This window comes from Acinetobacter bereziniae, from assembly GCF_016576965.1.
GTDB lineage: Bacteria > Pseudomonadota > Gammaproteobacteria > Pseudomonadales > Moraxellaceae > Acinetobacter > Acinetobacter bereziniae.
The window spans coordinates 2,710,560-2,941,245 of record NZ_CP066119.1; the positions used below are offsets into that span (position 1 = coordinate 2,710,560).

A 230,686-nucleotide genomic window follows, 5' to 3' on the forward strand; every position below is an offset into this window, starting at 1 on the left:
GGGCATGAATATGCTCAGGAAGAATCATATTGCTTCCACCTGAAAGAACCAGCACATTTAAATTATTTTGTTTGGAAAATTGCAGTGCGCTTTGAAGGTCAGCAACAGATTGTACTTTGACAAAATGTGATGCAACTGAGTCTAAACGGAGTGTATTAAATGGTTTAAGTTGAACCTGAGATTCAATATTCATAACTTAAATTTCATTCCTAATGTATATCAATTACTTATATTGAAACTGTTGCTGAAAAACTTGCACCCACGCTAAACTACTTGACTCACATTGATCAAGAACACGCTCAAATCCATCTGCTTCACCATAATAAGGGTCAGGAATGGCTTGCTTCGGAAAATCAGCATCATGTTCACTCATCAGCGCAACTTGCGCTTTAACAGACTGTACACCAAATTGTTGAATCGCTTGTTGAAGTAAAGATTTGATATTCGCTAAATTTTCATGATCCATTGCAAGAATTAAATCAAAATCCAAGAAGTCTTGTATTTTTAACTGTCTAGCACGCAAATCTGAAAGATCATAGCCTCTTTTTATTGCATGTTTTTGACTGCGGTGATCAGGTGATTTATTCGGATGATAATTACTCGTTCCAGCTGAATCCACAATCACGTTCAATTGCTGTTCATTACAATAATGTCGCAAGACGACTTCTGCTGTAGGTGAACGACAGATATTTCCTAAGCACACACATAAAACCTTGTATGGCATTTTGGATAACATAAACCGCCTCAAATGATCATTTCTTTTATAAGCGCTTATGTTAAGTTATTTAGCAAGTGAATCCTATAGAACCTTAAAACAATAATGTTAATTTTGTGATGACAGATTAAGGATAGTACACAATGCAGCATTTCCAATTTCAAACTGTAGCCAATATTATTTCTGGGCTAGGATCAGTCCAAGAATTAAAGACAATTTTAGCTAACAAATATAAAAAAGCCTTGCTTGTAACAGATGCAGGGATGATTCAACATGCACTGCATTTACCTGTACTGAAAATTTTAGAAGATGCTCATTTGGCTTATGAAATTTACGCTGACGTTCAGGCTGATCCTGCAGAACATATTGTTCTATCCGCAGTGGAGTTTGCCAAAAAAAATCAAGTCGATGTTGTGATTGGTTTTGGTGGAGGCAGCTCAATGGATGTTGCCAAACTTATTGCAGTACTGGCTCATGCTCAACAAACCCAAAGTATTCAAGAGATCTACGGTATCAATAATGTTCATGGACCAAGACTTCCGTTAATTCTGATTCCAACCACTGCCGGTACTGGTTCTGAAGTTACGCCGATCTCCATTGTTACGACAGGTGAAACGACAAAAACAGGAATTGTCTCACCGATCTTATATGCGGATATCGCAATCCTTGATGCCACATTTACCACTGGTCTGCCACCACATATCACAGCCGCAACTGGCATTGATGCAATGGTGCACGCCATCGAAGCCTATACTTCAAAAATAAAGAAAAACTTTTATGCTGACATGTTGGCAAAACAAGCGCTGAAACTTCTCAATAAAAACTTGAAACTTGTCTTGGCGGATGGGATGAATGTGCAAGCACGTCAAAATATGCTTCTAGGGTCAATGCTTGCAGGACAAGCATTCGCCAACGCGCCTGTTGGCGCTGTTCATGCCCTTGCCTATCCATTAGGTGGACATTTCCACTTATCTCATGGACACACCAATGCTTTGGTTCTATTAGAGGTTTTAAAATTTAATGCCTCTGAAGCCAAAGCTCACTACGCTGAACTGATGCAATGGTTAGATCCATATAGTAAAGGCAGTGTTGAAGGTCTCTGTGATTTATTTATCGACCATATGCAAAACCATCTCAACAATAGTGGCTTAACCCTAAAACTGAGAGAGTTAAATGTACAATCTCAACAACTTGAAGTCCTTGCAGAAGATGCAATGCTTCAAACACGCTTATTACAAAACAATCCTAAGGTTTTAAACTACACCGATACACTCAACATTTATCAGGCAATTTATTAGGGTCTATTGAGATTTCAACAGCACATTGCGTTATCGATTAATACGACATAAACAAGAAGTGAAATACCAACAATCGCCATACTATTGTCGAGTTTCGAAATGCAGTTGAGGAAGACTTTAATCACAACCAGCTGAATAGAGATATTTTACGAGGTCTACCTTAGGTTTTGCTGACTTAGCATCACTGAGTTTCACAAAACCTGCCAAGTGATATCTAAAAAAATCTTTATTACAAGCATCTGTAAAGTATCAACCAACTTAAAACACATCATCAGAATGCTTGCGATTGATGTTGTAAAATCATCTTTAAATACAGTTAAGCTATAAAGCGATTTACTTAGGTAATGCACTACATTTCAAACAAAAAGTAAAAACTGTCTTTTGATCATGAAAGACTAGCCTGATTCCTCTAGCATAAGAAATTGCTAAAATCCGCGAACAAATCTTCACAAGAAAAACCTTAAATTATCAACATGTGCAAAAAACAGTCAATAAAATTCTATTTTTTAATCAAATAGATTATTGCGTATTTTAGAAAATATCTATTTATAACTTTAATTATCATAATATTATTTTAATTACTTATTATTTGTATGACTGACTGGTTGATAATTTACCGTGTTTTCCGTTTAACTTCTAAAATAATTACTCTAAAATCGCCGACGATCTTAATCGGGAAATTAAGATAACAGACAGTATTGGAAATGATTCTATGAAAAAACTTACATTGGCGATTTTACCATTAGCAGCGTTTGGCTTAAACACTGTTACTCATGCAGCGACTTCAGACGGTAAAACTTTTGCTGTTTCTACAGGTTGGTTGCATGTAATGCCACAAAGTAAGGGACAAGGTGTCAATGGGAAAACAGGTAATTCACCTTACTTAGGTCCCTTGGCTAATTTACAAGCAGCTAATCCTGATGCTGGTTTTGAAGTACAAAATGCTGATACTGCAGGTTTGATGCTTGATTATTTCGTCAATGATAACGTTTCATTAGAATTAACTTTGGGCGCACCTCCTGAAATGGAACTTGCAGGCAAAGGCAGCATTAAAGTTCATGGGATCAATGTCATTGACCTCAGCAAATATGACAAAGCTGCAACTACAGATGCCTATACACCAACCATTTCTGGTCGTTATCACTTTGGCTCGATCAACAATAAAATCCGCCCTTATGTTGGTGCTGGATTGATGTATGCTCACTTCTCAAATGTTGAAACTGACCGCGCGATTAATCAGGCACTGAAGGCAAATCCTTATCTTGCTCCGTTCAATCCAGAATTGGGTAAAGTAAAAGTTGATGATGCTTTTGCACCAGTGGCTATTCTTGGTGCTGATTTCAACATCAACAAAAACTGGTATGCAACAGCTTCTGTGTCTTATGCGCACCTTACAACTAAAGCTAAATTAAATGTAAATGGTACTACACCAGCTGGTACTACAACATTGATCTCAGGTCAAAGCAGTATCGAAATTAAACCAATTGTGACTTATTTAGGTCTAGGCTACCGTTTCTAATTAATGAAGTCTGATTGAGATCAGTCTTCATTTTCTATAGCTCATTGAGTCATACTTAATGAGCTTTTTATTTTTTAAATCATCCTTAATACATATCATCCTGCGATGTATCCAACAAAATAGAATCGCTTTAAAACCATCATCATTTTGAATAAAAACAAACAACGCTCTCATCCCATAAAAGATCTTTGTCATCTCTGGAAAGTAAGACATCACTGAAGTAAATCAATTAAAATTTTTGTTAAAATATAAGGCTGTGAAAATGTCTGATCTCTATTATCCAAGTTTTCTTAGATGGTATGGTAATCCCCCCTCAAAATAATTGAACTCAAAAGTAGAAAATCGAATAATCCTGTTCAAGGAGATTTTTTATGAAAACATCTAAATATTCAGATAGCTTAATCATGAGTATTTTAAAACAAGCTGAATCAGGAACACCTGTGCCTAACTTATGCCGTGAACATGGTATGAGTTCCGCTACATTTTATAAATGGAAAGCGAAATATGGAGGTATGGATATTTCAATGATGACACGACTTAAAGAATTAGAGGCTGAAAATGCTCGTCTGAAACGTATGTATGCTGACGAACGCCTTAAAGCAGATATTCTTCAGGATGCACTGTCAAAGAAGTTATAAAGCCTGTACAACGTAAATCTCTTGCTCAGCGAGCCGTTGAACAATTCAAGATTTCAGTGAGTAAAGCTTGCTTCATCTTTCAACTTAGTCAAACCTGTTATCGTTATAAAGCTCAATTAGATGAGCAAAATAAGATGATTGCAGACTGGCTACTGAAGCTTACCAATGAGAATAAGACTTGGGGCTTTCAGCTTTGCTTCTTATACCTACGTAATGTCAAAGGCTACTCATGGAACCACAAACGTGTTTATCGAATTTATAAGGAGCTTGAGCTTAACCTACGAATTAAACCCAACAAACGCATTCAGCGAATAAAGCCTGAACCGCTTACAGTACCATCAACACCAAATGAATCGTGGTCAATGGACTTTATGCATGACCAACTGAGTGATGGTCGCAGTTACCGAATTCACAATGTTATTGATGATTATAACCGTGAGTCACTGGATATATTGATTGATTTTTCTTTGCCAGCTCAACGAGTGCTGAGGGGATTAGACCAATTAATTGCATGGCGAGGTAAGCCAAAGCGTATCCGTAGTGATAATGGACCCGAGTATGTTAGTGATTTAATGCAAGCGTGGTGTACTCAACATGGAATTGAGCATGTGTTTACTCAACCAGGTCATCCACAACAGAATGCTTATGTTGAACGCTTCAACAGGACGGTTAGATATGAATGTTTGAATCAATATTTATTTCGAGAGCTTGAAGAAGTTGAAGACTATACAACGATATGGCAACACTTTTATAATCATGAACGACCACATATGTCAGTTGATGGTAAACCACCTAAATTTAAACAATCATAAGGACTTTGCCTTTCTACTTATAAAATCAATTAAAAATGGGAGTATTACCGTATCAGTAAGATAAATAAATCTAAAATTGTATAAAAGATACGCTTTATACGAAAAACATCGTCATATCTATTCAGTCTTGTAGAATGATATGATGAGAAATTGATTAAATTTGATGTACATCGCTTCTTATTCACACTGTCATCGTTTTAATGTAAATGTCCGTTTAGCGCAGAGTAAAGTAAAATGAAACCACAAATAAAATTACGTGATCAATATGCCTTTATTTTCCCAATTCAAACACGTTGGGCTGACAATGATATTTATGGTCATGTGAATAATGTAACCTACTATAGTTATTTCGATACCGCAGCCAATGCATTATTAATTCAAAAAGCGGACTTTGATATCCATCAATCGCCGATCATTGGCCTAGTTGTAAATTCTTCTTGTGATTTTTTTCAAGAACTCACTTATCCCGAAATTATTGAAGTAGGCGTTGCCATTTCAAAAATAGGAAACGCTTCACTGACTTATGATTTAGCAATTTTTAAACAAGGACAAAGCCAAGCTTCAGCTCAGGGGCAATTTGTTCATGTATTTGTCTCTCGTGAGACAAAAAAAAGCACCCCAATCCCTCAAGATATGCGAGATGCTTTGCAGATTTATCTTAGTGAATAATTCATTTTAAGCTCTATAGCTAAGCCAGATCGAATAAACTATATTTCAAAGATAATATTTTAAGCTAAAGTATTTTGATCCCAAAAAGCCTGACTGACTTCAGGCATTTGATTTAACATTTCAATAATGGGCTGAATTTCTTTTTCCTCAACCGAGTTTGCAATCAAAATTGCCTTAATCTCAACATCTTGTTCTCCAAAAGGCTCTACGTCAAAATCTTTGGCTGGAAAGTGATAATGCTTTAAAGCTTTACTCAACTCATCCATAACATACTTACTATGTTCTTTTTGACACACCACATAAATTTCATGTTGCATTTCTGACTCAACATTGAGTGGCTTGCGGTCGATAATATGACCAATCGGACGTAGCAAAGTATTTGCAGCCAAAATAAAGAGTGTTGCCAATAATGCTTCAACAATACGATCACAGCCTGCTGCTGCACCCACGGCGGCAGAACACCATAGCGTTGCAGCCGTATTCAGACCTTGAATATTACCCTCTTGGCGCATAATCACGCCTGCACCTAAAAAGCCAATACCAGAAACAACATAGGCAATTACTCGAACAGAACCATCAGCGCCAGTTAAATTATTGGCAATATCAACAAAAATAGCAGCACCCACAGCCACCAAAACATTGGTTCTCAAACCAGCTGTACGTTGTCGATACTGTCGCTCAAATCCAATCAAACCACCTAAAATAAAGGCAGAAAAAAGACTAATCAATGTATCAAGCATGTTTGTTAATTCTAAATGTTGCATAAATTGGAGTTGCATCTATACGCTCCACAGTTATTTTAATTTATGGTCTATATCTTTGATATCTCATGAATAACGGAATAAAAATCCTTCACTGTTTTATCACATGCAAATGACAAAAGTATTGCAAAGTATTAAAACTCAACACTTTAAAGATTTTCAATTTCAAAAAATCAGTTAGATATAAATAGTCTGATATTTGAACCAAAGTTGCCTTCTTTACATTAGGGGCTGTGGACATTTCATAAATGGCTTGCGTTGTAGGTTAAAATTGAGCAGGCATGAGGAGTATACTCCGCAAGGAAATGAAGAGAATAGCGAGACTATTCTTAAGTTTCATAACGTAACCTGAGATAATTTTAACCACAGCCCCTAATAACAGGACGATAAAACGAGAGATATAAAAACAGACCTTGAGTAGGCATTTTATTTAAGGAGGAAATGTAATTTAAAAATAGAAATGCAATCTTATTGCAAGACAACATTCTCAAAAGTACCTTGCTTAATAAGTTAGAATCACTATAGATAAACTACAGCACCTCGACGAACTATTTGGCATTTTTAGATACCCCTTTGTTGAAATTGGCGCGATTATAACCACAAAGTCATTAAATAAAAACCGCATTTTTTAATTGATATTTATTTTATAAGATCATTCAACAATATTAAAATTTTGTATGCAGTCACACTTTAAGTTTTAGCCTGCCTTGTTTGATGCACTGGCAACGTCCCTGTTGCACACTAAACACCACCCATCCTCTATATATGATTATATTGAATGCAGATCAAATGTTATCGAAGAATGTATTTAACTTTTGAGTTGAATATTTTCAATCTGACCATCAAATGCATCAATCAAACTTTTTACTACGGGCTCTTGTTGAAGCATTTCAGCTGCACGATCAAAAGCACGCACTTTACGTTCTTTTTGCATCATATACGGTGTAATCGACTCGACCTCACCATACTGAACTGTAAATATCGTTTGTGACCATTGTTGCTTTAAAGCTGCTTCTAGATCATGTTGCGCTTGATTCAGTAATTTTTCATATTTTGGTGAAGTTTGAAAAATAGACTGACCATTAATCATACCCATCATCAAACCATGTTGTGCCAGTTCTTGAACAGCAGGAGAAAGCGAGCTGTTTCTAAACCAATATTCCCATTTATCAACAGTCCAATCTCCTTCTAAATCTTGAGATTGTAACGTTAATATTTGTTGCGGTGTTTGCGCATTATCAGAGGAGCCTAATTGATTCTCAGACTTAACCACCTGAACTTGATTTTCACTTGGCTGCTGTTTTTGGATAGCTTCAGCATTTTCAATATTAAGCTGTTGATCTTGTGCTTCAGGAGCTAAAAAGAACACATCCTGATTTGCTGTTGATGCTAAAGAATTTTCATTTGTACTTTGTGAATGAAGCTCAGCACCAAAGAGCGTTAAATCTGGTGCGGTAGAATCAATAGACATTTCATTTTGAACATTATGATTTGCCTGCTGATCAATGATTAGAGATGGTTCAGTAACCACAGTCTGTATTTGTGCTGTGTTTACTGTGCTATCAATATCTTCAATGAATTGCTCATTAAAAGCATCATCACTATACGGCTCATGATCTTCAATAATCTGCTGTGATAACTCATCCTCAACTGCATCAAAAGCAGGATCACTCACTACAGGGAGTGTTTGTGGCATTACAGCAAAATCAGATTTTAATGGCTCCAACTGTTGTTGAGATAGATCAGGTTCAATAGCCTCACTTTTTATATTAACTTCAGCGTCTATCTTTGCCTCATCGTCTATCTTAGTATCAATCAGATTCTGATCTTTTGCTTGTGCAAATGATTTTACAGTCTGATGAGGTTCAATATCCAAAGGTTTATCTTGAGTTTCAACTGAAAGCGCTTGCTTTTCAATATGCTGTTGTGGTTGAGAAATTACAACTTCATTGACTTGCATTGGTCTAAAAGCAAGTAAACGCAATACCGTCATTTCAAAACCTTGCTCTTGTGTCACAGCAAGTTGCAACTCAGCCCGTCCTTTACATGCAATTTGATAATAGAGCTGTAAATCTTGAGCAGAGACGATTTTCGATAACTGCATAATTTTTTGATTTATTTCAGCACTATATTTTAGGCTGAGATCTGGCAAATATTGCAACATTGCCAACTCATGTAATGTTGAAATAAATTGATCCAAAACCAGTGAAACATCTAAGGCTTGCTGTCTAAATTGTAATAACAACTGACTGACACGTTCCCGCTGATTCTGATGTATTGCCAAAATCAAATCATAAATAATGGTTCGATCTATCAAGCCCAACATTTCTTTAACATCTTGGTGATGAATTGCACCTTGACCATAAGCGATTGCTTGATCAGTTAAAGACAAGGCATCACGCAATGAACCTTGTGCAGATTCCGCAATTTGCCAAATCGCATCTTGCTCTGCTGGTATTTCTTCTTTATTTAAAATACTACTGAGGTGGTGGGTAATTTCATCCACAGCCAATGGACGTAATGTAAATTGTAAGCACCGGGAGATCACGGTAATAGGAAGTTTTTGTGGATCGGTTGTCGCAAATAAAAATTTTACATGCTCTGGTGGTTCTTCCAATGTTTTTAACAAGGCATTGAATGAGTGCGTAGAGAGCATATGCACTTCATCGATCAAATATACTTTAAAGCGACCTTGTGTAGGCGCATAAGGTACATTATCAAGCAGCTCACGGGTATCTTCAACCTTGGTTCGTGATGCTGCATCAATTTCGATGAGGTCAATAAAACGCCCTTCATTCACAGCTTTACATGTTGCACAAACTTCACAAGGTGTCGAAGTTACGCCAGTTTCACAGTTTAAACATTTTGCTAAAATTCGCGCAATTGTGGTTTTTCCGACTCCACGTGTTCCTGTAAATAAGTAAGCATGATGTAAACGTCCACGATCTAAAGCACTGGTCAGCGCACGAGAAACGTGGTTCTGTCCGACCAATTCATTGAAGTTGCGTGGGCGATATTTACGTGCAAGTACCTGATACATGGAAGCTCCTAGTTACAGGTCTAAGGATACTGTTTTTTTGACAATTAGTGAATGAAGAACTGTAGAGTTATTTTTTATTAGAGATAATTCGATCAATTTCTTCAAATTTGACGATTTTAATGACATTTCTTGAACTTTGTTGTAAGAGAATTAGCTTGTCTTGGCTTCCATCTAAAACATACCAATTTATAAGTTCTTTGTCATTTTTCAACTTCGCAACCGGCAATTTTTCAATATCATTTAATTTAATTTGTGCAGAGAAACAAGTTGTTAATGCAAAAAAGACAATGAATACAAATAGTTTAAGCTCTTTATCTTTTTTTATTTCCTTATTTGTGAATATTCCTAAGGTCAATCCAATGAGAAAACTATTCCACAGCATTGAATTGAACTTAATCAAACCAAACAAGGTAAATAAAACAACGATAATGGTGCAAATGACAATGACAAATGTTGTTTGCCAAAATTGAAATGATTCATTTTGTTTAAAAATTTCTTTATATTTACAGTCAGTTAAAATATTTTGAGTGGATAATTTGAAACGTTTTTTCTGTCTAAACTTATATGATTTTTTAATCATCCATTTAAATATATCCATTAAAAAGCCAACAACAAGAATACTTCCTGCCATTAATACAAGAACTTTCAATATTTCAAAAATATAAAATGTAGGTGATAAAATCGACATGACCCAAATTGCATCTAAAGAATAATAAAAATATGCATTGGAAAATACAGATATGGTTAATGCAACAACAGACAAGACACCGAATAATTCTGTAATTGATAATTCTCTTTTTATCATTTAATTAAAATCGAAGTTAGTTTTGCACTTTTTAGCACAATGCTTTCACAGCGTAAAGTTTATGAATCCAACCAAAGTCATTTAAAAATTAAAATTAGCCAAAACTATTATCAACTTCAAATGGTAAAATGTTAGAACTCAATCAAACACTGCTATTAAGCTCTAACTACAAGACTATCAATGCAACTAATTTACTATTTGTTTCTTATCAGGTAATGCACGCCAAACAAATACTGACAAAATTAAAAACATCACACCAGAAATACTCAATACCTTACTATGCGAATGGATAAATGCTTCTGAGGCGGCTTGTTTTACTTGTTGCACCAATGCAGGATCTGCATGCTGAATCACAGACAAAGCCTCACCTATGGATGAACTTACTCCAGCTACCAAACTCTCTGGAAGTGTAGACGGTATAACAATGGATTGCGCATAGAATATAGATAACAGCAAACCAAAAATAGCAATACCTAAACCAGCACCCAATTCATACGCCATTCCCTCAATCGCACCCGCAGCAGTCGCTTTTTCTGGAGACACGGCTGACATAATTGCAGCTGTAGATGACAATAAAGCAATTTCGACGCTAATTCCCATAAACACCATCCACACCCATGCTTGAATATTTTGAGCATTAAAATCAGTCATTGCCAAACCAAAAAAGCAGACCGCACACATCAACATTCCAATTGTTGCTACAGGTCTTAAACCATAGTGATTCATTAAGATACTGGTAAAAGGACCACCGATACTGATTGCGATCATAAATGGTAAGATGAATAGTCCAGCCTCAAGTGGCGTATAACCATACACAAACTGTAATTCTTGAGAAAGCAATAATTCAAATCCAACCAATGCAATCATAGCAACCATTGCCATCACAATACTGGTTGAAATTACAGGATTCTTAAACAGAGTAAAATCAATCATCGGCTGGACCGTACGAAGTTGATGACGAACAAAACCCGTCAGCAAACCCAAGCCCACAACAAAAACCAATACTATAGACAGATCGAATGCATATATTGATGTCTTAATCGAATAGATCAACATCAATATGGCACTAACCAAGATCAAGGCTTGTAATAGGTTTAAAGGTTGATTTGTTTGTACTGTTTGTTTAGGGACTAACCATAAGGTCAAAATTAGCACAAGAATGATAATCGGTACATTGATCAGGAAAACAGCGCCGCAACTAAAGTGCTCTAAAATAAAACCACCCAGTAGTGGACCAAAGGCCGCCCCACCGCCACCGACAGTTCCCCAAATACCCAATGCGTAATTTCGTTGCTTCTCATCCAAAAAAGTATTCCGAACACCTGCCAAAGTTGCAGGTAAAATCATGGCTGCACCGACACCTAAAAATGCTCTGGCTGCTATCAACATATAGGCTGAATTCGCAAAAGCAGCCATTAAGGAAGCCACACCAAAGATACTGGCACCAATCAACATCAGACGTTTAAAACCAATCCGATCACCCAATGCACCCATTGGTAAAATCAAACCTGCCATGATTAGGGAGTAAATATCAATTACCCATAACATCTCATTGGCGGATAATGATAATGCCGTGCTCAATGTTGGAATGGCAACATGGAGTACTGTTGCATCAATTGAAACAGGTAAATAAATGAGTACGATGATTGCGAGAATCACCCATTTGCGGTACATAACACACCTAATTAAAAGTTGGACACTTGTTCAAGTGTAGCGCATTATACCCACACTTGAACAAGTGTCCAACTTTGTTTAATATCTGTTTTGTAAATTAAGTTGAAAACCAAAGTATGAATTATTTAAATCGCGAGCAACGTCGAAACATGATTTTGGATGCAGCCAAACGTTTGGCGCTTCAAGATGGACTAAATGGTTTAACGGTACGTCGAATTGCGAGTGAAGCCCAAGTTTCTACCGGGCAAGTGCATCATCATTTTGAATCCAGCTCACACTTAAAAGCAGAGGTATTCATCGCTTTAATGGATCAGCTTGATGAAGTTGAAAATCTCATTACCACAGAGAGTAGTGTCGAACGTTTATGCTTATTACTCGGTATTGAAAATATTGAACAAACCCAACCTTATTTACGTTTATGGAACGAAGCAGAAGTTTTGATTGATCAGGATCAAGAAATTAAAAAAGCCTATAATATCGCAATGGAAAAATGGCATCTTGCTTTAGTGACAACGATTGAATATGGGAGAGGTCAACAAGAATTCAAGATATCCACTTCGAGTTCAAGCCAAGATATCGCATGGCGGCTTATTGCATTTGTCTGTGGATTAGAAGGCATTTATGAATTGGGTTTAAAAGGATTGGATAATCATTCTTTTAAGCACCATGTAGAGTTGGTGCTTAAAATGGAATTATTTTAACAACAAGGATTCAATTAAAACCACCCTTTACTGCCTTTTAAAAGCTTATCCGCACAACGCAGCGTTTCCTGAGTCAATCCCCACAGACGATAGTCACCTGTGATTGAACCAATTGCAAAATTATGGGTATAAGCAAAACTGAGTTCGCGCTGCGGATCACACCAAGCTCCAGAACCATTATAACCAATATGACCAAAGCCTTGTTTTGCACGCTTCCCCATGCTAATGACACGATGATAGCCTAGACGCCATTTCATCGGAATTGGCATGACACGATCTCTCTTAATCGATTGAATTTGACTTAATTCAGCAAAAACTTCAGGGCGAATAAATACTTTTCCATCCCAAACACCTTTATTTGCCATCATGGCATAAACTTTTGCCAAACTATTTGCAGTAAATACACCATTGGCTGCTGGAATAATCGCCTGCAATCCTTGATCACTGAAAAAACTAAAATCGCGCATTCCTTTTGGCACCATCGCATCTAAAAAGTCTTGCGGATTCTGACCAGTTAATTCCACCAATTTATCTGAAAAAGAGGGTTTGCGTTGCTTGGCTTTGTTTTTAGTTGATTTACCTTCTGCTTTTTGTTCGGGTATTGCTTTCTGAATCAAACGCGCAACACGATTTAATTCGGTGTTAGGTACACCAAAATATGCACCATCAAGTTGCAGTGGTTCCACTAGGTATTTTTGCATTAACACAGTAAGTGGCTGTTGAGTTGCTTTTTCCAATACACCTCCAACCAACCAACCAAAAGTGAGTGCCTGATAAGCAATATCTGTACCTATTGCAAAACGCGGAGTCGCCTTTTCAAGCACTTTAAGCATATGCTGCCAATCCGCCATTTCCACGGCGCTGTTGATGATATTTCGGATATCATACAAGCCGCTTTGATGGCTGAGAATATGACGTAAAGTCATATTTTGTTTACCATTTTCACCAAACTCAGACCAATAATTTACAATAGGCGTATCGTAATCTAAATAGCCTTCACTCACGAGAATATGCGCTAAGGTCGCAAGAATACCCTTTCCTGTGGAATAACAAACAGATAATGTATGCTCATTCCATTGTTCTGTTAGAGATTTCTGCCCCGTATAAATATCTATAACTTTCTCTTGCTGGAAATATACAGTTAAAGCAGCTCCACCATTTTCACATCGACCATCCTGTAAACGGCTAAATTGAATTGCAAGATCTTCAAAACGCTCATCTACATAACCTTGATAATTTTTAGTATTTGCAAAAATAATATCCGTCAAGCTACTCATTTTCCTACCCTATTTTTATTCATGCCTTTTTATTAAAAAAGCCTAAATCATCTCGACTTAGGCTTTGTATTTTATCTTATAAAGTTTTCACTACACCAGATACATGCGGTTTTTGTGACTTTTGATTACGAATCAGAAAATCAGTATCTTTGCCTGATGTTGCTGTCAAGAATTCAACCGTTGAAGGTAAATACATGGGTAATTTAAAGACAACATCTGCCTCATAAGCATCTGGTAAATTCAGACTCGCTAAAACTCTTGCTTTACTCCACATCCCATGAGCAATCGCTTGTTTAAAACCAAAGGCTTTTGCAGTCAACGCATGAATATGAATCAGATTAAAATCGCCTGATGTGATTGCATAACGACGACCTGTATTTTCAGAAACTTCCCATACCGCAGCGACTTGGAAATTAGGCTCTTTGGACTCTTTGGCTTTTTCAGAAACCACACCTTGTGTTTTTTGACGTGCCAAATAAGTGGTTAAACCTTGCATAACGATCTCATTACCTACTTTTGCAGTAGTTACAAAATCAAATTGAACACCTTTATCATGCGGTTTTAATTCACCAAATTGACACGATAAAGTTAACTGTTCATTCACACCAATTTTACGTGTCTGTTTTACTTGGTTGCGGATATGCACCAAACCCAAAATTGCAAAAGGAAATGCTTCTGAAGTCATCATATGCATTTGCAAACTTTGTGATAAAACAGCCAAATAAATTGCTGGAATATATCCATTGTTCTTAAAACCACATACTTCATTATAAGCTTTTAAATGGTTTGGATCGATTTTAAATGAGTCCACCACATATTCAACTTGCGGTAGTACCTTTTCACCTTTTGGCTTTTTAAAAACCAAACCCTGAATGACTTTTGGATAAGCTAAATATGGTTTTGGAAGTTGACTAAAATGGCGAGTATTCATACTAGACCTTTGCAAATTAATTCTTATTAAATATTAAAAAATCCAACACTAACGTTGGAAATCACGAATTATCAGTTAGAAAATGCAGTGTTTTCATACAGAAGTTAATCAGAGGCTGATTCACATCAATGAACCACACCTCTCATTTCCTGCACATTAAAACAGGACATTGCTTTAGGGATTATGCACCCAATAAGCTTTGACCACAAACACGTACGATATTTCCATTTAAACCAGTAGAAGCTGAAGAAGCAAATAGCGCAATAGTTTCAGCAACATCAACAGGTAAACCACCTTGACTCATTGAGTTCATACGGCGACCTGCTTCGCGGATTGCAAATGGAATGGCAGCTGTCATTTGAGTTTCAATAAAACCAGGAGCAACAGCATTAATGGTAATTCCATTTTTAAGTACAGGCGCTGTAAATTTAACTAAACCGATCACACCTGCTTTAGATGCGGCATAGTTGGTTTGACCTAGGTTACCTGCAATACCAGAAATTGAAGATACACAGACGATACGACCATTGGCATTTAACCCATCATTAGACAGTAAATAATCGTTGATACGTTCAGCAGCAGAAAGATTGATGTTGATGACAAGGTCCCACATCTCTTGTTTCATATTTGCCAAAGTTTTATCTCGTGTAATACCGGCATTATGAACAATAATATCCAAACCACCGTGCTGAGCTGCAGCAGCTTTGATTTTTTCACCAGCATCTGCAGCTGTAATATCAATCGCTAAAGTTGAACCACCGATTTCACCAGCAACGCGGTCTAGATCTGTTTGTTGTGGCGGTACATCTAAACAAATCACATGCGCACCATCACGCGCCAATACATGTGCAATTGCTTCACCGATACCACGACTTGCGCCAGTCACTAACGCGGTCTTACCTGCAAGTGGTTTCGCCCAATCCACATCAACAAGGTCACCTTTAGAAACACGAATCACTTGTCCAGAAACATAAGCTGAACGTGGAGAAATAGCAAAACGTAACGCTGACTCCAAGTTTTGTGCAGCATCTGCATCAACCAGAATAAGATCAGCAGCGATACCCTTTTTAAATTCTTTACCAACAGATTTAACAAAACCTTCTAATGCACGTTGCGCAATCGCCTGTTTAATCGTTGGTGCAGTTTCAGGTGTTAAACCAATGACGATAACACGACCAGAAGTCGCAATTTGACGTGCAATAGGATTGAAAAATTTGTGTAATTCTTGTAATTGTTCTGAATTTTGAATACCAGATGCATCAAATACAACGGCTTTAAACTTAGACTCTTTATCACCTTCGTTAAAAGCACCTACATTCAACCCTGATTTTGCAGCGGCTTGCTGTAGCTCTGCATTATTACCTGCATATGTATTCGCATGGATGTTACTTAAAACCTGAGCGATTTCACTGGTAAAATGTCCTTTTGGTGCTGCACCAAACAACACAGCACCCTTTACCACAGGCGTCGCAGATTCAAAGCGCTCTAATTGAATTGGTGAAGGTAAGCCTAGATTTTTAATGACAAATTTACCAATTGGAGATTTTGCAAATGCTTGGTATTGGTCAGACATGTTTGTTATCTCTCATCTCAAATTAATTTTATATAGATCATAAGTTATCTTTAAACTTCAGTGTAATATCTATGATCCATAAGTTTCTGTTAAATCATACTTGAGTTGCCAAAATGATGACTTGACCTGAAAGAATATGCAAATGTCATTTTAGTCAATTCGAGCAACCCTTGAATATGTTAATGTAAGCCCTAAGAATATTGCGAACATGCTTGGAAAAGCCTTATGAGCAAAACAACTCAAGACAATTCAAATGTTGAAAATTCTGCAACAGAATCTGTGTCAAATACATCAAAAGCTCGTACTCGTACGACCAAGACTGCAAACACAACTTCTGTAGCAGCAACTGCAGCAAGCACGACAAAAAAACCGGCTCGTGCTACAACTACAGCTTCACGTAGTAAAAGTGCTGCATCAACCACAAAAAAAGCAACCCCATCATCTACTAAAACTCAAACTTCTGGTCAACAGGACAAAACTATGAGTCAAAGCACTGTACGTCGTGTCGCAATTATCGGTGGTAACCGTATTCCTTTTGCGCGTTCAAATGGTCCATATTTCCGTGCTTCAAACATGGATATGCTAACAGCCGCTTTAAACGGCTTGGTTGAACGTTTCAACTTACAGGGTCAACGCTTGGGTGAAGTTGTCGCAGGTGCTGTTTTAAAACATAGCCGTGATTTTAACATGACACGCGAATGTGTTCTCAATACACAGCTTGCTCCTGAAACACCAGCTTACGACATTCAACAAGCGTGTGGTACTGGCTTACAAGCTGCTTTTTTGGTTGCCAATAAGATTGCATTAGGTCAAATTGAAGTCGGCGTTGCTGGTGGTGTTGATACAACATCTGACGCTCCAATCGCATTTGGTGATGGTCTGCGTAAAGCATTGCTTGAACTCAACATTGCAAAAACAGGTAAAGATCGTCTTAAAGCATTGGCAAAAATCAATGTTAAAGATTTGATGGACGCGCCAAAAAATGGTGAACCTCGTACAGGTTTATCTATGGGTGACCACCAAGCAATTACTGCTTTAGAGTGGGGTATTCCTCGTGAAGCTCAGGATGAACTCGCAGCATCATCACATCAAAAAATGGCGAAAGCCTATGAAGAAGGTTTCTTTGACGATCTAATCACACCATTCATGGGATTAGACAAAGACAATAACTTACGCCCAGACTCTTCAGTGGAAAAATTAGCTAAACTCAAGCCTGTATTTGGTAAAGGTGACGTTGCAACAATGACTGCTGGTAACTCTACCCCACTAACAGATGGTGCTTCTGTAGTACTTTTAGCTTCTGAAGAATGGGCAAAAGCCAATGGTCATGAAGTTCTTGCATATTTAACCTTCAGCGAAACTGCTGCCGTTGATTTTGTTGGTAAAAAAGAAGGTTTATTGATGGCACCTGCTTATGCCGTTCCACGTATGTTGGATCGCGCTGGCATTAAACTTCAAGACTTCGATTACTATGAAATTCATGAAGCTTTTGCATCTCAAGTACTTTCAACATTAAAAGCATGGGAAGATCCAAAATTCTGTAAAGAACGTTTAGGTTTAGATGTACCATTGGGTTCAATCGACCGTAGCAAACTTAATGTTAAAGGTTCTTCTTTAGCTGCTGGGCATCCATTTGCAGCCACAGGCGGTCGTATTCTAGCGACTGCTGCAAAACTGATTAATCAAAAAGGCTCAGGTCGTGTATTGATTTCAATCTGTGCTGCAGGTGGTCAAGGCGTAACGGCTATTGTAGAAAAATAAGTTCAATTCATCTTAAAACATAATCAAATTTAAAAAAGCATCCGTAATGGATGCTTTTTTTATGTTCATTTTTATAAGTTATAAAAAATGGTTAGCCGAAGCCAACCATTTAAAACCATCACTATTCTTAGGGAAAATAGTGTTGATTTTAAAAACGATACCCTATCCCTAAATAAGTGATTAAGGGGTCAATATCTACTTTGGTTTTTGAATGAATTAAACGATTGCCTGTATTGGCATCAATCACATCTATTTTGGCTTGATTATTTAATTTAGCATAAGACACAGAAGCGATCCCAAACCAATTACTGTCAATGTCATAGGTCGCCCCCAAACTCACGATCGGAGCAATTGCATCAGTTGTTTTGACCCGAACATAAGGATTGGCGCTGGACGGTTTCCCATCTAAGGCAGCCCCTGCCTTTCCATCCATAACATTCTGAATCATATGCCCAGCTGCAATCAAATCATTGTTAATCTGATGATTTAATTTAATATCTGTAAAACGTGAATACATCAATCCCACACCAATATATGGACGAAGTTTGTTTACCCCTGTTTGTCCAAATTGATATTGTGCTTCAACTGCTGGTGTCCAAGCACGAACTGACGCAGCTTTAGATTTATTGCCTAAATTGGTTATTGGTATTGCCTGATTTAAATCAATACCATCGGGGAATAAGATGCCAACCAGCTCACTGGGTGAAGTTGCTAAACCCGTCATTGGTGCAAAGATTTCCCCTTTTCCTTTGATATCAACTTTTGGCGGAATCCCTCCAATCAATTGTAATGAAACATTATCATTAATATAATAATTCAATGTTAACCCCAAGGTATCGACATCATCAGCCTCCAATCCTGTACCTGCTGACTGCCAATGCTCTAGACCATGAATATTTGCACTTCCAGCAACCTCTGGCAAAATATTCCCCTTACCATCGGTTAACAACGTCTTCATAAAGTCATCATTAAGAAACTCAGTTAAAACCTCTTTCTGATTGAATGGAACTCCGCCTAAGTCTTTTCCCATCGCATTCGGATCAACTGAGTTTAAAAAACTGGTTGTTGAAATACTGCCGACCGTTGCATTCGTACCATTTTTGACACGGGTATCAATATTAAATGGATTGGCTTTGCCTTGAGGCATGACATGTAACCAACCTGCTGATACTGAAAAACGTTTGTATTCATGTGCAGAGCTCAAACTGGCAATAGCGAATAATGAACTTGCAATAACTATTCTTTTTAAAGCAGATGTTTTTTTCATTTTTTATCCTTAAATTTGAGATTACCCAACCTTGGTAGTCCGCCTAAAAAACATACATAAAAAACAATATTTATGGTTTAAATTCTGATCAACAACATTCACAATAATTGATAAAAGATATTTTTATATTATTTATTTTTTTAAAATAATTTTTAATATTTCTTCTATAACAACATATTAATTTTACCATTTAGCATAAATTAACAATTATATGATATTTATAAAGTCTATTTTCCATAAAAAAGATTAAAATAAAAATATTAAATATCTCACATAAAATTTCACTTTATATTAATTCAACACATTATCAAAAAGTGAGAATTTAATGATTTTTTATAGATTCCTTTCTATCTTGTAAAAATATAAGATAAATATTCATTTATTTGACATTTCACCCTCTGTCAAAACAAAAAATGCCAAATAAAATTGTTTTTTGATCATTTTGACTTGTTTTAATTCAAACTCGCTAATTTTGGTCTGTAAGATTATAAAGAAAAACTTTATATCTTTTTTTAAACCATATAAATCATCATTTTATTTAGAAAAAAGATAGCTGGGTGTTTGGTAGGTTTTTAGTAGGTATGCAATCTGGTCTGCAATATTGATACTCAATCTCAAGGTGAACAACACCTATTGGAAACATGAAATAACAATGGTAGAAGGAATCGCACCATGGCTTTTAAAAATATTGCAGACCAAACAAACGGTTTTTATATCCCTTGTGTATCACTTTTTGGACCTGGCTGTGCCAAAGAAGTCGGTACAAAAGCTCAAAATTTAGGGGCGAAGAAAGCGCTCATCGTTACTGATGCAGGTTTATTCAAATTTGGCGTTGCTGACATTATTGTTGGATATCTCAAGGAAGCAGGTGTAGAAAGTCACGTATTCCCAGGCGCAGAACCAAATCCTACAGATATTAACGTTCACAATGGTGTGAATGAGTATAATGAAAACGGTTGTGACTTTATCGTTTCACTGGGTGGTGGTTCATCTCACGATTGTGCAAAAGGGATTGGTCTAGTTACAGCTGGTGGTGGTCATATCCGTGATTATGAAGGGATTGATCAAAGTAAAGTACCAATGACTCCGCTTGTTGCAATTAATACAACAGCAGGGACAGCTTCTGAAATGACTCGTTTCTGTATTATTACCAACACAGATACCCATGTTAAAATGGCAATTGTCGACTGGCGTTGTACCCCACTTGTTGCAATTGATGACCCTAAACTGATGATTGCAAAACCTGCCGCTTTAACAGCTGCAACTGGTATGGATGCACTGACCCACGCTGTAGAGGCTTATGTATCTACTGCTGCAAACCCAATTACAGATGCCTGTGCAGAAAAAGCAATTTCAATGATCAGTGAATGGTTGCGTCCAGCGGTGGCGAATGGTGAAAATATCGAAGCGCGTGATGCAATGGCATATGCACAATATTTAGCGGGTATGGCTTTCAACAATGCCTCTCTCGGTTATGTACATGCAATGGCGCATCAACTTGGCGGTTTTTATAATCTTCCGCACGGCGTATGTAATGCGATTTTATTGCCACACGTATGTGAATTTAACTTAATCGCCTGCCCTGATCGTTATGCAAAAATTGCACAGTTAATGGGTGTGAATACAGACGGATTAACCACCACTGAAGCTGCTTTTGCTGCAATTGATGCAATCCGTGAATTATCAGCATCCATTGGTATTCCATCTGGTTTAGCAGAACTGGGAGTTAAAGCTGAAGATCATGCTGTGATGACATCAAATGCTCAAAAAGATGCCTGTATGTTAACAAATCCACGTAAAGCAACTGATGCTCAAGTGATTGCGATCTTCGAATCTGCAATGTAATTCATTTGTATTTCACTTTACTACTTTAGCTAACAGCTTTTTTTGTTAGCCCATGTTGTGTTCTGGAATATTGTTTCGACAATATTCCTTTTTTTATGTCCTTTTTTAATTTTAACCTAAATGTGACAATACTGATTGTCATAAACATTGAAAAGATCAACAACCCTGTCTATGATGCTTAAAACATAAGCGGATTATTTCAGCAATGACAACAACAATCAAAACCATCATCATCACTGGTGCAAATACAGGGATTGGGCTCGCAACTGCAGAAACATTTGTCAAAGAAGGTCATCACGTTATTCTTGCCTGCCGTAATCCTGAAAAAGCTCAAGCAGCTCAACAATACTTACAATCTTTTGGCACAGGTCAAGTCGATCATATTACCCTTGATCTGAATAGTCTGGAGCAAATCAATGCGACAGCAAATGAAATTATTTCTAAATATCCTAAAATAGATGTATTGGTGAATAATGCAGGTATGATGACACCGAAACTCGAAGCAACAGAAGACGGTTTTGAAAAGCAGATTGGTGTGAATTTTCTCGGTCCATTCTTATGGACACTTAAACTGCTTCCGCTTGTCCAAAAGTCAGAACAAGGGCGCATTATCAATTTAGCATCTATGATGCACGTATTAGGCAATATCAAACCAGAAATTTTTAAAGCGGATCAAATTAAAAAATATAATGGTGTATTGAGTTATGCAAACAGTAAACTTGCTAATTTATTATTCAGCAATATTCTTGCCCAACAACTACAAGGAACCAATGTCACCAGCAATGCACTACATCCAGGTGGAGTAGATTCAGAAATTTATCGCGAACTGCCAAAATGGCAATATGCCATCATCAAGCTTGGACTCATTCCACCCTCAAAGCCTGCTGAATTAATCAAAAAAATTGCATTTGATCCATCATGGTCAAAACGTAATGGTGAATATGCGAGTTTGCAAACGCCTGCTTTTCGTTCAGCAAAAGCGAAAAATATGCAACTTGCTCAAAAACTATATGATGTCTCTTATCATCTTGTAAAAGACTATTTGTAATTTTGGGATTTTATAAAAGTCTGTTGACATTTCATCTAAGCATCTATGAAGTGTTAACAGGCTCTAATTAAATAAATATACAGGAATTCACCATGACCACTCAAATTCCACAATACCAAGCAGATATTCTTGGTGCAGGTTATGAACAACTGACTTTAAATTTTCCTGATGATTATGATGGTAAAGTCACCGCAACTCTAGTTCGCAAGCAAGCAGCTCAATCTACACAGAAAGCCGTACTGTATATTCATGGGTTTATTGACTATTTCTTTCAAACTGAGATGGCAGAGCAATTCAACCAGCATGGTTATGACTTTTATGCGCTTGATTTAAGAAAATATGGACGTTCTCATCTCCCTCATCAAAAATATTACTATGTGTTAAATCTGAACGAATATGATGCAGAAATAGCTCAAGCATTAGAAATAATTGGGCAAGAAGGTCATACAGAGATTGTTTTGGCAGGACATTCGACAGGTGGCTTGATTGCAACCTTATATGCTGCCCACAACCCACAACACCCACTCCTTCATGCTTTATGGTGTAACAGCCCATTTTATGACTTCAATATGCCCTCTTGGAAAAAGAAACTGGCACTTCCAAGACTCAGTGCATTGGGTAAACGTTTACCCAATTTAAAATTCCCAAGTGAATTAAATAAATGGTATGTCACCAGTTTGCATCAAGATTTGCAAGGCGAATGGAACTTTAGTTTAGAGTGGAAAAAGAAAACTTATCCGAAAGTGTATTTAAGCTTTGTCCATGCAATTTTTGAAGCGCAAAAAGAAATTCATCATGGTGTACGCCTCAATATACCGAGTTTAATTATGCATTCACATAAAACCACGTATCCTAAAAAATTTAATCAGGATGCACAGTCTACAGATGTCATTTTAGAAGTGAAAGACATCATCAAATATGCCAACAAAATCCAAGGTGATGTTAATGTGATGACCATACAGAATGGTTTACATGATTTAGTTTTATCTGCACCGCCAGTCAGAGCTGAAGTCTACCAGCAACTGTTTGCATGGCTTACGCAAAAACAGAGTTAAGCTGAATGAGTTCATCACCTTTTGTTTGATGATGCACTCAGAACTTGCCAATCAATGCTCATCTTTATATTTCATGAGCATCTGATGGGCTGGGTGCCCTACTGGTGTTAACTCAATCAAGCGCTCCACCGCATCGATTGCCTCGGGGAAATGCGCCAAATGTTTCAGTAATACATCTGTTTCATTGGCTTTAAAAATTGCTTCACTCAATCGTGATTCCAAACAATCTCGCCAAGCAGATAAAAACGGACTTTCTGTTTTAGCTAAAAAAACGCCTTTGCATAATTTTAATGCAGATTCGATATATCCTGCATCCAATGCATTTTCAGCTTGTAAAAAGTCAGCTTCAACATGAGCCAACAAACGATAAGGTCGTGACCCTAACATGCCCCCTAAAATATCTCTCAATTGAGACATTTCAGCTTTTAAAGTACCCACACTGACTTTACGCTCGCCATATAAAGCTTGATGTAAATTTTCCAAATTCATACCTTGGGGGCATAATGCAAGTATAGTCAAAATCTCGATTTGACGTGGCGTCAAGACCACAATTTTGCCATTGAATAAAACTTGCGGAACAGCGAAGGCACGAATAAATAAATGTTGTTGTTGAAATTCAAGTAATGCAGATTGGATAATTGAAGCACAACGTTCAGCAGCCAATAAACCCAAACTGTTGTGATAGTTCCATGTAGTCGAAAGATCAATGACACCCAAAACTTGTTTGGAATATGGATCTATAATCGGTGATGCATAACATACCCAATCATGTACAGAAGACATAAAGTGTTCGTTAGAAAACACGCAACTCGATTGCTGGGTTTTCAATGAAAGTGCCAAGGCATTGGTTCCAACCAAATCCTCTCGCCATTGTCCCCCTGCAATAAAATGCACGCGTTCTGCTGCATTACGCATTTGACCACTAGCAGCCGACCAAATGATGGTACTACCTATATCACCCACAGCAGCGACCATTGCAGATTGTTCCGCAATATGCGTCAACTCATCACTGCAATGTTCAATCGCTCTTTCTAATACAGTTTTACGTTCTTGCTTGACACTCATTAAAGGTGCAGCTTCACGATCTTTAGGAATTGCAGCTGAATTAGAGCGCTGCCATGAACTTAAAATACTCTGTCCAAGTTGATCAGCATGTTTTAAAGACAAACTACTGCTTTGACGTAACTGTTCGATTAAACTTCGTTTATGTGCTAACTCTTGTTGGCTTAACATACGCTACATTCCTCTGTAATTTGTCCAAAAATATCCGATTCCCTTCTGTTATTTTTATCCAACGGAACTGCTTATAAATCACTCTAGCACACTATCATCTTTACATTCACCTTGGTCAACACAACTAATACCAAAGCGTTAGAATAAAATCTTTTTTATCAATATTTAGCTGCTTTTCAACAAACAAGAAAACACTTTCAAAAATTAAATCATAGCGCAAATTTCTTTAGATTTTCATCCAACCTTTCTCCTACCTTTGACTCTCTATGCTCAAGCTATCATGTAAACAATCACTGTTCATACATGCAATATCCAGCAAATCATGAATGATCATGAAAATAAGTAAAGGGATACTCTTATGCGTTATGTCGATCCAAACCAACCTGGTTCAAAGGTTCAGTTTAAAGCTCAATATGAAAACTTCATTGATGGCAAATGGGTAGCACCCGTCAAAGGTCAATACTTTGACAATATCTCACCCGTAGATGGTAAAGCTTTTACTAAAATTCCACGTTCTTCCGCTGAGGACATCGAACTTGCCTTAGATGCAGCACATAAAGCGAAAGCCTCTTGGAACAAAGCATCTTCAACAACACGTTCTAATTTACTGTTAAAAATCGCAGATCGTTTAGAAGAAAATTTAGAGTTATTGGCAGTTGCTGAAACCTGGGAAAACGGTAAACCAATTCGTGAAACACTTGCCGCGGATATTCCTTTGGCGATTGACCACTTCCGTTATTTTGCAGGTTGTTTACGTGCTCAAGAAGGTGGCATATCTGAGATTGATGAAGATACGATTGCCTATCATTTCCACGAGCCTTTGGGTGTAGTGGGTCAGATTATCCCATGGAATTTCCCAATTCTCATGGCTGCATGGAAGCTTGCACCTGCACTTGCAGCAGGTAACTGTATTGTTTTAAAACCTGCTGAACAAACACCATCGAGTATTTTGGTGCTTGCTGAACTGATTCAAGATATTTTACCGCCAGGTGTACTCAATATTGTCAATGGTTACGGTGTTGAAGTAGGTCGTCCACTGGCTACCAATCCACGCATTGCTAAAATTGCATTTACAGGTTCAACTGCTGTTGGACAAATGATTATGCAATATGCAACCGAAAATATTATTCCTGTTACGCTTGAACTCGGCGGTAAGTCTCCAAACATCTTCTTTGAAGATGTGATGGATAAAGATGATGACTATTTAGACAAGGCACTTGAAGGTTTTGCAATGTTTGCATTGAACCAAGGTGAAGTGTGTACTTGTCCATCTCGCGCATTGGTTCAAGAAAGTATCGCTGATAAATTCTTGGAATTGGCAGTCGAACGTGTAAAACGTATCAAGACAGGTCATCCTTTAGATACAGACACCATGATTGGTGCACAAGCTTCTGAAGAACAACAAAATAAAATTCTGGGTTGTATTGCAACAGGTCGTGCTGAAGGTGCACAACTGCTTACAGGTGGTGGAGATCGCCAAGAAGTTGGACAAGGTTTCTATATTGAGCCAACGATTTTTAAAGGCGACAACAGCATGAAAATTTTCCAAGAAGAAATTTTTGGACCTGTATTGTCGGTTACAACCTTTAAAGATTATGATGATGCAATCAAAATTGCCAACGATACCATGTATGGCTTAGGTGCAGGTGTATGGTCACGTTCAGCGCATACATCTTACCGTGCAGGTCGTGCAATTGAAGCGGGTCGTGTATGGACCAACTGCTACCATATCTATCCTGCCCATGCTGCATTTGGTGGTTATAAAAAATCAGGTATTGGTCGTGAAAATCACAAGATGATGTTAGATCATTATCAACAAACCAAAAATTTATTGGTGAGCTACTCAACCAAAGCAATGGGTTTCTTCTAAGTTCTTAGCTTGGTTTTGATTCATAGAAAAGCGAACTACGGTTCGCTTTTTTAATTACATGATTTAAATATTTATACAGGTTTAATCATCATTTTAGCTTAAACAGTTATTATTTTATTTAACCTGAGTTCGATGTAATTAAATCTCTAACTCATTGAAAAAATAATAAATCTCCATGGAGTCTTGCTGCGTTTTCATCCAATTTTAGGATAAGGAGCGGAGCTCCGCAAGCGCAACCATCAATAGCGTTTCATTTCTCTTGATCAATAAAATGAAAGCGATCAATAGATTGTTTGATGATCTAAAGCTTACACTGCCATGCTTTACTTCTAAAGTTTAAATTGTTTTGCGTAGACGATGCCTCACTTTTCAGAGATGAAAAGTGACAAAAATCTTTCGTTGAGCGAGGGGTACATCCTCATACCCCCGCTCAACATGGCGACATCCATGTCGCCTCACGATAGCAAAACCATCTATGATTCAAAAGTACAAAATAAATGAATCATCCAAATCACTTGTATGAATAATCAGGCGGTTTGGCTGTATCATCTTTCATCAAAAATTTTTATCGAACTCAGCTTATTGAGCTATAGGATTTAACCAAACATCTTCATAACCATGTTTATCAATAATCACCTGAAAACCTGGTTCAAGCGCCAAATAAGGTAAAATTTCAGGTAAGTATTGATGCAAATGAGATACATGCATCGCTTGATAAAAATCAGACGCTGAAGAATATTCACCACAATGAATAAACCAAGATACATTTTCCTCTTTTTCAAGAACCATACGTACTGCATAAATTGGTTGTTGACCTAAACTTTGCATTGCAAAAGCCACCATCTCCATATCATCAAGCGGGATATATTCTGAATTATATTTCTCACAAATTTGTTTTTGTAAATCTTCTAAATGCATAGATCAAAATCCATAAACTCTTATTAACACACACTTTTTTGCTTATAAAACAGTAACGCTACGATAATGCTATTCATTGCTTTATCTATATTTACGCCACAATAATTTTATGCTTTCAAAGCTATAGCCTAACGTTGCTCTTAAATTCAACATCAATAACATGGTTAAAAATACAACCAGAAACATGAAAATACGTTGCGTATAGAAGTTCTGCTCACCAAGTGTTTTATATTTGTTCAATGCCAAATATAAAATAAAAAATAATCCATAAAAAAATAATTGAAAGTATATTTTATAGCTAAACTTTTTTTCTACGGTATCAGCCAATACCAAAGACATAAAAAATGCAGAAAAAGCAGTAAAAAAAAGAAAGCCAAGTACCCATAAAACCTCAAAACCTTTGATAAAACCAATTGCCCATAAACAAAGATTGGCAATAATCAGGCAAAATATAAATGCTTTTTTTGGTTGTTCTAATAATTTATAGAACAATTGAGCCATCATCTTTCTACCTATTTTTTGCAAAAACATCCAAAGAGATTTTTAGTTTCAAAAACCTGTTAAACCGTCTGAGCAATATCAATAAACGCTTGCGCAATTGGACTGATTTGCTTTTTATTTTTTACAGCCAAACCTATAGATCGCTTAACATTTGGAGACAACGGCATCTTTTGTACATTTGGAAAAAGAGTCATCAAATCCTTATTTAGCGCCATATCTGCAACAATTGATACACCAGCATTATTATTCACCATATTAATAATGGTTAAAATTTGAGAAAAATAGCTTTTAATCTTTGGACTTAAATTTGCTTTTCTAAACATCTCAGTCACGTGATTCTGACTCCCCGCAGAGGTCATTAAAAAAGGATATTCAACCAGTTCATTTAATCTCACTGCACTGTGTTGAGCCAATGGATTTGACTTGGGAATGAGGGCAATAAAAATATCTTCAATTACTGGAAAAGTATCAAAACGTTCTTCAGGCAATACCACAAAACCCACATCAATTGTACGATCATGAATCCATTGTGAAATATCTTTGTCAGTTCCCTCTTTGATAAACACTTCAATATTTGGAAACTGCAAACTAAATTTCTCTAATATTAAGGGAATGAGTACATTAGAAGAAGATGCACCGAATGATCCAATTCTCAATGTTCCTGAATGAAAACCATGTATGTCAGAGATTTCTTGTTTTAAAAGATTAGATGTATTTAGAATTTCTTTGGCATGAACTAAAAGCCTAATCCCTACTTCAGTCAGCTCAACTTCATTATGATTGCGATAAAAAAGTGTTACAGCCCACTCTTGCTCCAAACCTTTAATTGCATGTGATATTGCAGACTGAGTGATTTGCAAGCGTTGTGCTGCCCCTGTAAAGCTTTTTTGTTCAGCCAGCATGGCAAAGATGCTGAGTTGGGTAAATGTCATGGCTACTCTATCCATGAGTAAAAACTCATTTTACCATGAATCGACATAAGTCATATTCTTTATCTAAAGTTACATACGTCGCGCCTAAACTGATATCTAAATCACTTGTTCGGCTAATTTTGTATAGAGCATTCAGCATGTTGCAAATGATTCAAATTCTGTTTCCATCCATTGCATTAATTGGTTTAGGTTTTTATCTATTCCAATCTGGCACAATTGATGAAAAATTCTGGAATGGTGCAGAAAAGCTCAACTACTATATTTTATTTCCAGCCTTGTTATTTAGCTCTCTTGCCAATGCAGATATGAATATGGGACATCTGCATAGTATTTTAGCTATGATTTTTTTAATAATGGCGCTGATCGTCGTCACTGTCTATTTATTTGCAAAATTGAATCATACACCTGTGGCACAAATTGGAGTGTATATACAGAGCTTGATTCGTTTTAATACCTATTTGGGTTTATCCATTGCGACAAGTTTAGATAATCCTGAAATCAAAAGCATATTGGTCAATATTCTGGCAATTGCAATTCCTGCGGTTAATGTCATTTCCATTCTTTCATTGAGCCCTAAAAATGAGTTAAACATTAAAGCTATCTTTTTATCTTTAATCAAAAATCCATTAATTAGCTCATGTATTTTTGGCATCGCATTTAACGTCCTACATATTCCAATTTGGTCAGGGTTTGCGAATTTACTCAGCGCTTTTTCCAGCAGTAGTCTCATGCTAGGACTGTTATGTGTTGGAACAGCAATACAATTTACAACGCTCAAATATTATCTGAAAAAATCGTTCATCATTAGCCTAATCAGATTATTGGTTATTCCACTACTGGCATTTATCATGATGCAATTATTTGCATTTAATGCTTCAGCAGTCATTGCCATTATGATCTTCTTTTCGATTCCAACGGCATCATCTGCTTATATTTTAACAAAATTATTAAATGGTGATTATCAACTAATGGCTGCAACCATCAGTATGCAAACGGTATTGTCTGTATTTAGTTTGGCGTTAATTTTGAGTTTATTGCAGTATTTTTATCATTAGCAGTTGAACAACAGGTTCTGAGTTTGATCTACTCAATATGAAAAAAGAACTTCTAACTTGTATAAAATATTTTAAAGCCTACTCAATTACCAATAAAAAGTGCTGTGGTTAATTACAGCACTTTTAGCAAAAAACGAAACAATGTAATTTCTTCATTGAAGTGGTTAATTCATCAAATATTAATTTAGCCCAAATGATAAGCTTATTGTTGATTCAATTCCATTTCAACAAAATGGAGATGATCGACACCCCAAAACATTTCTTTCCCTACAAACCATGTAGGTGCACCAAACACACCGCATTCGATTGCTTCTTCTGTGATTTGCTTCAGTTGCATTTTAACTTGATCATCAGATAGCCATATTTGCACCTGTTCAGCACTAAAGCCAAGAGATTCAATCAAATTCATTAATACATCAATATCATTTAAATTTTGTGGATGCCCAAACATCGCATCAAATAAAGCATTCAGTACTGTCAAAAAACATTCAGGGCGATAAAGCTGGACCGCAGTAATTATGCGCATCAAATTCAGCGTATTTATTGGAAAATATGGGTTCATTTGTATTGAAATATCCCAGAGATTTGACCACCGTTGCATATCAACCATCGAATAACGTGCTTTGGCAGGCACAGTCATGGGGCTACTATTCCCTGTCGCTTTAAATACGCCACCGAGTAATATCGGTTTCCATACAATCTGTGCTTGATGTAGCTTTGCAATTTTTTGAATCTGATAAAAACCAAGATAGCTGTATGGGCTTCCTAGATCAAAGTAAAATTCAATCTGTTTCATGTTCTATCATCCTTTAGCCTACTCGGCTTATTATTTTAAAAATCCCTTGATCAAACTTTCTTCTAGAAAGTGACTTACCACTTCTCAATCCAAGGTCTTAAATCCAATTCATGTGTCCATGAATCTCGTGGTTGCTGAGCAATATGCCAATAATTCTCAGCGATGTGTTCAGGATTTAAAATACCATCTTGATCTTTCTTTTCATAAATGTGTGGAAAAGAATTTTTGATAAAATCGGTATCAATTGCACCGTCAACAACAACATGCGCCACATGAATATTTTGTGGACCAAGTTCACGAGCCATACTTTGTGCAAGCGCTCGAAGTGCATGCTTTGCCCCAGCAAATGCAGAAAAATATGCAGCGCCACGCAAACCTGCTGTTGCGCCAGTAAATATAATGGTTCCCTGTTGTCGTGTAACCATACGCTTTGCAACTTCACGTCCAGTTAAAAAAGCAGCAAAACATGCCATTTCCCAAATTTTAAAATATTTACGTGCTGTTTCTTCAAGAATACTACAAGGCACATTTGCACCAATATTAAAAACCAACACCTCGATTTGTCCTATATTATTTTCAATATCTTCAATCAATTTAATAACTTGTTCTTCCTTTCGTGCATCTGAAGCAAAACCATAGGCTCGCCCACCTGCTTCCTCGATCTCATCGATCAGCGGTTGTAACTTTTCCGCATTACGACGGGTCATACAACTGATATAACCGCCCCGGGCAAAGCGCTTGGCAATCGCACCTCCTGTTGCATCTCCAGCACCAATGACTAGCGCGACTTTATTACTTTGTCCTTGACTATGAGCTTGCATAATATCACCCTTTTACATAACGATCGTTATTATAACGATTACTATGTTATAGTTTTAAAACAAGGTCAAGAAAAGATTGATGTAAAACTATGCGATACCAATCCGGCTATAAAGCAGAAAAAAGAAAGCAACTTCTTGAAATTAGTGGACAACTCGCTAAAAAGAATGGCTTTGCCGTAACTGGTATAGATGGATTCATGAAAGCTGCAGGTGTGACAAGCGGAGCGTTCTATTCACACTTCTCATCCAAACAGGATTTATTTAAAGCACTTGTTGAAAATGAACTGAAAGACAGTATCGAAAAATGGGAAAATAACCCTTATGACCAAGCAGAACAATGGCTAGAGTTCGAATTGAATCGATATCTCACAGTTTCACATGTTGAACACGCTGAGTATGGATGTATTTTACCTGCCTTAGCCACTGAAATTTCCCGTTCAGATCTAGAAATTAAACAACTTTATCAAAAAGAATTACAGCGCGGACATGCGCTATTTTCGAAACATTTAGGCAGTGAAGAAAAAGCTTGGAGCGTTTTATGTCAATTGGTGGGTGCGATTCTAATGGCACGCAGTATCGCTGATGAAAACATTAAATTGATCATTTTAGAGTCGAGTAAAAAAGCGATACAGGCAATGTTATAAATTACAGTATAAACCACGTGTTCAACGAAGTATAAACTGGTATAAATAGCAATAACCTTATTCAATCCACTGTCAAATTATGGCTATCTCTAATACAACGCTTCCCAAAACGATCTATGCCATCCAACATTTAGCGTTTGAAGATCTGGGAACACTCGAAGATACTTTTTATGAACTCGGCTATCGTGTTCGCTACTTTGAAGCGGGTGTGGATAATTTAAAACCTGCACTTGAGTTTGAAGGACTGACCATTATTTTAGGTGGACCGATTGGGGTTTATGAGACCGAAGACTACCCATTCCTAAATGATGAAATTAAATATCTTGAGCAGCGGATCGCTAAAAATCTCCCAACTATAGGGATTTGTTTAGGCGCTCAGTTAATTGCGCATGCCTTGGGCGCAAAAGTTTATCCAGGACATCAAAAAGAAATTGGTTGGAGTAAATTAAGACTCAGTTTGGTAAAAAATAATCCTTTATTGCCTCTAGCCAATCACGAAGTTTTACACTGGCATGGGGATAGTTTTGACTTACCTGTGACTGCTGAATTACTCGCAAGCTCATCGATTTATACCAATCAAGCTTTCAGAGTAGGACAAAATATTCTCGCCTTACAATTTCATCTAGAAGTTGCAGCGGAGTATATGGAAAAGTGGTTGATTGGTCATACAAGTGAACTTCGTCAAGCGGGTTTAAATATTCCGCAATTGCGAGCAGATAATGAAAAATATGCCCCACAATTAGAATTACAAGCACCACTTGTTATTGAACATTATCTCAAAAACTTTGATCAATAGTTTTGCTTTGAAGGTTTGGCAAATATTAAGATCAACAATATTTGCCTCAAATGAATGATTATGATCGATCAATATCAAAATCGTTGATCTTCTATTAGCGAATAGAATGTCTAATTTATGCGTAATAGATAACATATTAAATACATTGGGTTGAGGTGATCGTTTTATAATTTATACTTCATAACTTATATCCATCTTGCAATGAAAAAAATACTGATTGGAGCATCTTTGCTCACAACCTTGCTAGTTTCAGCTTGTTCAACACCTGAAGTGAAGACACCAGAACCACAATCGCTTGGTATGGCAAATCCTGCCAGTGTTTATTGTAATAAAGTTGGCGGCACATCAATCGTGAAGAAAGATTCTCGTGGCAATGAAGTTGGATACTGTCGTTTAGCAGATGGCAAAGTCGTCGAGGAATGGGAGTTATTTAGAAGTGCTCAGCAAGAAGATTCAAAAGCGCAGCCAGGATAAACTTTAAATGAATACCTAATGTTTTATTGCCATTACAATATCTTATTGTAATGGCTTTATTTTTTTATATTCCTATAAAATTTCAGTTTTGATAAGCTCAACGAGCAAATGAAATTTTCAACGGAATTTTGCTTTTATACTTCTTCAATATAACAAAAGTGCTAGAAAATATATAATTTTTAACGAGTGTAGAATTTAAAAAACTCTTACGCAAAAACATAAGCTTAAATAAAAGAACTATTCACTGCTCAAATAAACTTACAAATTTTGCGTTGTTTTTAGTTGAGATACCACGTAAATCCATTGAATTAGTAGATTTAATGAGTTTATTCATATGCACTTAACATCTTTCGTTTAGATTTCATTAGACCTAAGATTAATGTAAAATATTGTTATTGATTATCATTATCAGTTAAACCTTATTCTACTTATCCAACGAGGAATGCCTCATGAGCAGTATTGTACTCAAAGTTATCTTAATCATATCTTTTATTATTGCCTTGCTTGGTATCATAGCTGGACTTTACTTGTCTGATCTCATCATATTATCTGTTGGGATTCTAGCGATTGTAGCAACGCTATTAGCATTTCTTGAATTGAGGAAAAATCGCTACAACCCTTTTCATTAAAGGTTCAATAGATACATTCAATAAAAATAATTTTATTTCTCGCCTTCCCTCCTTTCGTCAAGGTTTAAAAAAACCACTTGAAAGTGGTTTTAATTGTGGATCATTTGTTTGCCTGCGCATAACGATCACTGACTTTTTTCCAATTCACAACTGTCCAAAATGCTTTAGTATAATCTGCTCTACGATTTTGATATTTTAAATAATAAGCATGTTCCCATACATCCAATCCCAATAACGGTGTCCCTTTTACTTCTGCAACATCCATCAAAGGATTATCTTGGTTGGGTGTAGAACTCACTGCCAATTTGCCATTCGGTTGCACGATCAACCAAGCCCACCCTGAACCAAATCGACCTGTTGCAGCCTCATTAAATTTTGTCTGAAAATTTTCAAATGAACCGAAATCTTTTTTAATTTGTTTTAATAATTTCGTTGAAGGTTTTCCTGAAGATGCTGTTGGAGATAAGCTTTCCCAAAAAAATGCATGATTAAAATGTCCACCACCATTGTTACGCACTGCTGTATTGTATTTTGAAATTTGTGCTTGAACCGCTTCTATACTGAGCTGATCTAGATCAGGATAATTCTTAATTTGCGCATTTAAATTATCAACATAGGCTTTGTGATGTTTACCATAATGAATTTCCATTGTCGTCGCATCTATTGCAGGTTCCAATGCGTTAACACTATATGGTAAAGGTGCTTGCTTAAAGTCGGCATTTGCTGAGAAACTGAATCCCATAGTCATTGCCAGCACTGCAATTTTTAACTTCATGTTCATTGGATTAAAGCCTTAAATGATAATTAAAATCATTTACAAAATATAATCCTTTCCGATACATGTCAAATCGAAAAGCCATTTCTCGATCAAAACAAATTTTAATGATTCATGGTATGACCAAAGTTAAATTAAAACTCTCTTTCACCTATGCTTTATAATTGATTCCATAGTGACATTACGCCATACAAATGAGCGATTCACATTACAAAACAAATGCCTGATGAAATAAGCCAAAACTTCATCGAATTTTCAGGAAAATAGGGTTTCAATAAGGAAACCCCCAAAGCACGGATGATTAATACAATTGAAACTGCCATTAATATCCATTTCGTGAATGGGAGTAGAGCCACTACCCCAGCACCAGAAAGTGCAAAAATAGACCATGAAAAAAGAATGAGCGCAATCAAAATGGTCACCAAAATTGGTTGAATTTTACCCGCTTCAAATTCACCTGCTAGACGTTCACCTGCCCCTAAAAATCGAAAGGCTGAACCACCGATAGCAAGACAAGCCAAATGTGCGATTGCAGCTGCAGCATCAAATAATGCAGCAATGATTAGAATGCCATTTGCTGTACTCAACATGGAGAATCTTCCTTATCACTTTTAATTGATTTAAAAAATAATGAATAAAAACAAAGCTAAAAATCAAACATTACACTTTTTATTTAAACATAGATATTGCCGTAACAATCTAATCCATAAATTCATCTAAATCTAAAAAAAAAGAAAAACAGTACATTTAAAATTTGTTTTCATTTGATGCCAAGCACCAACAACAATGCGCATAATCGATAAGAATTTTTAGCTTATCCCAAGCTTTAACTAAGCAAGCTTTAGCCTTATTTTTTCCTGTATGAATAAGCCTTCTAAAGATTAAAATAAACCATAAGCTTTATAAAGCTACAGCATAATCCTTAAACAGGTGAAGTATCAAAATGCAAGCGAATTATCATAAGTATTCTCTTGATTCGGTAGCAATTCAGCTAAAAGTTCTTTGCACAAAAAACAATCCCCAAAGAGATTGATTAAGGACAGCTGATGATATAAAAGTTGCATCGAAAAAAAACCAACTTGCTAAAGTTGGTATGCGCAATATCTTATTTTAGTAATGAGATATTATAAATATGCAAGTCCATTGCGCCATGCCATATTAGCCTAATTCTTGTATAAAGAATAATTATAAAAATTCAGCCAAAAATGAAAATAATTCATTCGGTTATTTGAACCGTTATTGATTATCCACTGACTTGATCGATAATAATCTTGCTTAGAGCATCCCTGAAATAAGATGCTTTAGAATAAAAAATTTTTTTATGCTCTATAACTACAGCTCATTCATATGAATAGAATGATCAAAACCACATTGGAATGGTTTCAAGTCTTGTACTTATAATTGACCTTAAAAAGTGCTGTATAAATCATTGAGCCCAAACCTTCAAAATCGTTAAGAACAATGCTGATTTTTAATAGGGTATTTTGGCTAATATTAAATATTGTTTTATTGAAAATAATCAGACCACTTAATCGACAAATCAAAAAAAGGCTTACATTGATTTTTGCCAATGTAAGCCAGTTTTGATAATTACTTGCTTGCTGGAACAGAAGCTTCAGTCGTAATGTTTACAGTGATTTTATCACCCACATTTGGCACATATGCACCTACACCAAATGCTGAACGATTAAACGAAGTTGTTGCATTAAAACCAATAGATTGTGCTTTGGTCATTGGATGCACACCTTGTTTATTTAAAACTGCATCTAAAACAACAGGTTTAGTCACATCTTTCACAGTAAGATTACCTGTGATTTTGTATTTATTTTTACCTAAAGCTTGTACTTTGGTACTTTTAAAAGTGATGTTTGGATATTTTTCAGCATCAAAAAAATCAGGAGTTTTTAAATGTTCATCCAAAGCTTTTACATTGGTATTTAAGCTTGCTAATGGAATGGTCACGTTGACAGATGAGTCAGCAGGTTTTGCATTATCAACAGAAATTGTTCCTTGAATGTCGCTAAAATTTGCTGAAGGAGTTGAAAAACCAAAGTGATTCCAAGTAAAAACTGTCGCTGTGTGCGTTGGATCAATTTTATAATCAACTGGTTTTGCAACACTAAAAGTTGCAACTGAAGCTACCGCCAAACCTAATGTTAATGCTTTAAAGTTCATATTGTTAATCTCGCTATCGAATGACTATTATTCTATACGCTTCCAACACAAATTCACTGTTATTGATAATACGATATGTTGCATATATGCAACGATTCAAATTGCTATCTTATGATACATAACTTTGAACCTTATCTACCTATACAATGCTTTGTTTTATAGACATAAAATGAGGAATTGGCATTTCAAATGATCAGAAATCCACACTTCGTTTGAGTACTTGGAATCAAGAATGAAATAAATTTCACTAGATCATCAAGTGAAAATTTTATATTTATAGAACATGTCTTTTATGTGATGAATAATTTTATGGTAAACATTGCTCAAGCTCAAAGTACGCAAATCCCTTATCAGGTCACATTAACCAACCCTCAAGGACATATCTGGTATGCCGATGAGCCAAACGATAAGGGAGGACAAGATACTGCACCAAATCCTATCCAAATTCTTTTATCTGCTTTAGGTGCATGTACAGTCATCACATTGGAAATGTATGCCAAGCATAAAGATTTGAAAATTGAACATGTACAACTTGATTTAGCATTAAATCCAGAAGATGAACCAGAAGCTGGGCAAAACATTATAACGCGAACAATTCAACTGAAAGGCGATTTCACTGAAGAACAACACAAACGCCTACTCAAAGTTGCAGAAAGTTGCCCTGTTCATAAACTATTAACCTCAAATATTCAGATTCAGACTGAGCTAGATCTGAGCTAGTACAATTTAGGTTTATTTATATTCATCTATATCAATCAAAAGCCCCTTTCGGGGCTTTTTAGTCTTAAAGCTTTTCAACCAAGACACGATCAACCTGTTTTAAGCCAGAGTGCTTTTCATGGTTTTTGCGTCGAATCTTGATGATTTTGTCTTCTTGAAAGTCCTGTAATAGCAACTCTACTGCAACCATGGATTCAAGTGGTAAATCCTGCCCAATCCACTTTTGCTCACCCGCATCCATCAAAGTGATTTCATCACTAATCTGTTCATAAAGGCTCATATTTTCCTCACTTATGGTATATGTATCACCATATTTCATGAATACAGAATGAATGGCACAACTATATACCTTTTGCTAAAAACTGCTACTAAAATTTGCTGAATTTACCGACAACATTAAAAAACTATCTACAAAATAAAAACGCCCACTTTGGGGCGTTCTTATCGCTTTAAAAAGCTGAATATTAAGCAGTTAACTCATTTACAGCAGCAACCACAGCTTCTGTGGTGATTCCAAAGAATTGGAACAAGTCTTTTGCAGGAGCAGACTCGCCATAAGTTGTCATACCAATAACTTTGCCATCTAAACCGACAAACTTCCACCAGTAATCCACATGACCTGCTTCAACAGCAACACGCGCGCGGATGTTTGATGGCAATACTGCTTCACGGTACGCAGCATCTTGTTTAACAAACTCTTCTGCACATGGCATAGATACCACACGTACACCTTCAAGTTGTGCATGTGCTTCCATCGCCAATGAAACTTCTGAACCTGTTGCAATAATGATTGCTTTTAATTCACCTTTTTCTTCAGCCAATACATAACCACCTTTTGCAACATTCTCAATTTGTGTTTGAGTACGTGCTTGGAATGGTAAATTTTGACGAGAGAAGATTAATGCTGTTGGACCTTCTTTACGTGTTAATGCAGATTTCCAAGAAATCGAAGCTTCAACCGTATCACATGGGCGCCAAGTATTTAAATTTGGAGTACCACGTAGAGAAGCAATTTGCTCTACAGGTTGGTGTGTAGGACCATCTTCACCTAAACCAATTGAGTCATGTGTATAGACATGAATCACACGTTGCTTCATCAAAGCAGACATACGTACTGCATTTCGTGCATATTCCATAAACATCAAGAATGTTGCAACATAAGGAATGAAACCGCCATGTAAGGCAACACCATTGGCAATCGCAGTCATACCGAACTCACGTACACCATAATGTACATAGTTACCTGCTGGATCAGACTCAACACCTTTGGCACCTTTCCACAAGGTTAAGTTTGAACCTGCCAAATCCGCAGAACCACCTAAAATTTCAGGAAGTAAAGGCGCAAACGCTTGAATAGCATTTTGACTCGCTTTACGCGTTGCAATTGTTTCACCTTTCGCATTGACTTCAGCAATATATGCATCTGCTTGAGCCAAGAAATCTGCTGGTAAATCACCTTCTACGCGGCGTTTAAATTCAGCTGCTTCAGTTGGATATTTTGCAGCATAGGCAGCAAAAGTTTCGTTCCAAGTCGCTTCAGACGCTGAACCTTTCGCTTTTGCATCCCAAGCCGTATAAATATCAGAAGGAATAACAAATGCTTCTTCTTTCCAACCTAATGCTTCACGGGTTAATGTGATTTCATCATTACCTAATGGCGCACCGTGACAGTCTTCTTTACCCTGCTTGTTGGGTGAACCTAAACCAATAATGGTTTTACAGATAATCAACGTTGGTTTTGCAATTTCTTCACGTGCTTCAACTGTTGCAGCGCGAATAGCATCAGCATCATGACCATCTACACGAAGAACTTGCCAACCATAAGCTTTAAAACGCTCTTCAGTGTCATCTGAGAACCAGCCTTCTACTTCACCATCAATAGAAATACCGTTGTCATCATAGTAAGCAATCAGTTTTCCAAGCCCTAAAGTTCCAGCAAGTGAACATGCTTCATGGGAGATACCTTCCATTAAACAACCATCACCCAAGAAACAGTAAGTAAAATGGTCTACAACTTTAATGTCATCTTTATTGAATTGCGCAGCTAAAGTTTTTTCAGCCAGTGCAAAACCAACCGCATTAGCAATACCCTGACCCAATGGACCAGTCGTTGTCTCAATACCCGGTGCATAACCTAATTCTGGATGACCTGGTGTTTTAGAATGTAATTGACGGAACTGTTTAATATCTTCAATAGAAAGATCGTAACCAGTTAAATGTAACAGCGCATATTGCAACATTGAACCATGACCATTAGACAATACAAAGCGGTCGCGGTTTGCCCATTGCGGATTTGTTGGATTATGATTTAAAAATTCGCGCCATACGACATCAGCGATATCTGCCATCCCCATTGGTGCACCTGGATGTCCAGAATTGGCTTTTTGCACAGCATCCATAGCCAATACACGAATTGCGTTAGCTATACGACGTTCATTCAACGGGGTTGTCATAGATCAGAGTCCAATAAATAAAAAATATAGGAAGATGAATAGATATTCAAAAACTGTGATGTATTGTCTTAAAAAAAACGATCAGGGTAAAGACTTAAGTCTATATTTATCCCTTTTGGTTGCAAATTAATTAAAAAATAAACGAAATACAGCCGAAACGACATTAATACTGATCGATAACCGTCATGATTTTGCATCAACCGTTATATAAACTCAAAGCACTACAGTAGATTTTTAAACTGAGTTTTTATCACGATCACAATGAAAAATGAAGAGAACCAAACAAAGTTTAATTTAATCGCATAACCAATAAATTGCTCAATTAAAACAACTTGTTGTTTTTTAAAAATCGGCAATATGTGCACAATTCAAGCACCTTTATCAATTTTCCTAATGAACATATCAATTAAAAACACATAAAAATGAATTTTATTCATGATTTTTAATCAGGTAATGCTAGTCCTCAGGCTGAAGTCGATGTAACATATTGCGTCTTTATAAATTACTGTGATAGGACTTTCATGCGCGAGTATGCTGTTTTTACTTCGGAATCTGTGAGCGAAGGCCATCCAGATAAAATGGCTGACCAAATCAGTGACGCTATCTTGGATGCAATCTTAAAAGAAGACCCATATGCACGGGTTGCCTGCGAAACATTAGTAAAAACTGGTGCGGTGATTCTTGCGGGTGAAATCACCACGACAGCAAATGTCGATTTTGAATCGATTGTTCGTCACACGGTTAATGGTATTGGCTACCACCATACAGATCTTGGTTTTGATGGCTCAACATGTGCTGTGATCAACATGATTGGTAAACAATCACCTGAAATTGCGCAAGGTGTTGATCGTCAAAAACCTGAAGATCAGGGTGCAGGCGACCAAGGCTTAATGTTTGGCTATGCGAGCCGTGAAACAGATGTGCTGATGCCAGCACCTATTTCATATGCACACCGCTTAATGGAAAAACAAGCTGAATTACGTCGTAATGGTACATTGCCGTGGTTACGTCCAGATGCCAAAAGCCAAGTTACGTTTGCTTATGAAAATGGCAAGCCTGTTCGTTTAGATGCAGTGGTACTCTCTACTCAACATGATCCTGAAATTTCACAAGCGAATTTAAAAGAAGCAGTGATTGAAGAAATCGTGAAAAAGATCATCCCTGCTGAAATGTTCCATGCTGAAACCAAATTCCATATTAACCCAACAGGTTTATTTGTGATTGGTGGTCCAGTGGGTGACTGTGGTTTAACTGGTCGTAAAATTATTGTTGATACTTATGGCGGTATGGCTCGTCATGGTGGTGGTGCTTTCTCTGGTAAAGATCCATCAAAAGTTGATCGCTCAGCAGCGTATGCTGGTCGTTATGTGGCAAAAAATATTGTTGCAGCAGGACTTGCTGATAAGTGTGAAATCCAAGTGTCTTATGCAATTGGTGTGGCTGAACCAACTTCAATTTCAATCAATACCTTCAATACAGGTAAGGTATCTGATGAATTGATCATTCAATTGGTACGTGAACACTTCGATTTACGCCCTTATGGCATTACCCGTATGCTTGATTTGATTCAGCCAATGTATAAGCAAACTGCTGCTTATGGGCACTTTGGTCGCGAAGGTTCAGACACTGCATTTACATGGGAAAAAACAGATAAAGTTGAAGCGCTTAAAGCATCAGCAAATCTATAATTTCTCAAAAATTCATCGTAAAAAAGCTCGCAAATGCGAGCTTTTTTGTTTGTTAAAGATATGGAAATATATACCTCAAAAAATTCCCTCCTCTCTAGCAGTTTCAATTTAAATTAAATCAAAAAACACTTATCTTCTTTTATCTCTATTATTTGCATGTACTTCATCTTATTTTGGAAAATAAAAAATCAATTACTGTGAACCAGGCTTAGCATCCTGTTGTAAAACACTTAATATTGAAATTTGTTCAGGCGCTTCAGTATTATGATTTTGAATATATAAATGCCCAACTTTAAAGGTGACAGCCACAATCAAACAAGCCACTAAGCAAAAAGTCCATAAGCCATATGGGCTTTTGATATGCTGAGAGCCACATTTCGGACAAACTTTTTGTGTCGAAGTCACTGTTTCATTACAGCAAGCACAATGATATTGTAAAATCATCTTTGGATCTCCTTCTTGTCGCACTATTATTGTTTTTATTTATTACACTACTATTATATCCATATAAGTAATGTAAAAATTTAACTACATTTTTAGTTTACATGAATAGTAATGTTTGACAAGCAAATTTTGTTTCTATTTATTTACTTTAAAATTCATAAGCTTAGATAAACTTCAGCTTAAAACCAAAAAACACTCTCAATTCAAACCTATACACCACTCAATACCCAGTATTCAATATCCTGTATCATACGTATTCAAGGTATAATTCAACCCTAGACAAATATTAAATTTTTTGGAGATTATTTTGGTACAACTGATCAAAAAAGGTGGTTTACGTGAACGCGCCAACCGTAGCCGTAGATACGCTGAGTCCGAAAACAATATCAAAACTTTAGATCCACATCGTTATCAGACCCAAGAACAGCTTGGCGAGAACCCGACAAAACATGTCGATAATGAAAAAACAACTTCTCAAAATAATGAAAATCAATAAAACATTTTAAGTACATCCACCCAAAGAAAGGCTGCAAATAATAAGAAGAAGCTTCCAGAGAGAATATCGATATAGCTTCCAGAACGTTGATAGATTGCTTTTATTTTGGGAACCGACATAATCAACATCAATAGACTAAACACTAAAAATGTCTGAATCGGAATGATCACTGCCAATTGTGGTTTTAAGTTTAATCCTGCACTTGAACTTAACGCCAATGAAAAAACACTACTGAAATAAATCACAATTTTAGGATTAGCTAAATTTGTAAAAAGTCCCAAAAGGAAATAATTTTTAGGTGCATGTTCAATGACCCCATCGAGATTGGTATTTTGTTTAAGTGTGGCAATACCACCCTTTAGCATGGCGTAACCCATTCGAGCCAAAAAGAATCCACCAATCAACATCAATACTTGCTGAATCCAAGGCCAATGTTCTAATAAAACCGTAAAGCCCAATAGCGTTAAAATCACCCAAACCACGACACCTGCAGATATGCCCAATATAATTTTAAGTGTATTGGCACGTGTAGTAGATGCTGAGCTTTTAGCAACCAATAAAACATCTGGTCCTGGACTGAGTTGTGCTACAAAATGTAGTGCACAAATGGTCAATAACATCGACATAATTTAATCTTATCGCTTAGGGCGAGCCAATTATACCGTTTGATCAATCATTTAAGAAATAATCCTACATCTTGAATAGTGATATTGTTTGTTCGCTCAGAAAGTATACCTAAACAATCAAGTACCTAATATTCCGATGTCGATCTCAATCAAAGCTACATCATTCAACTCAACAAAAATCGTCACCCGACATGATCAATATTTTGTTGATCAAACATATTGAATTGAAAACTACAAATTTTAGCGATAAAAAAAGCTGAATCTTTCGACTCAGCTTTTAAGTTAAATCATATTAGCGATGGCTTTATTTTTTATTCACATCTTTGAGTTCAATTTGCTTATGTTCTGGTTCAACCTCATGTGCTTCACCATCAATAATTGTGGAATCACGATATTGACCACCAGATTGTTGGTTTTGCATATCCTGCATTTGACGCATTAAATCTGCAAATGGATTTTGCCCTTGCGCATCCCCCATATTACCCATTCCCCCCATCATATTATTCATCATGGCTTGCTGTTTTTTCGCCATATATTTCATTCCTGCATTTTTAATTGCATTCTGAACAGGCGGTAAAATCACCAACAAGGCTAAAACATCTGTGATCAAACCAGGAATCATCAATAAAATGCCCGCAAATGCTGTTGCCATTTTTTTAGCAATCGCAGGATCATTTCCCATCATTCCTGTCATTTGCATTTGCTGTAATTGTGGCATGATGGTTGAAGTGCTGGAACGTAATAGATTTAAACCAATCACAAAAGCAATGATAAACCAGAAGAATACGTACCAACCACTAATGAATTGTGCAACGCCAATCCACACAGCAATTTCAAGAATGATACCAATCAAAATAATAGGAAAAAGTTTCATCGAAACAAAGCATCTCAAAGATAAATTAAATTTCAGCTTTGAAAGTCATACATTAAATGCCATGAATTTCATCACTGATATATTTATAAGGGCTTTCCCAAATTTTTAAAGGGCAATTTTGTGTTTAATCTCTAATTTCTTTATTTTTGCCATTCATTAGAGGATGTTTTATAAAATAAATACAGTGCCAATATTGTCCCAATCGGAAATAGAAACACTAAAATCACTGCAATAAATCGCGAAATACGACGCCCTCTTTCTGAACCTTTTTCAGCTTCTAATGAGGCGATAAAATGCAAATACATCATCCAGCCGAAAACTAATACTAATATCAAAAAGGCAATCAATGCATCTAAGTCAAATTTCTGCAATATTCCAAAACCGAGTAAGATAAAACCCAGCAGATAGATCAATGTGATTAAACGATGAATCCAATACACATGCTGGTTTTTAATTTGTACAAAACTCTTCAAGCAAACACTCCTGTTTGTTGTTTGATTATACAGCCAATAAGTTAAAATTTTACTTACAATCGCTGGATAGCATCATATAATCAAAACAAGATTTACGATAAACAGTATTATGCCCTTAATTATTGGAATTGATCCCGGCTCACGTTTAACAGGTTACGGGATTATTGAAAAAGATGGTCAAAAACTTTCTTTTATTGATGCAGGTACGATTCGTACTGAAACAACCGAAATGCCTGAACGTTTAAAACGAATTTTTGCAGGAATCGATCGTATTGTTCAATTCCATGGTCCGACAGAAGCAGCGGTTGAACAAGTGTTTATGGCACAAAACCCAGACTCAGCATTAAAGCTAGGTCAAGCCCGTGGTGCGGCTATTGCAGCCTTGGTCAATTTAGATCTGCAAGTTGCTGAATATACTGCTCGGCAAATTAAACAATCTGTTGTCGGTTATGGTGCTGCAGACAAAGAACAAGTGCAAATGATGGTGATGAAGCTTTTGAATCTTTCAGTGAAGCCTCAACAAGATGCTGCTGATGCGCTTGCAGCCGCAATTTGCCACGCACATGCTTCAGGCAGTATGAGTAAGTTAGCCGTACTGAATGCCTTAGGTGGTATGGCACGAGGACGTAGCCGCAATAGTAGTCGTAGACGCTAATATATTCACACAATCTACAATTTATAAATCAAGGTACAGATGAAGCCTCATCTGTACCTAGCCTGTAAATATACAAAATCAAGTTTTATACGTTCTTAGATCAAGCCAAAATATTTTATCGAATTAGAAAATTTTTAAATAAGAATCCACTTCGCTATATTTCAATCGCCTCAGTTAATTTAAATAAGGCAGTGCATCTTTACGCACCTCTCGAATACTGGGTTGTTTAGAGTACGTTGCAATCAACATCTTTCCTGAGTTTCTCAAATTTTTCTTCTGTTCTGGATCGACTCGAATTAAGACCAATTCTTCTGGAATACGTGGGTTACTACCCTCACGAGAAATAATGAAACTTTGATTTCGTTCAAGAATTTTATAATTCGGAAACTCTTTCTGTAACTTCTCTTTGAAGCTCAGTGTTTTATCTTCTTTTTTACGACTATCCATCTGCGTGTATATAATCAACACAATACATGCTGCAAAAACAATTCCAACAATTAAATACTTCTCTAACATTTTATTTCACTCGAATATATTTTTGCTGTTTCTCATTGTAGTGATAAACATGGGTTTCATTTATAGGGATAATTTTAGCACGATCTGCGATATAAATTCGTTGGGTACCTGTATAGGCAATTTCAATATCATATAAACCATCATGTACGGTGCTTAGGAATTGATAATCACCTTGGGTATTATAAATTTGCTCACTCCCTGAGACTTCATTGTCATTGCCAATTTCTGCAACAATTAACTTTTTAATATACGGTTTTTCATCAAAAGGAACGATATATAAAGTGGTGCTTGAGTAACCTTGACGACTAAATTCTTGTTCTTCCACATAGGCTTTGATTTGTGGTCCCACTTTACGAATATTTTTTACAATATCTGAGGTCGGATATGGCAAATAATTAAAATCAGCATTCATCCAACTGTTTTCATCCTGACTTTGGCTGATCAGTTCAAATTGTGAAGAAGCATTTTTCTTAAAGATGTAAACTCGGGTAAAAGTCGCACATGCCCCACAAAAATTAAGCTCATGGTTATTTTTATCTACTGAAACTTCAGTAGTTGTGAACACATAACGTAATTCATTTTGTGCATTTCGATAGGTACGAGCGGGACTAAACACCACCACCGCATCATCACTATTTAAAGCATTGGTATATTCTGCATTTTTAATGCCGATATAGGAAATATTTTGCTGATCCAATTGATCAATCTTTGTAGTTTGAAGCTGTTTTTGATAAAAAGTATTGATCACTGTTTCAAAGTCTAAATCTTTTAGAATAGTTTTAGCATGATGATTTTCAGCCATTTTTTCATTTGTTTGCGCAACAACACTACTGTGAATACTACACATCAAAAAGCAACTGAATAAAAATATTTTAGTGATCATTTTAACATATCTACAAGTATTTTTATGCCAAATGGCTGATTTAACGAATCATTTCAAAATCAGTAAAATCTAAATCATGATTGATTTTGTACTGTTCAATACTGGTGACCTCAGCCCTTAACGGTCCGACATAACAATGACGAATTAAACGTAGAATTGCTTGCTCATCTCCAACGACAACCGCTTCAACCTCACCAGATACTAAGTTTTTGACATAACCTTTGAGTTCTAACTGTAGTGCTTCTTTCTCAAACCAGCGACGATAGCCAACACCTTGTACATTACCATATATCAACAGTTTAACCGCATACATTGTCTATTTTACTCCTGACACGAATTAATCACACGGTACACAGCATGTGCCATATGTTGTGCCTGTAAACCACGAATACCTTGTTGTGCAAGATAATCACCAGCCTGTGCATGTAAAGTGACAATATCATGTAATTGCACATTTTCGGCAAATTGAGCCTTTAAACTGGCAATCATTCCTGCCAAAACATCTCCCATTCCGCCAGTGCCCATACCAGGATTGCCTGCAGTACAAATCCACAGCTTATCTTCGAGAATTAAGCTGCCTGCTCCTTTCAATACCCACTTGCCTGAGTATTTCTTTTTTAGCCTGTGGATGGCAGCTATACGATCAGACTCAATCTCAGCAATGGAGCAATCGAGTAGTTTCGCTGCCTCTCCGGGATGTGGTGTCAGATAAGTGTTTGGACTGAGTTGGGTGTTTTGCGTTGCCAAAAACCATAAAGCATCCGCATCAAAAACCACCTGTAAATGTGTACTTGCACAGATGGGTTTAAACCATTTTAAAAATTGTTGTTCAGCCCAATCATCTCGACCTAAGCCCATACCAAAACTCACTGCATCCACATGATTGATTAAAGATTGAATCTCATCTTCAGTAAACACATTAATATCTTTGACCATAATATTAGGTGATCGCGCCAAAATAGCCGTATGATGTTTTTGGTGACAGACAATACTCACTTTTCCAGCACCCGCACAAAATGCAGACTCAGCAGCTAAGATCACTGCTCCCCCCATATCTGCATGACCACCAACGACCAAGACATGCCCATAACTGCCCTTATGTCCAAAGGCTTGACGTTGTGGCAATTGAATTTGTTGAGGCGCTAATAGTGCTACTGCTTTTAGTGCTGAGTCAGTTGGAATCAGAGAAATCGTTTCAATTTGTCCAGAATATTCTTTACCCAACCCTGTAAATAATCCTGCTTTAAGCCCCAAAATAGTAAATGTATAATCTACTTTGACCGCAATAGGTTGTGTTTGACCTGTATTGGCATTTAAACCACTTGGTAGATCGACGGCAATTTTAATCCCTGTTTGCGTATTAAAATTTTGAATGATGGTTTGCCATGCTTGATCTAAATCACGATTTAAACCAATACCAAACAAGGCATCGATATGACAATCAAACGATGCTTGAAGATCAAAATCCAAATGAATTTTTAATTGATTTTGTTCAGCCAGTTGAATGGCTTGCTTCAAGTCAGTCGATGCACCAATCTCGGCGGCAAATATTTCTACAGCATAGCCACTTTGCTTTAAATAACTAGCAATACAGTAACCATCGCCTGCATTATTTCCATGACCACACCAAACTGCGATCGTTTTAACTTCGGGGTAGTTATTTTGAAAGAGTTGAAGCAAATGCTGAGCAATCGACCATGCTGCCTGTTGCATTAAACCAAAAGCACTATTTTGTTGACTAAACCATCGACGTTCCCATGCTTGAATTTCATGGCTATGATAAACTTGAGCTTGCATGTATTTATCCTTTTATTTTCACTCTTTTCAGCACATTGATTACTATGTCAGCAACATCAACCACTTCATCAATTTCTTTGCAACAGCTTGATCCTCAAGAATTAAAAGCTTGGATCAAACAACAGGCTTTGCAACTGGGCTTTGCTGATTGTGTCATTGCACGTCCTGATGCTCAAGCTGAATTACCAAGATTTAAAGAATATTTAAAGCGCGGTTATCATGGTGACATGAAGTTTTTAGAGGAAAATCTAGAAAAACGAGCTGATCCTACCTTATTGGTTCCAGGCACAAAAAGTATCATCTGTGTGCGAATGAATTATTTGGTCGAAACACCTAAACCACGCTATGTTCCTGATGAGCCTAATTTGGCCATCATCGCACGTTATGCTCGTGGGCGTGATTATCATAAAATTATGCGTGGCCGTTTAAAAACTTTAGCCACAATCATTAAAGATAAAGTGGGTGAATTTGAATCACGCCCATTTGCAGATTCCGCGCCTGTTTTTGAAAAATCACTTGCCGAAAATGCAGGAATGGGCTGGACAGGCAAACATACCCTACTCATTCATAAAAAATCAGGTTCCTTTTTTGTGTTAGGTGAACTTTTCACTTCACTGGATTTACCATTTGATGAACCAGCAACGTCACATTGTGGTTCATGTACTGCCTGCATTGACATCTGTCCAACTCAAGCCATTGTCGAACCTTATATGCTTGATGCACGCAAATGCATCGCCTATTTAACCATTGAATATAAAGGAATCATCCCTGAAGACTTGAGGCGTGGTATAGGAAATCGTGTATTTGGCTGTGATGATTGCCAACTGATTTGTCCGTGGAATAGTTTTGCTAAAACCGCATCCATCACAGATTTTAACCCTCGACATGGTTTGGACCAAATGAGTTTATTAGACCTCTGGCACTGGGATGAACAGACATTTCTAAGTTGCACTGAAGGTAGCCCACTTCGCCGCACAGGTTATCAAAGTTTTATGCGAAATATCGCAATAGGTTTAGGCAATGCACCATATTCAAGCGAAATTATTCAAGCTTTGACCCAACATCGCACATCGCATGATGAAGTTGTGCAAGTCCATATTGACTGGGCTATTGCAGAGCAATTGAATAAAAAATCTTCATTATAAATATATTCTTGGTCTATCAAACGACTGACTTTTAATGTTCAGATCTTTGCAAAGTTGTTATTTTTTTTAATTTTTAATGACTAAAACCCAGAATTTTTAAAATCTTAAAAATAAAATTTAGTAAGTAAATTTCAAGAAATCTGGTTAACTTTGCGACTATATTTATAATTTTAGTTTTCTATATGATTGAACTTTTCAATCGTAAGTTACCATCATATTTGAACATTTTTGCCCTATGGAATTGGCATGAATTATGTATTATATACAGGGATAGATAATGATGATCATGGATTAAACTAATGACAGTACGTAATGACTGGGCTCGTGAAGAAATTCAAGCTTTATATGAACAGCCTTTTTTAGACTTAGTCTTTAAGGCTCAACAAATTCATCGCGAGCATTTTGAAGCAAATAGCATTCAAGTCAGTACTTTACTTTCAATTAAAACAGGAAAATGCCCTGAAGATTGCAAATATTGTTCGCAATCTGCACGCTATGACTCAAAACTAGAAGCTGAAAAGCGTATCGCAGTAGAGAAAGTCATCAGCGAAGCCAAAGAAGCACTTGAATCTGGCTCTTCTCGTTTCTGTATGGGTGCAGCTTGGCGTAATCCACATGAACGCGATATGCCATATGTCTTAGAAATGGTGCGTGAAGTGAAAGCACTCGGTCTAGAAACATGTATGACACTAGGTATGCTCAACCAATCACAAGCTGAGCGTCTCCATGAAGCAGGTTTAGATTATTATAATCACAACCTAGATACTTCCCGCGAATATTATTCGCACATTATCAGCACCCGTACTTTTGATGATCGTTTAAACACTTTAGATCATGTGCGTAACGCAGGTATGAAAGTTTGTAGTGGTGGAATTGTGGGGTTAGGTGAAAACCGCAATGACCGCATTGGTTTATTACATGAATTAGCAACCCTGCCTGTACATCCTGAATCTGTACCCATCAATATGTTAGTTCCAATAGAAGGAACACCGCTTGCTGATGTAGAAAAGCTTGATGTTACTGAGTGGATTCGTACCATTGCAGTTGCACGTATTATTATGCCGAATAGCTATATTCGTCTTTCTGCTGGTCGTGAATCACTGACCGACTCAGATCAAGCTTTGGCATTTATGGCTGGTGCAAACTCGTTATTTAGTGGTGAAAAGTTATTAACCACACCGAATGCTGGTGAAGGCAAAGACAAACAGTTATTCAATAAATTAGGTCTAAAAGCTGAAAAAGCCAAACCAACTGTTGCTGAACTTTCTGTAGATGCAATGGCAAGTTAATTAATGCTTAAATTCTAACATCATGTCTTTGTGCATGGTGTTAGAAACATTGCTTGGCTTTAAAATGCTTCACTTTTTCTTAGCTTTCTTTCTTAACTCTATTTCTAAAAGTTCTATTTCTAAAAATTGTATTTCTAAAAGCTCGCTTAAATAATCATTACACTATTTTTCTTCTGCATTTGATCTACAATATCATCTGACTTAAAACCAAGTCGCCAATACAATAATTGCAATACATCCAATTCATCTTGGGTAATAATCCGATCATTCCATAAGCAAATTTCTGCAACACCAAGAATACTTAAACGATCACGTAATAATAGACCTGCAATATCATTTAAGATTTCACCTAAATCAATCGGCTCATCTGAAATTTCTTCAAATAACTCAAGCTCATCCTTGGATAAAACACGTTCTAAAATCTCATAACGTACATCGAGTTGATTGGCACTGTTAATTTGCTGAACATGCAATAAAGCATCAATTAAACGCACAATCTGAGGTTTTACAGTTTCAAGTGATGAAGGTGTATGCATCGGTAGCAAATGTAATTCAGCTTTTACCCGCTCAATTAACAGCGCATCCAATAAGCCTATTTCGCCATCTTCCTGAATAATTTTCGCAAGTTTCGTTACAAATTGACGCGCACTCGTTGCAGGCATATTACCCAGATTTTCACAAGCATCATGAAAAATTTGGATGTGGATACGCCCATCCATACTTAACAATGAGTCAATAATGGCTCGACTCACCGCAGCATCAGATGGAATAAACTCGCGATATTGCCGAATCATTAAAATTGCAACCATAACCTCACGTGACCCAGTCGCAGTCTGCATTGCACGTTGGATTAAATCTGAGCGTTCTATTTGACGGCGCACTTCTGGATTTAAGGGTTTAATCGCATCATTCAGGGCAAAGCTAATGGGCGATAAACGTAACAAAGGCAATGGCTGTGGCGACACCCACGGATTATAGACTTCACCAGAAGACTCTTCTAAGGGACGCAACAAGCTAAACAACGGCTGACTGCGTAATTTCTTTAAATTTTCTAATTGTAAATCTTGCAATAAAGTCGGATTCAACTCATAGATCCGATCTTCAATGTTGGGGTGAATATTCAACCAGCTTTGTGGACTCAGTGAATTGGCAAAGCACATATGCGCAATTGCTTCTGAAAATTCACTATGAATTTGCGAACCTGCATGATGCACATAAATACGTAATAAAGTCTGCACATTAGCATTATTCAGCAATAACTTCTTCGTTTTATAGTCATTATAAAAAGTACGTCCACCCAATGTGAAATATTTAATCAAACGATTGATTAAAATTCCCATACTACCCAATAGCCAAATCACACCACCCACAGCAACAAAACTGGTTTCAAATTTATGTTGATTGCCTTTGGCGTTGTAGCGATTAAAACCTTGCTTGGCAATTTTGCTTCCTAACTGACTAAATGTAATCAGTCCGCTATAAAGAATCTTAAGTCGAGTATTTTCACGGGCTTCGCCAGACAAAATTTGATTAAACTCATGCCCCAACAACCCGTAAAGTTCTAATTCATCAAGATTCTGCAATGCACCCCAAGTTAAAATAATTACAGTATCTCTTGGGTGGAAACCTGCAGTTAAGGCATTAACACCAACTTCATCCGGTAAAACATATAAAGTCGGTGCATCAATCTCAAAGGTTTCTGCAAATTTATCTGCAAGATGAATTGCTACACTTTCTTCTGGGGTACTTTCGATCTGACTTAAACGACGTGCTTTTAACTGTTTGGCTAATGAGTGTCCACCAGTACGAAAAACATAAAATTCATAGGCAATTGACCAACCAATAATGATAATAATCAACCCAACACAGTAAGGGCTTAAAACATGCCACCAAATTTGCTGTTCACGATCGACATAATGTACCAATAACCCCAAAACGGTATTGAGAATAAAAATAGTCAATATGACTGCAAGCAAACAAATACTCGCAGACCACAACATATTCTTGTTTTTTATCAAATAATGGCTGACATCTTTCAATGTAAAATTCCTCATTACATTGCAAAACACTATAAATGAAAAAAGCGGGAACTTCCCGCTTTTTCTCAATGAAAATCAATTCTGATTTACATCTCTTCTTTAATACCACATAGATCAACCGAAGATGCATCAATATTGACATCAATATAACCATCTTTTTGCTTTTTCGCAGTATCATTACGACTTTGCTCAAGATCATTTAAATATTGTTCGTCAATATCGCCAGTCACGTAAACGCCATCAAAAACCGAACAATCAAACTCTTGAACTTCTGGTACTTTACTGGTTCTCACCGCAGCTTTTAAATCATCCAAATCTTGGAAAATCAAACGATCAGCGCCAATAATATTTTGAATTTCTTCAACACTACGATGAGATGCAATCAATTCTGCTTTAGCTGGCATATCGATCCCATACACATTTGGATATTTCACCATCGGTGCAGCAGAGGCAAAATAAACATTTTTTGCACCTGCGTCACGTGCCATTTGAATGATTTCATTACAGGTTGTACCACGTACGATCGAATCATCCACCAGCAACACGTTCTTGTCTTTAAACTCAAGTTCAACTGGGTTTAACTTTTGACGTACAGATTTTTTACGTTGTTGTTGACCTGGCATAATGAAGGTACGACCGATGTAACGGTTTTTCATAAAGCCTTCACGGAATTTCACCCCGAGAATATTCGCCAATTCTAAAGCAGATGTACGGCTTGTATCTGGAATCGGGATAACCACATCAACATCATGCGCTTCACCCCATTCACGAAGAATTTTCTTCGCCAGCGTCTCACCCATTTTCAAGCGTGCTTTGTAGACAGAAATTCCATCTATAGTGGCATCTGGACGTGCAAAATACACATATTCAAAAATACATGGACGATAACGTGGTTGACTGGCACATTGCTGGGAGTAGAACTCACCTTCAGCGTTAATAAATACCGCTTCACCCGGCTCAATATCACGCTCAACTTTAAAGCCCAATGCAGTAATCGCAACTGACTCTGAAGCAATGATATATTCTTTTTCACCATTTTCAGTCAGGCGCGAACCATAGATTAATGGACGAATACCATTTGGATCACGGAACCCCACCAAACCATGTCCAGTAATCATTGCAACAACACCATAGGCACCTTTGCAACGCTCATGTACACGTTTAACTGTATGGAAAATATCGTCTGGAGATGGTGTTAATGAGGCACATTTTTGCAATTCATGTGCAAACACATTCAGCAAGACTTCTGAGTCAGAATCTGTATTCATATGACGCAAGTCAGTTTTAAACAGATCATCATGAATATCAGCAGCATTGGTAAGATTACCATTGTGCGCCAAAGTTATCCCATAAGGTGAGTTTACGTAAAAAGGTTGCGCTTCAGCACTGCTTGAAGAACCAGCAGTTGGATAACGAACATGACCAATACCATAGTTACCGAGCAATGCGCGCATGTGGCGAGTATGGAATACATCACGAACCATACCATTGTCTTTTCTCAAGAAAAGACGACCATTATGACAAGTCACAATCCCAGCTGCATCCTGTCCACGATGTTGTAACATCGTCAACGCATCAAATAACATTTGGTTTACAGGTGCTTTACCTGCTATACCAACGACTCCACACATAACTACCTCGCAGACCAGCTAGGACTAATAAAACGGATTTTTTGTCGAATGTGCTGATTGATCATCCTCTTCAGATGTTGATGATCGTTCAGTATTTCTCACAGCAGCGTCATCGGGATGCGCTTGTGACTGTATATGATTTAATGCTTCATTTGCAGCATCTTTAGAAATTTCTGAAGCTAAGGGTGCAAACGGCAAAAGTGTTTGAATAAATTTTGACTGTTTCCATGTTGGCGAACTGTCAACCCAAGGACCTAATCCTTGCATTGTTATGAGGACAATGAATAAACCTTTCAAGGTCCCCAGTGCACCACCTGCCAAACGATTTAAAGGACCTAGTTTTAAGCTCTTTAAAATTTGATTGAGAATTGCTGTTGCAATCCATGTTAAAACGATAATAACCAAGACAATAAATGCAAATGCTGCAATTTTTTGCACCACAGGATCTTGACTGAGTGCAGACATGGAAGGTGCGATGATATTGGCATATTTAGCACCAACAATCAGTGCAAAAATCCATCCTATCAAGTTCGCAAAGGCTTTCACGAATCCTTGTCGCAAACCGTTTAGCCCTCCAATGAGCAATATAATCAGTATGATAATGTCTAGGGTATTCATATTTAGGTCATAGCATTAACACAGTCTTTGATCAGTGTAGGACCTGTATAGATCATACCACTATAAATTTGAACCAAACTCGCACCTGCCTGTTGTTTTGCAACAGCGTGTTCACCCGATAAAATTCCACCAACACCGATTAACGGAATTTTACCCTGTAATAGTTTTGAAAAGGCAGCCAAACAAGCTGTGCTCTTTTCAAATACAGGTGCTCCAGATAACCCACCAGCTTCATCACCAAATGGTAGACCTTCGACACCTTCACGAGATAAAGTTGTATTGGTTACAATAAGCCCATCAATTTTAAACTGCAACAATTGTGAAGCAATAAATTCAATATCTGTTGTATCTAAATCTGGTGCAACTTTGAGAACAAGTGGAACATAGTGCTGTAATTCTTCAGCCAACTCTAACTGACGTTTTTTGAGGGTTTCTAAAAGTTCAGTCAGTGCATGACCACTTTGCAAAGAGCGCAAATTTTTCGTATTCGGTGAAGAAATATTCACCGTAATGTAAGATGCGTAGTGATAAACTTTTTCTAGACAAATTAAATAATCTGAAACAGCGTCTTCAACAGGCGTTGTGGCATTTTTTCCGATATTGATTCCAAGAATGCCTTTAAATTTTGCTGCTTTGACATTCTCAACCAATTTGTCTACCCCATCATTGTTAAAACCCATACGGTTAATGATGGCTTTTGCTTGTGGAATACGGAAAAGACGTGGGTGTGGATTGCCTTCTTGTGGTTTAGGTGTAATGGTTCCGATTTCAATAAAACCAAAACCCAAACCCGCTAAGGCATCGATATATGCACCATTTTTATCCAAACCTGCAGCTAATCCAACTGGATTAGGAAACTCAATCCCCATACAGGTGACTGGTTTTGACGCAACAGCTTGACGCATCGCACCCAATTTATGGGCAGATTTAAGCATGGATAATGTGAGTTCATGTGCACGCTCTGGTGCTAAAGAAAACAACAAAGGGCGAGCAAGTGAATACAACATAGCTATAAAAGTCTACTGCTTTTTAAGTTGCCACATTATAGGCACAGTATGCTGAAAAGGCTATGCTTGAACTGTGTTTATTTTCAGTACTTACTGTACCGTCGCTGTTAATTTAATCTGTGCGCCCTCTTTAACCAGTTCCATCTTTTCCAAGCTAACACCCATCTGCGCGATTTGAGTCAGAAAGTTTGCCAGAACAGCATAATTCTGATGTTGTGCAACAATTTGAAATTGTTCACCAACCTGTTGTGAAGCCACTGAAAGCCCTTGTTGTTGTGCAACACGTTGAATTTTATCTGCGGTGGTTAATGCTAAATCATCCGCAGGTTTCATGGTAACTACATTACTTTGCATCCAAACCACGAGGTCTTTCATTTCATTTAAACGCAACTGTTGTTTTTCAGCAGCTTTATGGGTATACCACAAGGCTGCACCAACGGCGGCAACTATTACAAAAATCGTTGTGAAAATAACCATAATACGTTCACGTGCTGACATTTTTTCTAAATTGTCAGTCATCTTTTCGGACCACGTGTCTAAACGGTTTTGAAAGCTTTCCATTGTTTTCATCATTGTATCTTCACTAAACCAACCACAGTCGCACCCTGTGTCTGAATATTACCCAGCTCCGCCTTAAAACCTTGTTGGTTTAACTGCGTGACCAATGTCTGTAATGCTTCTGAACTCTTGGCAACTAAATCCATGTTCAAGACAGAAGTTTCATAATTAACTCGATTGGCAATAATCTGATGCTGCATCAAAATTGGACCAACACGACTGAGCAATTGCAATGCCTGTGTATTCGCACCCTGACTAAGTTCTAGTTTATTCTTAAACTGACGTTGAACAGATTCCTCAGTAATTCGCTGTTCATTGGGAAACCATTTTTTATACTGATCTACTGCAATCAATGCTGTTTGATCGGCAACTTTTTTCAGTTTAAACCAGCGCAGAGCATCATAACTCAGCTGTGCAACAATCAAAGCCACCACTAAAACTGCACATGCTTGCCAATAACGAGACACTCCGTCATTTGCCTGTTTGGCTTTAGGCAAGACATTAAATGGATGCTGCTTTGCCTTTTTAATTTCAGTAAACTGATAATTAAATGGCTCACGTTGTTCAGCTGTCGCTACAGCAAATAAACTGGTCGCTTGTGCATCAGTCAACGCACTATATAAAAAAGTTTTTTCTCGATCTGCAAAATCCAAATACAGACCAAGATCATCGATTGAATTACCTAGAAACTCATTCTCACGCACCAACAATTGCCCATTGACATTGGCTAAGATCAGCTGATTTTCTTCTGGAATAGACAACATTAGAAAGTCAGGCAATAAAGAAACAATCTTTAAAGGAATCAAAGACAAAGAGTGCTGAATTGTAGTGATCGTATGTTGATTCACACCCAATACTGAAACTTGATCGGGTTGCTGAAAGTGCGAAAACACTTTCATTTGGTCAATCGGTAAAATGACATATTCTTCAAGTAAATATTTAACACCATCTGGGCCCAATTGTTTATATTGAGCTTTGCTAAACTTTTGTTGAAGAATTTGCACTTCACGACTTGGAAAGAACACAACCGCTTCTTCACCTTGGTAAAGTTTAATATCTTGTATTAATTGTTCCAGACTCGAAGATGTAGTCCAATCACTTCCTCGAGACCATTGCCAAACCCCATTGGCTTCAGGCATCCATAAGTACAACATTTATCGTTTTCTGCCGTGTGTTCTTTTAACAATGCTTTTATACAGTTGGAATAAAGGCTTTATTTTGAGTAGATAGACCATTTGCAATGACCGTTTGCTCATAAATACGAGCTTCTGCCAAGGCAAAAGGATTAAAATGCTCATGTGTCAGTTGTTCAGCAATATGCCCAACCACATTCATATGACATACCACCACAATACGTTCAAATGGTAATTGTGACAACCATTCAATTGCTAATTTTGCATCATCTTCAGGCTTAATTTTGTCACAGATCAATACTGATACTTCAGGAAAATAAGCCTGTATATGGGACAATGTTTCCTGTGCTCTCAATAACGTGCTCACAACAAATACATCTGGTTGTACTGTTTCTTTTAAAAATTGTGCTGTTTGTTCCGCTTGTAAATGCCCACGTTCTGTTAAAGGACGTTTACTGTCCACACCATTGATTGCTGGGGCTGCTTCACCATGACGCACCAAAGTCAGTTGCATAAGATTTCCTTTTTAATACCGCACTGATTATAACGAGGCTTTGTTACAAATCTATCTCTCAACCTCAAATTGTAATCAATTAAACCTCATTGTGTGGCAACACAAACTCTACATCACTTCGATGTCCATTTTTCATCAAGGAAACTGCGATATTGAGTGGTGGTGCACCTTCAAAAATAACTTCATAAAGTGCTGTGGTAATCGGCATATAAACGTCCAATTCTTTAGCACGCGCATTTACTTGTACAATGGTATTGATGCCTTCTGCGGTTTGCCCCAGTTCTTTTGTCGCTTGTTCCAGTGTCTTTCCAGAACCTAATGCAAAACCAACTTGATAGTTTCGACTCAATGGACTATTACAGGTTGCAAATAAATCCCCAACCCCAGATAAGCCAAGGAATGTCAATGGATTAGCACCCAACTTAACAGCAAAACGACTCATTTCTGCTAATGCTCGGGTTAAAATCATACTTCGTGTGTTTTCACCTACTTTATACGCCACAGCCATACCCATTGCCACAGCGTAAATATTCTTCAATGCACCGCCAAGCTCGACACCATGTACATCATCACTGCCGAAGACCCGAAATAATGCACTGTGTAAAGCCTGTTGTACTGCATAACGCACCAACTCACTGTCACTTGCGATGACTGTACCTGCAGGTTGTCCAGCCACAATCTCTTTGGCTAAGTTTGGACCAGAAAGTACACCATAAGGTACTTCTGGCAGTTCTTCACGAATAATATCACTCATGAAACTAAAACTTTTGGCTTCAATACCTTTGGTTAAAGACACCACAGCTTGTGCACTAATGAACGGCTTGATCTGGCGCAACACATCACGAAATGAATGGCTAGGAATAGCAACCAGAATAATGTCACGATCACGTACAGCCTTTTCCAAATTTGACTCAGCACGTAGCCCTGCTTCTAATTGAAAGTCTGGAAGATAGCGTTTGTTGATATGCGTCGCATTGATCTCTGCCGCGATAGCTTCATCACGAATCCAAATCATGGTGTCACAACCATTGCGTACTGCTGTGTTCGCCATTGCTGTGCCGAAACTACCACCACCGAGTACAGTCACACGTAATGCTGTTTTTTGATCCAATACCACGGGTTCAATTAAATCTTTAAAGCGTAAATCCGACATTATTATTATCCTAAAAACCTATCCTAAATATTACATGTAAATGTTTAACGAGTTTTCACAGTTGATATCTCGTTATTTTTGTGATTAATTCTGCCAAAAATGAACATATGCTTGAGTGTCACTTTCGGGACGCGGTGCAATTTCTTTTGCAGCAGCACCCACATAGACAATACCTGAAATTAAATCACGTTCATCTAAACCAAGTGCTAACTTTAAGTGTTTAGATTCAACCACTGCCCCACTACGCCACATTGTTGCAAAACCTTGTGCTTGTAAAGACAATAAAAAATTTTGAATCGCTGCGCCACTACTTAATGTCTGTTCAAAAAATGGAACTTTGGGATGATCTTGAAATTTAGTCACAGCCAAAACCAAAATCGGTGCTCGAAATGGATGATGTTTTACGCGTTCAATTTGAACTGGGTCAGTTTCCCCTAAGTCCGCAATAGATTGAGCCAATAACTCACCAAAAGCTTCGCGCTGTTGACCTTCGATCACAATAAATTGTGTCGGTTTTAAACGATGATGGTCGGGTGCTGTAAGCGCTGCCTGAAATGCCACATTCAGTTGCTCATGTGAGGGCGCAGGTTCAATCAAATGACCAATGGACTGACGTTTGTGAATATTGTCATGTACTGCTTTGAAATTTAAATCTGACATTGACCTAGCTGTAATCTATTTAAATGAACTGTTTGTAAGATTAGCACACTCTAAAATCATTACGCTATCTCAGCAGAAATTTACTCAACAGCTATGTCTATTTTTTTAAATAACTCTCAGACAAAACTTTATTTTCTGAGAATTACCATGATCAACAAATAGGCGTTTTTAGCAATAAGTCCCATAAAAACTGCAAAATTTATACATGTTTTTCAATATTTAGCACATATTCTATGTTCAAATCATAGCTAATTAATAAAATTCTTTTTATTTTTCACTGATCATTTGGAGTCAATATGAATAAATTTACTGCTCTTTCACTCCTTGCCAGTTCTGCACTATTTCTTAGTGCATGTGCATCAAACCCAACACAAACATTAGCAATTCAAAAAGCCGACAATCAATATGAAGTCACAGGCTTAGGTAAAGATCAAATTATGGCAAAAAACAACGCCATTGTTGCTGCCAACAAAACTTGTGGCAAAAAAGCAGCACCTGTCTTAATCAATGAAAAAACTGAATATCATGGCAGTTTAAATGGTGTGGTCGATGAGCAGACGGGTAAAATGATCACTGCTGCGGCTGGCGTAATCGGCTCGGTCATGGGTAAAAATTATGGTATTGAAAAAGATACTGACTACCAAAGCACTTTAACCTTTAGCTGTAAAGCCAACTAATACGATGAGTTGAATTAAAAATCCCACGATTAAAGTGGGATTTTTAATTTGATCTATGCCAAGTTAATTTATGTGTTTAGCAATAACCTTCTAAACGGGTCAAAGGTAATTTCTGTCCAATGGCTTTTTCAATCGTTGGCAAATTAAAGGCATCATCTTCCGACAAGAAACTAATACTTACCCCTTGTGTTCCAGCTCGCCCAGTACGCCCAATACGATGTACATAATCATCAGACTGTTCAGGTAGAGTGAAATTGATCACATGCGATACACCATCTACATGAATACCACGACCTGCAACATCTGTTGCGATCATGATGTTATGTTTACCATTTTTAAATTGGTCTAGCATTTTCAAACGCTTGTCTTGTGCAATCTCGCCAGACAGCATGACCACTTTATAACCATCCGCCTTCAAATGATCATACAATTTACGGACCTGATCACGACGATTCGCAAAAATCATCACTTTTTCGATTGGTTCATCCGTTAAAATTTCACGTAATAACTTATATTTGTCTTTCTTTTCGACCACATAAACGCGTTGCTCAACATCAGCATTGGTTTTCTTTTCAGGTTCAATTTCTACAGTGACAGGTTCGAAAAGCCATTGTTGTGCAAGATTAAGTACGTCATAACTAAAAGTAGCTGAAAACATTAAAGTTTGACGTTGTTCTTTACGTGGAGAAAAACGCACAATGCGTTTTACTGAAGGGATAAAGCCCATATCCAATAAACGGTCAGCTTCATCAATGACTAAAAACTCAATTTGATCTAACCAGATTTCTTTTTGTTCAGTAAAATCAATTAAACGCCCTGGTGTTGCGACTAAAATATCAACAAAACCTTGATCCAACTGCTTTCTCTGCTTGTCAAAATCTACACCACCAACCAAAGTGACGACATTTAAACCGCTATATTTCACCAAATCTTTGGCGTCGTTTTCAATTTGAATCGCCAGCTCTCGTGTAGGTGCAAGAATCAAAGCACGTGGTTCACCACGAAAACGCTGTGTTTGAATCGGATTATTGAGCAAATCATTAATAATACTGACTAAGAATGCTGCTGTTTTTCCAGTACCTGTTTGAGCACGCCCAATTGCATCATGACCTGCCAAAGTATACTTCAATACTTTTTGTTGGATGGGGGTCATTTCTTTAAACCCTAAAGCATCAATCGCTTGTTTAAGTTGCGGATGTAAATTAAGGGTTTCGAAACCTGATGACATAAATACGAGCTCTAACTGTAGACACTTTGAATTGCGCCCATTATAAACAAAAAACGCCCCAATTTATAAAAAATTGGAGCGCCACTTAAATTTTTAAAAATTTAAGATTAGTCTAAAGGCTGAACTTCTTCAGCTTGAAAACCTTTTTGACCTTGTACAACGCTAAATTCAACACGTTGACCGTCACGAAGTGAACGATGACCTTCACCTTGAATAGCACGGAAATGAACGAAAACGTCATCACCGCCTGCGCGTTGGATAAAGCCGAAGCCTTTAGTGTCGTTGAACCATTTAACTACGCCTTGTTCACGAGCTGTCATAAGTTAATCCTCAGTTATTAAGAAAAGGGACCACCCGGTGTTGCAAACAGCAGAGCAAACAAAGTTTTAAAATATTTTGTAATTTCAAAGCTTGTAATCATTCTGTAAAACTATTAACAAAATCCCGGTTACATCCATTTGTAATAGGGTTCAAAACAACAATTGTTTCTGACAAATCCTAAATACGCAACGAGCTTAACATGGGTTTATGACAATTAATAGAATTTTTTTTGATAATTATTTTCGATATCAAGCTTATTTTTTAAACACCTTAAATATTATTTTTTATCAACGCAAGAATATTGCAAATTGTGTTGGGTAGTTCTAAGAAACTTGCTAAAATAATACTTCCATAACAGTGTTATATTTTTGCCATAAAATGAATGAAACTTTAGGTCAAATACCTATTGATACAAATCCAATTGAAATTGACAGTATGGGTAAACCCTGCCCTATGCCTTTGTTAATGTTGAAACGTGAATTAAAAAAAGCACTGCCTCAGCAAATGTTCTTGTTAAAGTCATCTGACCCACATAGTATGATCGACATTGCCCGTTACTGCGAAATACATCAGCTCGACTGTCAATTGACTCAAGTATCCGAGCATGAATTTCATTACTTAATTGAATCTTAATTATTTTCAATTAAAATTTATTTTTGCAAATTGGCATATATATTTACATTTCTATACCCAAATTTTCTTACTTATGTACAATATTCGAATTAAGATGAATGCATTAGTAATACGACGAAATTCCTATAAGGAGAACTCATGAGTGACAGCAGCAATCAGTTGATGCCCCTGTCCTTATCTGCACCAGGTGTTAACTTAGGTGCTTATATCAGCACCGTAAATCAGATTCCAATTTTGACAGCTGAGCAAGAAAAAGAGTTAGCTGATCGTTATTTCTATGATCAAGATTTAGATGCTGCAAAAATGTTAGTGATGTCTCACTTACGTTTCGTGGTTCATATTGCCCGCAGTTATGCAGGTTATGGCTTGCCACAAGGTGATTTAATTCAAGAAGGTAATCTCGGTTTAATGAAAGCTGTTAAACGTTTCGATCCTAATATGGGCGTGCGTTTAGTGTCTTTTGCAGTGCACTGGATTAAGGCTGAGATTCATGAATATGTGATCCGCAACTGGCGAATTGTCAAAATTGCGACCACAAAGGCGCAACGTAAATTATTTTTTAATTTACGTAGTCTTAAAAAGTCGAGCAAAAAACTGACCCTTGAAGAAGCACAATCAATTGCTAAAGACTTGAATGTTACACCAGAACAAGTCTTGGAAATGGAAGGTCGATTGACTGCTTATGATGCAGCTTTCGAAGCTCAAGGTGATGACGATGATGAAGGTTCAACCCATGTTGCCCCTGCATTATATCTAGAAGATAACCGTTATGATCCTGCGCGTTTGGTTGAAGAAGAAGATTATGAAGAACAAAGTACTTCGGCTTTACATGATGCGATGGAACAGTTAGATGATCGTTCAAGAAATATCTTGCAACGCCGTTGGTTAGATGATGATAAATCTACATTACACGAGTTAGCGGCAGAATATAATGTTTCAGCTGAACGTATTCGCCAATTAGAAAAAAATGCTATGGATAAAATTAAGATTGCCATGTCATCCAACTAACTTCTATCCGTGAAAACATCGGTTTTAATAAAAGGGCGATCTGCCCTTTTATTTTGCTTAAAGTTTTATTGAATCTCGTATCTTCATAGATTTTGCCTTTAATCCGAGTTAAATTTTATGTTATGGTTATGCGCAAATTGATGCAGATGAATGGCTTATGTGGATTGCAATTTCAGCACTGAATTTAGCACTTGCAGTAATCTTAGGTGCATTTGGGGCACATGGTTTAAAAGCCCGAGCAACAGAAGCACAGTTGACTTGGTGGCAAACAGCAACTGATTATTTCTTCTATCATGCCCTCGGTTTATTGGCATTGGCAATACTCAGTAAAGTCATTCCTCAACTTCCAATCAAAGCCAGTTTTATGCTGATCCAAATCGGAATTCTATTTTTTTGCGGTTCGCTATATATCATGGCACTTGGCTTACCACGTGGCTTAGGTGCAATTACACCGATTGGCGGTGCATTGATGATTGCTGGATGGTTGGTGCTTGCCTGGAATGCATTAAAATACGCAAAATAATTCTGTTTTGACTTTTGAAATCACAATTTGCGCAATCAAATGGAATGTCTATGCAAATTTTCTTAAATGGTGAGCCCCAAGAAACCTCTTGCCAAAATCTTTTACAACTGGTTCAAGAACTTTCACTGGAAGGTAAACGCTTTGCGGTTGAAATGAATGAAATGATCATTTCTAAAAGCAAACTTGAACTCACCCCTATTGCTGAAAAAGATCGTATTGAAATCATTCATGCGGTTGGTGGCGGCTAATTTGGAGCTCTCCCATGCTAGATTTAACGACTAAAAACTCGCCACTTATTATTGGTTCACGCACCTTCCAGTCTCGTCTTCTTGTCGGCACAGGCAAATATAAAGACATGCAGGAAACAGATTTAGCCATCCAAGCGAGTGGTGCTGAAATCGTGACGGTTGCTATTCGACGTGTAAATATTGGACAAAATCCAGATCAACCGAATTTATTGTCGGTGATTCCACCTGAGAAATATACCATCCTTCCAAATACCGCAGGTTGTTTTGATGCCAATAGTGCGGTACGTACCTGTATGTTGGCACGTGAGCTTTTGGACGGACACAACTTGGTCAAACTTGAGGTTTTGGGTGATGAAAAAACCCTGTACCCGAATGTGACCGCAACACTCGAAGCAGCACGTACGCTTATTGATGATGGGTTTGAAGTGATGGTTTATACATCGGATGATCCAATTGTTGCACAAGAACTTGAAAGTATGGGTTGTGTCGCGATTATGCCTTTAGGCAGCCTCATTGGTTCAGGGCTTGGAATTTTAAATCCACATACCATTTCCATCATCAAAGAAAATGCAAAGGTTCCAGTGTTGGTCGATGCTGGTGTTGGTACAGCGAGTGATGCAGCTATTGCAATGGAATTGGGTTGTGATGGTGTATTAATGAATACAGCAATTGCTGCTGCACAAAATCCTGTTTTGATGGCTTCAGCAATGAAAAAAGCTGTCGAAGCGGGTCGTGAAGCTTATTTGGCAGGTCGCATGCCACGTAAGCGAATGGCAAATGCAAGTTCACCTGAAACAGGTTATTTCTTTAAATAACTTCAACCAAATCGCTTGTTGATGATTCACTCAAAGACTTAGATTGTCTAAAAGGGTTTTTCGAAATTCTTTTAGACTGAAAATATCTTACTAACTGATGTTACGCACTTGATTTAAATTAAGTAGGTAAAAAAGAAAAAGCTAAATTTACACGACGGAGTCTTACATCCAAAGTTTAAATTTATGGAATAGCCTTCGGCTCGAGGTACTTTTGTTTTGGCAAAAGTACCCAAAACCATTGTCATCCGCAGAACTCGTTCACTATCGTCAAAATATTCAAAGTTTCGCAGAAACTTTACTTATTAGAAGGAGTCCTGCCTCAAGCAATTGCGGATGACGTTTTCGCGTATCCATATTCTTCTAGCTCCAAAATTTAATTTTAGAGTTACTGCGTAACATCAGTTAATAAACAGTTAATAAATCAATTGAGAAAAATGATGTTTAAAATAATAAATACATGTCTTTTCATAATGGCTTGTTTACCCGTCATAAGTTTTGCAAATCAATCAATAGGCGCTCTACAAAAATTTGTACCGCATGATTGGGAAATACTTTCTCAAGCCAAGGGTGATTTGAATCAGGATGGAAAAGAAGATATTGCACTGCTCATCCAACCGAAAAACAAACATCAACACAAACGTAAACTTTTGATATTATTAAAAACGGATCAGCAATTACAACTCAAACTAAGTCAACACATTCCAAAGTGGACCTACCGTGCAAATGAGCCTTGTGCGGAAGATGCGCTTGATGATTCATCTTTAAACATTAAAAATCAACGTTTGGAATTGTTATTCAATAGTATGTCATCGTGTAGCAATACCTATGGTTTAATTACCACATATAGTTTTAAACTAAACCAAAATCACTTCCATTTAATTGGCTATGACTCATCTTATCTGGATAAAATTACTGGTCAACAAGACGAAATTAGTATTAACTTTTTGACACGTAAAGCCAAACTCAGCACAACTCCAAATATTTTTGCTGAAGTTGAAACGCCACCTAAAGTGATTTGGAAAACAATCAATTCAGCCAAAAGCCACACTGTGGAAACTGTACCTTGGGAGAATGAAGCGTTAGTTTTCAATTTTAGTGCTCAATTTATTGGAGAAAAAAATAATGAAAAACAAAATTGATTTAGTTTTATTTTGTGCATTGACGACCTGTTCAACTTTAGCTTGTGCAAACAACACCACACCCTATCAATCATTTATTCCTAAAAAATGGAAAGTATTGAGTCAAGCACAAGGTGACTTAAATGGTGATCGGCAAACTGATGTTGCCTTGATTATTGAAAATACTGATCCCAAAAATATTGTGACCAATGATCGCTTAGGTAACCCTCAACTGAATTTAAACCAACGAAAGCTATTAATTTTACTTAAATCCCCTCAAGGCTATCGTCTTGCAGCAAGTAATTCCACTTTACCCAGCGAAGGAGACCAAGAATCTCCTTGTCTTGCCGACCCTTTAGGCGAAGGTAATCCACTCACCATCAAAAATGGATTAGTGCAAATTAATTTACATTATTGGCTCAGTTGTGGTTCATGGTATGTGAGCAATCATGTTTTTACTTTCCGCTACCAAAATCAATCTTTTCAGCTGATTGGATATGATGTTAAAGACTTCCATCGTGCGTCTGGTGAAACCAATGCAAAAAGTATCAATTTTTTAACAGGAAAAATCAAAAAAACTACGGGTGGCAATGGCTTTGAAGATCAAAAACAAACTGCCCAAGTATCATGGTCAAAGTTAAAACAAAAATATGCACTCACACTGGAACGAATTGACTTTAAAAACTATGGAGAATATGAATAAAAACGTTTTAAACTTGATCAAGCCGACATTAAATGAATGATAAAAACAAATTCATTATAGGTTTAATAAAAATTATATGGGATCAAAACAATGTATCGTAAAAATTTATTCTGTCTATTTTTTGCGCTCGCAAACTGCTCAAGCTTGGTTATGGCAGATATTGGTGAAACTACTGGACTTGAAACGTATATTCCAAAAGGTTGGAAAATACTAGGTAAAGCTGAAGGTGATTTAAATGGTGATCAACAACCCGATCTTGCTTTGATTATTGAAAATACTGACCCCAAAAATATTGTTCATCATGACTCATATGATAAAAATTCAGAAAATCAAAGACTGAACCTAAATGAACGAAAATTACTGGTTTTATTTAAAGATGATCAAACTTACCATCAAATCGCCAGTAACGATTCACTGCCAAGGGAAAACAGCAATGAAAAGAAATGCCTAATTGACCCTCTGATCGTAGACCACTCCCCCATTATCCAGAATGGATTACTCAAAATCTCTCTAAATTTTGGGTTTCGTTGTGAGTCATGGGAGGTTTTTAATAATTTATATAGCTTCCGTTATCAAAACCAAGCATTTTATCTAATTGGCTACGATTTACATTACTTTGATCGACCATCAGGCAATAGTCGTAGTGAAAGTACTGATTTTTTAACCAGAAAATTCAAACAGAGCTTAAGCACTCCTGAGCTTGACCTTAAACGTTCACCACAAATATCACAGTCAAAATTAAACAAAGCACCTTTACTCAAATTGGAGCAGATCAACTTTGCGCTTTATGTTCACCGTTAGCCTCTCCTAAAGGGAGAAGCAACAGTTTGAAGAAAAGCAGTATTAGAACCCGTGCTCTAAAATACGGATTTTAACTTCAGCCACATGGTCTTTGACTGCAAGCTGATATGCTTGCATATGCTCTGTTTGTAAGTGAGCATTAAGATGCTCAATACTTTCCCATTTTTCAAGCATGACAATCAAATCAGCATCCTGAGTTTGATAATTCACATCGACATTGGCATCAACTAAAAGCTGATAGCCATGACAGCCCTGTTCTTGCAGTACTGTTGGCGTGATTTTCCTAAAGGCTTGAATAATCTGTTGTTTATGTATGCCATTCGGATGAGCATAAATTTCAGCAATAATTGTTAACATTTTATCTTTCTCGGCATTGTCAATGGGCTATTAATTTGCATTACTTAAGCAAAAAGGCGATTCAAATGATCACGATATTGCTGCTCATATTGTTCAACGTGAGGTGCTTTAATGACATCATTCACAATAAACGTATCCAAACTTTGCATACCTAAAAATTGATTGGCTTTATGAAAAGGTAAATAAACACCATCTACCCCCACGCCATGAAAGAATTGTTCTGGGTCATCAAATGCATCTATAGGTGCATTCCATGTCAGTGACAACATATACTTTTTGTCATGAATTAAGCCGCCCGAACCATACTTTTTAGCAGCATCAGAACGAGTTCGACCATCATTGGCATATAAGCTTCCATGACCAGTGGTAAATACATCATCAATATACTTTTTCATTGTCCACGGTGCACCCATCCACCATCCTGGCATTTGATAAATCACGGTATCTGCCCAAAGGTATTTTTCTACTTCTTCCTGAGCATCATAAGATGAATCTGTACGAGTGATTTTAATGCTATGCCCTAAATCAGATAATACGTGTTCAGCTAAAGTGGTCAAGGTATCGTTTAATTCACCATTTGAATGTGCAAACTGTTTTGCGCCATTTACAATCAAAATATTACTCATTGCTCACCTGTGTCTCAGCTATGTATTAAGTTTATGGCGCCACTATAGTGAGAATTTTTATCGCAAAAAATGCAAAAATAAGCAAAATATTATTGACTAAAAATCAACAATTATGATTAACACATGATTTAAAGTACTGATCGAAATGCAATGGCAATTAATCATGCATAAAAAAACACCCGAAGGTGTTTTTAAAATGATCAGCACATCAAGGAATCAGCCCTTCATCACGCATTGCAATTTGCACAGATTGGCGTTCAGCCACTTTATTGCGTAAAGCTACAATATTGGTAAACGGCGTTAAATCATGTTGAATATAATTCGACCAGTTGGTTAGCACGAATAAATATGCATCTGCTGGACCAAAACGGTCGTTAACCAAATAATCGTATTCTGATTCTGCCAAATAATCATCAATATATTTCAACATTTTATCTAATGTAGCATAGCCACGCACTTTCTCATCTTCTGTTATTGCTGGATCAAAAAATACAGCATATTCATCATGTAGTTCTGAGTTTAAATAACCTAGCCATTCCAATACTTTGGCACGTCCCAAACCAGATGGTGGGATCAAATCTTGTTTTGGATCATGTTGAGCGATAAAAGGAAGAACCGCGACATTCTCAGTCAAAATCAAACCTGGATTAATTTCTAAAGCGGGGACATAGCCTTTTGGATTAATTTCGTAATAATCAGCACCCTTTTCTGTCTTATGCGTTTTTAAATCAACACGTTCCAGATCAAAATCAACATTAATTTCATTCAATAGAATATGAGCAGCTAAAGAACATGCACCTGGTGAATAATATAACTTCATATCTAATCCTTGTTATATGACTGTTTAAGTTGTAAATGGCTTCATCGGTAATTTCAAGTTAAGAAACATAGAAATTTGCAAATCAGCTTAAATTTATAAAACTGCTACAACTTGAATATTCAGCAAAACGAAGACTTTTTCAAGTCAAACTTAGCTGCATTTTCACTAAAAGATGTTTTAACATACGCATCTTTAAAGAATGATGAAAGGTTTGTAGTGATTAGTCTGAAAAAAGCAGAATGGTTTTCCAATATTCGTACAGATGTACTCGCTGGATTAGTCGTTGGCTTAGCACTTATTCCTGAATCTATTGCATTTTCTGCAATTGCGGGTGTTGACCCTCAAGTCGGGCTTTATGCTTCATTTTGTATTGCTGTGACCATAGCTTTTTTTGGTGGTCGCACAGCCATGATTTCCGCTGCTACAGGCGCTATGGCATTGCTTATGGTGACTTTGGTCAAAGATCATGGTCTACAATATTTATTTGCTACCACAATCTTAACAGGCATTATTCAAATCCTCGCGGGCTATTTCAAAGTCGCAAAATTACTGCGTTTTGTTTCTCAATCTGTGGTGTATGGATTTGTGAATGCATTAGCAATTTTAATTTTTGTCGCACAAATTCCCGAATTGCAACGAATGGATTTGACCGCCTATCTATTTGTTGGATTAGGACTTCTTGTTGTCTATTTATTTCCATATATTCCAAAAATTGGCAGACTGATTCCCTCACCTTTGGTATGTATCATTGTACTTAGTCTGGTCGCAATGCTGTTCAACACAGATATGCGTACTGTGAGTGATTTAGGCAAATTTCCCGATACATTGCCTATTTTTCTTATTCCTGAAATACCGCTTAACCTTGATACTTTAAAAATCATTTTTCCTTATGCAGTTACATTGGCAACTGTAGGTTTACTTGAAACCATGATGACGACCACAATTGTCAATGAAGTCACGCAAACTGAAGGCGATCGTCATAAAGAATGTCGTGGTCAAGGTATTGCCAATATCGCCAGTGGATTTATGGGTGGTATGGCAGGTTGTGCAATGATTGGACAATCGATTATCAATGTTTCTTCAGGTGCACGTACACGTTTGTCAACGCTGGTCGCTGGAGTATTTTTACTGTGTTTAGTGGTCTTTTTAAAAGATTGGTTGGCATATATTCCAATGGCTGCTTTGGTAGCAATTATGATTATGGTGGCATTCACAACTTTTAATTGGGATTCGCTCAAAAACTTTTCCAAACATCCTAAACAAAGTAATACAGTCATGCTCACAGTGGTTGTTATTGTATTGATGACCCACAACTTAGCTTTGGGTGTATTGGTTGGCGTTCTATTATCTGCACTGTTCTTGGTAAATAAACTTGAAAGCGGAGTCAGTGTTCGTTCTGAATTATCCGAAGACCAAAGCCGTCACTATTATGTTTATGGTCAGATTTTCTTTAGCAGTGCCGAAAAGTTTTTTCAATTTTTTGATTTTCATGAAACAACAGAAAAAGTCACTATTGATTTAACTCATGCGCATATTTGGGATATCACCTCGGTCAATATGTTAAAGCAGGTACAAAATAAATTTCTACAGAATAATGTTCAAGTTGAAGTGATCGGTATGAATGAAGCAAGCCGTACGCTTGTAGATCAATTTAGTTCATCAACAGCAAGCGCTACTTCATGATTTGAGAAATGTTATAAAGCATGTGGTGTACTTTTACTGCGAGTGAACTGCATGTTTAAAATTTAAACGGCATCAACTTAGGTTGTATGCTGTTTGCTTTCCGTAGACACCCTCCAAAAAACTATAATTTCCATGTTCTAAATCATGTTTAAATCGTAAAAATACCTATTATCAGGTATAGCGAAGTATCTAAATATCTGAAAAACTAGATACATTAAGCATCAATGAGCTTTTTCACATCATGAACAATGAGTTAAGTTTACCTGTACCTGTCATCATAGTAGAGGATGAACCGCTTATACAAAAAAGGCTATCAGATATATTGGTGAATATTGGCTATTCAACATCAGACTTAGCTTTTGCCCAAAGTTTAGCGCAAGCCAAAGAATTACTTGAAACACAATCTGCATCTTTTGCCTTGGTTGACTTAGGTCTCCCTGACGGAAATGGGATTGAGTTTATTGAAATTTTAAAGAACTATGATCCGACCATTACGGTTTTAGTAATCTCGGCGTGGAGTACTGAAGATGCGATTCTCAACGCATTAAGTGCTGGTGCAACAGGGTATGTACTTAAAGAACGTGATGATATTGAAGTCGCACTTTCAATTAAAAGTGTCTTACGTGGCGGTGCGCCTATAGATCCATTTATCGCGCAAAAAATTTTAAAACAATTACACTTCAATGAAAAAAATAATGGAAATAAACCGATAAATAGCCAAAAATCGATTGAAAATGAGAGTATTTTATCAAAAAGAGAACTTGGAATTTTAGAGCTGGTGTCACAGGGTTTAAGCAATAAGGAAATTGCAGATCAACTCAATTTATCTCGCTATACCGTTGAATCTCATATTAAACATATTTACCGGAAACTTGCGGTATGCAACAGAGCCAAAGCCATCGATACAGCACGCAACATGGGCTTACTCGATTAACTCTCAATATTATTGGTTTTCTGTATTTGCTTTTCGCTATGTTGCAAAATGCATCTTTTGCTCAAGCAAATCTCTTAAATCAACATCTTGAAGCAAATAGCAGCTGTCATTTTGAAATTCTTAATATAGAGGTTGCACAAGCGACGGCGAATCAACCAGAACATGCTCCTCAATCTGGCTGGGAGCGTGTTCAATTACCTGATGACTGGGAAAAACGTTGGGCTCACTATACGGGTAGCGCATGGTATAAAATTCAATGGCGTTACCAATGTAATCAAGACCATCAAGCCGTTGCACTTTTGATAGAACGTATTAATTTAGCTGGTGCAATTTATAGCAATAATGAATTGTTATGGAAAGATAAGTCTCTCGTTGAACCATTATCAAGAAGTTGGAACATGCCAAGATATTGGGTTCTTCCGTCTTCCTCTGTTCAAAATAAGCAAAATGAAATTTTAGTCCGTGTTGTTGGTGTTTCATCACAACATTCTGGCTTAGGCAAAATTCGATTTGGGCGTGCAGAAGATATTATCAATCAAAATGATCAACTGATTTTCGAACGACGTACTTTATTTCTTATCAATATTATCATCAGCTTTGTTCTAGGAACCATTGGCTTTACGATTTGGTTGTTTCGGCGTGAAGAAAAAGCGTTTGGATGGTTTGGCTTAACCTCATTTTTCTGGGTGTTATTTGCGTATAACATTATATCCACCGTACCCCTTCCATTTACAGATACTTTATTCACAGCTCGACTGAATTTAGTCTTTTTAGTGGGTTATGTATATTGTCTATGTTTATTTGCATGGCGCTTTGCACTTCAACAATACACTTATCTTGAACGTTCGCTTTTCGCAAGCTTCATGATTTGCATCATAGCATTACTCTTTACGCCTAACGCATATTTGACCAAAAGCTTACTGATTACATTTCTTTATGCAGGTCTGGTGTTTATTTTTAACTGCATGCTGTTTCAATGGATTGCTTTTAAAAAACCCAAAGTCGACATTTTACTTTTAGCCTTTATTTTTCTAATTTACTTGGTGATTATTGTTCATGACCTCTACATCATGCTCCATCATGATGATCAGGAGCTCTATTGGACGCCATTTACAGCACCAATCACGAGTTTGGCAATTTCTTTTATTCTCGCTTATCGAATTTCACAAAACGTTTCTCGAATTGAAAAGTTCAATCAAACGCTTGAAGAAACAGTTGAGACAGTTACTTTTGATTTAGAACAGTCTTTAGAGAAAAAGCACCAACTGCAAATCGATAATATGCGTTTACAAGAACGCTTGAACTTGTCTCATGAATTGCATGATGGGCTGGGTGGTTCAATTGTACGTTCAATGATTTTACTCGAGCATAGTGAACATATCGAAAAACAACAAGTGCTCTCCATGTTTAAACTTTTACGGAATGATCTCCGACAAGTGATTGACTCAGGTACAAGTTTAGGTGAAAAAGTTCCTGAAAATCCAATCATGTGGGCTGCACCTTTAAGACATCGATTTATTCAACTTTTCGAAGAAATGGAAATTGAATCGACATGGGTATTTGCTGAAAATTGGCTACTCAAACCACCACCTTTGATTTGTTTAACCTTGTCGCGTGTAGCGGAAGAAGCTTTGACCAATATTATAAAACATAGTCAAGCTTCAGATGTCGAGGTCGCCCTAGTTGAAAATGAACGCCAGCAATTGATTTTAACCATTCAAGACAATGGCATCGGATTTGAAGTAGATCAGGTCCAGTCAGGGCTACATGTTGGCTTACAAAGCATGCAGGTTCGGGTCAAACGAATTGGAGGGAGTTTTGAAATACATTCACAGCAAGGATTTACACTCATCCGTGCTATCTTGCCCTTAAAAGATAAAAATGACTGAATTTAAAAAGAGAAACTAGATCTCTAGTTTCTCTTGGTTTGGACTGTTCAAGTTTATTTCTTTTTAGCGCGTGCCAATACCGATGTTGCTGTCAATAACATCAAGCCAAGTAAAGACCATAATCCAGTACTTCCCCCACTACTTTTTCCACTTGTTGTAGTTGATTCATTTAAGTCTAAATCTACAACAACAGGATCATGATCAGAAGAACGGAATGCATCTTCACTATAGAAAGATGCAATTTGTTCTTCTGTTTTAAACTCTTCATTATAGTCTAAAGCTGTTGGCTCATCTGCATTGATGTGCCATGCAAAAGTACGTTTAACCATTGGATATAAGTTTGCATCTGCTATGGCATGATCTAGATTACCCGCGCCGCCATTACCCGTTGCATCACTCGCAACTCCAAAGACATAGCTATATGCTAATTTACCTTGACCGATTTTTTCATCATTTAACAATACCTTATAGTTGGCTTTTTCAAAGGCTAAGATTGGGTCTTCTTTGGCATAACTGTTCATATCTCCAACCAATAAATAATTAGGCTTTTCAGCTTTGGTTGGATTTGTTGCAATCCATTGAATTAACTTTTGTACAGCAGTTACACGGGTTGGATTCCAGCAGCCTTGACCATCATTTTGATTGGCTTCAGGTGACGTTTTATCATCAGGACAACTGCCTTTGGATTTTAAATGATTCGGTATGACCGTAAAGGTTTTACCCCCTGTTAGCGCTTGGAAGCTTTGTGCCATAGTGACACGGTTTTTCTGGGTCAAGTCATCATAAACTACTGGGTTACCCACAGTTTTGACACGCTTACTGTTGTAGATAATCGCAACTGCGATCACATCAGTACCTAATTTATCCATATTTGGTGGAATAACATATTTCCAATCTGCCCCCAAAGCCTTGGTCAAATAAGCGACTGCACTTTTATCACCATAACCATTGTTGGCAATTTCCATCAAACCATAGACATCAGCATCAATTGCTTTAATCGCACTCACCGTTTTTGCGTGTTGACGATTAAATTCTGAAGAGGTATTCGCACCACGATCTGGTTTAACACCAATTAATGGAGAGTTGTCATAGTTCAATACATTAAATGCCGCCACACGGACTTGTTTGCTATCTTTAAGAGGAACATTCGCATTACGTAGGTTGGTGTCTTTGACGATTTCTGGCAGTGTTTTATTTTGAATGGGTTGTATGCGCCACGCATTGAAACGATATTCTAAAATCCCTTCAACATTCTTTAACTGATAACCTGTACGTAGAGTATTGGCAGCATTAAAATTCGCTGGAAGCCAAGGTGTTCTATTTTGATTATTATATCCATCATCTAAAATGATTTTTGATAAAAGGTTGGTTTTAGCTAATGCGACTGCTTCGGCTGATTTTGCTGGATATAAGTTGGTCGGGATATATAAACGTCCTAAACTTAATGACAACTGACCATAACGACCATAATCATAGTTTTCACTGACCGTTAAGGTTTGTGGCATTTTCACCAACATTCCCTGATAACGTTTAGGTGAATGACCAGTTGCGTCCGTTAAACTTGAAAATGGAAGTTGAATCGGTGTTGCACTGATCAAATTAGCAGCTTGATTATTACAAGCGCCAATATTGTTACTCAGTTGATCAAGCTGCAACTGATTTTGATAGGTCGTTAAACGTCCTTTGAGAATAACTTCCTCACCCACTTTTCCACCAGTGACTGTACTTCCAGCAGGAATATACACAAAAATGGCATTACTTAAATTCGCTTTGGCTTTTGTGTCAGGTGTTTGGATATAAAAACCTGAAAATCCATCTTGATAACGATAGTCAGCTGTGATTACACCACGAACAACATATTGCTGATTCTGAGTTGCAGATTGCAAATCTGCGATGGGGGTATCTGCTGTACTACAGCTCACTGCTGTTGCTGGTGGCGTTGCTGTATCTCCTCCTAAATAGATACTAAAGGCATTACGATCTGACCATTTTGTCCATTCACTATCTAAGTCGAAAGCACTATTTGGATCTACTGAACTCACATCATTTTTATTTTTTATTCTGCTTAGGCTATTTCCAGCACTCTTAAATGTTGTTCCCCAACCACCTGTTGGAGCTTCACCAATACGCCCAAAACGATCGACTGGGGTTCCTTTATATAAAAGCACCAATGCATCATCACCATTAAATGCCAAACCAGCGACCTGATTTACTTTATTCCCAATTTCTGCCTGTAATTCACTACGACCTAGAATGAATTTTGCTTTACTGGCTAAATTTCCTTGTAAAGTATATGTTGCAGTTTTGCTCGTTACTCCATTGGTATATTGTTGAATCTCATAATCCGCAAGGTTAATAGTGGATGCATCTGGATTATATATTTCTAATCCCTTTTTATTTGCTGTGCCGTCAATATATTGACTAAACATCAACTGAGCATAACTTGGAAATGAACAGCCCAATAAAGCTAGGCTTAAACATAGAGTATGAGGTTTTAAAATTTGCATGATTTTTAACGTTTGTTGAAATTTACAGCAGATTAATTTTTATTAATGACAATATCGTGAATTTGAATGATAGATTTATACGCATTTATTTATTGATGAATAATCAAACATTATATGGGTGAGTATAAGCCCTCAAAATTGCGGAAATTTTCAAATGCTCTCTTACAAAAAAAGCACCCTTTCGGGTGCAAGAGCATGGGGCTTTAACAACTTTATAAAATATTACAGATTAAGCCTCGAATTGCAGTTGCTGTAACTTAGCCACTTCCTGTTGCTTGAGTAAATTACGTTGAATTTTACCACTGGATGTTTTTGGCAAACTTTCCACAAATTCAATTTCACGTGGGTAAGAATGCTTGGATAAACGTGATCGAACATATTTTTGCAATTTTGCATTTAATTCATCAGATGAAACAACTTGAGGTTTTAGTACAATAAAAGCTTTTACAATTTCTGTTCGTTCAGGGTCAGGTTTACCAATCACGGCTGATTCTAAAACCTCTGCACACTCCAACAGGGTGCTTTCTACATCAAACGGACCAACACGATAGCCTGACGTTGTAATGACATCGTCTGCACGACCAATAAAATCAATCCCACCTAGTTCATTAAGTCGAACTGTATCTCCAGTTAAATAATAATCTCCCATAAAAGATTTACGGTTATTCCCACCATATCCTTTAAACCAAGTGAGCGGTGATTGCTTGAAGTCAATCGCCAAAGTTCCGATCTCGCCCACTGTCACTTCTTTATAATCTTGATTTAAAACTGCAAAACGATGCCCAGGATTTGCAAAACCTGCCGAACCTACCTTGATTGGATGTGCTAAAGCGTGATGGTTTCCAATCACCATGCCTAACTCTGTTTGTCCATATTGATCATATATATTAACGCCTAGATCATGGTTAAACCAATGAATCACTTCAGGGGTCAAAGGCTCTCCCGCACTACTGACCACACGTAAATGGTCTTTGATTGAACCATCGAATTGTTCTTTAAAACCAAAGAACATTCGAAAAGCCGTAGGAGAACCTGTTAAATTACTGACTTTATACTTCTGTATAACCTCTAAGGCATGATCGACACTGAATGCATGCTCATCCATAATAATACTGTGTCCGAGTCCCAGCGGACCTGTAATACCATAATATAAACCGTATGCCCAACCTGGATCGGCAAGATTCCAAAATGAATCTTCTTCGCGTAAATCAACGGCATGACGCATATATTCTTTAAATGCTAAAACAGCTTTGAGTGGCACAGGAACTGATTTAGCTAAACCCGTAGTTCCTGATGTAAACATCATTAAAAAATCGTCTTCAAAATTTAACATAACCGGATTATGTATGGCTGATTGCTTGGTTAAGGTTTCCCAAAAATCAGCTTCTTTTATCTGACTTGAGTCCTTGAGATGGACTGTCAGAATATGAGGTAATTCAATTTGATCTAATTTGCTACGTTGTTCTTGATTGGTGACCATTAACTGCGTATTGGCTGTTGTTATACGATGTTCAATTGCCTTAGATTCAAATGCAGTAAATAAAGGTTGATAGATTGCACCAATTCGCCATGTTGCCAAAATAGTAATGAGTAATTCTGGTGTACGTGGCAATAATCCAGCAATACAATCTCCTGGTTTTAAACCAATCGATTGGAAATAATTTGCCAGCTGTCCAGAAGCTTCTGCAAGTTGCTCAAACGTCCATTGTGCTGATTCACCATTTTTTCCTTCCCAGATCAAAGCAACTTTATTTAAACCAACAAAGCGCCCACAACACTCTTCATAGGCATTGATTGATTGAGGGTTTCCAGCCAGTTGTTCGTCGATCAACTTTTCATAGTCGAATTCGAGATAAGCTTGTTGCAATGTTTTCATGGCAATATCCTTGTATTTGTTACACACATCATCTCGATGTGCAATTCCATATATCTGCGTTCTAGCTCTTATTAAAATGCCGAATCATTCAGCATTTGTTCCTATGCATATAGATAAACATGATTATAAATCATACACAATTTCCAAATACCTCAATCATTCTGCGGTGTTTGGACACTACTACTTGCGTTCCAAACAACAATAGAAAGACCAGCATTTAGCTGGTCTATATTTGCTTTTAAAAGGAGTTTTCTCAGTTGTGTGTTATTGAATCACAGCACGCGCAATGACCAAACGTTGGATATCTGATGCACCTTCATAAATCTGACTAACACGCACATCTCGATAAATCCGTTCAACAGGAAAATCTGAAACATAGCCATAGCCACCATGTATTTGAATGGCATCTGAACAAACTTTTTCAGCGATTTCCGATGCAAAAAGTTTTGCCATAGATGCTTCTTTTAAACAAGGCAAGTCAGCATCTTTCAAACTTGCGGCATGGTAAATCAATTGACGTGCTGCCTCGATTTGAGTTGCCATGTCAGCCAGTCGAAATGCCACCGCTTGGTGCTGAACCAGTTCCACACCGAAAGCTTTACGCTCATTGGCATATTCAACGGCGGCATCCAATGCTGCACGAGCCATACCTACACATTGCGATGCAATGCCAATTCGTCCTGACTCTAAATTGGATAAGGCAATTTTGTAGCCCTCACCCTCATTTCCCAATAAATTTTCAGCAGGAATTCGACAGTTTTCGAAAACAATCGTCGCAGTATCAGAACAGTGTTGCCCCATTTTGTCTTCGATACGGGAAACAATATATCCCTCCGTATCAGTTGGAACAATAAAGCAAGAAATTCCCTTTTTTCCAGCTGTCTTATCCGTCATGGCGAATACAATCGCAACTTGGGCATTTTGTCCCGAAGTGATGAACTGCTTGGTGCCATTAATGACCCATGTATCTCCATCCCGTTCAGCTTTACATAATAGAGCACCAGCATCTGAACCTGCTTGTGGCTCTGTTAAACAAAAACAACCAAGCCATCGCCCTGTTGCCAATGGGATTAAATAATCTTGTTTTTGTTGCTCTGAGCCATATTTTTGAATAATCCCACACGGTAATGAGTTTTGTACACTCACAATGGTAGAAATCGCGCCATCACCAGCCGCAATCTCTTCAATTGCAACGACCAAGGACATATAGTCCAAACCTGCGCCGCCCCATTGTTCTGATACGGTCATTCCTAATGCACCCAAATCTCCCAATGCTGCTAATTGCTGTTTCGGAAATTGTGAATGCTTATCTCGTTCAGCAGCAGTTGGCTTGAGTTCATTTTGAGCATAATTCCGCATCATTTCTTGAACCATCTTTTGATCATCATTGAGTATCATCGAGCTTCCCTTTTAGTTCGTTTTTAACAATTTTGAATATTTAAATTCCTATCTCAAAATCAAGCACAGGAACTGATCAACAAAATTTAAAGTCAAATTTGCCCAATACCACCTTTTAAGCAGTATGGGACATTATTTTTCAGGTGTTTTGCTTTATAAATGGCGTAATCAACAGTTGAAGCTAATCCCATCTAAAAGCATAAAGGGATGTAACTTACTTCGGTTGCATACGAATCGCGCCATCTAAACGAATTGTTTCTCCGTTTAAATAACTATTTTCACAAATATGCCCAACGAGTTGTGCAAATTCTTCAGGTTTGGCAAGACGCTTAGGAAAAGGCACCATTTCCCCTAAAGCATCTTGAACATTTTGTGGCAAAGCTTTCAACATCGGTGTCTCCATAATGCCGGGAGCAATCGTCATGACACGAATTGCATGTTGCGACAACTCTCTTGCCAAAGGTAAAGTCATTGCGACAACAGCTCCTTTGGACGCAGCGTATGCAGTTTGCCCAATTTGTCCATCAAAAGCCGCCACTGAAGCTGTGTTGATAATGACTCCACGATCTTCTTCACCAGCTGCAAGTTCATAACGTGAGATAACATCTGCGGCAAAACGAAGCATATTAAATGTACCTGATACATTAATATTTAAAACCTTCTGAAATGCATCCAAAGCATGGATACCGTTTTTCCCTAATACCTTTGCAGAAGGACCAATACCTGCACAGTTAATTAAACCGTTAAGTTGTCCATAATCTTGTTCGAGTTGTTTAAAGAATTGTTCTACCGCAATTTCATTGGTCACATCCAATGGTACAAATTTGGATTTTTCACCAAGACGTTTTTGCATTTCTTCACCCAGTTCATGGTTCATATCTACCATGATCACGCTTGCGCCTTGAGCCACCAAATGTGTTGCCGTTGCAGCACCGAGTCCAGATGCACCACCTGTTACCACAAAGACTTTTCCTTCAATTTTCATTTTTCTTCCTTAATTCATTGTTTAAATAAATAGCTATAGATTTTAAATTAAACCCATTTTCGACTTAAGATGAAGAGTAAACATAGTCCAGCTTGAGTACAATTTCCAAAAGTTGCATCCTGTATGATGGATTTGGACAATTTAGAATTTTTGGGTCACTTAACCACGTCTTAAATGCGCTCACAAGATAATGGAATATACTGTGAACAATCAACACTTCATTGAAAGTAAAGGAACCATCTCAATTGCACTCGTACATGAGGCGTTGATTGGTGCAAAAAACAAAGGCTTCGATATTGAAAAAATCTTAGCCAATGCCGAGATTCCGCTTGAACTTTTTAATGCGCCTAAAGCAAGAATTGCTGTTTCAAGCTATGCAAAACTTTGGACTGAAATTGCAGATCAAATGAATGATGAATTCTTTGGTATGGATTCTCATCAAATGCGCCGTGGCTGCTATAAATTACTCACGAAGATGGTGATGCAAGCCGATACACTTCACATTGCCATCGAACAAATCCTACAATTTTTTAATCTTGTTCTTGATGATTTTTCCAGTAAATTGGTAATTGATGAAAATTATGCCTACATTGTCATTACAGATAAATTACAAACCAAAGCCATGTTCTGTTATGCCACCTACATTATGCTGATTCATAGTTTGATTTGTTGGTTAGCTGATCAACGTATTCTACTCAAACAATTACAATTAAAATGCACAGCTCCAGAAGACGATCAAGATTATCGCGTTCGCTTTTGTGAACATATCACTTATCAAACAGACGAAAACTATCTGCAATTCGATGCAAATTACTTAAGTATCCCGATTAAACGTGACCAAAAATCTTGGTATACATTTATCAAAAACAGTCCTGAAAACTTGCTATTAAGGTTTAAGAATCCTTTGGCATTGAGTTCTATGGTACGAAAAAAATTACTTTCTCTTTCACCTTGTGCTTGGTTGGAGTTAGGTGATTTAGCTGAACAACTGAATATTTCTGAAGCAACAATTCAGCGTCGTTTAAAAAGCGAAGGTACAAGCTATCAACAGCTTAAAAATGATATTCGCTGTGACATGGCAATTGATCTTTTAACCAAAACAACGCATACCTTACAAGACATCAGCGAATTATTAAACTTTCAAGATGCAAGTGCATTTCACCGTGCTTTTAAAAAATGGACTGGTGTAAGCCCTGGTGCTTATCGCGAACATAAACATTTAGGTTAAAAGAATAAGCTTAAATGGCTTTGCAAAAATGATTTCATGTTCTTACTCAAGTATGTATTAAAGGTATTTTAATTTTATTCTTATAAATTTGAAAAGCTTGTATAAAGTTTTACAGCTTATCTGAACATGGTTGCAAATTCGCCATTATTAGTATATTTTTCACTCAATTCAAAGCAGTCTTTCTGCTTACTTCCTGTGGTACCCTCCTCCCCTTTAATCAGCTTTCAGGTCACTAACATGATTAAGATGATTGATGTACTAGAGCAAAATCTAGTTCAAAATTTTATCCATTCCCTTTCTGCTCAAACTGAACATTTAGATGAGTTGATAGAAGGAATTTTAAAAGCTTCAGATCGTGATGTTGCAGATGCGATCAATGACTTTCTGAACATCAACAATGCTTCAGATCTTGCTCAAGCACTCGATATCCAGCAAGAGCGTATTGAAGCGATCCAATCTGGTTTGGCAATGAAAAAAGAAAATATTGCAGATACAGCGAAAATTGTAGCACTGTGTCTTGCACTTGAAACCAATGCCTTAGACCAAGTTGAAATTGCAGATAGCCTCGAAGATTATCCAATATAAAAGTAGTTCAATAAAAAACGGTTTGAAATCAAGCCGTTTTTTTATGTTTAAATCGCAAAAAGTGCTAAGAATTTTTTTTACTATCGCTTTCTACTAATCTACTAAATACATCAAAAACAGATTAGGATAATTATTGTATATAAAAATCAATCAATTAATCGCAAAAAAATGATAATTCTGTTTTATTGAAGTGCTTATCTATTATTCTTTTTTGTACTGATGCCATAAAAACTATACATATCTACTCTGTTTTTCTCTTTGAATTTTATGGGGTATTTATGAAATCTTTTGGTCAAAAAATAACAGCTTTAGTGTCTAGCGTTGCTCTTAGCTTAACAGTTACAGCATCTTTCGCTGCCATCCCAACAATATTAAAACTCGACTATGCTTATTATGCTCCAACAAGTTTAGTCGTCAAAGAGCAAAAACTCTTAGAAAAAGCCTTGCCAAAAACAGAGATCAAATGGGTGTTCAGCCAAGGGAGTAACCGTTCGCTCGAATATCTAAACAATGGCAGTATCGACTTTGCATCAACAGCTGGGCTGGCTGCAGTATTAAGTCGTGCCAATGGAAGCCCAATTAAAACTGTTTATATTCAAAGCCAACCTGAATGGACAGCGTTGGTGGTGGCTAAAAACTCAGCCATCAAATCACTAAAGGACTTAAAGGGTAAGAAAATAGCGGCAACCAAAGGGACTGATCCATTCCTTTTCACTCTCCAAGCACTTGAAACAGTTGGCTTAAGTAAACGCGATGTACAACTGGTACATTTACAACATCCAGATGGTAAAACTGCTTTAGAACGAGGACAGGTCGATGCTTGGGCTGGGCTTGATCCACTTATGGCTTCTGCACAGTTACAATCAGGTGCTAAGCTGCTTTATCGTAATGTTTCATTTAATAGCTATAGTGTTTTAAGTGTTAAAGATCAGTTTGCAGCACAAAGTCCTGAAGCTATAGATGCCGTAATCAAAGCTTATGAACAAGCACGTAAATGGGCAAAAGCCAACCCTGACAAAGTAGCTGAACTGTTGGCCCGTGAAGCAAAATTACCACTTGAAGTTGCTAAACTTCAACTTAGCCGAACCAATCTCGACCAAAACATTCCAACCACAAAACATTTGAATGCCTTAAAGAAGGCAGGAGCGATTTTGAATGAAGAGGAGTTAGTACGTAAAGGTACCAATGTTAACCAAGTCATCGATCAGTTATTTGACAGTAAATACGCGCAAAAGGTTGTAGGGAAATAATGAACAAAATTTCTGCTTCAGCATCACATACAAATGTGCCTACAGTTGTTAAAAACCCTGTAATTAAAGCTCATTTATTGAAGTGGCTAAAAGCAATCACCCTCCCTGTTTTGATCATACTCCTATGCGAATACCTTGTTCGCACAGGGTGGATTGAACCCTATTTACTGCCAGCACCCAGCAGTTTACTCGCATCATTTCGAGATTTGGCACAGGGTGATTTATTCACGCATGTATATACCAGTACATGGCGAGTTTTCTTTGGCTTTTTTGTAGGAAGTGCACTTGGGCTTATCTTTGCAATCGCTGTTGGTTTAAACCAACATATTGAAGCATTTTTAGAACCGACATTTTCTGCAATTAAATCAATCCCGAGCCTTGCATGGATTCCACTACTGCTATTGTGGTTAGGAATTGATGAAGCTTCAAAAATTACTTTAATTGCCATCGGTGCATTCTTCCCCACCTATACCAATACAGTTTCAGCCATTCATAATGTAGATAAAAAATTATTTGAAGTCGCAAAAGTCTATCGACTAAGCCATATGCAAATAATTTTTCAAATCGTTCTTCCTGCAGCTTCACCAGGAATTTTAGTGGGGCTGAGAAATAGTTTAAGCTTGGCTTGGATGTTTATGATTGCAGCCGAACTGATTGCAGCAACACAAGGGATTGGTTATTTACTTAGTGATGGTCGCGAAACTTCACGACCAGATATTGTAATTATCGCGATTATTTTATTGGCTGTTCTTGGTAAATTAACAGACACCATGATGAAATGGATTGAAAACTGGTTGTTACGTTGGCGGACGTAAATCAATCAAATACGGCTTTTCTAAGCCGTATTTTTTAATTTCCTTATCTGAAACTTGCATTTAGGGTTTTTCCTATGGAACACTGTTGCCGTTACATTTAGGTAGACAGTATGATCATTCGCGATAAAAGTAATAGCTTTGCCCTACTTTTTGCTTGGCATGGCACCATTCTTCCCAAAGTCTTGCCTGCATTGGCATTCGTTGTGCTGATCTCCACAATTTTAGTCTATTTATCTTCCCATCATTATTTTACCTTTCCTGCCGTACCCGCAATTGGATTTACTGTATTTGGTATTATCCTGTCTATCTTCTTAAGCTTTAGAAATACTGCTTGTTATGACCGCTGGTGGGAAGGTCGTAAATTGTGGGGGGCATTGATCGCCACATCTCGCCATATTTCACGAGACAGTCATGTTTTACCTGAACAGCAACGTCAAGTGCTGATGTATCGTGTCATGCTTTTTACTTGCTTGCTCAGAAATCGCCTACGCAATCAGAATCAAGCCATTGAGTTTTATAAAAACAAAGTTACCTTAGATGACTCTATATTCGATCAACTGCCTCATCACATCAATGCCTCACAATATGTTTTAGAGCATATTCAAAAATCCTTAGTATCATCTCTTCATCAAAGTGAAATTTCAGATATTATTTACCAAGGTTTAAATCAACATATTGTTGCTTTGGGAAATATTCAGGCTGGTTGCGATCGTATTTTGAGTACGCCACTACCTTATTCTTACTCAGTATTACTACATCGTACCGTGTATTGCTTCTGCTTAATTCTACCTTTTAGTTTAGAAGCCAGTCTTGGTATCTGGACACCTGTGATTGTTAGCTTAATTGCGTATTTATTTTTAGGCTTGGATGCATTGAGTGCGCAACTCGAAGAACCTTTTGGCTTACAAGAAAATGATTTGCCATTAGATGCAATTACCCGTTTAATCGAAAGAGAAATGCTGAGTTCACTGGGCGAGGAATTGCTCGAACCGATCCAATTGGTTAAAAGTAATTTGACTTAATATGGATTTTTTAATTGATCCGATTTTTAACTTCATAGCATTTTAATATATGCACGTCATGCAGATCATCAGTAATATAATTGGCTTGAACTTATGAAAATGAGTGTGCAAAACTTTTTAAGAAAAATAAAACTGCTTTTGGCACTCACTTTAATATTTATAGTCAAACCGCCTGATTATTCACATAAGTGATTTGGCTGATTCATTTATTTTGTACTTTTGAATCATAAACAGTCTTGCTATCACGAGGCGACATGGATGTCGCCATGTTGAGCGGGGGTATTAGGATGTACCCCTCGCTCAACGGAAAATTTTTGTTACTTTTCATCTCTGAAAAGTAAAGTATCGCCTACGCAAAACAATTTAAACTTTAGAGCTAAAGCGTGGCAGTGCAAGCTTTATATCATCAAACAATATATTGATCGCTTTAATTTTATTGATCAAGAGAAATGATATTCTACTGTATGAATTTTTCAACAGATTGACTATAGAATAAAAAACAAGAATAAATAAAAAGGCTTTACCATCTGTCTACCCAAACACCTAGTAACGCCTTATTGATACAGCAAGAAATTAATTGGGCCACTGACCTAAAGTCACACGATCATTACCGCCATAATCTTTTACAGTTCGAACCTGTTTAAAACCTGCACCTTTAAATATCTGTTGTACCGCCTCAGCTTGATCATAACCATGTTCAAGCACGATCCAACCTTGTGTTGCAAGCCATTTTTTACCCTGCTGGATAATATGTTCAATGTCTGCTAAACCATGTTGATCGGCAACTAAAGCACGTTCAGGTTCAGAAGCAAGCTGTGGCATATGCTCATCCTCAGCATCAATATAAGGAGGATTGGAAACAATCACATCAAAATATTGCCGATTTAAGGCATTGAACCAACTGCCCAAATAAAACTTCACCTGTGTTAAATCATGCTTTTCAGCATTGTATAGTGCAACCTCTAAAGTTGGCTCATAAACATCTGTCGCTGTTACAGACCAATTCGGACGTTCACTTGCCAATGATAAAGCAATCGCTCCAGTCCCTGTCCCCAGATCTACAATACGGCAATCTTCTGGTAAATCTAAATGCAGTACAGTTTCCACCAAAACTTCGGTATCAGGACGAGGAACTAAAGTATCTTTGCTCACTGTTAAATCCAATGTCCAGAACGGCTGTGAACCCGTCACATAAGCCAAAGGTTCACCAGCTTGAATACGTGCTAAACCATCCGTATATTGCTGTTCTTGTTCAGTGGTTAATTCCTGGGCTGATTTAAGTGACAAATCAAAAGCATCAATTTTTAGAATATGCTCAAGTAACCAAGCATTCTCTTGACGCTCATAACTTTCTGGCTCTCCACGTAAGGCTAATGCCTGTGCAATATTCATTATCCACCGTTTTGTTGAGCAAGCATTGCCAGCTGATCAGCTTGATATTCACGATGCAAGCTATCTAAAAGTTCAGTCAAATCACCTTCCATAACAGCATCCAACTTATATAAGGTTAAATTGATACGGTGATCTGTCATACGACCTTGTGGATAGTTATATGTACGGATTCGTTCTGAACGGTCACCAGAACCGACCAAGTCACGGCGCATTTCAGAAGTTGCAGCATCTGCCGCAGCACGTTTTGCATTTTCTAAACGTGATGCCAATAACGCCATCGCTTTGGCTTTGTTTTTATGCTGTGAACGCTCATCCTGACATTCAACAACTGTTCCCGTTGGAATATGAGTAATACGCACTGCTGAATCAGTTTTGTTAATGTGCTGACCACCTGCACCAGATGCGCGGTATGTATCGATACGTAGATCAGCAGGATTAATATCAACTGTTGTATCTACATCAACTTCTGGAAGAATTGCAACTGTACACGCAGAAGTATGTACTCGCCCTTGCGACTCTGTTGCAGGTACACGTTGTACACGATGCGCACCACTTTCAAACTTTAAGCGCCCATAAACGCCCTCACCATTGACGAGGCAAATGATTTCTTTATAGCCACCATGCTCACCCTCGTTTTCAGATAAGATTTCAATACGCCAATTTTGTGACTCAGCATATTTGCTATACATACGGAATAAATCACCTGAAAAGATCGCCGCTTCATCACCACCTGTGCCGGCGCGAATCTCCAAATATGCCGAGTTCGCATCGTTCGGGTCTTTTGGAATCATGAGAATATTCAACTCAGATTCGAGTTGCTCAATTAAAGCTTTATTCTCTTTGATTTCCTCAACAGCCATATCCTTAAAATCTGGATCGGTTAACATCACTTCAGCTGTTTCAATATCTTCTTCAGCTTGCTTATATTTTTTCCAAACTTCAGTAATTTCTGATAAATCATTATGCTCACGTGATAAATTACGAAAGCGCTTATTGTCAGAGATGACTTCAACGTCTGCCAATAATGCCTCTAATTCCTCATGCCGATCACAAAGTTGATCTAATCGTAAACGTAACGATTCTTTCATTTTAAATACATTCTCAAGCTAAGCCTTAACCACATTTTAAGATTTAAAATACAACCTCAATCACATGGCTAAGAAAATTCTAAAATTGTGCATAGTTTACCGATTCTGCCATTTAAATGACACATTTATATAGGCGCTCTGCCGTGAACTTAACGAATTTATCTGCCAATTTACGAGCTTTATGCTTATTCATAACCGTATTATCTTCATCAATTCTCCTTTTTGTCCCAGCGTTTGCATGTTTTAAAATCACTTTTAATAGAAAACATACATTCAGATACCAAACGTTATCAATTTTCGGGTTCATCTCCACATTTTTGGGAAAAACTTTTGTTACATTTGCTTCATCGAATACAGATAGAGCTGTCCATCTAAGGACATGGAGCAACAGATGAAATTTAATACAATCTTATTTAGTACTGCTTTAGCAGTAACTTCAATGTTTACAGTAAGTGCCCATGCTGACAACTCAACACGTATTGCAGCAACTTCGGCTTTAGGAAGTGTTGTTGGTACAGCTGTAGGTAAACAAATTGGCGGTAACACTGGTGCAATGATTGGTTCAGCAGTGGGTGGTGCTGGCGGTGCAGCAGCTTCAACCAATAGAAGAGATCGTACTGCTGCTGCAATCGGTGGCGGTTTAGGTGGTGTGGGTGGTTACACTGTTGGTAAAAATATGGGTGGCACTACTGGCGGCTATATCGGTGCAGCAGCAGGTGCAGCGGGTGGTTCTGTTTTAGGTAAAAAAGTATCTCAAGACCGTCATGCCGATCAACGCAAGTATAATAAAAAGTACTACAAAAAACATCGTCGTCATCACTAATTGATCCGTGAATGACATCAAGCACCTTCGGGTGCTTTTTATTTGTTATATAAGCCTTTTACACTCAATATTTAAAAATGATTCCATCTCGCCTTTAATGGTCGACTGTATCCATGCCACCCAGCATGATAATGGCATCAGCTCGAATTGGCTGATGGAAAAAGCAAAGAACATTTCACCTATATTCAGTCAATAATATTGTCGCTACCTAAGCCCTATATGATTAATTTAACAAGTTATTTAGCTGATTGAGATAACAATAATCTTCACGAACTCATGTTAAATTTTCATCTAATTTTAAATCTAACTGACGGCTCACCCGACTTATTTTTTGCTATGAGGTGCTAGGCTGTGATAGTCGCATTTAAAGTTCAATCTTCTATTTTGTCTCGCTTGTTGCATAATTTTAATATGAATGCTCTCTGATCAATCGCGCTGAGAATAAAGTTTAACATTCACATAATATGAACCAATTAAAGAGCAAGAAATACAATCTAGAAACAAAACACAGAAATTGCTTACATCCACATCCATAATTATTGCTAATTGTTTCGTTATTCTAAGCTCAAGTTAAATAATTTGAAGAAGCTTCGACAAGGAGTTTGAAATGAAACTACAAGCAATACTTGGTGCAACTGTTCTTGCAGCAACTCTAGTCACAACTGCACATGCAGGTAACTCAACCAATACAGCCTTAACATCTGCACTTGGTGGTGTTGTAGGTGCAGCAATTGGTCAACAAATGGGTGGCTCCACTGGTGCAATGATTGGTTCAGCGATCGGTGGTGGTGTTGGTGCTGGTGCGGCATCGAATAAACGCGATAGAAATGGTGCAATCATTGGTGGCGCTTTAGGTAGCGCAGGTGGTTATACTGTTGGTCGTAATGTGACAGGTACATCCACAGGTGGATATATCGGTGCAGGTCTTGGTGCTGCTGGTGGTTCAGCTTTAGGTAAAAAAGTCAGTGAAGATCGTCGTTATGATGACCGTTATGACAACCGTTATGGACGTTATAATGACCGTTATGATCGTAACGGATACCGCAATGTAGACTATCGTTATAATAATCGTAATTATCGCCATGACAACGGGCATCACTATGGTCAATATAAAAACCGTTGGTAGAGTTAATTTCCCGCTTCTACTGATATAACAATATATTCAATCAAGCATTTACCGATGCTTGATTTTTTTTATCCGTCGTATTTTCTCAGCTTTAAATACAAATATCGACAATTTTCGATATACATTACTCAACATATATCGTAGTATTTCGATATATAGTTATATCGAGTTAAAAAATGACATCTATAGCAGATTCGGCATTAAAAACTACCAAGTTTTCTATTTTAGAGCTTGCACCTGTACGTGAAGATCAAACAGTTGGGTTTTCTCTTAAACATAGCTTAGAACTTGCTCAACATGCTGAAACCTTAGGATTCGATCGTCTTTGGTTAGCTGAACATCATAATATGGATGGCATTGCCAGTTCTGCAACAGCAGTACTCTTAGGTTATATCTTGGCAAATACGCATAGCATCAAAGTTGGTTCAGGTGGGATCATGCTACCCAATCATGCACCACTGGTGGTTGCTGAACAATTTGGTACTTTGGCAACACTTTATCCGAATCGCGTTGAATTAGGTTTAGGACGTGCGCCCGGTACAGATCCTCTGACTATGCGTGCATTAAGACGTGGTCGCCAAGAAACTGAAGATCAATTTCCACAAGATGTCTTAGAGATATTGAGTTATTTTGCAGATGCTCATTCAAACCAAAGAATTAAGGCAACACCTGGACAAGGCACGCATGTTCCAGTTTGGCTTTTAGGTTCAAGTTTATTCAGCGCTCAGCTTGCAGCAAAATTAGGGCTTCCCTATTCATTTGCCTCACATTTTGCACCGAGAATGTTGGGACAAGCCATCCAGCTTTATCGTGAAAACTTTCAACCTTCTGAATATTTGGATCAACCTTTTGTCTCTATGGGTGTACCTACTGTCGTCGCTCAAACAGATGAAGAAGCTGAATATTTTGCAACCAGTGTCTATTTGCGAATTCAAGCTTTGCTGACAGGGCAAAGTTTAAAACTCAAACCACCTGTTGAAAGTATGGAAGGTCGCTGGTCTGTTTCAGAAAAAATGGCCGTGCAAAATTTCCTCGCAATGGCGCAAATTGGCTCACCAGAAACAGTGAAAAAAGGTTTGAATCGACTGCTTGAACAATATCAAGTGGATGAATTTATTTTCACTTGTGACATCTATGACACATCGAAACGTTTAGATAACTTTAGTTTATTAATGGATTTAAAAAAATAATACAAACCCATTATCTTTTCCTCTTTACCAAAATGAAATATGAATTTTCATTTTGGTTTTTTTTGATTTCAATATTACTAAACCTTTAATTTAAATATAAATTTACAGTAATTTATGATTTAAAACATAGATTAATACAACAGAAAAAATGAAAAGATTTGCCATCTCTTTTCAAATCAGCATAATAGAACATATAAAAATCAGTAGAATATCAACTAGGAACAACAATGAATCAATATATCAATAAGCCAACACCTGCTTTTGTTGCAGTAAGCTGGGTGGCACTACTTGCTGGCGCTGCCGCCTACTGTGTGGGTCTGTTTAATGCACAAATTCTCTTAAACGAAAAAGGCTATTACCTCATCTTGATTCTTTATGGATTATTTTCTGCTGTTTCATTGCAAAAAATTGTTCGAGATAAGTTAGAAGGACAACAAGTTACCGCTATTTACTATGGCTTATGTTGGGTCTCAGTGGTGATTTGTGTTGTACTTTTAGCACTAGGTTTATGGAATGCCAACATGGCTTTGAGCGAAAAAGGCTTTTATATTATGGCATTTTTACTCAGCCTATTCGGAGCTGTTGCAGTACAGAAAAACATTCGTGATTTAGAGTATTTGAGAACACATACACAACCTGAATTAACCCATTCTCTTCCATCCCAAGTGGAAATAAAAGAGATCGAAACACAGGATGATAAATTATAATTTGTTCAAGGCACTGATAATTTAGGTATTGATCAATTAATCAGATTGAGAGACACGCGATTCAATTTCAACAGATAAAATGATGGAAAACGCTTAGCCTAACTTTTGTTGGGCTTTTTTAATACATGAAAATACAGAAGAAATTACCGAAATGTGCCTCCAAAAAAGTACCTCGTCTAGCCCTATGATCAAACCGTCTAATGATTCATACAAGTACTTTGTTATTAATCATTGATATTCAATAAACTGTATATTCCTTAGAAGATTTTGATCATTTATATATTTCGCCCTTTTGAATCATAGATGGTCTTGCTATTGTAAAGCGACATAGAGGTCGCTATGTTGAACGGGTGTATATGAGCAAAAACAAAGCACTGCTTGTTTGCAGCGCAAATAATGCTATTGGATAAAAATGAGCTGGACAAAGTAAACCATCGCCTACGCAAAACGGTTTAAACTTTTAGAGCTAAAACGTGGCAGTACAAACTTTAGATCATCAAACAATCTATTGATTTTATTGATTAAGAAAAATGATATTTCACTACATGGTTTTTTCATCAGGATGACTATATGTCTCAACAATCTTTTCATATGACAAATAATTCACTGAGTTGTTATCGAGTTGATATTTTCATCACTTGATAATGAATAATTTCGCCAATCTTTTCAAAATGAGATGAAATAGAATAAATAACAATATTGACCATTCATCACGCAGAAGAATTGAATTCAACTCTGGTGTTATTGACTAAAATCTTGACGAATATGGATATTCAAGTACATCAGAAATAGTTTTTTTTAAACCTCAAAATTGCAAAATCATATTTTCGATATAGTTTGTGTGTTTTTTCATTACAGCGTTGCGTCTATAAAATATGACTGGTGAGATTTTGAAAAGACTTTACCTCTGTGATTAAGTTGGTTATATCAATAAATGTCGCGATTCTCAGCGACCTATAAATAAAAAAAGGAATAAATATGCTCACCAGGAACAAGAGCCAAAACGAAGGTTTTTTTCAAAACCAATCCGAGTTTTTTAAGCCATATACAGGTAAAATCATTGCGTCCACAGACATGAAACTGCATGACTTTTCTGGTTTAAAAGTTGCAATTATTGGGGTTGATCAATTTACTGTAACGCAACTTGATCAGCTATTAAAGCAAGCTGAACTGGTCAAAGTTTTTCAGATTTCGCCTGCTTTTGTATTACCACAAACAGAACGTGGCATACACAAACTCATTTCGCATCCATTAATTATTAAAAATCGTCGTTTGTTTAATCATCGAATTAAAGCAATGTTGGCTATTCGATATTTAGATGCTCAAGTCCAAGACCAGTGGTTAAAACGCCAGCTTACGCCTAATCTGGCAATGAAAAATAAAGTCTTTTTGAAATCCGATAATTATTATTCAGCCTTGCAACATCCTCGATGCAAGCATATTGCTTGGCCAATTGTTAAAATTACATCCAATTCAATACACGGTATGGATGGAACAGAGTATGTCGTTGATGTTGTTATTAGTACCTATACATCATAGATTTGAATAAAATTTAATTGAAGGAGGCATGTATTGCCTCCTTTTATTTTGTCTGTCCGATATAGCGATAACTATTGGCAGTCTTTTGATAGCGCAAGTAGTTGTTCGTCAGTTTTCCAGCGTTATTGATCAGCATAATATCGATATTCTTTAAATCTTTAGAAATACGGATAAAATCTTCCAATGGACGTTCCCAGTCCTGACAATCGTTTGCAACGTCTATTGAGTCCAAATTTTTCGTTTTCGTTTCAAAAATTTGAACTGGGGCGAATTTATCTTGGTTCAATATGAATGAATTTATACGATAAGTTCTTGAGCATGTACTCCCAACAAAAACACTGGTGATTAAATATACATCTCGATTTTTTATTTTAACTTGCTCAATTTTATTGATAAATCCAACTGTTGTTAAATCTTGAGTGATTGGACCTTTTTTGCCTTTCAATTGAATCAAATTCGTGGAGTCTCGCATCGTACCGCCAGCAGAAATATCCATTGTATAAGATTTAATTTTGCGATCTGGGCTGTAATGAATTTTCAACATATTCTTTTCGGTTAGTTTAGGAAAAGAATAAGTGAAACTTGCAGGATCCTTTTTTATTTTTGTTTCAATCGCATTAGAAATATTTTCATTGTATTGATCACATTCATTTCGCGACGAACAACTATTTTGATAATATTTCTGAATCAACGTTGTTTCGAAATCCTTTAAGGATTCGGCATGCAACTGCGTTAGTATCATGCCCTGCGCACAAAAAAACATCGAAAATGAACTTATTTTTAATATCTTTTTCATATAACAACTCAACATTATCATAATCATCTATACATATTTTATAAGAGCAAAATGTGCATTCTGCTCTTAGCAGTCATTCCATCATATTCGCAAGATCAAAGCTAAGGACAATTTATCCAATTCTGCGTTTTAAGCCTGTCATTTGTAGGACTCGTGTTGAGATTTCTTCAATCGACATTTCAGAAACATTGAGATATTTGATTCCTTCAGAAATATAAATACCCTCTACAGCGCGAAGTTCCATCTGGCATTGTGAAAAACTTGCATAGCGACTATTGGCTTTGCGTTCTGAACGAATTGCAACCAAACGCTCAGCATCAATCATTAAACCAAATAGTTTATGTTTATGTTCTTTGAGTACAGCAGGTAAACGGTTATCGTCCAAGTCTTCTTCAGTGAGCGGATAGTTAGCAACACGAATTCCAAATTGTAATGACAAATAAATAGATGTCGGTGTTTTACCTGAACGAGAAACCCCAATCAAAATCAAATCCGCTTTATCATAGTGTCGCGTACGCGCGCCATCGTCATTGTCTAAAGCAAAATGTACAGCATCAATACGTGCTTTATAAGACTCAGAATCTGTTACAGCATGGGTTTGTCCGACTAAAGTTGTAGGCTGAGTTCCTAAAACATCAGACAACTTACTAATAAGCCCTTCAAAAACATCAAGATTCACTGCATTTGCAGTATTAATAATGTCACGCACATAAGGGTCAACCAAAGTATCGAATACCAATGGTTGCTGACCATCTTTATCAGCTCTTCGATTGATTTCTTCGACCACATTCATCGCCGCTTCTTCAGATGTAATGTAGGGAATGATATGAATATCAAACTTTACATGAGGAAATTGCGCTAATAATGAATGTCCAAGGGTTTCAGCTGTGATCGCCGTACCATCAGAAATAAAAAATACGCTCCGCTTTATTTGGTTACTTTCTGACATTAAAAATCTCCTCAAACATTTGTCTTAGCGATGTATAATCTTTATAGTAAGCCCATCTTACATGACTATCACTTAGTTGAATCAAAATGCTAAGTTTTTTGTTATAATTTCATGCCAAGATAGTGATTAATACTGCATAAGTGGAGTAACAACTTTGGAAGCACGCGTAATCGGTCTGGAAAAATTAGGTAAACACGACGTTGAGATCGTGGGTGGTAAAAACTCTTCACTTGGGGAAATGATCAGTCATTTAGCAAATGCTGGCGTATCTGTACCAGGTGGATTTGCAACGACTGCTGATGCATATCGCGAATTCCTAGAGCAAAGTGGCTTAAATGCTAAAATCAATGCAGAACTTGCAGCATTAAATGTTGATGATGTCATTGCACTTGCTGAAACTGGCGCAAAAATCCGCCAATGGATTGTAGAAACTCCACTTACTACAGGTCTAGAGGCTGAAGTTCGCGAAGCATTTGCTGCACTTTCTAATGGCAATCCTGACATTGCAGTTGCTGTTCGTTCTTCTGCGACTGCTGAAGATTTACCTGATGCTTCATTTGCTGGTCAACAAGAAACTTTCTTGAACATTCGTGGTATCGATAATGTTTTGATCGCAATTAAAGAAGTTTTTGCTTCTCTTTATAATGACCGTGCGATTGCTTACCGTGTACACCAAAACTTTGCACATGATATCGTTGCCCTTTCTGCTGGCGTTCAACGTATGGTTCGCTCTGAAACTGGCGCTGCGGGTGTAATGTTTACACTCGATACAGAATCTGGTTTCCGTGAAGCAGTATTCATTACCGCTTCTTATGGTTTAGGTGAAATGGTTGTTCAAGGTGCAGTCAATCCTGACGAATTCTATATTTCAAAGCCACTTCTCAAAAATGGCAAACATGCTGTTATCCGTCGTAACCTTGGCTCTAAACACCAAAAAATGATTTATGGCGAAGAAGGTGCTGCAGGTAAATCTGTCGTTGTGGTTGATGTTGAAAAAGCAGATCGCCAACAATTTGCTCTTAATGATTTAGAGCTTCAAGAGCTTGCTAAACAAGCATTGATTATTGAAGAACATTATCAAGCGCCTATGGACATTGAATGGGCAAAAGATGGTGATGATGGTCAAATCTATATCGTTCAAGCACGTCCTGAAACAGTAAAAAGCCGTGAAAATGTTGGCACAATGGAACGTTACCTTCTTAAACAAAAAGGTACGGTTCTTTGTGAAGGTCGTTCAATCGGTCAACGTATCGGTTCTGGTAAAGTCCGTATCGTGACATCGATTAAAGAAATGGACAAAGTACAAGAAGGCGACGTACTCGTTTCAGACATGACTGACCCAGACTGGGAACCAGTAATGAAACGTGCAGCAGCAATCGTGACTAACCGTGGTGGTCGTACTTGTCACGCAGCCATTATTGCTCGTGAATTAGGTGTTCCTGCAATTGTTGGTTGTGGTAATGCCACAGAAGTGCTTGTCGATGGACAGGAAGTGACTGTCTCTTGTGCTGAGGGTGATACTGGCTTTATTTATGAAGGTTCGTTAGATTTTGAAATCCAACGTAATTCTATTGAATCTATGCCTAAACTTCCGTTCAAAATTATGATGAACGTTGGTAACCCTGACCGCGCATTTGACTTCGCTCAAATTCCAAACGAAGGTATTGGTCTTGCACGTTTAGAGTTCATTATCAACCGTATGATTGGTGTACACCCTAAAGCATTACTCAACATTGACAGCCTGCCACGCGAAACTCGTGCTGCTGTTATGGCACGTACTGCAGGTTATGCATCTCCAATCGAATTCTATGTTGAAAAATTGGTTGAAGGTATTTCTACGCTTGCAGCTGCATTTGCAGATAAACCAGTGATTGTTCGTATGTCTGACTTTAAGTCAAATGAATATGCGAACTTAATCGGTGGTAAGCTCTATGAGCCTGAAGAAGAAAACCCAATGCTTGGTTTCCGTGGTGCAAGCCGTTATGTCTCTGACAACTTCCGTGACTGTTTTGAACTTGAATGCCGCGCATTGAAAAAAGCACGTGATGAAATGGGCTTAACCAACATTCAAATCATGATTCCTTTCGTACGTACTGTATCTGAAGCGAAGCGTGTTATTGAGTTATTGGCTCAAAACGGTCTGAAACGTGGTGAGAATGGTCTTAAAGTCATCATGATGTGCGAATTGCCAACCAATGCATTATTGGCTGAACAATTCCTTGAACATTTCGACGGTTTCTCAATCGGTTCAAATGACTTAACACAATTAACTCTTGGTTTAGACCGTGACTCTGGTATTGTCTCTCACCTATTTGATGAGCGTGATGCTGCGGTTAAAGCCCTCCTCTCTATGGCGATTCATGCATGCCGTAAAGCTGGGAAATATGTCGGTATTTGTGGTCAAGGTCCTTCTGACCATCCAGATCTTGCAAAATGGTTAATGGAACAAGGTATTGAGTCTGTGTCTTTAAATCCTGACTCAGTGTTAGATACTTGGTTCTTCCTTGCAGAAGAAAAAACCAAACAAGCTTAATTTGTATGCTCTAAAAAAGACCCTCCTGTAGGGTCTTTTTTATTTTTGAAATAATATTTATAACTTCAATTCATTTGAACTCAACTGCTGAATACGCAGTTATGTATTAAAATTTCCATCGCTAAGTTTTAAAGTTAAACACATTTTCACGATATTAATTCCTTATAAAAGCAACATGATATTGCTTCATATTTTAAGATTTCGTGTAAATTTAATATTAATATGTGCAAAAATCGAGTATACATAGTGGATTACAATGTAGATGAATATTGATGATAACGCTATCGTTGATCATCTACGCTTTTTGTATTTTAGATTTATTTTGAGAATTGAGTTTTATGCAAATTTACTTGGCGAGAAATAACCAACAAGCTGGACCCTATTCCATAGAACAACTGAATCAAATGCTTGCGAGTCAGCAAGTCTTATTAACTGATTTAGCTTGGCATCAAGGAATGACTGAATGGAAAGCACTTGGTGAACTTACACAAGGTAAACTTGTCTATGAACCTGTTGGTTATATTACACCGACAACTTTTACCCCTGAACATCCCACTCAACAAAACCAAGCAATTACCAACATAAAAGTTGAAAGATCCACTAAAAAAGCAATTAAAGCTGCACCTGTTGGTAAACGTATTTCAGCAAAACTCGTCGATTTTGCAGTATTGTTTTTACCGCAAATTCTTGCTATTGCTTATTTTATGCCTGAAAGTGCAGTCAACATTGCTGAAGGTGGATTTTCTAGAGAAAGCCAAATGCAGATCGCTGAAATAATCAGTAAAAGCATACCAAACTATGTCAATATTGGTTTAATGGTATTCGTATTGGCAATCTTGATTATTCAATGTTTTATGATTACCAAGTCGGGGCAGTCGATTGGTAAAAAAATATTCAAACTTCAAATCGTTGATGTGAATACCAATCAACTACCGGGCTCATTCAGAGGCTTTTTTGTACGTTCGTTTTTATTTCTGATTCTCTCTCAGTTGATGAGCATTGTTCCGCTTATTGCAATTGTATTTATTGTTGATTTATTTATGTTTTTTTCAAAAAACAACTATGCACTCCATGATCGCCTGGCAAAAACCAAAGTGATTGATCTTGCAGAATAAATGAAATGGCGGTGACCCCGCCATTTTTGATACTAAATCACGAAAAAATAATAATTTATGTTTTTGTTTTTTTTATAATTCCGACTAAAAATATCAGGTATTTTTACATTAATATATTCATGCCCTATCTATAGCTAAGTTTGCCGATATGAGGCATAATGCCCTACAACGTAGCGGTGTCAGATCATTGAGAATGTTTTCTATTTGTAAACAATAGTCATTTTCAATCATGCGACACTTTAATCGCTATCCCATATTTATATAGGGAATGGGACTCTTCACCGAGGTTGTAAAATGAGACAAACGACTTTAGCTGTATTGTCTTTATCTGCGATGGCTGCACTCTTAACTGGGTGTGGTGGTGATTTAGTACTTCTAAACTCGAAAGGTCCAGTTGCTGAAGGTCAAAGTAGCCTGATGATGACTGCGATCTATTTAATGCTTTTGGTCGTAATTCCTTCGATCTTAATGGCATTGTGGTTTGGTTGGAAATATCGCGCGTCGAATAAAGATGCAGACTATAAACCTACATGGGCACACTCAACTGCAATTGAAATTGTAGTATGGGGTATCCCGTGTATTATTATTGCTATTCTTGCGTATTTAACATGGTGGGGTTCACATAAGTATGACCCTTACAGACCATTAACAAATACTCAAGGTCAGATGGAAGAACATTTAAAAATTCAAGCTGTCGCTGAACAATTTAAATGGGTATTTATCTATCCTGAACAACAGATAGCTACAATTAACGAAGTTCGTTTCCCAGTCAATAAACCAATTGAATTTCAAATCACTTCTAACTTTACGATGAACTCTTTCTTCATTCCTAAGTTAGCAGGTCAGGTTTATGCAATGGCAGGTATGCAAACTAAGTTACATATGCTTGCAGAACATCCAAGTCCAGCAGAAGGCTACCGTGGATTCTCAGCGAACTATAGCGGCTATGGCTTTACGCAAATGCGTTTCCGTGCGCACGCTGTTTCTGATGCTGATTTCAACGCATGGGTAGACGCAATCAAAGCAGGTAAAGGAACTTCAATTAATCCTGAAGCAATCCAAAAAACCACGCTTGATGCGACTGAATTTGCTACGCTCAAAGATGGTGACCGTTCTAAACACCAAATTGAAGCAATGCTGAACAATGCGCATACGCCAGAAGAAATTAAAGCTGCACACGAAGCTGAACGTAAAGGTCCATTCCCTACTAAGCCTCATCCTGTGACTTATTATTCTTCAGTTACGCCTGACTTGTTCAAGAGCATTATCAACACTTACATGAGCAACTATCATGGTGCAGACCATGCAGGTGCTGAACATGCAGGTGCTGAACATGCAGGTGCTGAACATGCAACTGCTTCTGTAGGGGAATAAGACATGTCTTTGTTATTAGGTAAACTCAATTGGGACGCGATCCCTAAAGAGCCTATTGTACTTGTGACAATGGTCGTTATGGCCCTTGGCGCAATTGCAGTTTTAGGCGGTATCACCTATTTCAAAAAATGGGGATATCTCTGGAATGTATGGTTTAAATCAGTAGACCATAAAAAAATCGGTATCATGTATATCCTTGTATCTGTAGTGATGCTACTTCGTGGCTTCGCTGATGCAATCATGATGCGTCTTCAACTGTTCCTTGCAAAAGGTGGTGGTGAAGGTTATTTACATCCAGACCACTACGATCAGATCTTCACCGCACACGGTGTAATTATGATCTTCTTCGTAGCCATGGGTCTTGTTGTAGGTATGATGAACATTACTGTACCACTTCAAATTGGTGCACGTGACGTTGCATTCCCATTATTGAACTCTGTAAGTTTCTGGTTATTTGCTGGTGCTGCTGGTTTGATGATGGTTTCACTTGTATTAGGTGAATTTGCTGCGACTGGTTGGATGGCTTACCCTCCACTTTCAGGCATTCAATATTCTCCTGGTGTTGGTGTTGACTACTATATCTGGGCACTTCAGGTTTCGGGTCTAGGTACGCTTCTGACAGGTGTTAACTTCTTTGTTACCATCATTAAAATGCGTGCGCCTGGTATGAAACTTATGGACATGCCGATCTTTACTTGGACTGCACTTTGTACAGCCGTTTTGATCATCGCATCGTTCCCAGTATTAACAGCAACTATTGCAATGTTAACACTTGACCGTTACTTCGATTTCCACTTCTTCACCAACGAGCTTGGCGGTAGCCCAATGCTTTACGTGAACTTGATTTGGACTTGGGGTCACCCAGAAGTTTATATCTTGGTATTGCCTGCTTTTGGTCTTTACTCAGAAATCGTTTCAACGTTCTCTCGTAAAACGTTATTCGGTTACAAATCTATGGTGTATGCAACAATTGCAATTACTGTACTGGCATTTGTCGTATGGTTACACCACTTCTTTACCATGGGTGCTGGTGCCAACGTTAACGCGTTCTTCGGTATCATGACCATGATTATTGCGATTCCTACTGGTGTGAAAATCTTCTCTTGGTTATTCACCATGTATAAGGGTCGTATTACATTTACATCACCAATGTACTGGACACTTGGTTTCCTTGTGACTTTCGGTATCGGTGGTTTAACTGGTGTATTAATGGCTGTTCCACCAGCTGACTTCTTAGTACACAACTCATTATTCTTGATTGCTCACTTCCATAACGTAATTATTGGTGGTGTTGTATTCGGTATGTTCGCAGGTATCACTTTCTACTGGCCAAAAATGTTTGGTTGGAAGTTAAATGAGACTTGGGGTAAAGCATCTTTCTGGTTCTGGTTCTTTGGTTTCTATTTTGCATTCATGCCACTTTATATCCTTGGTTTCATGGGTATGACTCGTCGTCTGAATACATATGACAACCCTGAATGGGATCCGTACCTAGCTATTGCTTTATTCGGTGCTGTACTTGTCGCTATCGGTATTGCTTGTTTCTTAATGCAAGTCATCGTAGGTTTCTTACAACGTCATGACAACATGGACCACACTGGCGATCCATGGGATGGTCGTGTACTTGAATGGTCTACTTCTTCCCCTGCTCCGTTCTATAACTTTGCTGAAATTCCAAAAATCAATGGTATTGATACTTTCTGGAATGACAAAGAGAATGGTGTTGCATATGCGCGTCCTGAGAAATATGAAGATATTCATATGCCAACCGACCGTGCTGCAGGCTTTGTTATTGCGTTGTTCATTACATCAATGGGCTTTGCTTTAATCTGGCATATCTGGTGGTTAGTCGTTGTAACTTTCCTTGGTGCTGTTATTAGCTTCATCGTAAGTTCATTCACGAAGAAAGTGGATTACTATGTACCTGCTGCTGAAGTAGAACGTATCGAAAATGAGCGTTATGCTTTACTTGAAAAACACTTGAAGAAGGACTAAGGATATGGCTGAAGTACTTCATCACGACAACCATGGACACGATGAGCATCATCATCACGATGATACTGACATCACAGTCTTTGGTTTCTGGACATACTTGATGAGTGACTTGATTTTATTCGGTACACTCTTCATCGCGTTCGCTGTATTAAGCAGTCATATTCCGCCTGGTACTCCAAGTCCAAAAGAGTTATTTGGTGAGTCTTTAGGTTTCGTACTTGTAGAAACTTTCGCTCTCTTGATTTCTTCTGTGACTTTTGGTTTCGCGGTTCTTGCTTCATACAAGAAAAATGTCAACCAAGTGCTAATGTGGTTAATTATCACTTGGCTCTTTGGTGCAACATTCATCGGCATGGAACTTTATGAATTTCATCATTTAGTTCTTGAGGGTCATGGTCCTAGCCACAGTGCGTTTTTATCTGCGTTCTTTACTCTAGTTGGTACGCATGGTATCCACGTAACTTCTGGTTTAGTCTGGATGATCGTGTTAATGGTTCAAATCAAGAAATATGGTTTGACATTACCAAACACGCGTCGTCTTGCTTGCCTAAGCTTGTTCTGGCACTTCCTTGACATCGTTTGGATCTGTGTATTCAGCGTAGTTTATTTACTGGGAGCTTTATAATGAGTCATGATCATAATGCTGCTGGTGCGTCGCACGGAAACATCAAACAATACTCTATCGGCTTCATCCTTTCTGTCGTTTTGACCATCATCCCATTTGGGATGGTGATGAAAGGCATGACTGGTGGTGCTGTTGTTGCAACAATTGCGATCACTGCTGTTGCTCAGGTTCTTGTACAGTTGATTTTCTTCTTGCACATGAATTCATCTTCTGAACAACGCTGGAACGTCATTGCATTCATCTATACGATTCTGACGATTGCCGTTCTCTTAATTGGTTCTGTATGGATCATGAACTACTTACATTCAAACATGATGCTCTAGGGTGTCATGTTGAAAAAATATCTATTCCTGACTAAGCCAGGAATTCTCTTTGGTAACTTCGTTACCACTTTGGGCGGCTTTTTCTTAGCCGCTCAAGGTTCAGTAGATTTCCTTTTACTTCTCATCACACTCATCGGTACAACACTTGTTGTTGCTTCTGGCTGTGTTGTGAATAACGTCATTGACCAAGACATTGACCAAAAAATGCAACGCACAATGAATCGTGCGCTTGTCAAAAAGACCATCAGTCCAACAGTTGCTTTAATATTTTCTGCTGTACTGGGTTTAATTGGCTTTGCTTTGTTGTGGTTTTTTGTCAACGCCTACGCATTTGGCTTCGCTGTACTCGGCTTTGTTGTGTATGTGATTTTTTATAGTCTTTGGAGTAAACGTACCACCATTCATCAAACTGTGATTGGAAGTATTTCTGGCGCAAGCCCTCCTGTGATTGGTTATACTGCTGTTTCCAATGAATTTGATATTGCCGCTTTGCTGATTTTTTTAGCATATGCACTTTGGCAAATGCCACATTCTTGGGGAATTGCAATCTATCGTTTCGATGACTATAAAAATGCAGATATTCCTATTTTGCCTGTAGCACGTTCGATTTTTCGAACCAAAGTTGAAAGTTTAATTTATGTTGTACTTTTTGCTGCGGTTTTAAATGGGTTATATTGTTTTGGCTATACCAACATTTTCTTTTTAATCACCTTTAATGCTTTGTGTGCCTATTGGCTCTATTTGTCTATTATTGGCTTTAAAGCAGAGAATGATCAGGTTTGGGCAAGAAAATATTTTTTGTATTCAGTAATTCTAATTACAGCGCTCAGTTTTAGCTTTAGTTTTAGTTACGTCTCCCCTGCACCACATTTGCCACTGTTTTAAAAAAGATAGAGTTTACTCTATCTTTTTTTTTGATCTTTTAATTTTCCATAAATGCATTCTCAAAATAATTGAAATCTTATTTACGTTTGAAAATATTCATCCTGTAAAAATTTATATCGAGCAAAATTTTTAATTTTTTTGACATTGCAATTATATTTAATTGAATACTATCCAACCTGATTTCGACGCACCAACTCTTTGACTTATTGAAAAAATAAATTGCTTCGCAGTCTTGCTGGGTTTTACTCAATTTCAGGATCAGCCTAAAGTTCGCGCTACTTTTCTTTCGTTAAAAGATGAATAGACAAATCTTAGCCGATAAATTTGGAATTACAGCACATCACCAATCACCAATCACCAATCACCAATCACCAATCACCAATCTTTTCAATAGAATTTGGACGATTTTCAGCAAAATGGTCAAAAGCAATGTGTCTAGAATTGGTTAAAATTTTTTAGAGAAAATCAGTTGGCTGTTAAACAAGTTGCAATGCAATGTGGCTTGAATCATCAACAGGTTTTAAGGCAATTATTTATGAGGAATTTAGATATGAGTCCTGTTGAATATAAAAAACTCTATCAATATCGATTTTAAATACAATGATTTGATTGTAACTTAAAAAAATAACAATTTGATCAAATCTCCATCTTCTAAAAAATGCTTGTGTGCTAACACTGTTGTGTATTTACTCGACTTGGTGATTTAATTATTCAATATTACTTTTCAGCCTAAAAAGGCAACATGTAAAAACAAAGAAACAGCAATGCAGTTCCAACACATAGCTTACTAAAAATTAGTGACTATAATTTAAAAAGCGACATACTTATTTCAAAGCAACAATGAACATTTTTTCCAAAAGCATATATAAAAACATCTACATTCCATCCTAAGAACTTGTTTTTAATTGGATTTTATTCAACTTCAATTCTAACGACTATTTAACATGTTCAATATTCAAGCAACACCCTAATTAACCGATCCTTTGATCAGTTTAATGGCTGATTTAAAAAGTTAAATTAACTTCCAAAAAATACAGAATCATGCTCAAACCGAGCAAACAAATCATCCATTTTTTCAGCATATTTGAGATCTAATTGATGCCATAATTTTTGGGGCAGTGGGATAAATTCTAATGTGTCTGAACCATCAGAAGCTTTACAGAAACGGATTTCATACTCTGGATGTAAAATTTCATTGAGTGCTCGTAAAGTTGTATCACGATCAGCACCCTCACCTTGATAAGGAATCAGTAATGTTTTTTCACCCAACTGAATCGTAATGGTAAAACCTCGTTTGTTATTGGCAGCTTCAAATTTTGCAGACAGTTGTCCAGTTTCTAGAATTTTTTCACAATATGTGATGATTGCATCATCCTCCTCACCCCAATCCACCACCATGACAATGTCATAACGACCATCAAATACCTCAAAGTAAAACTCTTGTGTTGGATTTTCAATATAAGATTCAATGGTTTCAAGTTTCTCAATACGGTAGTTTGTCATTGTTGCTATCCTTTTTTATTCAGTTTTAATCTAAATAGTGACAATACAAAATTCAATTCACCCTCTGTAAAAATTTAGTGGCTTTTCCAATAAATAATTGAATATTAAATTGTGTTTGCTCATAAACTTTCCTATAATAGGCGCTCGCAATTTTTGCGGCATAATCTATTGCTTTTAACTCTTGTTTAAAGGCATTACAGATTGTGACTCCTTGCTTCATTCTTTTGAATGGGGCTGTATAAACCGTAAGGAGCTGACAATGCGTCACTACGAAATCGTAATTCTGGTACACCCAGACCAAAGCGATCAAGTTGTGGGAATGGTAGAACGCTACATTTCTCACATCAAAGATGCTGAAGGTCAAATTCACCGTCTTGAAGATTGGGGCCGTCGCCAATTGGCTTACCCAATTAACAAAATTCATAAAGCGCACTACATTTTGATGAACATCGAATGTAACCAAACTACGCTTAATGAATTAGAAGAATTGTTCCGTTATAACGATGCAATCCTTCGTAACGTGATTATCCGTCGTGAACACGCAATCACTGAAGAATCATTACTTGCTAAGAGTGCTGAAGAAAAACGTGCGCGTAAAGCTCAACGTGAAGAAGCACAACAAGCTCAAGATTCTGTTGAAGCATAAGGAGAACATCAATGGCACGTTTTTACCGTCGTCGCAAGTTCTGCCGCTTTACAGCTGAGAACGTTACGTACATCGACTACAAAGATATCGACACTTTAAAACAGTACATCACTGAAAATGGCAAGATTGTTCCTAGCCGTATTACAGGTACTAAAGCTCGTTACCAACGTCAATTGGCGCTTGCTATTAAACAAGCTCGCTATTTAGCGTTGATTCCTTACACTGACAATCATAAGTGAGGTTGAGCCGTGGATATTATCTTATTACAACGCATTAAAAACCTTGGTAAATTAGGCGATAAAGTATCAGTTAAAGCTGGTTACGGTCGTAACTATTTGATCCCTCAAGGTAAAGCAGTTGCTGCGACTGAAGCAAACACTGCTGCTTTTGAAGCTCGTCGTGCTGAACTTGAGAAAGCTGAAGCTGAAGTTTTAGCTGCTGCTCAAGCACGTGCTGATCAATTGAACGAAGTAAATATCGTTATCACTGCGAAAGCTGGTGATGAAGGTAAACTATTTGGTTCAATCGGTACTCGTGACATCGCTGACGCGTTAACAAATGCTGGTCTTGTTGTAGACCGTGCAGAAGTTCGTTTACCGAACGGTGCGCTTCGTCACACTGGTGAATTCAACATCGCAATCCAATTGCATCATGATGTTGTTGCTGAAGTTCTCGTTACTATCGTATCTGAGTAATTTTCAAGCAAAAAAAAGAGCATACTTTTGTATGCTCTTTTTTTATCTCTAAGCTTTTAGTTTCAAACTTTACAGTTGTTTTTTTTCACTTCATTAAGTCTCTACTTATCGGTATTACTGTTAGATACTTTCTCAATTTTACATTAAGATAAGTAAGTACTGAAGTGTCTCCATACATTATTTTAAATAATGTTTTCGCAAGATTTAAAACAAGGTCTTCTATGTCTCAGGCAACCGCCACTGCTCAACAAAACTCTTTCAATGCTGATGCAAAAAATAAAGACAATGCACAGTTAAAAGAGTTTCGTACGCCACCCCACAATTTGGCAATTGAACAAGCTGTACTTGCTGCGTTAATGACTGTCGCTGAATCTTTTGAACAAGTGAGCGATACTTTAAGTGAAAATGATTTTTACGCAACGCGTCATAAATATATCTTTCGTGCAATCGAAAAACTTGCTCAAGAAAGCTCACCTTATGATGCGGTATTGGTCAATGACTGGCTGATAAAGCAAAATTTACTCGATGCAATTGGTGGTGAAGAGTATTTAATGCAATTGATGGCAGACTCCCCTTCAAGTTTCTATAATTTAGAAACTTATGCTGGAAAAATCAAAGAGTTTGCGACTTTGAGAAATATGATTAAAGTCGGCAATGAAATTTTACAGAATGCCTATGACACCAAAGGTCGTGATGTCAGTGAGATTTTAGATCTTGCTGAAACCAATATTTTCTCTATTGCAGAGCAACACAATAATAATGCGAAGGCACAAGGTCCTAAAGCAATTACTTCCGTGGTTGCTGACGTTTTTGATAAATTAAATGAATTATCTCAGCTAGATGGTAATATCACTGGCTTAACCACAGGTTTTATGGAATTGGACAATAAAACCTCAGGTATGCAAGCAGGTGATATGATTATTGTTGCAGCACGTCCGTCCATGGGTAAAACGACCTTCGCAATGAATTTAGTCGAAAGCGTTTTATTCAACTGTGACCTACCCGCACTGGTTTTCTCTATGGAAATGCCAGCAGACTCTATTGCAATGCGTTTAATCTCTGCCTATGGTAAAGTTCATCAAGGACACTTACGTTCAGGAAAACTGGATGGTGATGAATGGTCTAAAGTGACTGGTACGATTTTACAACTTCAAGAAAAGCATCTTTATATCGACGACTCCTCTGCACTTCCTCCAACAGAGGTACGTGCACGCGCACGGCGTATTGCCAAACAACATGGTGGTAAATTGGGGTGTATCATGATCGATTATCTCCAATTAATGAAAGTCCCTGGTATGGGTGACAACCGTGTGGGTGAGATCGGTGAAATTTCACGAAGCTTAAAAGCGCTTGCAAAAGAAATGATGTGTCCTGTTATTGCACTGTCTCAGCTTAACCGTTCTTTGGAGAATCGACCAAATAAACGTCCTGTTATGTCAGACTTACGTGAATCTGGTGCGATTGAGCAGGATGCCGATTTAATTATGTTTATTTACCGTGATGAAGTTTATAACAAAGAATCAAAAGAAGCTGGCACTGCCGAAATTATCATTGGTAAACAACGTAATGGACCTATTGGTACAGTACGTCTTGCCTTTGAAGGTCAATACACCCGATTCAGTAATTTATCTCCTGAGTACTATGCTCAATACGAAGACGAAGAATAAGGTTTATCACCAATAAATAATGAAGAGACTTTGGACTCAGATCTTTGATTTTAAAGTCTCTTTCAATTCATCAATATTTCTGATCCAGTCTTCATAATCATCTGAATCTTGCCATAGCTCATCCAATTCAGAGCTTTCAGATGTCAATAAGTTTAATGCAAGTAGGGCTTTTGGAATCAATGCATAATTTTGCTTATTTCTATTCTGCTCTAGCCATTTTTCTACAGGTTCAGGATAATATTCGTTGTCAGCTATACTCGCTGTAAAAGATTTTGCCAACACCTCTGCTGCCGCATGCGCAATACATCCCAAATCAGCGTCAATAAACTCTTCTGTGGTCATATCAATGATTTGATCAAATGCATCCTCAATCACGTCATAACCGTTATGTTCTTCAAATTCATATGCCCAATCACTGGCTGTATCATTGCCAAAAGGTTCATGTGACCATGTTCCCATACACGTATACCTTAATCATGAAATTGAATATAAAATGTACGATTTTGTAAAAAAAATAAAGATCAATATTTTTACAAATTATGTTTAAGCAAAAATACAAGAATTTTATCGATACAAAATCAATAACTCATTAAAAACACAAATGTTCGTGTCCATTTAGCCTTGATCAGACTACAATAATCTTGGTTCTTGATCATGATCTTTTTAAGACAATATAGAACCATCATTACATTTCTAACCGCATAATTTCATCAATTTTATGCTGTATTTGCCATTCCCAAGGAGTAACGAGGGTGCGCCAAGCAACAGTTTATATTGACAGCGAAGCGCTGCAATATAATTTAAACCGTGTCAAACAACTTGCCCCAACCGCAAAAATTGTCAGTATGATAAAAGCCAATGCATATGGTCATGGCGTCAAGGATTGCTTAGCCGCCTTAAGTTCAACTGATGCTTTCGGTGTCGCCTGCCTTGAAGAAGCTTTGGAAATTCGTGAATTAGGTTATCAACAACCGATTACCCTGATTGAAGGTATTTTCAATGCAGATGAAATGCCAATTGTTCTAGACAGTAACTTTGAGCTAATGATTCACCATCAACAGCAGCTTGATTGGTTAAGCGCCTACAAAGACCAATATATCCAAAAAGGACTGAAAGTTTGGGTCAAACTCAATAGTGGTATGAATCGCTTAGGCTTTAAAGTAGCTGAAATTATTGAAGTGATCCATTCATTACAAGCTGAAGGTTTTACTTGTGTACTTGCTATGCACTTCGCAAACGCTGATGTCGATCATCACCCCTTAAATGAATTGCAAAAGCAACAATTTTTGCAAGTTAAAGAAGCATGTTCACCTATTTTGGCGTCGTGCTGTAACTCAGCCGCTATTTTTAAATGGCCTGAACTAAATTTTGATTTTGTGCGACCAGGAATCATGCTCTATGGTGCGTCACCATTTGCAGACCAATCTGCACATGATCTCGATATCCGTCCTGTAATGACATTTACCGCTGAAATTATTGCTTTAAATCATATTCAAGCAGGTGAATCTGTCGGTTACGGTTCAACTTTCGTTTCAGAGCAAGAGATGGATATCGCAATCGTTTCTATTGGTTATGGAGATGGTTATCCTCGTGCCTACCTCTCGCAGAATTATGTTTCTATTCATGGGCAAGCAACCCGTGTTATTGGTCGTGTTGCAATGGATATGATTGCCATTGATGTCACTGGATTGAATGCACCAATCGGGACAGTCGTAGAACTCTGGGGTAAAAACCGTTTAGTTGATGAAGTTGCGACAGCAAATGGTACGATTGGCTATGAATTATTATGTCGTATGACAGGTCGTCCAAAACGTAAAAAGATTTAAATCTTTTTATACCAAATTGTACCCATCGTGCAGAATAAAAGCCATGTATATGATAGAGATACACTTAATATCTCTATCATTTTTAGAAAAAATAGTCTCGGAAGTATAGGCAAAAAAGTCAGATAAGATTCACTCAATATCTGCGATTGTCTATTTAACTGTTAACACAAAAGTAAGGATTGAATGTTTAATTTTATCATCTTAAAAAAACTCATACTCAAAGCACAGCCCACAAAAGTACTTTTTAAATAGCATTAAAAAATGGCTTTAAACAAAATCATCCTCAATGTCTTCAAATTATTCGATCTCATAAAGTAATTTGAGTAAATTGGGTATATCTTGCTTATCTAAATTTAATGGCTGAAAACGCAGAAAACCTTTGTGCTCAAAAAACTGCTGAATTTTACTGTTTCGCCTGACATACTTCATCGACCACTGAGAAAAATGCCCTCTTTCTACCTGTAAAGCTCTAAATAGCTTTATCTGATGATGTCTAGGATCTTTATATAATTTCTCCAACAGACGTAAAATTACCGACTGTTCGCCTTCAAGGCATTGAAAAAAAATGCTCATCGGCAAAATAAAGTACGCCTCGAACTTGATGCAGTACATTAAAGTCTCTCGCTTCACCAAGAATTTCTCTTAGATCATTCAGTAATTGATGATGAGGTGATGTTGTTTTACTTGCACAGCATAATTGAAAAGTCATGTAATTCTTCTATTTTTATCTTTATATTGTTATAAACAATTATCATTTAATGTACAAGCCTTAACTTTTTATTATTTAGATATTTAATTCTATTTTGATACTGTTCTAACAGACACTATTTGCATAAGTTCGTCGATTTGTTGATCAGTTAAACTCATGGGTTTAAAATGATTTAAGCCACATTTTTTACAGAAAATACTGACTACTCCATTACGATCGACATACTTCATTTGCCAAGCTTCAAAGTGAAACTCTTCAATATTGTTAAGGAAACAAAAACGATAATTCTGATCTTGATGATTTAAAATATGTTGATAAATTAAATCTATTGATTCCGCTTCACCCTCAAAACAATGTAAGAAGTGTTCATTTGCATAAAATGAAACACCATGTATATGCTGCTCAGTAAAAAAAGTGGCTGCACGAAGCATCGCATTCCTAAATTCAGCCATTAAACGCAAATCTTTTAAATTTATGCTTGATACATAACAAAGTTGAACTAATTCCATGTTCTTTACATTTAAAAAATTAGAGTACTTATTAAAATAATGGATCGAGATTAAATTTTAATTAATGCACGTTCCCATCTATTGAGAAGTTTACTCAAAATAGTCCACAGTAGGTTTTGGCAAATCCTGTAATCCTTTTTTTAAGGTTTCCGACCATTGCTTACTGATATGCTGAAAATATGGATCATCTTCAACAATACGCTTTCCTTTAGGAATTTTTAAGCTGTCTTTATCATAAATCATGGCATCTAATGGCATACCGACTGAAACATTCGAACGTAGTGTGGAGTCAAATGAAATCAAACTACAGCGTAAAGCTTCATCCAAAGGCATATCATAACTTAATGCCCGATCTAAAATCGGCTTACCATACTTACTTTCTCCAATCTGGAAATACGGCGTATCACTGGTCGCAGAAATAAAGTTCCCTTGTGGATAGATATTATAAAGCTGCATTTCTTCACCGCTGATTTGTCCACCCACCAACAAACTACAGTAATAATTACTTTGCTCTTGAGTATCTTCAGTCACATCAGCAATCACTTTTCGTAAAGTCTGACCAATTAAGCCAGCAACTTCAAACATGGTGTTGACGCTATATAGATTGGGTTCTTGTTTTAGAGCTAAATGATTTTCCAAATGCCCAATCACTGCTTGAGTCGTCGCCAGATTACCCGAAGTTTGTATACAGATAAAACGTTCGCCTTCGATCCCGAAAGTATAGAGCTTTCGATATACCGAAATGTGATCGACTCCAGCGTTGGTTCGAGTATCACTAATAAATACTAAACCTTGTTTGAGTCTTAAAGCACAGCAATACGTCATGGAGCTACCTATACAACTAAAATTAGAAATTAATCATTTTGCAATACAAGACACTATTGATCATTCTGCATCAGCATGCAAGTACCTGAACGATAGAATACATTGATTCTGCACCCCCTTTTTCACGTATACCTCGAACTGGAGCAACATCCCAATAATCTCGACCAACAGCGACATAGACATGTGATTGTGGGCTAAAAAGCTGATTGCTGACATCAATCATATGCCATTGCCCTTCCAAGTAGACTTCTGTCCAAGCATGGCTTGCCAAATGTGACTGATTATTAACATACAAATACCCTGAGACATAGCGTGCAGGAATACCCAAAGCTTTTGCCATTGCAATCAATACATGACTATGGTCCTGACAAACCCCTTGTTGTGCAGAAAAGGATGCTATAGCCGTATGCGTAACCGTTGTGCTTGCGGTGATATATGGCATGTACTGTAGCAATGCTTCGGCTAATTTTTGAAAATTAGCCCAGCTTTTTTGCGGTAAATAGTATTCTGCAAATGCAATCATTTCATCATTACACAGCGTTGCAGTTGTAGGTTGTAAAAATACGGCGGGAGCAAGTGTATCCTGTAAACCAAGTTGATTGTCTGTATTAATTTCAACAATCCCTTGCGCCATAATCAACATTTGTTGATAAGGTTCTGTTTGCGAGCTGGTCAACCAAATATTATTGAAAGCATCTTTTTTATATTGTTTTTCTCCAGGAATACTAATTTGCCACCCCGTCACTTGTTGATGTAAATTCGATTGCGGGGTCATTTTTATATATTGAATGCTGTTTTTTGCCCAGTCAGAATATTGATAATGGGTTTGATGATTAATCATGAGTTTCATAAGCGATCCAATTCAAATAAAGAATCAATATGATCACTAAAATGATAATAATTCATTCTATTAGGCTGTTTTTTTAGCTCCTCCCACACTTCTGGCAAGCTACACATCCCATGCTGATTCAAACTACTAATCACCGCATTTAATTGCGTCAATGTTAGCGATTTATCTTGGCTTAGCCGTAACTGACGGTCGAACTGTTCCATTTTTTGCCCAAGACTAAAGAATAAGAACAATAACTCATCATCTTCTGCTTCAAGAACATCATTACACTCCTCACAGACATCACAGATAAAACTGGCATTTTCTTCGGCTTGGTGTAAAAGCTGATTCAACTCAGCAAATGATTTCGCAGAAATAACCCCACGCAAGTCATGAATATTATTTTTGGCACATAAAAACTGTTGGTGAAATGATGCAGGCTGCTCAGTGTCCAAAATGAGTTCATTCAAGGAGCTGGCATCGAATGCCGGTAAACAAAATGCATTTGCATAATCTAATGCCAATTCATTGGTTTTAAAAGGGAACTGGCTACATAAATATTGTATGCGAGTCAAATAACGCCCTAACCAAAATATATTTTGTGCATTTGTACTGAGTAAAATCATCTTTTCTCTCCTTTGGTTGGGATTGCTAAGGACTGATTAAATTGAATATTCATCAATCACCCATGTATCCTTAATTCCACCACCTTGTGATGAGTTAACCACCAATGAACCTTGTTGCATTGCAACTCGGGTCAAACCACCAGGAACGATTTCTATACGTTCAGGTGAGGTTAAAATGAATGGTCGTAAATCAATATGACGTTCAGCAATTCCTTGTGAGGTTAAAGTTGGCGCTACTGATAAATCTAATGTCGGTTGCGCAATATATGCTGAAGGTGAAGCCATTAATTTAATTCTAAATAAATCAATTTCTTGTTCAGTTGCTTTAGGACCTATCAGCATCCCATAACCACCAGAACCTTGAGCTTCTTTTACGACCAATTGATCGAGATTTGCCAACACATAATCCAATGCATCAGCGTCACGACATTGATAAGTGGGTACATTTGATAAAATTGGCTTTTCATTCAGATAATAAGCAATCATTTGATCCACATAAGGATAAATTGACTTATCATCAGCAACCCCTGTACCTGGTGCATTTGCAATGACCACATTTCCACTCAAATAAGCTGACATCAGCCCTGCAACACCTAAAGTACTGTCAGGTCTAAAACATAAAGGGTCTAAAAAACCATCATCTAAACGTCTATAAATTACATCAACCTGTTGACGTCCTCGGATGGTTTTCACATAAACCTTGTCGTTTTCAACAAAAAGGTCACGAGATGTCACCAAGGGTACACCCATCTCTCTTGCTAAAAATGAATGCTCATAATATGCACTATTGTAACGACCCGGCGTCAGCACCACGATTGTGGGTGTAGTGACTCTTGAATTTTCAACGAGAATTTCACGCAAAAGCTGTGGATATTGCTCGATACTTGCAACTTGCTGATTGCATAATTCAGGCATCAATTTTTGACTCATCTTACGGCTTTCAATCATGTAAGACACACCAGAAGGAGTACGTAAGTTATCTTCTAAGACAAAGAACTCCCCGTGTCGATCACGGACAATGTCGATACCACTGATTTGACTATAAATATTTCCATTTAAACTGTGATTCATCATGATCGGTTGATACGCTTCATGTGAAAGCACTGGTAATTCAGGAATAAAACCTTCTCTTAAAATATTTTGCTCATGATAAATATCAGCAAGAAATAGATTTAAAGCTTTGATACGTTGTGTACATCCTGCCTCGATTTTGTTCCATTGTTGTTTGGCAATCACTCGGGGAATCAAATCAAAAGGAATGGTGCGATCAATCCCAGATTTTTCTCCATATACAGCAAAGGTAATTCCTTGATATAAAAAATGCGCTTTAGCTGTTTCATTTAGTTTTTCAAGCTCATAAATACTATGTTGAGATAACCAATGCTCAACTTTTTCCGCAGTTTCAGGTGAAAGAACATGATCATCAGTCATTTCATTAAAGAAAATAGAATCGAGTTGTTTAAGTAAATGCACTGCTGGTTGCTGCATCTCAATATTTAAATGAACAGCTACCTGAATATTTTTTATCTCTTTTAATTCACCTGTATTCGACTGAGTCTGCTCTTCAATCATTGACACAGCAAAACGTTCTGCATAATTTTCATTACTTGAATTTGTATCCATCGTTTCTTTTAGCATACAAACCTCTTCTTATGTTCTCTGGTGGCAGGATGAATCAAGCAATATCAATGCCAACAATCATTGAGTCTTAAAATGTTTTCAGCATCAGGTTTGAAATCTTTTAACCAGCTTTTATTAATTCATTGTTTATTGTTTAGCTCAATGTGAGTTTTGATCGAACTTGTTTCAAAATTTTTTAGTGTGTGTTTTCAAGGTCTAACAAACTAATTTAAGGATAGAACTTGCAGAAAGTTTTTTATTTTTCTATTGTGTAGCAGATTTATTTCCCTTAAACCTTCACGATTTCAACGATATTTGACATGTCTGCACAAGAAAAAGAAACCTCCAACAGCCTCTATCGCCAATGGCAAATTTTGTCCCGACTTTCTACGGGTAAATGGATGGGCACACGTGAGTTACAAGAAGTCTTAGAACGTGAAGGAATTGAGATCAGTTTGCGTACTATTCAACGTGATCTCAATCAAATTGCGCAACGCTTTCCCATCGAAAGCAATAAGACTGTGCCTCAAGGTTGGCGTTGGCGCTCAGATGCACCAATTCAAAGCTTGCCTCATATGACCAGCTCTCAGGCAGTCACATTTATGATGGTTGAGGAACATTTAAAGCACCTGTTACCACCAAGTTTGATTGATGAAATGAATCCTTGGTTTGATCTAGCTCGTCGCAGTTTGTCAACTCAAAATAATGTTCGACAATGGATTAATCGAGTTCGTATTGTTCCTGCTAGTCAGCCTGTAATCCCTCCTTTGGTTGAGAGACAGGCGCAACAGGCAATCTATGAAGGATTACTCCAAGACAAGCAAATTGAATGTATTTACCGTTCACGTGGTCATCAAGGTGAGGAAAAAACTTATATTCTCAATCCTTTAGGCTTGGTACAAAAAGGTGCGATCATTTATTTGATTTGTACCAGACATGATAAAACCGAAGTCCAAACTTTTGCTTTACATCGTTTTAAATCAGCAACAGTCTTAGACTTGCGAGCATTACATCCTGTTAAATTTGATATTGATGAGTATATTGATTCAGGTGCACTTGGTTTTAGAGTTGATTTTTCTCAACCGACCAAGAATGTTGAATTAAAACTGGTGATGCACGAAGATGATGCGCAGTACTTTACAGAAAGTCAGCTTAGCAAAGAGCAAAAAGTTGAACAATTAAATGAACAACTGTATCAAGTGAGTGCAGTAGTTCCCTTTACCTCACAATTGGTATGGTGGCTGAGAAGCTTCGGTAAAAAGATTGTTCGAATCGAACCTGTAGAAGTTTTTAATGCAGTTCATGAAATTGAATAATCAATATTAACTAGCATAGATACAAGTTCTACATACAAGCCCCAATAAAAAAGAGCCTCTCGGCTCTGATATCTTATTGTTTTTGTTTTTTTTAAATTTTATTATTTTTGCGCTGATTAAAACTCATGTCACATTTTTACATGTCCACAAGACATGAGTTTTCATTGGAGTAAGTTGAACATCACATCAGACAGCACGCAAGTTCAGCATTGTTGTAACGGATTGATTTCATCGTCATAGTAACCACCTCTCGTTTGAATGTAGATTGACTATAACCACGATTTTTCAAACTGAAAAATAATTAAAACTGCTTTGTTTTTCACCAATTCTGTTTAAGCGTTATTTGTATAACCTTAGATTCAATCTAATTATTTAGAATTTATCGCAAACAAAAACCAATAAGATGCGCAATTAAAATCTTTATCAAGATATGCTTACTTGATGAATCTACTGATAAAATCAAAGCTTCATCATTCAAATGACTTTTCAATTGATATAAATATTCATTTTGAAGATGCGATGTAAATACTGAGTTTTTCCAATAAAGGTTCCACCAACGCTTTGCCTCTTAATTGATCCAACCATAGCTGAGGAATGGCATGATAACCAAAATACAGTCCAGCTATACCACCAGCCACACATGCAGTTGTATCGGTGTCTCTGCCTAATGCAATCGAGCTTTTAATCACATCTTGATATGACTTTTTTGGAGGGCATATCTTGCTGAATTTAAACAATCAACCACATAACCACTCCCCGTCCCCTGAACGAATTCATCAGGACGAATATATAACTCAAGCTGTTGCAAATCTTCTGGTCGATCTTGTAAACATTGGCGTAGTCTTGCAACTGCATCCGACCACGCAGGCTCAATATCCAATCCGTTCAGAATTGATCTAGCCCATAAGCAATACAAAGCACAACATACCTTTGACCTTAGATGTGCATGGGTAATATGAGACTGAGTATACGCATCCTCAATCAACTGTTGATCTGAACCTTGATGCCACAACGCTAAAGGCAATACACGCATAAGTGAACCATTACCATTGGCATGTTCATCATTTTTAGCAACCTGAGATAGAGGGACACCCATTAAATACTTTCTTATCGATTCAGCAGTTTGCACACCGACATCGAAAACTTGATAGTCAACTGCCATATATCCATACTGATACCAATTACACAACCGCTTCATGAGATCTTCTGCATCCATTTTATGCTTATACAGGAGTGAATCGAGCAAACTTAGCGCTTGTGCACCATCGTCCGACCATGTCCCTAGTGGAATTTCTGGATAAGTCTTAGAAAAATAAGCAGGTGGAAGCATATCAATTTGATTATATTCAGGTAACTGTTCAGGCAGATTAAACTCATAAGGCACACCGACTGCATCTCCAATCAATAGCCCATAAATTGCACCTTTAATTCGATCTTGCTTGTTCATGTTATTCTCAGAACTACTCATTTATTTTATATTGTCATAAAGACCATATATTTTCAACAAGCAACTATACATTCTTTGGGTTATAAAAAAGCCCGCAATAAGCGGGCTTTTTTAAGGATTCAAACTTAGGCAGATTTTTTCATTTGGTTATGTTTACGAATCGTAATCATCACCAATTGAACAGCCGCAGGTGTTACCCCTGGAATACGACTCGCTTGTGCAAGCGTTTCTGGCAATACATTTTTAAGTTTCATGGTAATTTCACGAGAAAGACCTGAAACAGCATCATAGTCAAAATCAGCAGGAATTTTGGTATCCTCCAAACGCTTCATTTGAGCAACATCTTCTTGCTGACGGTTGATATAGCCTGCATATTTCACCGCAATTTCAATTTGCTCACCCACAAATGCAGATACTTCAGAGCCTGTCAATTCCGCAATTTGAGAGAAATTGATATTTGGACGTTTAAGCAAATCAATCGCAGAACACTCTTTGGAAAGATCTGCACCAGTCATTTCAACGAATTTTTTACCCATCGGGTTATTTGGTGCCGCCCATAGATGTTGCAAACGACCTGTTTCTTTTTCAACTGCTTCCATTTTTTCACAATATGCAGCCCAACGCTCATCGTCAACCAAGCCCATTTCACGACCAATCGCTGTTAAACGCTGATCTGCATTGTCTTCTCGAAGCATCAAACGGTATTCTGCGCGCGAAGTAAACATACGGTACGGTTCTTTAGTCCCTAAAGTAATCAAGTCATCAACCAAAACACCCATATATGCTTCATCACGCTTAGGTGTCCATTGCTCTTGATCCCAAGCACGACGAGCAGCATTTAAACCTGCCAATAAACCTTGCGCACCGGCTTCTTCATAGCCTGTCGTACCATTGATCTGACCAGCAAAATACAAGTTATTGATGGATTTTGTTTCTAACGAGAATTTCAACGATTGCGGATTGAAATAATCATATTCAATTGCATAGCCTGGACGAAGGATATGTGCATTTTCCATACCGCGAATTGAACGTACCAACTCAAACTGAACATCAAATGGCAATGATGTTGAAATACCATTTGGATAAAGCTCATGGGTGTCCAAGCCTTCAGGCTCTAAGAAAACCTGATGCGAGTCTTTATCAGCAAATTTATGAATTTTGTCTTCAATAGATGGACAATAACGTGGACCAACCCCTTCAATCACACCTGTATACATCGGTGAGCGATCCAAACCACCACGAATGATTTCATGGGTACGTTCGTTGGTATGCGTAATATAGCAATTCACCTGTTCTGGATGCATAGACACATCTCCCATGAATGACATGGTTGGAGATGGAAAATCACCCGGTTGTGGGATCATCACAGAAAAGTCAACTGAACGAGCATCAATACGTGGTGGCGTACCTGTTTTTAAACGCCCCACTGGTAAGTTTAATTCACGTAAACGCGCAGCTAAAGAAATAGAAGGAGGATCACCTGCACGACCGCCCGACGAATTATTCAATCCAACGTGAATAACCCCGCCCAAGAATGTACCTGTTGTCAACACAACTGTTTTCGCATCGAAGCGAATACCCATTTGAGTGACGACACCCTTCACCGTATCGCCTTCAACGATAAGATCATCAGCGGCTTGTTGAAAAATGTCTAAGTTGGCTTGATTTTCCAAAGTATGACGAATTGCAGCTTTATAACGAATACGGTCGGCTTGAGCACGTGTTGCACGGACAGCAGCGCCTTTACGCGAATTCAGGATACGGAATTGGATACCACCTTTATCAGCAGCGAGAGCCATTGCTCCACCCAACGCATCGATTTCGCGAACCAGATGAGATTTACCAATCCCGCCAATAGCAGGGTTACAGCTCATCTGCCCTAAAGTCTCAATGTTATGAGTCAAAAGCAGAGTCTGTCGACCCATACGCGCCGCAGCAAGTGCTGCTTCCGTACCTGCGTGACCGCCACCGATAACAATGACATCGTAAACTTTAGGATAATGCATAGTGATAAATGAGAGATAAAAAGAATGACAGGAAATTATAGCAAAAATTTACGCTCAGTTTTAGGCGGTTTTACAAAAATTTATCTCACAAATCACACTTATTTCCAATTAAACATTTAGATACATAGGCAACATAAATTGACACTTCGTTTCAGTAAGTCCCTACAAATCAAATTTAACTTAGCAAAAAACCGCTATACCATGAGAATCACTCAGATAATTAAATTTTCCATCATGAATACAAGGAATACGATTATGAAAAATACATTGTCTAAGATGATGACGGCTTCATTGTTGAGTTGTATGGCAATTGGTTTTGCTCATGCTGCTGAGGAAAACACCAGTAAAGCTGAAGTGAAAAAGCAAATTCAGGTGTGTGCTAAGAAAAAGCAAGGTGATTGGGTCACTTATGCCAATAAAGGTGTAACTTTTAATGGTACGTGTGAACCCAATGAAAATGGTAAGCTTCAATTTAGCTTCCCTGCACCACCAGCAGGCAGTAACACAACAGGTGCTGCTGCAGCGCCAGAACCTGCGATGGAAAATCGTCCTGCTGTAGAACAAGCTGCTCCTGCAAGTGCTGATGCACCTGCAACCAATGACGCTTCTCAAGCGGAACAGCCAGCGGTTGAACAACCTAGCCAAGCTGCACCAAGCGAAGACCCAATTCAAGCTCAATAATTTCCTCTAATTCAACACTTCTTCTTATCTTGATGGAGTGAGTGATAATTTCATTCATCTATGTTGAAAAATGGATAAATGTTGAGATTAAAAGAGATTCCGTTTAACGGGATCTCTTTTTTATATTCAGGGATCCTATAGTTAAACCACCTGATTATTCATACAAGTGATTTAATTTCAATCATGTATATCCAATGAACTTTATGCTTTATACAAATTGTTAGGAGTTTTGGTGATTCATTTATTTTTTGGGATTTAAAATTAGGGATAGTCTTTGAATGACCACTTGAATCCACTCCACTTATTCTAAATATAAAATATTGTATTTATTAATTTTTTAATAAAATTTATTATTCTCCAAAAGAGTATTTTTTTTAATTATTCATCAGTCATGTTTTTTATTTTTATATTTTGATTGTTTCGATTACACTCAATTTTGAGTAAGGAATATTCACCTGTTTAAATGATTTAAAACAACAAAAAGGATGAAACTATGGATTCAGGAATAATCACCATCATGCTTCCACTCGCCCTCGCCATCATTATGATTGGTTTGGGCTTAGAGCTCACTCCGAAAGATTTCGCTCGGGTATCAAAACATCCCAAAGCGGTTTTGATTGCATTATTTTGTCAATTGGTACTTTTGGTCGGTATCGCCTTTGTCATCTGTAAAGTACTCGCCCTACCACCTTTACTCGCAGTTGGATTAATGTTACTCGCTGCATCACCAGGTGGAAGTACCGCAAATTTATTTAGCTATTTATTTAAAGGTGACATTGCACTGAATATTACCTTGACTGCAATTAATTCTGTGATCGCAGCTTTTACCCTCCCTCTGATTGTTAACTTCTCCATTCAATACTTTATGAATGATGGACAGCAAATCAGTATGCAGTTCAGCAAAATTCTTCAGGTTTTTGCAATTATTTTAGTTCCTGTCTGTATCGGTATGCTGATTCGACATTATGCACCTCATTTTACGGAAAAATTAAATAAACCATTGCGCATTTTCTCAGTGGTCTTCTTGATACTCATCATTATCGGAGCAATTGCTAAAGAGCGCGCACATATTCTGGAATATCTCACTCAAGTCGGTTTAGCTACAGTAATTTTCTGTATTTGTAGTTTGCTCATCGGTTATTTTGTCCCAAGATTATTAGGTATCAATAGTGCGCAAGCACGTGCTTGCGCTTTTGAAATAGGTATTCATAACAGTACCTTGGCAATGACCATCGCATTGACGGTCATGGCAAATTCAACAGTGGCAATGCCTGCTGCAGTTTATTCGATATTTATGTATATTTTTGCAGCGATATTTGGTGCATTGATTTCAAGACATGCCACGCAAGAATCTGTAATTGAACGTGCATGAAAAATGATCCTATAAAACCGAAGTGGATGTTGATACATCCACTTTTTTTATTTTGGCTGAAGCTAGGCGCACCTTGACAGTTTCCGTTACAATATTGGCTTTAAGAAAACGATTTAGGTCTTTCCCGTGAAGTGGTTACAAATTCATATTACAGTTGAACAAGCTCAAGTTGATTTTACTGAAACTTTATTAAGTTCTTTAGGTGCAGTAAGTGTGACGCTCGATGATGCTGAAAATCAAGACTTGCTTGAGCCTCTTCCAGGTGAAACACCTTTATGGAATAAAGTCATTGTTACAGGCATTTACGCTCAAGAAGACCATGAAGAAATCGATGTAGCGGCTTTAGAGACATTTATTCGCACTCAACTCCCGACTGCCCCAATGAAAAGTGAGTTCCTCGAAGACCAAGTTTGGGAACGCTCTTGGATGGACTACTATGAACCTATTCAAATTGGTGAAAAATACTGGATCGTACCTGAGTGGTTAGAGCCTCCTGAAGCTGATGCTGTCAATATCAAACTTGATCCGGGCTTAGCCTTTGGTACAGGCAACCATGCATCCACCTTCCTTTGCTTGCAATGGCTGGGTAAAACTGATGTTAAAGACAAAATTGTGATTGATTATGGTTGTGGCTCAGGCATTTTGGGTGTTGCAGCATTGTTATTAGGCGCAAAAAAAGTCTATGCAACTGATATTGACCCACAAGCAGTCTTAGCGACAAAACAAAATGCTGAGTTGAATGGTGTACTTGAAAATCTTTATGTCGGGCTTCCAGAAGAATTTAACGAAACGTTTAAGGCTCAACAAGCAGATGTACTGGTTGCAAATATTCTTGCTGGTCCATTGATGTCCCTTGCCGAAGAATTCTCAACTTTAATTAAATCTGAGGGCGAGTTCGCACTTGCAGGTGTAATTGAAGAGCAAGTTGCTGATGTTTCTAGTGTTTATTCTGAATTTTTTGATATAGTAGAGGTAGAGAAACGCGAAGAAAACTGGTGCAGAATTTCTGGTTCGCGTAAGAAATTTTAATCGATGAATATTTAACTATCTATGGCTGAAAAACAAACCCGCTGCCCTAATTGTGCTTCAATTTATAAAGTGTCAGTTACACAGCTTACTGTTGCGCAAGGTATGGTTTGTTGTCCAAAATGTGGCGATAACTTTAATGCACTGGTTCATCTTCAGCCCTCTCCTTCTGATCAGCAAGCGATAAATACCCCTGAAACAGCACACAAATCGAATCAGGAGTCTTTTGATAATCGTCGGAATGAAACCAGCGTGCTGGATATATTCAATCGTAAAGTTGAACATTCCAATATAGATCTGAGAACCTACTTAAATAATTTGAACTACTTTAATAATGAACCTGTTCATAATATTCCCAGTTTAAATCTATCGAAGGGACTCAATCACAAAGGCGATGATCTGCTCAAACCGAAAAGTACTTTGTATTATCTGGCTTGGAGTTTCATTAATCTTTCATTGCTTAGCATTTTAATGTTCCAAATTGTTTGGTTTAACCCAAACTTGACTGACCGCTATCCTGCAATCAATACTGTTTTCACCAAAGCATGTTCAGTTTTTCATTGTGATACTGTTGATCAACGTTACAAACATATCGTGATTAGTAATCTCAGAGTAAAGGCAATTGATTCACAACAAACTCAATTTTCAGGTCAAATCAATAATCAGTACTCTAAAAGTTTAGAGCTCCCGATAATAAAGGTCACACTCAAAGCAAATGATAAAATAGTCAAAACTTATTCAATCCCAGCTGAAGACTATCTCATCAAGAGTTTGATAGGAATTAAACGAATTCCACAAAATAGCCCATATCCTTTTAAATTTGTCATTACAGAGCCTAGAAAAAGTTTTGATGACTATCAATTAGACGTCATTCATCCATAAAATTAAAAAAAACTACAAAAAAATGAAAAAAAATGTAGTTTTCTTGCTCATTTTTTCTGAGACAATGCTATCATACGCGCCACGAAAGCTTTGTCCTGCAAACTCCTCGCAATTTTTCACAAAAACTACTGTTTTGTTATGTGCTTTATATCCAATATCGCGCAAGTAGAACATTTTTTTGTTTAAAAGAGTGTAGTAACAAATATTAATCTATTGTTACGCTTATTTTTCACTCAACTCGACGATTTGTGGCAAGCTAATTGTTCTTGTTTTAGAGCCAACCGTTTTAGGATCTAAAACGGGGCTCAGATTTTTTTAGACCACATTTATATTGCTTTACCCAAGCAATATTTTGATTTTTCGGATTAACTCGCATGAATAGCAAATCTCCTATTTTTACTGCACAATCTGATGTCGCTCTTCGTATTCACGTAGATCGCGCAGTTCGTCACTATTTTGCACAATTGCAAGGTGAGCAACCATCTCAAGTGTACGATATGGTGCTAGCAGAAATGGAGAAACCTCTTTTATCTGTCGTTCTAGAATATACGCGCGGGAATCAGACACGCGCTGCTGAAATTCTCGGACTAAACCGCGGAACTTTACGCAAAAAGTTAAAAGCTCACGGTTTAATGAGTGAATAAATGATAAAATGCTCACGGCTTGCGTGGGCATTTTTTTTACCTACGTTTTGCCTACCTGTTCAATCTCTAGACTTAAAAACTGTTGACGAAGATCATGACTATTAAACGCGCTTTAATCTCTGTTTCTGATAAAACCGGGATCGTTGAATTTGCCCAGAACCTTGTTGCTCTTGGGGTAGAAATTTTATCTACTGGTGGTACATATAAGTTGCTTAAAGACAACAATGTCGCTGTAGTTGAAGTTTCAGAGCACACTGGCTTCCCTGAAATGATGGATGGTCGCGTAAAAACATTACATCCTAAAATTCATGGTGGCATCTTGGCTCGTCGTGGACTAGACGAAGCTGTCATGGCTGAACACAATATTGATGCGATTGATCTTGTTGTTGTAAACCTTTATCCATTTGCCGCAACTGTTGCTAAACCAAATTGTTCTCTTGCTGATGCAATTGAAAATATTGATATTGGTGGTCCAACAATGGTTCGTGCTGCTGCAAAAAATCATGCATCTGTGGGCATTGTGGTAAACGCAGCCGATTATGCAACGGTGATCAATGAACTCAAGACTGAGGGTGCACTATCTTATGCAACTCGTTTTGATTTGGCAGTAAAAGCTTTTGAACATACTGCACAATATGATGGCATGATTGCATCTTACTTAGGCGCTCGAGTAGGTAAAGAAGAAGGTCAAGCAGATAAATTTGCACGTACTTTCAATACACAATTAAATAAAGTACAAGACCTGCGTTATGGTGAAAATCCTCACCAGTCTGCTGCTTTCTATGTTGAAGCAACTGCAACTGAAGCATCAGTTTCTACTGCAAAACAGTTACAGGGTAAAGAACTCTCTTATAACAATATCGCTGATACAGATGCAGCTTTAGAATGTGTGAAATCATTTGCTAAACCAGCTTGCGTGATCGTAAAACATGCCAACCCTTGTGGTGTTGCTGTATCACTTGATGGGATTCAAACAGCTTATGATCTTGCTTATGCAACAGATCCAGAATCAGCTTTTGGCGGCATCATTGCATTTAACCGCGAACTTGATGTAGCAACTGCTCAAGCGATTGTCGATCGTCAGTTCGTTGAAGTGATCATTGCACCTAGCATTGCAGATGGCGTTCTTGAAGTGACTGGTGCCAAGAAAAACGTTCGTGTCTTAGTTTGTGGCGAATTGCCAAAAATTGATGAACGTGCTGCACAATATGACTATAAACGTGTTAATGGCGGTTTACTTGTTCAAGACCAAGATCTTGGCATGATCACCAAGGATGATCTTAAAGTCGTAACAAAACGTGCTCCTACTGAAGCTGAAATTGATGATTTGATCTTCGCATGGAAAGTTGCGAAATATGTTAAATCAAATGCAATTGTCTATGCTAAAGGTCGTCAAACTATCGGTGTAGGTGCAGGTCAAATGAGCCGTGTCAACTCAGCACGTATTGCGGCTATTAAAGCTGAGCATGCTGGCTTAGTGGTTGAAGGTGCGGTAATGGCATCTGATGCATTCTTCCCATTCCGTGATGGTATTGATAATGCTGCAAAAGCAGGTATTAAATGTATTATTCAACCAGGCGGTTCTATGCGTGATGAAGAAACCATTGCAGCAGCTGATGAAGCTGGAATCGCTATGGTCTTTACAGGTATGCGTCATTTCCGTCATTAATTTACGATAAATCAAATTAGAAAATTCACCCAAATCCTCCTTTATAAAAAGGGGGATTTGTTACGAAATATAGGACGCTTTAAATTCCCGCCTCACCAATAAATGAGAGGAAAGAATTTAAAAAGGATACATTCAATGAACATTTTAGTTTTGGGTAATGGCGGTCGTGAACATGCACTTGCATGGAAAATCGCTCAAGATGAAAAAGTCACAAAAGTGTTTGTTGCACCTGGCAATGCAGGTACAGCTACAGAGCATAAATGTGAAAATGTTGCGCTCGACATCCTCGACAACCCTGCAATTATTCACTTTGCTAAGAATAATGCAGTCGATTTAATTGTTGTTGGTCCAGAAGCACCACTTGTAAATGGTGTTGTAGATGCAGGTCGAGCTGCTGGACTTAAAATTTGGGGACCTACTCAATTCGCTGCTCAGCTTGAGGGTTCAAAAGCTTTTGCTAAGCATTTCTTAAAACGCCACAATATTCCAACCGCCTTCTATGATGTGTTCACAGAAGTAGATGCGGCGAAAGCATTCGTAGAAAAAAATGGCGCGCCGATAGTGATTAAAGCTGACGGTCTTGCTGCAGGTAAAGGCGTTATTGTTGCAATGACCAATCAAGAAGCATTTGATGCGATTGATGACATGCTTGCAGGCAATAAGTTCGGCGATGCTGGTTCTCGTGTTGTGATTGAACAATTCCTTGCAGGTGAAGAAGCGTCTTTCATCTGTATGATTGATGGTGAAAACATTCTTCCAATGGCAACATCACAAGACCATAAGCGTATTTTTGAAGGCGATCAAGGACCAAATACTGGTGGTATGGGGGCGTACTCTCCTGCCCCTGTGGTCACAGCTGAAGTCTTTGATAAAGTGATGAAAGAAGTGATGCGTCCAACTGTAGATGGCATGAAAGCAGATGGTCATGTTTATACAGGTTTCCTCTATGCAGGTTTAATGATTGATGATGAAGGTCAACCACGTGTGATTGAATTCAACTGTCGTTTTGGTGATCCTGAAACACAACCGATCATGATGCGTTTAAAATCATCTTTGGTTGATTTGGTTGAAGCGGGTATCGACGGTCAACTTCCGGCAGAAGCTGAATGGGATGAGCGTAAAACTGTAGGGATCGTTCTCGCATCGAAAGGTTATCCTGAAACTTCGAGCAAAGATGATGTCATTTCTGGTTTAGATACAGAAATGGCTGATGCAAAAGTATTCCATGCAGGCACGGCTAAAAATGCCAATGGTGAGATTGTCACTGCGGGTGGTCGAGTACTTTGCGTGACTGCTTTAGGTAACACAATTGGTGAAGCACAGGCGAAAGCTTTAGAACTTTGCCAAAAAGTAACTTTTGATGGTGTTCAATATCGTAAAGATATCGGTTACCGCGCAATTGCACGTGAAAATGCCTAAAGTCTTTTGATACTTCACAAATGCCTGCGACAGCAGACAGTTTTAAGTGTCATCGCTTTTAATCTCAAAGAAGCTTAAAACCCGCTTCAATGCGGGTTTTTTTATTGCTCACTCAAGTACAAATTTTAATTTCGTTTATTAAATTAGCCCCCTCAAATTAATCATGAGCTTCAGTTGCATTTCTTAACCAATCTAGCAATTGTGGAAATTCAATATAACCATCACTGGCAAGGAAGTGTCCAGCATTGGGAATCACTGTATAAGCAAAGTTAAGTTCTTGAGCCAACGCTAGACTTAATTCTTTTGGGACATATTGATCATGATCAGAAATAAACATCTGTCCATGCAGAATTTTATTTTTAAAAGAAAAGTCTTTTTTCGTAGCAAGAATATATCCATCCAACTGAGGTAAGGCTTTCAATCGTTCAGAAAATCCTGACACACAAACCACCCCACCAATCTGTTGAAATTTCGATTGCGCAAGAAAATCAAGTAAGGTGATACAGCCCAAACTATGCGCAACGAAAAATGTATGTTTATCAATTCGAGGAATATTGTCTTTTAACGTTTTATTCCACGCTAAAAGATGAGGATGACTTGAATCAGGTAAAGCAATTTTTATAACACGGTTATTTTGATCGCTTATGTTACGCTCAAGATAACCAAACCAATGATCATTCACATTTGCACCGTAGCCATGAATAATATAAATATTATTTTGCGCAAATGCTGCATTGATCAATAGAAAAAAACTGAATACAACAATGATAAATCTCATAAGTTTAGCACTCTGTTGACAGGACATTCATCATGCTAAAGTATGACAGTAGTGTGAGTGTCAAGTGAATTCATACCGCATTGAGAACATCACACTAACAAATTAATTCACATCAGAAATAAACTCATTCCGAGCCAGCGAAAAAGCTAAATCATGAAATATATACCCAACTGACGTTATGATCTAAAACATTCAATGAGACAAGCCAGTCAATATATTCAAACTGATATTTTTATGAGACTAACTAAGCACGAGATATAAAAATATTTTAAATACTCCCTTTGTTTTGGCCATCCCTATCAAATTCCTATATCTAAAATTGAGATAAAAAATCCTAAAAAATTTATATATAATGAATAAGCATAAAATTTAAACAACGTTATCAAAAAATTCAACAAAAGCGATTGTTTTACCTCATAAATTAATAAAAACATTGATATTCAATCTGATGCAGCATGATACATTGTTAAAAAACAACCACTATGTATAACATTGATTTATTGATATGATAAACAAATCTTTAGGGGCGGTTTTAAACAATTAAAATTCCTTTAAAACTTCACTCTAATTCCCAAATGTAAAGATCATAGATAGCGCAATACGACATGTACGTCAACGCATTATTTATTTTCAAAGATGTTAAAAATTCGATTTAAACCATCGAGAATGCAAGGGACTCTATTCGATTGCATTTCCTACTTAGGACTGATTCATGAAAAAGCTGTTTGGCGTTTTACTCAGCGCATCTGTGCTTACCCTTTCTGCTTGTGGAAAACAAGAAGCTCCAAAAAATGACACTGCTCAAGCAGATGCAGGAAAAGAACAAGTCGTAACTATGGCTTCAACGGGTTCGGATGCAGATATTTGGCGTTATATCGCAACACTCCCTGAAACCAAACAAGCAGGAATTAAGCTTGAAGTTAAAAATTTCACTGACTATGTTGCAATGAACACTGCTGTTGCCAACAAAGAAGTCGATATTAATGCTTTCCAATCGTACGCTTACCTTGTGGCTTTCAATGATTCTAACAAAGAAAAAATTGCACCGATCTCTACAACATATTTAGAGCCTATGGGTATCTACTCTAACAAAGTTAAAAAAGTTGAAGCGTTCGCAAATGGTGCAACGATTGCGATTCCTAACGATGGTGCAAACGAATCACGTGCTTTATTGTTGCTTCAATCTGCTGGGTTAATCAAATTAAAAGATGGCTTTGATCTTGTTAAAGGTACACCTGCTGACATCACAGAAAATACTAAAAAGATCGTGATCAAACCAATTCAAATGGCAACTGCGGTTCGTGCTAAAGATGAAGTTGATGCGATTGTTTTAGGCAACACGCTCGCAATGGAAGGTGGTTTAAATGTACTTAAAGATTCAATTTACTATGAACCAGTAGACCAAACCACCAAAATGAATGTCAATGTATTAGCGGTAGCTGATGCGCGTAAAGACGATCCTATCTTGAAAAAAGTGGGTGAGTTATATCATGTTGCAGCTGTTGGTAAATATGTTCAAGAACACTTTGGTGGTACTAAAGTGGATGTGAATAAACCAGTAAGCTACCTCACAGAAGCAAAATAGTCTTATAATGGCTTATAAACAAAACAGGCAAAGCGACTTTGCCTGTTTTTTCTTTTTAGTATAGTTTTTGACGATATGATTGAATTTAAAAACATTTCAAAACACTATGAGTTAAAAGGTCAAACCATACGTGCGTTGGATCAGATTAATCTGGAAATTCCTGCGGGCAGTATTTTTGGCATTATTGGCTATAGTGGCGCTGGTAAAAGTACCTTAATCCGCTTGATTAACCTGCTTGAGCGCCCCAATGAAGGTCAGGTCATTATCAATCAAAAAGACTTTACGGCACTTGATGCACGTACATTACGTCAAGAACGTGCAAACATCGGGATGATCTTTCAGCATTTTAATTTACTACAAACCAAAACAGTGGCAGACAACATTGAAATGCCTCTGAAATTATTGGGCGTAAACAAGTCTGAACGTGAAAAACGCCTAAATGAGTTGCTTGAGTTTATTGACTTAAAGCATAAAAAAGATGCGTATCCCGATGAGCTTTCAGGTGGTCAAAAACAACGTGTCGGTATTGCCCGTGCCTTGGCAAATCATCCAAAAATTTTGCTTTGTGATGAGGCAACTTCTGCACTCGACCCACAAACCACAAAATCTGTGCTTGCTTTGCTTAAAAAAATTAATCAGGAACAAGGAATTACTGTGGTGATGGTTACCCACGAAATGGATGTCATCGAATCTGTTTGTGACTATGTGGCTGTCATGGAACAAGGGAAAGTCATCGAAACGGGTTCAACTCTTGAAATCTTTAGCCAACCACAACACCCTACGACAAAAAACTTCATACAGACTGTTTTACAGCAACAATTGCCTGTAAATATTTTAAATAATTTAGAAAATCAAAATCATAAAAGTATTTACAGCCTACAATTCCTTGGCACATCTGCTCAAGAAACTGTCGTTCAAGCTGCAATTAAACAATTTGATGTCAGTTTGAATATATTGTTTGCCAATATGACTGAAATTAATGGTTCAGTGATCGGTCAAATGTTTATCCAGCTTCTCGGTGATGCAGATAATATTCGTCAGACGATTGAATTTTTTGAAAGAAATGGTGTAAAAGTTGAACAGTCAGGAGTGAGAGTATGAGAGAGCTCATTGTACAGTGGCTAACAACATTGACCGCTCCCTTTTGGAAAAGCTCACTCAGCATTGACCAATTTGTTACAGCAATGCAAGAAACCTTACAAATGGTTTTCTTTGCGATGTTGTTCGGTACAATCTGGGGCTTTATTCAAGCCATTATCTTATTGGTCACTCGCCCGAATGGTATTCTGCCGAATCGTGCCGTTTATCAAATTCTGAACCCGATTGTAAATGCTTTACGCTCACTCCCCTTCATTATCCTGCTTATTGCTGTATTCCCACTGACAAAAGCACTGGTGGGTACTACCATCGGAACATGGGCAGCAATCGTTCCGTTAACGATTTATGTTGGTCCATATATTGGACGCTTAGTGGAAACGTCGCTACTCGAAGTGAATGAAGGAATTATTGAATCAGCTCAAGCAATGGGTGCATCTCCTTGGCAGATTATTTTTAAATTTATCATTCCAGAATCACGCAGTTCTCTGATCCTGAGTCTAACCACAGCGACCATCAGTTTGATTGGTGCAACTGCTATGGCAGGGGCCGTTGGTGCTGGCGGTATTGGTGATTTAGCTATTTCTTATGGTTATCAACGCTTTGACCAAAGTGTGGTCTATCTCACTGTTATTGTATTGTTGGTTCTAGTCCAAATTGTTCAAAGCTTAGGAAATTGGTTATCTAAACTGAGATAATCGTGATTCTGAAATCATACCCTCTACTTTGAGGGTATTTTTTTGATTGCACTCAGTATAATTTGAATTGAACCCTATAAAACTTAGTCCTTACTCGCTATTCTCTTGATCAAACACTCATAACTAAGTAAGTTATGGAAAAATTGAGGCATCTTTAAAATGAATAAACTTAACCAAATATTTAATCGAACACTTATTATATCAACACTTTTTCTTTTTACGATGGGAAGTTTTGCACATGGTTCCGAAGATTACACCACAACAGTAAAAGTAAATGGAATAGAACTCAATCAAGCAATTAGTGCAGTACAAGTTGACAAATTATTGGGGAAAAATAGTCAAAAGATCACCAAAGAGTACGCAGAATGTACAGGAAACTATGAATATTCAACCTCTACACCATCTGGAAAAAAATTGAAATTTGAAATATTTGCTGAAGACAACCCACAAATTAAATCTGACAGTTTTTATAAAAATAAACAAAACTTTCAACAACTGGGAACAACCAAAGGGCGTGTTTGGTTATCTTGGTCAAATAGTCAGAACATCAATGACAGTATTTTCGTGAATAACCAAGCCATCACCCATCAATACACACTCAATCAATTTAAAAAAGATTTTCCAAACAGCGCAAAGAACGGCACAGATGTTCTGATTTTAACCAGTGCTGAAGCGAAACAATATTTAAAAAAATCCACCGAATTTGAAATAGGTTATACCGCCTATGTCCATTTTGATTTCAAAAACAGTAAGCTAAATAAACTTGAAATCAACCAAGGAATGGCTTGTTAAGTTGACTTAGCATAGCTGATCATTGATTGGCTATGCTTGACAATTAAAATCCTTCAGATTAACCAACAGCCTACTTTCTCATTCTCACTCCCTGCTTTAATGCATGCTTAGCGAGATGATTTAGTGACTTTCCAACTTGTCTATTGAGTGAATTTGATATTAAATTTAAGTCAGCGTATACAGGGAATACAATGATGCAATTTAAAATTCACGTCATCGATGTTAAAAACCAATTACAAAACTATATTTGGCTTATCGAACACCAACAAAGCCATAATGTTATTGCGATTGATCCGACTGAAGCATCATTGGTTGAGGATTATTGTAAAGAACAGCAACTTAATTTAGAGCAAATCTGGCTCACACACTGGCATAAAGATCATATTGGTGGTGTTCCAGAACTGATTGCGAATCGCAATATTCCTGTATATGGACCACGTGAAGAACTAAGTCATATCCCCTTTATAACTCACCCACTACAACATGATGATCAATTTGAATTCCATGGTGTCAAAATTGATATTATCGCGGTACCAGGACACACCTTAGGACACATTGTTTACTTCATAGATGCGCTCGATAGCGTATTTTGTGGAGATACGCTTTTTGCTATGGGTTGCGGTCGCATGTTTGAAGGAACGCCAGAACAGTTTTATCATTCGCTCAATCGCCTTGCAGCGCTCCCACCAAGAACTCAAGTATATTGCACCCATGAATATACTCTTTCAAATGCACAATTTGCTTTACACATTGAACCTGAGAATCGCGCCATTCAACAACGAGCAGAAGAAATTAAACACCTGAGACAACAAGGAAAAATTACCTTACCCAGCAGCATTGAAATCGAACTTGAAACCAATCCATTTTTACGTGTTGAAAGTGCTGAAGAATTTGCTCGAATTCGGGCGCTTAAAGATAATTTTTAACGCGTTATACTGAGCCAAACTTGCATATTCAAGCTAAGCCAACCCAAACCTATTTTTTTTACCAGCCTTTCAATGCGCAGTATTGTGACTACACGCCTATACCAGTGCTGTGCGAGATATGAAAGCATTGGCAGAATTTCTGCATCAATACAGCTACACATGTTACACAGCTTCCTATTCAGGACATGGCTTAGCGATTGATGATTTTGTAAATTACACCTCAATAGATTGATTACAGGATAGCCATAAGGCTTATCAATTCTTAAGACAACAAGGTTATGAGCAAATTGCTGTCATCGGTGTATCTTTGGGCGCGATATTATCCCTTGAACTCAGTAAAAAGTTCCCTGTCTCTGCATGCATTAGCATGTCTGCACCACTAGAATGAAAGGTAAACGATCTTTTTAAACACCTAGAGCAATATAACAACTACCTTAATCAGTTTCTAAATAACAAGACAACGCTCAACTCACTAGACTGAGCAAAAAAATCGATGAACCAGCTTCAAACACTTCAACAGCTCATTCAGACGACAATTAAAGACACTGCGTCGGTAATAGCACCGATTTTTTATTATATGAAGAACTTGATGATGCACTCTATCAATCGAGTGCTCAGACAATTTATGATCATGTGAATTTTACTAAAAAAAGATTAAGAATTATTCCAATACAGGACATCTCATGACACTTGGAGGTGATCAAACACAGTTATTTGGCGATATTTTAGAATTCTTACAACAATATCATTCAATATAAGCTGAATCCCCTCTATTTCTGTTAAATTTACTTACATTTAAAGCAACAAGAATGAGAAAATTTCTTCTTTTAAAAAACCATAACTTTGCATCAAAATATTACAAACATCTTTCAATAATAAATATAACCATTTGTTTTATTTTAGTATTTTAACAACTATTCATATTATATTCATACTGATAGCAAAAAAATACGCATTGATACAAAAGCGTCATTTCTCAAAGTGCTCAAATATTGATATAAAAAATAAAATTCAACAAATTCCCCCTTTAAAAGTTTAAAGGTCATCCCTATTAAATTTGTAGGCAGGAATTAAGGAGATCTTCTGTGAAAAAAGTTGTTAAGGCAAAAAATTTAATTGCATTTCGTATTTGGTTAGAAAAATTAGGCTATTCAGTCAAAAACTTAGCGGATGGTAAAGGATTTACTTTCAGTTTTAAAAAAGAATATGGTTTAGTGACTTGTGATTTATCTGGTAATAATTTGGCAATGCAACTGGGTGAAGAATTTGAGGATCACTTAAAAGCTTAATTCAAGTCTCTATTATTTTTAATATTTAATGAAGTCTCTCTGAAAAAGACCAAATTGTTTTTTGATTTGGTCTTTTTTATTGCCTTAAATATAAAATTACAGGCAATAAAAAAGCATGATAAAAATCATGCTTTTTCGAATATGGTGGGGACGGAGAGACTCGAACTCTCACGCATCGCTGCGCTGGAACCTAAATCCAGTGCGTCTACCAATTTCGCCACGTCCCCGGATAAAACAACTATACGAATATAGTTTAAAATAAGTTGGCAGAGGATCAAGGATTCGAACCTTGACGAACGGTTTTGGAGACCGTCATGCTACCATTACACCAATCCTCTATTACATTTCATTTTGATGCCACAAAATGAATTGCTTGGTGGGGACGGAGAGACTCGAACTCTCACACCTTGCGGCGCTGGAACCTAAATCCAGTGCGTCTACCAATTTCGCCACGTCCCCAATGGCTGTGTATATTATAGAGATCGTTTTGTTATGACAAGCCCTTTTTTCGAAAAAACCACTCGTTTGTTTAAATAAAAAACAAAAGCTGCAAATACTGCTTTTTGTTTAAACAATTTGGCTTAATACTTGTTTTATTTGATAAATATTTGAGCAACGTTGCTCATTTTTTTTGTTCAACATACTTTTTAAAATGCACTCTAAATATTTAAAACGATCTGGTAAACACACATTCAGCTTTTGACAATGCAAAATTGCCCAGTCTTGATAGCTTTTTGCAGACAAACGTCGCTGTGTTAACCATTCCAACCAAATAATGCCCAATGCGTAAATATCAGATTGAAACGTTTTCTGTTGTGCATGAAATAATTCCGGTGCCATATAACGAGGCGTTGCAGTTATTATCGGCTTCAATCCATAGCGATTTTGGTCAATACTGCAAGCTTGCTCAAAGTCGATCAGATAACTGCGCTGTTGTTGAGAGCGAAAGTGCTGAAGTTTTAAATCACCATGTATAAAACCATAGTTATGCAAGTTTTCCAGCACCTCCAAGCTCGACATCAATTTACCGTAGACATCTTCTTGGGAGAATTGATCACTCACAGGTTTAAACAGAAGCTCAGTATCTTTAATCCAGATCGCCTGTTCAATTATCGCTTCATCTAACTGAAATTGTAGATACGGATCAATGATTGAAAAATCGCACAGCACCTTATGAGTCGGTGTCTCTAAAGCATTTAATTGTGTATAACAATTTAACTCGTTTAAAAAACTTTGCTCATAATCCTGATTGATATTTTTTATTTGTAGCTTTAGCCAAAAAAATTGATCGCCCTGTTTAAGCTGATAAACACGGCGACCAAATTTTTGACTTTGAATTGAATTTGATGCGACTGGAAGAATAATTTTGTTTTGGCTCATACTTCCGATAGCTGCCCAACAGCTTGAGAATGATTTATAGAATGGTTCAGCACTTCCAGACAGTGTTGAATTGTCTTACCAATACGGGCATGTGTTTCGATACTCGAGATCTTCGGCCATGTAGCCCGCTCCCCTTCTCTTTGCAATAACTTAAATAAATGAGGTCGCGGATTTTGTAGCATATAACTATAATGACGCAGGCTATAATTTCCAATGATATTGACATCACCATAATAGCGTTGGTCAATCACGCCATAACCATGATCAAGCAGACGTCTCATTGAAGGTATACGCCACATTCGACCACGAGCAAAATCCATAACCCCCATTGCCGCCATTCGTCCTTGCATCCGAACGATACGTTCTGGCCAACTCAATAGATCTTTACGATAGCGTTCTTCATCGTTCTGCATAAAGGGGACAATATGCGGATTCACTTGACTGGCAATGGTATAATTTAAATTATATAAACGAGACATACGTTCTTGAGGAAAATCACTGCGTACACTACCATCAACCCAACGCGTATTGGCTAAATACGGCGTATGAACACCATCATAACGTTTGCTGATTAAACGGACTGGCGGAAATAAAATCGGTACTGCACAAGAAGCCAACACCGCACTCCATACCAATAAATCTGGTGAAGTATATTTATTCATAATCCGTGCATCTTCTTGAGATACATCATATGGTGCAACAGTAACGTTAATGTCTAAACCAGATTTTTCAAAAGCTTCTTCAAAAGTTACATCACCTAAGTTTTCAATCAAAAACTTTTTCAGATAACGCACATCTGCAAAACCACCATTGCCTTTAATTAATTCTTTAAAACTACGAAAATGAAAAGCCTCACTATAGAACTGATCACCTGACAAAAGATTTGGAATTTCTACTGGTTCATTGACACCCAACAGCGCAGTCATGATCGCTCCAGCACTTGAACCAGAAAGTACCTTTGGCATCAAATCTTGTTCCATAAGTGCTTTGCACACACCACTATGAAATAAACCTAATGTCGCACCACCTGAAAACATCAGTGCAGGTTGACCATAGGCTTTTTCACAGTTTTTAAAAAAATCTCGTTTACTGTTTAAACATAATGAATGGCAACTTTCAGAAGCGATAAATGCCAAACTGTTGCTCACTTCATCTATATAGTCTTCAATGATTTTTTTAGTCCCTACATAGGTATGTGCGAACAACATTGGATGCCCAATATTTGCAACATCGTGACTAAATCCTTCTCTGAGGATATACATCAAGTCATGTGTACGATTTTGCTGTCGATAACGTCGCAAAAGGTTTAAACGATGTGAAATGATCTCAGCATCAAAATAAGGAGACCCATTGTCAAATTTCCATTCTTGCGCACCGGTTTCTTCATCTAGTTTTAATGCTATCGACTTCCACTCTTCGTAATTCTCCGCATGTTCAAGTTTTCGCTTTAATTTTTTGATTCGATAGGCTTGGTGCGGATTTAAATCCTGAGTGAGTTCTAATAGCATTTCTAATTTTCCTTTGATTTCAACCCGAGGATGAAGACTCATCTGTAAACTATGCTTAAAAATAAGCAGATAATCAATTACCACAAGTCATTTAATTTTTTGGCAATCAACGCCAATAATCACCAATTGAGATGAGCTCAATAAAATTACTGTGCTAATATCATCCATACTTTGTAATTTCTGAAAATAGCGAACGGATATGGCAACTTTAGATTTACCAGACAATATCATCCAAAAATTATCTCAAGTTCTTGATCAATTACAGCAATTTTTACCTAAAACCAAACAAGAACCAGACTTTTCGGCAGTTGCTTTTCGATGGCATGATCAACAACTCAAAGCCATTTACAATCCCAAAGCCATTCACCTAGATGATCTTAAAGGAATCGAAAGGCAAAAAGCCAAAATTTTACAAAATACCGAACAGTTCCTGCATGGATTACCTGCAAATGATATCCTACTGACTGGATCGCGTGGTACTGGGAAGTCTTCTATTGTACGCTCCTTGTTAACTCAGTATTCTGAACAAGGTTTACGTTTAATTGAAATTGAACGTGATGACTTATCAGATCTTCCAGAAATTCAAAAAATTATCCAAAATCGTCCTGAAAAATTTATCGTTTATTGTGATGATTTGGCATTTAATGCTGAAGATGAAAATTATCGTAGTTTAAAAAGTGTGTTAGATGGTTCTTTACAGTCCGGTTCGAGTAACTTTGTGATCTATGCAACCAGTAATCGTCGTCATTTATTGCCGGAGTTTATGCACGAGAACACCCCCGTTACTAAAGTCGATGTACCTCAATATAAAGAACTCCACCCTCAAGAAGCCATTGAAGAGAAGATTTCTTTATCTGATCGCTTTGGAATGTGGCTGTCATTTTATCCCATGGATCAGAATCTTTATTTGGAAATTGTTGAACATTATCTTAAAAAAGAATCCATGCCCTTTGGCGAGGAAGTTCGCGCTGAAGCACTGAGATGGTGTCAAGCGCGTGGACAACGTTCAGGGCGTGCCGCATATCAGTTTTCTAAGCACTGGATTGGTTCTGAGCGATTAAAATCAGTCTAATCTTTATCCTTTCTTTCAAGTATTTGCCAACCAATACCCTGATTCGAATATCAGGGTATTTTGTTGATTATGTTGTTCTTCACTTACAACAAATCATGTTTTAACAACACGTGTATTTAGGGTCTGTGGACTATTCGTCTATGTTTGCGACTAGGTGTGTTTTTTAGGCGATTCTAGGCGCGAAATACGAAATTTAGTCATTCTAAATGATGAGAAACACTGTTTCGCAAGGGAACGACGAAGCGACAAAAAACACGCTAGTCCCCGCTGCGCCTTGCGCTGCAAACAAAGCAGTGCTTTGTTCTTGCTCAGGGTTGTGGCTAAAATTATCTCAGGCTACGTTATGAAACTTAAAAATAGTCTCGCTATTTTCTTCGTTTCATGCCTTGCCTGCTCAATTTTAACCTACAACGCAAGCCATTTATGAAATGTCCACTGACCCTAAACACATTCAACTGCAACATGTTACATATCAGAATTGTTGGAATTACATGCAATTGAATATCAAATATATTAAAACATTATATTCTATATATATTTCAATCATTTAAAATTCCACTACTAATTTCGTCAGCTGATGATATTTCAGCACATCGTAGTTTAGGCGTGATAAAATAGCACGCAGTTTCATATAGGATTGGTCTATGCAGTTTGTTCATCTTGGTATTCATACCGAATTTTCGATTACCGAATCGATTGTACGTATACCTGATCTGATTAAAGCTGCTGCATCTGATGAAATGCCTGCTTTAGCCATCACTGACCTCTCTAACCTGCATGCCGCAGTCAAGTTTTATAATAAAGCATTAAGTAAAGGCATTAAGCCTATTTTCGGCAGTGTGATTCGTCTCAATGATGCCAACCATAAAGCAACCCTGCTTGCAATGACCAATAAAGGTTGGCGTGGACTGACAGAAATCGTTTCTCGAGGTTTTATTGAAGGTCAACAACTTTCAATTCCATGTATTCAAAAGCAATGGATACTTGAACAATCCGAAGATATCATTCTTCTGTTAGGTCTACACAGTGATGTAGGTGAAATGCTCTGTTCAGCATACCCAGAAAAAGCTGAACCTTTACTTGAGCAGTGGATTGAAAAATTTGGCAATCGGGTCTATTTGGCGCTAACTCGAACAGGTCGTCCACTTGAAGAAGACTTCAATCAAGAAGCCGTTAAACTTGCCGCAAAATATAAGATTGGTGTGGTTGCACACAATGATGTGCATTTTATCACCGCAGAAGATTATGAAGCGCATGAAGCGCGTGTCTGTATTGCCGATGGATATGTGTTAGGTGACAATAAACGTCCAAAAAACTATAGTCCTGAACAATATTTTAAAACATCTGCTGAGATGATTGAACTATTTGCTGATCTTCCAAGTGCTATTGAAAATACACTGCAAATTGCAAAACGTTGCACAGTCTCTCTGCGTTTAGGCTTCCATGACCTGCCTGATTATCCGATTCCTGAAGGTCACACCATTCACTCCTATTTCGGGCATCTGTCTGAAATTGGTTTAGAAGAACGTTTAGACTTTCTTTATCCTGTTGAAACACGAAATGAAGATTGGGCGGAAATTCGTAAACCTTATGATGAGCGACTGGCTTATGAGTTGGGCATCATTAACAAAATGGATTTCCCTGGTTATTTTTTAATCGTCATGGACTTCATTCAATGGTCAAAAAACAATGGTGTTCCAGTTGGTCCGGGACGTGGTTCGGGTGCAGGCTCACTGGTTGCATATAGTTTAAAAATCACTGACTTAGATCCACTTCGTTATGATCTACTCTTCGAACGCTTCTTAAATCCAGAACGGGTATCCATGCCCGACTTTGATATTGATTTTTGTATCGCAGGGCGAGATAAAGTTATTGATTATGTGGCACGCCACTACGGTCGTGATGCTGTATCTCAAATTGCAACATTCGGTACCATGGCGGCTAAAGGTGCAATTCGAGATGTCGCTCGTGTTTTAGGAAAATCTTACGGTTTGGCTGATCGTATTTCCAAAATGATTCCAACAAAACCTTTAGGTTTAACTTTAGAAGAATCTATTGAAGCAGAACCCCAACTCAAAGACATCGTCACCAATCCATCCAATCCAGATTATGACGATGCTGCTGAAATTTGGGAAATGGCGCTCAAGCTTGAAGGTATTACCCGAAATACAGGTAAACACGCTGGTGGTGTAGTGATTGCACCCACCAAGATTACTGATTATTCAGCAATCCTCTGTGAAGCTGACGGTACGGGTCGAGTTGCACAATTCGATAAAGATGATGTCGAAGCGGCAGGCTTAGTTAAATTCGACTTCTTGGGGCTACGTAACCTCACTGTAATTGAAGATGCAGTTCAAAATATCAATAAGCGAATTCAATCGGATCAACCATTAAACATTTCAAATATTATTTTGGATGATCCAAAAGCTTATGCTGTTTTTGCTGATGCAAATACAACAGCGGTGTTTCAGTTTGAATCCGTGGGCATGAAAAAAATGCTCAAAGAAGCTCGCCCGAGTAAATTTGAAGAAATTATTGCCTTCGTTTCTTTATATCGCCCAGGTCCTATGGATCTAATTCCTGACTTTATTCATCGTATGCATGGCGGTGAATTTGAATATTTACACCCGCTTCTCGAAGGTGTACTTGAACCGACTTATGGGATTATGGTGTACCAAGAACAGGTTATGCAAGCAGCACAGTTTTGTGCAGGCTATACCCTCGGTGGTGCGGACTTACTTCGTCGTGCAATGGGTAAAAAGAAAGTCGAGGAAATGGTCAAGCAACGTGCCACCTTCATTGAAGGTGCTGCGAAAAAGGATATTGATGAGGCTACCGCAAACCATATCTTTGACTATATGGAAAAATTCGCAGGTTATGGTTTTAACAAATCACATGCGGCAGCCTATGCTTTAGTTGCCTATCAAACCGCTTGGTTAAAAGCACATTACCCTTCGGAGTTTATGGCAGCAGTCATGTCTTCTGAAATGCAAAATACTGATAATATTGTATTTTTAATTGATGACTGTCGAATCAACAATTTAGTTGTATTGCCTCCATCCGTAAATATGTCGTTCTATCAGTTCTATGCCAGTGATGCGACAACCATTATTTATGGTTTAGGTGCAATTAAAGGTGTCGGTGAACAAGCCATGCAGTCCGTGATTGACTCACGTGAACAAGACGGTCCATATAAAGATTTATTTGATTTTTGCCACCGTGTTGATTTGAAAAAAATCAATAAACGAACCTTGGAAGCCTTAATCCGTGCAGGCGCACTGGATTGTTTAGGTATTGAACGTTCGAGCTTAATGGCTCAACTTCCCGAAGCAGTTCAAGCAGCAGAACAAGCCCGATCAAACCGTGAAACAGGCATTATGGATCTGTTTGGTGAAGTTGAAGAAGTTCAACGTAAACCAGCCAAACCTGTGAAAGCGTGGTCAGATGAGGTACGCTTAAAAGGTGAAAAAGATACGCTTGGCTTATACCTGACTGGTCACCCAATTGATGTATATCGTCCTGAGTTAAAAGCATTTATCCCTCATAAGATTAATGAACTGACACCAACACGTCGTGGTGTAACTACAGTGTTTGCCGGCTTAGTGGTCGATGTGGCTAACTTCCCCAATCGTATGGTCATCACATTGGATGATGGTACAGCTCGTATCGAAGTTTCCTCCAATCATGAGCGTTTCCAACGCTTTAAAGATATCATTCAGAATGAAAAAGTGGTGGTGATTGAAGGTGAAATCTATGAACGAGAAGGCTTTGATCGTCCAATGGGGCGCTTAACCAAAGCGTTTACACTCAATGAAATTCGTCAAAAACGTGCCAATAATATTGCGATTAAATTAAACCCAGAAGTCATCAGCAAAACCTTAGCCTCAGATATTCAAAAAATTTTACTGCCATTTTGCAATGTAGATATGTGCCAACATATCCCTATACACATTTTACTGGACTATGATTATGCAACGGCTGATTTGCATTTTGGACAACAATGGAAAGTTGCACCTTTAGATGAACTCTTATCAAAATTACGAGACTATTTTGGTAAGGAGTCGATTCATATTGAATACCATGTCAAATCTAAGGCGGCTAAGGCAGTTGACCATCGTGAATTGGCACAAACTACTCAAGTTGCACCACCTCCAGACAATATGAGCATGGATGAGTATCTCGCTGATGCAAATCAATACTCCTAACACCCCCTATCTTCTCTTTATTTAATTTTTGGAACATCAATGGACATTTTTGACAATGCTGTTATTTCACAGCATTTAAGTCATGTACGTATTGTGATGGTCAATACCACACTGCCTGCAAATATTGGTAGCGCCTTACGTGCAATGAAAACAATGGGATTATCTAAATTGGTTTTAGTCGCACCTAAAACTTATCCACATCCAGATATTGACGCTTTGGCAGCAGGCGCAACAGATTTAATCGAACAGATTGAAATCGTAGAATGCCTAGAAGATGCAATCAAAGACTGCCATTTAGTGTTTGGTACCAGTGCACGTAGCCGTACTATTCCATGGCCGTTGTTAGATGCTCGCCCTGCCGCAGAAAAATCAATGCAGTCTGTGATTCACAATCAACAGGAGGTTGCTGTCGTTTTTGGTCGAGAAGACCGTGGACTGACCAATGAAGAACTTGCACTAGCAAACTACCATGTCACAATTCCTGTAAATAGTGATTATGGCGTATTGAATGTCGCTCAAGCTATTCAGGTGATCTGCTATGAAATGCGTATGGCGACCTTGGCACTGGCAGAGAAAACTGTTGATACGCAAGCCGTGATGCAAGTAACAGACTCAACTGATATGCACTGGGATGAACCACTGGTCACACATGAACAGATGGAACAATTTTATCCCCACATTGAAAAAATGTTGGCTGAAATTGAATTTTTAGACCCTAAAAACCCACGTCTTCTTCCTTTACGGTTGCGTCGATTATTTGGGCGTATACAATTAGATAAGATGGAATATCATTTATTAAGGGGCATTTTTAGCCGAGTTCAAGCCCTAAATAATGGTACATGGAAAAAGTCAAAACATGAGGATCAAAACTAATGCTAAAACAGCTTAAAGAAGACATCCAAGCTGTATTTGCGCGAGATCCTGCTGCGCGAAATACATTTGAAGTTTTAACCACATACCCAGGCATACATGCATTAATTATGCATCGTATCGCTCATGAATTATGGGAAAAAGATTGTAAAACTTCAGCCAGAATTTTGTCTTCTTTCAGTCGTTTTGCAACAGGAATTGAAATTCATCCCGGTGCTAAGATCGGCAAACGTTTCTTTATCGATCATGGCATGGGTGTGGTTATCGGTGAAACTGCTGAAATTGGAGATGATGTGACCTTGTATCATGGCGTTACGCTCGGTGGTACAACATGGAATACTGGTAAGCGCCACCCAACACTTGCCGATGGTGTAGTCGTAGGTGCCGGAGCAAAAATCCTGGGTCCATTTGTGGTAGGTAAAAATGCCAAGGTTGGTTCAAATGCGGTAGTTACCAAAGCAGTTCCTGATGGTGCAACAGCCGTAGGCAACCCTGCTCGCTTTATTACTAAAGACAAAGAAGTTATTACAACCGCAGAACCGCGTTGTCCTGAGCAAATTGCCAATACCGTTGAAAATACTGAGTTCCAAGCCTATGCAGCGACTCAAGAACAACCCGACCCAATGCTTGAAGGTATGCGCGTGTTGTTAGATCGGCTTGAACAAAACGAACAACGTATCCATAGTTTATGTACACGCCTATCGATTTTAGATCCAACATTTAATTTACAACAAACGATAGAACAACCTTTAAGCGATGAAGAAATCAAAATCATTGAAGAAGTTAGACGTGAATGTGAAGCGCAAAAAACGTCTTCAAAAGCTTAGGGCATATTGATATTTTCTAATCTGTTGATGTTGGCTAAATGGTTTGCGTTCTAGTCTAAAATTCAGCATAAAATAACGAAATACTAGCGTTGTTTTTAAATTTCATGACGAATTGACAACAAATCCTCATGTATAATTTTTAATAATACGAACTAAATCAAGTTGCATGTTCAGACGTCTTTTCATAGACTGATGCGCATGCAGTTTTTTTAATATAAATTAATGGAAGAAACACATGACGATTAAGCCTTTGGCATATGCATTGCTCGCAACATCATTACTTACTGCGTGTTCTATTACACCGACCAAACAAAGTAACAAAATAGATGCAAATGAGCCTTTCATTTATACTGAACCAGAATTATCACCACCCTTTTATGCATTAAATCCATTCGACTACACGCAACCCCCTGTTTTTGAACTTGAATTGAAAAAAGCTGCTGCCCAACCTGTCAATAAACTAGAAGTGACCGATCCAGCGAATCCAAATCAAAAAATTGTACTGGATACCAATAAATTAATTGTACCTACAGTGAACAGCTCGCAACGTGCTATGAAATATGCTGTTTTAGCAGGTAGCAATGAAATTGACATTACGGCGATTGATGATTTCTTGCAAATGGTTGAAGGTAAAGCGCGTCATTACCCACCACAATTTAGCGACCGTAAAGAACGTAAAGGTTTTGAAGGCAAATTAAAAGAAGTGTCTACTCAACTCGACCAACTTGCTGCTGCACCGAATGCTTCTTTTGATATTCTGATTCGTGCATTTAAAGCCAGTATTCTCGGGCGTAACCTTGACCTTGGTTCTTCTTATACAACCAAATCATTGGATTATGCACAACGTATCCTGAAGATCAATAAAGAAGATCCAGAGGCAAACTTATGGTTTGGTTTCTCTTTATCTGAAGGTGGCGGTCAAAAAGAAGCGATGCCATATTTAGACAAAGCAATGAAAGCTGGTGTTCAAGAGGCTTATCTATCTTCTGCCAATAATTATATTGGTATGGAACAAAAGAAAAATGCTGTCCAAACTTTGAAAAACTATAAAGTGAAATACCCAGAAGAAGCAGAAGTTGCTGATCGCTTGATTCAAGAAATTGAAAAACAAGGTCGTTATAATGTTTGGCAAGTGATGAAAAACCCAGCGCTCGCGAAATAATTTCTAGGCTGAAAAAATAGACTGAGCATTCAGTCTATTTTTTTGCTTATAAATTGAAATTCTAGAAAACTATCGTATTATTCAGAAAAGATTGATCTCGTTAATGTTTATGCAAAACTCAAAAAATAAAATTTTGCTCTATGTTTTAGCCATCAGCCCATTGATTTTCTCTGGATGTCAGGTTGTAAGTGTAAAAAATCAAAAGGTTAATGTTACGATCACCAATGAGCGTGATAGCATTTTAACACGCTCCAAAATGAGTGAGGCAAGTTTAAATGTGCTCTCCATGACGGGTCGTGAAGCAAAATCATGTGCAGAAGAACCTGAAAAATGTGTTGCAGATTTGGCTAAAATCCCACAGATTCAAGATGAACAATTGCTGTCTACAGCCAGCGAAATCTATCTGACTAAAGCAATTAATTTAGCTGACTCATCCAATTGTAAAATCAGCGTATTTTCTAAGCATCAATCTACAGAAAAGCAGCAAAGCACCCAGAAAAATTATGAACAATGTTTAGACCAACAAATGGTCATGTTGGATAACAGCATTCGTTATAGTTATGCTTATTTATTTAAGACAGAACGCCAACCCCAAGATCGTATTTTCAATAACCGACAGGTTCAAATACGTGATTTTTACAATCAGGCATTGGCAAAGCTCATTTCCACCTATGCGACACGACATAAAAATCAAAAAGTCGCCAAACAAATTAAAGTGGGAACAAGTACATACCGCATCAATTTTAATGGCTATCCTGCAATTGCCAATACAGAGTTAGAAGATCTCGTCTCCAGCTACAATCTAAACTTTTCAGGTTTACGCTCGATCAACCGTAGAGATGGTTTCGGCGCAGAGTTTGTTGCGATTTTACCGAAAACTGATGCCCCTGAAGAAAACAAATATATTGTCAATCCGTTTGAATACCAATATAAACATGGCATAAATCCCAATATTCACCAACCACGTTATTTATCGGTGAGTATTGCGGCTCAACCTGAAAATGCCAATGAATCATTGCACAACATCTTGCATAGCCCAAATTTCCAATTAAATATTTATGATCCATATAGTGTCGAAAATATTAAAATTGGTGGTAAACAATACCCGCTTGCAGCTAATTTTTCAGCACCATATGGTTTATGGCTTGCACAAAATAATTTAGGAATCGCTGCATATCTTAGCTTAATTGATCGCGATCAAAGCTTGACCATGCCACACTTATACATGCTTGAACCCTATAACCCCAATAAGAAAGTCATTGTATTGGTGCATGGTTTAGCCAGTAGCCCAGAAGCATGGATTCGACTAACCAACGATATTATGGGAGACAATGTCCTCCGCGAACACTATCAGGTTTGGCAAATTTTCTACTCAACCAATATGCCAATTTTAGAAAGTCGTTATCAAATCAATGCGATCATCAATCAAAGCTTTGCCTCAATTGACCAAAAATCAGCCTCAGCAAAAGATGCCGTATTGATTGGACACAGTATGGGTGGCATTATCGCACGCCTATTGGTCAGTGATGCTGATCTCACTCAGCCTGCATTAAAAATGCTGAATAACCGTAAGTTTGATAAATTCAAAGATGATCCGATCTTTAAAGCACGTTTAACCATTCAATCAGTACCTAACTTTGATCGTGCCATTTTTATTTCAGCACCTCACCGTGGTACAGCATTTGCTGACCGATGGTTTACATTGGCTGCTCGGCGTATCATCAAACTACCAGGCGCGTTTCTCGGCGCTTTAGCGGACTCGATTGATGAACGTGATCTAAATGCGAAAAACTTTCTAAAAGATGTAGGTCATGGAATTATTCAGAATGGACCAAGTGATCTAAGCCATAATTCCAAATTTACCCAATTAACTGAAAATGTAATGCCTAAAAAAGCAATGGTCTATCATTCAATCATGGGCAATATTACGGACAGTAAAGACCCCAAAGTCATGACTGATGGTGTCGTTCCTTATACCAGTTCACACCTTGATGGTGCCGCTTCTGAAGTAATCATCAAAGGTGGACATTCAATTCAAGAGACACCTGAAGCAGTATTAGAACTTCGCCGTATTTTAAGATTACATCTGATTGAACTTGGTATATATAAACCCTAAGAAACATAGTAAAACGCCAGTCAAATTGACTGGCGTTTTTAACGAGTATGCGTTTAAAATTTTCTTTGACGAAAACAAACAACAAAAAAATTATTCACCATTTCCTGTAAATAAGGCGACAACATCAGCCTCAGTCAGCTTTTTAGTTTGATTTTCAAAATTATAAAAAGCGGGTTTATTGTCGATATAAATTTCCATATCAAAATGAATATCTTGTGGTTGTTCATCTAAAGCAAAAGCATTGATATTACAGTAGCTTTGATCTTTAGTACGCCAAAATAAATTGGTCCCACAAGCATTGCAAAAACCACGCTCGCCCCATTCTGACGAATCATAAATACTTAAATGATCATTGTTAATAAAGTTTAATCCGCCCTGTTCGACATCAATGGTCATGATCACACCGCTGGTTTGTCTGCGACAAATTGAGCAATGACAAGCATGTACATCATGATTTTTTAATTCCACATTGAATGTTGTTTTCCCACAGACACATTGCCCTTTCATAGATATATCCTTGTTTTTAGAAATTTCCAGTTACGGTACTATATTTAACTGTTGATGTTATGGTGAAGCATAGATTTTTTATACAAATCTGAATTTTGTAATCTAATTATAATTGAAAACTAACATAATTAGCTCTAGATTAATAATCACTACAATTTAAATAGAATAGTTGGAAAACTATGCGTTATAAGATTATAGATGTTTATAAGCTTCATCATATTCAACGGTATATTGCAAAATGTCTAAAAACTCAATCACCACAGTTTATTGTGATTGAAAGCCATCAGACCTTGTGTAAAGAATTAGATATTATTGATGTGGATTTAAGTCAATCGGTTGCAACATGGGCAACAGGTGAAAAAATAGCGTTAAAAATACTGCACCAATCCGATCATATCGAAAAATTTTACGATATCGAATACTAAAAAATTATTCCTTTTTCCAAAAATATTTGACAGCCATCATCAAGCATTTTATTTTAATATTTAAGTTCCTTTTTAGAACTTTAATAATAGGACAAAGTGATGAAACAGCTACAAGAAATGACTGGACTAGAATTTTTACAAGCCATGGCAAATGGGGATATTCCAAGAGCATCCATCAGTGAAACAATACCGATGGATTTACATGAAATCGCCCCAGGTTATGCCTGTTTTAAAGTCAAAGCGGATCAACGCCATTTAAATCCTTTAGGTGGCGTACATGGTGGTTTTGCCGCTACCGCATTAGATTCAGCAACAGGTTGTGCGATACATACCACATTGGAGGCAGGTGTTGGTTATGGCACCATCGACTTAAATGTAAAAATGTGCCGCCCTGTCCCAAAAGACAAAGAATTACTTGCCACTGGTCAAGTCATTAATTCAAGTAAAAATCTGGCAATTTCTGAAGCAAAACTGGTTGATGAAGATGGCAAGTTATATGCACATGCCACAGCGACCTGTATGATTATTCGTCCATAAACGAATCAGTTGTGCTATTCATCATGAATAGCACTTATTCTGTATCAGCCTGCTTCTCTATCAATTGGATTTTACCCATTTTAAGTTGCTTAGATGCATCATCCCATTCTAAATTACGTTTACACATAATTGCTTCGGCTCGACTGATTTCATCCATATTTTGACCGCAATAGCCACCACCCACTTCGATTTGCACGATCGCCTTGGGTTGATGCTCTAAAACTTGATATGAAAAAACAGTGCTGTTAAAAATCTCTTGAATGCTTTTACCATCTTTAGATTGATAGATCACCAGTTGATCACCACCATGACCTCTAAATACCCCATCCTCAATACAATAAATTGAATCAGGTTCATAGATATATTCTGGTTGTTCATCCCCCATTAAATCGACTATCTTTATGATACTGTTCAAATCTTGTTTTTCAGGTGTTTGACAGCGTTGTTCTGCCTCAGTCACTTGTTTAATCAAGGCTTCTGGATAAGTAATAGTTGAAGTATTGGCGTTCTTTTTAGGCTCTGAAACAGTCGGTGGGATTTCTACTTCAGCTTCGCTTTTCACTTGACTTGCGACTGCTTGAGAATCAATCGACTGCTGTTGTGTTTTTATATCTTCTTGAGATTGCTTATGTTTCTGACAAGCCGTCAAAAATAAGATACTGCTCAGTACAACAAGATTTAAAATTTTCAAAATATTCTCTCATTCAGTGTTTCTATATATTTGATATTGAATAAAGATGCCGAATCGCAATTTACGTTGACAATATCATTTTGATTTTTTGACATATCATTTTTTGACATATCATTTTTTAACAATAAGCCATTATTTATAAAGATGATAAAGATTTAGATAAATTCATTTTAGCACTTTCTTCCAAATGCGCTCTAAAATATTCAGTCTGATACAAAGGTTGCATGAGATAAAAATGCTGTAGCACTTCTGCCCTTTTTACTTGATAAAGCTCTTGTTCTACCCATGCATACTCTAATCGAATCTGCTGTTCATATTGCAGAAAACGTGCCTCAGAGCTCCCCAAAATCGCCAGATCAATATCCAATAAATAATTAAGATCATCTTCTTGAGAGGGCTGATGCTTTTGAGTTGCAATAATCCATTGATACGCTTTTTCAACAACAGCCTGTTTAAACGTATTCTGACAGCGCTTTAACATAAGTTCAGCACTTTGCACTTCATTGTCTATGGCTTGAGGGTTATACACCACATCATGGAACCAAATCGCCAACTCAACAGCCGTAGGATCGTCTAAGTAAGCCTTCACTTGATGAAATAAATTCAGACATTCCACAATATGTTGCAGTGTATGATAATGCCGTTGAGGCTCAGTATAAGCACGTAATAAAACTTCATACAAAAGATTATCTTGTACTTTAGACATCTCAGCTTTTTGGGTAAACTCAAGCCAATATTTACGGAATAAATTGACGATATTTTCAGTGCTATCTATGATCATATGTATTGGATACATGCTACTTTTATCTATTAATACAACATTTTTGACTGTAATCACATGATCAATAAATCAAAATTTTCAGCACCTACACATTTAAATCATTTTGTCACTTATCAACATGAGGCTTATTTTAATGACCTAATGGAGATCGAATGGCGAGGACAAATACAATCTTCTACACAGAATAAGCGCTTTAAGATTAAATATTATGGTGAGCTGTTTGAAGAATATCAGCTCATTTGTGGGACAGATTTTGCACCTGAATTGATATACGCGGTCGATATTGAAAGCAATGAAGAAATATTACTTTTTGATGGTGCAAAACATGGTTACGATCCAATGTTTTGTGATGAATTTACATCTGAACAACTTACTCATCGCCCAGTCATTCATGAATTCATAGATCAAGATCAGCAAGACACCTTTGAAGTGATTGTAAAGGTTTATCACAATATTGACTATGAAGATGATGATGAAATGGAGAGTTTAACCAATGCAGTTGGTGAGATTGAACTCATTTCAGGGGAAATTATTTCTATTGAACAACTCAAAGCAAATGCATTTGATTTTATTCAAATCATGGTAATGAATTCTTTAGGTAATGAATATCGTATTTTTGAACGTGAATTGGCTTAATGCTAAGCCAATTCTCAAAATAAATGGTCTTTTAAGCAGCTTGCTCATCACGCTTGAATACAAGCTCACCTTTCAATGAACTTTCAGCATCAAAATAATAACCGTCCAGATTAAATGATTTTAAATCATCTAATTTTTCCAATTGATTTTGTATGATATAGCGTGCCATTAAGCCACGTGCTTTTTTGGCATAGAAGCTAATCACTTTATACTGACCATTTTTCTGATCTAAAAATACAGGTTTAATGATATCTGCCTGAATTTTTGCTTCCTTAACTGATTTATAATATTCATCAGAAGCGATATTCACCAACAACTTTGAATTACTTTGCTGCAAGTCTTCATTGATGAGTTGAGTGATGCGTTCTCCCCAAAAATCATAAAGATTATGACCACGCTCATTGGCAAGTTTAATCCCCATTTCTAAACGATATGGCATCATTAAATCCAATGGACGCAATAAACCATATAATCCTGAAAGACTACGCAAATGATCTTGTGCAAACTTTAAATCATCTTGCGACAAACTATAAGCATCTAGCCCAGTGTATACATCGCCTTTAAATGCAAAAATGGCTTGTCGTGCATTAGAAAAATCAAAATCAGCATTCCAATCACGGAAACGTTCAACATTTAAATTGGCAATCTTCTCACTAACATGCATTAAACGAGCAATATCGGATGCAGATAGTTTACGACTTAGGTCTATAAGCTGTTGAGATTGGTCTAATAGTCTTGGTAAAGTGTGGCTATCAGTCGGCAGTGCGGTTTCGTAATCGAGCGTCTTAGCAGGGGAAATTAAGGCGAGCATGGTCTTCCTGATCAAAAAATAACTAATCAAACTATAACAGTCGGAATATTTTAATTCCAATTCATGTTTTCTGTGAGCAGAATCGGTAAACTATATCACTTCCCTGCTTTATGATCGTTTAAATTATGTCCGAACAACTGTTCATTCAAGGTTCGGTTGGCAAAATCGAAGTTTTTGTTGACTATCCTGTGGGCGAAGTAAAAGGATTTGCTGTCGTTTGTCATCCTCACCCACTTCAAGGTGGTACCCCTCAACATAAAGTTCCAGCTTTACTTGCACAAATTCTCAACGAACAAGGTTGTGTCGTTTATCGTCCAAGCTTTCGAGGTTCAGGACAAAGTGATGGTGTCCATGATGAAGGTTTTGCCGAAACTGAAGACATTTTAGATGTCATCAAATACGTTAGACAATTACACAAAAGTCTACCTTTCTATGTTGGCGGATTTAGTTTTGGTGCGCATGTGATGGCAAAAGCCTATCATGCCTTACCTGACGAAATTAAACCCAAACAAGTGATTTTATGTGGTTTGCCAACCTCTACAGTTGATGGTCTACGCCATTATGTTACACCACCGATCAAAGGCGATATTCTCTTTGTTCATGGTGAGGCAGACCCGACCACTAAACTCAGTGATTTAATTGAATGGGCAAAACCACAACGCCATTTGATCACCGTACTTCCGGGCGCTAACCATTTCTTTACAGGTTATTTAAAACAATTGCGTGTTGCAATTTCACGTTTCTTATTAGTGCCTTAAAGCAGTATTACAGAAAAAATGAAATCAATAAGGTGGTTCACTCACCTTATTGATATGTTTATATCATCCCACTGTAACCCAAATTTCGCTAAATACTTTTTCACACGATCACTGTCATTGGTACTTTGCCTCTGCTCACGTGACACAGAAAATAATCGCCGCCCTGCATCTGCCATGGATTTCGACTTTTGGCATATTTCGATAACCCCTTGTAACTGAATGCGATCAAACTCGTCAATTTGCACTATTTGTTCATGGGTTAGAATATCCGTCAATATAGATGGCTTGTTGTCCTTTTCTTGCTCAGAGATGCTCCAAATACGTTGAAGCCGTTGGATTTCAGTATTTACTTCGTTTAAGCCAATCCGCTCTCCATTTGCCAGTGTCGCCATTCGAGTCACACTTGCAGTAAGATCTCGAAAGTTGCCTTGCCAAATTGCCTCTACTGATTGAGCAAATTTTAAGTATTTTTCAAGTGCATCACTATGAAAGCGCAATTGTCGCTGATGTGCAGTAGCAAAGCGCTGTAATTCAAATGCGATATTTGGTTCAATATCTTCAACACGATCTTTTAGACTGGGTAAGAAGAATGTCCATGTATTTAAGCGTGCCCATAAATCTTCTCGAAAGCGACCTGCTCTAACTTCTTCACGTAAATCTCGATTAGTCCCAGCAATCAATTGAAAATCAGCTTGAACTTCTTTATCACTTCCCACGGGGAAGAAAGATTTATCTTCCAGTGCCTTAAGTAACATTGCTTGTTCATCCAGTCCTAATTCACCAATTTCATCGAGAAATAAGATGCCTTTATCCGCACTTTTTAAATAACCAGTACGTGCTGCAATCGCCCCGGTAAATGCGCCTTTGTGATGACCAAATAAAGTGGACATTGCACTATCACCCACCAAAGTTGCACAGTTCACGTCAATAAATCGACCAGCGAGATGAAATTTTTCCTTTTTCAGTTGATAAATTTGCTTGGCCAAATGTGATTTGCCCACACCAGTTGCACCCATAATTAAAATCGGTGCGCTTGAACGGGTGGCAACCAATTCAACCTCTTGAATGAGTTGATTAAAACCTTTATTTTTTGTCGCAATATTGGCTTTTAACTGTTGCCAATTTTCGGATTGCTCATGTTCAAAACGCTGTGTTAATGCTGCATACCGCGACAAGTCCAAATCAATGATGCGATATTCACCTTCAGGTTGCTGTTTCCCTGTGGGTGAGCTTTGAATGAGTTTTGCAGGCAAATAATGCGCATCAATCAAGAGATACCAGCAGATCTGAGCGACATGTGTACCTGTCGTAATATGCAGTAAATAATGATTATTATCGGTATCAAAAGGATAGGATTTTACAAAATCGTAGAGTGCTCCATACATATCCGAGAAATCCCAAGGATCTCGAATATTGACTTTGTGTCCTGTGATTTTGGTCTGTGGGGAAATTTCAAAGGCGTCTTGCTGTAAATGCGCAATCAAGCCGGCATTACGTCGATCATGTAATAGCACCAACTCATCAACAACTAAATCATCATGCATCAACAAACTTATCGTAGGACGCCATCGTTGCCATCGTTCGGGCTTTTTTCCTTGATCTAAGGTAGAACCAACAAAACCAATTACAACTGTTTTTTTAAATTTTTGCATATTTCTATAAATCTATAAAAATTTATATATCTTGTCTAAATCATAGTTTTATTTTATCAATAAGCAAATATTATTCGCTGTATTGAGCCTAATATTTTTTAAAAATCACTATTTATTTTCATATACATGATCATGCTATACTACTGACGTACAAAGTTTTTACTTATTTTCCTCCATCTTTGTCTGATTCGACACTTCTTTTGATGGAACTGCCTTGCTTTGTCACAACAATAACCACAGATAAGATTTTACTACAGGCATAAATTTCCCATGTTAGAATTTACTTTTTTAGGGACATCTTCAGGTGTACCCACATTAACACGCAATGTTTCAGGCTTAGCCATTCATTATGGCAAAACTAAAGATTGGATTCTTGTCGATGCCGGTGAAGGAACACAGCATAGAGTTCAACAAGCCAAACTATCCTTACAGCACTTAAAAGCAATTTGCATTACTCATGTTCACGGCGATCATTGTTATGGCTTGATGGGCTTGCTCGCAAGTGCAGGCATGAACGGACGTAAAGATCCTATCACCATCATTGCACCTAAAGAGATTCAAGACTGGTTGGAAGCAACTCGTCATTTAACTGAGTTGTTTCTACCCTACCCGCTTCATTTTATTGACTCCCATACATTCAATAGCAGTTTTGAATTGGATGAAAAACTTTCGATTGAGGTTCACTCCTTACATCATCGTGTACCTAGTTATGCTTATGCTTTTAAAGCAACATCATTTCAGCGCAAACTGGATCATCAACGATTAGTTCAATTAGAAATTCCGAAAGGTAAGCTTTGGGGCTATTTGCAACAAGGACTAACTATTGAGTGGAATGGACAACTTCTTCATGGAAAAGATTTTGTAATTGAAAATACACAGCATGTATCTGCAATTGTCAGTGGAGATAACGACCAGCCTGAATTATTGAAAGATGCGTGTAGAAATGCGGCGCTGTTAATTCATGAAACCACCTACACACAAGCGGTATTAGATAAAGTTGGTTCTGGTCCAATGCACAGCTCTGCAAAAATAGTCGCAGAATTTGCGCAAATGATGAGCTTGCCGAATTTGATTGCCACGCATCTCAGTGCGCGTTATCACGATGCTGATGGTATTCAAAAAATTCATGATGAAATTGCAGAGTATTATCATGGTCATTTTTATATTGCTGATGATTTCCATCGCTATACACTTAGTGCGAGCGGCGAACTCACGCTTATTAAATAACTTTAGCCTTGGGGAAAGTGATTTTCCCAAGACTTCTTTAATGCTATATTCGTTTTAAATATCCGTCTATAAAAGATAAATAGCTCACATTAAAAACCTTTTAGAATTCATATGTATCCTCTGGATTGTATTAAGCTTGTTATTTATTCTCATCATTGTTCTTGGTTTGATCAGCTGTGGATAGGATTCATCAAGAATTCCGAGGTGTGTAAAAAAAAGCCACTAACCATAGTCAATCTGTTGAAAAATTCATACAGTAGAATATCATTTCTGTTGATCAATAAAATTAAAGCGATCAATATATTGTTTGATGATATAAAGCTTGCACTGCCACGCTTTAGCTCTAGAGTTTAAATTGTTTTGCGTAGGCGATACTTTACTTTTCAGAGATGAAAAGTAACAAAAATCTTCTGTTGAGCGAGGGGTACATCCTAATACCCCCGCTCAACATGGCGACATCCATGTCGCCTCGTGATAGCAAGACTGTTTATGATTCAAAAGTACAAAATAAATGAATCATCCAAATCACTTTTATGAATAATCAGACGGTTTGACTATATTTATTTACCGCATGATTTGTCTTGGCGATTTGATTGGATCATCTATTTAGAAAATATGCTACACCGCTCAAAATGAATTTTTTTCTGTAGTCTTTACAATTTGGAATTTTCGACCCACTTTTTCTATATTTTTATATTCCGCGAGTAAGACTATTTTCTCTCTAGGTGCTGGTTATCTCTTTTTTTATTTACACAACATTAGAGACTCTAATTTTTAATTATAAAAAAATAGAAAAAAAGATAAAATTATATAAATAAAGATATTAAATTTATATTCTAAACCATTAAAAAGTTGAAAATTAAATTTTATAAAATAATTTTATCTTATAAAAATCAAAAATTTAAAAATATATTTCACCTTAAAAAGCAAACTTGGCACACTCTCTGCAATATAACAATCAAGATATTAAAGTTTACTTGAGGATGCTGTCATGGCGAACAAGACAATTTTTGCCTCGAAACAACAGGCAAAGCCAAAAACCATTGAATATAATGAAGCTGGTGGGCGTGCATATACATTAAAATCTCGTGCCGCATTAGCACAACTCACAGCGACAGGTACACTGAATCAGACTTTTTATCAAAATGCACAAGTACAACTTGATCATATTCTCAACCTCGCACTTGAAGTAGAGCCTGCATTTGTTGCTAAAACTGCAATTTATGCACGTCAAAAAGCACAGATGAAAGATACACCTGTCGTATTATTGGCATTACTGTCTGAGCTAGATACGGACCTCTTTAAGCAAATCTTTCCATTAATTATTGATAATGGAAAACAGCTTAGAAATTTTGTACAAATCATGCGTTCAGGAATGATCGGTCGTAAGTCTTTAGGTTCATTACCAAAACGCATGGTAAACGAATGGATTCTCTCTACATCTGCTCAACAATTGCTTGCTGCCAATATTGGGAACAGCCCTTCACTTGCTGATGTACTAAAAATGACGCATCCAAAACCCAAGACTGTTGAACAAGATGCATTTTTTGCTTATGTATTAGGCAAAGAATATCAGTTTGAACAGCTCCCTGCCCAAGTACAGGCATTGGAAAAGTTTCGATCAGGTGTAAGCACAGAATTGCCCAAAGTACCTATGCAACTTTTAACCCATCTGAATCTTACTACACAGCAGTGGGCGGAAATTGCCTGTCATGGTTCTTGGCAAATGCTTCGTATGAACTTAAATACATTTTTACGTCACGATGTCTTCAAAATCAAAGGAATGACTAAAATCATTGCTGACAAATTGATGGATGAACAAGCGATTAAAAAAAGTCGTGTATTCCCCTATCAATTGATGATGGCATGGTCTGCACTTGCTGAAGGTATGCCACCTGAAATTGCCAAAGCATTAAAGTTTGCGGTGCAATGTTCAATTTCAAATGTACCTAAACTCCAAGGTAATGTTGTGATTGCGATTGATGTTTCTGGTTCGATGTCAAGTTCCATCACTGGTTACCGTCAGGGAGCAACCTCACAATTGCGTTGTGTGGATGTAGCAGCATTATTTGCGAGTGCATTTAAATATGTAAATCCAAATATTCGCTTGATGGCTTTTGATACAGAAGTACGTCAGTTATCCAATTTAAGCAAAGTGCAAGAATATTTGAAAAGAAAAAATCTGATGAAACAGCCAAATTTAGAAATTGATATTTTTGCTCTGGCAAAAAAATTTGCCAATATGTGTGGTGGAGGAACGGATTGTTCTAAGCCATTAGCACTATTGGTCAAAGAAAATGCCAAAGTCGATATGGTGATTTATTTCTCGGACAATGAATCTTGGGCAGATCAAATCCCAAGAGCGCATCGCCAAACAGGGATGATGCATTATTGGAAACAGTTAAAACAACTTAATCCTGATGCAAAACTGGTATGTGTTGATTTACAACCTTATGCGACAACTCAACTCCCCGAGCAAAAAGATGTCATGAACATTGGCGGGTTTTCAGATAACGTATTTAAATTGATTGAAAGCTTTGCCAATAATGAAATGCATGTAAATCATTGGATAAGTGAAATCGAAAACATAGACTTAACGCAAATTCAGTCACATGTTAGCTGAGTTTGCTCCCTCATTTAACATCTTGTATTCAAGTCTCTGCATCAAATGATGTAACTTGAGGCAATGATGTTAGATAAAAAGCACAAATGCCATAGGAACTACATTTTTCCAGAATGAAGTGTTTCTATATAAAGTTGTTGTGCTGAGTAAAACTGTTGCCAAATGCAGATAGAACTACATTACTTTGAATAATTGATGTTTTATCGAAAACTTGTTGGCAATATTTAATGCATAAAATGCGTTGAGGACTACATCTTTAATGCGTAGGTCGATGGTTCAAATCCATCCTTTTCATTCTTAGCTAAGATTGAAAAGTAGCTCAGCTGGATAGAGCAACGAAACGTCTTCAACATTTTGTTTATGCAATGCGGTAACCATGATTCAAGTATATCAAATGCAATGAGGACTACATTACTCGTTTGTCGGTGTTTCGATACCACCCTGTGTGGCAACACACAGTAGCTCAGTCGGTAGAGCCACGACCGTCCTCAACTCCTTGTTGATGTATACTTGATCATCATAAATCATGTTGTAATTAAGCAATTACAAATGCAGATCGGATTACATGGTAACGCTTTTGCGCAGGGTTCAAGTCCCGATCGTGATGACTCACGAAAATCTGATCAAAATTTGTTGTGATTGCGTTTTATTTAACGTAAGTTGAAAGTAACGACATCTTCAACTGATTGAAAAATAATGTTCTTAGCGGAGCCTTACTGCGCTTTTTTTTCTTTCTTTGGATCACACTCTCTCAAACAGTTACGGATAAGGTATCCAAGTATGGTATTTCACTAAGAGTTTTATCGAATGTAGGTAAACCTCATACAGATGAAACTGTATCAAGCCCGTGTTTTAAGAATATCGCTTGTGAATTGATCGACGATTTGCTAGTTTAATCGTTCAATTTAAAACCAGAGACAGGTGTCAGTCCTTAAAACGCAAAACATGTCTATTAAAGTCCTCGTGAAAGACGACAATCTCGATCTTGCTTTAGAGAAACTAAGAGTTAAAAAATACTATTTAGAAACCAACCACTGGTATAAGAAATGCCAGAATTATCATGAAAAACCGCCAAGTAAAAGTCGTAAAAAAACGAACTGAAACTTTTACATGGGCATAGCCAAATCCTAGAAGATGATCCTCTCTCACTCAGGTTAAAAATCCATATCGAAGAACATTATCAATCCACTGATGATCATACGGTATGGGATATAAGCAAAGATTAAGAATCACAGATTTCATCAAACTCAGCTTGGGAGAAGAAATTCTCCCAAGCTAGATTTCGTACTATACTCTGCAACGTGATAGATACCCTGAATAATAACAATGCGTGCTTGGTTTGCTTTCCTCTTATTTCCTTTACTCATTTTTGTATTTTTATTTTTCTTCTATGTCGTTTTTTGGCTTTCACTCACTTTGGGTTGCGGCTTCCTTCAAGAGAACATCCCAACCTGCTCAAAAATTTATTATTTTTCAATTATATCAATCTTTCCAATTGCAATTTGGTTCGGCTATTTTACTACTAAATTTGCACCACATTGTGGAAGATATTTGCTGAGTAGTATTTATAACCTAATGTTTTCAATTACTTTATTTGCATATTTACAAGGCTCTAAAATAAACCTCATCTTTTCTATTGGTTTTAGCCTACTTTTCTTATTATGTTTAGGCATTGGTTGTTTTATATTTTATTTAAAATATAAAAATAGATAGATTACTATCTAAAATAATATTTAAATTTGCATAATTTTTTTTGAAATATGTATTTAAAGAAAAATTTAAATACATTTATTAATTAAATATCAATATCTTATAAAATAAAATCAATTAAAAAACAAAGTTGGCACACTCTCTGCAATATATAGAACATACATCATGAGATGTATATAAATATCACCTGCCTGCAACCGCTTGGCAGGCAGGTTTTGCAAAGGATAAAGCTATGACTATGTCAGTATCAGAACAAATTGAAAAACAAGCATCCAATGAACGTGCTTATAATATTATTCAGGATAAAAAAGGTGTCCCTATAAAAATGTGGACCAAAGGTGTGCCTGTCGATGAGAAATCCAAAGAACAATTATTAAAGACAGCGCAAATGCCATTTATTTATAAATGGATGGCAGTGATGCCAGATGTACATGTCGGAATCGGAGCAACAATTGGGAGTGTCATTCCAACCAAAGGTGCAATTATTCCCGCTGCTGTTGGCGTAGATATTGGTTGTGGGATGATGGCAGCACGTACCTCACTTACTGCATCAGACTTACCCGATAATTTACATGCACTGCGTACCGAGCTTGAACGCTTGATCCCGCATGGAATGACCAAAGGTCGTGGTCGTCGAGACCGAGGGTCATGGGATACACCTACTGAACGTGTTGATCAGGCATGGGCTGAGTTAGTGACTGATTTTGAATACATTTGTACGAAGCATCCACGTTTAAAAAATACCAATAACCATAAACAGTTAGGTACTTTAGGAACTGGGAATCACTTTGTTGAAATCTGTTTAGACGAACATCAACAGGTGTGGATCATGCTACACTCAGGCTCTCGCGGTGTAGGAAATGCAATCGGTAATCACTTTATCGAACTGGCACGTAAAGATATGCAAAAGCATTTTATTAACTTGCCTGATAAAGATTTAGCTTACTTGGTAGAAGGTACGGGGCATTTTGACGACTATTGGTTTGCGGTTGGATGGGCACAACGTTTTGCCATGAAAAACCGTGAGTTAATGATGGAAGCGGCTGTGCAAGCTTTGCGTATCATTATAAATAAACCCTTTAATGCTAAGGTTGAGGCGGTTAATTGTCATCATAATTATGTGGATAAAGAAGAACACTTTGGTCAAGAAGTACTGGTAACACGTAAAGGTGCTGTACGTGCCCGTTTGGGTGAGTATGGGATTATTCCGGGTTCAATGGGTGCTAAGTCATTTATTGTCAAAGGTAAGGGAAATCAGGAATCTTTCTGCTCATGTTCGCATGGCGCTGGTCGTGTACATAGCCGTACTGCAGCGAAAAAGTTGTTTACTGTAGAAGATCAGATTGAACAGACCCAAGGTGTAGAATGCCGTAAAGATGCAGCCGTGATTGATGAGATTCCATCGGCATATAAGCCAATTGAAGATGTGATGAAAGCGCAAAGCGATTTGGTGGAAGTGGTTTACACTTTAAGTCAGGTTGTTTGTGTAAAGGGTTAGTATCATGATGACCAAATTAGAAAAATACCAAAGCTTAGAAGACATTATAAGGTTTGCCGAATCAATCCACGTTGATACATTACGTCAGCAAACCTTATATGAAATTGTGGTGTTAAATATCAATTAAAGATATAGGAAAAATAAAATGAAACTTGCAGAAGCACTTTTATTACGAAGCGATCAACAAAAGAAAATCGCTTCATTGAAACAACGTATCAATGCAAATGTATTGGTACAAGACGGTGATGAACCATCGGAAGATCCAAACGAGTTATTAAAGCAAGTATTTGCATTAACTCAAGAATCTCAAAAACTTGTTTATGCCATTCATCAAACCAATGCTTTGGCAAAATTAACTGATGGTCGTTCATTATTGGCTTTACTGACTCAACGTGATGAGCTTGTGGAGCGCCATAAAATTTTAACGTCTGCCATCAGCAACACTCAACGTGAACCAGATCGCTATAGTACACGTGAAATCAAATGGCATAAGGTAATTCCAGTATCATCTTTGCAAAAACAATCCGATGATATCAGTGCTAAATTACGTGATTTAAATGTATTAATACAAGCCACAAACTGGCAAGTTGATTTACTGGACGTTTAAAGCGATCATTTAAAAGCTTTGATCGGCTTTAGCCGATCAGATTTGGAATATATTGGGCGAGTACAAGATCTAAGGCTGTATAGATTGAAATAAAAGTCAGCATCATTTTTGGGTAATGACAGCGAAGCGGATTTAGGGCGGAAACGAACCAATCAATCCATCACTAAGCATCATTTAAACCTTTGTGAATCAAAGTGACTATTTATATAGCATTACCACGTACTGACAATATATTTCAATTTTTCTCAAATGATTCGTCATCTGAGATCACCCGAACATACTGGGCGAGTGCAAGATCCTCTACCTCCACAACACAGGATTGAAAATAGTGTAGTGGCTTGATGAGCGAGCGGGTTAGCTTAAAACCATAAGCACAAATCAACCCATCACTACAAACAAGGCAAACCTTTGTGAAAGCAAAGTCACAATGCACCTAGCATTACCATGTACTGACAGTATGTTCACCTTTTTTTTGGAGTTTGAATGAATTACCCCTGTTTTTATTGTCATCATGACACTCGAGATCAGCCTCGGGTAATTTTGACTATGAAATTTGTCCCGTTTGTTTTTTGGGAAGATGACTGTGTAGAAAATAATGATGCAAATTCAAAAGTGGAGCGAATGCGATCTCTTTAGCTGAGGCACAGTATAACGATCCATAATATGGTGTAAATGAATTACATTTTATAAAACATGTCCGAAAACCAAATGATTTAGCAAGAAATGATGAAATAGAAAATGAACACATTAGTAAAAAATAAATCCATCCAAATAGATGGCTCACTGGGCGAAGGCGGCGGGCAAATTTTAAGAACTGCGCTTTCCCTATCTATGCTAACAGGTATTCCTTTTGAGCTTATCAATATCCGTGCAGGTCGAAAGAAACCTGGCTTAATGCGTCAGCATTTGGTTTGTGTGCAAGCTTCTCAACGTATCAGTCATGCAATTGTTGAAGGTGCTGAGTTACATTCCCAAAAACTGTATTTTCAACCTCAACAAGTTGAAACTGGGAAGTATGATTTTCATATCGGTTCGGCAGGCAGCACAATTTTGGTTTTGCAAACACTCCTTCCTGCACTCATGATGCAACCAGAAGCAAGTCAATTGAGTATTCACGGCGGAACACATAATCCTTTGGCACCCACAGCAGATTTTATTCAACATTGTTTCCTGCCTTTTATTCAAAAGCTTGGCATAGAAGTTGATTTTAAATGCGAACGCGTTGGCTTTTTTCCGATTGGTGCAGGTCAAATCAATATCACCATTCATCCATGGAACAATAAACTTGAGCAATCTATTTTAACCAAGGGAAAATTACTGGAAATACATGGTTTTGCAGCAGCCTTAAACATCCAACAAGATATTGCAGATCGAGAGTTAGATGTCTTGAATAATAAACTTGGTTTAAATCAACGTAAACGTATTAATTTTCAAGGGATCAGCCAAGGCAACACTGCATTTGTTATCTTAAATTATGAACACCATCAGCAAGTCTTTTCAGCTTTAGGTGAAAAGAAAAAATGTGCTGAAAAAGTGGCACATGATTTAGCCAAAGAGGTGAGAGCCTATTTGAACTCACATGCTGTGGTTGATGAATATTTAGCCGACCAACTTTTATTACCTTTGGCTTTAGGCAAAGGTGGTGAATTTACAGCACAAGTATTGAGCGATCACACTAAAACCCAAGCTGAAATGATTCAAAAATTTTTAGACTGTGATATTCAGATCGAAGCATTAAACGATATTTTTAAGATCCGTGTGGTGACTTAATCTTTGCCTTATGATGGCTTAACCATTAAATTGCCCACCCTTTTAATCACTTATCCTAATGTGCCAATTCATATTAATTTTCATGTTTATTGGCACATTATGTAAATATTTATTATGACTATCCATTATATAATCAATACCTTAGATCAATGTATTTTTAAATTGAACTAAAATATTCAAATAAAGGATAAGGGAAATGAAGAAAGTTTTATTTGGGGCAATGTCTATGGTGCTTTTTACATCTTCAGCTTTTGCAGAGGATATCACAGGGACTTGGCGTTATATTGACGACAAAACAGGCGAAGCCAAAGGTTTGGTTAAAATCGAAAAACAAAGTAATGGAACTTATGCAGGAACAGCTTTAAAAGCAACACCACGTCCAGGCTATACACCTAAAGAATTTTGTACCAATTGCCCTGCCCCTTATACCAATAAACCGATCATTGGTTTACAAGTAATCTCTGGCTTAAAAACAGATGATCATGTGAATTACACCGATGGAAAAATCATTGATCCTGTTTCTGGAAAAATCTACCGCCTAAAAGGCAAGATCAGCCCGAATGGTAAAAAACTATTTCTTCGTGGTTATTTAGGTATTTCAGTCGTAGGTCGTAGCCAAACTTGGTTACGTGTAGAGTAATTTAACCTTTTCATTAAGACAGCTTATATAAGCTGTCTTTTTTATTTCACCCCAATAATAACGCTGAACACTTAGACTTAATTGTCTAAAGCAAGTTGATATAAAAAATCCAAATGGGTGGGAGCAACCCCCTTATCCAAATTCAAATCACTGGCACGACCACCTAATCGAAGTGCAGGCAGATAACAATACATTTGATCATGCGCTAATTTTCCATATTTTTCTTGTGCTTGGCTCAGTGCTGATTTTTCTAAAAACTGCTCTATGATTTCATCATCACACAACCATTCATTAAAAAAGTCATTCAATGACCAAACCGTTACTCCAATATCAGAATTGTGTGGATCCATAAATGAAATATCTTCATCGCCTGCATCGCTTAGACGCCGATAGTAGAACACTATTCCAAAAGCAGATATTGCAATAGGCAACCGCGTCATATCAGGTTCATCTTTCATTAACCATGACCACAATACGTCCTGATAACGTTCAGGATCAATGATCTGAATTAGACCATTCCCATAGAAACCAAAACCATGCTCACGCCAGAGCTCTAACAACGCTTCTGGTAAATAAGATTGATATTTTTTAATAATTTCAATGTTGACTGTATTGCCCACCTGATCTACAGGAAACTTATCAATAAATAATTGTAATTGCATTGTTATTCTCAAACCTAAATTGCTTAACCAAGGCTCAAGCTTAGCCTTTCCACTCAAAACCACTAAAGGCATTATCTTGTTTTAAAGAATTTTCCACAGCATTTGCCAATTGCTTAATCATGCTTTGAGTGGCAATTTTTCTAAACCATACCTGCTCTTCATCAGCATGTGCAGAAATCTCACAGGTCAACAAGCCTTGATCATTTAAACGACAATTCACCCCTAAACCTATCGGATGATTTTCCACACTCACTGCCAAATCTTCATGAGAAGATGTCGTTTCCGCCTTAAAACCATATTGAGAAAGTTGTTTTAACAATAAATCCGTTACATACGCCTGAGTAACATGGCATGCATTTTGACCATAACCATTGCTTTTAACATGATTTTCGCAGTTTGCAGTAAATTGTAATGTTCTCATTGCTTCATCCAAAAGGCTTTATAGTTGTATGGTTTTAGAATAAGCAATATAAACAAAACAGCCAAGCTTTTGCTTGGCTGTTTTCAATTAATTATACAAATATTAGACAAGTATTATGGAGACACGATTCCGTTTTATTCAGAAACTTGAATCTCAAGTCCAGCCTGATTCGAAAGCTGAGTGAATGTAGGAAAACTAGTGGCAACTGTTTCAGTTCCCATAATTTTAATCTCGCCAGAATTACGTAAACCAGCCATCGAGAAACTCATTGCAATACGATGATCATGATGTGATTCAATTTCACCACCAGTGAAAATCGCGGACCAGTCTCCTGACTTACCTTTTCCTTCGATGATGATGCCATCATCTGTAGGCGTACAATCTATACCTAAAGTCTTTAAACCATCAGCCATCACTTGAATACGGTCAGATTCTTTGACTCTTAATTCAGCTGCACCTGTCAGAACAGTTTGCCCTTCAGCACATGCAGCAGCAATAAACAAAGATGGAAATTCATCAATCGCCAATGGCACTTGATCTTCAGGCATATGAATACCTTTCAACGTACGCGTACCACGAATACGAATATCCGCAATCGGCTCACCGCCAGCGATGCGTTCATTTTCAACAGTGAGGTCTGCACCCATTTGTTTAAGAATTTCAATCACACCTGTACGTGTTGGGTTAATCCCAACGGCTTCAAGCGTAACATCTGAACCCTCTGTAATCGCAGCACCCACCATAAAAAAGGCAGCAGAAGAAATATCTGAAGGAACTTGAATCTCAGTACCTACCAACTTTCCACCACCTTGCAGTGAAATACGATTTCCTTCTGTTTTTACTTCATAACCAAATGCACGCAACATACGTTCTGTATGGTCACGTGTTGGTTCTGGTTCAGTAACAGATGTTTCACCTTCAGCCCATAAACCCGCCAACAGAATCCCTGATTTCACCTGTGCAGAAGCCATAGGTAAATCGTAATGAATTCCTTTCAATGCTTGAGCACCCGTAATAGAAACAGGCGGTGTACCACGTTCGCCCGTAGTTTGAATCTGTGCGCCCATTTCACGCAAAGGCTTGGCTATACGCTCCATTGGACGTTTAGACAAAGAAGCATCACCCGTCATAACAGAGTCAAATTGTTGTGCAGACAACATTCCTGAGAGCAAACGCATTGAGGTGCCCGAGTTCCCCATATACAACGCTGTTTTAGGCGCTTTTAAGCCATTGATTCCCACACCATGAATGGTCACTTCACCATTTTTCGGACCTTCAATACTTACCCCCATATCACGGAACGCTTGAAGTGTTGCTAAAGCATCTTCACCTTCGAGAAAGCCCGTCACATGTGTAGTTCCTTCAGCAATCGCTCCAAACATGATGGAACGATGAGACACTGACTTGTCACCTGGTATGGTAAATTTACCCTTAAATGTCTTCTCACCCGGCAAAATGGTAAATTGTTGTGTCACCTTATTTTTCTCCATCAAAGGTTTATTGGCGAGCATATGATTGAAATGTTGGCGTGCCGCTTGTGCATGACCAAGCAATCCCATCAAGGCTTGTGAATTTTCATCTTCAATCAGTTGACGCAAAGTTGCGAGTTGCGCTTCAAATCCATCTACAGCTTTGAGTATGGCTTTTTTATTGGCAAAAAAAATGTCATGCCACATTTGTGGATCACTGGCTGCAATACGTGAGAAATCTCGAAATCCACCGGCTGCATAGCGGAAAATATCTAAATTATCTTCACGGTTTGCAAGCTGTTCAACCAGATTAAATGCCATCAAATGCGGTAAATGACTGGTATGTGCCAAAACCTCATCATGCTTTTCAACATCCATACAAATCACTTCAGCTTTAGCTGCCTGCCAAAGTTGAATCAGCTTTTCAACAGCCCATTCCGCACTACTCGGTAATGGCGTTAAAATCACTTTGTGATTGGCAAATAAATCCACCTTACCTGCATGAACACCCGTATGTTCAGCACCAGCAATAGGATGTCCGGGTACAAAACCGACCGGAATATTCTGACCATATACAGCATGTGCAGCTTCGACCACATTGCCTTTGGTACTGCCTACATCGGTAATAATCGCATTTTCAGATAGATAAGGTTTTATTGTTTCGAGAATTTTTTGCGTTGCACGAACAGGCAAAGCCAAAACAATTAAATCTGCATCTCGAACTGCATCAACTGGATCACTAAAACCTTCAGAAATAATCCCTAAAGCTTTAGCATCTGCTAAGGTTTTTTTTGAACGTGTTGCAGCAACAACATTTTCTGCAAGATGTTCTGCTGCGATCACACGCGCCAAACTTGAGCCAATCAGCCCAAGTCCAATAAAAGCAACTTTTTTAAATAAAGGTTGTGACATGACGATTTTAAACTACCCTCTTCACAACAACTTTAAAGTACAGCGATTGGATAAGAACCCAGTACTCGTACTTCTTTAACTAACGGGCGTATATCCTCAATCGCAGCTTTAACATTGTCTTGTTCCACATGACCCTCTAAGTCGATGAAGAATACATATGCCCATTTCTCAGGCAATGCTGGACGGGTTTCAATACTGGTCAGACTAATATTGTGCTTGGCAAATGGTGCAAGAATTTCCAACAAAGCACCAGCACGATCATGTGCTGAAATTAACAATGACGTTTTATCATTACCGCTTTGTGGAACTTTCTCACGCCCAATCACCAAGAAACGTGTGGTATTTTCAGGATTGTCTTCAATATTGCCGTGCAAGATTTCCAAGTCATAAATACTTGCAGCGACATCAGATGCAATTGCTGCCGAATGCCATTCATTACGAATACGACGAGCAGCTTCTGCATTAGAACTTAAAGCAACACGCTCCACACCCGGATAATGAGCATCAAGCCATTTGCGACATTGTGCTAAGGTTTGTTGATGCGCATAAATTTGTTTAATGCTGTCCTTACGTGTATTTGATGAAATCAGGAATTGATGATGAATACGTAATTCAACCTCACCAATCACATTCAAATGTGATGCTTTAAAACAATCTAATGTATGGTTAACAACCCCTTCTGATGAGTTTTCAACGGGTACTAAACCATAGTGCGCACTTCCTGCTTCAACTTCACGGAATACTTCATCTATTGTTGGCAATGGGCGAACCACAGCATCTTGACCAAAATGTTTTAAGACTGCTGAGTGAGTATACGTTCCGACTGGACCCAAGAATGCAATACTTTGTGGTGCTTCAAGTGCTAAGCATGCCGACATAATTTCACGGAATAAACGAGCCATTGTTTGATCTGACAAGGGTCCTTCATTACGCTCCATAACTTTACGTAAAACTTGTGCCTCACGTTCTGGACGATAAAACAACGGATTCTCTTCTGATGCAAATTTTGCTTTAGCAACTGCTTCCGCCAGTTTTGCACGGCGATTGATGAGTTGTTGAATTTGTTGATCTACAGAATCAATATCTTCACGGATTTGAGCAAGATCTAGAGAAGTCGTTTTTTGATCATCGTTGATCATTGTTATATCGCCCTTTGAAAGTCAAGAATTACGAAAAGTCTAAGTTTTAGACCCAAAACAGTATAACAATAGTTCAGTTAAATTTGTTGAGCAATAACGCTTTTATCGATGATTCCGTTATTGCCACCACTTTGAATAAAATATCAGCAATGTATGAGTAAACTCCGCTATCCATTACTTACAAAGTAGCTATGGAATTTTAATCATTGCCCACTATGATTAAAATTAAAAGCGGATTTCGAGACAAAGAAAATGAATAAAAAAATCGCTGTTCTCATCACCCATGATTTCGAAGATACGGAATATCATCATCCCGTAGAAGCTTTTCGTGCCGCAAGTCATTCTGTTCGAAATATAGAAAAATCCGCAGGCAACATTGTCTACAGCCAACAACGTAAATCTTCCGTCAGTATAGATTTAGGGATTGATGATATTTCAGTTAAAGATTTTGATGCCTTAATGATTCCAGGCGGGCAATCACCTTATCATTTAAAGAAAGATCCGCGTTTCATTGATTTTCTCCGCAGTTTTGCCAATGCACAAAAACCGATTTTTCTGTGTTGTTACAGCCCTCAACTCTTGATCGACGCACAGATTGCAATTGGTCGTCGTTTGACCTCGATTGATGAATTGATCAAAGAATTAAAAGATGCGGGCGCGGTTATTTTTGATCGTGAAGTTGTGAACGACAATAATCTTTATATTTCTTCACGTTCGACCTATGAATTGCCCGTTTTTATCGATGAATGTTTAAATGTACTGAGCGTTTAATTGAATTTTTATTCACTGTTCAGCATTAAACCAAAGATACATTTTAAACCTTATATTCAAATTTAACCTGATAATTTCTTGTTATTGATTAAACAGATAAAGCAATTGAGAATAAAATACTGTCGCCTAAGTAGATTTTTTCTTTGTTACGAATTTCTGCTTTAAGTGGTAGCAAATAACCTTCTGATTGCTTGTCTGGAAATATTGAAGTTTTCCATACACTTTGTCCTACTGTCACAGTAACAGATATAAGACCCCAACTTTGCCTTTGAAGTAGATAGTTTTTTATTTCCATGGCTTGTTTTTTAGGAACAATCACATAGTGCCAGCCACCAGCACCAGAATAGCGCTGAACTGTGGATTCAACTGAAAATTGTCTTTCATTGTCAATCATTTAATTTTCTCTAAAATTTAAACTTTCCTCATGATTATATGTATTCCTTTTACCCCCCTCTAAGAACAATCAATATGACTACCTGATCCTAAATTCAATATAAAATTCTTGATAAAATATCATACTCGGAAACACATCCGTAACTGTTTGAGGCAGAACTACTTTTATAAAATTCTTATTTTTAATCGTTTAATTTAAACCACTTCAAGTCTTGATCATAAAAATAAAAACTGCACATGCTCCCTAAAAAGCATGAACAGTTTAGATATTCATTTTTCTTAAAAAAAATTAACGACCAATGATTCCACGAGCGACGATTTCTTTCATAATCTCATTTGTTCCTCCATAAATACGTTGAATACGGGCATCTACAAAGAAACGAGAAATTGGATATTCCGTCATATAGCCATAACCACCAAAGAGTTGCAGCAAACTATCGATAATTTTCATTTGCATATCCGTACTGAAACTTTTCAACGCCGCCGCAGTTTCAACATCCAATTTATTTTCTTTATATAATGCTAAATTCTGATTATAAAATGCTGCAGTTGCTAATTCGTCAATTTTAGCTTGTGCTAAAACAAATCGAGTATTTTGAAAACTACCAATTTTCTGACCAAATGCTTGGCGCTCTTGCACATATTGAGTCGTTACATCAATTGCTCCACGAATCGCACCCAATGCTGTTGCAGCAATTGCAGTACGTTCACGAGGAAGTTCTTGCATCAAATAAGCAAAGCCTTGACCAGCATTGCCCAATAACTGGTTGGCAGGAACTTTCACATTATCAAAGAATAATTCCGAAGTATCTTGAGAGTGCAACCCAATTTTATCGAGATTGGTTCCCTTTTTAAAACCATCCAAGTGAGTATCGACCAATAACAATGAAACACCTTTGGCACGAGCTTGTGGATCTGTTTTTGCTGCCAATACGACTAAATCTGCATGCTGACCATTTGAAATGAAGGTTTTTGAACCATTCAATAGATAATGATCACCATTCAAAATAGCACTGCTGCGCATACCCTGTAAGTCCGAACCTGCACCAGGTTCAGTCATCCCAATAGCACCGACGACCTCACCAGCGACCATTTTAGGTAACCAGTATTGCTTCTGTTCTTCATTGGCAATATGCAAAATATAAGGCGCTGCGATTTCAGAGTGACAAGAGATTGCTGTAGATAATGCACCATAACCTGCACGCGCCGACTCTTCAACCAACATCAAAGAGTATTCCGTTGGTACGCCATAACCGCCATATTGCTCAGGAACATCGACACAAAGATAGCCATTTTCACCCAATAATGACCACACTGATCGTGGCATCAAGCCTTCTTTTTCCCATTGCTCATAAAATGGAGCAACATGTTCTGCCATAAAGCGTTTGAAGTTATCACGAAAAAGTTCTAAATCTGCATCATATGCCAACATATTTATATTCCTTTCAACCTGAGTTTTTGATTTTATGATGTATAGCATCCTAATCATTTTTTTTAAGCTTGTCATGATCGCATGAGGTCATTTTTTTTTGGCACTTTTGCCAATCCATAAAGCTGCTTTATAAGACTTTGTTATAAAAAAAGAGCAATTGGTTGAAACCAACTGCTCTTTGGTGATATATCGAGATTTCGATCATTTGTGTAGATTAAAACAAACGAATCAGAACTTATTGTCTCTCAGCATAGGAAGTGAAGAATTCAATTTAGTCACTTCATTGAATAATTTTCCAACAAGGGATGGAATTAAGGCATCTGCCATTTGCGCTGCTTGTAAACCAAGTTTCTCACCCAATGTCGGTTTACGACGTGTTTGAATCACATAAACATCGTGTTGTGGGAGCAAACTCAGTAAATATTCATCCGAAGTCTGTAACTTATCGACCAAGTTCAAATCACGTGCATCTTCACCATACCAATGCTCGCCTGTGGCTACTTTTTCCACATTCAATTGCGGACGGTATTTTTCAACAAAATGTTTAAATAATTGATGGGTTTGTTGTAGTTCTTCTTCAAATTTAGCTTTGCCTTCAGGTGTATTTTCACCAAACATTGTCACGGTACGTTTAAACTGCCCTGCGGTATATAGTTCAAAATCAACATGGTGCTCTTTTAACAGTCGATTAAAGTTAGGCACTTGCGCAACCACACCAATCGAACCCACTACAGCAAATGGCGCAGAAACAATTTCACTGGCAATACACGCCATCATATAACCGCCACTAGCAGCAACTTTGTCCACACAAATAGTCAAGTGAAAACCAGCATCACGTAAACGAACCAATTGTGCTGCTGCCAAGCCATAACCATGCACCATTCCACCTGGGCTTTCTAAACGCACGATTACTCGATCTCGCCCAGCTTTTGCTGTTGCTAAAATCAAGGTAATTTCTTCACGTAAATTCTCTACAGCAGAAGCTTGAACATCACCTTTAAAATCTAAAACATAGATTTTTTGATTATGCTTTTTACGTACACGTGCTTCTTTGACCAATTGTTGTGTCAACTGCAAAAGCTCAAGTTTAGATGCAGTTGATTGAGCAATTCTTTTTCTTTGTTCATTAATTCGTGCATTTAAATGACTAATACGAATTTCTGCGGGAACTTTAGGTAAATGAAATAACATAGAATTTATAATCTCGAATATCTGGATAAATGCTTTTCCATTAAGATGCGGACGGATTGAATAAATTTCAATACATATTTTGAAAAATTCGACAAATCTCTAGGGTCTGTTGACATTTAGGGTTCATAATTTAACCTACAAGGGGAGCCATAAAAATATACAAGCTAATGCAACAGAACTTTCATAGTTCCGTTTTAACTTGTCGTATCGAGTGGCTATCCCTCTAAATTGCTTTAACCTACAAAACATATTTTCTACTAAGTGCCTGATTTTATATAAATACCAATCCATATGGTCATTGTTTGATTGGCTATTGGATTTTTTAGGTATATTCGCTTTTGTTCCAGTTGCTCTAATCTGCTGTCTTAATGGCTCTGAATCGTAACCTTTATCTGCACATACAATCTCTGCCTCATTTAAATTGAGTTTTGAAATTAAATCAGGTGCGACCTTAACATCATGTGTGGTTCCATCAGTAATAATGAAATCAATAGGATTCCCATTTGAATCTACAACTAAATGTATTTTGGAGGAGTTTCCTCCAGCACTTTTAGAGATTGCCTGATCAGCGATACCCGCTGAATGTTGATGAGCGCGAATATGAGAACCATCGATGAACAGCCATTCCATATCTGTATTCAGCGATAATAATTTAAATATAGTGAGTAACTTACCACTGCTAGACCAACGATTAAAACGTTTAAAAATAGAGTTCGGTTGTCCAAAGCAAGTGGGTATGTCACGCCAAGGACACCCAGTTCTAATCCTATAAAGAATCGCTTCAATAAAATTTCTTAAATTTGAGTTGAGATGAATGGATAAATTACGCAAAATAGCTTTCAACTTTTGCCAGTGTTGATCTGTTAACATGGTACGAGGCATAGCGAATAGTAGAATTGGGTTTGGCGATTTAATTTTACTACTTCGCTATTTTTTAATCTAAAAGTGTCAACACGCCCTAGTCACTTTACGTCCCACTTATTGTTTTGCTAACACCGATTCAGGTTTAAAATACAGGTGTAAAAATTATAGATGTTTTCCAATTTGTTTAACGCAGATCAGCAATCCAAAATTTTAGTTATAAAACGTATATATTTTTTTTATAAAAAATTAACTACCTCCAAGATTAACGATACTTTTACTTAAAATAATCCACTTTTTATTAATCGTTTTTACGTCTAAATAAATGATGATTAATTCATAAAAATATAGTCATCAATGATACAAAACAGCTTTCAATGCTTTTTATATAACTTTATGCCAATCTTTGTAGGACAAATTCACAAAAAAAACATAGACATGATTTTTCCAACTACATCATACAAAAATAAAATACTAGGTATTTAATTTATTGATAATTTGATATTTATCACATTTTTTTATCTAAATAACATATTTGTTATTTTAATTTATTTATTTAAAATCAACACGTTAAAACGAGAATCACATTTTTTAATTTTATGGTTTTTTTAATAATCATTTCTTTAGGAAATGTTGAATTTTATCAACATCAAGGATAAGGAATGAGTATGGATATCTCTTCACACGATGAACACCTACCACCTAAAAAGCAAAAGTTTTATCAAATCCTGTATGTTCAAGTCATTTTTGCAATCGTACTTGGTATCCTTTTAGGGCACTTTTGGCCAGATATTGGTGCGAGTTTAAAACCTTTAGGTGATGCCTTCATCAAATTGGTTAAAATGATTATTGCTCCGGTAATTTTTCTGACAGTGGTCACAGGAATTTCAGGCATGAAACATATGGGAACAGTAGGTCGTGTTACTGGTAAAGCGATGCTTTACTTCATAACATTTTCTACACTGGCATTAATTGTCGGTATGATTGTTGCCAATATTATTCAACCTGGGCATGGTTTAAATATTGATCCAACAACATTAAAATCAGACAAAGTGGCTGAATACGCTGAGAAAGCACACGATGCTTCTATCGTTGATTTCTTAATGAATATCCTTCCTACCACCATCCTTAGCCCGCTAACCAGTGGTGACATTCTGCAAGTCCTTTTTGTTGCTGTACTATTTGGTTTGTCTCTTGCTGCGGTGGGTGAAAAAGGTCAGCCTATTGTTGATTTTTTAAATAACTTAACAGCACCAGTATTTCACTTGGTGGGAATGCTGATGAAATTTGCTCCGATTGGTGCATTCGGTGCTATGGCATTTACAATTGGTAAATATGGTATTGAAAGTATTGGTAATCTTTTACTTTTAATCATGACTTTCTACATTACTGCATTGTTGTTTATTCTGGTTATTTTAGGTGCTGTTGCACGCTATAATGGATTTAGAATTACAGACCTGATTCGTTATATCAAAGATGAATTGTGGCTGGTGCTTGGAACGAGTTCTTCTGAAGCAGCACTTCCATCGTTAATGCGTAAAATGGAAAAAGCTGGTTGTGAAAAATCTGTGGTGGGACTCGTAGTTCCAACAGGTTACTCATTCAATCTGGATGGTACCAATATCTATATGACGATGGCTGCCCTATTTATCGCACAGGCATGTAATATTGATTTGAGCATTCAAGATCAAGTTCTTTTGTTACTTGTAGCAATGCTCAGCTCTAAAGGTGCTGCTGGTGTAACTGGCGCAGGTTTTATTACTTTGGCTGCAACACTTTCTGTCGTTCCTGCTGTGCCTGTTGCGGGTATGGCTTTAATCCTTGGTATTGACCGCTTTATGTCAGAGTGTCGCGCACTAACCAATTTAGTCGGTAATGCTTGCGCAACAATCGTTGTAGCGCGTTGGGACAATGCATTAGACAAAGATAAATTGGCTGCCGCATTCGCTCACCCACCAAAGTCACATTATGATGAAAAAGCAGTAGAACAACATCGTGAAGACCCAATGGACTAGTTAAAAATTGAGTATAAAAAAGAGCCATCAGGCTCTTTTTTATTGATCTAAATCTAATGACCACACAATTGATTCGATTAAACTGCACCGATACAGATGCTTAAATCATACATCTCCCCCCAATATACTCATCTGATTTTGAAATCAGTCGGTGTACTAAATAAAAATATTCCTTTTTCATTCAATGATGATCATTCATGCCAATTAGATTGATTTATTTCCTTACTCAAACAGTCAGGATTGATCTATTTCACAGCATTATTTAATAGGTATTGATTATTCATCTGCGGATCAAAACAATATTTTTTAAATATAAAAAAGAGCCTTTCGGCTCTTTCATTTTAATACTTCGCTGAACTTAACCAAAACGACCTGTAATATAAGCTTCAGTCAATTGATGATCTGGTTGTGTAAATACTTTCTCTGTGGAATTCACTTCAATCAAATCACCCAAGTGGAAGTATGCAGTTCGATCAGATACACGCGCTGCCTGTTGCATTGAGTGGGTCACGATTGCAATGGTGTATTGAGTAGAGAGTTCAGAAATCAGCTCTTCAACTTTTGCAGTTGCAATTGGGTCCAAAGCTGAGCACGGCTCGTCCATTAAAATCACTTCAGGACTTACAGCTATGGTACGTGCGATACACAAACGTTGTTGTTGACCACCAGAAAGACCCGTACCCGGTTGGCTTAGTCGATCTTTAACCTCATCCCACAGACCTGCTTTACGCAAACTGTTTTCAACAATTTCCTCTAAATCGTACTTATCTTTTGCCAAACCGTGTAGTTTTGGACCATAAGCAACATTATCAAAAATTGATTTCGGAAATGGATTTGGCTTTTGGAAAACCATACCGACTTGAGCACGTAACAGCACCACATCAAGATTTGGGTCATAGATATCTTGGTTATCTAAACGTACTTTACCCGTCACACGACAGCTATCAATCGTATCATTCATACGATTCAAAGTACGTAAAAATGTTGATTTACCACAACCTGATGGACCAATAAATGCAATCACTTCATTTTCATAAACTTGAAGATCAATACCTTTAATCGCTTCTGATTCACCATAGTAAACATGTACATCTTCAGCACTAAGTTTGACTGTCGTATTTTTTTCTTTCTTCGGTGTTGAAGATTCAAACTGAGAGACAAAAGATGTATTTGCTTGCTTTTGTTGATGCTCAGTGGATGTAAATTGAGATTGTTCAGAATTCACGGTTGTATCCTGTTTTAAGGAATTTTTAGTTTCTACAGTATTCATCTATTCTGCCCTCTTTTACCAACGAACTTCAAATTTCTTACGTAACCAAATTGCAAAGCTGTTTAAACCCACCATTAGTGCCAATAACACAATGATTGCAGCAGCTGTACGACCCTCAAAGAAGTTACGCAATTCATTACCTTGCCATAAGTAAACTTGAACAGGTAAAGCTGTAGATTGATCGAGTGGAGATACTGGAATATTCGCAACGAATGCACTCATACCAATTAACAGCAACGGTGCTGTTTCACCCAGTGCATGAGCAATACCAATAATCGCACCTGTCATAATTCCCGGTAATGCCAAAGGAAGTACATGATGAAATACGGTTTGCAAACGCGAAGCGCCTATACCAAGTGCCGCTTGGCGAATTGATGGGGGTACTGCTTTAAGTGAAGCACGTGTAGTAATAATGACCGTTGGTAAAGTCATTAAACTGAGCACCAAACCACCGACCAGCGGTGCTGATATAGGCAGATGCATCCAACCAATAAAGATCGCTGCACCCAGCAGACCAAATACAATCGATGGAACTGCTGCAAGGTTATTGATGTTGACTTCAATAATGTCTGTAATAAAGTTCTTTGGTGCAAATTCCTCTAGGTAAATCGCACTTGCAACACCCAATGGAATAGAAATCACAATCACAATCAACATCATGAATAATGAACCCATGAATGCACCCGCCAAACCAGCCGTTGCTGGTGAACTACGTGAATCTGGGTTGGTAAACATTTGCGTGTTGAACGTACGACTGATAATGCCTTTCGCAGCCAAATCATCTGAAAGCTTACGTACTTCAGGGCTTAACTGTTGCTGATCATCTGGTAATGAACGATCGATATGTCCTGCTAACCAAACATCAATGTTTGCGTCTGCAAGGAAATTTAATTCAACTTTTTTACCCACTAAAGATGGATCTTTAAAAACCATATCACGAATACGATATGCTTCAGAGCTGGTATAAAGGCTAGAAAGGTCGTCACGACGACTTTCAAGTGATGGATCTTTAGAAATAATGCCGTTTACAATCAACGCATCCCAATCCACCATACCCATTTTAGTTTGCCAGTCTACATAGCGCTCTTGAAACACAGCTGGAGACTCGCCGACTTTTTGTGTTGGTTTTGGACCAGCATCAATCACAGTTGGATCAAAATAGACAGGTACGGTCATACTTGCTTGCCAAAATGCAGGAAGCCCCTTGTATAAGATACTTCCAAACAAAATCGCGACAAATGCCAGTCCCATAATCACGGCAGAAAAGCCAACAAAACGGAATGTCTTTTCTTTACGATGACGTTTTGATAATGAACTTGCGATTTTAGCTTTACGCTTTTCACGTAGTTCTGCGGCAACTTGAGGATCAAATACATTTTGATCCACTGGAGATGTATTTGATGTACTCATTCGTATTGCTCACGGTATTTACGCACAATGTAAAGTGCGACAATGTTTAGACACAATGTAATAGTGAATAGCGTCAGACCCAATGCAAAGGCAACCAATGCCTGTGGGCTTGCAAAATCAGTATCGCCAGTTAACTGTTTTACAATCGTTACGGTTACCGTAGAAACAGCTTCAAGTGGATTGATATGTAGTAAAGGACTGTTTCCTGCCGCAAGTACAACAATCATGGTTTCACCAATAGCACGTGATACAGCAAGCAAGAATGCGCCAGTAATCCCCGGCAACGCCGCAGGCAGTACCACTTGGCGTATTGTTTCAGACTTGGTCGCTCCCAAACCCAAAGAACCATCACGTAATGATCTAGGGACTTGAGTGATAATGTCATCTGAAAGTGAAGATACAAATGGGATAATCATGATTCCCATTGCAAAACCAGCAGTAAGTGCGCTGGTTGCATTCACTTCAATACCAATTGAATCACCAATTGATTTAAAGATTGGACCGATCACCATCATGGCAAATACACCATAAACGATGGTTGGGATACCTGCCAAAACCTCAATCGTTGGTTTAGCCCATGAACGGAATCTAGGTGATGCATACTCAGCGAGATAAATTGCAATCATTAAACCCAATGGAACAGCAACCAATAAAGCAATACCACTGACCATGAGTGTTCCCCATAGTAATGGTAGTAAACCATAACTACCTTCAGCATTTCCTGAAGTGCTAAAACCTGGATTCCACTCTGTACCAAAGAAGAAGTCAATTGGACTGACAAAATGGAAAAAGTGCATCGCTTCACTGAACATCGACATCACGATGCCTACTGTAGTAAGAATTGCAACGCCAGAACATAAAATCAAAACTACGTTAATGGTTTTTTCAACTTCATTACGTGCACGGAATTGTTGGCTAATTCTTTTTCTTGCCCACACTAATCCCAAGATTGCTGCACAGACCACAACAGCAAATTTGGCAAAAGAACTGATTCTTTCAAACTTTGCTAATTGTTCTGCAGCGGCTACTTCATAGGCTGCAGGCGTATCTGTTACACCAAAACCAGAAGCAATTGCCTTGATGCGATCTACAAGTACATCTACTCCAGCCGTATCAAGAGATGCAGCAACATTTGCTGGAACATTCTTTAGAATTAAATGTTGTAAAACACTCGGTTCTACCAAATTCCAAACAATTAAAATTAAAAAAGCTGGGATTCCACACCACAACGCCACCAAAGAACCATAATAGCCTGGACGTGAATGTAAAACTGCAGTGTTATTTCCCTTACCTGCTAGGCTTCGGCTTTTTCGTAGCCCAATTTGATATGCGATAGCAATTAAAGCTAATAACACGCCAATGAGTAGCAGATTCATGTATTCTCCACCGTTTTTTCAATCCTAATTATTTGAAAAAACTCTGCTTAGCAATGAAAGCCGATGGTAGTCTCCCACCATCAGCTCCATGATTACGGTTTTATTATTTACCAGCTTTGAAACCAGCAAGTACTTTTGCACGCTCAGAGTCAGACAATGAGATCAAGCCAGCTTTGTCTAATTTAGAACCTTTACCAGATACTTTTTTGTTTAAGAAGTATTCAGTATATTCTTTTAAGCCTTTGATAGATTGTAAGTGTTCACCTTTAACATAGAAGTATAAAGGACGCGATACTGGGTAAGTACCATTAAGAACAGTTTGTTCTGAAGGGACTACATTGTTTACTGTCGCAACACGTAATTTATCTTTGTTTTGGTCATAGAAACCTAAACCAAATACACCTACCGCACTTGGAGATGTTTTTAAACGTGCTAGAGTTTCAGTATAGTCACCCGCGATTTCGATCACTTTACCGTCTTTACGGAAAGCAGAACATGCTTTTTTCTGAGCATCTTTATCTAACTTTTTGAAGTAATCGTAGCTTTCACAACCTGCTTCAACCATTTTCTCTTGGAATACTTCACGAGTACCGTGGTTAGATGCTGGAACCACTAAAGTAATGGGTTCGTTTGGAAGAGATTTATCAATTTGGTTCCAACGTGTATACGGGTTTGGTACCAATTTACCATTTGATGGTAATTCAGCTGCTAAAGCTGCAAATACGTGTTGTGGACGTAACTTATAAGCTGCTTTGCTTGCATTTGATGCAAAAACGATACCATCATAACCAATTTTAATTTCTTGGATTTTATTTACGCCTGCTTTTTTACAAGCTGCAATTTCAGTATCTTTGATTTTACGAGAAGCATTCGCGATATCGATTGTATTATCGCCAACACCAGAACAGAACTGTTTAAGACCAGCAGAACTACCGCCTGAACCCACTACAGGTGCTTTAAATTGAGGGAAAGTATTACCAAATTCTTCAGCAACAATACTTGCATAAGGAAGTACAGTAGAAGAACCAGCGATTTGGATGGTATCACGAGCGTTTGCTGCCACTGCTGCCCCTGAAACTGCTAATGCAAGTGCGATATGGTTAATGCGCATTCTTTTCTCTCTTAAATAAACTGCAATTTGAAGTACGCCACTTCTTTTTGTGTTGTACTTTTCGGATAACTGCATTTTGATTTTAAAATATGACAAATAAGTTACAGCTTTATGACGCTTTTATGATAATTGATGATTCGCATTTGATTTTATTAAAAATCTTTAAAATTCAATATGTAATAAACTGTATTTTATTTTTATAAATTTAGAATAATGCCCTTCAAATTGTAATATTTCATGTGAATGTCACAAAACTTCTATTATCCCCCTATTGATACCGCGACATTTCATGTCGTAGTAAGCTTAATTTTTAATGCAAAAAGTTTTAAAATTAATAAAAAAAGAGCAACTAAAATGACTTCATTAAACCGAAAAGAATGGCATGAGACTTTTCTGAAAATGGTCGCTTCGGCAAGTATGATCACCTTCATTATCTATATGAGCTGTTTGATTATCTACATATTATTGTCACAAATTAGTCAATATTTTATCGTTCAAAACATAGTGAGTAGCTTTAGTTTTATCAGCTTGTTTATCTTAACCATGCAAACATTACGTTCAATGTACCATGTCTATTATTTACCTTTAATGAATAGTTGTGCGCATACTTATCAAAAATTAATTTTCTTTTGTAGTAGCTTTTCTATTGCTCTCATTGTATTAAGTTCTTTTTTCTTCAATTTTACCCAAATGTTAAAAACCTATTACAACTAGCATATTTTTGAACAACTGATTGTTTTAACTTGATCTACTGTACTGTTCTAATTTTTGCAAATATTGATCGCAATAATTGAAATTTCTAAGAACACTGGATTCTTTTATATTCAAATCAATTCTAAACAGAAGATTTGTATATGAATAGTCGCACAGAATACATGTTTCATTCCGAATTTCCTGTCCATATGACTTTTTCGCAACAGGATTGGTTGTTATTGGCACAGTATTGGTATCCAATTGCTTTAGCACGTGATATATCAGAACAACCTCAAGCTACCATGTTATTGGATATGCCTTTGGTCATCTACAAATTTAATCATGAGATTATTGTTGCAAAGGATGCCTGCCCACATCGAGGCGTACCGTTAAGTCTTGGTACACATGATGGTCAAGGGGTTGTTTGTCGTTATCATGGTTTACGCTTTGGTGAGAAAGGTAAATGCAATCGAATTCCTGCCCACCCAAACCATAAAATATCAGATCGTTTTCACTTGAGAACTTATCCAACCATTGAACGATATGGATTAATCTGGTGCTGTTTATTGGCAGATGAACAAGATAGCCCAAATATTCCCGATATGCCTTATTGGGATCAAGCAAAATATCAACAATTGGTTTGCCCTTGGATTGATTTAAAGTGTTTTGCGGGTAGACAATTGGAAGGATTTATTGACGTCGCTCATTTTGCTTGGGTTCATGCTGATACATTTGGAGATCCAGAGCATCCTGAGGTAGCTGACTATACAACTCAAGAAACCCATTATGGCTTCAGTGCTGATTATCTTAGTCATGTTGGACGTTATCCAATTGGCTTAGATCAATTCGGACAAGAAGGGTTTCAATGGTTACGTCATTTTGAGGTTCATTTACCATTTACAGCAACACTCACAATACATTTTCCCAATGATTGCAAACAAGTCATCATGAATGCTGCCTCACCAATGACGGCACGAAGCACACGATTATTTGCCCCAATTTGTCGTAACTACGATAAAGATTTACCCATAGAAGAAGCCTATGAATACAACCTTAAGATTTTTGAAGAAGACCGCTTGATTGTTGAAACGCAGAAACCAGAATATTTACCTTTAGACCTGTCCATGGAAGCACACTTTCCTGCTGATCGCAGTTCAAGCATGTATAGAAAGCTGCTTAGAAAAGCTGGATTTAGTCAAATACTCGCTGCCTAGCTCAATTAAATATTAACTTTAAGAAAGAGGTCTTGATGACTTCTTTTAACTTTATATAAGTAGGTTTCACGATCCTTCATTTCTCGATTTAACGATAAGGACGATTGAGAATGCTTAAATTTAATCCAAAAGCTTTTATTAAAATTGCACTCTTCTTTTAAACGATTAAAATGCATCTAACACAGATCCAATGAGGTGGTAGAACATGCAACAAATGTGGTCAGACATCGATGCTTATATCGAATCACATTTAATTCCTGAAGATCCGATCCTCACACAAACATTAAAAAATACTGCGGATAAAGGCTTTCCAGACCATCTCGCTGTTGCTGCAAATCAAGGCATGCTGTTGCAAATGCTGATTCAAATGAACAAATGTAAACGTGTTTTAGAGTTAGGGACTTTTGCAGCATATAGCACCATGTGGTTAGCGCGTGCTCTACCTGAAGATGGTTATATTTTAACAATTGAAGGACGTGATACGCATGCAGCTTTAGGTCAAGAAAATATTGACCTCGCAAAACTTAAACAAACTGTTGAATTAAAGTGTGGGCGTGCTGCTGATATTTTAAAAGCTTTGCCTGAAGATACTGCGCCTTTTGACTTTATTTTTGTCGATGCAGATAAACAAAGTTATCCTGAATATTTAGAATTAAGCTTAAAGCGATCACATTCAGGTACAGTGATTGTTTTGGATAATGTGATCCGCGCAGGTGATATTCTTGATCCAAATAACATTAAACCAAGCATTGAAGGCATTCGGGATATGTATAAAGCGATGCAGAATCACCCCCAAATTTTATCATGCACAGCTTTACAAACAGTAGGCAGTAAAGGGCATGATGGATTTGCAATTGCGATCGTCAAATAAATATTCAAATACCCTGCTGAAATACAGATGTAATGACAAAAGACCGCCAGTTCAAAATGGTGGTTTTTTATTGCCTAATTTTCTACTAAAATTTAGGTCATAATTTTTTTTCTTAAAGTTATCCCCTGAACTTGTTTGTAGAATTGTGGATAACTTATGTATTACCAAATAACTCAATGAAAAATAATATATTTTAATGATAGATTAATTTTCAACCAGTTAAATTCATTACAGTTTCAAAAGCACTTGCTTTTAGAAATGCAAGATTTATTCAAAATTTTTTAATAGAAAAAAGCCATAAGTTCTCTGATTTATGGCTTTTTTCTATGTTGATAATCGCAGGAACTTGGATAGAGAAAAATGTAATCAATATTCAAAAAAAGCTAATTTCATGATCACATTTTTCAGTCTCATTATTTAGTCACCAACAACGGAACAGCCGAATTCCTAAAAATTGTCGTTGTCACGCTGCCCAAGAAAAATTGATGTATTTTACTGTGGCTAAATGCGCCTAATACAATTAATTGGATTTGATGTTGATTTTGATAATCCAAAATATTTTCAGCAACATCCCCGTAACGATATTCAACAACAACGTCTAAGCCTGCATCTTTTAACCGTTGTGCGGGTTCATTGAGGATTTCAGGATGATCTCCCACATAAAGTAAATGGCATTGTAAAAGTTTTAATAAGTCACTTTTTTCTACACGTTTCAGCATTTTTTGGCATGCTTCAGAAAGTTCATAAGCAAAAATAAAACGTGTTGGTGGTTTAAAAGTTTGACCTACTGTCAATACCGTACTTTTAGCACCACGAATGAAATTCTCTACATTACTTCCCAGTGTTTTATTTTTTTCAGCTGAACGCTCGCCAACTCGACCAATGACTGCAATATCATCCTCAGTCAACTCATTAAAGCTTTGCTCAAGAAAATCACCTTTCGCCTGAATTCGCCCAGGGGTAATACCATACTTTTCCTGAATCATTTCAGAAATATGTTCAAGAAGATTATTACTATAATCGAGTGCTAATTCACTTTGTTTTTGCTCAAGTTCTGCAAGCTCTTTGAGTAACATTGCATTACTTTCAAAACCGATTACCCCACTAATTTCCCCTAAATGATAACTTGCAGGGTAATAGTCTAATACTTGCAATAAAACCAGTTGTCGACCAGTTTTCTGAGCAATCCAAGCTGCTGCTTCTGCCAATGCATTAATACAAGGAGAAGAGTCAATACAAGCAACTACTCTATTCATTTTTAACCTCACTTTGGCGATATCGCCTTGGGTCTATTTGATTTTAAATTAGCATAAGTTTCTATAAAATTGGACAGCTTTATGTAATTAATTCCATAATTTAATTATGTATTTGTACAAATTGTGCGGTTATTCACGGTAACGAATCAATTGCGCTGGATTGCCTGCGACGATTTCTCGTTCAGCAATATTTTTAGTTACCATACTATTCATACCCACTACAGCATGTGAGGCAATTTTAATTCCATCCTTGATGCCGACATGTGCACCCAACCAAACATCTTGACCAATTTCAATGCCCTTAGAACTTACTGCTTGTTGATAAATTGGTTGGTCCAACGCCATACCGTGATCAAATGCGTAGAGATGACAATAGGCTGCGATTCGTACTTGGTCATGTAATTTAATCCCTGCACGACCTCCATCTAAAATACAGTGATGATTAATCGCAACCTCACTGCCAATTTCTAAAGGACCATGTAAGGTACAATCAGCTGCAATAAAGGTATTGTCTCCAATACTAATTTTTCGTCCTGGCTCAGCAAAGATATGTGCAAGCGGAGATATAAAGCAATTTTCTCCGATTTCGACAGTTTCCATTTCCATTAAATATGTTTGATATTCTTGTTGCCACTGTTCAGCCCAAATTCGATTTTTCGGCTTAAGTGAATAATATAGCCAAGGCATATAATTTAAACGGTGTTTATGCTGTTCTCGATATTTTAATAATGGATCTTGTTCAGTCATTGCTTTCATCCATTAATTTAAGTTGTTCACGTCCACGTGTAACATCTTGAATTTTTAAACGTACTGGATCGAGTTGATGTATTTGCAACAATGCTTCGACCTCGACACCCTCAGCAGTATATTGTTCATTGTATTCAATATGTTGTGTGTTTAATTCATATTGAAATATTGCCCACTCATTGAATTGACATTGAAAATATATTTTTTTCTTTTCAATCAGTTCTATTTTTTCTGCCGAGACCAAACACTGCCCTGCACAGCCTCCATAAGCACGAACCAAGCCACCTGTACCTAACTTGATACCACCGTACCATCGATTGACCAATACAATTGAATTGGTTAAATCATTTCCTTCAATGGTTGCAAGAATCGGGCGACCTGCTGTACCTGAAGGTTCACCGTCATCATTAAAACGAACATTGTGTCCTATTTTCCATGCCCAGCACTGATGAGTGGTTGTAGGATCTAAATGCTTTTCTAAAAACATTTTAACCTGTTGTTCATTTTCAACTGGCGCTGCAATGGCTTGAAATCGACTTTTTTTGATCTCTTCTTCAAAAAACGTTTCGGATGCAAGTGTAAAAACCATAATGAAAATAAAACATTCAAACTCAATATGTTCTGATTATAACGTGGATTTTAAAAATATTGGGCAATAAAAAACCCTAAGCGAACTTAGGGTTTAAGCACAACTGGATGATTAGAGAACAAGTTGATGATTTTGAAGCAGGAGTTTCAAGATATCATCCTCTGTCTTGCCGTTAAATGCAGCACCTGATTGCGCCAAATTATCCAATTGAAGCAAATCAGTTTTTCCAGTGTAGGTAGTTCCTGCACCATCACGATCTAGGGTGAGTGTGACATTATTGCCATCAACTCTTACACCAAGATAGTTTTTCAAATAGTTTGCTGAAGCTGTTAAGTCAGTGGTGATATTCGCGCTGTTAAAACCGATCAGTAAATCAGAAATATCAATGATGTCTGCATTCCTATCAGTGGTCACATTTCCAGCATGGAAATCTGTCCAGTGATCCGTACCATTTCCACCCGTTGCACTTGCATTTTCTAGTACATGATAAACAAGTACATCGGAGCCACCATTACCAGTGAAACTATCATTCAGCTCACCACTAATGAGCGTATTACGTAGAGCATCACCCGTCGTAATTGCATCAATCGTCACAGTAAGTGAAGCGATATGATCTTGACCGAAAACAGTCAGCTTATAATCAAATACCTCTTGACGACCAATTTCCCCAGCCTTAGGTGTATAAACATAGCTTCCATCACTTTTCACGAATAGACTGCCATAGTCGCCTTGTATGGTAATACCGTTGTACCCAACTTCGGTAAACTGACCATTCCCCGTATCTATGCTAAATTTAGCATAAGCATGATTATAGGTATCGTCAGTTAACATATTACCTGTGATAGGAGCCGCAGTAACTGGAGCAATATCATTATAGTGGGTAATGTTTTGATCGACTGTCACTGCTGCATTAAATGCCAGACCAGTATTTCCTGAAGCAGATGATGTAATTGTGTAAGTTCCTGGTCCTAAATTAGGAATATCTACAGTGACTGTTCCACCTAATACCGTAAGAACAGGTGTTTGCGTAATTGTTCCGACTGTAACGCCATTTTGATCTTTTATTGTAAGGATAATTTGTGGTGCTACACCAATTGAAAGTGCAGGTATATTTACTTTTACAACCACATGAGCGGAATCTGTATTTGCAATACTAAATGTTGTCGGAGTATAAGTACCATTTCCACCAGCACCAAACAGACCCGATGCAACCTTAAGTTCACCTTGAGTCGATGTAACTGTTTGATGAATATTTGTCACAGCGCCAATCACCGCATGATCTGAATTATCAAGCACTATTGGAGCAGGAAGTGTCACATCATTTTGAGGATTTGCATTATCCCAAACCACACCAGAGTTATCTCCATCAATACGAATATTCAAATGGGCAGTAGCTTGAGTTCCATTAAAATCTCGAATTGTATATGTGAAGGTATCTACTTTACCAATGTCCTCAGGTGCACCATTGCTTACATATTTATAATGTCCATTTGGAGATATATATAATGTTCCATAAGCCCCAACCACAACTGTATTTGCACCAGACAATGTCACAATTGGACCACCAATTTCATTTTCGACTTGTGTCACAAATGTCGTTGTATTAACTTCATCTGCACCATCTACACTTGAAATAACATTACCTTCTATGCTGCCTGAACCCAAATATTTGTTGGTTTGCGCTTGCATGGTCAACTCGACACCGCCGAACAATTGTGCAGATAAAGTTGAATCCAAAAGATTTAGTATCTGTTGTAATAAACCAGCATCCGTTGGATTTTCTTGCAATGCAATTGTATAAACACCTGGCGGCAAACTATCCACATTAATCTGACCAGAATAAGTAAATACGGCTCCCAATAGACCTGTTGCTGTCAATTTAACGGCATCTTGCACAATAAAATATTCTTTTTGCGCGACACCATTCTCATCCAAATATTGACGCTCAAGTACAGCATTAAATACCTTACCAGAGGTACCTAATAAAGTGCCAACAATCCCACCAAGTGCAGCATTTACAAAGCTTCCACTCACATTTACATTAATACTAGAAGTACTGTTCTCTTCAACTTCAAAATTAAATGGAACTGTGTTGCCTAAAGAAACATTAAGTCCTAGTAAATTTACGCCTAATAATTGAGAAGCTCTTCCTTGTACTCCTACATCATCACCCACGGTTTCTTGATAATTTTTAACAGTTGCAAGATCATCATTTGCAACAACCTGATCAACATAATCTGGTGGTGTTAAGTCACCAGGGTCTGCTGGTGTTCCTGCAATATTTATAATGATTTGAGCCGTATCAGATGTTGCTCCATTAGACAGCTTATAATCAAATATTTCAGTTTTTCCAACAGCCGATTCTCCAGCTGTCACAGTATAAGTAAAGACTCCTGTTAGTGTGTTAATTTCAAGACTTCCATACTCTCCTTGAATTGTAACACTACCTTGTGCAACAGGTGCACCATCTATTTCAGTGATTGAACCACCACCAATTACATCTTGACCATTTCCATTATCAGCAAAAACATTACCTGTCACTGCATAGTTTGCAAAAACCTCTTCAGTTCCAGTTACGCTAATATTTGTTTTTTCGTAAATCGTTAATAAGTTTGACAATAGAGGAGCAACAGCTGCATCAACAATGTAATCAACTACGCTAATTGGCAATACATTTAATAGTTGGTTAACGACACTTGAAAGCGGTAAACCGAGTGTATTTACAGGAATTAAAATTGTATTGACTAAAGCGAGAACTGGAGCACCTAATGGACCAAGTACTGCATTAATTGCTGCCTCGATAGCTGCCGCATTTGAAGCACCCAGAATTTCTCCTTCGCCACCAAGGTCAGTAATCGCAACGTCTTTGAGTAAAGTTGTTAGAGCACTATCATCAGCCTGAACTGCAACCGTATAATTACCCTCAGGTAAATTAGTGAAATCAAGCTTAATTGAGTCGTTACTATTCACGACACCAATGATTCCAATACCACCCACAGTGACAATACCACCTTGACTCGTACCACGTGCAACTTCCACTGGTCCATTGCTAGTTTGCTGATAAATAACAATCTGAACAGCCTCACCGACCGAAATCAGGTCTTGTTGTGACACTGTGACAGAAATATTACCTGTCGCTCCCTTACCTGCACTTCCTGGTGTTTGTGGAATTGAGAAATTTAAACCAGTAGCATTATTCCCCAAGATATCAACAACTGCGATATCTGAACCTGCAACTTCAGTACGGTTTACTCGGACTTCCTGACCTAGATTTAATGCAAATTCATCATTTACAGCATTAAGTGGCGGAAGAACAATCGAACCATTGCTTACTGAAGTTGGTGGTAGTGTTGCTGCATCATTGCCCGCAATGTCTTGAATCGCATTCGGATCATTAGCTGCTGTTGGATCGGTATAACCTACTTGCACCGCTTGACCTGCTGTCACTGGCGCACCCAAGGTTAACACCACACTACTGCCCACCACTAATACATTCGTGATCGCAACCACTTGACCATCCGCAGTCACTGTGAAGTCGCCTGCAACTGGTGGATTTAATGGATCAAGCGCTTCACTGTAGTTCAGCGTTAAGGTCGTACCCAATGGATCAACTGTCGCATTGACAAAGGTTGGTGCTGTGGTATCGCCACCTGGAATCAGCGAACCATTGCTTACTGAAGTTGGTGGTAGTGTTGCTGCATCATTGCCCGCAATGTCTTGAATCGCATTCGGATCATTAGCTGCTGTTGGATCGGTATAACCTACTTGCACCGCTTGACCTGCTGTCACTGGCGCACCCAAGGTTAACACCACACTACTGCCCACCACTAATACATTCGTGATCGCAACCACTTGACCATCCGCAGTCACTGCGAAGTCGCCTGCAACTGGTGGATTTAATGGATCAAGCGCTTCACTGTAGTTCAGCGTTAAGGTCGTACCCAATGGATCAACTGTCGCATTGACAAAGGTTGGTGCTGTGGTATCTCCGCCTGGAATCAGCGAACCATTGCTTACTGAAGTTGGTGGTAGTGTTGCTGCATCATTACCCGCAATGTCCTGAATCGCATTCGGATCATTAGCTGCTGTTGGATCGGTATAACCTACTTCAACCGCTTGACCTGCTGTCACTGGCGCACCCAAGGTTAACACCACACTACTGCCCACCACTAATACATTCGTGATCGCAACCACTTGACCATCCGCAGTCACTGCGAAGTCGCCTGCAACTGGTGGATTTAATGGATCAAGCGCTTCACTGTAGTTCAGCGTTAAGGTCGTACCCAATGGATCAACTGTCGCATTGACAAAGGTTGGTGCTGTGGTATCTCCACCTGGAATCAGCGAACCATTGCTTACTGAAGTTGGTGGTAGTGTTGCTGCATCATTGCCCGCAATGTCTTGAATCGCATTCGGATCATTAGCTGCTGTTGGATCGGTATAACCTACTTGCACCGCTTGACCTGCTGTCACTGGCGCACCCAAGGTTAACACCACACTACTGCCCACCACTAATACATTCGTGATCGCAACCACTTGACCATCCGCAGTCACTGTGAAGTCGCCTGCAACTGGTGGATTTAATGGATCAAGCGCTTCACTGTAGTTCAGCGTTAAGGTCGTACCCAATGGATCAACTGTCGCATTGACAAAGGTTGGTGCTGTGGTATCTCCACCTGGAATCAGCGAACCATTGCTTACTGAAGTTGGTGGTAGTGTTGCTGCATCATTGCCCGCAATGTCTTGAATCGCATTCGGATCATTAGCTGCTGTTGGATCGGTATAACCTACTTGCACCGCTTGACCTGCTGTCACTGGCGCACCCAAGGTTAACACCACACTACTGCCCACCACTAATACATTCGTGATCGCAACCACTTGACCATCCGCAGTCACTGCGAAGTCGCCTGCAACTGGTGGATTTAATGGATCAAGCGCTTCACTGTAGTTCAGCGTTAAGGTCGTACCCAATGGATCAACTGTCGCATTGACAAAGGTTGGTGCTGTGGTATCTCCGCCTGGAATCAGCGAACCATTGCTTACTGAAGTTGGTGGTAGTGTTGCTGCATCATTACCCGCAATGTCCTGAATCGCATTCGGATCATTAGCTGCTGTTGGATCGGTATAACCTACTTCAACCGCTTGACCTGCTGTCACTGGCGCACCCAAGGTTAACACCACACTACTGCCCACCACTAATACATTCGTGATCGCAACCACTTGACCATCCGCAGTCACTGCGAAGTCGCCTGCAACTGGTGGATTTAATGGATCAAGCGCTTCACTGTAGTTCAGCGTTAAGGTCGTACCCAATGGATCAACTGTCGCATTGACAAAGGTTGGTGCTGTGGTATCTCCGCCTGGAATCAGCGAACCATTGCTTACTGAAGTTGGTGGTAGTGTTGCTGCATCATTGCCCGCAATGTCTTGAATCGCATTCGGATCATTAGCTGCTGTTGGATCGGTATAACCTACTTGCACCGCTTGACCTGCTGTCACTGGCGCACCCAAGGTTAACACCACACTACTGCCCACCACTAATACATTCGTGATCGCAACCACTTGACCATCCGCAGTCACTGCGAAGTCGCCTGCAACTGGTGGATTTGATGGATCAAGCGCTTCATTGTAGTTCAGCGTTAAGGTCGTACCCAATGGATCAACTGTCGCATTGACAAAGGTTGGTGCTGTGGTATCGCCACCTGGAATCACCGAACCATTGCTTACTGAAGTTGGTGGTAGTGTTGCTGCATCATTGCCCGCAATGTCTTGAATCGCATTCGGATCATTAGCTGCTGTTGGATCGGTATAACCTACTTGCACCGCTTGACCTGCTGTCACTGGCGCACCCAAGGTTAACACCACACTACTGCCCACCACTAATACATTCGTGATCGCAACCACTTGACCATCCGCAGTCACTGCGAAGTCGCCTGCAACTGGTGGATTTAATGGATCAAGCGCTTCACTGTAGTTCAGCGTTAAGGTCGTACCCAATGGATCAACTGTCGCATTGACAAAGGTTGGTGCTGTGGTATCTCCGCCTGGAATCAGCGAACCATTGCTTACTGAAGTTGGTGGTAGTGTTGCTGCATCATTACCCGCAATGTCCTGAATCGCATTCGGATCATTAGCTGCTGTTGGATCGGTATAACCTACTTCAACCGCTTGACCTGCTGTCACTGGCGCACCCAAGGTTAACACCACACTACTGCCCACCACTAATACATTCGTGATCGCAACCACTTGACCATCCGCAGTCACTGCGAAGTCGCCTGCAACTGGTGGATTTAATGGATCAAGCGCTTCACTGTAGTTCAGCGTTAAGGTCGTACCCAATGGATCAACTGTCGCATTGACAAAGGTTGGTGCTGTGGTATCTCCGCCTGGAATCAGCGAACCATTGCTTACTGAAGTTGGTGGTAGTGTTGCTGCATCATTGCCCGCAATGTCTTGAATCGCATTCGGATCATTAGCTGCTGTTGGATCGGTATAACCTACTTGCACCGCTTGACCTGCTGTCACTGGCGCACCCAAGGTTAACACCACACTACTGCCCACCACTAATACATTCGTGATCGCAACCACTTGACCATCCGCAGTCACTGCGAAGTCGCCTGCAACTGGTGGATTTAATGGATCAAGCGCTTCATTGTAGTTCAGCGTTAAGGTCGTACCCAATGGATCAACTGTCGCATTGACAAAGGTTGGTGCTGTGGTATCGCCACCTGGAATCAGCGAACCATTGCTTACTGAAGTTGGTGGTAGTGTTGCTGCATCATTGCCCGCAATGTCTTGAATCGCATTCGGATCATTAGCTGCTGTTGGATCGGTATAACCTACTTGCACCGCTTGACCTGCTGTCACTGGCGCACCCAAGGTTAACACCACACTACTGCCCACCACTAATACATTCGTGATCGCAACCACTTGACCATCCGCAGTCACTGCGAAGTCGCCTGCAACTGGTGGATTTAATGGATCAAGCGCTTCACTGTAGTTCAGCGTTAAGGTCGTACCCAATGGATCAACTGTCGCATTGACAAAGGTTGGTGCTGTGGTATCGCCACCTGGAATCACCGAACCATTGCTTACTGAAGTTGGTGGTAGTGTTGCTGCATCATTACCCGCAATGTCTTGAATCGCATTCGGATCATTACCTGCTGTTGGATCGGTATAACCTACTTGCACCGCTTGACCTGCTGTCACTGGAGCACCCAAGGTTAACACCACACTACTGCCCACCACTAATACATTCGTGATCGCAACCACTTGACCATCCGCAGTCACTGCGAAGTCGCCTGCAACTGGTGGATTTAATGGATCAAGCGCTTCACTGTAGTTCAGCGTTAAGGTCGTACCCAATGGATCAACTGTCGCATTGACAAAGCTCGGTGCTGTGGTATCTCCACCTGGAATCACCGAACCATTGCTTACTGAAGTTGGTGGTAGTGTTGCTGCATCATTACCCGCAATGTCTTGAATCGCATTCGGATCATTACCTGCTGTTGGATCGGTATAGCCCACTGTCACCGCTTGACCTGCTGTCACTGGCGCACCCAAGGTTAACACCACACTACTGCCCACCACTAATACATTCGTGATCGCAACCACTTGACCATCCGCAGTCACTGCGAAGTCGCCTGCAACTGGTGGATTTAATGGATCAAGCGCTTCACTGTAGTTCAGCGTTAAGGTCGTACCCAATGGATCAACTGTCGCATTGACAAAGGTTGGTGCTGTGGTATCGCCACCTGGAATCACCGAACCATTGCTTACTGAAGTTGGTGGTAGTGTTGCTGCATCATTACCCGCAATGTCCTGAATCGCATTCGGATCATTACCTGCCGTTGGATCGGTATAACCTACTTGCACCGCTTGACCTGCTGTCACTGGCGCACCCAAGGTTAACACCACACTACTGCCCACCACTAATACATTCGTGATCGCAACCACTTGACCATCCGCAGTCACTGCGAAGTCGCCTGCAACTGGTGGATTTAATGGATCAAGCGCTTCATTGTAGTTCAGCGTTAAGGTCGTACCCAATGGATCAACTGTCGCATTGACAAAGGTTGGTGCTGTGGTATCTCCGCCTGGAATCACCGAACCATTGCTTACTGAAGTTGGTGGTAGTGTTGCTGCATCATTGCCCGCAATGTCCTGAATTGCATTGACATCATTGCCTGCCGTTGGATCGGTATAACCCACTTCAACCGCTTGACCTGCTGTCACTGGTGTACCTAAAGTAAGCACAACAGTTGAACCATTCACACTCACACCAGTCACTGCAACAATCTGACCATCTGCTGTTACAGCAAAGCTGTTGATCAAAGGTAAATTAGCACTATCCAGATCTTTATTATAAGTTAAAACTAATTGAGTTCCTGTGTTGTCCACTGTAGCACTAACAAAAATAGGGGGTGTAGTGTCCGTACCTGGAACTGTCGAATCATTGGTCACTGTTGTTGCAGGTAAGCTCGCTGCATCATTGCCAGCTACATCTTGAATCGCGTTGGTATCATTGCCTGTCGTTGGATCAGTATAAGCTATTTGAACACTTTGCCCTGTTGTAATTGGTGGAGCTAAAGTCAATATAACGTTATTGCCATTAATTGATACGCCAGTAACAGTTACGGATTGCCCCCCCGCAGTTACAACAAAACTATCTGGTGTTGGTAAATTTGTCGAATCAAGAGCTTCACTATAGGTCAGCGTTAACTGTGTCCCACTATTATCAACATTTGCAGATTCAAATTGCGGGTTTGTTACATCCCCAGCAGTAATATCAATGGCTTTAGGATTGCCCGCAGCATCTATTACTGTCACTGTGACCTTTTCACCATCCGCCAATGGACGAGTCAGTTGAATATCATCAACCACGTTATTCCCAGTGATCGTGCCCGTACCAATCACATTACCGTTGCTGTCGGTAATTTTTACTTGCCCTGGTTCATTTGAGGTAACTTCGATATGCGTTGCATCTTGAACCGTAGAAGTGATTGTTGGCGCGGTTACATCCCCAGCTGTGATTTCAATCGTTTTTGGATTACCTCCTCCATCTGTCACTGTAACTGTAACCTTTTCACCATCAGCCAATGGACGAGTCAGTTGAATATCATCAACCACGTTATTCCCAGTGATCGTGCCCGTACCAATTACATTGCCTTTGCTGTCGGTAATTTTTACTTGCCCTGGTTCATTTGAGGTAACTTCTATATGAGTTGCGTCTTTAATATTTGATTCAATAATCGGTGGTGTTACATCTCCTACCGTTATTACTTTTTCTGTTTGATTACCTGAAGTATCAATAACATCTACAATAATTTTGCTGCCATCAGTTAATGTAGTATTTAAATCAACATTTAGCTCCCCATTAGAACCAATGACTCCCTCTCCAATTGTTTGACCAGCTTCATTTTTTATAATAACTTTGCTACCTGGTTCATTTGAAACAATATGAATAGTGTTATTATCAACAATATTTACTTCAACTTCTGGTTTTGTAACATCCCCAACATTTATTGTTTCTGTTGTTTTATTTCCAGCATTATCAATTGCTGTAATTGTAATTTTTTCATTATCGACCAATGGTCTTGTCAAAGTAATATCCAACGAACCCGCTTGATTTAATTGACCACTACCAATTGTTTTTCCAGTAGAATCAACTATTGTTATCTTACTTGCTTCATCCGCATTTATTTTAATTTTTTGATTATCTAAAATCTGATGTGTTATTTTAGGAGCAGTCTTATCACCATTTCCAGAATGATTTGAACTTCCACCACTACTTCCTGCAGCTGCGGCTATACCTATAATTCCTGCTGCACCTGCAACCCATGCCCATACTGGTACTGCTGCATGCTCCCCAACCAAATATTCATGAAAATCATTAATACCCAGATAATCAATTTTAGTCACAGTGCCATTTGCATCAAATTCAAGGAATTCAAGTAAATAATGTTTTCCATCTGAAGTTTCTATAGTAAATTCTTTTGGTTTTTCTCCAATAAAAAAGTCTTCAATAACAACTTTTTCTCCGCTTTGTAAATAAACCTCCAGATTATTATTAACTTTAACAATTTTGGCTATTTCAGCACTATCTAAATTGACTTTATAAACAGCGTGATGTTTATTCACTAAATCCTGAGTCAGAATTTTAGCCGTTCCTTTTTCGTAAATTGTGATGTTTTTCATAATAGTTCTTCCGTCTTATAATTCACTCTTATACAAAAAAGATAAATAAGTGCGACAAAATTCACAAGTGTATAGTTTTAATAATAAAAATGGATAACATTATAAAAAATATTAGTTGTCTATAATAACTAATCTATTTAAAAAAAATTCGTGATGTGCTTATCATTTATTTATTTTTATTCAATATTTTTAGACTGTCTATACGCAATTAAATTTAATTATCGCCTTATATTCATCATTTACTGTTGCTTTCATCATTTTTGCAAATTTATTAATTTTTTATTAATAATCTTACATTCTGATAAAAACCACCTACAGTGTAAGCTGATTAACCTTCATTTTTATAGCCAAGTTATTTCCATTTAAAATTTACGGGTATTATTGAAACTTAAAAATTATTGATAAATTAAATTTTATATAAAAAATGTAATTTTTTTTATCAATGTAAATAATATTGCAAAAAAAACATATTATGCAAATTTAATAAATTAAGAATTTATTTTTATTTAACCAATAGTTTGTATTAACAAAAAAAAATGGAGTATAAAACTCCATTCTTTTAATAATATTAATTAAACAGTAAAATCATCACCCAAATAAACTTGACGTACTGTTTCATTTGCCAATACTTCTTCAGGAGTGCCTTCTGCAATGACTGCTCCCTCACTCACAATATAAGCATGCTCACAAATTGCTAAAGTTTCACGAACGTTGTGATCTGTTATCAAAACACCAATACCGCGATCTTTCAACTGCCGAATAATATCTTTAATATCTCCAACAGAAATTGGATCTACCCCTGCAAAAGGCTCATCCAATAGCATAAACTTGGGATCTGCTGCCAAAGCTCTTGCGATCTCAGCACGGCGACGCTCACCGCCCGAAACACTCATGCCTAATGAATCTTTGATGTGGGTAATTTTAAAGTCTTCCAACAATTCTTTTAGACGTTGTTGTCGCTGTTGTTTATTGAGATCTTTTCGAGTCTCAAGAATTGCCATAATATTATCAGCGATCGTGAGCTTTCTAAAAATAGAAGCTTCCTGTGGCAGATAACCAATTCCTTTACGTGCACGTTGATGCATGGCTAAGTCGGAAATATCTTCATTATCTAAATGAATTTCGCCTTTATCCATACGAACCAAACCAACAACCATATAGAAGCTTGTTGTTTTACCAGCACCATTTGGACCAAGCAATCCTACTATTTGCCCGCTTTGCATACTAAAAGAAACATCTTTTACCACCCAGCGTTTACTATAAACTTTGGCTAAGTGTTTAATACACAGTGTTTGGCTTTGATTCGAAGCTGTCATTAATCACGTGCTCCAGGGAAAGACTTAGCACTGTTTGGTGGAATAATAATTTGCACACGTCCTTTAGATGAACCTGTTGTATTCGATGAACCCGAAGCTTCAACATCACCTTTGTTCATACTATATTTTAAAGTGCTGCTTCGAATACTTGCTCCATCTTGGTATAGATAAGCATTTCCAATCAGGTTGATAATACCAGTCTCAGCATTGTAAACAATTTTTTGTGCTTCACCGCGCGCCACGCCTTTTGCACTGTCTACCTGCTGTTGAAATTTTGCTGGTCCACCTGTCGCAGTAATAGTGCTAATTTGTTTACTTTTATTCAATTGAGCAACAATTGAAGACGCTTGTAGCTTCATTGTACCTTGTTCAATAATGACATTGCCGGTATAGGTTGTCACACCTGTCGCTTCACTATACGTTGCTTTATCAGCAACAAGTGAAATAGGCTGATTACGGTCTGATGGTAATGCAAATGCCGTTGCTGACAAGCTCAACATACTGATCGTACAGATCGCTTTTCTCAGGAAAGATTGTTTCAGTGAAAAGATCTTAATTAGGTACATACTTTCCTCGAATATTTGCAAATTCATATTGACCTTGGTTTAAATCAGCTTTTAAACCCTGACTAATAAATTCTGCATCAGGTGCATTAACAGTAACTTGGTGAGTCGTTTCGAACTGACGAGTTTTAGGATAGCCTGTTAATTCATCTGTTTGAAATTCCATCGTCCCACGTTCACCAAGTTTAGTTGCTTTAACCTGTCCAGATAAAACAACCTTCTCATTGTCATTAAATCCTCTTGCTTCTTTGGCAAAAAAAGTTGAATCAACTTGATTTTGATTAAACATTGAAGCATTGAGATTGCTGAGTTTAGACGTTTTTCTTTGTAAATCTTGTTCTAGATGATCAACTTGAGCACGAACATAAAGATTGCCCTTTTCATCGGTCTGGACCAACTGAATACCTTCAGCAGAATAGGTCATGCTTTGTGCTGAATTTCCATCCAGCTTTTTACCTTTCCCGCTGTAATAGTAATAGCCACCACTAATTGCCGCAATGACAACAGCGGTCACATATAGAACCTTAGTATCCATAAATTATATTCAACATTTGATCAATCTGAATTTAAGCTATTAATGCGGTATAGCTGTATATTTTTCAAGTAGTTCTTGGTAAGTGCCTTTAGCCATTAGCAACATATCGCAAACTTCCCGTACCGCCCCACGTCCACCCATTGCTTGTGTGACTAAATCTGCTCGACGGCGAACTTCAACATGACCATTAGGTACTGTAACTTTCATTCCAGCCAGTGCAAATGCTGAAAGATCAGGCCAGTCATCGCCCATGTATAAACAATCTTCAGGATCTAAATTAAGTTGTGCACATGCTTCTTTAAGCGCAACCCCCTTATCTTCTCGACCTTGAAAAATCAAATCGACACCGAGATCAGACATACGTTTTTCTACGATGTGACTTTTACGTCCAGTAATGATAATGACTTTAATCCCAGATTTTTGGACCAATTTCATGCCCAATCCATCACGAATATCAAATGATTTGATTTCGTCTCCAGAATTGGTCAAAGTCACAAAACCATCACTCAAAATTCCATCTACATCTAAAACCAATGCTTCAATATGACGCGCTTGTTCTAATAAAACATAAGAAGCCATTGATTAATTTACTCCAGCTTGAATCAAATCATGCATACTAATAACCCCAATCACTTTATGCATCTCATCGACAACCACAAATTGACTAATTTTCTTTTCATTCATTTTTTCCAAAGCTTCCACAGCTCGTGCTTCTTTAGAAATCGTTGATGGGTTTTTAATCATCACCTCAGACACTGCTAAATTCACATCAAAACCTTGTTGCTTATCAATTAAACGACGCAAGTCACCATCGGTAAAGATACCCAATAAGGTGTCATTTTCATCGACAATCGTGGTTAAACCTAAACGTTTATTAGAAATTTCATACAGTACTTTATTCATAGGTGTATTGGGTAATACTTTGGGTAAGTCATTGCCTGTGTGCATTAAATGTTTCACATGCAATAACAGACGCTTACCTAACGCTCCAGCGGGATGAGACATCGCAAAATCATCCGCAGTAAAACCACGTGCATCTAACAATGCCACTGCTAAAGCATCACCTAATGCCAATGTTGCAGTTGTACTCGATGTCGGTGCTAAGCCCAATGGACAAGCTTCTTTAATATTTCCCAGTGTTAGCGCCACATCAGCATTTTGTGGCATCGGACCTTTATCATCACCACTGATGGTAATTAATGGTACTTCCAAATATTTAATGAGTGGCATCAGCATCATAATTTCATCACTCTTTCCAGAGTTTGAAATCGCAATCAGTACATCACCTTTAACCAACATGCCCAAATCACCATGACCAGCTTCGCCAGGATGCATAAAAAATGAAGGCGTTCCTGTAGAGGCAAAAGTTGCAGCCATTTTCCGTCCAATATGCCCTGATTTTCCCATCCCAGTAATCACTAGACGACCTTGGCATTGCAAAATAATTTCGCAGGCGCGGGTAAAACGCTCATCGATTTGGGTCGCTAAAATTTCTAAGGCATGCTCTTCAATGCGCAGGGTTTCAAGCGCAACTTTTTGAAAATCAACATGATTTGACTTATTTTCAGAATTCAAAATGGACTTACCTTAACTCTAGACGAGTTTTGAATATCAAACGGAATATTTTTGCTATTTTAGCATAGCAATACAATAGCCTGCTTTCCTAAATGTATAAATTTCATTTTCTTAGAAAATTAACGTATAAATCTTTATGAAATATGGAGCTTAGGTTAAGATAAATCACCCTTTTGTTGAAACATTTAGAAAACCTATGCAACCATTTGTTCTTTACAACTCTGAGCAACGTAAAAAAGTTGAATTTGTTCCCCGTAAAGAAGGACATATCGACATGTATGTGTGCGGTATGACAGTTTATGATTACTGTCATATTGGACATGCTCGAGTGATGGTTGCTTTTGACTACATCATTCGTTTTCTACGCAGCCAAGGCTGGAATGTAAAATATGTTCGAAATATCACCGATATTGATGACAAGATCATTGCACGTGCCAATGAGAATGGTGAAAGTATTACGGCATTAACAGACCGTTTTATTCAAGCGATGAATGAAGATGCAGAAAATCTGGGCTGTCTACATCCAGATGAAGCACCACGTGCCACCGATTATATTGATCAGATGCAAAATATGATTGGTCATTTAGTCAATAAAGGTGCTGCTTACCCTTCTGCAAATGGTGATGTGTATTTTGAAGTTGAGAAATTTGCCAGATACGGTCGCCTTTCTGGACGTAAACTGGATGATATGCAAGCTGGCGCTTCTGAGCGTGTCGATGTAGACGTTGAGAAAAAACATCCATTTGATTTCGTGCTTTGGAAACATGCCAAAGAAAATGAACCTTCATGGGCTTCACCATGGGGCAATGGACGCCCTGGTTGGCATATTGAATGTTCAGCAATGTCGACCTGCTGCTTAGGCAATCATTTCGATATTCATGGTGGTGGTTCAGACCTTTTATTCCCACACCATGAAAATGAAATTGCACAATCAGAAGCTTCTACAGATGAACAATATGTGAATTACTGGATGCATGTTGGTTTTATCAATGTAGATGGTGAGAAAATGTCTAAATCATTAGGCAACTTCTTTACCATTCGTGATGTGATGGAGAAGTTCCACCCAGAAGTGATTCGCTATTTTATTGTCTCTTCACACTATCGCAGCCCGGTGAACTTTTCTGACTTTGCATTAAAAGAAGCAAAAACAACACTTTCTCGTTTCTATCATGCATTTAAGGCATATCAGCAAGTGTATGCTGATCTATCTACAGATGTACTTGATGAAACATTTGTGGAACGCTTTAATATCGCGATGCGGGATGATTTCAATACTTCAGAAGCAATTGCAGTATTGTTCGAAATCATTAAAGAACTGAATCGTGCAGTTAAAGAAGAAAATGCAGAGCAAGCAACGCTTTATTATTCGACTTTACGCCATTTGACTAATATTCTAGGTTTAGTTCAGTACAATGTTGATGAGTTTTTAAAGTCTGATATTGGGCAAGAAGCATTAGGCTTATCTGAAGCTGATATTACAGATTTTATCCAGCAACGTGTAGATGCCAAAAAAAATAAGGACTTTGCGCGTGCTGATGAAATTCGCCAGTCTTTACTTGCTCAAGGAGTAGTACTCGAAGATACTCGTCAAGGTACAATTTGGCGTCGCGCTGATTAATTCAGTCATGTAGTATTTTCCAATAAAAAACCTGATTAAGATCAGGTTTTTTATTGGCTTTATGTTTTTAAACAGATTTCATCGTTCCTGTTTCTTCAAACTGCGCATGCCAAGACAAAGCCTCACGTAAAAGATGTGGTGTTTGCCCACCTAATACACATGCCCGTTCAAAATAATCCGTCAATTCATTCCGATAAGATGGATGTGCACAGCATTGTATAATTTTAAGCGCACGCTCCCGAGGAGCTAATCCTCTTAAATCAGCCAATCCTTGTTCTGTCACTAAAACATCAATATCGTGTTCTGCGTGATCACAATGACTGACCATAGGTACAACTGAAGAAATTGCACCATCTTTGGCAATCGACTTGCTCACAAAAATAGCCAAATGGGCATGGCGAGTAAAGTCCCCTGATCCCCCAATACCATTCATCATTTTGCTACCTCCCACATGTGTTGAATTTACATTTCCATAAATATCAAACTCTAATGCGGTATTGATTGCAATGATTCCCAAGCGCCGAATGATTTCAGGATGATTCGACAGCTCCTGTGGACGTAACACGATTTTATCTTTATAGCGTTCAAAATTTGTCATCACATGCTTGGCACATTCATCAGACAAAGTCATTGAACAACCTGAAGCAAACTTCATTTTGCCAGAGTCAATTAATTCAAATGTACAATCTTGCAAAACTTCTGAATACATTTCTAAATCATGAAAGTTTGAATGTGCAAAACCAGCAAAAACAGCATTTGCAATTGAACCAACGCCAGACTGTAATGGACCTAAGTTTTCAGGTAAACGCCCAAGTGCTACTTCATTTTCAAAGAAGTGTATCAAGTGCTGTGCGATAGCAAGTGTTTCATCGTCTGCTTGATCCATCTTAAATGAAGTATCTGGAATATCATTCAAAACAATGGCTGAGATTTTACTAGGATCGATATGAATACCAAAAGTTCCAATGCGATCACTCACTTGAGTAAGAGGAATTGGATCGCGATAAGGTCGCTTCTTTGGAAGATAAATATCATGCACCCCTTCCAGTATCGGATGAATAGTTGTGTCAATTTCAACAATTACCTGATCCGCCATTTCAACAAAATTTGCTGCATTTCCACATGAACCTGTCGGAATGATTTGTCCATCTTCAGTAATCGCAGTGGCTGCAATAATCGCCACATTGGTTTTTGCTAAATTATGATGGCGAATATTATCTGCAACTTCAGATAGATGTTGATCAATATACATGACCTCGCCTGCATTAATTGCTTTGCGTAAAATAGGATCAGCCTGATAAGGGTAACGGCGTGCCAAAGCATGCGCTTCAGTTAAGCGACCATCTATACGGTTACCTAAACTTGCACCAGTCGCCAAAGTAATTTTCAAAGGATGCAGTTGCGCATAATCTGCCAATGCTAAAGGGACTGCTTTTGCCTCGCCTGCACCGCCAAAACCACTTACACCGACCACTGAACCATCTTTGATTAAATTCACAGCCTGTTCAGCAGACATTATTTTACTGTGCAGGCAATTTAAGCGTACACGTTCCAAACCGTTAATCATTTAAATAAATCTCAAAAATATAAAAATAAAGCATGAAAGCGCCCACCACCCCTGCGAACAGGGATAGAGGAGATTTTGAATTATTCGTTTATGAAAGGGATAGGATTAAATTAATTCAATGGCAATTGCTGTAGCTTCACCACCACCAATACATAGTGCTGCAATACCTTTCTTACCACCAGTGCGTTTTAAAGCATGAATAAGCGTGACAATAATGCGTGAACCAGAAGAACCTAACGGATGCCCTAATGCACAAGCACCACCATGGATGTTGACTTTATTTGCATCCAGTTGGAAAGCATCTATCGCCAACATGGCAACCATTGCAAAAGCTTCATTCACTTCCCATAAATCAACATCTTCAACATTCCAGCCTGTTTTCTTTAATACTTTTTCAATCGCACCGACCGGTGCAATCGTAAATTCAGAGGGGTGCTGAGAATGTGTCGCATATGCTGATATTTGTGCCAGTGGCTTTAAACCACGTTGTTTGGCTTCTTCACTTGAGGTAATCACCAATGCCGAAGCACCATCAGAAATTGAACTTGAATTCGCGGCGGTAATGGTACCGTCTTTCTTAAATGCTGGACGTAAAGTTGGAATTTTATCTGCTTTGGCATTCAATGGCTGCTCATCTTGCTCGACCACAACTTCGCCTTTGCGAGATGATACTGTAACAGGCACAATTTCAGCTTTAAAATAACCATTATTAATCGCCGTTACCGCTTTATTCAAAGAACCTATTGCATAAGCATCTTGCTGTTCACGTGTATAGCCCTTTTGATCTGCCATTTCTTGCGCCAGAATACCCATGGACAACCCTGTTTCAGCATCTTCCAAACCTTCCTGAAACATATGATCAATGACTTTACCATGCCCCATTCGATAACCAGCACGTGCTTTTTCAAGCAAGTATGGTGCATTTGTCATAGACTCCATACCGCCCGCAACAACAATATTCGCCGAACCTGCCTTAATTGCATCAGCAGCTTGCATGACTGCTTTCATACCTGAGCCACAAATTTTATTGATCGTGGTTGCACCCGTTGAATCTGGCAATCCGGCTTGGCGCATGGCTTGACGTGCAGGACCCTGTTTTAGACCCGCAGGAAGCACACAACCATAAATCACTTCATCAATATCTGTAGGCTGTAAACCTGCACGAACAATTGCTTCTTTAATGGTAACTGCGCCTAAATCCGGGGCTGTACAAGCTGATAAAGCACCTTGAAATCCCCCCATTGCTGTACGTACTGCTTCAACAATTACGATCATTTTTATCTCCCTGTCCATTGATTTTAAATCTTGTTTTAAACCACAAAGAAGTAAACACCCTTATGGTTTGCCATTGTCAATCTCAAATTTTAAGCCTGTGCTGTAAAATAATCTTCAGGCAGTTGCATAATGAGATCAGCACCAGCTTGGATACGCTGTATTCTTGTTGCTAAGTCTGGAAGCACTTTAGCAACATAATACTGTGCTAAGACCAATTTGTTTTGATAAAAAGTGTCTGATTTACTTTGAGCCGCTTGAGCTATTCGTGCAAACATATAAGTAAAGCTCAACAAGCCAACCACATGTAAATAATCTACGGCAACTGCACTCGGAAAATCTGGACTCACTTTTGACTGCTCAATAATTATTTTCGTGATTTCGTCGACTTGAGCACAGACATCCAATGTGACCGCCTTAATTGACATTGCGTCCTGCATACTGTCGGCAAATTCACGTATTTCTGTCAGATAGTCTGCGATAAAGGCACCATTCGATTTAATTGTTTTTCGTCCAATTAGATCGAGTGCTTGAACACCATTTGTTCCTTCATAAATTTGGGAAATTCTCAAATCACGAATACATTGTTCCATTCCCCATTCACGAATATAACCATGCCCACCGAAGCACATTTGCGCTTCAAGTGCCGCATCCAGTGCCTTATCGGTCAGATATGCTTTTGCAATAGGTGTTAACAATGCCACACGCTCATTGGCTTTTGTTATGCAATCAATGTCTGTTGAGAATTTGGTGATATCAAGTTGTTGTCCAACATACACAGCAAATGCACGTGATGCTTCATTATTGGCACGTGAGTTAAGCAACATACGGCGCACATCAGCATGAACCAGGATTGAGTCAGCAGGCTTATCTGGAGATTGTTGACCTGATGCAGATCGCCCCTGCAAACGATCTGTGGCATATTGCGCTGCATTTTGATAAGCAAACTCTGACGCACCGATTCCCTGAATCCCCATAGAAAGGCGCTCATAATTCATCATAATAAACATGGCTGCTAAGCCTTCATTTTCTTTACCTACAAGATATCCTTGAGCAGCATCGAAATTCATGACACATGTTGCTGAGCCTTTAATTCCCATTTTATGTTCAATAGAACCCGCACTCACCGTATTACGCTTACCCAATGAACCATCTTGATTGATAAGAAATTTCGGTACGATAAATAAAGAAATACCTCGGGAACCTGCTGGTGCATGCGGCGTTTTGGCTAATACAAGATGAATAATATTCTCACTGAGATCATGCTCTCCACTGGTAATGAATATTTTTGTTCCTGAAATATTGTATGAACCATCATTATTAGGTACTGCCTTTGTTTTGATAATCCCTAAATCAGTACCTGCATGGGGTTCTGTTAGACACATGGTCCCTGACCATTCCCCTGTATAAAATTTTGGTAAGTAAGTGGTTTTTTGTTCTTCTGATGCTGCTTGATCAATTGCCATCCCTGCACCCACAGTCAACAGTGGATACAACATAAATGAAGGATTGCAACTCCAAATCATCTCATCTGCAAGCACGGTCAGCATTTTAGGCATGCCTTGACCACCCCATGCTTCATTGGCACCTAAACCAATCCAACCGCCTTGGGCAAACTGTTGAAAAGCTTCTTTAAAACCATGTGGGGTTTTAACTTCACCTTGGTTAAATTCAGCACCGCCTTCTTCATCCGCACTACGATTTAAATCCAGAATGACATTTTTAGAAAATTTTGCCATTTCTTCTAATATTGCATTGGCAGTTGCCATGTCCAAATGCGCTAAATTCTCGTTCTCTTGCCAGAACGTTTCAGCCTTAAACACATCTTGAAGAATAAATTGCATATCTTTCAGTGGTGCATTGTAAATTGGCATGATTGCTTTCCTTGTGACATGACTTTTCAGTTGCGACTAAAGCCGTGTATAAATCTTTTTGCATTAAAAAAGCAAACACCTCATTCATCAACCTAGCTATTTTATATATAAAACATACATAAATTTACAAAGATTGATCAACATTAGAAGTTTGTTTTCTTTAAACACCCCTTAGCTAAAGCCTTATATAATTTGTAAAAATAAATAAATCATAAGCTTTTTAAGGCAAAAGTAAGTCAAAAAACAATAATCCAATTCTTAAAATAATGGAAATATATTTACATAATTTGACCTCATAGGTTCAATTTTATTGACTTTAAAAAAGAAAATTCTTTATCTTTTGCCAATTGATAAATCAATGATTTTTGACTTGGAATCTCAGGGTTCTTTTGAAATATTTTCTTGAAAATGACGACTATAGTTTTATTGAATAACTCAAATAGCTGATATACTCTGATTCTAGTTCTTCATCAGTGGTTTTGGATTAATAGAATGAGTTCAGTGCGCCAACAAAATTTTCTTCTCCGTAAAGAGAAAATTTTAGCAATGGCAGAAACCTTATTGCTTGATAATAATCAGGATATTACTTTAAGTGAGCTTGCCGCAGAACTTGATATTGCTAAAGGCACGATTTACAAGCACTTTAAAAGTAAAAACCAACTCTACCTTGAACTGATTATCTTAAATGAAAAAAGACTCTTAGATATTTCCAAAGCCTACCATCACGACATTAAAATTTATGTCTCTCAGTATATGCTGTATAACATGCTGAATTCGAATCGTACGATTCTATTACATGTGATCGAAGAGCGCTTAACCAACAATGAACGCAAGCTCAAAGATTTATTTGAAGAACTTTATTCAATCCGTGAGCAACGAATTTTAGAAATTAAAGATCTCTTTGGTGCACATCTCAAATCATTAAACAGCATTATGTCGATCCGTGATTATCTGTCTTATATTTGGACAGTCACCTATGGCGCATCCCTACTGTTAAATTCAACCCATTATCAAAAGTCAATTGGCTCTCGTGAACGCTTGATTAAACTTTACGTCAATCAAGCCCTGATGACACCTGATAAATTAACTGATTCAGAAACCTCAAATGACTGATATTCATTGTTTTTTATCAGATTTTCTGTTTAATTAAGACATTATGATTTGCTATATATCTAATTCGTTTTGAGGGCTGAGTAACTGACTAGGTAATGGCATGGAATTAACTTGACTAAAAATTTCATAACACATATGTCTGAGCCACTGATGGCTGGTTTTATGGTGACAGGACATATGCCAATACTGTTTAATCGAATAGGTCGGAAACGAGATAGGTGCAGGAAAAATCTGTAAATTTCCTCGAGACAACAAAACTTCGCTCAAATAATACGGAACGGTTGCAATCGAGTCAGTATCTTGTACCACCAAGCCCACACCGAGATAACTTGGAATGCGCATCAACACATTGCGTTTTAAATCCAAATTCAATAGCTCATTGGCAATGTGATAATGCCCCACCCCTGCATCAATATCGATGTGAGATTCACTCAAATACTGTTCAACAGTCATACTTTGCTGATTTAAACGTGGATGGTCTTTTGAAGCAATCACCACATAGAACTGTTCAAATAATTTTTGTTGATAGAAGCCATTTTCCAATTGCGGTAAAAAGCCAATGGCTAAATCAATTTCTCCATTTGCCATTTGATAGCTGGTTTCAGAAGTAATGGCACGAACATTTAATTTAACATGAGGTGCATGTTGTTTGAGGTATTGAGAAATCTTTGGAAGCAAAACCAAATGTGAAACATCCGTCATAGCAACAGTAAACTGTTGATGCGATGCTGTTTCGTCAAAGTTCACACTAAAGTTATTGATAATTTCAACTTTGCTCAGAGCCTCGCTCACCAGAGGATAAAGCTGTTTCGACAATTCTGTAGGCACCATTTCATTACCAATCCGTAAAAATAACGGATCGTTATAGTGAGCACGAATTTTGTTCAGAATATTGCTTACTGTAGGTTGGCTCATTGCTAAATGGTCTGCAGCAACAGACACACTTTTAAATTTGTAGATATAGTAAAAAATACTGAGCAACTTACAATCTAACTCAAACACGAAATTACAACTCTCACATTTTTTGTATTCGGTGCTATATCTTCTGCTTTTTTATAAAAATTTCCAATGTTTTAATGTACCGATTTTAAACAATCAGACCAGTGATGAAAAATCGGTACATTTGACTTGTATTCATTTCTATTCTTTTACAAATAAATCACCCATTAATTCATCGTCTGAATCAGCATAGCGATATTCAGAAAAATCTGAGATGCCTGATTCTCGAAGAATATCTTCATCAATCAACAATCGCCCAGTCAACGCACGTTGTTGGCTATTCAATATATGATAAGCAGCATCCGCCATGATATTTGGTTTGCGTGCCTTACTGAACAACGCCTTACCGCCTAAAGAAAACTCAATTGCAGCAGTTGCAATAATCGTTCTTGGCCAAAGTGAATTTACACTGATTCCATAGCTAGCGAACTCTTGATTCATTCCCAAAGTCAACATACTCATACCATATTTAGTAATGGTATATGGTGCATAACTAGCAAACCATTTCTCATCTAAATTCAAGGGCGGAGAAAGATTGAGGATATGCGGATTATCGCTATTTTTTAAATAAGGTAATGCTGCTTGGCTACATACCATCACCGCACGGGTATTGATTTGATACATCAAATCAAAACGATTTGGGTCAAGTAGTTCAACACCAGATAATTTAATTGCACCCGCATTATTGATTAAAATATCAATCCCACCAAATTGCGCGACGGCTTGTTGCATGGCTGCTGCCACAGCAATTTGATCTCTCACATCCAATTGAATTGCCAGCGCCTTCCCACCTGCTGCTTCGACCTCTTTCGCAACAGTAAAAATCGAACCGCCCAATTTTGGATGTTCTTCTGCAGATTTTGCAGCAATCACGATATTCGCGCCATCTTGAGCAGCTTTTAGTGCGATTTCACGCCCTATTCCACGACTTGCACCCGTGATAAAAAGTGTTTTTCCTTGAAGTGACATAACATCCTCTTTGTATTTGTTTTTGACGGTTAGAATCTGTTGACACTTCACAGATGCTGGCGAGATTCGACATTTTTAACCGCACAAGGCAGGCTTTGCAAAACTTAACCAGTCTAAGTTAACAAGACCAACATCTTCGCAACAAAAAAGCTCCTATCCCAAAGGGTTAGGATAGAAATGTCAACAGACTCTAATCTACTAAATTTTATTTTATTCTTATAGTATTAAAACTTCCAATTTATGTACTCACCAGTACATTAATTATTTTAATTTTATCTCGCCTCAAAAACAAAAGCTTGCATATGCAAGCTTTTGATATGTTCACATGAAAAATTTAAGCTGCCCCAACCTTTGGACTCGCGCCTATCTGCCATACAAAAGGTAAAGGCTCATGATTCACCTCCCAATCTCCAATCACTTTTTCCTTATAAACTAAAGGATTATGTGAAGACACGACTCGCGCATTTCGCCAAAAGCGATCGAGCTGCTTAGATGTTGTACTGGCTGATGCACCCAATGCATTAAACAATTGGCTGGTTAGATCCAACACCAACGCAGAGATCACCACTTGACCTTGTGCCGACTCAAGTTCAGCATCATTATTCGCCTGAATATTTTTGATCTCAGACTCTCCAAAATGGCTAAGATACGCTTTTTGTAAAGCTTCTGCTGTTCGTAAGGTAATGGTTTCGCTGGCATAGGCTTGTGCAGATGCTTTACCAATCACTTGTAAAATTTGCGGATCATTACGAACCAGATCTGCATTGCCATGACTAAAGATACGATCACGCTTTTGTACTTCATGAATAAATGTGGCAACAGCTGATTGAGCAATACCCGACAAGGTCGCCAAATGAATGACTTGATAAAATGCTGTTTGGTATTTAAATCGTTGTTCAAAAGGCAATATATGATCACGCTCAATTGCAACATCAGTTAAGCTTAACGTACCACTTCCCGTCGTCTTTTGTCCAAAACCATCCCAATCGTCCAATACCTGCACACCCGAGGCATGGCGAGAAATAGCAGCAATCACATGTTGGTCAGTTGTTTCGTCATAGGCGAATAGATCGACCCAATCAGCAAAAATAGTGCCTGTTGAATAGTATTTTTTCCCATTGACCAACAGTTGATTATTTTTTTGTTTTACCCTAGTGATCACATCCCCAATTTTGACTTGACCAATTTCAGTCCAAGCATTTCCCACCAGATCACCTTGAACAAAACGTTTAAACCACAGCGTTTGATCAGCAACTTTATGCGCGTTTAAACGATCTTCGACAAAGGCAAAATGCCCCCGCAATGCCTGCACGATATTAGAATCTGCTTTGGCAAGTTCTATAAGCAACTGGAACAATTGAGGTAGAGAAACACCATCGCCACCAAACTTCACAGGAACACGAAGTGCCCCAAAACCCGCTTGTTTTAACCAGTTGATTTGTTCATATGGCAATGAACGTTGCTGTTCACGCGCGAGAGTTCCTTCGGCGATTTTTTCGAAAATTGGACGATACTTTGCTGCAACTTTTTCATAATTGGCTGTGATTGATAAATCATCATTAATATTGGTTTGAATATTTTGTTCACTCATGCTGGCTCTCCATTATCCTATTCTTATCACTCTTAGCTCCACGCATGGCGTGGCAAGTGGATGTTATTTAAATAATAATTACCAACCAAATTAAACTTCCAACGTACTGGGTCATGTAAAGTATGGGTACGTGCATTGCGCCAATGACGATCTAAATTCAACTCAGATAAAGTTGAACGAGTACCAGATAACTCAAACAATTTATTGGATGCCAAAATTGCAATTTCAGTAGTTAGCACTTTAGCCTCGGCGACCAACAATGTCGCTTCATTGGCGTGCTCTTCTGAAGGTTGAGCAATTGCTAAATCAATTGCATCACCTGCCAAGTCTAAAACGGCTTCAGCCGCTCTTAATTTAATTTTTAATTCACCAATATTGGCGATGGTATAAGGATCATCGGATGCTTTTTCCAAACCAGAATCTACCCAAGGACGGGAATGCAATTTGACATATTGAATGGTTTCTTCAATCGCACCACGTGCAATTCCTGCATCGACGGCAGCTTGAATAAACTGAGAAATTGCGCCAGCCACTGTTGGTTTTTCAAATGCTTTATAGATCGGCACAATATATTGGGCATCCACTTGTACTTGTTTCAATACCACTGTGCCACTTGCTGTGGTACGTTGTCCAAAACCGGACCAATCATTAATCACCTCTAATCCAGCTGTGGTTCGAGGTGTTAAAGCTACGACCGGCAAACCTTCTTCATTGACCGCAACTACAGGGACCCAATGCGCCAATAATGCACCCGTGGCAAAAAATTTTTGCCCATTGATTTCATAGCCTTGAGCTGTTTGATGAATTCTCGTTTCCAAATCAGCAACTGTTTTGCTGCCTTTTTCTGAAAAGGCATTTCCTAAACGACGCCCTTTTAATATCTCTCCAAAGAAAAACTTTTGCTGTTCTGGACTTGCATCCAAGCGTAAATGTTCAATGAATGCCCAATGGTTTTGTGCAATTTGCCCCAAGGATGGATCAACACTTGAAATCGTTTTGACCACTTCTGCTAAAGTTCGATATTTGACTTCTGCTCCACCAAAAGCTTTAGGAATATTGATTCCCCACAAACCACTTTGTGAATACTGTTGTATTTCAGCAAGAGGGAGACGGCGCTCATAATCACGTTGTGAAGCTTCTTTGGCAAACTCTTTCGCCAAAGCTTGAGCCACTTGAACAGCTTCTGCATCTGATTGAATCACATGCGCATCTTGGCTGAGCTCAAAAAAATGTAAAGGTACCGCCGTCTGCGAAGAAAATTTTTCTTGGTTTAAATCAGTCATTGTTGTCACTCTCTTAAAATAAGCATGACATTAAACTAGCATTATTTTTTTCAGTCATTTATATCAATAAATGCATTCAATATTCAAAATAAAATCATAAATTTATCATTAAAATTCATAATCAATAAAATCACAAAATAATACCCACATAAAGTGGGCATTCTATTGAATTTATCATGTTTTATTTCTAAACGATGCATAATGCTTATTATTTTACTAAATATTAAGCTTTAAATAAAACATTGAATACTTGCTTAAACCAGCACATTTATATATTTAATGAACAAATTTAAAAACCTTTAAACCTGATGAAAACACTTAACTGGCTTGTGCAAATTTGTCTTTAATTCCTTTTCTGAATTGTGCACCACGATGGTTTTCGACCAGATATGCACCCTGCCCAAATAACTTCTCTCTTAGCGTTCCAGTCCGATATTCAGTTTGATAGACCCCACGTCGTTGTAACTCGGGGACAATATACTCCACCACATCGATAAAAGTTTGATGTGCCAAAATATAAGCCAGATTGAAACCATCTACGTCAGTTTCTTCAATCCAGTGTTGCAATTCATCAGCAACCGTTTGAGCTGAACCGACAATTACAGGACCATTTCCACCAACACTATTCCATTGTGCAATTTCTTCTATCGTCCATACACGATTAGGATCTGCATTAACATAAGCATCTAACATTGATTGAATAGCATTGGTTTCAATATATTCCACTTTATCTTTTGCTTGATATTGTGAGAAATCTACTCCAGACCAGCCTGAAACCAATGTTAGCGCCCCATCATAACTTCCATAACTTTGATATTCTTTAAATTTATCCTGTGCTTTTTGATCGGTTTCATCAGTCACAATAGACAATAATGTATAAATTTTAACAGCATAAGGGTCTCGCCCTTCCTCACGCAATTTCTGACGAATGCTCTGAACAATTTTCTTTGCAGCAATTTTTGAAGGTGGTGCAATAAAAATACATTCCGCATTTTGACTGGCAAATTTTTGTCCACGAGATGAAGCCCCTGCTTGGTACAATACAGGCGTACGCTGTGGTGATGGTTCACAAATATGAATACCAGGTACTTTAAAATATTTACCTTCATGCAAAATCGGATGAACTTTGGTATGGTCTGCAAATTGACCAGCTTGTTTATCTCTTAAAACTGCTCCTTCTTCCCATGAGCCCTCCCAAAGCTTATACAGTACTTCTAAATATTCATCTGCAACGTCATAACGGTCATCGTGATTGAGTTGTGCGCTTAACCCCAGATTTTTAGAGCCACTTTCTAGATAAGAAGTGACAATATTCCAACCTACTCTCCCCTTAGTCAAATGATCCAAAGTACTGATTCTTCGCGCAAAGGGATAAGGGTGCTCAAATGAAATAGAGGTGGTGACGCCAAAACCTAAATGCTGTGTCACTGCTGCCATTGCTGGGACAATTTGTAGCGGATCATTTACAGGAACTTGTACTGCTCCTGTTAAAGCATGCTCAGCACTTTGATGATATACATCATAAATTCCCAGCACATCTGCGATAAAAATCCCATCAAATAAGCCTTTTTCTAAAATCTTGGCGAGATCAGTCCAATATTCAATATCTTTGTATTCTGTAGAACGGTCTGATGGATGACGCCATAACCCCGGAGATTGATGTGCAATACAATTCATTTCAAAAGCATTGAAGCTAATTTGCTTAGTCATTTCTATTCAACATCGGTATTCATATTATTTTTATCCTATGCCATTTATGTCTATTCTTTTATCTTAATATCTTCGATGATTATCATGAAATTTTTTATATTATTTTATGGCTTATTTATATTGTTTTCTCACATCTTTTCATATTGCTGTGTTTAAAACAAAAATATATAACTTTGAGAGTAATACTGCAATTTACTCAGTATAAATAATCAAGATGAAGTTTTGATTTTTTCAGCAAGTCTTCGACTGGCTTTAAAATCTTTATAGAAATATAAAAATAAACCACAAATTAATACGGCTGCACCAACAAATACCGTTATTGTCAGTTTTTCATTATTCAACATTGCCCCCAAAAACATGGCGATCATGGGTGTCATGACCGTTGTTAAGGATAAAGTCGTTGCTTTAATATTTTGAACCAATTTGAAGTAACAGAACATCGCCAACAATGATGCCATCAACACCGTATAAATCAGGGCAAATAAAGATTTAGTTTCTGGGATATGTGTTGGGGCATGTTGCCAGATAAAAGGAATAAGACAGCTTGCTGCTAAGGTTGAAACAAGAATTGAACCTGTTGCTTGTGCCATGGGTAGCACATCGGCATTGACCTTTTTGACCCAAAAAATTGACAAAGCATAAGTAAATACACTCATCAACATCAACCCGATACCGATAGGATGTACATGTTGACTTGCACTACCACTCATACAGATGATTGCCAAACCGCATACCGCGACCAGCATGCCTAACCATTGAATTCCGAGCAAGCGTTGACCAAAACCAAAACGACCAATCAATCCCGCCATAATCGGTGCTAAACCAAACATTAACGCAATAATTCCTGAACTCAAATAACTGGTTGCTGCATAAGTAAAAATCTGCGAACCAATCAAACTGAATGATCCTGCAAGGTAACTATGCAAAGCAATTTTATTGAGCGGTAGTTTGACTTTGAGGATTAAAAGTAAAAGTAATGCAATCGGCAATGCGATAAAAAAACGCAATACCAACGCCCACATCATATGCAAATCAGCCACACTCCAAACAATCGCCAAAGGCGTGCTTGCCCAAATGAAGACCAATAAAATATAGGTCGTCACTAGGTTAGATTTGGAAGGCATAATTTGTCCTGTAAGTCATCAGTTCAATTCAATGGATTGTCGAGTTAGAGATGATAAGATCAAACAATTATAAAAATTTAAAATAAAAAGCGAATGAAAATGGCTTAAATCGAAGTTTTCCGTTTCTGCTTTTGAATTGTTTGATCTAGGCTGCTCGAAAATTCACGTTTATCACGTTCAGAAATTGGCGGCGGTCCACCTGTTTGTACACCTGCTCCACGCAAAGTATCCATGAAATCACGTAAATGCAGTCGAGCTTTTACATTGGCTGAGGTATACACCTCTCCACGTGGATGGATTGCAACACCCCCTTTCTCAATAACTTGAGCAGCCAAAGGAATATCTTGAGTAATCACAATATCATGCTCACCCATACGCTCAACAATCTCTTGATCGGCTTGATCAGCACCAGACATCGCCTGAATTGAATTAATTCGAACCGAAGGCGTGATTCCAACAGGTTGATTGGCAACAAAAGTGACTTCGAGTTGGTAACGATCAGAAGCGCGTAAAATCACTTCACGAAGAATTTTAGGAAGTGCATCTGCATCGACCCAAAGTTTAAATGGCAGCACAAAATATCTCTAATCAAGATTTTCCAGTATTTTAGCAAAATGCTTATGACGTGTCCTATGCTTATTATTTTATTTGTTCATGCTACCTCAATATCATATTAATCTTCACAAGAAGATTCTTATATTGTTCATTTAAAATACAACCCTAGCCATTCTTGTCGAAAATTCGCTTTAATCTTCTGGTTTTTCTTATGATTTTACATTTCGTGACTTGAAATTTATACATCATCCTCGATTTAATAGAATAAGAGAGGCATTTAATACGTGAAAATGAACAATCAAAACAGACCTGAAACAATTATCATCGAAGATCAAAATTTTGGTAGCCATGTCGAACATTGGAATCTTTTAACTGAGAATCCAACAACAGAAGTGCCCAAATGGTTAGGTCTTGCTTTAGATGCGCCTGTTATGCCGATGGGTCTATGTTCACAAGAGTGCGATATGGATGTATCAACTTGGCTGATTCAAGGTCCAAATGGCTCTGCTGTGCAATTATGCCAAGTCATCGATGTTGAAAATAATAAGCCTAAAGCCGTCAAAACCGCATTTCCTAGTTTTGAAAGCCCATATCAATTAAATGCTTCTATTGATCGTATTATCACCTGTAAAACCAATACTCAAGCAGTACTGAGTTTAAAAGTTGGAACTAACAGTGTGGTCTACGCCTTTGATAGTTTATACAGTGTCAACAGTCATCAATACCTACAAGATCAGCAATATAGAGTTCAATTAAATGCATGGGCATATGAACTAGAGAAAGTTTCTGATCATGAACAAATCATTGTTGATGATCCTGCTTCAATCAAACATCATCGTGCATTGAATGATATTCTTTCACAAAACAATGGTGTTGCTCCAGAAAACTTGCAAGAGCAAATCGATGCATGGGAACCCAAATCTGAGGACGATAAAGCTCCTGTAACCGTTGATTTTTCAAAAATGGTGGCATATCTGTACGGTGAAACACTCGGACAAGAAGATGAAGCATGGTTCCAAGGCAAAGTCGTTGGAAAGACCCAAATGCAGTTTATGCAACAAGATTACACACTTTACGATGTGACCTTGATTCTTGAAGAAAATCAACCTGCGATTCTTGTTCGAATTGCAACCAAAGACCCTGCTTATAAAAATTTCGAAATTGGTCAATACATTCGTGGCAATATTTGGATTCAAGCCAATATTTATTCTGCTGCATAAACTTGTATAGCATTAAAAAAGCATGATGAAGGTCCATCATGCTTTTTTATTACACGTTTTGTAACATTTTTGATATATTGAATTTTTGCTGTTAAATTTTTCTTGTTTTGAATTCAAAATAACGACTTATCCACAATTTAAATTCAAAATGAATTAATCTCCCCCAATTTGTTTGTTAATAAATTAAGCAATATAAGGAATTATTTTAATAATCAAATGATCCCTATGTTTCTCAAAGTAGAGATTTATGAATTTATAAATAAATTTAAAAACAAACATTTAGCCCTAAAAATTAATTTATTAAATATCATTGATTTGTGTATAGGCTAGGCTCGTTTAGCATGCATTTCTGCGTATTTTTTCCGATAAAATTTTGAAACAGCTAAAGTTATCCACAAACCATCCACAAAACCCATATTTTAAATTCATACTGTTTATATTTTTTTAGAGATAATAATTTCTCAAAAATTATAATAATTAGATTTAGCGCTTTATTTAACCAGTCAATTATGTTAAAAATACGACGAACCAGTAGGATTTAACAATAATTTAAAATCTAGGCTCAGTAATGAAAATTATACCTGAACAATCGACTAGTCTAATCAATCAAGTTAGTGGTTTTCACTTACGTTTGGATAAAGGAGCATGTTGCTTTTTTGTTCTGGGTATGTTTTTAGCTGCAATATTGATCCATATATTAGGCATCTTTCCAACGACTTAATGCGCAACATGATCTATTTACATAAAAAATCCCTCTTGATGATGATCAGAGGGATTTTTATTCGCTTTAATCTTCGCCCTTGCTTTCTCTAAAAGATGGCATGTTTTTATTCAGAACAGCCTATTAGCCATTACGTTGAGCGAAATCATCCATAAAGTTGACTAATGCCTGTACACCTTCTAAAGGTACAGCATTATAAATACTTGCACGCATTCCACCTACTGAACGGTGACCTGCAAGATTTAATAAATGATTTTCTTCTGCCTCTTTCAGGAACAATTTATCGAGTGCAGCATCAGCCAAGGTAAAAGGTACATTCATGATCGAACGGTTCTGAACTGCGATTGGATTGTTATAAAAATCGCTTGAATCAATATAACCATAAAGCAATTTAGATTTTTCAAGGTTGGTTTTATGCATTGCATCTACACCACCCTGTTCAAGCAACCACTCAAACACAAGACCAGACAAATACCATGCATAGGTCGCAGGCGTATTGACCATAGAATCATTTTTAGCTTGTGCACCGTATTTCAGTAAACTTGGAATTTCAGGTTTTGCTTGATCCAACAAGTCATCACGAACAATCACCAAAGTTAAACCAGCAGGACCAATATTTTTTTGCGCACCAGCATAAATCAAACCAAACTTTGAAACATCCAGTGGCGCAGATAAAATACTTGATGATAGATCTGAAACTAAAGGTTTATTGGTTTCAGGAATATTGGCAAATTGAATCCCACCAATCGTTTCATTGTCGGCATAATGAACATAAGCAGCATCATCAGACAAATCCCATGTACTTTGCTCAGAGATGGCTAATTTCCCCTCAATTGTTGCACCCGCCTCAACAATATGAATATCACCATAACGTTGCGCTTCTTGAGTAGCCTTTTCAGACCAAATCCCGGTATGGATATAATCGGCTTTTGAGTTTTTGCCCAATAAATTAAGTGGAATTGCAGAGAACTGAAGTGATGCGCCACCTTGTAAGAACAGTACTTTGTAGTTCTCAGGGATATTCATCAATTTACGTAAGTCTGCTTCTGCTTTTTCAGCGACAGCCACATAGTCTTTACTACGGTGGCTCATTTCCATGATGGATAAGCCTTTACCATGCCAATCCAATAACTCAGCTTGAGCTTTTTCTAAAACGGCAGTAGGTAATGCAGCAGGACCAGCACAGAAATTGTACGCGCGCATGATTTTTCCCTTTTATAAAGTGAAACGAATGAAATAGGCGCATTTAACCACAAATCGCCTTTTCTTGCAGTAGCTTTATCAGTCAATATTTCAATGTAATTGCATATTTAGAGCTAAGTTTTCAATAACAAAATTTGAATATTGTTTAAATTTTAGGGATCAAGTAGGTCACTGATTTATATTTTGGTTGTTGCGAACAATAGATTGGCGTTCCATTTAAAGATTCAGCGATACGACAGCTTGCATAGTTTTCAATTGCAACAGGATAAATGAAAGCTTCAAAATTAAAATGTCTTGAAGCCCAATCGGCAATTGCTGTCACGGCTTCTTTTCCATAAGCAAAACCATGGCGATCTTCTCTAATCCAGATACCTAACTCAGGTCTAGGCTGCTTTGCTTGATGAAAACCAACCAAACCCAAAAATTCATCATTCAATTGATCTCGAATGACAAAAACCCAATCTGACTCATCTTGAATGGTGATTAACCATGTCTGCCAAATATTTTCGAAAGCATTTCGATCTTGAGGTGGGTCCCAGGACATATACTTTGTCAATGTCGGCGTAATGCAGGCATAACACTCATCAGCGTCATCAGAAGTAAACGGTTTTAAACATAATCTTGTTGAACTGATCATATATTTGGGTTCTTTAGAGATATTGTTGGTTTGCAATCAAGTAGATGGATATAGCCATAAACCGTCTTGGCTTGTAGTAGACTTATTGGTCAAAATTGCCGTGTATTTTAAGTTTATAATCTATAATTCAATCAATTACTACTAGAGTCTGTTGATAATTCGTCTATGTTTGCGACTACACGTGTTTTTTAACTGATACTAGACACGAAATAAGAAATTTTGCCAGTTAATCCTGAATTTAACCCAATAAAATTGACTGGACCAGGGCTATACATCACACTCAAGGTATACAATAAGATTTCCAAAATAGTACCCAACTTCGATCTAAAATATTTTCAGATCATTAAGTTAAGTACTTTAAAATATTTTGTATTATACGTTTGTACAGCGCTAATTTTCGTTTTCCACATAGCGCGCAAAATTATCTAATATGGCTTGCCAGCCTGCACGCTGTTGTTCAACAGGATATACAGTTTCAGGATCAAAGCTTATGCGAACCAATATAGCTTGGTCCTGTTGAGTAAAGGTAATTTCAGCTTGGCGCTCTCCAAATGAGTATGCAATTTTTTCATTTGGAATAATCTCTGTATAAGTGCCAGCAAAATCAAAGCCCATACTGCCATCCTTAGCTTCCATACGATTTGAAAACTCGCCACCGATGCGCAGATCATTTTTCGAATTTACCGTATGCCAATCAGGTGAAGCTGTATTCCACTGCTCTATATCCTGAGGGTTATTATAAATACGCCATACCACATCTATGGGTGCCTTAACTAAAGATTCCACGATAATTTTTGACATTTTCTTCTCCATAATTGTTTTTCGATTCGATTGTTATTTAAATATCGCCCCAGCGATTATAATTTAATCAATCCTATATACTGTATAAAACTACAAAACTACACATATTCTTAGGGCTATTTAGATTATTTACTCCAGCCTTTTCCATGTAAAATAGTTTTTAAATTTAGTCAGATGCAAAAGATTATGCTGATCAAATCACAACACCTTAAAAATAGAAAAGCATTATCCAAAACACTTCAACTTTCAACTTTCGGATATGTTTTTTACAGCCTGATCTTGGGGCAAATGAGTTTTGCTGAGAATTTAAGCTACAGCCAAGCAGAACAATATTTACTTGAAAATTCTTATACAACTCAAGCCAGTGACGCTTTAAATCGAGCATCAAAACTTCAAGCTGAGGCTGTAAAAAATATTGGTTTACCACGTGTAGACTTGAATGTCCGTGCTTATAAATTTCATACTGAAACAGACCTTCCATTAAACGGTGTGAAAAATAATCTCGAACAAACCTTATCGCAAGGTGTCAATGAACGTGTTGATCAATGGCAATCAGAACAAAATATTCCTTCCACGATCACGGATCCTTTAAAACAGGGATTAACACAAGGCATTCATAGTGGTATTGGTTTAATTCCAGATACAGCAAACGTTGTGTTAGAAGATGAAGTTGTTCGCCCAACAGTTTCAGTAATGATGCCAATTTATACTGGTGGTGTTACATCCAGCACCAAACAAATTGCAAATTTAAAAGCTGAACGTAGTCAGTTGGACGCTAAACAGCAACAAGATACGCAACGTTTTGAAGTGATACAGGCTTATTTTAATGTGCAATTACAACAACAACTTGCAGATGCCAGCCGTTTCAACCTTAAAGCAATGCAACAACACTATGACAATGCCCTCAAACTGGAGAAACAGGGTTTTGTCAGCAAAGGACAGCGTATGCAATTTGAGGTTGCACGAAATAATGCCTTGCGAACTGAACAAAATGCCACGGCGAATTTACAATCCAGTCAGTTTCAACTAAAAAATTTACTCAATAAATCCAGTATAGACCAACTAACAACCCCACTTTTTGTCAATCGTCAACAAAGCCAATCCCTAAATCAATTGCTTGATTCTTATCCTGAAACATCAAGTCTAGTTCGAAAGATGCAGATGGATACACAGTTGGCCAATCAAAATGTCAAAATTCAAAGTGCAACCAAAAAACCTACGTTATTTGCTTTTGGGGAATATAGTTTAGATCACAATCAAAACTGGATTGTAGGAGTTGCTGCCCGTTACAACTTATTCTCAGGCATTGATAAAAATAAAAATGTACAAGCTGCTGAATTGCAGCGATATGCGACTGAATTGATGACTGCACGTACCCAACAAGAGATTGAGAATATTATTTACAAATCTTATAGTGAGTTAAGTACAGCCCAACAATCCAATCAACTTTTACAACAAAATGAACAAGCTGCGCTCGAAAATCTCCGTATTCAGCAATTGTCATTTAAAGAAGATATGGGGACAGCGAGCCAAGTGATTGATGCACAGAATCAATTGAGTGTATTAAAAACTGAAAAAGCACTCAATGCTTATAAATATGTAATGGCTTTGGCGACCCTACTGCAAAGTCATGGCTCAATTTCTCAGTTCAAAGACTATGTTAATCAAACCAACACCGATTTTATTCGTTGAAGATGGAGCTAAAAATGACACAAGAAAATAACCATCAGAATACGCATAATGATTCAACATCAGACGCTAAGTTAAATGCTGAAAGTTCGCATGACAACATCGCTAATACCCAAGCCTCAGATCAAGTTAAGGAACATCAGAACAACTCAAACTCACAGCATGATCGTGTAACCAATGAGGCTGAAAACTCCACATTATCTCAGTCAACTGACGATCCAGCACAAGCAATTCAGCATTCTACAGTCAAGGAAAATGCCTTTAAAAAAAGAACCGTAATTGCAATTGGTTTGATTATTCTCATCATTCTTATCGGATTGATTGCATTTGGATTATGGAAAAGTTACCAACCTAAAACTGTAGATGTGCAAGGTCGTGTAGAAGCAGAAACACTGCATGTCAGTACCAAAGTACCCAGTCGAATTGAGGGTATCTTTGTCAGTGATGGACAAAAAGTGAATAAGGGTCAACTTCTAGTTACTCTGAGCAGTCCAGAAATTGAAGCAAAAAAACAGCAGGCTCTTGCCACCCTACAATCAGCTTTGGCATTGCAATCCACAACTGATCGTGGCTCGCAACAAGAAAATATTGATACCCTCTATGCCAATTGGCAAAGTGTAAAGGCACAAGAAAATCTTGCTAAAGCAACCTACCAACGTGGTTCCACTCTTTTTGCTCAGGGCGTAATTTCACGCCAACGCCGTGATGAAATGTTTGCTGCTGCCCAATCCGCCACGCAAATGAGTGAAGCTGCCTATCAACAATATGCGCGTGCCAAACGTGGCAGCACTGCTGAACAAAAATCAGGTGCTGATGCACAAGTTGAGATTGCTAAAGCAGCTGTTGCAGAAGCAAATGCGCTAGAAGCAGAAACCAAACTCTATTCACCTGTGAATGGCACTGTATCCAAAACCTATGGCAAACCATCTGAATTGGTTGCAATTGGCGTTCCTGTGGTGAGTATTATCCAAGATGAAGAAAAATGGGTCAGCTTAAATGTTAGAGAAGATCAATATGCACAGGTTTATCAAGCAAAATCACTCGATGGATTTATACCTGCATTAAACAAAACTGTTTCATTTCACATTAAAAACATTGATGCAGAAGGTGAATTTGCAACCATTAAAACCACACGTCAAACAGGCGGTTATGATATTCGTAGTTTCAAAATTAAATTGACGCCTGCTGAAGCATTGCCTGATTTGAAGGTTGGTATGAGTGTGATTTTTAAACTTCAAGAGCATCAATAAACATGTGGGCGAGCATGCGAAGAGAGCTTCGATATCTGTTTATACATAAGTGGGATTTATGCTTAGTCACACTCGCTCCTTTGTTTGTTATTGTTTTATTTAGTAGCATGTTTTATGCAGGCAAAGCAGAACATTTACCGATTGCTATCATTGATCAAGATCAAAGTGAGTTAAGTCGTAATATCGAGAAATATCTCAGTCATAACCACACACTTTCGATTTACACGGTTTCAAATGACCCAAATCAAGTTGAACATTTACTGAATCAAACCAAAATTTGGGGTTATGTACATATTCCTGTAGGTGCTGAACAAAGATTGGTACAAGCACAAGATGCGCAAATCAGCATTGCATTTAACCAGTCCTATTTCAGTATCGGAAATGGCATTTCATCTGCAATGTTACTCTCAACAGTTGAGGCAATCGGTGATTTTGCACAACACTCTTATTATCAAAACAAAATTCCTTATGCTGAAATCGCGACACCGAATGTTAAAATCTCACCATTATTTAATCCAAATCTGAGTTATGAGTTCTATCTAGAACCTTTTATGATTCCAGCAATTTTGCACCTCTTGCTTTGTTGTTGCGTTGCTTTTGCAGTTGGTCAAGAACTGAAATACGCAAGTGTTAAGCAATGGGTTCAAGGACGATCTGTCTTTACAGCATTACTGGCTAAAAATATGCTCTATGTATTGATCTTCTGTTTTTGGACATGGGTCTGGATGTTTTGGCTGGTTGAAATTCGAGGTTGGTTTATTGCTGGAAGTTTATGGATGATCTTGCTTGGACAATTTTTACTTTATACAGCTTATGCCCTAATCAGTAGCACAGTTGTACTTGCAACCAAAAATTTATCTAAAACCTTTGGCTTTATTGCAGTCTATGGCGGTTCTTCTTTGAGTTTTGCAGGTGTCACCCTGCCTTTGAATAATGCCCCTATCTTCACTCAGTTTTGGGCCAATATTATTCCTTATACACCTTATGCAAAATTACAAACTGAACAATGGGTCGTGGGCAGTCCCATTTTTATCTCGATGCTTCCTCTCGGAATTTTAACCATTTATTGTATTTTATATGGTGCAATCTCTACTTTGCTCCTCAAAAAAGTGGTTCAAGGGGCGCAATATGATTAATTTCTTTAAAGCACTCGCTCAACACTATTTTGCCACTTTTAAAAATATAGCGAAAAATTCGTCCATATTGACCACAATGGTACTCTCAGTATTTTTTTATAGTTTTTTTTATCCTACTGCCTATAAAGCCCAAACAGCAGAAAACTTACCGATCATTATTGTAGATGAAGAACAAAGCTTTCTCAGTCATGAAATTATTGTCGAAGTTTCTAAAAGCCCCAATGTAGCAATTACAGAAATTACGGGTAATTTTGAACATGCTAAACAAATGGTTCAACAACAAAAAGCCGATGGTATTTTATTGTTGCCTGAGAACTTATCCAATAGTGTTGTACGGGGCGAAGAAGGCGGTATCGGTTTATATTTAAGTAGTGCTTATTTTCTTAAAACTAAACAAATTGGTTTAGGTCTAGCCACTTCGATTGAAAATACAATTGCAGAGCATGCAGAAAGGTTTGGGAAAATTTCACACTTTCAACCCTCAATTCCTGTTCATCAAATTCCACTATTTAATACTTTATCTGGATATGGCAGTTATATTTTTCCAGCAATTGCACCATTAATTATCCACCAGACCATCGTTTTAGGTTTATGCATGCTGCTTGCTGGTTATCGTGAACAATACTGGCGTGCCACCCTGTCTGAGCTTGTTGCGATTTATTTAGCCGCTTTAACCATCGGTTGTTTGGGTTGTTTTTATTTATTTGGTTTTACCTATTGGCTCAATGATTATCCACGAGGTGGAAACTTTTGGGGAATGTTATTTGCAGTACCCATCTTTATTAGCTGTGTAATTGCAATGGCAATGGTTCTAGCAAGTTATCTAGATATTTCAGAACGGGCTGGACATGTTATTGTTTTTACATCAATTCCTTTGTTTTTATTATCTGGCGCTGCTTGGCCATTAGCGGCAATGCCGCATTGGATGCAAGCGTTTGCTCATATTTTACCATCCACACAAGGCATCAATTTGTTTATCCAACTCAATCAAATGGGTGTACCCACTTTCATCGTTATTCCTAAGTTGATCTATCTTGGATCGCTGTTTGCAATTTTGATGATATGGGCTTATCTCCGACTCAGCAAAAGACATAAACAAATAGAATGAATATGTAAAATATAATTTATATAATTAATAAAATTTCACAATAAAATCGAATAATTTAATCAAACTGAATTATTTTTAATCAATTGAACGCATTTTGAATAAAAATATTAGTATTACAGAGTCAAATAGCGTCAGAATACACCATTTTCAAAATACTCTGAATGTTCAGAATCTCCCACCCTAAAGTACCCACATACTTTAGCGGGATTTTTTTTTCATTTTTTTGATAGAGTTTTCTTTTCGCCAAAATCTGAATTTTAAGGGCTCAGTATGAAGAAAATGAGAATTAGCCTAGCTTGGCAAATTGTTATTGCGCTCTTCTTAGGTATCCTTGTTGGTGCATTCTTGCACAACTCTCCTGAACTTCGTAATGACATCGTTGCAAACTTTCTACAACCATTGGGTAAGATTTTTATTAATCTGATCAAAATGATTGTAATCCCACTTGTGCTTTCCATGCTGATTTTAGGGATTGCCAATGCAGGTGACAGTAAAAGTGTCGGTAAATTAGGTTTAAAAACCATTGTTTACTTTGAGATTATTACGACCGTCGCCATCATTGTGGGCTTAGTTGCTGCGAATGTATTCCAGCCAGGCGCAGGCATTGATATGTCTACACTGACAACTTCTGATATTTCTCAATATAAAGAAACGACACAGGAAGTCAGTCATGAAGCTCATGGTTTAGTGAATACCGTTCTTTCACTTATTCCACCGAATATCTTTGCTGCAATGAGCGATGGGCATATGTTGCCAATCATCTTCTTTGCAGTGATTTTTGGTATCGGTCTTGGATCATTATCTAAAGAAACCAAACAGCCTTTAATCGATGTATTAAAAGCTGTTTCTGAAACCATGTTTAAAGTAACGCATATGATCATGATGTTTGCACCGTTTGGTGTTTTCGGCTTGATCGCTGCCACTGTCGCAAACTTTGGTTTCAGTTCTTTATTGCCACTGATTAAACTGGCAGTATTGGTTTATGCAGCAATTCTATTCTTTATCTTTATCGTGCTTGGTTTTGTGGCTAAATTCTGTGGTTTCAGTATTTGGACAATTATCAAAATCTTAAAAGATGAATTGATACTTGCTTATTCGACTGCAAGCTCTGAAACCGTTTTACCTCGTATGATGGAAAAAATGGAAGCTTATGGTGCGCCTAAGTCAATCACCAGTTTCGTTGTACCGATTGGTTATTCATTTAACCTAGATGGTTCTACGCTTTACCAAAGTATTGCGGCAATCTTTATTGCTCAACTTTATGGTATTGATTTAACCATCACACAACAAATTGTTTTAGTGCTTACACTGATGATTACCTCTAAAGGGATCGCAGGTGTTCCAGGCGTGTCTTTCGTTGTGCTACTGGCAACATTGGGCAGTGTGGGTATTCCACTAGAAGGTTTGGCATTTATTGCGGGTATTGACCGTATCTTAGATATGGCACGTACAGTATTAAATGTAATTGGTAACGCACTTGCTGTTCTTGTAATCAGTAAATGGGAAGGCAAATTCGATACTGAAAAACAAAAATCTTATAATTTTGATGCCACACATTAATTTTTTAAGATGACTAAAACCACCTTTGGGTGGTTTTTTTATGCATATAGTCAAACCGTCTAATGATTCATACAAGTACTTTGCGATCAATCATTGATATTCAATAACCTATATACTCCTTAGAAGATTTTGATCATTCATATGGTAATCCCCCCTCAAAATAATTGAACTCAAAAGTAGAAAATCGAATAATCCTGTTCAAGGAGATTTTTTATGAAAACATCTAAATATTCAGACAGCTTAATCATAAGCATTTTAAAACAAGCTGAATCAGGAACACCCGTGCCTAACTTATGCCGTGAACATGGTATGAGTTCCGCTACATTTTATAAATGGAAAGCGAAATATGGAGGTATGGATATTTCAATGATGACACGACTTAAAGAATTAGAGGCTGAAAATGCTCGTCTGAAACGTATGTATGCTGACGAACGTCTTAAAGCAGATATTCTTCAGGATGCACTGTCAAAGAAGTTATAAAGCCTGTACAACGTAAATCTCTTGCTCAGCGAGCCGTTGAACAATTCAAGATTTCAGTGAGTAAAGCTTGCTTCATCTTTCAACTTAGTCAAACCTGTTATCGTTATAAAGCTCAATTAGATGAGCAAAATAAGATGATTGCAGACTGGCTACTGAAGCTCACCAACGAGAATAATACTTGGGGCTTTCAGCTTTGCTTCTTGTACCTACGTAATGTCAAAGGCTACTCATGGAACCACAAACGTGTTTATCGAATTTATAAGGAGCTTGAGCTTAACCTACGAATTAAACCAAACAAACGCATTCAGCGAATAAAGCCTGAACCGCTTACAGTACCATCAGCACCAAATGAATCGTGGTCAATGGACTTTATGCATGACCAATTGAGTGAGGGTCGCAGTTACCGAATTCACAATGTTATTGATGATTATAACCGTGAGTCACTGGATATATTGATTGATTTTTCTTTGCCAGCTCAACGAGTGCTGAGGGGATTAGACCAATTAATTGCATGGCGAGGTAAGCCAAAGCGTATCCGTAGTGATAATGGACCCGAGTATGTTAGTGATTTAATGCAAGCGTGGTGTACTCAACATGGAATTGAGCATGTGTTTACTCAACCAGGTCATCCACAACAGAATGCTTATGTTGAACGCTTCAACAGGACGGTTAGATATGAATGTTTGAATCAATATTTATTTCGAGAGCTTGAAGAAGTTGAAGACTATACAACGATATGGCAACACTTTTATAATCATGAACGACCACATATGTCAGTTGATGGTAAACCACCTAAATTTAAACAATCATAAGGACTTTGCCTTTCTACTTATAAAATCAATTAAAAATGGGAGTATTACCATATATTTTGTCCTTTTGAATCATTGATGGTCTTGCTATCGTGAGGCGACATGAATGTCGCCATGTTGAGCGGAGCTATATGAGCAAAAAACAAAGCATTGCTTTGTTTGCAGCACAAGACCCCTGTTAAACGGAAGATTTTTGTTACTTTTCATCTCTGAAAAGCAAAGTATCGCCTGCGCAAAACGGTTTAAACTTTGGAGGTAAAGCTTGGCAGTGCATGCTTTAGGTTATCAAACAATATCTCAATAGCATTCATTTTAGTGATCAAGAGAAATGATATTTTACTGTCTGAATTTTTCATCAAGTTGACCATATCTGTTAAATGCTTAGGAGAGAACAAGCTTTATTATGAGTTATTTACCTTTAAGTA

201 protein-coding genes, 3 tRNA genes and 3 pseudogenes (1 of these 207 running past the window's edge) are annotated in these 230,686 nt (G+C 37.7%); 100 read left to right on the plus strand and 107 right to left on the minus strand.

Features of this window, described 5'->3' with window-relative positions:
- Positions 1 to 193 carry the 5' end (the start) of a UDP-N-acetylmuramate dehydrogenase gene (gene murB / locus I9192_RS12800; RefSeq protein WP_004824251.1) on the minus strand. It extends 836 nt beyond the left edge of the window, so only the first 193 of its 1,029 coding nucleotides appear in the window; it begins with the start codon at positions 191 to 193; its stop codon lies off the left edge, out of view.
- Between the two features lie 30 nt (positions 194 to 223).
- Positions 224 to 736: a low molecular weight protein-tyrosine-phosphatase gene (locus I9192_RS12805; RefSeq protein WP_004824252.1), complete on the minus strand. Its 513-nt coding sequence runs from the start codon at positions 734 to 736 to the stop codon at positions 224 to 226.
- A gap of 122 nt (positions 737 to 858) precedes the next feature.
- On the opposite strand from I9192_RS12805, the gene I9192_RS12810 reads away from it, so the two are divergent.
- The 4 genes from I9192_RS12810 to I9192_RS12825 all read left to right on the plus strand — a co-directional run bounded on the left by I9192_RS12810 (position 859) and on the right by I9192_RS12825 (position 5,651).
- Entirely contained in the window at positions 859 to 2,013 is a 1,155-nt protein-coding gene (locus I9192_RS12810; protein WP_005032070.1) for an iron-containing alcohol dehydrogenase, read from the plus strand.
- Positions 2,014 to 2,725: 712 nt separating this feature from the next.
- Positions 2,726 to 3,532, plus strand: coding sequence for an OmpW/AlkL family protein (locus I9192_RS12815; RefSeq protein ID WP_005032071.1), 807 nt, complete (start codon positions 2,726 to 2,728; stop codon positions 3,530 to 3,532).
- Between the two features lie 371 nt (positions 3,533 to 3,903).
- Positions 3,904 to 4,982 (plus strand): IS3-like element ISAbe6 family transposase gene (locus I9192_RS12820; RefSeq protein WP_200149848.1). Its coding sequence is split into 2 segments (ribosomal slippage): positions 3,904 to 4,156 and positions 4,156 to 4,982, totalling 1,080 coding nucleotides; the frame shifts between segments, so codons are not numbered across the junction.
- Positions 4,983 to 5,216: 234 nt separating this feature from the next.
- Positions 5,217 to 5,651 (plus strand): acyl-CoA thioesterase, encoded by a 435-nt coding sequence (locus I9192_RS12825; protein ID WP_004824257.1) that lies wholly within the window; start codon positions 5,217 to 5,219, stop codon positions 5,649 to 5,651.
- Positions 5,652 to 5,710: 59 nt separating this feature from the next.
- On the opposite strand, the gene I9192_RS12830 is transcribed toward I9192_RS12825, so the two are convergent.
- From I9192_RS12830 to I9192_RS12845, 4 genes are all read right to left on the minus strand, one after another.
- Positions 5,711 to 6,430, minus strand: a complete 720-nt coding sequence (locus tag I9192_RS12830; protein WP_005032074.1) for an MgtC/SapB family protein — start codon at positions 6,428 to 6,430, stop codon at positions 5,711 to 5,713.
- Positions 6,431 to 7,220: 790 nt separating this feature from the next.
- Positions 7,221 to 9,452, minus strand: coding sequence for a DNA polymerase III subunit gamma/tau (dnaX, locus tag I9192_RS12835; protein ID WP_005032076.1), 2,232 nt, complete (start codon positions 9,450 to 9,452; stop codon positions 7,221 to 7,223).
- 67 nt (positions 9,453 to 9,519) lie between these two features.
- Positions 9,520 to 10,257: a hypothetical protein gene (locus tag I9192_RS12840; protein ID WP_005032078.1), complete on the minus strand. Its 738-nt coding sequence runs from the start codon at positions 10,255 to 10,257 to the stop codon at positions 9,520 to 9,522.
- A gap of 186 nt (positions 10,258 to 10,443) precedes the next feature.
- Positions 10,444 to 11,931: a SmvA family efflux MFS transporter gene (locus I9192_RS12845; protein WP_005032079.1), complete on the minus strand. Its 1,488-nt coding sequence runs from the start codon at positions 11,929 to 11,931 to the stop codon at positions 10,444 to 10,446.
- 116 nt (positions 11,932 to 12,047) lie between these two features.
- Here I9192_RS12845 and I9192_RS12850 point away from each other — a divergent pair, with 116 nt between their 5' ends.
- Complete coding sequence (locus I9192_RS12850) at positions 12,048 to 12,632, plus strand: TetR family transcriptional regulator (protein ID WP_005032081.1); 585 nt, start codon at positions 12,048 to 12,050, stop codon at positions 12,630 to 12,632.
- A gap of 14 nt (positions 12,633 to 12,646) precedes the next feature.
- Here the strand turns inward: I9192_RS12850 and I9192_RS12855 are convergent, their stop codons facing one another.
- From I9192_RS12855 to I9192_RS12865, 3 genes are all read right to left on the minus strand, one after another.
- Positions 12,647 to 13,909, minus strand: coding sequence for a serine hydrolase domain-containing protein (locus I9192_RS12855; protein ID WP_005032083.1), 1,263 nt, complete (start codon positions 13,907 to 13,909; stop codon positions 12,647 to 12,649).
- Between the two features lie 76 nt (positions 13,910 to 13,985).
- Positions 13,986 to 14,840 (minus strand): MaoC family dehydratase, encoded by an 855-nt coding sequence (locus I9192_RS12860; RefSeq protein WP_005032086.1) that lies wholly within the window; start codon positions 14,838 to 14,840, stop codon positions 13,986 to 13,988.
- Positions 14,841 to 15,021: 181 nt separating this feature from the next.
- The gene (locus tag I9192_RS12865) at positions 15,022 to 16,413 is read right to left on the minus strand and encodes a 3-oxoacyl-ACP reductase (RefSeq protein ID WP_005032088.1); all 1,392 of its coding nucleotides are present in this window, start codon (positions 16,411 to 16,413) and stop codon (positions 15,022 to 15,024) included.
- Between the two features lie 225 nt (positions 16,414 to 16,638).
- On the opposite strand from I9192_RS12865, the gene I9192_RS12870 reads away from it, so the two are divergent.
- Positions 16,639 to 18,174 carry an acetyl-CoA C-acetyltransferase gene (locus tag I9192_RS12870; RefSeq protein ID WP_005032091.1) on the plus strand — a complete coding sequence of 512 codons (1,536 nt, stop codon included), beginning with the start codon at positions 16,639 to 16,641 and terminating at the stop codon, positions 18,172 to 18,174.
- Positions 18,175 to 18,322: 148 nt separating this feature from the next.
- Here I9192_RS12870 and I9192_RS12875 read toward each other — a convergent pair whose 3' ends face one another.
- Positions 18,323 to 19,441 (minus strand): OmpW/AlkL family protein, encoded by a 1,119-nt coding sequence (locus tag I9192_RS12875; RefSeq protein ID WP_005032093.1) that lies wholly within the window; start codon positions 19,439 to 19,441, stop codon positions 18,323 to 18,325.
- A gap of 672 nt (positions 19,442 to 20,113) precedes the next feature.
- On the opposite strand from I9192_RS12875, the gene mdh reads away from it, so the two are divergent.
- The 3 genes from mdh (at position 20,114) to I9192_RS12890 (ending at position 23,389) form a co-directional block, all read left to right on the plus strand.
- Complete coding sequence (gene mdh, locus I9192_RS12880) at positions 20,114 to 21,286, plus strand: iron-dependent methanol dehydrogenase (protein ID WP_005032094.1); 1,173 nt, start codon at positions 20,114 to 20,116, stop codon at positions 21,284 to 21,286.
- 205 nt (positions 21,287 to 21,491) lie between these two features.
- A complete protein-coding gene (locus I9192_RS12885; protein ID WP_004824278.1) occupies positions 21,492 to 22,334 on the plus strand; it encodes an SDR family NAD(P)-dependent oxidoreductase in 843 nt (280 codons plus the stop codon).
- A gap of 92 nt (positions 22,335 to 22,426) precedes the next feature.
- Complete coding sequence (locus tag I9192_RS12890; protein ID WP_005032096.1) at positions 22,427 to 23,389, plus strand: alpha/beta hydrolase; 963 nt, start codon at positions 22,427 to 22,429, stop codon at positions 23,387 to 23,389.
- Positions 23,390 to 23,440: 51 nt separating this feature from the next.
- Here the strand turns inward: I9192_RS12890 and I9192_RS12895 are convergent, their stop codons facing one another.
- Entirely contained in the window at positions 23,441 to 24,622 is a 1,182-nt protein-coding gene (locus I9192_RS12895) for a sigma-54-dependent transcriptional regulator family protein (protein ID WP_005032098.1), read from the minus strand.
- Between the two features lie 358 nt (positions 24,623 to 24,980).
- On the opposite strand from I9192_RS12895, the gene exaC reads away from it, so the two are divergent.
- Positions 24,981 to 26,492, plus strand: a complete 1,512-nt coding sequence (gene exaC / locus I9192_RS12900; RefSeq protein ID WP_005032100.1) for an acetaldehyde dehydrogenase ExaC — start codon at positions 24,981 to 24,983, stop codon at positions 26,490 to 26,492.
- 579 nt (positions 26,493 to 27,071) lie between these two features.
- Here exaC and I9192_RS12905 read toward each other — a convergent pair.
- The 3 genes from I9192_RS12905 to I9192_RS12915 all read right to left on the minus strand — a co-directional run bounded on the left by I9192_RS12905 (position 27,072) and on the right by I9192_RS12915 (position 28,843).
- Entirely contained in the window at positions 27,072 to 27,410 is a 339-nt protein-coding gene (locus I9192_RS12905; protein ID WP_005032102.1) for an immunity protein Imm33 domain-containing protein, read from the minus strand.
- An 81-nt stretch (positions 27,411 to 27,491) separates the two neighbouring features.
- A complete protein-coding gene (locus I9192_RS12910; protein WP_005032105.1) occupies positions 27,492 to 27,914 on the minus strand; it encodes a hypothetical protein in 423 nt (140 codons plus the stop codon).
- 56 nt (positions 27,915 to 27,970) lie between these two features.
- Positions 27,971 to 28,843, minus strand: coding sequence for a LysR family transcriptional regulator (locus I9192_RS12915; protein ID WP_010591068.1), 873 nt, complete (start codon positions 28,841 to 28,843; stop codon positions 27,971 to 27,973).
- A gap of 137 nt (positions 28,844 to 28,980) precedes the next feature.
- Here I9192_RS12915 and I9192_RS12920 point away from each other — a divergent pair, with 137 nt between their 5' ends.
- Positions 28,981 to 29,898 (plus strand): AEC family transporter, encoded by a 918-nt coding sequence (locus I9192_RS12920; RefSeq protein WP_005032109.1) that lies wholly within the window; start codon positions 28,981 to 28,983, stop codon positions 29,896 to 29,898.
- A 202-nt stretch (positions 29,899 to 30,100) separates the two neighbouring features.
- On the opposite strand, the gene I9192_RS12925 is transcribed toward I9192_RS12920, so the two are convergent.
- Positions 30,101 to 30,694, minus strand: a complete 594-nt coding sequence (locus tag I9192_RS12925) for a 2-hydroxychromene-2-carboxylate isomerase (RefSeq protein WP_005032111.1) — start codon at positions 30,692 to 30,694, stop codon at positions 30,101 to 30,103.
- 74 nt (positions 30,695 to 30,768) lie between these two features.
- On the minus strand, positions 30,769 to 31,515 hold the full coding sequence (locus tag I9192_RS12930; RefSeq protein WP_005032113.1) for an SDR family oxidoreductase: 747 nt from the start codon (positions 31,513 to 31,515) through the stop codon (positions 30,769 to 30,771).
- An 89-nt stretch (positions 31,516 to 31,604) separates the two neighbouring features.
- On the opposite strand from I9192_RS12930, the gene I9192_RS12935 reads away from it, so the two are divergent.
- From I9192_RS12935 to I9192_RS12950, 4 genes are all read left to right on the plus strand, one after another.
- A complete protein-coding gene (locus I9192_RS12935; RefSeq protein WP_005032115.1) occupies positions 31,605 to 32,159 on the plus strand; it encodes a TetR/AcrR family transcriptional regulator in 555 nt (184 codons plus the stop codon).
- A 79-nt stretch (positions 32,160 to 32,238) separates the two neighbouring features.
- Positions 32,239 to 32,955, plus strand: coding sequence for a glutamine amidotransferase (locus tag I9192_RS12940; protein WP_005032119.1), 717 nt, complete (start codon positions 32,239 to 32,241; stop codon positions 32,953 to 32,955).
- Between the two features lie 201 nt (positions 32,956 to 33,156).
- Positions 33,157 to 33,429: a putative hemolysin gene (locus I9192_RS12945; protein ID WP_005032121.1), complete on the plus strand. Its 273-nt coding sequence runs from the start codon at positions 33,157 to 33,159 to the stop codon at positions 33,427 to 33,429.
- A 449-nt stretch (positions 33,430 to 33,878) separates the two neighbouring features.
- Positions 33,879 to 34,058, plus strand: coding sequence for a hypothetical protein (locus tag I9192_RS12950; RefSeq protein WP_005032123.1), 180 nt, complete (start codon positions 33,879 to 33,881; stop codon positions 34,056 to 34,058).
- Positions 34,059 to 34,158: 100 nt separating this feature from the next.
- Here I9192_RS12950 and I9192_RS12955 read toward each other — a convergent pair whose 3' ends face one another.
- From I9192_RS12955 to I9192_RS12965, 3 genes are all read right to left on the minus strand, one after another.
- Positions 34,159 to 34,839 (minus strand): superoxide dismutase, encoded by a 681-nt coding sequence (locus I9192_RS12955; RefSeq protein ID WP_005032127.1) that lies wholly within the window; start codon positions 34,837 to 34,839, stop codon positions 34,159 to 34,161.
- A gap of 197 nt (positions 34,840 to 35,036) precedes the next feature.
- Positions 35,037 to 35,423, minus strand: coding sequence for a hypothetical protein (locus I9192_RS12960; RefSeq protein WP_005032129.1), 387 nt, complete (start codon positions 35,421 to 35,423; stop codon positions 35,037 to 35,039).
- A gap of 1,000 nt (positions 35,424 to 36,423) precedes the next feature.
- On the minus strand, positions 36,424 to 37,008 hold the full coding sequence (locus I9192_RS12965) for a YceI family protein (protein ID WP_004824302.1): 585 nt from the start codon (positions 37,006 to 37,008) through the stop codon (positions 36,424 to 36,426).
- Between the two features lie 309 nt (positions 37,009 to 37,317).
- Here I9192_RS12965 and I9192_RS12970 point away from each other — a divergent pair, with 309 nt between their 5' ends.
- On the plus strand, positions 37,318 to 37,728 hold the full coding sequence (locus tag I9192_RS12970) for an OsmC family protein (protein ID WP_010591070.1): 411 nt from the start codon (positions 37,318 to 37,320) through the stop codon (positions 37,726 to 37,728).
- Between the two features lie 64 nt (positions 37,729 to 37,792).
- Here the strand turns inward: I9192_RS12970 and I9192_RS12975 are convergent, their stop codons facing one another.
- Together I9192_RS12975 and tkt are read right to left on the minus strand one after the other, a co-directional pair.
- Positions 37,793 to 38,008 carry a hypothetical protein gene (locus I9192_RS12975; RefSeq protein WP_004824308.1) on the minus strand — a complete coding sequence of 72 codons (216 nt, stop codon included), beginning with the start codon at positions 38,006 to 38,008 and terminating at the stop codon, positions 37,793 to 37,795.
- 184 nt (positions 38,009 to 38,192) lie between these two features.
- Positions 38,193 to 40,181 (minus strand): transketolase, encoded by a 1,989-nt coding sequence (tkt, locus tag I9192_RS12980; protein ID WP_004824310.1) that lies wholly within the window; start codon positions 40,179 to 40,181, stop codon positions 38,193 to 38,195.
- A gap of 521 nt (positions 40,182 to 40,702) precedes the next feature.
- Between tkt and metK the strand changes: the two genes are divergently transcribed.
- Positions 40,703 to 41,869 carry a methionine adenosyltransferase gene (gene metK, locus I9192_RS12985; RefSeq protein WP_004824311.1) on the plus strand — a complete coding sequence of 389 codons (1,167 nt, stop codon included), beginning with the start codon at positions 40,703 to 40,705 and terminating at the stop codon, positions 41,867 to 41,869.
- Between the two features lie 192 nt (positions 41,870 to 42,061).
- Here the strand turns inward: metK and I9192_RS12990 are convergent, their stop codons facing one another.
- Positions 42,062 to 42,313 (minus strand): hypothetical protein, encoded by a 252-nt coding sequence (locus tag I9192_RS12990; RefSeq protein WP_004824312.1) that lies wholly within the window; start codon positions 42,311 to 42,313, stop codon positions 42,062 to 42,064.
- A 307-nt stretch (positions 42,314 to 42,620) separates the two neighbouring features.
- Between I9192_RS12990 and I9192_RS12995 the strand changes: the two genes are divergently transcribed.
- Positions 42,621 to 42,809, plus strand: coding sequence for a hypothetical protein (locus tag I9192_RS12995; RefSeq protein WP_005032134.1), 189 nt, complete (start codon positions 42,621 to 42,623; stop codon positions 42,807 to 42,809).
- On the opposite strand, the gene I9192_RS13000 is transcribed toward I9192_RS12995, so the two are convergent.
- From I9192_RS13000 to I9192_RS13010, 3 genes are all read right to left on the minus strand, one after another.
- On the minus strand, positions 42,803 to 43,435 hold the full coding sequence (locus tag I9192_RS13000) for a LysE family transporter (RefSeq protein WP_026040320.1): 633 nt from the start codon (positions 43,433 to 43,435) through the stop codon (positions 42,803 to 42,805). The two genes, I9192_RS12995 and I9192_RS13000, sit on opposite strands and share 7 nt — an antisense overlap.
- Before the next feature lie 304 nt (positions 43,436 to 43,739).
- On the minus strand, positions 43,740 to 44,309 hold the full coding sequence (locus tag I9192_RS13005) for an FxsA family protein (protein ID WP_004824315.1): 570 nt from the start codon (positions 44,307 to 44,309) through the stop codon (positions 43,740 to 43,742).
- A gap of 140 nt (positions 44,310 to 44,449) precedes the next feature.
- The gene (locus I9192_RS13010; protein ID WP_005032139.1) at positions 44,450 to 44,782 is read right to left on the minus strand and encodes a hypothetical protein; all 333 of its coding nucleotides are present in this window, start codon (positions 44,780 to 44,782) and stop codon (positions 44,450 to 44,452) included.
- A gap of 109 nt (positions 44,783 to 44,891) precedes the next feature.
- Between I9192_RS13010 and ruvC the strand changes: the two genes are divergently transcribed.
- Positions 44,892 to 45,437: a crossover junction endodeoxyribonuclease RuvC gene (ruvC, locus tag I9192_RS13015; RefSeq protein WP_004824318.1), complete on the plus strand. Its 546-nt coding sequence runs from the start codon at positions 44,892 to 44,894 to the stop codon at positions 45,435 to 45,437.
- A gap of 174 nt (positions 45,438 to 45,611) precedes the next feature.
- Here the strand turns inward: ruvC and I9192_RS13020 are convergent, their stop codons facing one another.
- From I9192_RS13020 to I9192_RS13035, 4 genes are all read right to left on the minus strand, one after another.
- Complete coding sequence (locus tag I9192_RS13020) at positions 45,612 to 45,953, minus strand: hypothetical protein (protein ID WP_005032140.1); 342 nt, start codon at positions 45,951 to 45,953, stop codon at positions 45,612 to 45,614.
- Position 45,954: 1 nt separating this feature from the next.
- Positions 45,955 to 46,800 (minus strand): hypothetical protein, encoded by an 846-nt coding sequence (locus tag I9192_RS13025; RefSeq protein ID WP_005032142.1) that lies wholly within the window; start codon positions 46,798 to 46,800, stop codon positions 45,955 to 45,957.
- Between the two features lie 76 nt (positions 46,801 to 46,876).
- Entirely contained in the window at positions 46,877 to 47,149 is a 273-nt protein-coding gene (locus tag I9192_RS13030) for an acylphosphatase (RefSeq protein WP_004824321.1), read from the minus strand.
- Positions 47,150 to 47,157: 8 nt separating this feature from the next.
- Positions 47,158 to 48,633: a bifunctional ADP-dependent NAD(P)H-hydrate dehydratase/NAD(P)H-hydrate epimerase gene (locus I9192_RS13035; RefSeq protein WP_005032144.1), complete on the minus strand. Its 1,476-nt coding sequence runs from the start codon at positions 48,631 to 48,633 to the stop codon at positions 47,158 to 47,160.
- A 44-nt stretch (positions 48,634 to 48,677) separates the two neighbouring features.
- Between I9192_RS13035 and queG the strand changes: the two genes are divergently transcribed.
- Positions 48,678 to 49,778: a tRNA epoxyqueuosine(34) reductase QueG gene (queG, locus tag I9192_RS13040; protein WP_005032146.1), complete on the plus strand. Its 1,101-nt coding sequence runs from the start codon at positions 48,678 to 48,680 to the stop codon at positions 49,776 to 49,778.
- A gap of 299 nt (positions 49,779 to 50,077) precedes the next feature.
- Positions 50,078 to 51,067: a biotin synthase BioB gene (gene bioB, locus I9192_RS13045; protein ID WP_004824326.1), complete on the plus strand. Its 990-nt coding sequence runs from the start codon at positions 50,078 to 50,080 to the stop codon at positions 51,065 to 51,067.
- A 146-nt stretch (positions 51,068 to 51,213) separates the two neighbouring features.
- On the opposite strand, the gene I9192_RS13050 is transcribed toward bioB, so the two are convergent.
- From I9192_RS13050 to I9192_RS13090, 9 genes are all read right to left on the minus strand, one after another.
- The gene (locus I9192_RS13050) at positions 51,214 to 53,106 is read right to left on the minus strand and encodes a M48 family metalloprotease (protein ID WP_009585160.1); all 1,893 of its coding nucleotides are present in this window, start codon (positions 53,104 to 53,106) and stop codon (positions 51,214 to 51,216) included.
- Between the two features lie 86 nt (positions 53,107 to 53,192).
- Positions 53,193 to 54,737: an amidophosphoribosyltransferase gene (gene purF, locus I9192_RS13055; RefSeq protein ID WP_004824330.1), complete on the minus strand. Its 1,545-nt coding sequence runs from the start codon at positions 54,735 to 54,737 to the stop codon at positions 53,193 to 53,195.
- A 24-nt stretch (positions 54,738 to 54,761) separates the two neighbouring features.
- The gene (locus tag I9192_RS13060; RefSeq protein ID WP_005032151.1) at positions 54,762 to 55,355 is read right to left on the minus strand and encodes a CvpA family protein; all 594 of its coding nucleotides are present in this window, start codon (positions 55,353 to 55,355) and stop codon (positions 54,762 to 54,764) included.
- Between the two features lie 2 nt (positions 55,356 to 55,357).
- The gene (locus I9192_RS13065; RefSeq protein WP_151714343.1) at positions 55,358 to 56,362 is read right to left on the minus strand and encodes a quinone-dependent dihydroorotate dehydrogenase; all 1,005 of its coding nucleotides are present in this window, start codon (positions 56,360 to 56,362) and stop codon (positions 55,358 to 55,360) included.
- 90 nt (positions 56,363 to 56,452) lie between these two features.
- Positions 56,453 to 56,932 (minus strand): type II secretion system protein GspM, encoded by a 480-nt coding sequence (locus tag I9192_RS13070; protein WP_010591075.1) that lies wholly within the window; start codon positions 56,930 to 56,932, stop codon positions 56,453 to 56,455.
- Entirely contained in the window at positions 56,932 to 58,074 is a 1,143-nt protein-coding gene (gspL, locus tag I9192_RS13075; RefSeq protein WP_005032155.1) for a type II secretion system protein GspL, read from the minus strand. Before gspL ends, I9192_RS13070 begins: the two co-directional genes overlap by 1 nt.
- A gap of 37 nt (positions 58,075 to 58,111) precedes the next feature.
- The gene (gene sixA / locus I9192_RS13080; RefSeq protein WP_004824336.1) at positions 58,112 to 58,567 is read right to left on the minus strand and encodes a phosphohistidine phosphatase SixA; all 456 of its coding nucleotides are present in this window, start codon (positions 58,565 to 58,567) and stop codon (positions 58,112 to 58,114) included.
- A 79-nt stretch (positions 58,568 to 58,646) separates the two neighbouring features.
- The gene (locus tag I9192_RS13085) at positions 58,647 to 59,720 is read right to left on the minus strand and encodes an NAD(P)H-dependent glycerol-3-phosphate dehydrogenase (protein WP_004824339.1); all 1,074 of its coding nucleotides are present in this window, start codon (positions 59,718 to 59,720) and stop codon (positions 58,647 to 58,649) included.
- Between the two features lie 84 nt (positions 59,721 to 59,804).
- Entirely contained in the window at positions 59,805 to 60,380 is a 576-nt protein-coding gene (locus tag I9192_RS13090; protein WP_200149849.1) for a nitroreductase family protein, read from the minus strand.
- A 296-nt stretch (positions 60,381 to 60,676) separates the two neighbouring features.
- Between I9192_RS13090 and I9192_RS13095 the strand changes: the two genes are divergently transcribed.
- On the plus strand, positions 60,677 to 61,057 hold the full coding sequence (locus I9192_RS13095; protein ID WP_005032160.1) for a hypothetical protein: 381 nt from the start codon (positions 60,677 to 60,679) through the stop codon (positions 61,055 to 61,057).
- A 76-nt stretch (positions 61,058 to 61,133) separates the two neighbouring features.
- On the opposite strand, the gene rhlB is transcribed toward I9192_RS13095, so the two are convergent.
- The gene (rhlB, locus tag I9192_RS13100; protein ID WP_004824345.1) at positions 61,134 to 62,285 is read right to left on the minus strand and encodes an ATP-dependent RNA helicase RhlB; all 1,152 of its coding nucleotides are present in this window, start codon (positions 62,283 to 62,285) and stop codon (positions 61,134 to 61,136) included.
- 107 nt (positions 62,286 to 62,392) lie between these two features.
- Complete coding sequence (locus tag I9192_RS13105; protein ID WP_004824348.1) at positions 62,393 to 62,605, minus strand: cold-shock protein; 213 nt, start codon at positions 62,603 to 62,605, stop codon at positions 62,393 to 62,395.
- Positions 62,606 to 62,984: 379 nt separating this feature from the next.
- Between I9192_RS13105 and I9192_RS13110 the strand changes: the two genes are divergently transcribed.
- From I9192_RS13110 to I9192_RS13145, 8 genes are all read left to right on the plus strand, one after another.
- Positions 62,985 to 63,239, plus strand: a complete 255-nt coding sequence (locus I9192_RS13110) for a sulfurtransferase TusA family protein (RefSeq protein WP_004824350.1) — start codon at positions 62,985 to 62,987, stop codon at positions 63,237 to 63,239.
- A 138-nt stretch (positions 63,240 to 63,377) separates the two neighbouring features.
- A complete protein-coding gene (gene rpoH / locus I9192_RS13115) occupies positions 63,378 to 64,247 on the plus strand; it encodes an RNA polymerase sigma factor RpoH (RefSeq protein WP_004824351.1) in 870 nt (289 codons plus the stop codon).
- A 157-nt stretch (positions 64,248 to 64,404) separates the two neighbouring features.
- On the plus strand, positions 64,405 to 64,770 hold the full coding sequence (locus I9192_RS13120) for a DUF423 domain-containing protein (protein WP_005032162.1): 366 nt from the start codon (positions 64,405 to 64,407) through the stop codon (positions 64,768 to 64,770).
- A gap of 50 nt (positions 64,771 to 64,820) precedes the next feature.
- Positions 64,821 to 65,018 (plus strand): sulfur carrier protein ThiS, encoded by a 198-nt coding sequence (gene thiS / locus I9192_RS13125; RefSeq protein WP_004824354.1) that lies wholly within the window; start codon positions 64,821 to 64,823, stop codon positions 65,016 to 65,018.
- 14 nt (positions 65,019 to 65,032) lie between these two features.
- Complete coding sequence (locus tag I9192_RS13130; protein WP_005032163.1) at positions 65,033 to 65,833, plus strand: thiazole synthase; 801 nt, start codon at positions 65,033 to 65,035, stop codon at positions 65,831 to 65,833.
- 437 nt (positions 65,834 to 66,270) lie between these two features.
- A complete protein-coding gene (locus I9192_RS13135; protein ID WP_005032164.1) occupies positions 66,271 to 66,972 on the plus strand; it encodes a hypothetical protein in 702 nt (233 codons plus the stop codon).
- The gene (locus I9192_RS13140; RefSeq protein ID WP_151801043.1) at positions 66,956 to 67,654 is read left to right on the plus strand and encodes a hypothetical protein; all 699 of its coding nucleotides are present in this window, start codon (positions 66,956 to 66,958) and stop codon (positions 67,652 to 67,654) included. The genes I9192_RS13135 and I9192_RS13140 overlap by 17 nt, the downstream gene beginning before the upstream one ends.
- A 90-nt stretch (positions 67,655 to 67,744) precedes the next feature.
- Complete coding sequence (locus I9192_RS13145) at positions 67,745 to 68,455, plus strand: hypothetical protein (RefSeq protein WP_005032166.1); 711 nt, start codon at positions 67,745 to 67,747, stop codon at positions 68,453 to 68,455.
- Positions 68,456 to 68,497: 42 nt separating this feature from the next.
- Here the strand turns inward: I9192_RS13145 and I9192_RS13150 are convergent, their stop codons facing one another.
- The 3 genes from I9192_RS13150 to gstA form a co-directional block, all read right to left on the minus strand.
- The gene (locus tag I9192_RS13150; RefSeq protein WP_005032167.1) at positions 68,498 to 68,812 is read right to left on the minus strand and encodes a putative quinol monooxygenase; all 315 of its coding nucleotides are present in this window, start codon (positions 68,810 to 68,812) and stop codon (positions 68,498 to 68,500) included.
- A gap of 44 nt (positions 68,813 to 68,856) precedes the next feature.
- The gene (locus tag I9192_RS13155; RefSeq protein ID WP_005032168.1) at positions 68,857 to 69,438 is read right to left on the minus strand and encodes an NAD(P)H-dependent oxidoreductase; all 582 of its coding nucleotides are present in this window, start codon (positions 69,436 to 69,438) and stop codon (positions 68,857 to 68,859) included.
- A 208-nt stretch (positions 69,439 to 69,646) separates the two neighbouring features.
- The gene (gstA, locus tag I9192_RS13160) at positions 69,647 to 70,258 is read right to left on the minus strand and encodes a glutathione transferase GstA (protein WP_004824362.1); all 612 of its coding nucleotides are present in this window, start codon (positions 70,256 to 70,258) and stop codon (positions 69,647 to 69,649) included.
- Between the two features lie 216 nt (positions 70,259 to 70,474).
- Between gstA and I9192_RS13165 the strand changes: the two genes are divergently transcribed.
- From I9192_RS13165 to I9192_RS13175, 3 genes are all read left to right on the plus strand, one after another.
- Positions 70,475 to 71,941 carry a SulP family inorganic anion transporter gene (locus tag I9192_RS13165; RefSeq protein WP_005032169.1) on the plus strand — a complete coding sequence of 489 codons (1,467 nt, stop codon included), beginning with the start codon at positions 70,475 to 70,477 and terminating at the stop codon, positions 71,939 to 71,941.
- Positions 71,942 to 72,182: 241 nt separating this feature from the next.
- The gene (locus I9192_RS13170) at positions 72,183 to 72,875 is read left to right on the plus strand and encodes a response regulator transcription factor (RefSeq protein ID WP_005032170.1); all 693 of its coding nucleotides are present in this window, start codon (positions 72,183 to 72,185) and stop codon (positions 72,873 to 72,875) included.
- The gene (locus I9192_RS13175; protein WP_005032171.1) at positions 72,821 to 74,764 is read left to right on the plus strand and encodes a sensor histidine kinase; all 1,944 of its coding nucleotides are present in this window, start codon (positions 72,821 to 72,823) and stop codon (positions 74,762 to 74,764) included. Before I9192_RS13170 ends, I9192_RS13175 begins: the two co-directional genes overlap by 55 nt.
- A gap of 53 nt (positions 74,765 to 74,817) precedes the next feature.
- On the opposite strand, the gene I9192_RS13180 is transcribed toward I9192_RS13175, so the two are convergent.
- The 4 genes from I9192_RS13180 to I9192_RS13195 form a co-directional block, all read right to left on the minus strand.
- Positions 74,818 to 77,271: an ExeM/NucH family extracellular endonuclease gene (locus I9192_RS13180; RefSeq protein WP_200149850.1), complete on the minus strand. Its 2,454-nt coding sequence runs from the start codon at positions 77,269 to 77,271 to the stop codon at positions 74,818 to 74,820.
- 229 nt (positions 77,272 to 77,500) lie between these two features.
- Complete coding sequence (locus tag I9192_RS13185; RefSeq protein WP_200149851.1) at positions 77,501 to 79,147, minus strand: AMP-binding protein; 1,647 nt, start codon at positions 79,145 to 79,147, stop codon at positions 77,501 to 77,503.
- A gap of 264 nt (positions 79,148 to 79,411) precedes the next feature.
- Positions 79,412 to 80,545 (minus strand): acyl-CoA dehydrogenase, encoded by a 1,134-nt coding sequence (locus I9192_RS13190; protein WP_005032176.1) that lies wholly within the window; start codon positions 80,543 to 80,545, stop codon positions 79,412 to 79,414.
- A 214-nt stretch (positions 80,546 to 80,759) separates the two neighbouring features.
- Positions 80,760 to 81,530: a 3-hydroxyacyl-CoA dehydrogenase gene (locus I9192_RS13195; protein ID WP_004824374.1), complete on the minus strand. Its 771-nt coding sequence runs from the start codon at positions 81,528 to 81,530 to the stop codon at positions 80,760 to 80,762.
- A 190-nt stretch (positions 81,531 to 81,720) separates the two neighbouring features.
- On the opposite strand from I9192_RS13195, the gene I9192_RS13200 reads away from it, so the two are divergent.
- From I9192_RS13200 to I9192_RS13220, 5 genes are all read left to right on the plus strand, one after another.
- A complete protein-coding gene (locus I9192_RS13200) occupies positions 81,721 to 82,758 on the plus strand; it encodes an AraC family transcriptional regulator (protein WP_005032178.1) in 1,038 nt (345 codons plus the stop codon).
- Between the two features lie 237 nt (positions 82,759 to 82,995).
- The gene (locus I9192_RS13205; RefSeq protein WP_004824377.1) at positions 82,996 to 83,343 is read left to right on the plus strand and encodes a hypothetical protein; all 348 of its coding nucleotides are present in this window, start codon (positions 82,996 to 82,998) and stop codon (positions 83,341 to 83,343) included.
- Between the two features lie 278 nt (positions 83,344 to 83,621).
- Positions 83,622 to 84,593, plus strand: a complete 972-nt coding sequence (locus I9192_RS13210) for an aliphatic sulfonate ABC transporter substrate-binding protein (RefSeq protein ID WP_200149852.1) — start codon at positions 83,622 to 83,624, stop codon at positions 84,591 to 84,593.
- Entirely contained in the window at positions 84,593 to 85,408 is an 816-nt protein-coding gene (locus I9192_RS13215; RefSeq protein ID WP_005032182.1) for an ABC transporter permease, read from the plus strand. The genes I9192_RS13210 and I9192_RS13215 overlap by 1 nt, the downstream gene beginning before the upstream one ends.
- A 110-nt stretch (positions 85,409 to 85,518) precedes the next feature.
- Complete coding sequence (locus tag I9192_RS13220; RefSeq protein ID WP_200149853.1) at positions 85,519 to 86,430, plus strand: bestrophin family protein; 912 nt, start codon at positions 85,519 to 85,521, stop codon at positions 86,428 to 86,430.
- A gap of 573 nt (positions 86,431 to 87,003) precedes the next feature.
- On the opposite strand, the gene prmC is transcribed toward I9192_RS13220, so the two are convergent.
- Both prmC and prfA read right to left on the minus strand, forming a co-directional pair.
- Complete coding sequence (prmC, locus tag I9192_RS13225; protein ID WP_200149854.1) at positions 87,004 to 87,822, minus strand: peptide chain release factor N(5)-glutamine methyltransferase; 819 nt, start codon at positions 87,820 to 87,822, stop codon at positions 87,004 to 87,006.
- Positions 87,822 to 88,910, minus strand: coding sequence for a peptide chain release factor 1 (gene prfA, locus I9192_RS13230; protein WP_005032188.1), 1,089 nt, complete (start codon positions 88,908 to 88,910; stop codon positions 87,822 to 87,824). Before prfA ends, prmC begins: the two co-directional genes overlap by 1 nt.
- Before the next feature lie 391 nt (positions 88,911 to 89,301).
- On the opposite strand from prfA, the gene I9192_RS13235 reads away from it, so the two are divergent.
- From I9192_RS13235 to I9192_RS13255, 5 genes are all read left to right on the plus strand, one after another.
- A complete protein-coding gene (locus I9192_RS13235; RefSeq protein ID WP_004824395.1) occupies positions 89,302 to 89,733 on the plus strand; it encodes a hypothetical protein in 432 nt (143 codons plus the stop codon).
- A 607-nt stretch (positions 89,734 to 90,340) separates the two neighbouring features.
- On the plus strand, positions 90,341 to 90,859 hold the full coding sequence (locus tag I9192_RS13240; RefSeq protein WP_004824397.1) for a glycine zipper domain-containing protein: 519 nt from the start codon (positions 90,341 to 90,343) through the stop codon (positions 90,857 to 90,859).
- Positions 90,860 to 91,035: 176 nt separating this feature from the next.
- Entirely contained in the window at positions 91,036 to 92,049 is a 1,014-nt protein-coding gene (locus tag I9192_RS13245) for an LLM class flavin-dependent oxidoreductase (RefSeq protein ID WP_200149855.1), read from the plus strand.
- A 227-nt stretch (positions 92,050 to 92,276) separates the two neighbouring features.
- On the plus strand, positions 92,277 to 92,756 hold the full coding sequence (gene yiaA / locus I9192_RS13250; protein WP_005032193.1) for an inner membrane protein YiaA: 480 nt from the start codon (positions 92,277 to 92,279) through the stop codon (positions 92,754 to 92,756).
- Between the two features lie 978 nt (positions 92,757 to 93,734).
- Positions 93,735 to 94,295 carry an NAD(P)/FAD-dependent oxidoreductase gene (locus I9192_RS13255; protein WP_004824403.1) on the plus strand — a complete coding sequence of 187 codons (561 nt, stop codon included), beginning with the start codon at positions 93,735 to 93,737 and terminating at the stop codon, positions 94,293 to 94,295.
- 43 nt (positions 94,296 to 94,338) lie between these two features.
- Here I9192_RS13255 and I9192_RS13260 read toward each other — a convergent pair whose 3' ends face one another.
- Both I9192_RS13260 and ppsR read right to left on the minus strand, forming a co-directional pair.
- A complete protein-coding gene (locus I9192_RS13260) occupies positions 94,339 to 95,091 on the minus strand; it encodes a hypothetical protein (protein WP_004824405.1) in 753 nt (250 codons plus the stop codon).
- A gap of 112 nt (positions 95,092 to 95,203) precedes the next feature.
- On the minus strand, positions 95,204 to 96,040 hold the full coding sequence (gene ppsR / locus I9192_RS13265; protein ID WP_004824407.1) for a posphoenolpyruvate synthetase regulatory kinase/phosphorylase PpsR: 837 nt from the start codon (positions 96,038 to 96,040) through the stop codon (positions 95,204 to 95,206).
- 154 nt (positions 96,041 to 96,194) lie between these two features.
- Here ppsR and ppsA point away from each other — a divergent pair, with 154 nt between their 5' ends.
- The 8 genes from ppsA (at position 96,195) to I9192_RS13305 (ending at position 105,485) form a co-directional block, all read left to right on the plus strand.
- Complete coding sequence (gene ppsA, locus I9192_RS13270; RefSeq protein ID WP_004824408.1) at positions 96,195 to 98,573, plus strand: phosphoenolpyruvate synthase; 2,379 nt, start codon at positions 96,195 to 96,197, stop codon at positions 98,571 to 98,573.
- Between the two features lie 338 nt (positions 98,574 to 98,911).
- Positions 98,912 to 99,688 carry an RDD family protein gene (locus I9192_RS13275; RefSeq protein WP_005032196.1) on the plus strand — a complete coding sequence of 259 codons (777 nt, stop codon included), beginning with the start codon at positions 98,912 to 98,914 and terminating at the stop codon, positions 99,686 to 99,688.
- Positions 99,689 to 99,982: 294 nt separating this feature from the next.
- Positions 99,983 to 101,062, plus strand: coding sequence for a ubiquinol oxidase subunit II (gene cyoA / locus I9192_RS13280; protein ID WP_200149856.1), 1,080 nt, complete (start codon positions 99,983 to 99,985; stop codon positions 101,060 to 101,062).
- Between the two features lie 3 nt (positions 101,063 to 101,065).
- On the plus strand, positions 101,066 to 103,057 hold the full coding sequence (cyoB, locus tag I9192_RS13285; protein WP_004824415.1) for a cytochrome o ubiquinol oxidase subunit I: 1,992 nt from the start codon (positions 101,066 to 101,068) through the stop codon (positions 103,055 to 103,057).
- Positions 103,058 to 103,061: 4 nt separating this feature from the next.
- Positions 103,062 to 103,682 carry a cytochrome o ubiquinol oxidase subunit III gene (gene cyoC / locus I9192_RS13290; protein WP_004824417.1) on the plus strand — a complete coding sequence of 207 codons (621 nt, stop codon included), beginning with the start codon at positions 103,062 to 103,064 and terminating at the stop codon, positions 103,680 to 103,682.
- Positions 103,679 to 104,005, plus strand: a complete 327-nt coding sequence (cyoD, locus tag I9192_RS13295) for a cytochrome o ubiquinol oxidase subunit IV (RefSeq protein ID WP_026040388.1) — start codon at positions 103,679 to 103,681, stop codon at positions 104,003 to 104,005. Before cyoC ends, cyoD begins: the two co-directional genes overlap by 4 nt.
- A 6-nt stretch (positions 104,006 to 104,011) precedes the next feature.
- On the plus strand, positions 104,012 to 104,890 hold the full coding sequence (gene cyoE, locus I9192_RS13300; RefSeq protein WP_004824421.1) for a heme o synthase: 879 nt from the start codon (positions 104,012 to 104,014) through the stop codon (positions 104,888 to 104,890).
- Between the two features lie 490 nt (positions 104,891 to 105,380).
- On the plus strand, positions 105,381 to 105,485 hold the full coding sequence (locus I9192_RS13305) for a hypothetical protein (RefSeq protein ID WP_260773480.1): 105 nt from the start codon (positions 105,381 to 105,383) through the stop codon (positions 105,483 to 105,485).
- Positions 105,486 to 105,907: 422 nt separating this feature from the next.
- On the opposite strand, the gene I9192_RS13310 is transcribed toward I9192_RS13305, so the two are convergent.
- Positions 105,908 to 106,393 carry a hypothetical protein gene (locus tag I9192_RS13310; protein ID WP_005032201.1) on the minus strand — a complete coding sequence of 162 codons (486 nt, stop codon included), beginning with the start codon at positions 106,391 to 106,393 and terminating at the stop codon, positions 105,908 to 105,910.
- 259 nt (positions 106,394 to 106,652) lie between these two features.
- Here I9192_RS13310 and rpsF point away from each other — a divergent pair, with 259 nt between their 5' ends.
- The 4 genes from rpsF to dnaB all read left to right on the plus strand — a co-directional run bounded on the left by rpsF (position 106,653) and on the right by dnaB (position 109,401).
- On the plus strand, positions 106,653 to 107,039 hold the full coding sequence (gene rpsF, locus I9192_RS13315) for a 30S ribosomal protein S6 (RefSeq protein ID WP_004824425.1): 387 nt from the start codon (positions 106,653 to 106,655) through the stop codon (positions 107,037 to 107,039).
- 11 nt (positions 107,040 to 107,050) lie between these two features.
- On the plus strand, positions 107,051 to 107,278 hold the full coding sequence (gene rpsR / locus I9192_RS13320) for a 30S ribosomal protein S18 (RefSeq protein WP_004719336.1): 228 nt from the start codon (positions 107,051 to 107,053) through the stop codon (positions 107,276 to 107,278).
- 9 nt (positions 107,279 to 107,287) lie between these two features.
- Positions 107,288 to 107,734, plus strand: a complete 447-nt coding sequence (gene rplI, locus I9192_RS13325) for a 50S ribosomal protein L9 (RefSeq protein ID WP_004824427.1) — start codon at positions 107,288 to 107,290, stop codon at positions 107,732 to 107,734.
- Between the two features lie 221 nt (positions 107,735 to 107,955).
- Positions 107,956 to 109,401, plus strand: coding sequence for a replicative DNA helicase (gene dnaB, locus I9192_RS13330; RefSeq protein ID WP_004824429.1), 1,446 nt, complete (start codon positions 107,956 to 107,958; stop codon positions 109,399 to 109,401).
- Positions 109,402 to 109,437: 36 nt separating this feature from the next.
- Here dnaB and I9192_RS13335 read toward each other — a convergent pair whose 3' ends face one another.
- A complete protein-coding gene (locus tag I9192_RS13335; protein WP_004824431.1) occupies positions 109,438 to 109,860 on the minus strand; it encodes a DUF4259 domain-containing protein in 423 nt (140 codons plus the stop codon).
- A gap of 293 nt (positions 109,861 to 110,153) precedes the next feature.
- On the opposite strand from I9192_RS13335, the gene alr reads away from it, so the two are divergent.
- A complete protein-coding gene (alr, locus tag I9192_RS13340; RefSeq protein ID WP_200149857.1) occupies positions 110,154 to 111,227 on the plus strand; it encodes an alanine racemase in 1,074 nt (357 codons plus the stop codon).
- 297 nt (positions 111,228 to 111,524) lie between these two features.
- Here alr and I9192_RS13345 read toward each other — a convergent pair.
- From I9192_RS13345 to I9192_RS13370, 6 genes and pseudogenes are all read right to left on the minus strand, one after another.
- Positions 111,525 to 111,936, minus strand: a pseudogene (locus tag I9192_RS13345) (BLUF domain-containing protein).
- Positions 111,937 to 112,025: 89 nt separating this feature from the next.
- The gene (locus tag I9192_RS13350; RefSeq protein ID WP_121775673.1) at positions 112,026 to 112,445 is read right to left on the minus strand and encodes a BLUF domain-containing protein; all 420 of its coding nucleotides are present in this window, start codon (positions 112,443 to 112,445) and stop codon (positions 112,026 to 112,028) included.
- 90 nt (positions 112,446 to 112,535) lie between these two features.
- Positions 112,536 to 113,270, minus strand: a complete 735-nt coding sequence (locus tag I9192_RS13355) for a proteasome-type protease (protein WP_004824440.1) — start codon at positions 113,268 to 113,270, stop codon at positions 112,536 to 112,538.
- A gap of 70 nt (positions 113,271 to 113,340) precedes the next feature.
- Positions 113,341 to 114,120: a transglutaminase family protein gene (locus I9192_RS13360; protein ID WP_005032206.1), complete on the minus strand. Its 780-nt coding sequence runs from the start codon at positions 114,118 to 114,120 to the stop codon at positions 113,341 to 113,343.
- Positions 114,117 to 114,725 (minus strand): alpha-E domain-containing protein, encoded by a 609-nt coding sequence (locus I9192_RS13365; protein ID WP_005032208.1) that lies wholly within the window; start codon positions 114,723 to 114,725, stop codon positions 114,117 to 114,119. Before I9192_RS13365 ends, I9192_RS13360 begins: the two co-directional genes overlap by 4 nt.
- A gap of 36 nt (positions 114,726 to 114,761) precedes the next feature.
- Positions 114,762 to 116,363 carry a circularly permuted type 2 ATP-grasp protein gene (locus I9192_RS13370; protein ID WP_005032210.1) on the minus strand — a complete coding sequence of 534 codons (1,602 nt, stop codon included), beginning with the start codon at positions 116,361 to 116,363 and terminating at the stop codon, positions 114,762 to 114,764.
- A 302-nt stretch (positions 116,364 to 116,665) separates the two neighbouring features.
- On the opposite strand from I9192_RS13370, the gene I9192_RS13375 reads away from it, so the two are divergent.
- Positions 116,666 to 117,661, plus strand: coding sequence for a helix-turn-helix transcriptional regulator (locus I9192_RS13375; RefSeq protein WP_004824446.1), 996 nt, complete (start codon positions 116,666 to 116,668; stop codon positions 117,659 to 117,661).
- 503 nt (positions 117,662 to 118,164) lie between these two features.
- Here the strand turns inward: I9192_RS13375 and I9192_RS13380 are convergent.
- Together I9192_RS13380 and mnmG are read right to left on the minus strand one after the other, a co-directional pair.
- Positions 118,165 to 119,108, minus strand: a pseudogene (locus I9192_RS13380) (ADP-ribosylglycohydrolase family protein).
- A 125-nt stretch (positions 119,109 to 119,233) separates the two neighbouring features.
- Positions 119,234 to 121,114: a tRNA uridine-5-carboxymethylaminomethyl(34) synthesis enzyme MnmG gene (gene mnmG / locus I9192_RS13385; protein WP_004824451.1), complete on the minus strand. Its 1,881-nt coding sequence runs from the start codon at positions 121,112 to 121,114 to the stop codon at positions 119,234 to 119,236.
- Positions 121,115 to 121,369: 255 nt separating this feature from the next.
- Here mnmG and I9192_RS13390 point away from each other — a divergent pair, with 255 nt between their 5' ends.
- The 7 genes from I9192_RS13390 (at position 121,370) to purD (ending at position 128,807) form a co-directional block, all read left to right on the plus strand.
- Complete coding sequence (locus tag I9192_RS13390) at positions 121,370 to 121,795, plus strand: hypothetical protein (protein ID WP_005032215.1); 426 nt, start codon at positions 121,370 to 121,372, stop codon at positions 121,793 to 121,795.
- A 493-nt stretch (positions 121,796 to 122,288) separates the two neighbouring features.
- Entirely contained in the window at positions 122,289 to 123,167 is an 879-nt protein-coding gene (locus tag I9192_RS13395) for a bile acid:sodium symporter family protein (protein ID WP_005032216.1), read from the plus strand.
- Between the two features lie 126 nt (positions 123,168 to 123,293).
- On the plus strand, positions 123,294 to 124,196 hold the full coding sequence (gene prmA, locus I9192_RS13400) for a 50S ribosomal protein L11 methyltransferase (protein ID WP_004824454.1): 903 nt from the start codon (positions 123,294 to 123,296) through the stop codon (positions 124,194 to 124,196).
- Between the two features lie 21 nt (positions 124,197 to 124,217).
- Positions 124,218 to 125,075 (plus strand): zinc-ribbon and DUF3426 domain-containing protein, encoded by an 858-nt coding sequence (locus I9192_RS13405; protein ID WP_005032217.1) that lies wholly within the window; start codon positions 124,218 to 124,220, stop codon positions 125,073 to 125,075.
- Between the two features lie 374 nt (positions 125,076 to 125,449).
- Positions 125,450 to 125,719, plus strand: coding sequence for a DNA-binding transcriptional regulator Fis (gene fis / locus I9192_RS13410; RefSeq protein ID WP_001086304.1), 270 nt, complete (start codon positions 125,450 to 125,452; stop codon positions 125,717 to 125,719).
- Between the two features lie 94 nt (positions 125,720 to 125,813).
- Positions 125,814 to 127,388, plus strand: coding sequence for a bifunctional phosphoribosylaminoimidazolecarboxamide formyltransferase/IMP cyclohydrolase (gene purH, locus I9192_RS13415; protein WP_004824458.1), 1,575 nt, complete (start codon positions 125,814 to 125,816; stop codon positions 127,386 to 127,388).
- A gap of 135 nt (positions 127,389 to 127,523) precedes the next feature.
- Positions 127,524 to 128,807: a phosphoribosylamine--glycine ligase gene (purD, locus tag I9192_RS13420; protein WP_005032218.1), complete on the plus strand. Its 1,284-nt coding sequence runs from the start codon at positions 127,524 to 127,526 to the stop codon at positions 128,805 to 128,807.
- Between the two features lie 157 nt (positions 128,808 to 128,964).
- Here the strand turns inward: purD and I9192_RS13425 are convergent, their stop codons facing one another.
- Positions 128,965 to 129,585: an RBBP9/YdeN family alpha/beta hydrolase gene (locus I9192_RS13425; RefSeq protein ID WP_005032219.1), complete on the minus strand. Its 621-nt coding sequence runs from the start codon at positions 129,583 to 129,585 to the stop codon at positions 128,965 to 128,967.
- 712 nt (positions 129,586 to 130,297) lie between these two features.
- Here I9192_RS13425 and I9192_RS13430 point away from each other — a divergent pair.
- The 6 genes from I9192_RS13430 to I9192_RS13455 all read left to right on the plus strand — a co-directional run bounded on the left by I9192_RS13430 (position 130,298) and on the right by I9192_RS13455 (position 135,970).
- Complete coding sequence (locus I9192_RS13430) at positions 130,298 to 131,170, plus strand: MetQ/NlpA family ABC transporter substrate-binding protein (protein WP_005032220.1); 873 nt, start codon at positions 130,298 to 130,300, stop codon at positions 131,168 to 131,170.
- Positions 131,171 to 131,245: 75 nt separating this feature from the next.
- On the plus strand, positions 131,246 to 132,271 hold the full coding sequence (locus I9192_RS13435; RefSeq protein ID WP_042089647.1) for a methionine ABC transporter ATP-binding protein: 1,026 nt from the start codon (positions 131,246 to 131,248) through the stop codon (positions 132,269 to 132,271).
- On the plus strand, positions 132,268 to 132,963 hold the full coding sequence (locus I9192_RS13440; RefSeq protein ID WP_004824474.1) for a methionine ABC transporter permease: 696 nt from the start codon (positions 132,268 to 132,270) through the stop codon (positions 132,961 to 132,963). The genes I9192_RS13435 and I9192_RS13440 overlap by 4 nt, the downstream gene beginning before the upstream one ends.
- A gap of 159 nt (positions 132,964 to 133,122) precedes the next feature.
- On the plus strand, positions 133,123 to 133,755 hold the full coding sequence (locus I9192_RS13445; protein WP_005032228.1) for a hypothetical protein: 633 nt from the start codon (positions 133,123 to 133,125) through the stop codon (positions 133,753 to 133,755).
- Positions 133,756 to 133,946: 191 nt separating this feature from the next.
- Positions 133,947 to 134,681: a hydroxyacylglutathione hydrolase gene (gene gloB, locus I9192_RS13450; RefSeq protein ID WP_005032230.1), complete on the plus strand. Its 735-nt coding sequence runs from the start codon at positions 133,947 to 133,949 to the stop codon at positions 134,679 to 134,681.
- Between the two features lie 1,085 nt (positions 134,682 to 135,766).
- Positions 135,767 to 135,970: a hypothetical protein gene (locus I9192_RS13455; protein WP_004719296.1), complete on the plus strand. Its 204-nt coding sequence runs from the start codon at positions 135,767 to 135,769 to the stop codon at positions 135,968 to 135,970.
- A 142-nt stretch (positions 135,971 to 136,112) separates the two neighbouring features.
- On the opposite strand, the gene I9192_RS13460 is transcribed toward I9192_RS13455, so the two are convergent.
- From I9192_RS13460 to I9192_RS13480, 5 genes are all read right to left on the minus strand, one after another.
- Positions 136,113 to 136,197, minus strand: a tRNA-Leu gene (locus tag I9192_RS13460).
- Positions 136,198 to 136,234: 37 nt separating this feature from the next.
- Positions 136,235 to 136,308: transfer RNA gene (locus I9192_RS13465), tRNA-Trp, on the minus strand.
- Positions 136,309 to 136,344: 36 nt separating this feature from the next.
- Positions 136,345 to 136,429 (minus strand) — tRNA-Leu (locus I9192_RS13470).
- Between the two features lie 108 nt (positions 136,430 to 136,537).
- Positions 136,538 to 137,350, minus strand: a complete 813-nt coding sequence (locus tag I9192_RS13475; protein WP_005032240.1) for a protein kinase domain-containing protein — start codon at positions 137,348 to 137,350, stop codon at positions 136,538 to 136,540.
- A complete protein-coding gene (locus I9192_RS13480; protein ID WP_005032241.1) occupies positions 137,347 to 138,858 on the minus strand; it encodes a DUF3336 domain-containing protein in 1,512 nt (503 codons plus the stop codon). Before I9192_RS13480 ends, I9192_RS13475 begins: the two co-directional genes overlap by 4 nt.
- Positions 138,859 to 139,057: 199 nt before the next feature.
- On the opposite strand from I9192_RS13480, the gene I9192_RS13485 reads away from it, so the two are divergent.
- From I9192_RS13485 to I9192_RS13510, 6 genes are all read left to right on the plus strand, one after another.
- On the plus strand, positions 139,058 to 139,930 hold the full coding sequence (locus tag I9192_RS13485) for an ATP-binding protein (RefSeq protein WP_004824480.1): 873 nt from the start codon (positions 139,058 to 139,060) through the stop codon (positions 139,928 to 139,930).
- 644 nt (positions 139,931 to 140,574) lie between these two features.
- A complete protein-coding gene (gene dnaE / locus I9192_RS13490) occupies positions 140,575 to 144,135 on the plus strand; it encodes a DNA polymerase III subunit alpha (RefSeq protein ID WP_200149858.1) in 3,561 nt (1,186 codons plus the stop codon).
- 39 nt (positions 144,136 to 144,174) lie between these two features.
- Positions 144,175 to 145,008 carry an RNA methyltransferase gene (locus tag I9192_RS13495; RefSeq protein WP_005032245.1) on the plus strand — a complete coding sequence of 278 codons (834 nt, stop codon included), beginning with the start codon at positions 144,175 to 144,177 and terminating at the stop codon, positions 145,006 to 145,008.
- Positions 145,008 to 145,832, plus strand: a complete 825-nt coding sequence (gene cysE / locus I9192_RS13500; protein WP_005032247.1) for a serine O-acetyltransferase — start codon at positions 145,008 to 145,010, stop codon at positions 145,830 to 145,832. The genes I9192_RS13495 and cysE overlap by 1 nt, the downstream gene beginning before the upstream one ends.
- A 235-nt stretch (positions 145,833 to 146,067) precedes the next feature.
- The gene (locus I9192_RS13505; RefSeq protein WP_005032249.1) at positions 146,068 to 146,994 is read left to right on the plus strand and encodes an ABUW_2363 family tetratricopeptide repeat lipoprotein; all 927 of its coding nucleotides are present in this window, start codon (positions 146,068 to 146,070) and stop codon (positions 146,992 to 146,994) included.
- Between the two features lie 103 nt (positions 146,995 to 147,097).
- Positions 147,098 to 149,110 carry a lipase family alpha/beta hydrolase gene (locus I9192_RS13510; protein WP_005032251.1) on the plus strand — a complete coding sequence of 671 codons (2,013 nt, stop codon included), beginning with the start codon at positions 147,098 to 147,100 and terminating at the stop codon, positions 149,108 to 149,110.
- A 90-nt stretch (positions 149,111 to 149,200) separates the two neighbouring features.
- Here the strand turns inward: I9192_RS13510 and I9192_RS13515 are convergent, their stop codons facing one another.
- Complete coding sequence (locus tag I9192_RS13515) at positions 149,201 to 149,617, minus strand: GFA family protein (protein ID WP_004824489.1); 417 nt, start codon at positions 149,615 to 149,617, stop codon at positions 149,201 to 149,203.
- 179 nt (positions 149,618 to 149,796) lie between these two features.
- Between I9192_RS13515 and I9192_RS13520 the strand changes: the two genes are divergently transcribed.
- Together I9192_RS13520 and I9192_RS13525 are read left to right on the plus strand one after the other, a co-directional pair.
- Positions 149,797 to 150,042 (plus strand): hypothetical protein, encoded by a 246-nt coding sequence (locus tag I9192_RS13520; protein WP_005032253.1) that lies wholly within the window; start codon positions 149,797 to 149,799, stop codon positions 150,040 to 150,042.
- A gap of 99 nt (positions 150,043 to 150,141) precedes the next feature.
- Positions 150,142 to 150,579 carry a PaaI family thioesterase gene (locus I9192_RS13525; protein ID WP_005032254.1) on the plus strand — a complete coding sequence of 146 codons (438 nt, stop codon included), beginning with the start codon at positions 150,142 to 150,144 and terminating at the stop codon, positions 150,577 to 150,579.
- Positions 150,580 to 150,613: 34 nt separating this feature from the next.
- On the opposite strand, the gene I9192_RS13530 is transcribed toward I9192_RS13525, so the two are convergent.
- Both I9192_RS13530 and I9192_RS13535 read right to left on the minus strand, forming a co-directional pair.
- On the minus strand, positions 150,614 to 151,270 hold the full coding sequence (locus tag I9192_RS13530; protein ID WP_005032256.1) for a hypothetical protein: 657 nt from the start codon (positions 151,268 to 151,270) through the stop codon (positions 150,614 to 150,616).
- Between the two features lie 136 nt (positions 151,271 to 151,406).
- The gene (locus I9192_RS13535; protein ID WP_004824493.1) at positions 151,407 to 152,051 is read right to left on the minus strand and encodes an HD domain-containing protein; all 645 of its coding nucleotides are present in this window, start codon (positions 152,049 to 152,051) and stop codon (positions 151,407 to 151,409) included.
- 57 nt (positions 152,052 to 152,108) lie between these two features.
- Here I9192_RS13535 and I9192_RS13540 point away from each other — a divergent pair, with 57 nt between their 5' ends.
- On the plus strand, positions 152,109 to 152,687 hold the full coding sequence (locus tag I9192_RS13540; protein ID WP_004824494.1) for a hypothetical protein: 579 nt from the start codon (positions 152,109 to 152,111) through the stop codon (positions 152,685 to 152,687).
- Positions 152,688 to 152,718: 31 nt separating this feature from the next.
- Here I9192_RS13540 and yaaA read toward each other — a convergent pair whose 3' ends face one another.
- Positions 152,719 to 153,498 (minus strand): peroxide stress protein YaaA, encoded by a 780-nt coding sequence (gene yaaA, locus I9192_RS13545; protein WP_004824497.1) that lies wholly within the window; start codon positions 153,496 to 153,498, stop codon positions 152,719 to 152,721.
- A gap of 125 nt (positions 153,499 to 153,623) precedes the next feature.
- On the opposite strand from yaaA, the gene I9192_RS13550 reads away from it, so the two are divergent.
- A complete protein-coding gene (locus tag I9192_RS13550) occupies positions 153,624 to 154,256 on the plus strand; it encodes an alpha/beta hydrolase (protein ID WP_004824499.1) in 633 nt (210 codons plus the stop codon).
- A gap of 41 nt (positions 154,257 to 154,297) precedes the next feature.
- On the opposite strand, the gene rtcR is transcribed toward I9192_RS13550, so the two are convergent.
- Positions 154,298 to 155,908 carry an RNA repair transcriptional activator RtcR gene (gene rtcR / locus I9192_RS13555; protein ID WP_200149859.1) on the minus strand — a complete coding sequence of 537 codons (1,611 nt, stop codon included), beginning with the start codon at positions 155,906 to 155,908 and terminating at the stop codon, positions 154,298 to 154,300.
- Between the two features lie 270 nt (positions 155,909 to 156,178).
- On the opposite strand from rtcR, the gene I9192_RS13560 reads away from it, so the two are divergent.
- The 7 genes from I9192_RS13560 (at position 156,179) to I9192_RS13585 (ending at position 165,983) form a co-directional block, all read left to right on the plus strand.
- Positions 156,179 to 157,135, plus strand: a complete 957-nt coding sequence (locus I9192_RS13560; protein WP_004824502.1) for a ribonuclease Z — start codon at positions 156,179 to 156,181, stop codon at positions 157,133 to 157,135.
- A gap of 991 nt (positions 157,136 to 158,126) precedes the next feature.
- The gene (locus tag I9192_RS13565) at positions 158,127 to 159,758 is read left to right on the plus strand and encodes a TROVE domain-containing protein (RefSeq protein WP_005032262.1); all 1,632 of its coding nucleotides are present in this window, start codon (positions 158,127 to 158,129) and stop codon (positions 159,756 to 159,758) included.
- A 1,948-nt stretch (positions 159,759 to 161,706) separates the two neighbouring features.
- A complete protein-coding gene (locus tag I9192_RS13570; RefSeq protein WP_010591562.1) occupies positions 161,707 to 162,966 on the plus strand; it encodes an RtcB family protein in 1,260 nt (419 codons plus the stop codon).
- A 4-nt stretch (positions 162,967 to 162,970) separates the two neighbouring features.
- A complete protein-coding gene (locus tag I9192_RS22465; protein ID WP_005032269.1) occupies positions 162,971 to 163,093 on the plus strand; it encodes a hypothetical protein in 123 nt (40 codons plus the stop codon).
- An 18-nt stretch (positions 163,094 to 163,111) separates the two neighbouring features.
- Positions 163,112 to 163,573: a DIP1984 family protein gene (locus tag I9192_RS13575; RefSeq protein WP_005032272.1), complete on the plus strand. Its 462-nt coding sequence runs from the start codon at positions 163,112 to 163,114 to the stop codon at positions 163,571 to 163,573.
- Between the two features lie 738 nt (positions 163,574 to 164,311).
- The gene (gene rtcA / locus I9192_RS13580) at positions 164,312 to 165,343 is read left to right on the plus strand and encodes an RNA 3'-terminal phosphate cyclase (RefSeq protein ID WP_005032275.1); all 1,032 of its coding nucleotides are present in this window, start codon (positions 164,312 to 164,314) and stop codon (positions 165,341 to 165,343) included.
- A 196-nt stretch (positions 165,344 to 165,539) separates the two neighbouring features.
- A complete protein-coding gene (locus I9192_RS13585) occupies positions 165,540 to 165,983 on the plus strand; it encodes a DUF2147 domain-containing protein (protein ID WP_005032276.1) in 444 nt (147 codons plus the stop codon).
- A gap of 77 nt (positions 165,984 to 166,060) precedes the next feature.
- On the opposite strand, the gene I9192_RS13590 is transcribed toward I9192_RS13585, so the two are convergent.
- The 4 genes from I9192_RS13590 to pheA all read right to left on the minus strand — a co-directional run bounded on the left by I9192_RS13590 (position 166,061) and on the right by pheA (position 170,586).
- Complete coding sequence (locus I9192_RS13590; RefSeq protein WP_005032279.1) at positions 166,061 to 166,645, minus strand: GAD-like domain-containing protein; 585 nt, start codon at positions 166,643 to 166,645, stop codon at positions 166,061 to 166,063.
- A 40-nt stretch (positions 166,646 to 166,685) separates the two neighbouring features.
- Positions 166,686 to 167,066 carry a hypothetical protein gene (locus tag I9192_RS13595; protein ID WP_005032280.1) on the minus strand — a complete coding sequence of 127 codons (381 nt, stop codon included), beginning with the start codon at positions 167,064 to 167,066 and terminating at the stop codon, positions 166,686 to 166,688.
- Between the two features lie 134 nt (positions 167,067 to 167,200).
- Complete coding sequence (locus tag I9192_RS13600) at positions 167,201 to 169,447, minus strand: bifunctional prephenate dehydrogenase/3-phosphoshikimate 1-carboxyvinyltransferase (RefSeq protein WP_005032283.1); 2,247 nt, start codon at positions 169,445 to 169,447, stop codon at positions 167,201 to 167,203.
- A gap of 32 nt (positions 169,448 to 169,479) precedes the next feature.
- A complete protein-coding gene (gene pheA, locus I9192_RS13605) occupies positions 169,480 to 170,586 on the minus strand; it encodes a prephenate dehydratase (RefSeq protein WP_004824524.1) in 1,107 nt (368 codons plus the stop codon).
- A gap of 252 nt (positions 170,587 to 170,838) precedes the next feature.
- On the opposite strand from pheA, the gene I9192_RS13610 reads away from it, so the two are divergent.
- On the plus strand, positions 170,839 to 171,357 hold the full coding sequence (locus tag I9192_RS13610; protein ID WP_005032287.1) for a DJ-1/PfpI/YhbO family deglycase/protease: 519 nt from the start codon (positions 170,839 to 170,841) through the stop codon (positions 171,355 to 171,357).
- 88 nt (positions 171,358 to 171,445) lie between these two features.
- Here the strand turns inward: I9192_RS13610 and I9192_RS13615 are convergent, their stop codons facing one another.
- The 4 genes from I9192_RS13615 to I9192_RS13630 form a co-directional block, all read right to left on the minus strand.
- A complete protein-coding gene (locus I9192_RS13615; protein WP_005032289.1) occupies positions 171,446 to 171,751 on the minus strand; it encodes a DUF1905 domain-containing protein in 306 nt (101 codons plus the stop codon).
- A gap of 288 nt (positions 171,752 to 172,039) precedes the next feature.
- Complete coding sequence (locus tag I9192_RS13620) at positions 172,040 to 173,182, minus strand: acyl-CoA dehydrogenase family protein (RefSeq protein ID WP_005032291.1); 1,143 nt, start codon at positions 173,180 to 173,182, stop codon at positions 172,040 to 172,042.
- Positions 173,183 to 173,410: 228 nt separating this feature from the next.
- Positions 173,411 to 174,382, minus strand: coding sequence for a protease SohB (sohB, locus tag I9192_RS13625; RefSeq protein ID WP_257790589.1), 972 nt, complete (start codon positions 174,380 to 174,382; stop codon positions 173,411 to 173,413).
- Between the two features lie 126 nt (positions 174,383 to 174,508).
- Positions 174,509 to 175,255, minus strand: a complete 747-nt coding sequence (locus tag I9192_RS13630; protein ID WP_058971775.1) for an IS5-like element ISAbe13 family transposase — start codon at positions 175,253 to 175,255, stop codon at positions 174,509 to 174,511.
- 647 nt (positions 175,256 to 175,902) lie between these two features.
- Here I9192_RS13630 and I9192_RS13635 point away from each other — a divergent pair.
- The gene (locus tag I9192_RS13635) at positions 175,903 to 177,249 is read left to right on the plus strand and encodes a dicarboxylate/amino acid:cation symporter (RefSeq protein WP_010591372.1); all 1,347 of its coding nucleotides are present in this window, start codon (positions 175,903 to 175,905) and stop codon (positions 177,247 to 177,249) included.
- Between the two features lie 358 nt (positions 177,250 to 177,607).
- On the opposite strand, the gene pstB is transcribed toward I9192_RS13635, so the two are convergent.
- The 4 genes from pstB to I9192_RS13655 all read right to left on the minus strand — a co-directional run bounded on the left by pstB (position 177,608) and on the right by I9192_RS13655 (position 182,416).
- On the minus strand, positions 177,608 to 178,519 hold the full coding sequence (pstB, locus tag I9192_RS13640) for a phosphate ABC transporter ATP-binding protein PstB (RefSeq protein WP_004824538.1): 912 nt from the start codon (positions 178,517 to 178,519) through the stop codon (positions 177,608 to 177,610).
- A 15-nt stretch (positions 178,520 to 178,534) separates the two neighbouring features.
- Positions 178,535 to 179,929, minus strand: coding sequence for a phosphate ABC transporter permease PstA (pstA, locus tag I9192_RS13645; protein ID WP_005032298.1), 1,395 nt, complete (start codon positions 179,927 to 179,929; stop codon positions 178,535 to 178,537).
- A complete protein-coding gene (gene pstC, locus I9192_RS13650) occupies positions 179,926 to 181,305 on the minus strand; it encodes a phosphate ABC transporter permease subunit PstC (RefSeq protein ID WP_004824542.1) in 1,380 nt (459 codons plus the stop codon). Before pstC ends, pstA begins: the two co-directional genes overlap by 4 nt.
- 103 nt (positions 181,306 to 181,408) lie before the next feature.
- Entirely contained in the window at positions 181,409 to 182,416 is a 1,008-nt protein-coding gene (locus tag I9192_RS13655) for a substrate-binding domain-containing protein (protein WP_004824544.1), read from the minus strand.
- A gap of 854 nt (positions 182,417 to 183,270) precedes the next feature.
- Between I9192_RS13655 and I9192_RS13660 the strand changes: the two genes are divergently transcribed.
- Together I9192_RS13660 and I9192_RS13665 are read left to right on the plus strand one after the other, a co-directional pair.
- Entirely contained in the window at positions 183,271 to 184,323 is a 1,053-nt protein-coding gene (locus tag I9192_RS13660) for a Rieske 2Fe-2S domain-containing protein (protein WP_005032302.1), read from the plus strand.
- A gap of 205 nt (positions 184,324 to 184,528) precedes the next feature.
- Positions 184,529 to 185,194 (plus strand): O-methyltransferase, encoded by a 666-nt coding sequence (locus tag I9192_RS13665; RefSeq protein ID WP_004824548.1) that lies wholly within the window; start codon positions 184,529 to 184,531, stop codon positions 185,192 to 185,194.
- A 413-nt stretch (positions 185,195 to 185,607) separates the two neighbouring features.
- Here I9192_RS13665 and I9192_RS13670 read toward each other — a convergent pair whose 3' ends face one another.
- The 9 genes from I9192_RS13670 to I9192_RS13710 all read right to left on the minus strand — a co-directional run bounded on the left by I9192_RS13670 (position 185,608) and on the right by I9192_RS13710 (position 201,972).
- Entirely contained in the window at positions 185,608 to 186,450 is an 843-nt protein-coding gene (locus tag I9192_RS13670; RefSeq protein WP_004824550.1) for a universal stress protein, read from the minus strand.
- A 129-nt stretch (positions 186,451 to 186,579) separates the two neighbouring features.
- A complete protein-coding gene (locus tag I9192_RS13675; RefSeq protein WP_004824551.1) occupies positions 186,580 to 187,197 on the minus strand; it encodes an acyltransferase in 618 nt (205 codons plus the stop codon).
- Positions 187,190 to 187,786 (minus strand): IMPACT family protein, encoded by a 597-nt coding sequence (locus I9192_RS13680; protein WP_005032308.1) that lies wholly within the window; start codon positions 187,784 to 187,786, stop codon positions 187,190 to 187,192. The genes I9192_RS13675 and I9192_RS13680 overlap by 8 nt, the downstream gene beginning before the upstream one ends.
- A gap of 111 nt (positions 187,787 to 187,897) precedes the next feature.
- The gene (locus tag I9192_RS13685; RefSeq protein ID WP_200149860.1) at positions 187,898 to 197,983 is read right to left on the minus strand and encodes a BapA/Bap/LapF family large adhesin; all 10,086 of its coding nucleotides are present in this window, start codon (positions 197,981 to 197,983) and stop codon (positions 187,898 to 187,900) included.
- 572 nt (positions 197,984 to 198,555) lie between these two features.
- Positions 198,556 to 199,299 carry an LPS export ABC transporter ATP-binding protein gene (gene lptB / locus I9192_RS13690; protein WP_004824561.1) on the minus strand — a complete coding sequence of 248 codons (744 nt, stop codon included), beginning with the start codon at positions 199,297 to 199,299 and terminating at the stop codon, positions 198,556 to 198,558.
- Positions 199,299 to 199,865: a lipopolysaccharide transport periplasmic protein LptA gene (lptA, locus tag I9192_RS13695; RefSeq protein WP_004824563.1), complete on the minus strand. Its 567-nt coding sequence runs from the start codon at positions 199,863 to 199,865 to the stop codon at positions 199,299 to 199,301. Before lptA ends, lptB begins: the two co-directional genes overlap by 1 nt.
- Positions 199,852 to 200,397, minus strand: a complete 546-nt coding sequence (gene lptC / locus I9192_RS13700) for an LPS export ABC transporter periplasmic protein LptC (protein WP_004824565.1) — start codon at positions 200,395 to 200,397, stop codon at positions 199,852 to 199,854. The genes lptA and lptC overlap by 14 nt, the downstream gene beginning before the upstream one ends.
- A 39-nt stretch (positions 200,398 to 200,436) precedes the next feature.
- Positions 200,437 to 200,976, minus strand: coding sequence for a KdsC family phosphatase (locus I9192_RS13705; protein WP_005032314.1), 540 nt, complete (start codon positions 200,974 to 200,976; stop codon positions 200,437 to 200,439).
- 3 nt (positions 200,977 to 200,979) lie between these two features.
- A complete protein-coding gene (locus I9192_RS13710) occupies positions 200,980 to 201,972 on the minus strand; it encodes a KpsF/GutQ family sugar-phosphate isomerase (protein ID WP_005032317.1) in 993 nt (330 codons plus the stop codon).
- Positions 201,973 to 202,168: 196 nt separating this feature from the next.
- Here I9192_RS13710 and cysS point away from each other — a divergent pair, with 196 nt between their 5' ends.
- Positions 202,169 to 203,590 carry a cysteine--tRNA ligase gene (gene cysS / locus I9192_RS13715; protein ID WP_005032319.1) on the plus strand — a complete coding sequence of 474 codons (1,422 nt, stop codon included), beginning with the start codon at positions 202,169 to 202,171 and terminating at the stop codon, positions 203,588 to 203,590.
- 67 nt (positions 203,591 to 203,657) lie between these two features.
- Here cysS and I9192_RS13720 read toward each other — a convergent pair whose 3' ends face one another.
- From I9192_RS13720 to I9192_RS13730, 3 genes are all read right to left on the minus strand, one after another.
- On the minus strand, positions 203,658 to 205,157 hold the full coding sequence (locus I9192_RS13720) for a succinate CoA transferase (RefSeq protein ID WP_151801115.1): 1,500 nt from the start codon (positions 205,155 to 205,157) through the stop codon (positions 203,658 to 203,660).
- Between the two features lie 105 nt (positions 205,158 to 205,262).
- Positions 205,263 to 206,438 (minus strand): thiolase family protein, encoded by a 1,176-nt coding sequence (locus I9192_RS13725; protein ID WP_171067112.1) that lies wholly within the window; start codon positions 206,436 to 206,438, stop codon positions 205,263 to 205,265.
- An 83-nt stretch (positions 206,439 to 206,521) separates the two neighbouring features.
- Positions 206,522 to 208,303 (minus strand): acyl-CoA dehydrogenase C-terminal domain-containing protein, encoded by a 1,782-nt coding sequence (locus I9192_RS13730; protein ID WP_005032323.1) that lies wholly within the window; start codon positions 208,301 to 208,303, stop codon positions 206,522 to 206,524.
- 492 nt (positions 208,304 to 208,795) lie between these two features.
- On the opposite strand from I9192_RS13730, the gene I9192_RS13735 reads away from it, so the two are divergent.
- Positions 208,796 to 209,416, plus strand: coding sequence for a TetR/AcrR family transcriptional regulator (locus tag I9192_RS13735; protein ID WP_004824579.1), 621 nt, complete (start codon positions 208,796 to 208,798; stop codon positions 209,414 to 209,416).
- A gap of 51 nt (positions 209,417 to 209,467) precedes the next feature.
- Here I9192_RS13735 and I9192_RS13740 read toward each other — a convergent pair whose 3' ends face one another.
- From I9192_RS13740 to I9192_RS13770, 7 genes are all read right to left on the minus strand, one after another.
- Positions 209,468 to 210,418: a LysR substrate-binding domain-containing protein gene (locus I9192_RS13740; RefSeq protein WP_005032325.1), complete on the minus strand. Its 951-nt coding sequence runs from the start codon at positions 210,416 to 210,418 to the stop codon at positions 209,468 to 209,470.
- Between the two features lie 138 nt (positions 210,419 to 210,556).
- The gene (locus I9192_RS13745) at positions 210,557 to 211,384 is read right to left on the minus strand and encodes an SDR family oxidoreductase (RefSeq protein WP_005032326.1); all 828 of its coding nucleotides are present in this window, start codon (positions 211,382 to 211,384) and stop codon (positions 210,557 to 210,559) included.
- Between the two features lie 334 nt (positions 211,385 to 211,718).
- Positions 211,719 to 212,975 (minus strand): acyl-CoA dehydrogenase family protein, encoded by a 1,257-nt coding sequence (locus tag I9192_RS13750; RefSeq protein ID WP_005032327.1) that lies wholly within the window; start codon positions 212,973 to 212,975, stop codon positions 211,719 to 211,721.
- 32 nt (positions 212,976 to 213,007) lie between these two features.
- Positions 213,008 to 214,258 carry an SfnB family sulfur acquisition oxidoreductase gene (locus I9192_RS13755; RefSeq protein WP_005032328.1) on the minus strand — a complete coding sequence of 417 codons (1,251 nt, stop codon included), beginning with the start codon at positions 214,256 to 214,258 and terminating at the stop codon, positions 213,008 to 213,010.
- A gap of 318 nt (positions 214,259 to 214,576) precedes the next feature.
- A complete protein-coding gene (locus I9192_RS13760) occupies positions 214,577 to 215,968 on the minus strand; it encodes an LLM class flavin-dependent oxidoreductase (RefSeq protein WP_005032329.1) in 1,392 nt (463 codons plus the stop codon).
- 209 nt (positions 215,969 to 216,177) lie between these two features.
- The gene (locus I9192_RS13765; protein WP_005032330.1) at positions 216,178 to 217,092 is read right to left on the minus strand and encodes a DMT family transporter; all 915 of its coding nucleotides are present in this window, start codon (positions 217,090 to 217,092) and stop codon (positions 216,178 to 216,180) included.
- Between the two features lie 104 nt (positions 217,093 to 217,196).
- Positions 217,197 to 217,667, minus strand: coding sequence for a YaiI/YqxD family protein (locus I9192_RS13770; protein WP_004824594.1), 471 nt, complete (start codon positions 217,665 to 217,667; stop codon positions 217,197 to 217,199).
- A 270-nt stretch (positions 217,668 to 217,937) separates the two neighbouring features.
- Between I9192_RS13770 and I9192_RS13775 the strand changes: the two genes are divergently transcribed.
- Complete coding sequence (locus tag I9192_RS13775) at positions 217,938 to 218,867, plus strand: hypothetical protein (RefSeq protein WP_010591375.1); 930 nt, start codon at positions 217,938 to 217,940, stop codon at positions 218,865 to 218,867.
- A gap of 844 nt (positions 218,868 to 219,711) precedes the next feature.
- Here I9192_RS13775 and serC read toward each other — a convergent pair.
- From serC to I9192_RS13795, 4 genes and pseudogenes are all read right to left on the minus strand, one after another.
- Positions 219,712 to 220,791, minus strand: a complete 1,080-nt coding sequence (gene serC / locus I9192_RS13780) for a 3-phosphoserine/phosphohydroxythreonine transaminase (protein WP_200149861.1) — start codon at positions 220,789 to 220,791, stop codon at positions 219,712 to 219,714.
- A 145-nt stretch (positions 220,792 to 220,936) separates the two neighbouring features.
- Positions 220,937 to 221,428: a GNAT family N-acetyltransferase gene (locus I9192_RS13785; RefSeq protein ID WP_005032332.1), complete on the minus strand. Its 492-nt coding sequence runs from the start codon at positions 221,426 to 221,428 to the stop codon at positions 220,937 to 220,939.
- 218 nt (positions 221,429 to 221,646) lie between these two features.
- A pseudogene (locus I9192_RS13790) lies at positions 221,647 to 221,733 on the minus strand (LysE family translocator); the annotation flags it as partial.
- A gap of 85 nt (positions 221,734 to 221,818) precedes the next feature.
- Complete coding sequence (locus I9192_RS13795) at positions 221,819 to 222,229, minus strand: SRPBCC domain-containing protein (RefSeq protein ID WP_005032334.1); 411 nt, start codon at positions 222,227 to 222,229, stop codon at positions 221,819 to 221,821.
- A 186-nt stretch (positions 222,230 to 222,415) separates the two neighbouring features.
- Between I9192_RS13795 and I9192_RS13800 the strand changes: the two genes are divergently transcribed.
- The 6 genes from I9192_RS13800 (at position 222,416) to I9192_RS13825 (ending at position 230,264) form a co-directional block, all read left to right on the plus strand.
- Complete coding sequence (locus I9192_RS13800) at positions 222,416 to 223,921, plus strand: TolC family protein (protein WP_005032336.1); 1,506 nt, start codon at positions 222,416 to 222,418, stop codon at positions 223,919 to 223,921.
- 14 nt (positions 223,922 to 223,935) lie between these two features.
- A complete protein-coding gene (locus tag I9192_RS13805) occupies positions 223,936 to 225,168 on the plus strand; it encodes an HlyD family secretion protein (RefSeq protein WP_005032338.1) in 1,233 nt (410 codons plus the stop codon).
- Positions 225,169 to 225,170: 2 nt separating this feature from the next.
- On the plus strand, positions 225,171 to 226,304 hold the full coding sequence (locus I9192_RS13810; RefSeq protein ID WP_200149862.1) for an ABC transporter permease: 1,134 nt from the start codon (positions 225,171 to 225,173) through the stop codon (positions 226,302 to 226,304).
- Entirely contained in the window at positions 226,297 to 227,412 is a 1,116-nt protein-coding gene (locus tag I9192_RS13815) for an ABC transporter permease (RefSeq protein ID WP_005032342.1), read from the plus strand. Before I9192_RS13810 ends, I9192_RS13815 begins: the two co-directional genes overlap by 8 nt.
- Before the next feature lie 270 nt (positions 227,413 to 227,682).
- Positions 227,683 to 228,972, plus strand: a complete 1,290-nt coding sequence (gene gltP / locus I9192_RS13820) for a glutamate/aspartate:proton symporter GltP (RefSeq protein WP_004824615.1) — start codon at positions 227,683 to 227,685, stop codon at positions 228,970 to 228,972.
- Between the two features lie 213 nt (positions 228,973 to 229,185).
- A protein-coding gene (locus I9192_RS13825) for an IS3-like element ISAbe6 family transposase (RefSeq protein WP_200149863.1) occupies positions 229,186 to 230,264 on the plus strand; the annotation gives its coding sequence in 2 pieces (ribosomal slippage) (positions 229,186 to 229,438 and positions 229,438 to 230,264; 1,080 coding nt in all).
- The last annotated feature ends 422 nt before the right edge of the window (positions 230,265 to 230,686 follow it).

Excerpts from the sequence above, each read along its gene's own strand:
- I9192_RS12805 (WP_004824252.1), bottom strand. The coding sequence starts at position 736 with ATGTTATCCAAAATGCCATACAAGGTTTTATGTGTGTGCTTAGGAAAT.
- I9192_RS12810 (WP_005032070.1), top strand. The coding sequence starts at position 859 with ATGCAGCATTTCCAATTTCAAACTGTAGCCAATATTATTTCTGGGCTA.
- I9192_RS12815 (WP_005032071.1), top strand. The coding sequence starts at position 2,726 with ATGAAAAAACTTACATTGGCGATTTTACCATTAGCAGCGTTTGGCTTA.
- I9192_RS12825 (WP_004824257.1), top strand. The coding sequence starts at position 5,217 with ATGAAACCACAAATAAAATTACGTGATCAATATGCCTTTATTTTCCCA.
- I9192_RS12830 (WP_005032074.1), bottom strand. The coding sequence starts at position 6,430 with ATGCAACTCCAATTTATGCAACATTTAGAATTAACAAACATGCTTGAT.
- dnaX (WP_005032076.1), bottom strand. The coding sequence starts at position 9,452 with ATGTATCAGGTACTTGCACGTAAATATCGCCCACGCAACTTCAATGAA.
- I9192_RS12840 (WP_005032078.1), bottom strand. The coding sequence starts at position 10,257 with ATGATAAAAAGAGAATTATCAATTACAGAATTATTCGGTGTCTTGTCT.
- I9192_RS12845 (WP_005032079.1), bottom strand. The coding sequence starts at position 11,931 with ATGTACCGCAAATGGGTGATTCTCGCAATCATCGTACTCATTTATTTA.
- I9192_RS12850 (WP_005032081.1), top strand. The coding sequence starts at position 12,048 with ATGAATTATTTAAATCGCGAGCAACGTCGAAACATGATTTTGGATGCA.
- I9192_RS12855 (WP_005032083.1), bottom strand. The coding sequence starts at position 13,909 with ATGAGTAGCTTGACGGATATTATTTTTGCAAATACTAAAAATTATCAA.
- I9192_RS12860 (WP_005032086.1), bottom strand. The coding sequence starts at position 14,840 with ATGAATACTCGCCATTTTAGTCAACTTCCAAAACCATATTTAGCTTAT.
- I9192_RS12865 (WP_005032088.1), bottom strand. The coding sequence starts at position 16,413 with ATGTCTGACCAATACCAAGCATTTGCAAAATCTCCAATTGGTAAATTT.
- I9192_RS12870 (WP_005032091.1), top strand. The coding sequence starts at position 16,639 with ATGAGCAAAACAACTCAAGACAATTCAAATGTTGAAAATTCTGCAACA.
- I9192_RS12875 (WP_005032093.1), bottom strand. The coding sequence starts at position 19,441 with ATGAAAAAAACATCTGCTTTAAAAAGAATAGTTATTGCAAGTTCATTA.
- mdh (WP_005032094.1), top strand. The coding sequence starts at position 20,114 with ATGGCTTTTAAAAATATTGCAGACCAAACAAACGGTTTTTATATCCCT.
- I9192_RS12885 (WP_004824278.1), top strand. The coding sequence starts at position 21,492 with ATGACAACAACAATCAAAACCATCATCATCACTGGTGCAAATACAGGG.
- I9192_RS12890 (WP_005032096.1), top strand. The coding sequence starts at position 22,427 with ATGACCACTCAAATTCCACAATACCAAGCAGATATTCTTGGTGCAGGT.
- I9192_RS12895 (WP_005032098.1), bottom strand. The coding sequence starts at position 24,622 with ATGTTAAGCCAACAAGAGTTAGCACATAAACGAAGTTTAATCGAACAG.
- exaC (WP_005032100.1), top strand. The coding sequence starts at position 24,981 with ATGCGTTATGTCGATCCAAACCAACCTGGTTCAAAGGTTCAGTTTAAA.
- I9192_RS12905 (WP_005032102.1), bottom strand. The coding sequence starts at position 27,410 with ATGCATTTAGAAGATTTACAAAAACAAATTTGTGAGAAATATAATTCA.
- I9192_RS12910 (WP_005032105.1), bottom strand. The coding sequence starts at position 27,914 with ATGATGGCTCAATTGTTCTATAAATTATTAGAACAACCAAAAAAAGCA.
- I9192_RS12915 (WP_010591068.1), bottom strand. The coding sequence starts at position 28,843 with ATGACATTTACCCAACTCAGCATCTTTGCCATGCTGGCTGAACAAAAA.
- I9192_RS12920 (WP_005032109.1), top strand. The coding sequence starts at position 28,981 with ATGTTGCAAATGATTCAAATTCTGTTTCCATCCATTGCATTAATTGGT.
- I9192_RS12925 (WP_005032111.1), bottom strand. The coding sequence starts at position 30,694 with ATGAAACAGATTGAATTTTACTTTGATCTAGGAAGCCCATACAGCTAT.
- I9192_RS12930 (WP_005032113.1), bottom strand. The coding sequence starts at position 31,515 with ATGCAAGCTCATAGTCAAGGACAAAGTAATAAAGTCGCGCTAGTCATT.
- I9192_RS12935 (WP_005032115.1), top strand. The coding sequence starts at position 31,605 with ATGCGATACCAATCCGGCTATAAAGCAGAAAAAAGAAAGCAACTTCTT.
- I9192_RS12940 (WP_005032119.1), top strand. The coding sequence starts at position 32,239 with ATGGCTATCTCTAATACAACGCTTCCCAAAACGATCTATGCCATCCAA.
- I9192_RS12945 (WP_005032121.1), top strand. The coding sequence starts at position 33,157 with ATGAAAAAAATACTGATTGGAGCATCTTTGCTCACAACCTTGCTAGTT.
- I9192_RS12950 (WP_005032123.1), top strand. The coding sequence starts at position 33,879 with ATGAGCAGTATTGTACTCAAAGTTATCTTAATCATATCTTTTATTATT.
- I9192_RS12955 (WP_005032127.1), bottom strand. The coding sequence starts at position 34,839 with ATGAACATGAAGTTAAAAATTGCAGTGCTGGCAATGACTATGGGATTC.
- I9192_RS12960 (WP_005032129.1), bottom strand. The coding sequence starts at position 35,423 with ATGTTGAGTACAGCAAATGGCATTCTAATCATTGCTGCATTATTTGAT.
- I9192_RS12965 (WP_004824302.1), bottom strand. The coding sequence starts at position 37,008 with ATGAACTTTAAAGCATTAACATTAGGTTTGGCGGTAGCTTCAGTTGCA.
- I9192_RS12970 (WP_010591070.1), top strand. The coding sequence starts at position 37,318 with ATGGTAAACATTGCTCAAGCTCAAAGTACGCAAATCCCTTATCAGGTC.
- I9192_RS12975 (WP_004824308.1), bottom strand. The coding sequence starts at position 38,008 with ATGAGCCTTTATGAACAGATTAGTGATGAAATCACTTTGATGGATGCG.
- tkt (WP_004824310.1), bottom strand. The coding sequence starts at position 40,181 with ATGACAACCCCGTTGAATGAACGTCGTATAGCTAACGCAATTCGTGTA.
- metK (WP_004824311.1), top strand. The coding sequence starts at position 40,703 with ATGCGCGAGTATGCTGTTTTTACTTCGGAATCTGTGAGCGAAGGCCAT.
- I9192_RS12990 (WP_004824312.1), bottom strand. The coding sequence starts at position 42,313 with ATGATTTTACAATATCATTGTGCTTGCTGTAATGAAACAGTGACTTCG.
- I9192_RS13000 (WP_026040320.1), bottom strand. The coding sequence starts at position 43,435 with ATGTCGATGTTATTGACCATTTGTGCACTACATTTTGTAGCACAACTC.
- I9192_RS13005 (WP_004824315.1), bottom strand. The coding sequence starts at position 44,309 with ATGAAACTTTTTCCTATTATTTTGATTGGTATCATTCTTGAAATTGCT.
- ruvC (WP_004824318.1), top strand. The coding sequence starts at position 44,892 with ATGCCCTTAATTATTGGAATTGATCCCGGCTCACGTTTAACAGGTTAC.
- I9192_RS13020 (WP_005032140.1), bottom strand. The coding sequence starts at position 45,953 with ATGTTAGAGAAGTATTTAATTGTTGGAATTGTTTTTGCAGCATGTATT.
- I9192_RS13025 (WP_005032142.1), bottom strand. The coding sequence starts at position 46,800 with ATGTGTAGTATTCACAGTAGTGTTGTTGCGCAAACAAATGAAAAAATG.
- I9192_RS13030 (WP_004824321.1), bottom strand. The coding sequence starts at position 47,149 with ATGTATGCGGTTAAACTGTTGATATATGGTAATGTACAAGGTGTTGGC.
- I9192_RS13035 (WP_005032144.1), bottom strand. The coding sequence starts at position 48,633 with ATGCAAGCTCAAGTTTATCATAGCCATGAAATTCAAGCATGGGAACGT.
- queG (WP_005032146.1), top strand. The coding sequence starts at position 48,678 with ATGTCAGCAACATCAACCACTTCATCAATTTCTTTGCAACAGCTTGAT.
- bioB (WP_004824326.1), top strand. The coding sequence starts at position 50,078 with ATGACAGTACGTAATGACTGGGCTCGTGAAGAAATTCAAGCTTTATAT.
- purF (WP_004824330.1), bottom strand. The coding sequence starts at position 54,737 with ATGTGTGGAGTCGTTGGTATAGCAGGTAAAGCACCTGTAAACCAAATG.
- I9192_RS13060 (WP_005032151.1), bottom strand. The coding sequence starts at position 55,355 with ATGAATACCCTAGACATTATCATACTGATTATATTGCTCATTGGAGGG.
- I9192_RS13065 (WP_151714343.1), bottom strand. The coding sequence starts at position 56,362 with ATGTTGTATTCACTTGCTCGCCCTTTGTTGTTTTCTTTAGCACCAGAG.
- I9192_RS13070 (WP_010591075.1), bottom strand. The coding sequence starts at position 56,932 with ATGAAAACAATGGAAAGCTTTCAAAACCGTTTAGACACGTGGTCCGAA.
- gspL (WP_005032155.1), bottom strand. The coding sequence starts at position 58,074 with ATGTTGTACTTATGGATGCCTGAAGCCAATGGGGTTTGGCAATGGTCT.
- sixA (WP_004824336.1), bottom strand. The coding sequence starts at position 58,567 with ATGCAACTGACTTTGGTGCGTCATGGTGAAGCAGCCCCAGCAATCAAT.
- I9192_RS13085 (WP_004824339.1), bottom strand. The coding sequence starts at position 59,720 with ATGTCGGATTTACGCTTTAAAGATTTAATTGAACCCGTGGTATTGGAT.
- I9192_RS13090 (WP_200149849.1), bottom strand. The coding sequence starts at position 60,380 with ATGTCAGATTTAAATTTCAAAGCAGTACATGACAATATTCACAAACGT.
- I9192_RS13095 (WP_005032160.1), top strand. The coding sequence starts at position 60,677 with ATGAATAAATTTACTGCTCTTTCACTCCTTGCCAGTTCTGCACTATTT.
- rhlB (WP_004824345.1), bottom strand. The coding sequence starts at position 62,285 with ATGTCATCAGGTTTCGAAACCCTTAATTTACATCCGCAACTTAAACAA.
- I9192_RS13105 (WP_004824348.1), bottom strand. The coding sequence starts at position 62,605 with ATGACAGCTCGTGAACAAGGCGTAGTTAAATGGTTCAACGACACTAAA.
- I9192_RS13110 (WP_004824350.1), top strand. The coding sequence starts at position 62,985 with ATGAATGAAACTTTAGGTCAAATACCTATTGATACAAATCCAATTGAA.
- rpoH (WP_004824351.1), top strand. The coding sequence starts at position 63,378 with ATGAGTGACAGCAGCAATCAGTTGATGCCCCTGTCCTTATCTGCACCA.
- I9192_RS13120 (WP_005032162.1), top strand. The coding sequence starts at position 64,405 with ATGTGGATTGCAATTTCAGCACTGAATTTAGCACTTGCAGTAATCTTA.
- thiS (WP_004824354.1), top strand. The coding sequence starts at position 64,821 with ATGCAAATTTTCTTAAATGGTGAGCCCCAAGAAACCTCTTGCCAAAAT.
- I9192_RS13130 (WP_005032163.1), top strand. The coding sequence starts at position 65,033 with ATGCTAGATTTAACGACTAAAAACTCGCCACTTATTATTGGTTCACGC.
- I9192_RS13135 (WP_005032164.1), top strand. The coding sequence starts at position 66,271 with ATGTTTAAAATAATAAATACATGTCTTTTCATAATGGCTTGTTTACCC.
- I9192_RS13140 (WP_151801043.1), top strand. The coding sequence starts at position 66,956 with ATGAAAAACAAAATTGATTTAGTTTTATTTTGTGCATTGACGACCTGT.
- I9192_RS13145 (WP_005032166.1), top strand. The coding sequence starts at position 67,745 with ATGTATCGTAAAAATTTATTCTGTCTATTTTTTGCGCTCGCAAACTGC.
- I9192_RS13150 (WP_005032167.1), bottom strand. The coding sequence starts at position 68,812 with ATGTTAACAATTATTGCTGAAATTTATGCTCATCCGAATGGCATACAT.
- I9192_RS13155 (WP_005032168.1), bottom strand. The coding sequence starts at position 69,438 with ATGAGTAATATTTTGATTGTAAATGGCGCAAAACAGTTTGCACATTCA.
- gstA (WP_004824362.1), bottom strand. The coding sequence starts at position 70,258 with ATGAAGTTATATTATTCACCAGGTGCATGTTCTTTAGCTGCTCATATT.
- I9192_RS13170 (WP_005032170.1), top strand. The coding sequence starts at position 72,183 with ATGAACAATGAGTTAAGTTTACCTGTACCTGTCATCATAGTAGAGGAT.
- I9192_RS13175 (WP_005032171.1), top strand. The coding sequence starts at position 72,821 with ATGCAACAGAGCCAAAGCCATCGATACAGCACGCAACATGGGCTTACT.
- I9192_RS13180 (WP_200149850.1), bottom strand. The coding sequence starts at position 77,271 with ATGCAAATTTTAAAACCTCATACTCTATGTTTAAGCCTAGCTTTATTG.
- I9192_RS13185 (WP_200149851.1), bottom strand. The coding sequence starts at position 79,147 with ATGAAAACATTGCAACAAGCTTATCTCGAATTCGACTATGAAAAGTTG.
- I9192_RS13190 (WP_005032176.1), bottom strand. The coding sequence starts at position 80,545 with ATGATACTCAATGATGATCAAAAGATGGTTCAAGAAATGATGCGGAAT.
- I9192_RS13195 (WP_004824374.1), bottom strand. The coding sequence starts at position 81,530 with ATGAAAATTGAAGGAAAAGTCTTTGTGGTAACAGGTGGTGCATCTGGA.
- I9192_RS13200 (WP_005032178.1), top strand. The coding sequence starts at position 81,721 with ATGGAATATACTGTGAACAATCAACACTTCATTGAAAGTAAAGGAACC.
- I9192_RS13205 (WP_004824377.1), top strand. The coding sequence starts at position 82,996 with ATGATTAAGATGATTGATGTACTAGAGCAAAATCTAGTTCAAAATTTT.
- I9192_RS13210 (WP_200149852.1), top strand. The coding sequence starts at position 83,622 with ATGAAATCTTTTGGTCAAAAAATAACAGCTTTAGTGTCTAGCGTTGCT.
- I9192_RS13215 (WP_005032182.1), top strand. The coding sequence starts at position 84,593 with ATGAACAAAATTTCTGCTTCAGCATCACATACAAATGTGCCTACAGTT.
- I9192_RS13220 (WP_200149853.1), top strand. The coding sequence starts at position 85,519 with ATGATCATTCGCGATAAAAGTAATAGCTTTGCCCTACTTTTTGCTTGG.
- prmC (WP_200149854.1), bottom strand. The coding sequence starts at position 87,822 with ATGAATATTGCACAGGCATTAGCCTTACGTGGAGAGCCAGAAAGTTAT.
- prfA (WP_005032188.1), bottom strand. The coding sequence starts at position 88,910 with ATGAAAGAATCGTTACGTTTACGATTAGATCAACTTTGTGATCGGCAT.
- I9192_RS13235 (WP_004824395.1), top strand. The coding sequence starts at position 89,302 with ATGAAATTTAATACAATCTTATTTAGTACTGCTTTAGCAGTAACTTCA.
- I9192_RS13240 (WP_004824397.1), top strand. The coding sequence starts at position 90,341 with ATGAAACTACAAGCAATACTTGGTGCAACTGTTCTTGCAGCAACTCTA.
- I9192_RS13245 (WP_200149855.1), top strand. The coding sequence starts at position 91,036 with ATGACATCTATAGCAGATTCGGCATTAAAAACTACCAAGTTTTCTATT.
- yiaA (WP_005032193.1), top strand. The coding sequence starts at position 92,277 with ATGAATCAATATATCAATAAGCCAACACCTGCTTTTGTTGCAGTAAGC.
- I9192_RS13255 (WP_004824403.1), top strand. The coding sequence starts at position 93,735 with ATGCTCACCAGGAACAAGAGCCAAAACGAAGGTTTTTTTCAAAACCAA.
- I9192_RS13260 (WP_004824405.1), bottom strand. The coding sequence starts at position 95,091 with ATGAAAAAGATATTAAAAATAAGTTCATTTTCGATGTTTTTTTGTGCG.
- ppsR (WP_004824407.1), bottom strand. The coding sequence starts at position 96,040 with ATGTCAGAAAGTAACCAAATAAAGCGGAGCGTATTTTTTATTTCTGAT.
- I9192_RS13275 (WP_005032196.1), top strand. The coding sequence starts at position 98,912 with ATGCAAATTTACTTGGCGAGAAATAACCAACAAGCTGGACCCTATTCC.
- cyoA (WP_200149856.1), top strand. The coding sequence starts at position 99,983 with ATGAGACAAACGACTTTAGCTGTATTGTCTTTATCTGCGATGGCTGCA.
- cyoB (WP_004824415.1), top strand. The coding sequence starts at position 101,066 with ATGTCTTTGTTATTAGGTAAACTCAATTGGGACGCGATCCCTAAAGAG.
- cyoC (WP_004824417.1), top strand. The coding sequence starts at position 103,062 with ATGGCTGAAGTACTTCATCACGACAACCATGGACACGATGAGCATCAT.
- cyoE (WP_004824421.1), top strand. The coding sequence starts at position 104,012 with ATGTTGAAAAAATATCTATTCCTGACTAAGCCAGGAATTCTCTTTGGT.
- I9192_RS13305 (WP_260773480.1), top strand. The coding sequence starts at position 105,381 with ATGCAATGTGGCTTGAATCATCAACAGGTTTTAAGGCAATTATTTATG.
- I9192_RS13310 (WP_005032201.1), bottom strand. The coding sequence starts at position 106,393 with ATGACAAACTACCGTATTGAGAAACTTGAAACCATTGAATCTTATATT.
- rpsF (WP_004824425.1), top strand. The coding sequence starts at position 106,653 with ATGCGTCACTACGAAATCGTAATTCTGGTACACCCAGACCAAAGCGAT.
- rpsR (WP_004719336.1), top strand. The coding sequence starts at position 107,051 with ATGGCACGTTTTTACCGTCGTCGCAAGTTCTGCCGCTTTACAGCTGAG.
- dnaB (WP_004824429.1), top strand. The coding sequence starts at position 107,956 with ATGTCTCAGGCAACCGCCACTGCTCAACAAAACTCTTTCAATGCTGAT.
- I9192_RS13335 (WP_004824431.1), bottom strand. The coding sequence starts at position 109,860 with ATGGGAACATGGTCACATGAACCTTTTGGCAATGATACAGCCAGTGAT.
- I9192_RS13350 (WP_121775673.1), bottom strand. The coding sequence starts at position 112,445 with ATGGAATTAGTTCAACTTTGTTATGTATCAAGCATAAATTTAAAAGAT.
- I9192_RS13355 (WP_004824440.1), bottom strand. The coding sequence starts at position 113,270 with ATGACGTATTGCTGTGCTTTAAGACTCAAACAAGGTTTAGTATTTATT.
- I9192_RS13360 (WP_005032206.1), bottom strand. The coding sequence starts at position 114,120 with ATGAAACTCATGATTAATCATCAAACCCATTATCAATATTCTGACTGG.
- I9192_RS13365 (WP_005032208.1), bottom strand. The coding sequence starts at position 114,725 with ATGATTTTACTCAGTACAAATGCACAAAATATATTTTGGTTAGGGCGT.
- I9192_RS13370 (WP_005032210.1), bottom strand. The coding sequence starts at position 116,363 with ATGCTAAAAGAAACGATGGATACAAATTCAAGTAATGAAAATTATGCA.
- I9192_RS13375 (WP_004824446.1), top strand. The coding sequence starts at position 116,666 with ATGTCTGCACAAGAAAAAGAAACCTCCAACAGCCTCTATCGCCAATGG.
- mnmG (WP_004824451.1), bottom strand. The coding sequence starts at position 121,114 with ATGCATTATCCTAAAGTTTACGATGTCATTGTTATCGGTGGCGGTCAC.
- I9192_RS13390 (WP_005032215.1), top strand. The coding sequence starts at position 121,370 with ATGAAAAATACATTGTCTAAGATGATGACGGCTTCATTGTTGAGTTGT.
- I9192_RS13395 (WP_005032216.1), top strand. The coding sequence starts at position 122,289 with ATGGATTCAGGAATAATCACCATCATGCTTCCACTCGCCCTCGCCATC.
- I9192_RS13405 (WP_005032217.1), top strand. The coding sequence starts at position 124,218 with ATGGCTGAAAAACAAACCCGCTGCCCTAATTGTGCTTCAATTTATAAA.
- fis (WP_001086304.1), top strand. The coding sequence starts at position 125,450 with ATGAATAGCAAATCTCCTATTTTTACTGCACAATCTGATGTCGCTCTT.
- purH (WP_004824458.1), top strand. The coding sequence starts at position 125,814 with ATGACTATTAAACGCGCTTTAATCTCTGTTTCTGATAAAACCGGGATC.
- purD (WP_005032218.1), top strand. The coding sequence starts at position 127,524 with ATGAACATTTTAGTTTTGGGTAATGGCGGTCGTGAACATGCACTTGCA.
- I9192_RS13425 (WP_005032219.1), bottom strand. The coding sequence starts at position 129,585 with ATGAGATTTATCATTGTTGTATTCAGTTTTTTTCTATTGATCAATGCA.
- I9192_RS13430 (WP_005032220.1), top strand. The coding sequence starts at position 130,298 with ATGAAAAAGCTGTTTGGCGTTTTACTCAGCGCATCTGTGCTTACCCTT.
- I9192_RS13435 (WP_042089647.1), top strand. The coding sequence starts at position 131,246 with ATGATTGAATTTAAAAACATTTCAAAACACTATGAGTTAAAAGGTCAA.
- I9192_RS13440 (WP_004824474.1), top strand. The coding sequence starts at position 132,268 with ATGAGAGAGCTCATTGTACAGTGGCTAACAACATTGACCGCTCCCTTT.
- I9192_RS13445 (WP_005032228.1), top strand. The coding sequence starts at position 133,123 with ATGAATAAACTTAACCAAATATTTAATCGAACACTTATTATATCAACA.
- gloB (WP_005032230.1), top strand. The coding sequence starts at position 133,947 with ATGATGCAATTTAAAATTCACGTCATCGATGTTAAAAACCAATTACAA.
- I9192_RS13475 (WP_005032240.1), bottom strand. The coding sequence starts at position 137,350 with ATGAGCCAAAACAAAATTATTCTTCCAGTCGCATCAAATTCAATTCAA.
- I9192_RS13480 (WP_005032241.1), bottom strand. The coding sequence starts at position 138,858 with ATGCTATTAGAACTCACTCAGGATTTAAATCCGCACCAAGCCTATCGA.
- I9192_RS13485 (WP_004824480.1), top strand. The coding sequence starts at position 139,058 with ATGGCAACTTTAGATTTACCAGACAATATCATCCAAAAATTATCTCAA.
- dnaE (WP_200149858.1), top strand. The coding sequence starts at position 140,575 with ATGCAGTTTGTTCATCTTGGTATTCATACCGAATTTTCGATTACCGAA.
- I9192_RS13495 (WP_005032245.1), top strand. The coding sequence starts at position 144,175 with ATGGACATTTTTGACAATGCTGTTATTTCACAGCATTTAAGTCATGTA.
- cysE (WP_005032247.1), top strand. The coding sequence starts at position 145,008 with ATGCTAAAACAGCTTAAAGAAGACATCCAAGCTGTATTTGCGCGAGAT.
- I9192_RS13505 (WP_005032249.1), top strand. The coding sequence starts at position 146,068 with ATGACGATTAAGCCTTTGGCATATGCATTGCTCGCAACATCATTACTT.
- I9192_RS13510 (WP_005032251.1), top strand. The coding sequence starts at position 147,098 with ATGTTTATGCAAAACTCAAAAAATAAAATTTTGCTCTATGTTTTAGCC.
- I9192_RS13515 (WP_004824489.1), bottom strand. The coding sequence starts at position 149,617 with ATGAAAGGGCAATGTGTCTGTGGGAAAACAACATTCAATGTGGAATTA.
- I9192_RS13520 (WP_005032253.1), top strand. The coding sequence starts at position 149,797 with ATGCGTTATAAGATTATAGATGTTTATAAGCTTCATCATATTCAACGG.
- I9192_RS13525 (WP_005032254.1), top strand. The coding sequence starts at position 150,142 with ATGAAACAGCTACAAGAAATGACTGGACTAGAATTTTTACAAGCCATG.
- I9192_RS13535 (WP_004824493.1), bottom strand. The coding sequence starts at position 152,051 with ATGATCATAGATAGCACTGAAAATATCGTCAATTTATTCCGTAAATAT.
- I9192_RS13540 (WP_004824494.1), top strand. The coding sequence starts at position 152,109 with ATGATCAATAAATCAAAATTTTCAGCACCTACACATTTAAATCATTTT.
- yaaA (WP_004824497.1), bottom strand. The coding sequence starts at position 153,498 with ATGCTCGCCTTAATTTCCCCTGCTAAGACGCTCGATTACGAAACCGCA.
- I9192_RS13550 (WP_004824499.1), top strand. The coding sequence starts at position 153,624 with ATGTCCGAACAACTGTTCATTCAAGGTTCGGTTGGCAAAATCGAAGTT.
- rtcR (WP_200149859.1), bottom strand. The coding sequence starts at position 155,908 with ATGCAAAAATTTAAAAAAACAGTTGTAATTGGTTTTGTTGGTTCTACC.
- I9192_RS13560 (WP_004824502.1), top strand. The coding sequence starts at position 156,179 with ATGTTAGAATTTACTTTTTTAGGGACATCTTCAGGTGTACCCACATTA.
- I9192_RS13565 (WP_005032262.1), top strand. The coding sequence starts at position 158,127 with ATGGCGAACAAGACAATTTTTGCCTCGAAACAACAGGCAAAGCCAAAA.
- I9192_RS13570 (WP_010591562.1), top strand. The coding sequence starts at position 161,707 with ATGTCAGTATCAGAACAAATTGAAAAACAAGCATCCAATGAACGTGCT.
- I9192_RS22465 (WP_005032269.1), top strand. The coding sequence starts at position 162,971 with ATGATGACCAAATTAGAAAAATACCAAAGCTTAGAAGACATTATAAGG.
- I9192_RS13575 (WP_005032272.1), top strand. The coding sequence starts at position 163,112 with ATGAAACTTGCAGAAGCACTTTTATTACGAAGCGATCAACAAAAGAAA.
- rtcA (WP_005032275.1), top strand. The coding sequence starts at position 164,312 with ATGAACACATTAGTAAAAAATAAATCCATCCAAATAGATGGCTCACTG.
- I9192_RS13585 (WP_005032276.1), top strand. The coding sequence starts at position 165,540 with ATGAAGAAAGTTTTATTTGGGGCAATGTCTATGGTGCTTTTTACATCT.
- I9192_RS13590 (WP_005032279.1), bottom strand. The coding sequence starts at position 166,645 with ATGCAATTACAATTATTTATTGATAAGTTTCCTGTAGATCAGGTGGGC.
- I9192_RS13595 (WP_005032280.1), bottom strand. The coding sequence starts at position 167,066 with ATGAGAACATTACAATTTACTGCAAACTGCGAAAATCATGTTAAAAGC.
- I9192_RS13600 (WP_005032283.1), bottom strand. The coding sequence starts at position 169,447 with ATGTCACAACCTTTATTTAAAAAAGTTGCTTTTATTGGACTTGGGCTG.
- pheA (WP_004824524.1), bottom strand. The coding sequence starts at position 170,586 with ATGATCAACGATGATCAAAAAACGACTTCTCTAGATCTTGCTCAAATC.
- I9192_RS13610 (WP_005032287.1), top strand. The coding sequence starts at position 170,839 with ATGAATAAAAAAATCGCTGTTCTCATCACCCATGATTTCGAAGATACG.
- I9192_RS13615 (WP_005032289.1), bottom strand. The coding sequence starts at position 171,751 with ATGATTGACAATGAAAGACAATTTTCAGTTGAATCCACAGTTCAGCGC.
- I9192_RS13620 (WP_005032291.1), bottom strand. The coding sequence starts at position 173,182 with ATGTTGGCATATGATGCAGATTTAGAACTTTTTCGTGATAACTTCAAA.
- I9192_RS13630 (WP_058971775.1), bottom strand. The coding sequence starts at position 175,255 with ATGCCTCGTACCATGTTAACAGATCAACACTGGCAAAAGTTGAAAGCT.
- I9192_RS13635 (WP_010591372.1), top strand. The coding sequence starts at position 175,903 with ATGGATATCTCTTCACACGATGAACACCTACCACCTAAAAAGCAAAAG.
- pstB (WP_004824538.1), bottom strand. The coding sequence starts at position 178,519 with ATGAATACTGTAGAAACTAAAAATTCCTTAAAACAGGATACAACCGTG.
- pstA (WP_005032298.1), bottom strand. The coding sequence starts at position 179,929 with ATGAGTACATCAAATACATCTCCAGTGGATCAAAATGTATTTGATCCT.
- pstC (WP_004824542.1), bottom strand. The coding sequence starts at position 181,305 with ATGAATCTGCTACTCATTGGCGTGTTATTAGCTTTAATTGCTATCGCA.
- I9192_RS13655 (WP_004824544.1), bottom strand. The coding sequence starts at position 182,416 with ATGCGCATTAACCATATCGCACTTGCATTAGCAGTTTCAGGGGCAGCA.
- I9192_RS13660 (WP_005032302.1), top strand. The coding sequence starts at position 183,271 with ATGAATAGTCGCACAGAATACATGTTTCATTCCGAATTTCCTGTCCAT.
- I9192_RS13665 (WP_004824548.1), top strand. The coding sequence starts at position 184,529 with ATGCAACAAATGTGGTCAGACATCGATGCTTATATCGAATCACATTTA.
- I9192_RS13670 (WP_004824550.1), bottom strand. The coding sequence starts at position 186,450 with ATGAATAGAGTAGTTGCTTGTATTGACTCTTCTCCTTGTATTAATGCA.
- I9192_RS13675 (WP_004824551.1), bottom strand. The coding sequence starts at position 187,197 with ATGACTGAACAAGATCCATTATTAAAATATCGAGAACAGCATAAACAC.
- I9192_RS13680 (WP_005032308.1), bottom strand. The coding sequence starts at position 187,786 with ATGGTTTTTACACTTGCATCCGAAACGTTTTTTGAAGAAGAGATCAAA.
- I9192_RS13685 (WP_200149860.1), bottom strand. The coding sequence starts at position 197,983 with ATGAAAAACATCACAATTTACGAAAAAGGAACGGCTAAAATTCTGACT.
- lptB (WP_004824561.1), bottom strand. The coding sequence starts at position 199,299 with ATGACAGCTTCGAATCAAAGCCAAACACTGTGTATTAAACACTTAGCC.
- lptA (WP_004824563.1), bottom strand. The coding sequence starts at position 199,865 with ATGTACCTAATTAAGATCTTTTCACTGAAACAATCTTTCCTGAGAAAA.
- lptC (WP_004824565.1), bottom strand. The coding sequence starts at position 200,397 with ATGGATACTAAGGTTCTATATGTGACCGCTGTTGTCATTGCGGCAATT.
- I9192_RS13705 (WP_005032314.1), bottom strand. The coding sequence starts at position 200,976 with ATGGCTTCTTATGTTTTATTAGAACAAGCGCGTCATATTGAAGCATTG.
- cysS (WP_005032319.1), top strand. The coding sequence starts at position 202,169 with ATGCAACCATTTGTTCTTTACAACTCTGAGCAACGTAAAAAAGTTGAA.
- I9192_RS13720 (WP_151801115.1), bottom strand. The coding sequence starts at position 205,157 with ATGATTAACGGTTTGGAACGTGTACGCTTAAATTGCCTGCACAGTAAA.
- I9192_RS13730 (WP_005032323.1), bottom strand. The coding sequence starts at position 208,303 with ATGCCAATTTACAATGCACCACTGAAAGATATGCAATTTATTCTTCAA.
- I9192_RS13735 (WP_004824579.1), top strand. The coding sequence starts at position 208,796 with ATGAGTTCAGTGCGCCAACAAAATTTTCTTCTCCGTAAAGAGAAAATT.
- I9192_RS13745 (WP_005032326.1), bottom strand. The coding sequence starts at position 211,384 with ATGTCACTTCAAGGAAAAACACTTTTTATCACGGGTGCAAGTCGTGGA.
- I9192_RS13750 (WP_005032327.1), bottom strand. The coding sequence starts at position 212,975 with ATGAGTGAACAAAATATTCAAACCAATATTAATGATGATTTATCAATC.
- I9192_RS13755 (WP_005032328.1), bottom strand. The coding sequence starts at position 214,258 with ATGACTGATTTAAACCAAGAAAAATTTTCTTCGCAGACGGCGGTACCT.
- I9192_RS13760 (WP_005032329.1), bottom strand. The coding sequence starts at position 215,968 with ATGACTAAGCAAATTAGCTTCAATGCTTTTGAAATGAATTGTATTGCA.
- I9192_RS13765 (WP_005032330.1), bottom strand. The coding sequence starts at position 217,092 with ATGCCTTCCAAATCTAACCTAGTGACGACCTATATTTTATTGGTCTTC.
- I9192_RS13775 (WP_010591375.1), top strand. The coding sequence starts at position 217,938 with ATGAACAATCAAAACAGACCTGAAACAATTATCATCGAAGATCAAAAT.
- serC (WP_200149861.1), bottom strand. The coding sequence starts at position 220,791 with ATGCGCGCGTACAATTTCTGTGCTGGTCCTGCTGCATTACCTACTGCC.
- I9192_RS13785 (WP_005032332.1), bottom strand. The coding sequence starts at position 221,428 with ATGATCAGTTCAACAAGATTATGTTTAAAACCGTTTACTTCTGATGAC.
- I9192_RS13795 (WP_005032334.1), bottom strand. The coding sequence starts at position 222,229 with ATGTCAAAAATTATCGTGGAATCTTTAGTTAAGGCACCCATAGATGTG.
- I9192_RS13800 (WP_005032336.1), top strand. The coding sequence starts at position 222,416 with ATGCTGATCAAATCACAACACCTTAAAAATAGAAAAGCATTATCCAAA.
- I9192_RS13805 (WP_005032338.1), top strand. The coding sequence starts at position 223,936 with ATGACACAAGAAAATAACCATCAGAATACGCATAATGATTCAACATCA.
- I9192_RS13810 (WP_200149862.1), top strand. The coding sequence starts at position 225,171 with ATGTGGGCGAGCATGCGAAGAGAGCTTCGATATCTGTTTATACATAAG.
- I9192_RS13815 (WP_005032342.1), top strand. The coding sequence starts at position 226,297 with ATGATTAATTTCTTTAAAGCACTCGCTCAACACTATTTTGCCACTTTT.
- gltP (WP_004824615.1), top strand. The coding sequence starts at position 227,683 with ATGAAGAAAATGAGAATTAGCCTAGCTTGGCAAATTGTTATTGCGCTC.